This is a genomic window from Halomicrococcus pelagicus, assembly GCF_051917725.1.
Lineage (GTDB): Archaea > Halobacteriota > Halobacteria > Halobacteriales > Haladaptataceae > Halomicrococcus.
The window spans coordinates 1-221,515 of sequence record NZ_JBQBLX010000001.1; the positions used below are offsets into that span (position 1 = coordinate 1).

At 63.8% G+C, this 221,515-nt stretch carries 232 protein-coding genes, 6 tRNA genes and 2 pseudogenes (1 of these 240 cut by a window edge); 122 read left to right on the forward strand and 118 right to left on the reverse strand.

All coding sequences use genetic code 11. The annotated features are described in order from the left end of the window. Both ACTF4R_RS00005 and ACTF4R_RS00010 read left to right on the forward strand, forming a co-directional pair. Positions 1–81: pseudogene (locus ACTF4R_RS00005) on the forward strand (phosphate ABC transporter ATP-binding protein); the annotation flags it as partial. Positions 82–83: 2 nt separating this feature from the next. Then, positions 84–1,106 carry an AbrB/MazE/SpoVT family DNA-binding domain-containing protein gene (locus ACTF4R_RS00010; RefSeq protein WP_440005243.1) on the forward strand — a complete coding sequence of 341 codons (1,023 nt, stop codon included), beginning with the start codon at positions 84–86 and terminating at the stop codon, positions 1,104–1,106. Positions 1,107–1,156: 50 nt separating this feature from the next. Here ACTF4R_RS00010 and sod read toward each other — a convergent pair whose 3' ends face one another. The 7 genes from sod to ACTF4R_RS00045 form a co-directional block, all read right to left on the reverse strand. Next, a complete protein-coding gene (sod, locus tag ACTF4R_RS00015) occupies positions 1,157–1,768 on the reverse strand; it encodes a superoxide dismutase (protein WP_440005245.1) in 612 nt (203 codons plus the stop codon). A gap of 109 nt (positions 1,769–1,877) precedes the next feature. Next, the gene (locus ACTF4R_RS00020) at positions 1,878–2,483 is read right to left on the reverse strand and encodes a superoxide dismutase (RefSeq protein WP_440005247.1); all 606 of its coding nucleotides are present in this window, start codon (positions 2,481–2,483) and stop codon (positions 1,878–1,880) included. Between the two features lie 148 nt (positions 2,484–2,631). Further along, on the reverse strand, positions 2,632–4,050 hold the full coding sequence (locus ACTF4R_RS00025; RefSeq protein ID WP_440005249.1) for a cryptochrome/photolyase family protein: 1,419 nt from the start codon (positions 4,048–4,050) through the stop codon (positions 2,632–2,634). 105 nt (positions 4,051–4,155) lie between these two features. Next, a complete protein-coding gene (locus ACTF4R_RS00030; protein ID WP_440005251.1) occupies positions 4,156–4,494 on the reverse strand; it encodes a DUF7344 domain-containing protein in 339 nt (112 codons plus the stop codon). A gap of 297 nt (positions 4,495–4,791) precedes the next feature. After that, positions 4,792–5,667, reverse strand: a complete 876-nt coding sequence (locus ACTF4R_RS00035; protein ID WP_440006647.1) for a class 1 fructose-bisphosphatase — start codon at positions 5,665–5,667, stop codon at positions 4,792–4,794. Next, the gene (locus ACTF4R_RS00040) at positions 5,667–6,458 is read right to left on the reverse strand and encodes a class I fructose-bisphosphate aldolase (protein WP_440005253.1); all 792 of its coding nucleotides are present in this window, start codon (positions 6,456–6,458) and stop codon (positions 5,667–5,669) included. The genes ACTF4R_RS00035 and ACTF4R_RS00040 overlap by 1 nt, the downstream gene beginning before the upstream one ends. A 119-nt stretch (positions 6,459–6,577) precedes the next feature. Next, a complete protein-coding gene (locus tag ACTF4R_RS00045; protein ID WP_440005255.1) occupies positions 6,578–7,279 on the reverse strand; it encodes a DUF7409 domain-containing protein in 702 nt (233 codons plus the stop codon). A 218-nt stretch (positions 7,280–7,497) separates the two neighbouring features. Here ACTF4R_RS00045 and ACTF4R_RS00050 point away from each other — a divergent pair, with 218 nt between their 5' ends. Next, entirely contained in the window at positions 7,498–8,358 is an 861-nt protein-coding gene (locus ACTF4R_RS00050) for a 3-hydroxyacyl-CoA dehydrogenase family protein (protein ID WP_440005257.1), read from the forward strand. A gap of 13 nt (positions 8,359–8,371) precedes the next feature. On the opposite strand, the gene arcS is transcribed toward ACTF4R_RS00050, so the two are convergent. Together arcS and ACTF4R_RS00060 are read right to left on the reverse strand one after the other, a co-directional pair. Then, positions 8,372–10,174, reverse strand: a complete 1,803-nt coding sequence (gene arcS, locus ACTF4R_RS00055) for an archaeosine synthase subunit alpha (protein WP_440005259.1) — start codon at positions 10,172–10,174, stop codon at positions 8,372–8,374. Between the two features lie 54 nt (positions 10,175–10,228). Then, the gene (locus ACTF4R_RS00060; protein WP_433623349.1) at positions 10,229–10,720 is read right to left on the reverse strand and encodes a metal-dependent hydrolase; all 492 of its coding nucleotides are present in this window, start codon (positions 10,718–10,720) and stop codon (positions 10,229–10,231) included. A 100-nt stretch (positions 10,721–10,820) separates the two neighbouring features. Between ACTF4R_RS00060 and ACTF4R_RS00065 the strand changes: the two genes are divergently transcribed. After that, a complete protein-coding gene (locus tag ACTF4R_RS00065; protein ID WP_440005261.1) occupies positions 10,821–11,528 on the forward strand; it encodes an SDR family NAD(P)-dependent oxidoreductase in 708 nt (235 codons plus the stop codon). A gap of 6 nt (positions 11,529–11,534) precedes the next feature. Here the strand turns inward: ACTF4R_RS00065 and ACTF4R_RS00070 are convergent, their stop codons facing one another. The 4 genes from ACTF4R_RS00070 to ACTF4R_RS00085 all read right to left on the reverse strand — a co-directional run bounded on the left by ACTF4R_RS00070 (position 11,535) and on the right by ACTF4R_RS00085 (position 15,021). Then, a complete protein-coding gene (locus ACTF4R_RS00070; protein WP_433623353.1) occupies positions 11,535–11,933 on the reverse strand; it encodes a PPOX class F420-dependent oxidoreductase in 399 nt (132 codons plus the stop codon). Positions 11,934–12,077: 144 nt separating this feature from the next. After that, a complete protein-coding gene (locus tag ACTF4R_RS00075) occupies positions 12,078–13,280 on the reverse strand; it encodes a carboxylate--amine ligase (RefSeq protein WP_440005263.1) in 1,203 nt (400 codons plus the stop codon). A gap of 250 nt (positions 13,281–13,530) precedes the next feature. Continuing rightward, positions 13,531–14,022, reverse strand: coding sequence for a cupin domain-containing protein (locus tag ACTF4R_RS00080; protein ID WP_440005264.1), 492 nt, complete (start codon positions 14,020–14,022; stop codon positions 13,531–13,533). Between the two features lie 84 nt (positions 14,023–14,106). Beyond that, entirely contained in the window at positions 14,107–15,021 is a 915-nt protein-coding gene (locus ACTF4R_RS00085) for a dihydrodipicolinate synthase family protein (RefSeq protein WP_440005265.1), read from the reverse strand. A 98-nt stretch (positions 15,022–15,119) separates the two neighbouring features. Here ACTF4R_RS00085 and ACTF4R_RS00090 point away from each other — a divergent pair, with 98 nt between their 5' ends. Beyond that, on the forward strand, positions 15,120–15,392 hold the full coding sequence (locus ACTF4R_RS00090; RefSeq protein ID WP_440005267.1) for a ubiquitin family protein: 273 nt from the start codon (positions 15,120–15,122) through the stop codon (positions 15,390–15,392). A gap of 183 nt (positions 15,393–15,575) precedes the next feature. On the opposite strand, the gene ACTF4R_RS00095 is transcribed toward ACTF4R_RS00090, so the two are convergent. The 4 genes from ACTF4R_RS00095 to ACTF4R_RS00110 form a co-directional block, all read right to left on the reverse strand. Further along, positions 15,576–15,719: a TRASH domain-containing protein gene (locus ACTF4R_RS00095; RefSeq protein ID WP_113275244.1), complete on the reverse strand. Its 144-nt coding sequence runs from the start codon at positions 15,717–15,719 to the stop codon at positions 15,576–15,578. Between the two features lie 104 nt (positions 15,720–15,823). Then, positions 15,824–16,411 (reverse strand): GNAT family N-acetyltransferase, encoded by a 588-nt coding sequence (locus ACTF4R_RS00100; RefSeq protein ID WP_440005269.1) that lies wholly within the window; start codon positions 16,409–16,411, stop codon positions 15,824–15,826. A gap of 87 nt (positions 16,412–16,498) precedes the next feature. Further along, positions 16,499–16,957 (reverse strand): MGMT family protein, encoded by a 459-nt coding sequence (locus ACTF4R_RS00105; protein ID WP_440005270.1) that lies wholly within the window; start codon positions 16,955–16,957, stop codon positions 16,499–16,501. Positions 16,958–17,075: 118 nt separating this feature from the next. Further along, entirely contained in the window at positions 17,076–17,855 is a 780-nt protein-coding gene (locus ACTF4R_RS00110; RefSeq protein WP_440005271.1) for an enoyl-CoA hydratase/isomerase family protein, read from the reverse strand. Between the two features lie 152 nt (positions 17,856–18,007). On the opposite strand from ACTF4R_RS00110, the gene ACTF4R_RS00115 reads away from it, so the two are divergent. The 4 genes from ACTF4R_RS00115 to ACTF4R_RS00130 all read left to right on the forward strand — a co-directional run bounded on the left by ACTF4R_RS00115 (position 18,008) and on the right by ACTF4R_RS00130 (position 21,267). After that, complete coding sequence (locus ACTF4R_RS00115; protein WP_440005272.1) at positions 18,008–19,381, forward strand: NAD(P)/FAD-dependent oxidoreductase; 1,374 nt, start codon at positions 18,008–18,010, stop codon at positions 19,379–19,381. A 64-nt stretch (positions 19,382–19,445) separates the two neighbouring features. Then, positions 19,446–19,979 (forward strand): DUF5815 family protein, encoded by a 534-nt coding sequence (locus ACTF4R_RS00120; protein WP_440005274.1) that lies wholly within the window; start codon positions 19,446–19,448, stop codon positions 19,977–19,979. Positions 19,980–20,082: 103 nt separating this feature from the next. Further along, a complete protein-coding gene (locus ACTF4R_RS00125; protein WP_433623376.1) occupies positions 20,083–20,310 on the forward strand; it encodes a hypothetical protein in 228 nt (75 codons plus the stop codon). A 69-nt stretch (positions 20,311–20,379) separates the two neighbouring features. Next, the gene (locus ACTF4R_RS00130; protein WP_440005275.1) at positions 20,380–21,267 is read left to right on the forward strand and encodes a Vms1/Ankzf1 family peptidyl-tRNA hydrolase; all 888 of its coding nucleotides are present in this window, start codon (positions 20,380–20,382) and stop codon (positions 21,265–21,267) included. A gap of 76 nt (positions 21,268–21,343) precedes the next feature. Here the strand turns inward: ACTF4R_RS00130 and ACTF4R_RS00135 are convergent, their stop codons facing one another. Further along, positions 21,344–22,225, reverse strand: coding sequence for a homoserine kinase (locus ACTF4R_RS00135; protein ID WP_440005277.1), 882 nt, complete (start codon positions 22,223–22,225; stop codon positions 21,344–21,346). Positions 22,226–22,283: 58 nt separating this feature from the next. Next, complete coding sequence (gene mptA, locus ACTF4R_RS00140) at positions 22,284–23,222, reverse strand: GTP cyclohydrolase MptA (protein WP_440005279.1); 939 nt, start codon at positions 23,220–23,222, stop codon at positions 22,284–22,286. A 131-nt stretch (positions 23,223–23,353) separates the two neighbouring features. On the opposite strand from mptA, the gene gatB reads away from it, so the two are divergent. Then, the gene (gene gatB / locus ACTF4R_RS00145) at positions 23,354–24,841 is read left to right on the forward strand and encodes an Asp-tRNA(Asn)/Glu-tRNA(Gln) amidotransferase subunit GatB (protein WP_433623384.1); all 1,488 of its coding nucleotides are present in this window, start codon (positions 23,354–23,356) and stop codon (positions 24,839–24,841) included. Positions 24,842–25,025: 184 nt separating this feature from the next. Continuing rightward, on the forward strand, positions 25,026–26,807 hold the full coding sequence (locus tag ACTF4R_RS00150; RefSeq protein WP_440005281.1) for a radical SAM protein: 1,782 nt from the start codon (positions 25,026–25,028) through the stop codon (positions 26,805–26,807). Positions 26,808–26,952: 145 nt separating this feature from the next. Here ACTF4R_RS00150 and ACTF4R_RS00155 read toward each other — a convergent pair whose 3' ends face one another. Further along, positions 26,953–27,363, reverse strand: a complete 411-nt coding sequence (locus ACTF4R_RS00155; protein ID WP_440005283.1) for a TRAM domain-containing protein — start codon at positions 27,361–27,363, stop codon at positions 26,953–26,955. A gap of 123 nt (positions 27,364–27,486) precedes the next feature. Next, the gene (locus tag ACTF4R_RS00160; protein WP_440005285.1) at positions 27,487–28,641 is read right to left on the reverse strand and encodes an acyl-CoA dehydrogenase family protein; all 1,155 of its coding nucleotides are present in this window, start codon (positions 28,639–28,641) and stop codon (positions 27,487–27,489) included. A 115-nt stretch (positions 28,642–28,756) separates the two neighbouring features. Between ACTF4R_RS00160 and ACTF4R_RS00165 the strand changes: the two genes are divergently transcribed. From ACTF4R_RS00165 to ACTF4R_RS00180, 4 genes are all read left to right on the forward strand, one after another. After that, entirely contained in the window at positions 28,757–30,724 is a 1,968-nt protein-coding gene (locus ACTF4R_RS00165) for a 3-hydroxyacyl-CoA dehydrogenase/enoyl-CoA hydratase family protein (protein WP_440005287.1), read from the forward strand. Positions 30,725–30,967: 243 nt separating this feature from the next. Continuing rightward, positions 30,968–31,042: transfer RNA gene (locus tag ACTF4R_RS00170), tRNA-Glu, on the forward strand. A gap of 163 nt (positions 31,043–31,205) precedes the next feature. Continuing rightward, the gene (locus ACTF4R_RS00175) at positions 31,206–32,315 is read left to right on the forward strand and encodes a tyrosine-type recombinase/integrase (protein WP_440005289.1); all 1,110 of its coding nucleotides are present in this window, start codon (positions 31,206–31,208) and stop codon (positions 32,313–32,315) included. A 69-nt stretch (positions 32,316–32,384) separates the two neighbouring features. Then, positions 32,385–33,530 carry a hypothetical protein gene (locus tag ACTF4R_RS00180; protein ID WP_440005291.1) on the forward strand — a complete coding sequence of 382 codons (1,146 nt, stop codon included), beginning with the start codon at positions 32,385–32,387 and terminating at the stop codon, positions 33,528–33,530. A gap of 188 nt (positions 33,531–33,718) precedes the next feature. Here ACTF4R_RS00180 and ACTF4R_RS00185 read toward each other — a convergent pair whose 3' ends face one another. Genes ACTF4R_RS00185 through ACTF4R_RS00205 form a run of 5 tightly spaced genes read right to left on the reverse strand, consistent with a single transcriptional unit; the run spans position 33,719 to position 37,709 of the window. Beyond that, a complete protein-coding gene (locus tag ACTF4R_RS00185; protein ID WP_440005292.1) occupies positions 33,719–35,185 on the reverse strand; it encodes a right-handed parallel beta-helix repeat-containing protein in 1,467 nt (488 codons plus the stop codon). A gap of 2 nt (positions 35,186–35,187) precedes the next feature. Next, positions 35,188–35,631: a hypothetical protein gene (locus tag ACTF4R_RS00190; protein WP_440005294.1), complete on the reverse strand. Its 444-nt coding sequence runs from the start codon at positions 35,629–35,631 to the stop codon at positions 35,188–35,190. Between the two features lie 48 nt (positions 35,632–35,679). After that, the gene (locus tag ACTF4R_RS00195) at positions 35,680–36,033 is read right to left on the reverse strand and encodes a hypothetical protein (protein WP_440005296.1); all 354 of its coding nucleotides are present in this window, start codon (positions 36,031–36,033) and stop codon (positions 35,680–35,682) included. 15 nt (positions 36,034–36,048) lie between these two features. Continuing rightward, positions 36,049–36,843: a hypothetical protein gene (locus tag ACTF4R_RS00200; protein ID WP_440005298.1), complete on the reverse strand. Its 795-nt coding sequence runs from the start codon at positions 36,841–36,843 to the stop codon at positions 36,049–36,051. An 8-nt stretch (positions 36,844–36,851) separates the two neighbouring features. Next, complete coding sequence (locus tag ACTF4R_RS00205; RefSeq protein WP_440005300.1) at positions 36,852–37,709, reverse strand: hypothetical protein; 858 nt, start codon at positions 37,707–37,709, stop codon at positions 36,852–36,854. A 702-nt stretch (positions 37,710–38,411) separates the two neighbouring features. On the opposite strand from ACTF4R_RS00205, the gene ACTF4R_RS00210 reads away from it, so the two are divergent. Next, positions 38,412–39,020, forward strand: coding sequence for a hypothetical protein (locus ACTF4R_RS00210; protein WP_440005302.1), 609 nt, complete (start codon positions 38,412–38,414; stop codon positions 39,018–39,020). A gap of 315 nt (positions 39,021–39,335) precedes the next feature. On the opposite strand, the gene ACTF4R_RS00215 is transcribed toward ACTF4R_RS00210, so the two are convergent. The 7 genes from ACTF4R_RS00215 to ACTF4R_RS00245 all read right to left on the reverse strand — a co-directional run bounded on the left by ACTF4R_RS00215 (position 39,336) and on the right by ACTF4R_RS00245 (position 45,476). After that, the gene (locus ACTF4R_RS00215; protein WP_440005303.1) at positions 39,336–39,626 is read right to left on the reverse strand and encodes a hypothetical protein; all 291 of its coding nucleotides are present in this window, start codon (positions 39,624–39,626) and stop codon (positions 39,336–39,338) included. Between the two features lie 2 nt (positions 39,627–39,628). Further along, a complete protein-coding gene (locus ACTF4R_RS00220) occupies positions 39,629–39,910 on the reverse strand; it encodes an ArsR family transcriptional regulator (RefSeq protein ID WP_440005305.1) in 282 nt (93 codons plus the stop codon). Between the two features lie 690 nt (positions 39,911–40,600). Continuing rightward, positions 40,601–42,829 (reverse strand): hypothetical protein, encoded by a 2,229-nt coding sequence (locus ACTF4R_RS00225; RefSeq protein ID WP_440005306.1) that lies wholly within the window; start codon positions 42,827–42,829, stop codon positions 40,601–40,603. Between the two features lie 11 nt (positions 42,830–42,840). Further along, the gene (locus tag ACTF4R_RS00230) at positions 42,841–43,299 is read right to left on the reverse strand and encodes a hypothetical protein (RefSeq protein ID WP_440005307.1); all 459 of its coding nucleotides are present in this window, start codon (positions 43,297–43,299) and stop codon (positions 42,841–42,843) included. A 279-nt stretch (positions 43,300–43,578) separates the two neighbouring features. Continuing rightward, the gene (locus ACTF4R_RS00235) at positions 43,579–43,839 is read right to left on the reverse strand and encodes a hypothetical protein (RefSeq protein ID WP_440005308.1); all 261 of its coding nucleotides are present in this window, start codon (positions 43,837–43,839) and stop codon (positions 43,579–43,581) included. Between the two features lie 518 nt (positions 43,840–44,357). Then, positions 44,358–44,633 (reverse strand): hypothetical protein, encoded by a 276-nt coding sequence (locus tag ACTF4R_RS00240; protein WP_440005310.1) that lies wholly within the window; start codon positions 44,631–44,633, stop codon positions 44,358–44,360. A 225-nt stretch (positions 44,634–44,858) separates the two neighbouring features. After that, positions 44,859–45,476, reverse strand: a complete 618-nt coding sequence (locus ACTF4R_RS00245; protein ID WP_440005312.1) for a hypothetical protein — start codon at positions 45,474–45,476, stop codon at positions 44,859–44,861. A 190-nt stretch (positions 45,477–45,666) separates the two neighbouring features. Between ACTF4R_RS00245 and ACTF4R_RS00250 the strand changes: the two genes are divergently transcribed. The 5 genes from ACTF4R_RS00250 (at position 45,667) to ACTF4R_RS00270 (ending at position 50,979) form a co-directional block, all read left to right on the forward strand. Next, a tRNA-Glu gene (locus tag ACTF4R_RS00250) sits at positions 45,667–45,741 on the forward strand. Between the two features lie 207 nt (positions 45,742–45,948). Continuing rightward, entirely contained in the window at positions 45,949–46,350 is a 402-nt protein-coding gene (locus ACTF4R_RS00255) for a carboxymuconolactone decarboxylase family protein (protein WP_440005314.1), read from the forward strand. Between the two features lie 203 nt (positions 46,351–46,553). Then, positions 46,554–47,144, forward strand: a complete 591-nt coding sequence (locus tag ACTF4R_RS00260; RefSeq protein WP_440005315.1) for a mechanosensitive ion channel family protein — start codon at positions 46,554–46,556, stop codon at positions 47,142–47,144. A 151-nt stretch (positions 47,145–47,295) separates the two neighbouring features. Next, entirely contained in the window at positions 47,296–49,518 is a 2,223-nt protein-coding gene (locus tag ACTF4R_RS00265) for an HsdM family class I SAM-dependent methyltransferase (RefSeq protein ID WP_440005317.1), read from the forward strand. A 267-nt stretch (positions 49,519–49,785) separates the two neighbouring features. Beyond that, the gene (locus tag ACTF4R_RS00270) at positions 49,786–50,979 is read left to right on the forward strand and encodes a DUF7504 family protein (protein ID WP_440005319.1); all 1,194 of its coding nucleotides are present in this window, start codon (positions 49,786–49,788) and stop codon (positions 50,977–50,979) included. Here ACTF4R_RS00270 and ACTF4R_RS00275 read toward each other — a convergent pair. The 6 genes from ACTF4R_RS00275 to ACTF4R_RS00300 all read right to left on the reverse strand — a co-directional run bounded on the left by ACTF4R_RS00275 (position 50,971) and on the right by ACTF4R_RS00300 (position 60,492). Beyond that, positions 50,971–52,950 carry a SpoVR family protein gene (locus ACTF4R_RS00275; protein WP_440005321.1) on the reverse strand — a complete coding sequence of 660 codons (1,980 nt, stop codon included), beginning with the start codon at positions 52,948–52,950 and terminating at the stop codon, positions 50,971–50,973. The two genes, ACTF4R_RS00270 and ACTF4R_RS00275, sit on opposite strands and share 9 nt — an antisense overlap. Next, the gene (locus ACTF4R_RS00280) at positions 52,947–54,257 is read right to left on the reverse strand and encodes a YeaH/YhbH family protein (RefSeq protein ID WP_440005322.1); all 1,311 of its coding nucleotides are present in this window, start codon (positions 54,255–54,257) and stop codon (positions 52,947–52,949) included. The genes ACTF4R_RS00275 and ACTF4R_RS00280 overlap by 4 nt, the downstream gene beginning before the upstream one ends. Then, positions 54,248–56,536, reverse strand: coding sequence for a PrkA family serine protein kinase (locus tag ACTF4R_RS00285; RefSeq protein WP_440005324.1), 2,289 nt, complete (start codon positions 56,534–56,536; stop codon positions 54,248–54,250). The genes ACTF4R_RS00280 and ACTF4R_RS00285 overlap by 10 nt, the downstream gene beginning before the upstream one ends. Positions 56,537–56,539: 3 nt before the next feature. Continuing rightward, positions 56,540–58,612 (reverse strand): PrkA family serine protein kinase, encoded by a 2,073-nt coding sequence (locus ACTF4R_RS00290; protein ID WP_433623408.1) that lies wholly within the window; start codon positions 58,610–58,612, stop codon positions 56,540–56,542. Positions 58,613–59,298: 686 nt separating this feature from the next. Next, a complete protein-coding gene (locus ACTF4R_RS00295) occupies positions 59,299–59,592 on the reverse strand; it encodes a hypothetical protein (protein ID WP_440005326.1) in 294 nt (97 codons plus the stop codon). Between the two features lie 573 nt (positions 59,593–60,165). After that, positions 60,166–60,492, reverse strand: coding sequence for a hypothetical protein (locus tag ACTF4R_RS00300; RefSeq protein WP_440005328.1), 327 nt, complete (start codon positions 60,490–60,492; stop codon positions 60,166–60,168). 155 nt (positions 60,493–60,647) lie between these two features. Between ACTF4R_RS00300 and ACTF4R_RS00305 the strand changes: the two genes are divergently transcribed. Beyond that, positions 60,648–60,806, forward strand: coding sequence for a hypothetical protein (locus ACTF4R_RS00305; protein ID WP_440005330.1), 159 nt, complete (start codon positions 60,648–60,650; stop codon positions 60,804–60,806). A gap of 132 nt (positions 60,807–60,938) precedes the next feature. Here ACTF4R_RS00305 and ACTF4R_RS00310 read toward each other — a convergent pair. The 3 genes from ACTF4R_RS00310 to ACTF4R_RS00320 all read right to left on the reverse strand — a co-directional run bounded on the left by ACTF4R_RS00310 (position 60,939) and on the right by ACTF4R_RS00320 (position 62,703). Continuing rightward, a tRNA-Thr gene (locus ACTF4R_RS00310) sits at positions 60,939–61,012 on the reverse strand. A gap of 17 nt (positions 61,013–61,029) precedes the next feature. Next, complete coding sequence (locus tag ACTF4R_RS00315) at positions 61,030–61,503, reverse strand: GNAT family N-acetyltransferase (protein ID WP_440005332.1); 474 nt, start codon at positions 61,501–61,503, stop codon at positions 61,030–61,032. Continuing rightward, positions 61,504–62,703, reverse strand: coding sequence for a phosphoglycerate kinase (locus ACTF4R_RS00320; RefSeq protein WP_440005334.1), 1,200 nt, complete (start codon positions 62,701–62,703; stop codon positions 61,504–61,506). A 209-nt stretch (positions 62,704–62,912) separates the two neighbouring features. On the opposite strand from ACTF4R_RS00320, the gene ACTF4R_RS00325 reads away from it, so the two are divergent. Genes ACTF4R_RS00325 through ACTF4R_RS00340 form a run of 4 tightly spaced genes read left to right on the forward strand, consistent with a single transcriptional unit; the run spans position 62,913 to position 66,896 of the window. Further along, on the forward strand, positions 62,913–64,025 hold the full coding sequence (locus tag ACTF4R_RS00325) for a branched-chain amino acid ABC transporter permease (protein WP_440005336.1): 1,113 nt from the start codon (positions 62,913–62,915) through the stop codon (positions 64,023–64,025). Next, entirely contained in the window at positions 64,022–65,350 is a 1,329-nt protein-coding gene (locus ACTF4R_RS00330) for a branched-chain amino acid ABC transporter permease (protein WP_440005337.1), read from the forward strand. Before ACTF4R_RS00325 ends, ACTF4R_RS00330 begins: the two co-directional genes overlap by 4 nt. After that, positions 65,347–66,195, forward strand: a complete 849-nt coding sequence (locus tag ACTF4R_RS00335) for an ABC transporter ATP-binding protein (RefSeq protein WP_440005339.1) — start codon at positions 65,347–65,349, stop codon at positions 66,193–66,195. The genes ACTF4R_RS00330 and ACTF4R_RS00335 overlap by 4 nt, the downstream gene beginning before the upstream one ends. Next, positions 66,192–66,896, forward strand: a complete 705-nt coding sequence (locus ACTF4R_RS00340) for an ABC transporter ATP-binding protein (RefSeq protein ID WP_440005341.1) — start codon at positions 66,192–66,194, stop codon at positions 66,894–66,896. The genes ACTF4R_RS00335 and ACTF4R_RS00340 overlap by 4 nt, the downstream gene beginning before the upstream one ends. Before the next feature lie 26 nt (positions 66,897–66,922). Here ACTF4R_RS00340 and ACTF4R_RS00345 read toward each other — a convergent pair whose 3' ends face one another. Continuing rightward, positions 66,923–67,441, reverse strand: coding sequence for a metal-dependent hydrolase (locus ACTF4R_RS00345; protein WP_440005343.1), 519 nt, complete (start codon positions 67,439–67,441; stop codon positions 66,923–66,925). 350 nt (positions 67,442–67,791) lie between these two features. On the opposite strand from ACTF4R_RS00345, the gene ACTF4R_RS00350 reads away from it, so the two are divergent. Then, positions 67,792–68,646 (forward strand): NosD domain-containing protein, encoded by an 855-nt coding sequence (locus ACTF4R_RS00350; RefSeq protein WP_440005345.1) that lies wholly within the window; start codon positions 67,792–67,794, stop codon positions 68,644–68,646. Here the strand turns inward: ACTF4R_RS00350 and ACTF4R_RS00355 are convergent. From ACTF4R_RS00355 to ACTF4R_RS00365, 3 genes are all read right to left on the reverse strand, one after another. Further along, entirely contained in the window at positions 68,617–69,897 is a 1,281-nt protein-coding gene (locus ACTF4R_RS00355) for an ABC transporter substrate-binding protein (protein ID WP_440005347.1), read from the reverse strand. The two genes, ACTF4R_RS00350 and ACTF4R_RS00355, sit on opposite strands and share 30 nt — an antisense overlap. Before the next feature lie 326 nt (positions 69,898–70,223). Further along, positions 70,224–70,799, reverse strand: a complete 576-nt coding sequence (locus ACTF4R_RS00360) for a CBS domain-containing protein (RefSeq protein ID WP_440005349.1) — start codon at positions 70,797–70,799, stop codon at positions 70,224–70,226. 71 nt (positions 70,800–70,870) lie between these two features. Further along, entirely contained in the window at positions 70,871–71,641 is a 771-nt protein-coding gene (locus tag ACTF4R_RS00365) for a GTP cyclohydrolase III (protein ID WP_440005351.1), read from the reverse strand. 111 nt (positions 71,642–71,752) lie between these two features. On the opposite strand from ACTF4R_RS00365, the gene udk reads away from it, so the two are divergent. Further along, complete coding sequence (gene udk, locus ACTF4R_RS00370) at positions 71,753–72,478, forward strand: uridine kinase (protein ID WP_440005353.1); 726 nt, start codon at positions 71,753–71,755, stop codon at positions 72,476–72,478. A gap of 16 nt (positions 72,479–72,494) precedes the next feature. Here udk and ACTF4R_RS00375 read toward each other — a convergent pair whose 3' ends face one another. Next, entirely contained in the window at positions 72,495–72,815 is a 321-nt protein-coding gene (locus ACTF4R_RS00375) for a DUF5785 family protein (RefSeq protein ID WP_440005354.1), read from the reverse strand. 158 nt (positions 72,816–72,973) lie between these two features. Here ACTF4R_RS00375 and aroC point away from each other — a divergent pair, with 158 nt between their 5' ends. Next, positions 72,974–74,146: a chorismate synthase gene (gene aroC, locus ACTF4R_RS00380; RefSeq protein ID WP_440005355.1), complete on the forward strand. Its 1,173-nt coding sequence runs from the start codon at positions 72,974–72,976 to the stop codon at positions 74,144–74,146. A gap of 88 nt (positions 74,147–74,234) precedes the next feature. Next, positions 74,235–76,265, forward strand: a complete 2,031-nt coding sequence (locus ACTF4R_RS00385) for a hypothetical protein (protein WP_440005357.1) — start codon at positions 74,235–74,237, stop codon at positions 76,263–76,265. Here ACTF4R_RS00385 and ACTF4R_RS00390 read toward each other — a convergent pair whose 3' ends face one another. Further along, the gene (locus tag ACTF4R_RS00390; RefSeq protein ID WP_433623443.1) at positions 76,266–76,403 is read right to left on the reverse strand and encodes a DUF7503 family protein; all 138 of its coding nucleotides are present in this window, start codon (positions 76,401–76,403) and stop codon (positions 76,266–76,268) included. Positions 76,404–76,666: 263 nt separating this feature from the next. Between ACTF4R_RS00390 and ACTF4R_RS00395 the strand changes: the two genes are divergently transcribed. From ACTF4R_RS00395 to ACTF4R_RS00405, 3 genes are all read left to right on the forward strand, one after another. Beyond that, positions 76,667–76,987 carry a HalOD1 output domain-containing protein gene (locus tag ACTF4R_RS00395; RefSeq protein WP_440005359.1) on the forward strand — a complete coding sequence of 107 codons (321 nt, stop codon included), beginning with the start codon at positions 76,667–76,669 and terminating at the stop codon, positions 76,985–76,987. Positions 76,988–77,097: 110 nt separating this feature from the next. Beyond that, entirely contained in the window at positions 77,098–78,021 is a 924-nt protein-coding gene (locus tag ACTF4R_RS00400) for a DUF7504 family protein (protein WP_440005360.1), read from the forward strand. A 54-nt stretch (positions 78,022–78,075) separates the two neighbouring features. Further along, a complete protein-coding gene (locus ACTF4R_RS00405; RefSeq protein WP_440005362.1) occupies positions 78,076–78,708 on the forward strand; it encodes a uracil-DNA glycosylase in 633 nt (210 codons plus the stop codon). A gap of 7 nt (positions 78,709–78,715) precedes the next feature. On the opposite strand, the gene ACTF4R_RS00410 is transcribed toward ACTF4R_RS00405, so the two are convergent. Further along, positions 78,716–78,916: a hypothetical protein gene (locus ACTF4R_RS00410; RefSeq protein WP_440005364.1), complete on the reverse strand. Its 201-nt coding sequence runs from the start codon at positions 78,914–78,916 to the stop codon at positions 78,716–78,718. A 69-nt stretch (positions 78,917–78,985) separates the two neighbouring features. Here ACTF4R_RS00410 and ACTF4R_RS00415 point away from each other — a divergent pair, with 69 nt between their 5' ends. After that, a complete protein-coding gene (locus ACTF4R_RS00415; protein ID WP_440005366.1) occupies positions 78,986–79,738 on the forward strand; it encodes a TIGR04282 family arsenosugar biosynthesis glycosyltransferase in 753 nt (250 codons plus the stop codon). Here the strand turns inward: ACTF4R_RS00415 and arcD are convergent, their stop codons facing one another. Next, positions 79,739–81,184 (reverse strand): arginine/ornithine antiporter ArcD, encoded by a 1,446-nt coding sequence (arcD, locus tag ACTF4R_RS00420; RefSeq protein WP_440005367.1) that lies wholly within the window; start codon positions 81,182–81,184, stop codon positions 79,739–79,741. It abuts the gene before it with no gap. Positions 81,185–81,743: 559 nt separating this feature from the next. Here arcD and ACTF4R_RS00425 point away from each other — a divergent pair. After that, positions 81,744–81,826: transfer RNA gene (locus ACTF4R_RS00425), tRNA-Ser, on the forward strand. Between the two features lie 135 nt (positions 81,827–81,961). Here ACTF4R_RS00425 and ACTF4R_RS00430 read toward each other — a convergent pair. Then, positions 81,962–82,930 (reverse strand): malectin domain-containing carbohydrate-binding protein, encoded by a 969-nt coding sequence (locus ACTF4R_RS00430; RefSeq protein WP_440005369.1) that lies wholly within the window; start codon positions 82,928–82,930, stop codon positions 81,962–81,964. A gap of 196 nt (positions 82,931–83,126) precedes the next feature. On the opposite strand from ACTF4R_RS00430, the gene ACTF4R_RS00435 reads away from it, so the two are divergent. Then, positions 83,127–83,309 (forward strand): DUF1918 domain-containing protein, encoded by a 183-nt coding sequence (locus ACTF4R_RS00435; protein WP_113275289.1) that lies wholly within the window; start codon positions 83,127–83,129, stop codon positions 83,307–83,309. Between the two features lie 31 nt (positions 83,310–83,340). Further along, positions 83,341–83,763, forward strand: a complete 423-nt coding sequence (locus tag ACTF4R_RS00440; protein ID WP_433623460.1) for an RNA-binding protein — start codon at positions 83,341–83,343, stop codon at positions 83,761–83,763. Positions 83,764–84,195: 432 nt separating this feature from the next. Here ACTF4R_RS00440 and ACTF4R_RS00445 read toward each other — a convergent pair whose 3' ends face one another. Next, positions 84,196–85,155: an FKBP-type peptidyl-prolyl cis-trans isomerase gene (locus ACTF4R_RS00445; protein ID WP_440005371.1), complete on the reverse strand. Its 960-nt coding sequence runs from the start codon at positions 85,153–85,155 to the stop codon at positions 84,196–84,198. 148 nt (positions 85,156–85,303) lie between these two features. Between ACTF4R_RS00445 and ACTF4R_RS00450 the strand changes: the two genes are divergently transcribed. The 3 genes from ACTF4R_RS00450 (at position 85,304) to moaC (ending at position 88,096) form a co-directional block, all read left to right on the forward strand. Further along, positions 85,304–86,059, forward strand: coding sequence for a helix-turn-helix transcriptional regulator (locus tag ACTF4R_RS00450; protein WP_440005373.1), 756 nt, complete (start codon positions 85,304–85,306; stop codon positions 86,057–86,059). A 107-nt stretch (positions 86,060–86,166) separates the two neighbouring features. Continuing rightward, positions 86,167–87,591 carry an NAD(P)H-hydrate dehydratase gene (locus ACTF4R_RS00455; protein WP_440005375.1) on the forward strand — a complete coding sequence of 475 codons (1,425 nt, stop codon included), beginning with the start codon at positions 86,167–86,169 and terminating at the stop codon, positions 87,589–87,591. After that, positions 87,584–88,096 (forward strand): cyclic pyranopterin monophosphate synthase MoaC, encoded by a 513-nt coding sequence (gene moaC / locus ACTF4R_RS00460; RefSeq protein ID WP_440005377.1) that lies wholly within the window; start codon positions 87,584–87,586, stop codon positions 88,094–88,096. The genes ACTF4R_RS00455 and moaC overlap by 8 nt, the downstream gene beginning before the upstream one ends. Here moaC and ACTF4R_RS00465 read toward each other — a convergent pair. Further along, positions 88,093–89,796 (reverse strand): DUF7289 family protein, encoded by a 1,704-nt coding sequence (locus tag ACTF4R_RS00465; protein WP_440005379.1) that lies wholly within the window; start codon positions 89,794–89,796, stop codon positions 88,093–88,095. The genes moaC and ACTF4R_RS00465 overlap by 4 nt on opposite strands. A gap of 106 nt (positions 89,797–89,902) precedes the next feature. Continuing rightward, complete coding sequence (locus ACTF4R_RS00470; protein WP_440005381.1) at positions 89,903–90,289, reverse strand: winged helix-turn-helix transcriptional regulator; 387 nt, start codon at positions 90,287–90,289, stop codon at positions 89,903–89,905. Positions 90,290–90,485: 196 nt separating this feature from the next. Here ACTF4R_RS00470 and ACTF4R_RS00475 point away from each other — a divergent pair, with 196 nt between their 5' ends. Then, positions 90,486–90,677 carry a DUF7331 family protein gene (locus ACTF4R_RS00475; RefSeq protein WP_440005383.1) on the forward strand — a complete coding sequence of 64 codons (192 nt, stop codon included), beginning with the start codon at positions 90,486–90,488 and terminating at the stop codon, positions 90,675–90,677. 108 nt (positions 90,678–90,785) lie between these two features. On the opposite strand, the gene ACTF4R_RS00480 is transcribed toward ACTF4R_RS00475, so the two are convergent. The 5 genes and pseudogenes from ACTF4R_RS00480 to ACTF4R_RS00500 all read right to left on the reverse strand — a co-directional run. After that, a complete protein-coding gene (locus ACTF4R_RS00480) occupies positions 90,786–92,036 on the reverse strand; it encodes an RNA-guided endonuclease InsQ/TnpB family protein (RefSeq protein WP_440005385.1) in 1,251 nt (416 codons plus the stop codon). 708 nt (positions 92,037–92,744) lie between these two features. Continuing rightward, positions 92,745–93,125: a cupin domain-containing protein gene (locus ACTF4R_RS00485; protein ID WP_440005387.1), complete on the reverse strand. Its 381-nt coding sequence runs from the start codon at positions 93,123–93,125 to the stop codon at positions 92,745–92,747. 2 nt (positions 93,126–93,127) lie between these two features. Continuing rightward, the gene (locus tag ACTF4R_RS00490) at positions 93,128–93,946 is read right to left on the reverse strand and encodes an alpha/beta fold hydrolase (protein ID WP_440005389.1); all 819 of its coding nucleotides are present in this window, start codon (positions 93,944–93,946) and stop codon (positions 93,128–93,130) included. 240 nt (positions 93,947–94,186) lie between these two features. Further along, positions 94,187–95,482: a GTPase HflX gene (gene hflX / locus ACTF4R_RS00495; RefSeq protein ID WP_440005391.1), complete on the reverse strand. Its 1,296-nt coding sequence runs from the start codon at positions 95,480–95,482 to the stop codon at positions 94,187–94,189. Next, a pseudogene (locus tag ACTF4R_RS00500) lies at positions 95,479–95,835 on the reverse strand (DUF2209 family protein); the annotation flags it as partial. The pseudogene ACTF4R_RS00500 and the gene hflX, both read right to left, overlap by 4 nt. 186 nt (positions 95,836–96,021) lie before the next feature. Here ACTF4R_RS00500 and ACTF4R_RS00505 point away from each other — a divergent pair. The 7 genes from ACTF4R_RS00505 to ACTF4R_RS00535 all read left to right on the forward strand — a co-directional run bounded on the left by ACTF4R_RS00505 (position 96,022) and on the right by ACTF4R_RS00535 (position 102,032). Continuing rightward, positions 96,022–96,189 carry a homing endonuclease associated repeat-containing protein gene (locus ACTF4R_RS00505; RefSeq protein ID WP_440005394.1) on the forward strand — a complete coding sequence of 56 codons (168 nt, stop codon included), beginning with the start codon at positions 96,022–96,024 and terminating at the stop codon, positions 96,187–96,189. Between the two features lie 231 nt (positions 96,190–96,420). Then, the gene (locus ACTF4R_RS00510) at positions 96,421–97,008 is read left to right on the forward strand and encodes an archaellin/type IV pilin N-terminal domain-containing protein (protein ID WP_440006649.1); all 588 of its coding nucleotides are present in this window, start codon (positions 96,421–96,423) and stop codon (positions 97,006–97,008) included. A 7-nt stretch (positions 97,009–97,015) separates the two neighbouring features. Next, complete coding sequence (locus ACTF4R_RS00515; RefSeq protein ID WP_440005396.1) at positions 97,016–97,651, forward strand: archaellin/type IV pilin N-terminal domain-containing protein; 636 nt, start codon at positions 97,016–97,018, stop codon at positions 97,649–97,651. A 316-nt stretch (positions 97,652–97,967) separates the two neighbouring features. Then, positions 97,968–99,164 (forward strand): phage NrS-1 polymerase family protein, encoded by a 1,197-nt coding sequence (locus ACTF4R_RS00520; RefSeq protein WP_440006651.1) that lies wholly within the window; start codon positions 97,968–97,970, stop codon positions 99,162–99,164. A gap of 150 nt (positions 99,165–99,314) precedes the next feature. Beyond that, positions 99,315–100,742 (forward strand): carotenoid oxygenase family protein, encoded by a 1,428-nt coding sequence (locus tag ACTF4R_RS00525; protein ID WP_440005398.1) that lies wholly within the window; start codon positions 99,315–99,317, stop codon positions 100,740–100,742. 143 nt (positions 100,743–100,885) lie between these two features. Then, complete coding sequence (locus ACTF4R_RS00530) at positions 100,886–101,527, forward strand: helix-turn-helix domain-containing protein (RefSeq protein WP_440005400.1); 642 nt, start codon at positions 100,886–100,888, stop codon at positions 101,525–101,527. A 145-nt stretch (positions 101,528–101,672) separates the two neighbouring features. Next, a complete protein-coding gene (locus ACTF4R_RS00535) occupies positions 101,673–102,032 on the forward strand; it encodes a group I truncated hemoglobin (RefSeq protein WP_440005401.1) in 360 nt (119 codons plus the stop codon). An 833-nt stretch (positions 102,033–102,865) separates the two neighbouring features. On the opposite strand, the gene ACTF4R_RS00540 is transcribed toward ACTF4R_RS00535, so the two are convergent. Together ACTF4R_RS00540 and ACTF4R_RS00545 are read right to left on the reverse strand one after the other, a co-directional pair. Then, positions 102,866–106,504, reverse strand: a complete 3,639-nt coding sequence (locus tag ACTF4R_RS00540) for a type IV secretory system conjugative DNA transfer family protein (RefSeq protein ID WP_440005403.1) — start codon at positions 106,502–106,504, stop codon at positions 102,866–102,868. A 148-nt stretch (positions 106,505–106,652) separates the two neighbouring features. After that, complete coding sequence (locus ACTF4R_RS00545; RefSeq protein ID WP_440005405.1) at positions 106,653–106,931, reverse strand: hypothetical protein; 279 nt, start codon at positions 106,929–106,931, stop codon at positions 106,653–106,655. A gap of 490 nt (positions 106,932–107,421) precedes the next feature. Here ACTF4R_RS00545 and ACTF4R_RS00550 point away from each other — a divergent pair, with 490 nt between their 5' ends. Further along, on the forward strand, positions 107,422–108,405 hold the full coding sequence (locus ACTF4R_RS00550) for a DNA-binding protein (RefSeq protein ID WP_440005407.1): 984 nt from the start codon (positions 107,422–107,424) through the stop codon (positions 108,403–108,405). 151 nt (positions 108,406–108,556) lie between these two features. On the opposite strand, the gene ACTF4R_RS00555 is transcribed toward ACTF4R_RS00550, so the two are convergent. Beyond that, positions 108,557–109,150 (reverse strand): HdeD family acid-resistance protein, encoded by a 594-nt coding sequence (locus ACTF4R_RS00555; RefSeq protein WP_440005409.1) that lies wholly within the window; start codon positions 109,148–109,150, stop codon positions 108,557–108,559. A 338-nt stretch (positions 109,151–109,488) separates the two neighbouring features. Between ACTF4R_RS00555 and ACTF4R_RS00560 the strand changes: the two genes are divergently transcribed. The 12 genes from ACTF4R_RS00560 to ACTF4R_RS00615 all read left to right on the forward strand — a co-directional run bounded on the left by ACTF4R_RS00560 (position 109,489) and on the right by ACTF4R_RS00615 (position 123,192). Beyond that, a complete protein-coding gene (locus tag ACTF4R_RS00560; RefSeq protein WP_440005410.1) occupies positions 109,489–110,427 on the forward strand; it encodes a transcription initiation factor IIB in 939 nt (312 codons plus the stop codon). 157 nt (positions 110,428–110,584) lie between these two features. Beyond that, on the forward strand, positions 110,585–111,013 hold the full coding sequence (locus ACTF4R_RS00565) for an SWIM zinc finger family protein (protein WP_440005411.1): 429 nt from the start codon (positions 110,585–110,587) through the stop codon (positions 111,011–111,013). Positions 111,014–111,161: 148 nt separating this feature from the next. Next, positions 111,162–112,040, forward strand: a complete 879-nt coding sequence (locus ACTF4R_RS00570) for a DUF955 domain-containing protein (RefSeq protein WP_440005412.1) — start codon at positions 111,162–111,164, stop codon at positions 112,038–112,040. 499 nt (positions 112,041–112,539) lie between these two features. Beyond that, positions 112,540–112,968 (forward strand): hypothetical protein, encoded by a 429-nt coding sequence (locus ACTF4R_RS00575; RefSeq protein WP_440005414.1) that lies wholly within the window; start codon positions 112,540–112,542, stop codon positions 112,966–112,968. Between the two features lie 21 nt (positions 112,969–112,989). Next, a complete protein-coding gene (locus ACTF4R_RS00580) occupies positions 112,990–114,780 on the forward strand; it encodes a TrbL/VirB6 family protein (RefSeq protein WP_440005415.1) in 1,791 nt (596 codons plus the stop codon). Between the two features lie 143 nt (positions 114,781–114,923). Then, on the forward strand, positions 114,924–115,976 hold the full coding sequence (locus tag ACTF4R_RS00585) for a hypothetical protein (RefSeq protein WP_440005416.1): 1,053 nt from the start codon (positions 114,924–114,926) through the stop codon (positions 115,974–115,976). Beyond that, complete coding sequence (locus ACTF4R_RS00590; RefSeq protein WP_440005418.1) at positions 115,973–117,097, forward strand: TraC-like domain-containing protein; 1,125 nt, start codon at positions 115,973–115,975, stop codon at positions 117,095–117,097. Before ACTF4R_RS00585 ends, ACTF4R_RS00590 begins: the two co-directional genes overlap by 4 nt. 167 nt (positions 117,098–117,264) lie before the next feature. Beyond that, positions 117,265–119,022 carry a VirB4 family type IV secretion system protein gene (locus ACTF4R_RS00595; RefSeq protein ID WP_440005420.1) on the forward strand — a complete coding sequence of 586 codons (1,758 nt, stop codon included), beginning with the start codon at positions 117,265–117,267 and terminating at the stop codon, positions 119,020–119,022. 271 nt (positions 119,023–119,293) lie between these two features. Beyond that, a complete protein-coding gene (locus ACTF4R_RS00600) occupies positions 119,294–120,439 on the forward strand; it encodes a glycosyltransferase (protein WP_440005422.1) in 1,146 nt (381 codons plus the stop codon). 46 nt (positions 120,440–120,485) lie between these two features. Next, positions 120,486–121,526 carry a glycosyltransferase family 4 protein gene (locus ACTF4R_RS00605; protein ID WP_440005424.1) on the forward strand — a complete coding sequence of 347 codons (1,041 nt, stop codon included), beginning with the start codon at positions 120,486–120,488 and terminating at the stop codon, positions 121,524–121,526. 57 nt (positions 121,527–121,583) lie between these two features. Beyond that, positions 121,584–122,171 carry a glycosyltransferase family 2 protein gene (locus ACTF4R_RS00610; protein WP_440005425.1) on the forward strand — a complete coding sequence of 196 codons (588 nt, stop codon included), beginning with the start codon at positions 121,584–121,586 and terminating at the stop codon, positions 122,169–122,171. 7 nt (positions 122,172–122,178) lie between these two features. Then, on the forward strand, positions 122,179–123,192 hold the full coding sequence (locus tag ACTF4R_RS00615; protein ID WP_440005427.1) for a glycosyltransferase family 4 protein: 1,014 nt from the start codon (positions 122,179–122,181) through the stop codon (positions 123,190–123,192). Positions 123,193–123,314: 122 nt separating this feature from the next. On the opposite strand, the gene ACTF4R_RS00620 is transcribed toward ACTF4R_RS00615, so the two are convergent. From ACTF4R_RS00620 to ACTF4R_RS00630, 3 genes are all read right to left on the reverse strand, one after another. After that, positions 123,315–124,250, reverse strand: coding sequence for a sulfatase-like hydrolase/transferase (locus ACTF4R_RS00620; protein ID WP_440005429.1), 936 nt, complete (start codon positions 124,248–124,250; stop codon positions 123,315–123,317). A gap of 41 nt (positions 124,251–124,291) precedes the next feature. Next, positions 124,292–124,867 carry a class I SAM-dependent methyltransferase gene (locus tag ACTF4R_RS00625; RefSeq protein WP_440005430.1) on the reverse strand — a complete coding sequence of 192 codons (576 nt, stop codon included), beginning with the start codon at positions 124,865–124,867 and terminating at the stop codon, positions 124,292–124,294. Between the two features lie 112 nt (positions 124,868–124,979). Then, a complete protein-coding gene (locus ACTF4R_RS00630; protein ID WP_440005432.1) occupies positions 124,980–126,308 on the reverse strand; it encodes a sulfatase-like hydrolase/transferase in 1,329 nt (442 codons plus the stop codon). Positions 126,309–126,577: 269 nt separating this feature from the next. On the opposite strand from ACTF4R_RS00630, the gene ACTF4R_RS00635 reads away from it, so the two are divergent. The 6 genes from ACTF4R_RS00635 to ACTF4R_RS00660 all read left to right on the forward strand — a co-directional run bounded on the left by ACTF4R_RS00635 (position 126,578) and on the right by ACTF4R_RS00660 (position 135,376). Next, the gene (locus ACTF4R_RS00635; protein ID WP_440005434.1) at positions 126,578–127,525 is read left to right on the forward strand and encodes a glycosyltransferase family 4 protein; all 948 of its coding nucleotides are present in this window, start codon (positions 126,578–126,580) and stop codon (positions 127,523–127,525) included. Between the two features lie 85 nt (positions 127,526–127,610). After that, positions 127,611–128,519, forward strand: coding sequence for an alkaline phosphatase family protein (locus ACTF4R_RS00640; RefSeq protein ID WP_440005436.1), 909 nt, complete (start codon positions 127,611–127,613; stop codon positions 128,517–128,519). Positions 128,520–128,747: 228 nt separating this feature from the next. Further along, positions 128,748–129,668, forward strand: coding sequence for an alkaline phosphatase family protein (locus ACTF4R_RS00645; RefSeq protein WP_440005438.1), 921 nt, complete (start codon positions 128,748–128,750; stop codon positions 129,666–129,668). A gap of 67 nt (positions 129,669–129,735) precedes the next feature. Continuing rightward, a complete protein-coding gene (locus ACTF4R_RS00650) occupies positions 129,736–131,172 on the forward strand; it encodes a lipopolysaccharide biosynthesis protein (protein WP_440005440.1) in 1,437 nt (478 codons plus the stop codon). Between the two features lie 121 nt (positions 131,173–131,293). Next, positions 131,294–134,341: an oligosaccharyl transferase, archaeosortase A system-associated gene (locus ACTF4R_RS00655; protein ID WP_440005441.1), complete on the forward strand. Its 3,048-nt coding sequence runs from the start codon at positions 131,294–131,296 to the stop codon at positions 134,339–134,341. A 183-nt stretch (positions 134,342–134,524) separates the two neighbouring features. Further along, positions 134,525–135,376, forward strand: a complete 852-nt coding sequence (locus ACTF4R_RS00660; RefSeq protein WP_440005443.1) for an eIF2B alpha/beta/delta subunit family protein — start codon at positions 134,525–134,527, stop codon at positions 135,374–135,376. A 211-nt stretch (positions 135,377–135,587) separates the two neighbouring features. Here the strand turns inward: ACTF4R_RS00660 and ACTF4R_RS00665 are convergent, their stop codons facing one another. Together ACTF4R_RS00665 and ACTF4R_RS00670 are read right to left on the reverse strand one after the other, a co-directional pair. Continuing rightward, positions 135,588–136,688: a Gfo/Idh/MocA family protein gene (locus ACTF4R_RS00665; RefSeq protein WP_440005444.1), complete on the reverse strand. Its 1,101-nt coding sequence runs from the start codon at positions 136,686–136,688 to the stop codon at positions 135,588–135,590. A 173-nt stretch (positions 136,689–136,861) separates the two neighbouring features. Next, positions 136,862–137,347, reverse strand: coding sequence for a GNAT family N-acetyltransferase (locus ACTF4R_RS00670; RefSeq protein WP_440005445.1), 486 nt, complete (start codon positions 137,345–137,347; stop codon positions 136,862–136,864). Positions 137,348–137,555: 208 nt separating this feature from the next. Between ACTF4R_RS00670 and panB the strand changes: the two genes are divergently transcribed. Further along, the gene (gene panB / locus ACTF4R_RS00675; protein ID WP_440005447.1) at positions 137,556–138,365 is read left to right on the forward strand and encodes a 3-methyl-2-oxobutanoate hydroxymethyltransferase; all 810 of its coding nucleotides are present in this window, start codon (positions 137,556–137,558) and stop codon (positions 138,363–138,365) included. 39 nt (positions 138,366–138,404) lie between these two features. Here the strand turns inward: panB and ACTF4R_RS00680 are convergent, their stop codons facing one another. Next, positions 138,405–139,232, reverse strand: coding sequence for an alpha/beta fold hydrolase (locus tag ACTF4R_RS00680; protein ID WP_440005449.1), 828 nt, complete (start codon positions 139,230–139,232; stop codon positions 138,405–138,407). Positions 139,233–139,383: 151 nt separating this feature from the next. Between ACTF4R_RS00680 and ACTF4R_RS00685 the strand changes: the two genes are divergently transcribed. Both ACTF4R_RS00685 and ACTF4R_RS00690 read left to right on the forward strand, forming a co-directional pair. Then, a complete protein-coding gene (locus ACTF4R_RS00685; protein ID WP_440005450.1) occupies positions 139,384–139,623 on the forward strand; it encodes a DUF7127 family protein in 240 nt (79 codons plus the stop codon). Beyond that, positions 139,620–141,881, forward strand: coding sequence for a CDC48 family AAA ATPase (locus tag ACTF4R_RS00690; RefSeq protein WP_440005452.1), 2,262 nt, complete (start codon positions 139,620–139,622; stop codon positions 141,879–141,881). Before ACTF4R_RS00685 ends, ACTF4R_RS00690 begins: the two co-directional genes overlap by 4 nt. Before the next feature lie 145 nt (positions 141,882–142,026). Here the strand turns inward: ACTF4R_RS00690 and ACTF4R_RS00695 are convergent, their stop codons facing one another. Further along, complete coding sequence (locus ACTF4R_RS00695) at positions 142,027–142,437, reverse strand: archease (protein ID WP_440005454.1); 411 nt, start codon at positions 142,435–142,437, stop codon at positions 142,027–142,029. Positions 142,438–142,554: 117 nt separating this feature from the next. Between ACTF4R_RS00695 and ACTF4R_RS00700 the strand changes: the two genes are divergently transcribed. After that, positions 142,555–142,791 carry a DUF5822 domain-containing protein gene (locus tag ACTF4R_RS00700; RefSeq protein ID WP_440005456.1) on the forward strand — a complete coding sequence of 79 codons (237 nt, stop codon included), beginning with the start codon at positions 142,555–142,557 and terminating at the stop codon, positions 142,789–142,791. 219 nt (positions 142,792–143,010) lie between these two features. Continuing rightward, positions 143,011–143,289 carry an amphi-Trp domain-containing protein gene (locus tag ACTF4R_RS00705; RefSeq protein ID WP_440005458.1) on the forward strand — a complete coding sequence of 93 codons (279 nt, stop codon included), beginning with the start codon at positions 143,011–143,013 and terminating at the stop codon, positions 143,287–143,289. A gap of 209 nt (positions 143,290–143,498) precedes the next feature. On the opposite strand, the gene ACTF4R_RS00710 is transcribed toward ACTF4R_RS00705, so the two are convergent. Next, positions 143,499–144,017 (reverse strand): HAD family hydrolase, encoded by a 519-nt coding sequence (locus ACTF4R_RS00710; protein ID WP_440005460.1) that lies wholly within the window; start codon positions 144,015–144,017, stop codon positions 143,499–143,501. A 103-nt stretch (positions 144,018–144,120) separates the two neighbouring features. Further along, the gene (locus ACTF4R_RS00715) at positions 144,121–144,525 is read right to left on the reverse strand and encodes a DUF7522 family protein (RefSeq protein ID WP_440005462.1); all 405 of its coding nucleotides are present in this window, start codon (positions 144,523–144,525) and stop codon (positions 144,121–144,123) included. 104 nt (positions 144,526–144,629) lie between these two features. On the opposite strand from ACTF4R_RS00715, the gene ACTF4R_RS00720 reads away from it, so the two are divergent. The 4 genes from ACTF4R_RS00720 to ACTF4R_RS00735 all read left to right on the forward strand — a co-directional run bounded on the left by ACTF4R_RS00720 (position 144,630) and on the right by ACTF4R_RS00735 (position 147,694). Beyond that, positions 144,630–145,562, forward strand: coding sequence for a metal-dependent hydrolase (locus ACTF4R_RS00720; protein WP_440005464.1), 933 nt, complete (start codon positions 144,630–144,632; stop codon positions 145,560–145,562). Between the two features lie 83 nt (positions 145,563–145,645). Continuing rightward, entirely contained in the window at positions 145,646–146,251 is a 606-nt protein-coding gene (locus ACTF4R_RS00725; RefSeq protein WP_440005466.1) for a hypothetical protein, read from the forward strand. Then, positions 146,248–146,895, forward strand: a complete 648-nt coding sequence (locus tag ACTF4R_RS00730; protein ID WP_440005467.1) for a DUF2238 domain-containing protein — start codon at positions 146,248–146,250, stop codon at positions 146,893–146,895. Before ACTF4R_RS00725 ends, ACTF4R_RS00730 begins: the two co-directional genes overlap by 4 nt. Before the next feature lie 181 nt (positions 146,896–147,076). Beyond that, positions 147,077–147,694: a GNAT family N-acetyltransferase gene (locus ACTF4R_RS00735; RefSeq protein ID WP_440005468.1), complete on the forward strand. Its 618-nt coding sequence runs from the start codon at positions 147,077–147,079 to the stop codon at positions 147,692–147,694. On the opposite strand, the gene ACTF4R_RS00740 is transcribed toward ACTF4R_RS00735, so the two are convergent. Next, positions 147,691–147,936, reverse strand: a complete 246-nt coding sequence (locus ACTF4R_RS00740) for a HalOD1 output domain-containing protein (RefSeq protein WP_440005470.1) — start codon at positions 147,934–147,936, stop codon at positions 147,691–147,693. The genes ACTF4R_RS00735 and ACTF4R_RS00740 overlap by 4 nt on opposite strands. A gap of 70 nt (positions 147,937–148,006) precedes the next feature. Beyond that, the gene (locus tag ACTF4R_RS00745; RefSeq protein WP_440005472.1) at positions 148,007–148,711 is read right to left on the reverse strand and encodes a bacterio-opsin activator domain-containing protein; all 705 of its coding nucleotides are present in this window, start codon (positions 148,709–148,711) and stop codon (positions 148,007–148,009) included. Positions 148,712–148,997: 286 nt separating this feature from the next. Here ACTF4R_RS00745 and ACTF4R_RS00750 point away from each other — a divergent pair, with 286 nt between their 5' ends. Then, positions 148,998–149,228 carry a DUF7385 family protein gene (locus ACTF4R_RS00750; protein ID WP_440005474.1) on the forward strand — a complete coding sequence of 77 codons (231 nt, stop codon included), beginning with the start codon at positions 148,998–149,000 and terminating at the stop codon, positions 149,226–149,228. Positions 149,229–149,303: 75 nt separating this feature from the next. Here the strand turns inward: ACTF4R_RS00750 and ACTF4R_RS00755 are convergent, their stop codons facing one another. The 3 genes from ACTF4R_RS00755 to ACTF4R_RS00765 all read right to left on the reverse strand — a co-directional run bounded on the left by ACTF4R_RS00755 (position 149,304) and on the right by ACTF4R_RS00765 (position 151,277). Continuing rightward, a complete protein-coding gene (locus ACTF4R_RS00755) occupies positions 149,304–149,819 on the reverse strand; it encodes a helix-turn-helix domain-containing protein (protein WP_440005476.1) in 516 nt (171 codons plus the stop codon). Positions 149,820–149,927: 108 nt separating this feature from the next. Then, a complete protein-coding gene (locus tag ACTF4R_RS00760) occupies positions 149,928–150,905 on the reverse strand; it encodes an mRNA cleavage and polyadenylation specificity factor-like protein (protein ID WP_440005478.1) in 978 nt (325 codons plus the stop codon). 90 nt (positions 150,906–150,995) lie between these two features. After that, on the reverse strand, positions 150,996–151,277 hold the full coding sequence (locus ACTF4R_RS00765) for a GYD domain-containing protein (protein ID WP_440005480.1): 282 nt from the start codon (positions 151,275–151,277) through the stop codon (positions 150,996–150,998). Between the two features lie 176 nt (positions 151,278–151,453). On the opposite strand from ACTF4R_RS00765, the gene ACTF4R_RS00770 reads away from it, so the two are divergent. Together ACTF4R_RS00770 and ACTF4R_RS00775 are read left to right on the forward strand one after the other, a co-directional pair. Continuing rightward, positions 151,454–152,188 carry a 5-formyltetrahydrofolate cyclo-ligase gene (locus tag ACTF4R_RS00770; protein WP_440005482.1) on the forward strand — a complete coding sequence of 245 codons (735 nt, stop codon included), beginning with the start codon at positions 151,454–151,456 and terminating at the stop codon, positions 152,186–152,188. A gap of 113 nt (positions 152,189–152,301) precedes the next feature. Beyond that, the gene (locus tag ACTF4R_RS00775) at positions 152,302–153,333 is read left to right on the forward strand and encodes a right-handed parallel beta-helix repeat-containing protein (RefSeq protein ID WP_440005484.1); all 1,032 of its coding nucleotides are present in this window, start codon (positions 152,302–152,304) and stop codon (positions 153,331–153,333) included. A gap of 10 nt (positions 153,334–153,343) precedes the next feature. Here the strand turns inward: ACTF4R_RS00775 and ACTF4R_RS00780 are convergent, their stop codons facing one another. Next, entirely contained in the window at positions 153,344–154,348 is a 1,005-nt protein-coding gene (locus ACTF4R_RS00780; RefSeq protein WP_440005486.1) for an AI-2E family transporter, read from the reverse strand. Positions 154,349–154,696: 348 nt separating this feature from the next. Between ACTF4R_RS00780 and ACTF4R_RS00785 the strand changes: the two genes are divergently transcribed. The 3 genes from ACTF4R_RS00785 to ACTF4R_RS00795 all read left to right on the forward strand — a co-directional run bounded on the left by ACTF4R_RS00785 (position 154,697) and on the right by ACTF4R_RS00795 (position 156,927). Further along, positions 154,697–155,656, forward strand: a complete 960-nt coding sequence (locus ACTF4R_RS00785; protein ID WP_440005488.1) for a hypothetical protein — start codon at positions 154,697–154,699, stop codon at positions 155,654–155,656. 126 nt (positions 155,657–155,782) lie between these two features. Continuing rightward, on the forward strand, positions 155,783–155,953 hold the full coding sequence (locus ACTF4R_RS00790; protein WP_440005489.1) for a DUF7987 family protein: 171 nt from the start codon (positions 155,783–155,785) through the stop codon (positions 155,951–155,953). Between the two features lie 212 nt (positions 155,954–156,165). Continuing rightward, a complete protein-coding gene (locus ACTF4R_RS00795) occupies positions 156,166–156,927 on the forward strand; it encodes a prolipoprotein diacylglyceryl transferase (protein ID WP_440005490.1) in 762 nt (253 codons plus the stop codon). A 128-nt stretch (positions 156,928–157,055) separates the two neighbouring features. Here ACTF4R_RS00795 and ACTF4R_RS00800 read toward each other — a convergent pair whose 3' ends face one another. Together ACTF4R_RS00800 and ACTF4R_RS00805 are read right to left on the reverse strand one after the other, a co-directional pair. Further along, positions 157,056–157,853 (reverse strand): alpha/beta fold hydrolase, encoded by a 798-nt coding sequence (locus tag ACTF4R_RS00800; RefSeq protein WP_440006653.1) that lies wholly within the window; start codon positions 157,851–157,853, stop codon positions 157,056–157,058. Between the two features lie 214 nt (positions 157,854–158,067). After that, a tRNA-Gly gene (locus ACTF4R_RS00805) sits at positions 158,068–158,138 on the reverse strand. 210 nt (positions 158,139–158,348) lie between these two features. Here ACTF4R_RS00805 and ACTF4R_RS00810 point away from each other — a divergent pair. From ACTF4R_RS00810 to secY, 25 genes are read left to right on the forward strand one after another with little or no spacing between them, the layout of a single operon-like run. Further along, complete coding sequence (locus ACTF4R_RS00810; RefSeq protein ID WP_440005491.1) at positions 158,349–159,194, forward strand: putative RNA uridine N3 methyltransferase; 846 nt, start codon at positions 158,349–158,351, stop codon at positions 159,192–159,194. Between the two features lie 4 nt (positions 159,195–159,198). Continuing rightward, positions 159,199–160,215 carry a 50S ribosomal protein L3 gene (locus ACTF4R_RS00815; protein ID WP_433623593.1) on the forward strand — a complete coding sequence of 339 codons (1,017 nt, stop codon included), beginning with the start codon at positions 159,199–159,201 and terminating at the stop codon, positions 160,213–160,215. Positions 160,216–160,218: 3 nt separating this feature from the next. Next, a complete protein-coding gene (gene rpl4p / locus ACTF4R_RS00820; protein ID WP_440005493.1) occupies positions 160,219–160,971 on the forward strand; it encodes a 50S ribosomal protein L4 in 753 nt (250 codons plus the stop codon). Next, complete coding sequence (locus tag ACTF4R_RS00825) at positions 160,968–161,222, forward strand: 50S ribosomal protein L23 (protein ID WP_113275362.1); 255 nt, start codon at positions 160,968–160,970, stop codon at positions 161,220–161,222. Before rpl4p ends, ACTF4R_RS00825 begins: the two co-directional genes overlap by 4 nt. Positions 161,223–161,225: 3 nt before the next feature. Further along, positions 161,226–161,945, forward strand: coding sequence for a 50S ribosomal protein L2 (locus ACTF4R_RS00830; RefSeq protein ID WP_433623596.1), 720 nt, complete (start codon positions 161,226–161,228; stop codon positions 161,943–161,945). Then, positions 161,945–162,370, forward strand: a complete 426-nt coding sequence (locus tag ACTF4R_RS00835) for a 30S ribosomal protein S19 (protein WP_113275364.1) — start codon at positions 161,945–161,947, stop codon at positions 162,368–162,370. Before ACTF4R_RS00830 ends, ACTF4R_RS00835 begins: the two co-directional genes overlap by 1 nt. A gap of 3 nt (positions 162,371–162,373) precedes the next feature. Then, positions 162,374–162,835, forward strand: a complete 462-nt coding sequence (locus ACTF4R_RS00840) for a 50S ribosomal protein L22 (protein ID WP_440005494.1) — start codon at positions 162,374–162,376, stop codon at positions 162,833–162,835. Next, on the forward strand, positions 162,835–163,764 hold the full coding sequence (locus ACTF4R_RS00845) for a 30S ribosomal protein S3 (RefSeq protein ID WP_440005496.1): 930 nt from the start codon (positions 162,835–162,837) through the stop codon (positions 163,762–163,764). Before ACTF4R_RS00840 ends, ACTF4R_RS00845 begins: the two co-directional genes overlap by 1 nt. After that, positions 163,764–163,973: a 50S ribosomal protein L29 gene (rpmC, locus tag ACTF4R_RS00850; RefSeq protein ID WP_113275367.1), complete on the forward strand. Its 210-nt coding sequence runs from the start codon at positions 163,764–163,766 to the stop codon at positions 163,971–163,973. Before ACTF4R_RS00845 ends, rpmC begins: the two co-directional genes overlap by 1 nt. Then, on the forward strand, positions 163,973–164,356 hold the full coding sequence (locus ACTF4R_RS00855; protein WP_433623601.1) for a ribonuclease P protein component 1: 384 nt from the start codon (positions 163,973–163,975) through the stop codon (positions 164,354–164,356). The genes rpmC and ACTF4R_RS00855 overlap by 1 nt, the downstream gene beginning before the upstream one ends. Further along, a complete protein-coding gene (locus tag ACTF4R_RS00860; protein ID WP_113275369.1) occupies positions 164,347–164,694 on the forward strand; it encodes a 30S ribosomal protein S17 in 348 nt (115 codons plus the stop codon). Before ACTF4R_RS00855 ends, ACTF4R_RS00860 begins: the two co-directional genes overlap by 10 nt. Then, positions 164,694–165,092: a 50S ribosomal protein L14 gene (locus ACTF4R_RS00865; protein ID WP_440005499.1), complete on the forward strand. Its 399-nt coding sequence runs from the start codon at positions 164,694–164,696 to the stop codon at positions 165,090–165,092. The genes ACTF4R_RS00860 and ACTF4R_RS00865 overlap by 1 nt, the downstream gene beginning before the upstream one ends. After that, a complete protein-coding gene (rplX, locus tag ACTF4R_RS00870) occupies positions 165,089–165,445 on the forward strand; it encodes a 50S ribosomal protein L24 (RefSeq protein ID WP_440005501.1) in 357 nt (118 codons plus the stop codon). The genes ACTF4R_RS00865 and rplX overlap by 4 nt, the downstream gene beginning before the upstream one ends. Continuing rightward, entirely contained in the window at positions 165,442–166,164 is a 723-nt protein-coding gene (locus ACTF4R_RS00875) for a 30S ribosomal protein S4e (protein ID WP_440005503.1), read from the forward strand. The genes rplX and ACTF4R_RS00875 overlap by 4 nt, the downstream gene beginning before the upstream one ends. Continuing rightward, the gene (locus ACTF4R_RS00880; protein ID WP_440005505.1) at positions 166,161–166,685 is read left to right on the forward strand and encodes a 50S ribosomal protein L5; all 525 of its coding nucleotides are present in this window, start codon (positions 166,161–166,163) and stop codon (positions 166,683–166,685) included. Before ACTF4R_RS00875 ends, ACTF4R_RS00880 begins: the two co-directional genes overlap by 4 nt. Then, the gene (locus ACTF4R_RS00885; RefSeq protein ID WP_113275374.1) at positions 166,682–166,864 is read left to right on the forward strand and encodes a 30S ribosomal protein S14; all 183 of its coding nucleotides are present in this window, start codon (positions 166,682–166,684) and stop codon (positions 166,862–166,864) included. The genes ACTF4R_RS00880 and ACTF4R_RS00885 overlap by 4 nt, the downstream gene beginning before the upstream one ends. 2 nt (positions 166,865–166,866) lie before the next feature. Next, positions 166,867–167,259, forward strand: a complete 393-nt coding sequence (locus tag ACTF4R_RS00890; RefSeq protein WP_113275375.1) for a 30S ribosomal protein S8 — start codon at positions 166,867–166,869, stop codon at positions 167,257–167,259. 4 nt (positions 167,260–167,263) lie between these two features. Then, positions 167,264–167,800: a 50S ribosomal protein L6 gene (locus ACTF4R_RS00895; RefSeq protein WP_440005508.1), complete on the forward strand. Its 537-nt coding sequence runs from the start codon at positions 167,264–167,266 to the stop codon at positions 167,798–167,800. Between the two features lie 3 nt (positions 167,801–167,803). After that, positions 167,804–168,508, forward strand: coding sequence for a 50S ribosomal protein L32e (locus ACTF4R_RS00900; protein ID WP_440005509.1), 705 nt, complete (start codon positions 167,804–167,806; stop codon positions 168,506–168,508). Further along, positions 168,505–168,945 carry a 50S ribosomal protein L19e gene (locus tag ACTF4R_RS00905; RefSeq protein WP_440005511.1) on the forward strand — a complete coding sequence of 147 codons (441 nt, stop codon included), beginning with the start codon at positions 168,505–168,507 and terminating at the stop codon, positions 168,943–168,945. Before ACTF4R_RS00900 ends, ACTF4R_RS00905 begins: the two co-directional genes overlap by 4 nt. A 2-nt stretch (positions 168,946–168,947) precedes the next feature. After that, positions 168,948–169,502, forward strand: coding sequence for a 50S ribosomal protein L18 (locus ACTF4R_RS00910; protein ID WP_440005513.1), 555 nt, complete (start codon positions 168,948–168,950; stop codon positions 169,500–169,502). Position 169,503: 1 nt separating this feature from the next. After that, on the forward strand, positions 169,504–170,148 hold the full coding sequence (locus ACTF4R_RS00915; protein ID WP_433623620.1) for a 30S ribosomal protein S5: 645 nt from the start codon (positions 169,504–169,506) through the stop codon (positions 170,146–170,148). Then, positions 170,148–170,612, forward strand: a complete 465-nt coding sequence (rpmD, locus tag ACTF4R_RS00920) for a 50S ribosomal protein L30 (RefSeq protein WP_440005515.1) — start codon at positions 170,148–170,150, stop codon at positions 170,610–170,612. Before ACTF4R_RS00915 ends, rpmD begins: the two co-directional genes overlap by 1 nt. Before the next feature lie 2 nt (positions 170,613–170,614). Beyond that, positions 170,615–171,121, forward strand: coding sequence for an uL15m family ribosomal protein (locus ACTF4R_RS00925; protein ID WP_440005516.1), 507 nt, complete (start codon positions 170,615–170,617; stop codon positions 171,119–171,121). Between the two features lie 3 nt (positions 171,122–171,124). Beyond that, positions 171,125–172,591: a preprotein translocase subunit SecY gene (secY, locus tag ACTF4R_RS00930; protein WP_440005518.1), complete on the forward strand. Its 1,467-nt coding sequence runs from the start codon at positions 171,125–171,127 to the stop codon at positions 172,589–172,591. 174 nt (positions 172,592–172,765) lie between these two features. On the opposite strand, the gene ACTF4R_RS00935 is transcribed toward secY, so the two are convergent. After that, entirely contained in the window at positions 172,766–174,478 is a 1,713-nt protein-coding gene (locus ACTF4R_RS00935) for an outer membrane protein assembly factor BamB family protein (RefSeq protein WP_440005519.1), read from the reverse strand. A 648-nt stretch (positions 174,479–175,126) separates the two neighbouring features. On the opposite strand from ACTF4R_RS00935, the gene ACTF4R_RS00940 reads away from it, so the two are divergent. Next, entirely contained in the window at positions 175,127–175,336 is a 210-nt protein-coding gene (locus ACTF4R_RS00940; protein WP_113275385.1) for a dodecin, read from the forward strand. A gap of 3 nt (positions 175,337–175,339) precedes the next feature. Here the strand turns inward: ACTF4R_RS00940 and ACTF4R_RS00945 are convergent, their stop codons facing one another. The 3 genes from ACTF4R_RS00945 to ACTF4R_RS00955 form a co-directional block, all read right to left on the reverse strand. After that, complete coding sequence (locus ACTF4R_RS00945; RefSeq protein ID WP_433623632.1) at positions 175,340–175,708, reverse strand: HesB/IscA family protein; 369 nt, start codon at positions 175,706–175,708, stop codon at positions 175,340–175,342. A 72-nt stretch (positions 175,709–175,780) separates the two neighbouring features. Beyond that, positions 175,781–177,052 (reverse strand): histidinol dehydrogenase, encoded by a 1,272-nt coding sequence (gene hisD, locus ACTF4R_RS00950; RefSeq protein ID WP_440005521.1) that lies wholly within the window; start codon positions 177,050–177,052, stop codon positions 175,781–175,783. Between the two features lie 48 nt (positions 177,053–177,100). Then, entirely contained in the window at positions 177,101–178,519 is a 1,419-nt protein-coding gene (locus ACTF4R_RS00955) for a glycosyltransferase family 2 protein (protein ID WP_440005523.1), read from the reverse strand. A gap of 151 nt (positions 178,520–178,670) precedes the next feature. On the opposite strand from ACTF4R_RS00955, the gene ACTF4R_RS00960 reads away from it, so the two are divergent. Beyond that, entirely contained in the window at positions 178,671–179,519 is an 849-nt protein-coding gene (locus ACTF4R_RS00960; RefSeq protein ID WP_440005525.1) for a CPBP family intramembrane glutamic endopeptidase, read from the forward strand. Between the two features lie 81 nt (positions 179,520–179,600). On the opposite strand, the gene ACTF4R_RS00965 is transcribed toward ACTF4R_RS00960, so the two are convergent. Then, a complete protein-coding gene (locus ACTF4R_RS00965) occupies positions 179,601–180,506 on the reverse strand; it encodes an alpha/beta fold hydrolase (protein WP_440005527.1) in 906 nt (301 codons plus the stop codon). Positions 180,507–180,590: 84 nt separating this feature from the next. Between ACTF4R_RS00965 and ACTF4R_RS00970 the strand changes: the two genes are divergently transcribed. Continuing rightward, positions 180,591–181,256, forward strand: a complete 666-nt coding sequence (locus ACTF4R_RS00970; RefSeq protein ID WP_440005529.1) for a helix-turn-helix domain-containing protein — start codon at positions 180,591–180,593, stop codon at positions 181,254–181,256. A gap of 10 nt (positions 181,257–181,266) precedes the next feature. On the opposite strand, the gene ACTF4R_RS00975 is transcribed toward ACTF4R_RS00970, so the two are convergent. Then, entirely contained in the window at positions 181,267–182,172 is a 906-nt protein-coding gene (locus ACTF4R_RS00975; protein ID WP_440005530.1) for a bile acid:sodium symporter family protein, read from the reverse strand. 14 nt (positions 182,173–182,186) lie between these two features. Between ACTF4R_RS00975 and ACTF4R_RS00980 the strand changes: the two genes are divergently transcribed. Both ACTF4R_RS00980 and ACTF4R_RS00985 read left to right on the forward strand, forming a co-directional pair. Next, positions 182,187–182,390, forward strand: coding sequence for a hypothetical protein (locus ACTF4R_RS00980; RefSeq protein WP_440005532.1), 204 nt, complete (start codon positions 182,187–182,189; stop codon positions 182,388–182,390). 80 nt (positions 182,391–182,470) lie between these two features. Next, on the forward strand, positions 182,471–182,635 hold the full coding sequence (locus tag ACTF4R_RS00985) for a DUF7331 family protein (RefSeq protein WP_440005534.1): 165 nt from the start codon (positions 182,471–182,473) through the stop codon (positions 182,633–182,635). A gap of 123 nt (positions 182,636–182,758) precedes the next feature. Here the strand turns inward: ACTF4R_RS00985 and ACTF4R_RS00990 are convergent, their stop codons facing one another. Further along, positions 182,759–184,000 (reverse strand): NADH dehydrogenase subunit, encoded by a 1,242-nt coding sequence (locus tag ACTF4R_RS00990; RefSeq protein WP_440005535.1) that lies wholly within the window; start codon positions 183,998–184,000, stop codon positions 182,759–182,761. Positions 184,001–184,258: 258 nt separating this feature from the next. Here ACTF4R_RS00990 and ACTF4R_RS00995 point away from each other — a divergent pair, with 258 nt between their 5' ends. Continuing rightward, entirely contained in the window at positions 184,259–185,158 is a 900-nt protein-coding gene (locus ACTF4R_RS00995; protein ID WP_440005537.1) for an acyl-CoA thioester hydrolase/BAAT C-terminal domain-containing protein, read from the forward strand. Positions 185,159–185,302: 144 nt separating this feature from the next. On the opposite strand, the gene ACTF4R_RS01000 is transcribed toward ACTF4R_RS00995, so the two are convergent. The 5 genes from ACTF4R_RS01000 to ACTF4R_RS01020 all read right to left on the reverse strand — a co-directional run bounded on the left by ACTF4R_RS01000 (position 185,303) and on the right by ACTF4R_RS01020 (position 190,704). After that, positions 185,303–185,752 carry a GNAT family N-acetyltransferase gene (locus ACTF4R_RS01000; RefSeq protein WP_440005539.1) on the reverse strand — a complete coding sequence of 150 codons (450 nt, stop codon included), beginning with the start codon at positions 185,750–185,752 and terminating at the stop codon, positions 185,303–185,305. Positions 185,753–186,166: 414 nt separating this feature from the next. Next, complete coding sequence (locus ACTF4R_RS01005; RefSeq protein ID WP_440005541.1) at positions 186,167–187,267, reverse strand: glycosyltransferase family protein; 1,101 nt, start codon at positions 187,265–187,267, stop codon at positions 186,167–186,169. A 103-nt stretch (positions 187,268–187,370) separates the two neighbouring features. Then, positions 187,371–188,549 (reverse strand): MFS transporter, encoded by a 1,179-nt coding sequence (locus ACTF4R_RS01010; RefSeq protein WP_440006655.1) that lies wholly within the window; start codon positions 188,547–188,549, stop codon positions 187,371–187,373. Positions 188,550–188,697: 148 nt separating this feature from the next. Beyond that, complete coding sequence (locus ACTF4R_RS01015; RefSeq protein WP_440005543.1) at positions 188,698–189,525, reverse strand: GNAT family N-acetyltransferase; 828 nt, start codon at positions 189,523–189,525, stop codon at positions 188,698–188,700. A 222-nt stretch (positions 189,526–189,747) separates the two neighbouring features. Continuing rightward, positions 189,748–190,704 (reverse strand): NADPH:quinone reductase, encoded by a 957-nt coding sequence (locus ACTF4R_RS01020; RefSeq protein ID WP_440005545.1) that lies wholly within the window; start codon positions 190,702–190,704, stop codon positions 189,748–189,750. A gap of 53 nt (positions 190,705–190,757) precedes the next feature. Here ACTF4R_RS01020 and ACTF4R_RS01025 point away from each other — a divergent pair, with 53 nt between their 5' ends. Both ACTF4R_RS01025 and ACTF4R_RS01030 read left to right on the forward strand, forming a co-directional pair. Next, complete coding sequence (locus tag ACTF4R_RS01025) at positions 190,758–191,420, forward strand: glycerophosphodiester phosphodiesterase (RefSeq protein WP_440005547.1); 663 nt, start codon at positions 190,758–190,760, stop codon at positions 191,418–191,420. 84 nt (positions 191,421–191,504) lie between these two features. Then, positions 191,505–192,647 carry an acyl-CoA dehydrogenase family protein gene (locus tag ACTF4R_RS01030; RefSeq protein ID WP_440005549.1) on the forward strand — a complete coding sequence of 381 codons (1,143 nt, stop codon included), beginning with the start codon at positions 191,505–191,507 and terminating at the stop codon, positions 192,645–192,647. A gap of 5 nt (positions 192,648–192,652) precedes the next feature. Here ACTF4R_RS01030 and ACTF4R_RS01035 read toward each other — a convergent pair whose 3' ends face one another. From ACTF4R_RS01035 to ACTF4R_RS01120, 18 genes are all read right to left on the reverse strand, one after another. Beyond that, positions 192,653–193,186 (reverse strand): cob(I)yrinic acid a,c-diamide adenosyltransferase, encoded by a 534-nt coding sequence (locus tag ACTF4R_RS01035; RefSeq protein ID WP_440005551.1) that lies wholly within the window; start codon positions 193,184–193,186, stop codon positions 192,653–192,655. Beyond that, positions 193,183–193,422 (reverse strand): glutaredoxin family protein, encoded by a 240-nt coding sequence (locus ACTF4R_RS01040; RefSeq protein WP_113275406.1) that lies wholly within the window; start codon positions 193,420–193,422, stop codon positions 193,183–193,185. The genes ACTF4R_RS01035 and ACTF4R_RS01040 overlap by 4 nt, the downstream gene beginning before the upstream one ends. 61 nt (positions 193,423–193,483) lie before the next feature. Continuing rightward, complete coding sequence (locus ACTF4R_RS01045; RefSeq protein WP_440005554.1) at positions 193,484–194,386, reverse strand: CheF family chemotaxis protein; 903 nt, start codon at positions 194,384–194,386, stop codon at positions 193,484–193,486. Positions 194,387–194,408: 22 nt separating this feature from the next. Next, positions 194,409–196,139 (reverse strand): archaellar assembly protein FlaJ, encoded by a 1,731-nt coding sequence (flaJ, locus tag ACTF4R_RS01050; protein ID WP_440005555.1) that lies wholly within the window; start codon positions 196,137–196,139, stop codon positions 194,409–194,411. 1 nt (position 196,140) lies between these two features. Continuing rightward, positions 196,141–197,961, reverse strand: a complete 1,821-nt coding sequence (locus tag ACTF4R_RS01055; RefSeq protein WP_440005557.1) for a type II/IV secretion system ATPase subunit — start codon at positions 197,959–197,961, stop codon at positions 196,141–196,143. Positions 197,962–197,966: 5 nt separating this feature from the next. Then, positions 197,967–198,740, reverse strand: coding sequence for an archaellum protein ArlH (gene arlH / locus ACTF4R_RS01060; protein WP_440005559.1), 774 nt, complete (start codon positions 198,738–198,740; stop codon positions 197,967–197,969). Next, positions 198,737–199,189: an archaellum stator protein ArlG gene (arlG, locus tag ACTF4R_RS01065; RefSeq protein ID WP_440005561.1), complete on the reverse strand. Its 453-nt coding sequence runs from the start codon at positions 199,187–199,189 to the stop codon at positions 198,737–198,739. The genes arlH and arlG overlap by 4 nt, the downstream gene beginning before the upstream one ends. After that, positions 199,190–199,651 carry an archaellum stator protein ArlF gene (arlF, locus tag ACTF4R_RS01070; RefSeq protein ID WP_113275411.1) on the reverse strand — a complete coding sequence of 154 codons (462 nt, stop codon included), beginning with the start codon at positions 199,649–199,651 and terminating at the stop codon, positions 199,190–199,192. Beyond that, positions 199,635–200,999 (reverse strand): FlaD/FlaE family flagellar protein, encoded by a 1,365-nt coding sequence (locus ACTF4R_RS01075; RefSeq protein WP_440005563.1) that lies wholly within the window; start codon positions 200,997–200,999, stop codon positions 199,635–199,637. The genes arlF and ACTF4R_RS01075 overlap by 17 nt, the downstream gene beginning before the upstream one ends. Positions 201,000–201,153: 154 nt before the next feature. Further along, a complete protein-coding gene (locus ACTF4R_RS01080) occupies positions 201,154–201,945 on the reverse strand; it encodes a CheR family methyltransferase (protein ID WP_440005565.1) in 792 nt (263 codons plus the stop codon). Continuing rightward, entirely contained in the window at positions 201,942–202,445 is a 504-nt protein-coding gene (locus tag ACTF4R_RS01085; protein ID WP_440005567.1) for a chemotaxis protein CheD, read from the reverse strand. Before ACTF4R_RS01085 ends, ACTF4R_RS01080 begins: the two co-directional genes overlap by 4 nt. Then, positions 202,442–203,707, reverse strand: a complete 1,266-nt coding sequence (locus ACTF4R_RS01090) for a chemotaxis protein CheC (protein ID WP_440005569.1) — start codon at positions 203,705–203,707, stop codon at positions 202,442–202,444. Before ACTF4R_RS01090 ends, ACTF4R_RS01085 begins: the two co-directional genes overlap by 4 nt. A gap of 1 nt (position 203,708) precedes the next feature. Beyond that, positions 203,709–204,305 (reverse strand): chemotaxis protein CheC, encoded by a 597-nt coding sequence (locus ACTF4R_RS01095; protein WP_440005571.1) that lies wholly within the window; start codon positions 204,303–204,305, stop codon positions 203,709–203,711. Next, positions 204,305–206,401, reverse strand: a complete 2,097-nt coding sequence (cheA, locus tag ACTF4R_RS01100; protein WP_440005573.1) for a chemotaxis protein CheA — start codon at positions 206,399–206,401, stop codon at positions 204,305–204,307. The genes ACTF4R_RS01095 and cheA overlap by 1 nt, the downstream gene beginning before the upstream one ends. 6 nt (positions 206,402–206,407) lie before the next feature. After that, positions 206,408–207,451 (reverse strand): protein-glutamate methylesterase/protein-glutamine glutaminase, encoded by a 1,044-nt coding sequence (locus ACTF4R_RS01105; RefSeq protein WP_440005575.1) that lies wholly within the window; start codon positions 207,449–207,451, stop codon positions 206,408–206,410. After that, positions 207,448–207,810 carry a chemotaxis protein CheY gene (cheY, locus tag ACTF4R_RS01110; protein ID WP_440005577.1) on the reverse strand — a complete coding sequence of 121 codons (363 nt, stop codon included), beginning with the start codon at positions 207,808–207,810 and terminating at the stop codon, positions 207,448–207,450. The genes ACTF4R_RS01105 and cheY overlap by 4 nt, the downstream gene beginning before the upstream one ends. A 92-nt stretch (positions 207,811–207,902) precedes the next feature. Beyond that, the gene (locus ACTF4R_RS01115; protein ID WP_440005579.1) at positions 207,903–208,391 is read right to left on the reverse strand and encodes a chemotaxis protein CheW; all 489 of its coding nucleotides are present in this window, start codon (positions 208,389–208,391) and stop codon (positions 207,903–207,905) included. 183 nt (positions 208,392–208,574) lie between these two features. Further along, a complete protein-coding gene (locus ACTF4R_RS01120; RefSeq protein WP_440005581.1) occupies positions 208,575–209,255 on the reverse strand; it encodes a DUF7500 family protein in 681 nt (226 codons plus the stop codon). A gap of 111 nt (positions 209,256–209,366) precedes the next feature. Between ACTF4R_RS01120 and ACTF4R_RS01125 the strand changes: the two genes are divergently transcribed. The 3 genes from ACTF4R_RS01125 to ACTF4R_RS01135 all read left to right on the forward strand — a co-directional run bounded on the left by ACTF4R_RS01125 (position 209,367) and on the right by ACTF4R_RS01135 (position 210,517). Continuing rightward, positions 209,367–209,642 carry a TrmB family transcriptional regulator gene (locus tag ACTF4R_RS01125; protein WP_433623680.1) on the forward strand — a complete coding sequence of 92 codons (276 nt, stop codon included), beginning with the start codon at positions 209,367–209,369 and terminating at the stop codon, positions 209,640–209,642. Positions 209,643–209,998: 356 nt separating this feature from the next. Beyond that, positions 209,999–210,193, forward strand: a complete 195-nt coding sequence (locus ACTF4R_RS01130; RefSeq protein WP_433623682.1) for a hypothetical protein — start codon at positions 209,999–210,001, stop codon at positions 210,191–210,193. 27 nt (positions 210,194–210,220) lie between these two features. Further along, positions 210,221–210,517 carry a hypothetical protein gene (locus tag ACTF4R_RS01135; protein ID WP_440005583.1) on the forward strand — a complete coding sequence of 99 codons (297 nt, stop codon included), beginning with the start codon at positions 210,221–210,223 and terminating at the stop codon, positions 210,515–210,517. Here the strand turns inward: ACTF4R_RS01135 and ACTF4R_RS01140 are convergent. Then, on the reverse strand, positions 210,514–210,864 hold the full coding sequence (locus ACTF4R_RS01140) for a YbjQ family protein (protein ID WP_440005585.1): 351 nt from the start codon (positions 210,862–210,864) through the stop codon (positions 210,514–210,516). The two genes, ACTF4R_RS01135 and ACTF4R_RS01140, sit on opposite strands and share 4 nt — an antisense overlap. 72 nt (positions 210,865–210,936) lie before the next feature. Next, positions 210,937–211,164 (reverse strand): hypothetical protein, encoded by a 228-nt coding sequence (locus ACTF4R_RS01145; protein WP_440005587.1) that lies wholly within the window; start codon positions 211,162–211,164, stop codon positions 210,937–210,939. Positions 211,165–212,008: 844 nt separating this feature from the next. Between ACTF4R_RS01145 and ACTF4R_RS01150 the strand changes: the two genes are divergently transcribed. Both ACTF4R_RS01150 and ACTF4R_RS01155 read left to right on the forward strand, forming a co-directional pair. Next, positions 212,009–213,022 (forward strand): tyrosine-type recombinase/integrase, encoded by a 1,014-nt coding sequence (locus ACTF4R_RS01150; RefSeq protein ID WP_440005588.1) that lies wholly within the window; start codon positions 212,009–212,011, stop codon positions 213,020–213,022. Positions 213,023–213,200: 178 nt separating this feature from the next. Then, entirely contained in the window at positions 213,201–213,464 is a 264-nt protein-coding gene (locus ACTF4R_RS01155; protein WP_440005589.1) for a hypothetical protein, read from the forward strand. A gap of 515 nt (positions 213,465–213,979) precedes the next feature. On the opposite strand, the gene ACTF4R_RS01160 is transcribed toward ACTF4R_RS01155, so the two are convergent. The 4 genes from ACTF4R_RS01160 to ACTF4R_RS01175 all read right to left on the reverse strand — a co-directional run bounded on the left by ACTF4R_RS01160 (position 213,980) and on the right by ACTF4R_RS01175 (position 216,419). Continuing rightward, a complete protein-coding gene (locus ACTF4R_RS01160) occupies positions 213,980–214,909 on the reverse strand; it encodes a hypothetical protein (protein WP_440005591.1) in 930 nt (309 codons plus the stop codon). Positions 214,910–215,203: 294 nt separating this feature from the next. Further along, the gene (locus ACTF4R_RS01165) at positions 215,204–215,830 is read right to left on the reverse strand and encodes a hypothetical protein (protein ID WP_440005593.1); all 627 of its coding nucleotides are present in this window, start codon (positions 215,828–215,830) and stop codon (positions 215,204–215,206) included. Then, a complete protein-coding gene (locus tag ACTF4R_RS01170; RefSeq protein ID WP_440005595.1) occupies positions 215,831–216,001 on the reverse strand; it encodes a hypothetical protein in 171 nt (56 codons plus the stop codon). It lies immediately after the preceding gene. Between the two features lie 343 nt (positions 216,002–216,344). Beyond that, a tRNA-Val gene (locus ACTF4R_RS01175) sits at positions 216,345–216,419 on the reverse strand. Positions 216,420–216,513: 94 nt separating this feature from the next. Here ACTF4R_RS01175 and ACTF4R_RS01180 point away from each other — a divergent pair. Beyond that, entirely contained in the window at positions 216,514–217,830 is a 1,317-nt protein-coding gene (locus tag ACTF4R_RS01180; protein WP_440005596.1) for a hypothetical protein, read from the forward strand. Here ACTF4R_RS01180 and ACTF4R_RS01185 read toward each other — a convergent pair. Beyond that, positions 217,827–218,069 carry a DUF7553 family protein gene (locus tag ACTF4R_RS01185; protein WP_440005598.1) on the reverse strand — a complete coding sequence of 81 codons (243 nt, stop codon included), beginning with the start codon at positions 218,067–218,069 and terminating at the stop codon, positions 217,827–217,829. The genes ACTF4R_RS01180 and ACTF4R_RS01185 overlap by 4 nt on opposite strands. A 116-nt stretch (positions 218,070–218,185) precedes the next feature. Between ACTF4R_RS01185 and ACTF4R_RS01190 the strand changes: the two genes are divergently transcribed. Next, positions 218,186–218,992, forward strand: coding sequence for a M14 family metallopeptidase (locus ACTF4R_RS01190; protein WP_440005600.1), 807 nt, complete (start codon positions 218,186–218,188; stop codon positions 218,990–218,992). Positions 218,993–219,008: 16 nt separating this feature from the next. On the opposite strand, the gene ACTF4R_RS01195 is transcribed toward ACTF4R_RS01190, so the two are convergent. Both ACTF4R_RS01195 and ACTF4R_RS01200 read right to left on the reverse strand, forming a co-directional pair. Continuing rightward, positions 219,009–221,237 (reverse strand): transglutaminase TgpA family protein, encoded by a 2,229-nt coding sequence (locus tag ACTF4R_RS01195; RefSeq protein ID WP_440005602.1) that lies wholly within the window; start codon positions 221,235–221,237, stop codon positions 219,009–219,011. Continuing rightward, positions 221,234–221,515, reverse strand: partial view of a DUF58 domain-containing protein gene (locus tag ACTF4R_RS01200; protein WP_440005604.1) — the final stretch only. Its footprint extends 858 nt past the window's final position; the window shows 282 of its 1,140 coding nt (coding positions 859–1,140); the start codon falls outside the window, past its right edge; it ends in the stop codon at positions 221,234–221,236. Before ACTF4R_RS01200 ends, ACTF4R_RS01195 begins: the two co-directional genes overlap by 4 nt.

The following is a 221,515-nucleotide window of genomic DNA, read 5'->3' on the forward strand; positions in this document are numbered from 1 at the left end:
GAGTACGGCGACACCGACGACATCTTCGAGAACCCCAACAGCCAGCGCGTCGAGGACTACATCACCGGCAAGTTCGGATGAGCATGGACCGCACTCTGGAGACGCGGAAGGTCCAGTTCACGGGCAACTCGACGTACACGATATCGCTGCCGAAGGAGTGGGCCGACCACCACGGCGTCGAAGCGGGGATGCAACTCCCGCTGTACCCGTCCGACAACGGAGAGCTGGTCATCGGAGCCGACCGGGCCGGCGACGACGAGCGACCCGAGGTCGACGTCACCGGGATGTCAGCGGCGGACGTCCGGCAGACGGTCGAGGCGCTGTACGCCGCCGGCAACGAGCAGTTCGCGCTCGGGAGCGACGACGGCATCGAGCGGGAGCATCGTCGCGTCGCCGAGACGGTGGCCGCCGACCGCACCGGACTCCAGCTCCAGCGAGAGACGGAGGCGGAGCTCCTGTTCGGAACCATCCTCGACACGGAGTCGGTGTCCATCGAACGAACGGTGTTGCAGTTGCAGTACACTACCCTGTCGATGCACCGGAACGCCGTCCGGGCGCTGCTCGACGGTAACGTCACCGTCGCCGGGAGCGCTGCCGGTCGCTGGGACGACGTCGTGCGGCGACTCGACGTCGCCAGCAGCTGCTTCCATCGGTCGCTCACGGACGTCGAATCGCTCGACAGCCTGGGCTACTCGCGGCCGGCGATGTTCGACCGGTACGCCGTGTCACGGCATCTCGCGTCCGTCGCCGAACAGGCCAAACGCACGGCCGAGGCGGTGAACGAACAGGGCCGGGTCGAACGCACGCCGTGGGCGGCGGAACTCGACGGTCACGCCGAGCAGTCGCGGGACTACGTCGACCGGGCCGTCGACGCGGCCCTGACGGCCGACCACCCGCCACACGAGCTAGTGCAGTCCAGTCGCTCGCTCGCGGAGGACGTCTCCGACCTTCGACGACGGGCGTACCGCGAGGACGACGTGACGTACGCGTGGGCGACGGCGATGGACGGCGTCGAACGCACGGCGACCACCGCCGCCGCGGTCGCAGAGCAGGCAGTACAGGCGGCGCTCCGCGACGACGTCGACGAGTCGGTCGCGCTCGAGTGACGGACCGTCGGCTATCGGGTCGACGGGCGAAAAAAATCGGCGGATTATCCCTACTCGTGGTTCGAACGGACGGTGTCGTACTGGTCGGCGACCTCGTCCCAGTCGACGACCTCGAAGAAGTTACTGATGAAGTCGCCGCGGTCCGGACCGTAGTCGTAGTAGTAGGAGTGCTCCCAGACGTCCAGCGCGAGGATGGGGTGAGAGCCCCAGAGAGCGCCCTGGTCGTGCTTGTCGACGACGAGGTTCCGCAGCTGCTTGGCGACCGGGTCGTAGACCAGCAGCGCCCAGCCCGACGCGTTCTTCGCGGCGGCCTCGAACTCGCCCTTCCAGCCCTCGTAGGAGCCGAAGTCCTCCTCGATGCGGTCGGCGAGCTCGCCGTCCGGCTCTCCACCGCCGTTCGGGGACATGTTGTCCCAGAACAGCGTGTGGAGGTAGTGGCCACAGCCGTTGTGCGTGACGTTGCGGATGGCCGACCCCGAGGAACCGAACTCCCCGTTCTCGCGGTTCTCGGCGAGCGTCTCTTCGGCGTCGTTGAGACCGTTCACGTAGCCCTGATGGTGGGTGTCGTGGTGCCACGTGAGCACCTGCTCACTGATGTGCGGCTCCAGCGCGTCGTAGTCGTAGGGAAGCGGCGGCAGTTCGGCGTTCGATTTTTCTGGCATAGTGTAGCCTCCACGTTTTACATCACCCTTCTAGCTGTTAAACCTTGAGAAGTTGTATGATAACACGTCTCGGAACTACAAAAATAGTTTTCAGTAATCCCGCTGACGATTACGCCATGCTGCTCGCTTCGTCGTAGCGCTCGGCCACGTCGTCCCAGTCGACCACGTTCCAGAAGTTGTCGACGTACTCGCCGCGGTTGTTCTCGTACTGGAGGTAGTAGGCGTGCTCCCACACGTCGAGCACGAGCAGCGGCGTCGTCCCCTGCGGAGTCTGGTTCTGGTGGTTCTCCGCCATGCTGACGATGGGTTCGTCGGACACGTGGTCGTACAGCAACAGCCCCCATCCGGACCCTTCGACGCCTTTCGCCGCCGCCGAGAAGTGGCTCTTGAACGCGTCGACGCCGCCGAAGTGGTCGTCCAGGGCGTCCGCGAGTTCGCCGCCCGGTTCGCCGCCGCCGTCCGGCGACATGTTCTCCCAGAAGACGGAGTGGTTGACGTGCCCCGAGAGGTTGAACGCGAGGTTGCGCTCGACGCCTTTCACGTCCCCCCACTCGTCGTTCTGGCGCATCTCCGAGAGCGTCTCCAGCGCCGCGTTCGCACCGTCGACGTACCCCTGGTGATGTTTGTCGTGGTGCAGTTCCATGATGCGCGCGTCGATGTTCGGTTCCAGCGCGTCGTAGTCGTACGGTAGTTCCGGTAGCTCGTAAGTTGCCATGTGAACCCCCGTCTGTGGGTCAACGGTGGTGGTGTTAAGCGTTTAGGCGAGGTCGTCCGCGATGGACGCCGTTCCGCCGTCTCACCGTCCGTTCGGGCCGAATTCGGTGTCGTCGGTCGGCACTCGCTCGTGCGGCCTCGACTCTCGGCTACCCGTCACCGCGCGCGGCCTCGAACGTCGCGATGGCGCGCTCGCGGCGCTCGGCGTGGTCGACGACGGGCGCGGGGTAGTCGGGCGCGACGTTCGCGCGCTCCTCGTCTGAAAGCGCCGGCCACTCGTGGATGGCGTCGGTCGGCGCGTCCCGGAGTTCGGGGACGTACTCCCGGACGTACTCGCCGTCGGGGTCGTACCTCGCGCACTGGGTCGCGGGGTTGAAGATGCGAAAGTACGGCTGGGCGTCGGTGCCCGTCGAGGAAGCCCACTGCCAACCGCCGACGTCGTTCGCGGTGTCGTGGTCCACCAGCTTCCGGCGGTACCAGTCGTACCCCTCGCGCCAGTCTATCAGCAGGTCCTTCGTGAGGAACGCGGCGGCCACCATCCGGACGCGGTTGTGGACCCACCCCTCGGCGCGCAACTGGCGCATCCCGGCGTCGACGAGGGGGTAGCCGGTCTCGCCGTCCTTCCACGCCCGAAGCGCCTCCGGGTCGTCGCGCCACCGGATCTCGTTCGCGTACTCGCGGTAGTTCTCGGTGACCACGTCGGGACGCGCGTCGAGGACGTGCGCGTAGAACTCCCGCCAGGCGAGCTGTCGCCGGAACGCCTCGACCGACTCCCGCGCCTCCCCGTCTCTCGCGGCGGCCGTCGCATCGGCGGTGGCCTCCCAGACCGTCCGGACGCCGACGGTCCCGAACTTCATGTGCGGCGAGAGGTGCGAGGTCGACGCCCGGGCGGGGTAGTCGCGTTCGTCCGCGTAGCGGTAGATGGCGTCCTCGCAGAAGTCGTCGAGCAGGTCCCGTGCGACGTCGGTTCCCGCGGACGGCACGTCGGCTTCCGGGTCGTCGAACCCGAGGTCGGCGAGCGACGGCAGCGGTCCGGCAGTATCGAAGTCCTCGCCGAGGGCGTCGTGCGGGTCGACCACGTCCTCGCGACCGGGGGCGGCGACGGGGGTCGCCTTCTCCCGGTCCCGCCACTTCTTCCAGAAGTACGAGTAGACGGAGTAGTGGCTCCCCTCGTTCGTCGTGATGGTTCCCGGTTCGTGGAGGACGGCGTCGTGGAACCGCTCGCGGGCGACGCCGGCGTCGGCGAGCGCCGCCGCGACCGCGCGGTCGCGTTCGGTCGCCAGCCCGGAGTAGTCGCGGTTCCAGGTGACCGCGTCGGCGTCGCAGGCCGCGGCGAGGTCGGGAAGGGCGTCGCTCGGGTCGCCGCGGACGAGGAGCAGGTCGCCGCCGCGCTCGCGGTACTGCGCCCGCAACGCGTCGAGCGCGTCGAGCATGAACGACACCCGGGGTGGCGCGCCGTGGTCGAGTATCGCGCGGTCGAAGACGAAAACGGGGAGTACGCGGTCGTCGGCCGCCAGCGCCAGGTTGTCGGTCACGCGAAGGTCGCGGCGATGCCAGTGGAGTCGCACGTCGGTGCTTCGACCGCTATCGTTCTTAAACTACGGCCGGGGCTCGTCGGTCGGGGCGGGGACGTATCGGGACGGGGACGGACGACCGGAACGGCGAAAACGGGATTACTGGTCCGGCAGTTCCATCGCGGCGACGTGTTCGGCGTACTCTTCGAGAACCGGTTGACCGTAGTATCGGACCGACTCGCTCCGGGCGTCGTAGTCGATGACGTTCGCGTCCGCCAGCCGCGGCAGATGCGTGTGGTGAAGCGACGCCTCGACGCGCCTGCGGAAGTCGTCCGGAACGTCGGCCACCGCCGTGTCCGTCTCCCAGGCGGCGACCTGCTCCGAGAGGTCGTCGAGCGTCGCCACGCCGTCCGGAACCTCCGAGAGGTAGTGGATGGCGTACCGCCGCCGCTCGACCGAGAGGAGGTCGAAGATGTCGTCGAACGAGGGCCTGCTCACGCCGGGCTCCGCACGGAGTACGTGCGGTGGATGTGCCGGCTGTCGTTTCCCCGAGTCGTCCCGATATGGTGACTCATTACTCATGATGCCTGCGCGCACTCTCAGTTGACGACCGACACTAAAGAATGGTGAATCTAGATGCCTAGAAAGATGCCAGCGACGACGAACGAGAGGCGCTAACGCGGGCGAACGTTCGGTCGTGGCGACAGGAATCGACGGGTCGTCGAAGCGGCGGTGCCGACGGTGCCGGCACGCGGTCGAAGTCAGGTACCGTCGCGAAAAATCGAAGCGGAGGCGTCAGCGAAGCGTCGCTTCCAGGCGGTCGATGAGCGCCTCGTTGCCGAGGTGGACCGGCACGCGCTGGTGGAGGTCCGTCGGTTCGACGTCGAGGAGCGACCGTTCGCCGTCGGAGGACCGACCGCCGGCGCTCTCGACGACGTACGCCATCGGGTTCGCCTCGAACTGGAGGCGGAGTTTCCCCTCGGGGCGGGACGCCAGACCGGGATAGGCGAACACGCCGCCGTACGTCATCACCTGGTTCACGTCGCCGATCATCGCTCCGCCGTACCGGAGCTTCAGTTCGTCCTCTATCTCGCGGGCGTACTCGGTGAACGCGTCGGTCCAGTTCGACACGCGCCCGCCGAAGCCGTAGACGACGGGGTCGTCCGGGAGCGCGAGGTCCTCCTCGACCGCGCGACGGTCGCCCGGCCCGCGCCGCTCCGAGGCGCTCCCGGTCTCGCCGCTCTCCACGACGTACTCCGTCACCTCGCCGTCGCGGGCGACCATCATCGTCGTGAGGGGGCCGTAGAGGACGTAGCCCGCCGCGACGAGGCCCCGGCCCGACGCGGGCAGGGACGCGTCGTAGACGCCGACGATGGTCCCCATCGAGTTGTTCGACTCGACGTTCGAGGAGCCGTCGAGGGGGTCGATGGCGACCGACAGCCCCGTCCCGCAGTCGACGACCGACTCGCGCTCCTCGCTGGCGAACTCGCCGACGCCCTCGATGGCGGTGAGTCGCTCTTCGAGGAGGTCGTCGGCCCACACGTCCGCCGCGAGCTGGGTCTCGCCGCTGGGGTTCTCCTCGTCGGCCTTCCGGCGGCGCCCCGCCAGCCCGCCCCGGATCTCCGGCGCGGCGGCCGCGACCGCCTCGAATATCTCGTCGACTGCGTCCATCATTCGAGGGCTTCGTCGGTCGTCGCGCCCTCGAAGATGACCTGCTCGAGCGCGTCGAGGATGCGCTCGGGGTCGTCGCGCTGCCAGACGTTGCGTCCGACCGCGAGTCCGGAGCCGCCGGCGTTCATCACGGCCTCGACGCTGGAGAGGAAGTCGTAGTCGCTGACCTTCGACCCGCCGCTCATGACGACCTTCGTGTCGGCGGCGGACTTGACCGCCCACTCCATCTCCTCGGGACTACCCGGGTACTTCACCTTCGCGATGTCCGCACCGAGTTCGTGGGCGATGCGGGTGCCGTAGGCGATGACGCTCTCTTTCGTGTCGTTCTTCAGCCCCTGACCGCGCGGGTACGACCACATGACGACCGGCAGGTCGTACTCGCGGTGGGCGCGCTCCTGGACGTCCCGGAACTCCTCGTACATCTCCGGCTCCCGGTTCGAACCGGAGTAGACGGTGTAGCCGACGGCGTCCGCGCCGAGTTCCGCGGCGTAGTCCACCGTCCAGTTCTGCGGCGAGTACGGCTCGCCCATCCAGAGGTTGCTCGTGCCGTTCAGCTTGGCGAGCAGGGAGACGTCGTCGTCGTAGGAGGGGAAGTACGTCTCCGCGACGCCCTTCTGGACGGCCAGCGACGTGACCGCGTCGTGGGTGGCGATGTCGAAGACCGTCTCCGGGTCGAGCGTGTCGGGGACGGAACTGAAGTCGGCCGACGGTCCGTGCTCCAGTCCGTGGTCCATAGCGAGGATAAGTGACTTGCCGTCGCGCGTTACTGGCGAGTCAGTCAGCGGTATCATCGTCGGAAACTGCGGCGACGAAATATATGAATGTGGTGGTCCGCCGGAGACCGAGACCACCGCTACGCGGAGTCTCGGAACCTCTACTGGCGGATATCAGAACTACGAAAGTAGTAAACTCACAGCAGCTCCCGGGCGGCGTCGCGCCACGCCGTCACGGCCTCGCGGTCGAGGCCGAGCGAGTCGGCGACCCGTTCCGGGTTCGCAGTCGCCAGACTCCTGACCGACGTGATGCCGGCCTCGGCGAGTTCCGCTGCCTCGGCGTCCCCGACGCCGGACACGTCGGTCACGGGGTCGGGTTTGCTCCGCTCGCGCCACGCCGCCTCGGCCTGCTCGGCGTCCCCGCTGCCGTCCGTCGTCGCGGTGCCGGCGTCCCCCCGCTCGGCCGAACCGGCCGACGCGACCCAGGCGCGCTCGTCGTCCTCGTCGTCGGTCGTCGTGACGTCTGCGTCCTCCCAGTCGCCCGAACTGGCCGCGACCCAGGCGCGCTCGCCGTCCCGGAGCCCTCGAACCTGGTCGGAGCGGTGTTCGAGGTCGTCGCCGCTGCTCTCGAACGACCACGACAGCGAGTGCTCGCGGCGGAGGCGCGCGGCGACTCCGGGGTTGACGCCCGCCTCGGTCAGCATCTCGTAGGACACGTCGCGGGCCGGAATCGCCGCCGCGTCGAACGGCGCGTCCGCCAGCGTCGAGGCCGTCGCCGGACCGACGAACTTCACGTCGGTCGGGTCGGTCACGGTCGCTTCGCTCTCGGCCGCCTCGTCGGACCCGTCGCTATCCCCCGCGGCGTCGTCGGTCTCCCCGTTCGTGTCGTTTTCCGTCACGGCCGTCCCAACTCGTTTCCGAGTCACACTATCGGTTCTTGAATGTTTCGACGGGTCGGTAGGTCGGACGGATTCGGCGACCGGAGCGCCGGAGACGACCGTCCGGGGCCTCCCGGCAGCGTCCGAGCCGGCGACGTGACTCGGGGACGACACTCGTCCGGCACCGTCCGCTGAAACGTTCCGCTATGCTTACAACCGTGCCGGAAGCAGTCCCGCCCATGCGCGACCTCGAAACCATCGACACCATCGGCGTGGTCGGAGCGGGCACCATGGGCAGCGGCATCGCACAGGTGGCCGCGACGAGCGGCTACGACGTCGTCATGCGCGACGTGAAAGAGGAGTTCGTCGAGAACGGCTTCGACGCCATCGAGTCGAGCCTCGACCGGTTCGTCTCCAGGGAGAAGATGGACCGGTCGACGGCGGACGCGGTGACCGAGCGCATCGCGGGCACCACCGAACTCGACGACCTCGCGGACTGCGACTTCGTCGTCGAGGCCGCCGTCGAGGACATGGACGTCAAGCAGGACGTCTTCGCGGACCTCGACGCGGTCGTCGACGACGACGTGGCGCTGGCGACCAACACCAGCACGCTCTCCATCACGACCATCGCCAGCGCGACCGACCGCGAGGAGGAGGTCGTCGGCCTGCACTTCATGAACCCCGTCCCTGTGATGAAAGGCGTCGAGGTCGTCGTCGGCGAGAAGACCGACCGCGCCGTCGTCGACTTCGCCCACGAGTTCGCCGAGGAACTGGGCAAGGAGACCTGGGAGTCGGACGACAAACCCGGCTTCGTCACGAACCGCATCCTGATGCCGTGGATAAACGAGGGCATCCGGGCCTACGACGAGGGTGTCGCCGACAAGGAGGACATCGACACGGGCATGAAACTCGGCACGAACGTCCCGATGGGACCGCTCGAACTCGCCGACCACATCGGCCTGGACATCTGTCTCGACGCCAGCCAGACGCTCCACGAGGAGCTGGGCGACCGGTACAAGCCCGCCTACCTCCTCAAGCGCAAGGTCGACGCGGGCGACCTCGGGAAGAAGACCGGCGAAGGGTTCTACGAGTACGACTGACGGCGGTTCGGCGCTACTTCTCCTCGACGTGCCGGACGCTGACGGCGATGCCGCGCGTGCTCTCGCTCATCTCCGGTCCGGTCATCGACGCACGGCCGACGGCGAACGCCTTCGGTCCCTCGACGACGACCTCGTCGCCGACCCGGACGTCCTCGTCGGCGTCGACGACGCCCGGCGCGAGCACGCTGCCGTGCGGGGCGAAGGCGTCTATCTCGACGCGCTTCGTGGGGGCGTCGCTGTCCACCCAGCGGCGCGCGCCCGCGAGCGTCAGCGAGAGGACGCCGTACTGGGGCACCATCGCGGCGAGTTGCTCGCCGTCGTCGTCGTGAACCCGGAGTTTCGGGTAGCGACTCTGCATGGTGATGGACTCGAACAGGTCGTCGCCGGCGCGTTCGCCGAACTGGTAGTCGGCGATGGCGCGGACGGTGTTGTGCTGGCGCTCGCGCTTGCCGTACTTCAGTTCGTCCGACAGCGCCGACGAGAGGTTGGCCAGCGACTCCGTCGTGGTCGGGTGGTCCTCGACGGTGTACTCGAAGTCGAGGTCGAGCGCGGCCTCCACGCGCTCGCAGACGTCGCGGTACCCCTCGTCGGGGACGTGCGCGATGACCCGCGGGTAGTCGTTGCGTTCGAGGTAGCGCCGGAGCACCCTCGCGACGAACTCCTTCTCCTCGGCGCTCCACCGCCCCGTCACGGCCGAGTCGTAGTGCTGGGCGGGGTAGGTGAGTTCGAGTTCCTGCGGGACGACGCCGATGGGACTGGTCATCGACACCTTGTGCCCCCGGAACTGGATGGCGTCGTGGTACTGGCCGTGGCTCTGGGACTCGCTGTACGGCTTCTTCGCGGAGCACGGCACCAGCACGAGGGGGTTCGAGAACCGGTTGCGATACCGGGAGGTCACGCGGTCCGCGAACCGCTGTATCTCGACGCGACGGAGGCTGTCCTCGGTCGTCGCGGCGAGTTCGGCGTCGCGCACGACCGGCGTGCGCTGCTCGACGTACGTCCACTGCTGGTCGAACTCGCGGAACGCCGCCGTGAGCCACTGGTCGTGGCGGGCCTGTCCTTCGACGTAGTCCCGGAGTCGTCCCGCCCGGACGCGTTCGCGGACGACCGCCAGCTCCGCCCGGAGCGCGTTCACGTTGTGCTCGACGCAGTCCTCGCGGTCGAACTCCGAGACGGACTGCCGGCACGCAGGACACGCGCACGGAAGCTCGTCGAGGCTATCGAGGTAGTGGCGACCCTCGGTGGTGAGATAGATTCCCTGGGTGCCGGCGACGACCGCGCGGTCGGCGTCGACGAGGTCGACCCCGGCGTAGACCAGCGTGGCGACGTTCCGCGGCGTGGCGACCCCCGGCAGGAGCAGCGCGCTGTCGGCCGGAATCGCCGACCGCGTCTCGACGACGGCGTCCCGGAAGCCCGCGCCGTGCCCGACGAACTCCTGCGCGCCCGAGAGGACGTAGCCGTCCGCACCGTAGTCGTCGGCCGTCTCGGGCGCGACGACGACCGCGTTCGGGTAGTCGACCTCGGGGTAGTCGACCGCGAACGACTCCATCACCTCGTCGGCGGTCCCGCCGGGGAACGCGCGGTGCGGGAGGACGGTCAGCTTCGACTCGTCGCCCTCGGGAACGTCGCGCTCGGCGGGCCAGAGGCTGCCGGCGTCCGCCAGCACGGCCGTCTCGCGGCGTCCGCCGCTCGCCCCGTCGGCGGAGCGGCGGTCCGCTCGCTCCACGAGGGACGGCGTCGTCAGCGACTCCGCGAGGCGGAGTTCCCCGATGCGGGCCGCTCCGTCCCGCTCGTGGACCTCGAAGTACTCGGTCATGACTCCCGTTCGGGGGGCGAGCGCCAACTATCTTGCGAGACGCGGCCGCCGCGGTCACGCCGTCGTGCGCCCGAGCACCCACGCGACGACCGCCAGCGTCACGCCGACGGCGAACAGGAGGTAGTTCGTCGCCCGGTCGTTCGCCAGGACGAGGTCGAAGGTGAACCGCCGGTCGGAGAACGGCCAGAACGGTCGCACGCCCATCGGGTTGATCACGTCCGCGACGAGGTGGGCGACGACCGCCAGCACGCCGACGGCGAAGCCCAGTCCCGCCAGCCGAAGGACGGCGACCGGTCCGGCCTCGAACCCGAACGGGACCGCCGCTGCCGCGGCGAGCACGCCGACCGCGAGCGCGAAGACGAGCGAGTGCGTCGGCCCGCGGTGCTGCAGTCGGTCGGTCTTGCCGTCGAGGTCCGGAAGGTTCGTCAGCGCGAGCGTGACGAGACCCCCGGCGAGCGCGAGGGTCGACTGGCCGGCAGCGACGAGCGCGTAGCCCAGCGGCGCGTACAGCGCCAGCGCCACGCCGTAATGGCCCGGCCGGTGCATGCCCGGTGATTACGTTCCAGGGGGAAAACTGTCGTGGTCGATTTCGCCCCCGAAAGAATCGGACAGAAACCGGTTTCAGCCTGCCGGTCCTGTCTCGTCCATGGACGGACGAACTGCAGTCGTGACCGGTGGCACCCGGGGCATCGGCGAGGCAGTCGCGGCGGCGTTCGCGGACGAGGGCTCTCGCGTGGTCGTCTGCGGGCGTCACGGCGACAGCGTCGAGGAGACCGTCGCGACCATCGAGGACGCCGGCGGCGACGCGCGCGGCCTCCGGGCCGACGTGCGCGACGAGTTCGACCTGGAGCGCCTGATGGAGACGGCGGCGCGGTTCGGCGGCGACGGCATCGACGCGGTCGTCGCGTGCGCCGGCGTCTATCACGGCACGCCCGGCGAGACGCCGCTCGCCGAGGAGTCCTACTCGGCGTTCGACGACACGATGCGGACGAACGCCCGCGGCGCGTACGCGACCGTCCGCGAGGCGCTTCCGCACGTGAACGACGGTGCGCGCGTGCTCGTGCCGACGGGCGCCATCGGTCACGAGTCACGGCCCGGCTACGGTTCCTACGCCGTCTCGAAAGCCGCCGCAGAGGCGCTGGTCCGCGGGTTCGCGGCAGAAGTCGACGCGACCGTCGCCGGGGTGGACCCGGGCGTCGTCGCGACCGAGATGATGGGCGAGAAGGGCGAGCGCGGGCGGAGCCCCGAGGACGTCGCCGGACTCTTCCGCTGGGCGGCGACCGAGGCTCCCGCCGAGGAGGTCGACGGCGCGGTCGTCGGCCTGAAGGAGTGGCGACAGGCGACGGGGACCTGACGGCCCCTACTCGCTGGTCGTGACCTCGTCGGGGCGGATGCGGAGCAGGAGTCTGGGGCCGGACTCCTCGCCGAGCCGTGGATACTCCTCGACGTCCATGTACCGGCGGGCGAGTCGGTTGACGTGCTCGACCGCGCCGTCCTCGGTCGCCGTGACGACCTCCCCCCGCACCGCGAGAAACCGGTTCGGGTCGTCGGGGTCGACGAGCGAGAGGGCGACGCGGCGGTCCTGGCGGACGTTCCGCTCCTTTCGCGTCCCGCGAACGGTGTTGACCAGCAGGTGGTCGTCGTCCCGGTCGACCCAGACGGGGACGACGTGGGGCGCGCCGTCGGGCAGGACGGTCGCGAAGTGCGCCAGCGTCTCCCGCTCGAACAGGTCGTCGTACCGGTCCGGAATCGTCGTCATGTTCGGGTTTCGTTGGTGACGGTACGGTCGTCCATAAGCCTGGTTGCGGTGTCCCTTCCCCTCGGTGGCGTCGACCCCGGCCCCGCGCTCGGGCTTCTCGACCGCTCGCTGCTCGGTGGGCGGCCCGAAAAGCGTACGACGCCGTCAACCGAGTCGCCTGTCGACCACCTGCGCGAATCCGCGGCGGGCCTGACGAAGGATGGGGCCCGGGTCGTCGAGATGGAGGTAGTCGAAGTCGGGCCGTTCGTAGCACGACCGTAGAATCTCTCGGGCCGTCCCCGACAGCGACGGTCCGTCGACGAGAGAAGAGCTCTCGCGGACGATGCTCACCAGGTGTTCGAGTTCGCCGGTCAGATAGTGGGTGCCGGCCCCGACCTCGTACCCGGGGTCGACCAGTTCGGGGCGACCGGTCGCCTGCAGCCAGTACCAGAGCGGGAACGCCGCCCCCGCACGCGTCGCACACGCGAGTGACTGCCACATACGGGGGTTGAGTTCGATCGGTTTGAACTCGCCGGTGGCGGCGTCCTCGACGTACTCGATGCAGGCGAGTCCGTGCCAGTCGAGGCCGTCGAGCAGGGAGCGAGCCACCGATTCGAGTTCCGGGATGTCGACCGTTTCGCGATAGACGCCGCCGCCGCCGGTGTACGAATCGCCCCGTAGCTGTCGGTGCTGGAACGTCGCCAGCGGTTCGCCGTGGTCGTACAGCGCTCCGAACACGTACTCGTCCGTCCCGTCGACGTACTCCTGGACGATGGGCGTGTGGCTCATCTTCTCCCGGATAGCCGCGGCGTCGGGCGACTCGTTCGCCGGCACGTGTTTCACCAGTTTCGCGATGCTCGACTCACCCGGGTCGAACGAGTCGACGTACTCCCCGACGAGCAGGTTGTACCGGGACTTGACGATTCGGTCGGACTCCCAGTCGTCGGCCTCGTCGAGCAGCTCCGTCCGCGGTGCCGGGACGCCGGCGTCGTCCGCGGCGTCCATCAGCCGCTTCCTGTCGTGGGCGCGTTTCAGCGTCTCGAGCCGTGGAACGGCGAGGTCGACGTACCGGTCGAACTCGTCGTAGTACTTCGAGAGGAGGTAGGGACCCTGGGGTCGGTGCGGAACGATGGTCCGCACGTCTGGGCGGGCGGCGAGTCCCAGCAGCGCGTCCTTGTACGCGCGGAGGTCGCGGGCGGGCGGAATCGTGACCACCTCGTCGCAGTACCGCGACGCGGTGACCGGGAGGGTTTCGTCCGCGACAGCGACGATGACGTGCACGTCCGCCTGCGCGAGCGACCGGACCGACGCGTACCCGTGCGGGTACCGCGACGCCGGAATCACGACCGCGTCTCGGTCGTCAGCCATCTCAGTTCTCGCTCCGTCGTTCGTTCGCCGGGGACGCCAGCACGGGCGTCCCCCGTCCGTCGTGAGTGCGCATCTGTCCACGGTTCGGGTACGGCGTTCCTGGAGGATCGTTCGCCATCTCCGTAGTTACGTACACGTTCCCACTTTTATTTGTACGGGTGGCGCTGAGAATTCGGCGCCCCGGTCGGCGTTCGAGCAGGCCGACCTGGTTGCGACCGACCCGCTCCACCGCGATAGGTGTTCGGTCGGGCTACTCGGTGCTCTCCTCCCCCGACCAGTAGTCCACGTCGTCCTCGCGTCGATAGTACGCGTGGTGCGTTCGCGTCTCGCGTCCGCCCGGTGGCGACCCGGCGAACACGCCGACCTTCTCCGAGTCGGGGTAGACGAGCACGTCCGGGTCGTTCATCGTCGAGAGCATCAGGTACGTGAGCGGTTCGTCGGAGTCGTTGACGACCCGATGTGCGCCGGACTCGTCGGCGGGGAGAGCGACGTAGTCACCCTCGGCGAGCGGGGTCGTCTCGCCGTCGAGTCGCAGCGCGCCCGTACCGGCGAGGACGAACAGCGCCTCCTCGTTCCCCGTGTGGTAGTGGTACGGCCACGACCGTCGGCCCGGCGGGAGTTCGTACAGGCTACACCCCAGGTCGTCGCCGCCGGCGGCCTGGCTCAGCTGTTTCCGCCTGAAACGCGTCTCTCCCCGTTCGAGCGTCGTCCACTCGACGTCGTCTGCGTTGACTTTCGCCATAGCGACCGGCACGCCCGCGGTCCGTAAAGTGCTAGGGACCTGCGGAGTACCGACGCGGAGGCCGGGCGGGGTGTCGGACGCGGGTCAGAGCAGGTCGAGCGAGCGGAGGTCGGATTCGAGGGCGGCGCGGTCGCTGTCGTCCATCTTCCGCAGCGGGCTCCGGAGCGGACCGGGGTCGAAGCCCGTCTCGCGGACGTCGAGCACCGTCTTGACGCCCGCCATGTACGGCCCGGTCTTGAGCGCGTCCCGGACGTCGTAGACCCGGCTCTGGAGGTCGCGGGCGCGCTCCTCGTCCCCGTCGTCGTAGGCCGAGTAGAGGTCGACGACGAGTTCGGGGAAGGCGTTGGCGACGGCGCTGACCATCCCCGAGCAGCCGACCTCCAGCCCGGGGAACAGCAGCGAGTCGGACCCGGCGAGGAACGTGAGGTCGGGGTGGGCGTCGATGGCCTGGCCGAGCCACGGCACGTCCTTGCTCGAGTCCTTGAGGCCGGCGATGTTCGGAATCTCGGCGATGTCGGCGAGCGCGGACAGCGACAGCGCGTTGCCGGTCTTGCTCGGGATGTGGTAGACGTAGACGGGCAGGTCGACGGCCTCGCAGACGCGCCGGTAGTGCTCCACGGCGGCGTGGTCGTCGAGGGGGTAGTAGTACGGCGTCACGACGACGAGGCCGTCCGCGCCGACCGACTCGGCGTATTCGGCGTGCTGGACTGTCTCGTGCGTGCTCGGCGCGCCGACGCCCGCGATGACCGGCACGTCGTCGACGGCGTCGACGACCGTCTCGACGACGCGGTCGCGCTCCTCGTGGGTGAGCAACGGGAACTCGCCGTTGGTTCCGAGGGGGAAGACGCCGTGCGCGCCGCCGTCGACGACGAACTCCGCGTGTGCGGCCGTCGCCTCGTAGTCGACCGATTCGTCTTCGTCGAACGCCGTGACGGTCGGCGGGACTACGCCGTGCAGGTCGAGGGGGTCAGCGGACCCCGGACTGGGTGCGTTCGTCATGTCGGGAGCGTCACCGCCCGCACCCATAAGCCGTTTCGTTCGACAGTACTTTTTCGAGTGTGAGTAAACTTTTTTAGCTGGCGCTCGTATGGTGGAGTATGAACGTCAGAGTCGAACTCACCGGTAGCCTGGTCGCGCGCACCGGTACCCGAGACGCTCGCGTCGCCGTCCCCGAGTCGGCCACCGTCGCCGACGTCATCGACGAGCTCGGCGAGAAGTGCGGCCCGCAGGCCACCGCGGGCATCGTCGACACGCTCGGCATCCGACCGGACACCCGCATCGTCCGCGAGTCCCGCGACGCGAGCGAACCGGTCTCCGTGAACAGCCCCGTCGAGCCGGGCGACACGGTCCGCGTCCAGCCGACGGCCTGAGACGCCGACGCTCGCGGTCGCAGCGCTAGTCGAGCAGTTCCGCGTCGATACGACTACGGCGCGCGTTCTCTGGCTTTGTTTCGCGCGGCGTGCTTCTCGACTGCACGCCGTGAGAAAAGGCGGTACAGACCGTCTACGCTGCTACGCTCTTCGTCCGACCGACGCTCCGGCGCGGGGCGGTCGTCAGTCGTACTTTCCGGGCGTTTCCTCGAACTCGTCGCGGTGTTCGGCCGAGCAGAACCGGCGCTGGCGACCCAGGTGAACGGTGACAAACTCCTCGTCGCGGTTCTCGTACAGGTCCATGCCGCAGACTGGGCACTGTTCCATGGTGGGAGCAAGGACGCGAAGCGACAAGTTCGCTGTGGCTGTGACGGCAGGCCCGGGACGGTCCCGACCGCGTCGTCGTGCGGAGTCCGGTCGTACTCGCGCGGTTATCCGCCCGTGTCGTACTTGTAGGTCGCTTCGTCGGGGTCGATGCCGAAGTCCTCGGGGGACTCCTCGACCTCCTCCTCGCCCTCGTCCTTCGGTTCGGCGTGCTTGAACCGCTCGCGGAGGCGGTCGGGCATCTCGAACGCGTCGACGTCGAGCACCACCGGCACGGCGTCGGGTTCCACGCCGTCGCGCTTCGATTCGAGGCGGTCCTGGAGCTTCGGGGGCAGGGCGTTCTCGTCGATGCGCTCGAAGCCGAACTGCGTGAGATATCCCGGTTCACCGACGAGCGCGTACACCTCCTCGAACCCCTGGTCCCCCGCCTGGTCGACGAGACGCTCGATGACGTGCGCGCCGACGCCCTGCTCGCGCCAGGCGTGGAGGACGCCGATGCTGGTGAGTTCGCAGATCTCCGGTGCGTCCTCGGGCTTGTGGATGCGGATGCGGCCGAACCCGGCCTTCTCGTTGCTCTTCTCGTCGATGGCGATGACGTAATCCCGGGAGCGGAAGGCGGTTTCGTCCAGCCCCATCGCCTCGATGTGATCGAGTAACCAGACCTCCTCCCTGTTTTTGGCGTCCCGGACGTACATGTCAGGAGGTTCGCCGCGGGGAGATAAAAAGGTGTGGCGGAATCGACGGACGCTACGTCGCTTCCCTGGGACGGCCCGACGCCGGAACTACAGCCCTTCGAGCGACCGCAACTTCTGCTCGACGTCCGGCGGAGCGGCGCTCGGCCCGTCCCGGACGCGGTGGTCCGGCACCAAAAGCGGCGCGGGGTTCGAGTCCAGCGCGCTCCGGACCATGTTCTGGTCGTCCTCGTCGGTGTGGTCGACCCCTGCGGTCATCCGGGCGAGCGTCTCCACGTTGATCTGGTCCCCGTACGGTATCTCGCGCACTCGTTCGAGCACGCTCCGCTGGTCGGTCGGCAGCGTGAGCGCGACCTGCACGTCCGAGAAGTCGTCTTCGACGCCCTCGAGGTACGCGAAGACGCGGTCGAGCAGTTCGTGGTCGCCCTGAGCCTCCTCGTCCGGGTCGTGGGGGAACGACACGCTGAGAACCCGGCCGCTGGCGATTCCGAGCTGGACGTGTCGTTCGAGATACGTCGACTCGCGCGCGTAGATTCCGGCGTCGTCCATGCACGAACCGACGGCCCTCGCCGACTTCAAGATTCCCGTCCGGCGTCTCCGGTCCGGCCGGGACGGCGCTCGCCGAACTGCGGCCAGCCGCCGACGCGGGGAGGCTGGCGTCCGCCGGCTAGCGGCCCTCGAACGCGGGGTCGTCGCCGCCGAAGAACGCCGCCAGTCCGCGCTCGTAGTCGGCCGACCGCGTCGCCCACGTGATAGCGTCGACCTCGGCCGCCATCTGGGTCGACAGCCCGCGACCCGCGCTCTCGGTCAGCAGGCGCTTGGTCGCGCCGTACGCGCGGGTCGGCCCGTCGGCGAGGTCGGCGGCGAGTTCCGCGACGCGCTCGTCGAGCGCCGCCGTCGCCTCGGTCGCCAGCCCCATCTCCACCGCCGCGTCGGCGTCGATGGGTTCGTCGAGCAGCGCTATCTCCTTCGCGCGCCGCAGTCCGACCAGGCGCGGGAGGAAGAACGTCGACCCGCCGTCGCCGGTCAGGCCGACGCGGGGGTAGGCGAACTCGAAGCGAGCGTCGTCGGCGACGACGACCAGGTCGCCCGACAGCGCCAGTCCGAACCCGCCGCCGGCGGCGACGCCGTTCACGCCCGTCACGACCGGCTTGCGCGCGTTGACGAGGTTCTCGATGGCGCGGTGGAGGCTCGATGCGATCTTCCGCAGCGTGCGGGCGTCGCTCGCCGCGCCGTCGAGCACGGAGAGGTCCGCGCCGGTGTTGAACACGTCGCCGGAGCCGGTGAGGACGACGCAGCGCGCGTCCCCGTCGACGACGTTCGCCGTCGCGGTCCGGAGTTCGCTCGCCATCGCGCGGTCCATCGCGTTGTTCGTCGCCGGGCGGTCCATGACGATACGGGCGACGCCCTCGGTTCGTTCGACGCTGAGGTGTTCGTACTCGGCCACGTCCGGAGTTGGGACGGCCGCGTGAAAATCGTACCGCGATTCGCCCGGGCGGCCTCCCGTCCGGTCCGGCGGATTCGCACGCGGCCGCCGCAGACATCGTCCCGGACCTGAAGGTCAAGAATTTAGTACCCCATGTCGAGTAGCGTAGTGGTATGGAGCGTTTCGACGTAGCTATCGTCGGCGGGGGTCCAGCCGGCATGGCGGCGGCCGAGCAGGCCGCCCAGCGCGGGGCGGAGACGGTCGTCCTGGAGAAAGGAGTACCGCGAGCCGACCGGGACGTGCTCGGTCCGGATTCGACCGACGCCGCCGGGATGCTCGACTACTGGGTCGACCTCATGGACGAGGACTACCGCGACATCCCTGACGACGTGATTCTGCAGGAACTCGACCGCGTGGACTTCTACGGGCCGAACGAGGCCTGCGTACTGGAGAGCACGGGCATCGAATCGTCGTACCCCGAGTTCGGGTTCACCTTCCACCGCGCGCGGATGGACGACTGGTTCCGGGAGCGCGCCGAGGCCGCCGGGGCCAGCTACCGCGTCGGCGTCGGTGTGAAGCGGGTCGACACCGACCTGGACGCCGCGCCCCGTCACACCCTTCGCCTCGCGGACGGCGAGGACGTGGCGGCCGAGTACCTCGTGCTCGCCGACGGTCCGCAGCGACAGGTGACCCTGAACGCGCTCGACCAGTTCATGCCCGAGGGACGCTCGGTGAGCGAGCACCTCTCGCCGCCGAGGGCGAACCACATCGCCTACCAGGAGTACCGGGAGTTCCCCGAGGAGGCGTTCGAACCCTCCGCGCTCAAGTTCTGGTGGGGCGTCATGCCGGGCGAGACGGCGTACCCCTGGGTCTTCCCGAACGACGGCACCGTCGCGCGCGTCGGCCTGACGATGCCCATCGGACTGGACCTCGCCGAAGTGGAGAACCGCGAGGACTACGCCCTGCTCCGCCCCGACGACGAGCGCGTCCCGCGCGGCGGCGAGTACGTCCGCCGACTGCTCGACCGCCTGTACGGCGACGAGTACGACGTCGAGAGCGACTTCCCGCTCGTCGAAGACCGCGGCAAGTCGGGCGGCACGGAGACGTACCCCATCTCGTCGACGCGCCCGATCGAGTCGCCGACGCGAGCCGGCGTCGCCGTCGCCGGCGGGGCGATGGGAACCACGAGCGCGTTCCACGAGGGCGGCTACCACCTCGCCGTCCGGACCGGCAAACTCGCCGGCGAACTCGCCGCCACCGACTCGCTCGGGGAGTACAACGACCGGTGGAAGCAGGCCATCGGCGAGGAGCTCCTGCGCAACGTCTCCTTCGCGGACATCGTCGCCGACTACGGCCCCGCGGACTGGGACCGCACGTTCTCGATGGTCGACGACCTGCTCGACGACGACCGGGAGAGCGGCATGTTCAAGAAGAAGTTCTCCTCCGGCGTCCGCGGGGCGAAGCTCGTCGGAAAGTACAAGAAGACGAAGTACGGCTACCGCGACGGCAAGTACGTCCAGTTGACGGAGTCCGAGTACTCGGTCTGAGTCCGAGCACTCGGTCGTCGCGCGTTCCGCGGCGTTTAAACGCGCGAAACACGAAGCGGACGGCATGGCAGAACCGCGCGTACCGGGCGGTCGCGGGGCGGAACTCGACCTCCCCTGCGGCGAGTCGGTACACGTCCACGACCTCGACATGGGAATGCGGGAGTACGACTGCGCCTGCGGCGACTCCCACGCGGTCGTCACGGACGTCCACCCGCCGTCCAGGTTCGTCCCGGAGTTCCTCGTCTCCGTGCTCCGGGAGACGGTCGACACGGCCGACGACATGGGGGAGTTCGGGACGACGCACGTCATGGGTATCGTACTGGAGGAGTTCCCGGAGCAGGTCGTCAGCGAGAACGTCGAGGACGACCAGGACGTCGGTTACGCGCTGGTCTGGATGACCGACTTCGACTCGCGCCGCCTCCACGAGATCGTCGTGGAACTGCTCGTCGAACTGATGGAACACGCCGTCAGCCACGCCGAGAACTCCGACGCGATGACGGAGTTCGAGGAGGACATGCTGGACTTCGACGTCGAGGCGTTCGTCGAGCAGTACCGTCGCGAGCGCGATTTCACCGGCCCGAACGACACCGCCCGCTGAGAGGTCGCCATCTCGAACGGTCGCGTCCGCGTCCGGACGCCCGCGCGAGCGTCTGACGCCCGTCTGACTGAACGTTAAGTCCGCATCTTTCGTAACGACAAATATGTCTGCTCGCGGAAGAGAGTTCGAGCGCATTCGGGAGGTCGTCTCGGAAGCGAGTGCCGACGAGCCGCTCACCGCACGCGAGATACTGACGCTCCTGGACGAACGCGACGAGGAGTTCGAGAGCGCTCACGAGATCGCGACCGTGCTGGGTCGGCGGGCCCGGCACGGCGACGTCACCGTCATCCGCTCGTCGCCCTACCGCTACGACATCCGTGAGAGAGCGTAGCGAACGGCGACGCCCGGTCCGGTTTTCGACCCCGAACCTACAAGGTCCGCGGGAACACCCACCTATCCGATGCTAGACGAGTTGCTCGGGCGCGCCGAACTGAAGGAGAAGATAGCGGACCTGGAAGAGGACAAACGCCACCTGGAACGACGACTGGAGGCCGAAGGGGAACGCCGCGCCGAGGCCGCGACCGCGCGGCAGGAGGCGGAGGAGGAAGTCAACCGCCTCGAAGACCGCGTCGCCGAACTGGAGGACCGCGTCGAGCGCCTCCAGGACGACGAGTCGGACCTCGACTACCGGGGCGTCGAGACGCTCCGAGACGACCGACTCGCGGCCGTGCTCGACCGGCTCGCGTCGGTCGACGCGGGGCCGGAAGGCGCGCTGACGGCGATGGTCGACGACGACCCGTCCGACGACGTGCGGGAGGCGTTCGGCGACCACGCCGCGCTCGTCGCACGGGCGACGCCCTGCCTCGCGGCGACGGACGACGCCGGCCTCGTCAGCGCCGCGCTCGTCCCGCCGGACCCGCCCGAACCCTTCGTCGCGTGGGGCGAGGGATTCGACGTCGAGCGCCGCTGGTTCCAGCCGACGGGGGAGTTCGCGCTGGCGCTCGTCCGCTCGGACCTGTTCGCGCTCGGCGAGTACGACGGGCGCGAACGCACCGCCTTCTCGGGATTCGAGAGCGACGTGAAAGGCGACCACTCGAAGGGCGGCTTCTCGCAGGGACGATTCGAGCGCCGCCGGGACGCCCAGATAGACGAGCACGTCGAGAAGTGCCGGGAGGCCATCGAAGCGCGGGACGCCGACCGCCTCTACGTCGTCGGCCAGCGCACCCTGCTCTCGGAGTTCCGCGAGGAAGCGACCCGGACGAGACCGGTGGACGCGACCGGCGACCCCCGCGCCGCGCTCGACGACGCGTTCCACGAGTTCTGGACGACGCGGCTCTACCGGATATAGCTCCCTCGACCAGTCCGTTGGAGAACGTGCACGTGGCGCGTCGCCGTCCGTTCGTCGGGCGACTCGACTGCCCCCGTCAGCGATTCGCTACCGTCGCTCCGCGTCCCATTTCGGTCTGGTAGGCGCGAGCGTCGACGCCGGCGTCCGCGAACGCTTCGAGCATCGCACCCGCGACGGCGGTGCGGTCGTCTTCTCGACAGACCGCCAGAATGCTTGGCCCGGCTCCGCTGATGGCGACGCCGGTCGCGCCGGCCGTCAACCCGGCGTCCCGGACCTCGCCGAACCCGTCGACGAGCGACGTACGTGAGGCGGTGACCGCGCCGTCGCGGAGTCCCCGACCGACGAGTTCGGGGTCGTCGCGGAACATCCCCGCGGTGAGCGTCGCGGCGTCGCCGACCGTGCGGACGTGGTCGTCTCGCGACACGGACTCGGGAACGACCTGCCGTGCGTCGCGGGTCGAGACGACGGTTTCGGGCAGACACGCCACCAGGGAGATAGTGGCGTCGACCTGCGTTATCTCGTCGTCGACGACCGCGGTGAATCCGCCGAGGATGGCCGGCGCGACGTTGTCGGCGTGGGCCTCGCCCGAGACGGCTGCCTCGCCCTCCGCCGCGATGCGGACGAGTTCGCGCTTCGTCAGCCCGCGGTCGTAACACTCGTTCAGCGCGACGGCCGCGCCCGCCGCGCTCGCGGCCGACGACCCCAGTCCGGACGACGGACGCACGCCCTTGTCGATGCTGATGTGGGCCGGAGCGTCGAGTTCCCTGGCGACGACGCCGGCCGTGTTCTCCGCCGGGTCCTCGGGCACGTACTGGCTGCCCGCTCCCTTCACTTCTATCGTCGTCTCTTCGGCGCGCTCGACGCGCACCACGTCTGCGGGCCGCCCGAGCGCCAGTCCGAACACGTCGAAGCCGCTTCCGAGATTGGCGCTAGTCGCGGGAGCCCGTACGGTGACCATGGAGTACGTATCGAAAGGACGCCCAAAAACCTTCGGCTCGCCTGCCGCGCTACGGGGCTTACGCCTCCGTGTCGGTAGCGACCTCTTCGCGTAGCGTTCCCACCTCGGCGACGCGCTCGGCGTGGGCGTTGTGCTGGTGGATGGACTCGTCGTTGCTCTGTTTCATCGTCACGACCGCGTCGTCGGCCAGGTCCGGGAAGTGCTCGACGACGCCGTGGGCCATGTCGCGCACGCAGTCCTCGACGAACTTCGCGTTCGCGTGTGCCTCGTAGGTCATGTGGTCTTCGTCCGGGCGCTTGGCGAGGTTGTAGATGCGGGCGCTCATCGAGTCCCGGGCCACTTCGACGAGTTCGTGCATGTCGACCTCCGGCGCGCCGGCGCTCTCGACGGTGAGGGTGGCGTGGCCGCGCTGGGCGTGGCCTGCTTGCGGAACCGCCTGGAGGAACTCCCGCACTTCCGTCTCGCCGACGCCGAGCTCCTGGAGCTTCTCGCGGGCGCGGCCCTCCATCATCCCCTGGGAACAGGGACAGACCGTCATGCCGGTGACGCGTGCGCCGATTTCCTCGGTCGTCTGCTCGTCCGTCGCGGTCGCGCTTGCGATGATGTCGACCGTCGCCTGCGTCGGACGTTCGCTCTCGGGCGTCTCGTCGCGGACCATGAACTCCGCCTCCATGCTGACCTCCGCCTTCGTCGTGTACTCGTGTTTGGCCAGCAGGCGTTCGGCGGCGTCACCGCAGACGTCCTCGACGCGGAACGTCGGTTCGCTCACGGCGTCTTCGAGCACCTCGTCGACGACCTCCATGTTGCGGCTCATGTCCGCGCCCTTCCGCCAGCTCGGCAGGTCGACGAGCACGTCGAACTCCGCCATCAGCACGTAGGGTCGCTTGTCGGGCCGGGCGACTTCGACCAGTTTCTCGACGCCCGTAACGCCGACGCGGTTCAGCCCCACCGTCACGTCCGGTTCGGTCGCCTGTACGTCGGGCAACTGCTCTTTCATTGCCGAACCCTTGTCACAGACGGGCTTAGAGGCTTCCGGTTCCGGCAGCGACGCGACCCGGCGATACAAACGTCGAGTCCGAGCACGGCGTCCCGTAGCCTTTTAAGGAGTGGCGGCCCGAAGCGTGAACAATGACTGCACAGGCTGTCCAGCAGGACGAGCTCGTGGCCGTCATCGGCCTCGAGGTCCACGTCCAGTTGGAGACGGACACGAAGATCTTCTGTGGCTGTTCGACGGAGCAGGACGACGCCGAGCCGAACACCTACACCTGCCCCGTCTGTCTCGGCCTGCCCGGGGCGCTCCCCGTGCTCAACGAGGCAGCCGTCGAGTCCGCCGTCAAGGTCGGCAAGGCCATCGACGCCGACATCCCCGAAGAGACGCGCTTCCACCGGAAGAACTACTTCTATCCCGACCTGCCGAAGGGCTTCCAGATCACCCAGTACGACGCCCCCGTCTGCCAGGACGGTGAACTGGAGATAGAGGTCGGCGGCGAACGTCGCACCGTCGGCATCCAGCGCGCTCACCTCGAAGAGGACCCCGGCAGCCTCCAGCACCAGGGCGGCAACATCGACACCGCCGACTACACGCTGGTCGACTACAACCGCGCCGGCGTCCCGCTGATGGAGATCGTCACCGACCCCGACTTCCGGAGCGCCGAAGAGGTCCGGGCGTTCCTCGCCAAACTCGAAGAGGTGCTGGAGTACCTCGGCGTGTTCGACAGCGCCCGGGACGGGAGCCTCCGCGTGGACGCGAACCTGAGCATCGTCTCCGGGGAGGAGGTAGACGACGTAAGCGGCATCGACGAGGCGACGCTGGAGTCGGCCAACCGCACCGAAGTGAAGAACATCTCCAGTCACAAGGGTGCGGAGAAGGCGCTGGCGTACGAGGAGACGCGCCAGAAGAACGCCATCCAGCGCGGTCGTGAGGTCGAACAGGAGACGCGCCACTGGGACGAGACGCGGGGAATCACCGTCTCGATGCGGAGCAAGGAAGCGGAGAAAGACTACCGTTACTTCCGGGAGGCCGACCTCCCGCCGCTGCAGGTCTCCGACTGGAAGGAGAAACTCTCGATTCCGGAACTGCCGGACGACCGTCGCGAGCGCTTCCGGGCGGAGTACGGTCTCAGCGAGGAGGCCGCGAGCAAGCTCACCTCGACGAAGCAGGTCGCGGACTTCTACGAGGACGTCGCCGAGACGTTCGACCCGGACCTCGCCGCGACGTGGGTCGCGGACAACCTGCTCGGCGAACTCAACTACCGCGACATGGCTATCACGGACGTCGAGGAACGCCTCGACGAGTTCACGCGTCTCGTCGAACTGGTCGCCGAGGACGAGATCACCACGAAGAACGCAGAGGAGGTCGTCCTCAGGGAGATGCTGGACGAGGGTGACGACCCCGAGGCGATCATCGAGCGCGAGGGGCTGGGCAAAGCGGATTCCGGCGAGGTCGAAGTGGCCGTCGAGGACGCTATCGACGAGAACCCCGACGCGGTCGAGGACTACCACGCGGGCGAGGGCGGTGCGCTGAACTTCCTCGTCGGGCAGGTCATGCAGAAGACCGGCGGGAGCGCGGACCCAGGTGCGGTGAACGAGCTACTGCGCGAGCGACTCGAGGAGTAGGGCGAACAGGCGGCGTCGGACTCGATTCGCGAGGGGCGTGCCGCGCTCCGGCCGAGACCCCGTCGCGGCGGTCGGTCAGGTCACGCCGGTGATGGCCCCGCCTTCCGATTTAAGGGTTCGCGTCGTCCCGAAGGCTGGCCTCGGGGTAGTCATCGTTTTACACGTCGAGACGCAACGGACTGGTATGATTGACCCCGGGGACCTCGACGTGACGCTGGTGGACGGCTACGTCGACGAACCCGCTCACTTCGGCGTGCCGCCGTACATCTCGACGTATCCGCGGTACACCGCGGGCGGACTCGTCGACGCGGGGGTGCCGGCGGAGCAGGTGACCTACCACACCATCGACGAACTGCGCGACGACCGGTCGAAGTGGCGCGACGTGGCCGACGCCGACCTCTTCGTCTACATCGGCGGGATGACCGTCCCGGGCAAGTACGTGGGCGGGACGCCGGCGGAACCGGACGAGGTGAAGGAGATGGCCTGGACCGCTGAGGGGACGAGCCTCATGGGCGGTCCGGTGAAGTTCGGCGTCGGCGACGAGAACGCCGGCGGGACCGAGACCGAGCGCGACGACCTCGACTTCGACTTCGTGGCGAAAGGCGACGTGGAGGCGGCGGCACACGACCTCGTCGCCAGCGGCCTGGAGGGCTTCGGGAACCGCATGCGCGACAACGAGGAGATAGACCGCTGGGCCGCGAAGGGAGCGTTCGTCGTCGAACAGCACCCGAACCATCCCGAGTATCTCATCTGCGAGATGGAGACCTCGCGGGGCTGTCCGTACCGCTGTTCGTTCTGCACGGAACCGCTGTACGGCAACCCCTCCTTCCGCCGGCCCGACTCGGTCGTCGCGGAGGTCGAGAGCCTCTACGACCGCGGCGCGCGCCACTTCCGTCTCGGTCGACAGGCGGACATCCTCGCGTACGGCGGCGACGGCGAGAAGCCGAACCCGGACGCGCTACGCGACCTCTACGGCGGTATCCGGGAGGTCGCCCCCGACCTCGAGACGCTGCATCTCGACAACATGAACCCCATCACGGTCGTCGAGTGGCCGGACCTCGCCCGGGAGGGTATCCGGGTCATCGCCGAACACAACACGCCCGGCGACACCGCCGCCTTCGGCCTGGAGTCGGCCGACCCCCTCGTCCAGGAGGAGAACAACCTCAACGTCACGGCAGAGGAGTGCTTCCGGGCGGTGAAGATAGTCAACGAGGAAGCGGGCTGGCGGCCCGGAGAGGACCCCGATGCCCACCGCGCCTCGATTGCGAGCGGGGAAGCCGCGAACGACGTCCCCACCCCCGGTCCGGACGCCGCGAACCGACTGCCGAAACTCCTGCCGGGTATCAACCTGCTGCACGGATTGAAGGGCGAGCGCGAGGAGACGTTCGAACACAACAAGCAGTTCCTCGACCGGGTCTACGACGCCGGTCTGACGTTGCGCCGGGTGAACATCCGGCAGGTGATGGCGTTCGACGGGACGGAGATGAGCGACGTGGGCGCGGACATCGCCAGGGACCACAAGAAGCTGTTCAAGCAGTACAAGCAGGAGGTCCGCGAGGAGATCGACAATCCGATGCTCCAGCGGGTCGCCCCGGCGGGGACAGTGCTTCCGGACGTCCACCTCGAGTACCACCAGGACGGCCGGACGTTCGGTCGCCAGCTCGGTACCTATCCGCTGCTCGTCGGTATCCCCGGCGAGCGCGAACTCGGACGGACCGTGGACGTGGCGGTCGTCGACCACGGGTATCGCTCCGTCACTGGCGTTCCCTACCCGCTCGACGTGAACAGCGCGTCGATGGACGAACTCACCGCCATCCCGGGGCTGGGACGCCAGCGCGCCGGGAACATCCTCGTCGACCGGCCGTACGAGTCCCCGGAGGAACTCGCCGACGTGGTGGACGTGGACCTCTCGAAGTTCGCTCGCGCGGACGCGAGTCCGAGCAAGGAACGGAGCGGAGCGAAGTGAACGCGTCCGCCCGCGGAACTCGGGAGTGCAGATGTTTCGAAGGCAGTTGCCTCGGCGTGCGAGGCGCGGAGCGCTCGACGAAAGGGGTGGTAGAACCGCGAGCGTCGTAGACGCGAGGACGCTCGACGAAGTAAAAGGGTCGTCTCTAGAACTCTTCTTCGATGATCTCGCCCACCGCGAAGTTGGACTTGACTTCCGTGATCTCGACTTTCACGCGCTCCCCGATTTCGGCACCGGGAACGATGATGACGTAGCCGCGTTCGACGCGCGCGATGCCGTCTCCCTGTTTGCCGATGTCCTCTATCTCGACGTACCGGACCTCGCCGGACTCGACCGGCGGCTGCGGTTCCGAGGAGACGGACTCGTCGCTGGCGCTGTTCTCGGTGTCGGTAGACTCGGTCTCCGTCTCGCGGGAGATGAGTGCGACCCGGTAGGTCTCGCCCGGTTCTACAGACCCTGTATCGATCTCTCGGCGCGGCACCGAGACGACGTACTCGTCGCCTTTGGTAGTAACGTCAGCACTGAACAGACACAGGAGTTTATCAGAGATTTCCAATGGTCGTAGACCTCCAGTCGAAACCAAGTAGTCAACCATTAAAGAAGTATCGACGCTCGCCGTCCCGAACTCCCGCGAACGGGAGTCGACCGATGGAACCGGCTCGGAAGCCGTAACGCCCCGTCAGAAGCCCTTGCCGAGCAGTTCGCGGGCGATGATGTTCTTCTGAATCTCCGTGGTCCCCTCGTATATCTGGGTGATCTTGGCGTCCCGGTAGAACCGCTCGACGTCGAAGTCGTTGACGTACCCCGAGCCACCGTGAATCTGGACCGCCTCGTCGGCGACTTCGACGGCGATGCGGGAGGCGTACTCCTTGGCCATCGAGGCGAGCTGCGTGAGGTCGCCGTCCTCGTTCTCGACGCTCCAGGCGGACTTGTACGTCAGGTTGCGCGCGGCCTCCGTCTGCGTGTGCATCTCAGCGAGCTTGTGCTGGATGGCCTGGAACTCGCTGATGGACTTGCCGAACTGCTCACGCTGCTGGGCGTAGTCGAGCGCGCGTTCGCAGGCTCCCTTGGCGATGCCGACGCCCTGGGCCGCGACGGAGGTTCGCGTCTCGTCGAAAAACTGCATGAGCTGGAGAAAGCCCATCCCGCGCGTTCCGATGAGGTTCTCCTCGGGGACGCGCACGTCGTCGAAGATGAGTTCCGCCGTGTCGCTGGCGCGGATGCCGAGCTTGCCCGTTATCTTGTCGGCCTCGAAGCCGTCGCGGTCTGACTCGACGATGATCTGGGAGAACCCGGAGTAGCGGTCCTCGGCCTCGGGTTCGGTCTGGCACATGACGACGAAGTAGTCGCCGACGGACCCGTTCGTGATCCACATCTTGTTGCCGTTGATGACCCACTCGTCGCCGTCTTTCTCGGCGGACGTCGAGACCGAGGAGACGTCCGACCCCGTGTCGGGTTCGCTGATGGCGGTGCCCATGATGGCCTCGCCCTCCGCGATGGGGGTGAGGTACTCCTCTTTCTGTGTTTCCGTCCCGAACTCGATGATTGCGTCCGCGCCGAAGGCGGTGCTCGTGATGCAGAGTCCGATGCCGGGGTCGACCGCGAACAGCTCCTCGGTGATGATCGCGGTTTCGAGCGGCGAGTAGCCGGCGCCGCCGTACTCGACGGGGATGTTCGCTCCGGTGAGTCCCATCTTCGCCGCCTCGTCGATTATCTCCCAGGGGTACTTCTCCTCTTGGTCGTACTCCTTCGCGATGGGTTCTACCTCGTTCTCCGCGAAGCGCCGCACCTCGTCGCGGATGGCCTGTTGTTCCTCTGTCAGTCCGAAGTCCATGTCACGACGTTACGGGGCCACAGATAAATCGTTTTGTAACCGTGGATAAACTCACCGAGAGTTTGTCGTTGGCGATAAAGAAACGTTGAAACGCCCCCATGTTGAGCATTCGCGCATGGAGCTAGACGATATCAACACCATAACGGTTCTCGGTGCAGGGAACATGGGCCACGGCATCGCCGAAGTCGCGGCGCTGGCCGGCTACGACGTCAACCTGCGGGACGTCAAGGAGGAGTTCGTCGAGAACGGCTACGACCAGATCGAGTGGAGTCTGGGTAAACTCGCGGAGAGAGACCAGATCAGCGAGTCGGAGGCCGACGCCGCGCTCGACCGGGTCACGCCGCTGGTCGACCTCGAAGAGGCGGTCGCGGACGCGGACTTCGTCGTCGAGGCGGTGCCGGAGAAGATGGACATCAAGAAGGAGGTGTACGACGAACTGGAGGAGTACGCCCCCGACCGGACCGTCTTCGCCACGAACACGTCCAGCCTCTCGATCACCGAACTGTCGGAGGTCACCGAGCGTCCCGAGCAGTTCTGCGGGATGCACTTCTTCAACCCGCCGGTCCGGATGCAGCTCGTCGAGGTCATCACCGGCGCGCACACCGACGAGGAGACGCTCGACCTCACCGAGCAACTCGCCGAGGACATGGGCAAGACGCCCGTCCGTGTTCGCAAGGACAGCCCCGGATTCATCGTCAACCGAGTGCTCGTCCCCCTGATGAACGAGGCGGCGTGGATGGTCGAGTCCGGCGATGCCACGGTCGCCGAGGTCGACAGCGCTACGAAGTTCGACATGGGCCTGCCGATGGGGAGCTTCGAACTCGCGGACCAGGTCGGCATCGACGTGGGCTATCACGTCCTCGAGTACATGAACGACGTGCTCGGTGACGCCTACGAGCCCTGCCCCCTGCTGGCAGAGAAAGTCGAAGCGGGAGACCTCGGCAAGAAAACCGGCGAAGGATTTTACGACTACGAGGACGGCGGCGCCGACGTCCCGACGGACGCCGGTAGCGAAGACATCGTCCTCCGCCTGCAGGCCATGATGGCCAACGAGGTCGCGAAGCTCGTCGGCGGCGACGTCGCGCCCGCCGACGAGGTGGACGAGGCCGTGATGCTCGGCGCCGGCTTCCCGGAGGGACCGGCCAAGATGGCCGACAACGCAGGACTGGCGACCTTGCTGGAGACGCTCGAAGAACTGTCCGAGGAGACCGGCGCGGACCGCTACGTGCCCGCCGACTATCTCCGCGAGCGCGCCGAGGCGGGCGGTTTCTACGACGACGAGAGCGACGACGGCCGGACCGAGTACGAGACCATCCGCGTCGAGCGCGACGGCGACGTCGCGAACGTCGTCCTCGACCGACCGCACCGCATGAACACCGTCAGCGAGCAGTTGCTCGACGAACTCGGCGACGCCGTCGACGACCTCGGCGCGGACGACGACGTGCGCGCCCTGCTTCTCACGGGCGAAGGTGGGAAGGCCTTCTCCGCGGGCGCGGACGTCCAGAGCATGGCGGCGGGCGGCGGCGACCCGCTCTCCGCCGTCGAACTCTCGCGGAAGGGCCAGGAGACGTTCGGCAAGCTGGAGACGTGTCCGATGCCGGTCGTCGCGGCCATCGACGGCTACTGTCTCGGCGGCGGCATGGAGATGGCGACCTGCGCCGACCTCCGTATCGCCACCGAGCGCTCGGAACTGGGACAGCCCGAACACGACCTCGGCCTGCTCCCCGGATGGGGCGGCACCCAGCGCCTCCAGCACATCGTCGGCGAGGGTCGCGCGAAGGAGATAATCTTCACCGCCGACCGCTTCGACCCCGAGACGATGGAAGACTACGGCTTCCTCAACGAGGTCGTCGCGAACGACGAGTTCGAGGACCGCGCGTGGGAACTCGCCCGCGACCTCGCCGCCGGTCCGCCCATCGCCCAGAAGTACACCAAGCGCGCGATGCTGAAGGGCTGGGAGGACACCGACGCCGGCCTCGAAATCGAGTCCCAGGCGTTCGGTCACCTCATGAGCACCGACGACCTGATGGAGGGCGTCACGGCGTTCATGGGCGACGGTGAGCCGGACTTCCAGGGCAAGTAAGCGAAGCGAACGCCGCCGGACGTCCGGCGAACGTCGTCAGAGAACGCTCTGACGGAAGCGAACCGGACTTCCAGGGCAAGTGAGGACCGCGCCGCGGCCGTGACTCGGCTCGCTGTCGCGGACTCGAAGGGAAATGCTCGCTCGAAACGCCTCTCGCGTGGGAACCGTTGACGGCCGATTCGGGCGCTGTCGGGCGAAGACGGAAGGTTTAAACTAATCTGGGCGGAATCAGGAGATGCGTTGGCTCCGTTGGTGTAGTCCGGCCAATCATTTCGGCCTTTCGAGCCGATGACCTGGGTTCAAATCCCAGACGGAGCATCCAAACTCCACGCCTTCTTGCGGTTATCTGGCCGTGCCAGGAAGAAATACGAGCAATGCTCACGGCCAATACGGTAAATCGGAAGACACACCCCGACGCTGTACTGCGATTCCATAGGTGTAATGCCAATTACAGTAATCGCCAGACAACGGAGGGACAAGGATGAAAACCGTCGAAGGCATCCCTCTCGTTCCAAGCCCGAGTCGAGAACTGCTGAACGAGCGGCAGTTACTCGATTACGAGACCCATCGAGAGGAGATCTTGCAATGGCTGCTCGCATTCGGAAAGCATCCCGACCGAGCAGAAGGATACAGTTCGAGCACAATCGAGAACGACGCCTATCGTCTCGACAAGTTCTATCGCTGGGTCTGGCAGCATCACGAGGACAGCTACACGACCACGATAACGACCGAACACGCAGACGAGTACCTCAAACAGTTGGCCTACGACGATACGAGTAACAACCACAAGTCCAACTGCCTGAAAGCGCTCAAACGGCTCTTCAAATGGAAACGACACGAGCGAGGCGGAGAGGACTGGGAGCCGGACTTCACGTTCAACACGGGAAACAGTGCGAACAAACCCCGGGATTACCTCACGAAACACGAGCGCTCCCGCATCAGGGAGGCTGCTCTGGAGTATGGCTCGATTCCAGCGTATAACGATCTCTCGCCTGAGGAACGAGACAAGTGGAAGGCCTACCTCGCGCAGCGCTTTGACAAGCCAAAGTCCGAGGTGAAGCCAGACGACTGGAAGCGAGCAAACGGCTGGAAAGTCCCGTCCATCGTGTGGGTGTCCCTTGATGCTGGTCTCCGTCCTGTCGAGGTCGAACGAGCAGTCACCTCTTGGGTGGACATCGAGAATCAAGTCCTTCGTATCCCGAAGGAACAGTCTTCGAAAAATCGAGAGAACTGGATAGTCGGACTACAGGAGAAGACAGCGACGATGCTCGACCGATGGCTGACTGAGCGCGAGCAGTATCCCAAGTACACCCACACGGACAAACTCTGGTTGACTCGCCAGGGGAATCCCTATCAGTCCCAGTCGCTCCGATACATCCTCAAGCGGCTCTGTGAGATAGCCGAGATACCTGTTGAGAACAGACAGATGAGCTGGTATGCTATCAGGCACTCGGTCGGGACGTACATGACGCGAGAGGAAGATCTCGCCGCTGCTCAGGCTCAGCTTCGTCATCAGTCTGAGCAGACGACGATGAAATACGACCGGACACCTGTCGAAGACAGAATGGACGCGCTATATAGAATGGGATAACCTAATGGAATAACTCGTCTCCTCAATCATTACATTCTTATTGTATGTTTTCTACCTTCCAATAACTAAATGCCAAGTCCAAAGAACGAAGATGAAGGCCTTGATGATGAACTGTATGAAATAGAAAACCTATCTCTCCCTGTTCTCAGAAGCAGATTAGGCCGGCTTTCATTTGAGGAATTAGCGGAACAATGGGAGAACGCACCTCCTGAAACTCGCCGAAGAATGTCGCATGCACTTGATAATGAAATTGTAGAAAATCTGCGAACAAGCAATCAGAATTATAAGATATATGGCAAGCTAAAGAAAAGCTCTAAAGACGATGCTGAAAATCCCGAGGATGAGCAGAGAATTCCAAAGAAAGACTACCTGGACTATCAACTTAGTCGAATCCATCGGGAAAAGATAGAGGATGAACTTGACCAAATCCGCTTAAGCATCCAACAGTACTTTGAATCCTCTCAAGAACGTTCACAAAAACGGAGGCAAGAGAACGTTTATGTTCTAGTTGCACTTGGTATTATCAGTGGTTTTCTCACTTATTATCCTAAATTCAATATTGGCTCATCTCCCTTTGGCCTGGTAGCTACTGGAAGCGCTATTGCCTCTGCATTCTTCCTATTTATTAAGCTGAATACAGTTGGGAACAGTCCGCGAGAAGGCAGACTTGATAAGATCGCAGATGTGGCGTTCCGAGTTGCTGCCTCCGGAATATTTGTCATCGGCGTAGGAGCGATTTTGGTGACTACGTTTAGTGAGCAGATATCACAGATACCTACGGTGGCAGCTCAAATTCTTACGTTAATACTTACAGTACTCATGACTGCCTTCTCGTGGTATAACAAGATGAAGCAAATTTCTGATACTCCAGTCACGTTCAATGCTGTTCAAGATGCTATGTTCTCACTTGCTTCTAACGATGAAGAAGGAGACACACAAAGCCTTGAAGATTTAATCCAGATGATAGAGGAATATAAAAAGCATGCTAGCACTGAGGAAAGTCTTGTAAAGCTGAAACAGAGAGCAGAACAGATTGAAGGATTTAGTAATTCACAGATGAAAGAGATAACAGAGACTCTTGATGACTTAATTGAGGAGAAGTCTAAGGAAACGAAGACTGAGGAGGAACTTCGTGAAATGAGAATGGCAGAGCTCGATGAAGAACGAGAGTCGTATCGTGAAAGAGTCCAAGAGTTGATGGAGAAGTCAGATTAGTAGTCTAGAAGTTTTAAGGAATTGCTGATAGAGTTCCGGAAGAGGCGTGTTTCATCGCCGTTATCACCATACCTCGTGGTATTAGAATATATCACTAGAAATCTGCCCGATAGACTGGCGTTTCACGGCCCGAGGATGCCGTTTTCGACGGCTTCAACCGCCGTTATGGGTGTTTTCGTGTGTGGGCGTCATGATTGCTCCAATTCTGTTTTCCATCTGATGCCGACGTTGTCAGTCCCTGAGGCTGGAGCATTGCTGAATTTGATTTCAAGCGCTTCGTAGTTCCCATCATTGTCGTCGTCAACAGGATAGATCTCGATAGGAGAGGCATCTACAGCGTCACTTGAGACGGGGGTGGCTTCAGCGTGTATCCGACTTCGAGAGCTCGGGCTCTGTGCAAGACCATGACTTGAGACGACGAAAGTAGTCGAAGCTCCGTCGCCACTGAAAGTAGACGCATCCGTATTCTTGGTGAGCCAACCGAGGTTATCACGCTCAGTCGTACTAATGCCTGAGAGGTCCAGTGCTCGCGTCTTATTCCCCTTGAGGTCGTTGCCAAGTATCAAGTTGTTATCTGACGTCCCGTACTCGATGATACCGTAGGTCTGGGTCTTGCTCCCTGTCGAATGAGTGTCTGTAGACTGCACTCCTGCGATAATGACCTGCTCTGAATCGTGTATACCGTAGCCTCCATAGCTCCCTTGGTCATCGAAGTCATTGTTGATGGCCCTACCTCCTATTATCCGAATTTCCTGCGAAGAGTCGATAAGGTACCCGTGTTCCACCATTCCCGACACCTTGCACTCTTCAAAGCTTATGTCGGCTGCGTTGCTCACGTTGACTGTCCTGCTGTGAACGTCTAATCCCTCGAAATTACAGCCGACGAACCGCTTGTGCTCTGTTCTGAAGGTATTGCCATCATCACCTATGAACAGCGGATAGTTCGCGTGGTCAACGAGATCGACGTTATGGAAGCGCATCACTCCGGCCTTGGTATTGAACAGACTGAGCCCAGTATCCCCACACAACGAAATCACCGAGTTCTTAACGATAATCTCGTTTCCGGAGCCAGTGATGTCTACCCCGTTGTTGTTCATATCGACTATCCGCAGGTTGTCCATCGTGAGCTTGAAGATATTATCCGCATTGACGAAGATGCCAGTATAGCCCTGATTCATCCTGATATCTTCGAGTTGGACCATGTTAGCCGACTGCCCGACGTAGATATGGTTCCCAGACTGGCTATCTGCATCACCGAAGAAAATGAGATTCTTGATGAGGACATCGTCAACTCCTGCAGAGACGACAAGACCATTCGTGCCAGCGTCTGGTTGGAGTTCAGCTCCTTGTTCTCCAACTACCCCCGTTTTCGAGTGGTCGATTTTAATCTCAGAGCTGACTTGGTACTTTCCAGAGCGGATATAGACGGTGCCGGGCCTATCACCAAGCAAATCCAGCACAGTTTGCAGAACTTCTGAGAAGCTCCCTACGAACTCCTCCAGCTGCGTTTCCGCATTAAGAGCTCTAACACTCCCCTCTCGCTCATAAATGATATACCGAGCAGGCAATTGGAACGCCTCGACCGAGATCTCCGTAGTATCAGCCAGGAACTGGTTGCCTTCCACCAACTTCTGTTCCTCAGGAGATTCAGCCATAGCTACTCACCTCCCTGTAAGAACTGCCCGGTCATATTGACCGAGACGAGCAGGATGCGATAGACTTCACTGTCTTCTCCACTCGTATTCTCTATCTCGACCTCCCAGTTTGGGGGAATCGCAGGGTCACGGAACGAGCGCTGCTGAGTATTCGTGACTTCCGAATAGAACATGCGCTGGGTAAACGATGCAGCGTCCGTCTTGAGCCGCTGAGTGAGCGTGTATTCAGCTGGAGGCTCGTCTACTTGTCCACCGTCGATGAACGTGAGGACGTGCGTAGCTCGGCGTGAGTCGACGCTGAACTTGACTGACTCTCCATCGTTCAGTTGGACCTCCTCGCCTGTAATATCGAGCAGCCCTGGTGGTATGTCGTGTGTGGAGATGCCAAAGCGCTCGAATCTATCCAATATGTCGGGACCGATGTATGGGGATACGTTCTGATTCATGGTACTAAACGGACTTCGTCAGCAGAACGGTGAGATTGTAAGACCGTACTATCCAGTTCGCTCGTCGACTCGAACGTTCACAGCGTAGTTCGTGCTTGATGAGCCAGCGTTAGAGATCTTGATGGCGTACTCCTTGGTCGCGCCAGCTTCGTGGACTGGCTCCTCGAAGGAACCTTCGTCAACATCACTGCCGACGAAAGATGCGACAGTCTGAGCATTACTGCCATCGTGGTCTCGAACTTCGACAGTGAACGTGTTCGACTCTCCTGCCGTAATTCGGAGGCGACCGAGCTGGGCTTGCTTGTCTGATTCGACTATAACGAGGTCGCCTGCCGACGGAGCGGTCTGATTGGTGCTTCTGTACTTCTTCTCGTACTGGGATTCGCGTTCCTTCTGAGTCATTTGATGGGTGTCTATTCAGTTAGTCAGCGACCGAGTCTGCGGTCCACTGAGCTGTCTCACTGCCCCTGCCTCCTCCCATGCATCGGGGAGATTGATGACGACGCTATCAGTGACCGGCCCATAGCCGACGGTCTTCACAGTACTGTCCTCAAGAGCAGTCTTCTCGATGAGTTTGTCCTGCCGCGTTTTGTCGGTCACTGGGGCAGTCCGATACGTCCGTCCGAGCACGTTCAGTGTCGGATCTACACTCCGCTGAGTGGATTCATTGTAGAAGCCGAACTCCACAGGACTGTAGTCGCCTCCACTGAACGCCACGGTTTCAAGAGCGCTCGAAGGGCTATCGTAGTCCAGTTCTTTGCCCGGATAGTATCCGTATTCGTCTCCGTTCTTAGCATCAGCTTCGTTCGTCCACGTCCATCCGGGCAGGGTTTCAGTACTGACTTTCGGATACACACGAACGTCGTCTTCTAAGACGCTGAACGAGAAATGAGTCAATAGCCACGGGTTCTCGTTCGTCCCGATGCTGGCAAGATCTCGTCCGTTCGCATTGTGAAGTCGACTATAATCAAGGCCACTCTGAGGCCCTATTGGTCCTTGTTCGTTACCCTTGCTGTCGTAGAGGTCGAGCGGCTTGTAGCGAACGTCTTCCCATGCCTGTACTTCGAAGAAGACAACATCGAACTCCATCAACCGCTGAGTACTCTTGTTCAGCTTGACGTTCTCGATATTCCGGGGGAAGGTCAGTGCCAGATGGCTCCCTTCATCAAGGAGTTCAGCCTGAATAGACTGATTGCTCTGTATCTCTTTCATTGATTATCTCAGAACGAGCTTTCGAGCGTGCCGTGTCTGATAGCGTTGTCGTAGTTGACGATGTTCACGCCGAGCAGCGGCCACTCGATAGCGTTGGTACTCGTAGCGATGCCGGACACCTTCACATCAGCACCGTCCTCAATCCAGTAGACGTTCGACGTCTCGACGTGATGCTGGGAGCCACTACCGAGCTGCTTCCCGACGATCTCGGGCATCCGTCCTCCGACCCCGTCGTTCTGACCGATACTGACAGACTGGAGAACTTCGGGATTCTTCGTCGTCTCAACACCGAACAGGACCATCGACTGCTCGTCAGAAGGAACGGAGTACGTTGAGTTGCTCGCCGCCGAGCCGAATCCAGGGGCGAGGTCGAACTCCCCGGTATTGCTCGGAGTGAACTCGTAATCCGAAGGACTTCCACCGAACGACTGGGGCAGAATCGGCTCGATTACGAAGTCAGACGACGTGTTCGCGTCAGCGTGAGACTGGATGTTCCCGCCACCGTCACGCTTCTCTTTGACGAGCTGGAGAACAGCAGCGTAGACGATGGGCTGTGCCTGTGTGAACTGGTCATAGACAAAGGGACCAAGTTCAGCGCTGACACGAGTGGCCATCTGGTTATACATCTGGTCAAGGAGAGCTCGCTCGTTTAGCTCGCCACTGAGGATTTTGAACGAGTTGTTCTCAGTGGCATCAGCCAGCTTCTGCCGCTTGGTGCTCCCCATTTGGGGACTTAGCGACTGAATATCGTCTTCAGAGACTCTGATTCTCGACTTTTTCGTATAGGGGTCTTCGAGGAACTGGAGACCATTTCCTGCTTCTATGTCTTGTCTACTTTCTCTTGGCATACCAAATGCCTCATTCATCTATATGTTCCCCTACATTAATAAATCAGGCATTCGTACAGTCTATTGGGTTTTAGTCCTATGGGTTTGAAGAAATTCGAGCAAAAAGAAGACACTGCTGAACCGAACCACAAGCGGCCATACATTCACGAGTCAGTCCATACACGAGTCCAAGAGTACGCAACCCGCCACAATCTCTCAGTGAAAGAAGCCTACCGAGATCTCGTCTTCAAGCTTATAGACGAGAACGGACACCCCCATCACAGAACGAAGAACCTCTTCATCGGTGAAAGACAATGACGAGCGAGACCTCAAAGTCTCCGAGCGAACAAATTATGGACAATATCGACTTCCGAGTGCGGTCTCTCCAGGCAATGCTGACTAACGGAGCGATGACCGAGCACGGTATGCTCCCTCTCGAACGTCGCTCCTTGCTCATCCGACGCCGAAGGCAGGTTCTCCTTGAAGGGATTGAAACAGCTCGTCCGGCAGACGAGATTGACTCCGAGGAAAACAGTGATACGGAAGCATACGATGCTCAAAGCAGTCACTCAACTGCGCCATCAATGAGCTCGGCTGGGACCGAACGCCGACAGAACGAGCAGGGTTTCTGAGAGCCTTGTTGAGGTTCTTATACGCTGCTGGGGCATAACCGCTAAGAGCGGGGCGCACTCTTGGTTGCTTTTCAAGAAGTTTTAATGCTGTTAGTGACATATTCTGGATATGAACTCCTCTCTTATAGAGGCGACACTTGAGCGGTTATCACGAGTATTCCATCAAGAGGCAGATCTCCAGCAGGCTCTTGCTTGGAACCTTCATCAGCACTTTCCATCGCTTACGATTCGCGCTGAGTATCCTGTACAGGGCATCACGACCGACCTTTGGCTAATAGATGACGACGAGAGAATGGCTATTGAGCTAAAATATCCTAAGAAAAGCTTCAAAGCGCAGGCAGAAGACGAGAGCTACGAATTTGGGAATGACCCGACGGACGTAGCCTGTTATGGCTACTTAGCTGATATCGAACGACTTGAGACGCTCATCGCAGAAGGCTCGTGTGAACAAGGTGCTGCCGTAATAGTCACGAATGATGCACTCCTCTGGGAGAACCAGCCGAATGGAGCCAACTATGATGAGTTCAAGCTATACGATGGCCGCACCGTTAGTGGAAGACATTCATGGGCTGAGGATGCAAGTATTTCCGGGAGTCGAAGTCAGCCCATCGATTTAGCCAGTGAGTACACGCTTGATTGGCAGGACTACTCCTACAGCTATCCCAGCGAAGCAAGTGGAGATACATCCTTCAAATACTGTATCTCCGAAATCAGCTAAAGAGTCTGTTAGTAGCAGGGACTGACGTTGTTGAGTGGAAGAGTGAACAAGGACAAATCTCAGGATATTCGACGGCTGCCACACACGACGACTCCAACAAGCCTGAGAGTTCTCCAAGGCTCGTCGAGCCGCCAATCAATTCCGAACACTGGTCAATTTCAGATGCATTCTATGGCCATTTTCTCAGCACACGAGCAACGCAAACGCCAGAATACCCCCGGTTTTCGCAGTCTGTACTGTATATAGTACGGACTGAATACGGAGACGTCGGATTTGGACACGCGACCGTGTGGGTGTCGTCGTCGGATTTGGGTCCTATTTCGATTCTGGTCCGGAGTAATACGGGTTCCTAAAGTATGGAGTTGCAGCGCTCCTGCCTGACCAGCGCTCGGTCTCGTCCATCTGTCGAAGGACGTGCGTAGCCGCTCTCTTCTGGACTGTCTCGTCGTCAGCTATCTTCTTGCTATTGACCCAGAGTACTGCAGAATTATCTCGGAGCCAGTCTCTGACGATCTCTTTCGCATCGTCAAATTCCTCACTCCCCGTGTTCTCCGAAGGGCCCTTGTTTGGCTCGGGAGGCGGAGTTCTGAAGTCCTCAAGCGCCATCGTTACACGTACTCCATTAGCTGTTCGCCGCGCTCGGTTATCCGATACATCTTGTAGTTGTGCTTCTCTGGAGTAGCACAGACGACGGCATCCAGCTCTTCCAATTCCTTCAGGTTGATAGAGGCCCACTTCCTCGAGATCTCGTACTCGTCAGCGAGCTCGCCAGCCATCTTCGGCTTATCCTGGAGTGACTGCATGATCTGTAGACGTCGCTCGCTCGCCTTGATCTTCGACACAGCGCTCCAGTCGACTTCGGCTTTGTCCTCGGATTTCGTGGGGGACATACATGCAGCTACCATATCAAGAACCATTAAGATTCGTAGGTAGCCAAGCCTAGAAAAAGCGATACGGATATTGAGACGGCCAATACGGGTGTTATCGAGCAGCATTTTGAGCGGGGGAGAGTAGTGGTTGTATCAGCGTGAAATCCGGTCTCACAGGGGTAGGAATATGAGTGCTCTTGTGGGGCCTTATTGGCCGAGTGAGGAGGTCGAGGTGGGGATACCCCCGTCCCCCAGCCAACAGCTGATGAAGCAAAATGAGGAAGCAATGTAGCCTCCATAATCGGTGAAATGCATCTTACATCGTGCGTTAGTTCAATAGGTGCCACCCAATAGGGATGAACCGTTTATCAACCAACTGCCTTCTAGATGTATGAACCCTAGAAGGAAAGTAACGACCCTCCGGGGAACCCACACTCTTTTTTCAGTTTCATTGAAAGTCACATGAATCAAAACCTCTACCGCCCGATAAGGCGATTCTAGAGCTGCTGCCAATCTATAATTCGAGGCTCCTTAGGAATTTCCTATAACGGATGTCGAATTATAGATTCTCAGCAATCGAAATCGGCCTTATTGGACAGTTCATACTGAATTACTCAGCGCAATATAGACCAAAAAGAGATAGGGAACCACAGCAATCTAGTTTATCTTGACACCCACACACGACCAACTACCAGCAGGGTAATCTAACAGCTACTCGGGCAGGTCTGATGACGCCTCCTCAAGTAGCGAGAGCGCGGTGTAAGCTACTTTCAAATCAGTCTCGTAGACGATCTCTTTGATTTCTTCAGCAGCGGACGCGCACATGTTGTCACGTGTGGTAGCAGGCAACTCGCTGTCTGGCACATTGTTCTTCCTAATTCCGGCGTTGCTGAATATCTCAAGAGCGTTGCTGAAAGCCTCCGAGGGGAAGTCCCACGCGGCAGCCCGCCCGTCAGTTGGGCATTGCCCTTTCTTGATGAAGTCGGAGACTGGTTCTTCGGTAAGGATTCTCGTAATCCAACTATCTGATACGGTGTTGTCGTATCTGCTTTCGTACTTTGCTTTCACCTCACACGTTCTGAGAGGACCTTCGTTCTTCACGATTTCTCTGACCCGTCGTTTCTTTTTGCTGCTATCAGAGTGCGGTTCAACCTGAGTCTCTATAGGAAGCCAGTCAGGCTGAACGTCAGTTACGAGGAATACGTCAGCGCCTGTTTCGTCAAGGCGATTAACGCGCCAGATAGCCTGCTCTATCGCATCTTCACTGAACGTGCGCTGAAGGTGGTCGATTTGCTCTGCGTTAGTACCGTCGTAGTTGACCGAATAGGTTAGGTTCGAACCCGTATTTTCCGAGTTCGTCGTCACTACTTCAACGCCATCTATAGGCTCATCGGTCTCTTCGCGGATACTTTCAGTATCGAGGTCGATACCGAACCACTCTGCTTTCTTCTCTATCGGAGTATCACCGGGATGCCTAGCTCCGACAAGAATCATCGTGTCGTAGCCGCTCATAGTGTTCATGCCGCGCTCGTGTCTTCCGAACCATCTGTCTACTTCAATCTCAGTATTGTTTTTCACCTTCAGAGTCGAGAAGACAAGCGGGTCGTCGTCATAGGCGATGTCCGTCGCCTTTCGAGCGGCTTCAACTCCTCTCTTCATAGACGTAGGCATCATGTCGTCTTCTAAGATACCCGAGGCGTAGTAGCCATGCCCGTCGCCAGCGACCTTGTAGGCTCGACCGCCGTTCTGCTCCCACAGTATCTCTCGCTCTTCGTCGTTCGTCAGTTCGAATACATCCATCTTACTGTAGCAAAACTTCTGCCACATATGCTTCGAGGCCGTCGCGTCGAGCCCGATAGCGCTGTTGGCTACTTTGAACGATGGAGTTGTCAGAGTTTTCGCTGTCGAACCGTTGAGCTTTACTTCAGCATCTTCCTTTTGATGAACTATAGTTTGGCCAACTTCGTCACCCCAGACTTTTGCTTTCAGTAGTCTGGGTGCGCTGGCGTGGACGACTTCTTCATCTCTTGCAGACATCGCCCGGCAGTAATCGAGCCAATCGTTGCCTCCGCCCTTCTCTGTCCTCTCGCAGTATCTGTCAACTGCACTTAGGAGGTCGTCGATGAGCGATGCTAGCTCTGGTCCCTCTTTAGCGGCTTCGTCGTAGCTTACGATGTGACCGTATTTCTCGAAGCGTTCGAGAGCTTCAGAGAACATGTCGTTGCCATCGTCTATCTTCTTGAGGAACCTAAGTAGGGTGTTGACTGTGTCCTGAATTCTCTCAACGTCGTCGATGAACACGTCGGAGTCGAACTCGTCAATAGCTACGTTCCGCTCCTCTAGCAGCTTGTCGTTGAGGAGCATCTTGTGAGTCGTAACTATCATGTCGTAGGCGTCGTAGTCAGCGTCGAACTGCTTACTGTACTCACACTTCCCGTCACGGCAGCATGGGAGTACTTGAACGTCGTCGTCCCTACTCTGCTCTTCAGTCCACTTGTGTAGTAGACTAGGTGTCAGACCACACGAATACGACATGCGCGCAATTCTGTCTGACCAGTCTTCCTCTTCGCTGTCTTCATCGTAATGCCCGAGATACGTCGGACACTTCTTATCTGCACTTTTGATGGTGTGGACTTCAAGCCCTTTCTTCTCTGCCTTTTCGACCTTCTCATCTATGAGGTCGTAGTTCGACAGAGCAAGGACGACTGTAGTGTCGTGGTCCTGAGCATAGCTCATCAGGGAGTGAGTCTTCCCCGTACCGGGGGCAGAGCGGATGACTCTGTACTCGCCGTTTTCGAAGCATTGTTCGACTGCTTCTTCTGTCCGAGTCCAAGCGTGTTCGCGGTTAGTCTTGAAGAGGTTCCTGCGCTCTATGGGATACTCTTGTCTAAGTGTCCTGGCAGGGCTCGTAACCCCTCCGTCATCTAAGTGGCTGGACATCGGGCGCACACCTACTCAGGCCCTAGCTCTCTTTCGAATTCGATGCCGAGATCACGATGGATTCCTCTAAGGAAGAACTCCTCGACACCGTATTCAAGAAAACACTCAATGATAGGGTCAACCTTATTACATGAGTGGTAATTGCACCCACCCTTCATGAAGGATTCAGCGTCTATCACGATGGAGCTGCCGTCTTCATCTAAATAGTCCTGGGTTTCGAACGCGAATCCCAGTCTTTGTGCTTCATCCCAGATTTCGTCGGGGATTTGGGATCTGTAGTCACTAGGAATCAGAACGTAAGCGTGGGTGTAGCTCGTATAGGTATCTATGTCATCTTCAGCTATTTCTGTCTCATCTGTTTCCCTATCGACCTGGCCAAAATCTAATCTACGACTTTTCTTACTGTCATCGGGGCCAACAGAGATGGAGAGCTTGAGGTTAACTGAGACAACGTCTTCTTCAGAGTTCATCGTCCTACCTCCTTCTTACCGACTCGTGGACTCCTCTCCTCTAAGTAACGACTCCCCAATAGTTCGACTTCCCGAAGATAGTCGAGCTCGCCCTCCTTAGAGGGGAATAAGATTGTTCTGAAGACTCTCTGCACTACCTGGATAACTTTTATGTCGGTTTGGGTCGTATTATTCATTGCTCAGGGAACTCGATTTTATACTTCGATGAACTGGGCCTTTTGGCAAGGGGAGTTGGGGTGCTGGTGACACCCTGGTTCCGTACTTTTTGAATCACGCTGTTCAGTCCTCGTCAGTACTGTTAAGCTCAATCTCATCCTTGTACTGCAGTCTTAGGAGCGCCATTCCATCTACGAGATCTCCGTCGCCTATTTTTCTCACCCGTCGAGCCAGCTTCCGGAGAAGCGGGCCTTTCCCGACACCGTACTCCTCAGCCTCTTGCACTAACTGCTGATGTTCTGTCGGTTCGAGCAGTACTCCAACGGTCTCCGTCTTTCGTTGCTGATTATCTTTCGAATCTTCTTCCATTTCGTTTAACACCATTGCATCGTATTGTTCCCCGTTAATCATTGTAAAGGTTTCCTCTAAGTTATCACTATGTTATCTACGAGGCTCTCACAGCTTTCTTAGGGTTTGCTTTCTCTTCTGGTACTTGTAGTCGCTCAGTAGCCGGGGAGCGTCTTCCCGGCCATCTACCAATAGTCACTTCTACACCATAAATTTACTGCCAACTAGCGGTCTAGGAAAGCTAGAGAAGATAGCAGAGTTCTTCTCCTAGCGTCTAGAGTGTCTATCGGACCTCCCATGATACTGCTAGAGCCGTACTAGCTTGCTGTAGATATGAGACGTAAACCAACGCCAAAAATTCGTTCAATATTTCGATGAATTAGGGAGATGTATTGATTCACAAACGCTGTAACGACAGTTTTCGATTTAGATCTTCTCACACACTGTCCCCCAATAACGTCTTTTTTCGAGTATCGATTCCTCACCATGCGACCGCTACCATCGACGTGGCGAAAACACACCCGCATGCAATACTCCGGTTCTTTCGGACTGTGTTAGTCAAATTTGCTCCCAAAGTACCATAACAGGGTCATTATTGCTAAGCCAGCTATGGCAAGCTTGGCGAAGTCCTCGGGTGTGGTGATGAAGATCTCTAATAGTCCAATAGCTATCTCTCGGGGGTCACTGAGGTTATTCAGTACTACAAGCACTCCCTCGACGTAGTCCAATGGCTGAAACAGCCCTTTGGCGAACAGATATGCTGTCATCACGCCCCAGACGCTGGTCAGCATCCCAAGGAAGTATTTGATTGCTCCTATCTCGTATCCCATGCGAGCAATTACTATCTACAGAAATATAAATGAAATACTACCAGAGCGAAAGTGTCGCGTGGCCGTGTCGAGCATTGGCGTGTGGCAGCAATAAAGAATTAGGAATAAAAAATGCCGAAATTTTTGTTTGAGAAAAAGTGGAGAACGGACTGGTTTTCGACAGTCGCATTACACATTTAATGCGAAATAGCCTCTTGCTCCACTTCTGAAAAACTTCGTAACTGCTCAGTTTTTACGCTGTGCAAGCTTTCTGCTCCGAGATCGGTTAAGGCACTTTGCCCCTATGTATAGGGCAGTAAGTAGCATTATCCCCGTCGTCCAACCTGGCAGGAACTTAGCCGCTATATTTACACGCAAGAGTTCAGGCCTTGAGAGGAACTGTACGGTCAACACCTGCACGAGAAAACCGCCTCCCAGTAATGCCATACCGACGTTGTTCGAAGCCATCTCTTGGGCCTCTAACTTTCTGAGAGCTGCTTTGTCTTCCCCATCGACGATAGAGGCGATTACGTAGCGACCCTTGAGCGAGGGGAAAATAAAGCAAATTCCTGCTAAGATATTTAAGAAGAGTCCGTACACTTGCGAGTGAAGATATACCATATAGTCAATTGCGAAGAGCAGAAGCACAAGAACGGCTGTACCGTAAACCAATGGGGCTGCTAAATCGTGATACTCTTCTGCCAGTGAGCGAGCCGACTTCTCAACAGAGGCTGGATTAGTTTCGTATTCGTCTTTCCACTTCGGGGCATCCAGCTCAGGAATGATGACTTCCTTAATGAGACTGATGCGTCCCTCTCTGGACCTAATTTGGAAGTCTAATTCTCGGTCATTTTGGGTAGCCATTCATACTCACCACTCATCACATACAAATCAAATACTCCCTGATAAATATTTGATTTAGAGGCTTTTGAGTCCGAGTAGGATGATTTGGCTAAGGGCCAATACAGCGGGCTTTATAAGCAATCAGTCCGATTTCCTTCGTGGGACGGTCAGAAAACCGCTTAGAATCGGTATAGAGCTTGGGTATGCGTTGGCTCCGTTGGTGTAGTCCGGCCAATCATTTCGGCCTTTCGAGCCGATGACCTGGGTTCAAATCCCAGACGGAGCACTCCTCTGCCGCCTTCTCGTGACTTTCCCCGTAGCTGGAACGGGTTCCCCGAGAACGGTGGTAATACTATACCCCGTGATATCAGACCTCATTCGCGAATTTTCATTACTCGGGGGTCGTATCTCCGGACGGATTTCCAGCGCCACAGCGATAGCGACAGGAACGGTGGTTGGCGCAGTTGCGAAATCCAACGGGGGGGAAACAGTTATGGTATCGACCGAAACACGGAACGAGGCGGAGGAGTATCTCGGGCAGGTTCCGAGCTGGATAGAGAACCTCGCCGAACCGGCCGGCGACCACAGCTGGAAGCTGATGCGAGACCTGGAGCTCGAGGAGACCGACCTGTCCGCACGGGAGAAGGCGCTCGTCGGGGTCGGCGTCGCGGCGGCCATCAAGTGCCCGTACTGCGTCTACTTCCACAAAGAAGACGCGCGGATGGAGGACGTGACTGAGGACGAACTCGCGGAGGCCGTCAACCTGGCCAGCGCGACCCAGTACTTCTCGACCATCCTCCACGGGACGGAGGTCGACGTGGACGAGTTCGTCGACGAGACGAACGAGATCGTCGAACACGTCAAAGAACAGCGGGCGGCGGCGGGCGCCGACTGACTCGACGGCTCGCCGTCTACTTATTCGCGGTTCGGACCGTCGTCCTCGGAGCGGCGACCGGTCGTGCCGTCGGGCCGGCGACCGCGAACGTCGAACGCGTCGACGTGTCGCGAGTTCGGTCGCGCCTCGACGCCGGCGACCGTACCCCGAACGGGGCGGACGAGCCGGAACTTTATTTCTCGCTCGCACGGGTGGGTTCCCGCATGGCAGAGACACTGGGCGCAATCGTCGAGACGTCGCTCCGCGAACTCCAGTCGGGGCTCGTCGACGCCCTTCCGAGGCTGGTGACGGCGATGCTCTTCGTGACGGTGGCGTACTTCGGCATCAAGGTCGCGCTCTCGGTCGTCAGGTCCGCGCTGGCAGGTATCTACTCCGACCAGGACCTCGTCGTGGGGCTGTTCACCACCATCGTGGGCGTCTTCCTCTGGTTCGGAGCGGCGCTCACCCTGCTGAAGATTCTCGGCATGGGCGAGATAGCGGCGAGCCTCGGGACCGCCACGGGCTTTCTCGCGCTCGGCGTCAGCTACGCACTCTCGAACATGATCGCCGACACGGTCGCGGGCGTCTACCTCCTCCGGGACCCCGATTTCAACGTCGGTGACACGGTGACCGCGGGCGGCGTCACTGGGACGGTCCGTAGCATCGAGCTCCGGAAGACCCGTCTCGAAGTCGACGGCGACGTGGTCGTCCTCGGGAACGGCGAAGTCGAGGGCAGGTGGACGCGGATGACGACGCGGCCGGAGACGACCCGCGGCGACCCCGAGCGCCCCGACGACGTCACGCCGTCGGAGTGACGACCGCCTGCCGTCGGTCGCGGCGCACGCTCGACCCGACGGCCCGCCGACCCCCGGTCGCCCGCGTCCTACTCGGGCGGAAGGGCGGCGGCACGGTCGCCCCCAAACGGTTACGGGCTCGCCGTCGAACGGCACGGGAGGAACTCCGACCATGGACGAGAGCGGAGAGTCCGTCGTCGAACGCACCCGGACGGCGTACGAATGCGTCGCGTCGTCGCTGCGGACGGACCTCGGGGCCGAGCGGGCGAACCGGGTGGCGCGCCTGCTGGTCGTGGAGGCGCTGACCGCCGCGGTCCTCGGCGAGCGGGACCCGGACCTCGCAGCCGCGCTCGACGAACCGGGGCCGTCCGGCGAGAGGACGGCGGACGTGTCGTCGGCGCTCGACGCCGTGGAACCGGACCTGTGCGGATTCGTACGCGAGATTCGGAGCGACGGCATTGGGGCCGACGCGACCGCGCCGGGTGCCGACCGGCGCGACCGCGACGCGCTGAGCCGCGTCTACGAAGCGCTCGCTCCGGCCGAACGACGCCGCGAACGGGGGGAGTTCCACACACCGTCGGCCGTCTGCGACCTCGTCACGCGACTGACCGTCACCGACGCGGACGACGTCGTCCTCGACCCGGCGACCGGTAGCGGACGGTTCCTGGCGAGCGCGCACCGGCGACTCCGCGCGCTGGGGGCGGACGACGGACGACTGCTCGACCGCCTGTTCGGCGTCGAGGTACGCGCCGCTCCCGCTCGCCTCGCCGAGACGGCGCTGGCGCTCCGGGCTGGCGACGTGGTGGACGACGGGCCTACCGGTGCGGCTTCCGACGACGCGAACGTCCGGGTCGCGGACTTCTTCGCGGTCGACCCCGGCGACCTCCGGAGCGACACAGCTGGGTTCGACGCCGTCGTGGGAAACCCGCCCTACGTCCGCCAGGAGGCAATCGAGGGGCGGGCGAGGGTCCGCCGGCATCTCGCCCGCCTCGATGCGACCGACCTCTCGGGGCGCTCGGACCTGTCGGTCTACTTTCTCACCCACGCGACGGAGTTTCTCGCCGACGGCGGTCGACTCGGCTTCGTGGTGAGCGACCGGTGGCTCGACACCCGCTACGGCGAGGACGTCCAGCGGTTCGTCCGCGACCGGTATCGCGTCGAGGCGGTCGTCACCTTCGACCGGCAGGCGTTCGACGACTCGCTGGCGGGGGTGACGATGCTGGTGCTCGAACGCGAGCGCGACGACCGCCGTCGGGCCGAGAACGTGGCGACGTTCCTCCGGCTCCGCGGCGACCGTCCCGTCGAGGCCGTCGCGGCGCTCGTCGAGCAGTCCCGCGACCCCGACGAACTCGTCGTCACGGACGACTACCGGTTGCTCGCGCGCCGGCAGGCCGACCTGGCGAACGAACGCGCGTGGCGGCTCTCGTTCGCCGCACCGCCGGCGTACTTCGACTACCGGAGCGCCGCCGACGTGGTCGGGCTGGACGACGTCGCGGACGTCTCCCGCGGCGTCACCAGCGGTGCCAACGAGTTCTTCTACGCCAGGACGGAGGCGTTCGAACGGCGCGGCGTCGCGGAGTACGCCGCACCGCTGCTGCGGGCGTCGGGGCAGGTCGACCGAATCCGGTTCGACGACGCCGCGGCGGCGGAGTGGCGGGTGCTGGACGTTCACGACCTCGTCGCGACCGCACCGTCGGCGACGACCGGCGACTCGGCCCGTCCCGGCGAGACGAGCGACGGGTCGAACGGGACGCGCGTCGAGCGGTGGCTTCGGCGCGAGGGCCACGACGCCCTCGCCGACTACGTCGCCTGGGGGCGAGAGCAGGGGTTCCACGACCGGCGGAGTTTCGACGGCGACGACGTCTGGTTCGACCTCGGCGAGACGTCCCCGGCACCGCTGTTGCACACCCGGTTCACGTGGCGGACGCATCGCACCGTCTGGAACGAGGCGGACGCCGTCGCGGACCAGCAGTTCTACGAGATACGTCCGGACGAGGACGTCGACCCGCTCGTGCTCTGTGGCCTGCTCAACGCGCGGGTCACCGCGCTCGCCTGCGAACTCCTCGGGCGACGCGCGGGCGGCGACGGGATGACACGGCTCCAGCAGACCGTGTACGAGACCGAGCGCGTTCCGATTCCCGACCCGCGGACGTTCGACGCCAGAGAACGGACCGCCGTCCGCGAACGCGTCCTCTCGCTGATGGACGCCGAGGCGGACGCCGACGCCGACCGGGCGACGGCGCTGGACCGCCTCGACGAGGCCGTCCTGTCGACGGTCTGTATGACGGGGCGAGCCGACGACGTCGAGCGAGCGCTGTCACGGCTGGTCGAGGAGCGCCGACGTGGGGCCGCCAGAGCGTCCGCCGTCATGGTCGACCACGACCGGCCCCCGTAGCCCGCCCGGTCGAAAGGGACCGCTCCGGGTCGGTCGGCTCCCTCGACCACGACGGAGATGCGGCCACGGCCGCATCGCCGACCGGTGGAACGACCGACCGAAGAACGACGGCGATATGCGGCCGCCGAGCGACGCTGCCGGCGGACGGCGGTACGACGCGTGGCGCTGTCCGTACATTTATTAGTTGTGGCCCCCTCAGTTTTGCCGAGTACCACGGAGCGCCCGAGCCGACACCCCCGACACTGATTTCGACGGCACGGAATACACATGAACGAAGGGCCTCGACAGACGACCGCTTTGCTCTCCACTCCAGCCGTCGGGGCGGACGACGACGCGGAGTGCGTGGAACGGTTCGCCAGGAACGGTGTCGACGACGAGTACGTCCTGCTGGTGACGTACGACCGCTCACCGGAGCAGTTGCTGGCGGCGTGGCACGCGCGAGTCGACGTCGACCCGGCGGAACTCGGTATCGTCTCGGTCCGCGACGCCGACGACGAATCGGGTGCTATCGACGGAACGAGCGTCGTCTCGCTGACCCGTCCCGTGAGCCTCGGCCGACTCCAGACCGCCATCCACCTCTTCGTCGACGGCTGGGACGACGCCCCGACGGTCGTCTGCTTCGACTCGATAACGGCCGTGCTCGACCACGCCGGTCGGGTGGCCACCTTCCGGTTCCTTCGCTCCCTCCTCGTCCGGTTGACCGAGGCTACCGTCGACTCGCACTTCCACCTCGACCCGGTCGCCCACGACGAGCGGACGGTCGCCACGCTTCGACCGCTGTTCGACGTGGTGGTCGGCGACCTCCCGGCGCCGTACGCGGACGACCTCTCGCCGGACGTGCTCGCGGCGATTCTGGAGTCGCGCCGCCGCTGGCTGGCGATTCGGTATCTCGCCGAGGTGGACGACTCGGCGACGGTCGCCGACCTGGCCGCGCGAGTGGCGGTCTGGGAGTCGCCGAGCGGCGACCCGAGCGCCGACGTTCGCGAGCGCGTTCGCATCACGCTGCACCACCTCCACCTCCCGGAACTGGCCGAGACCGACGTGCTCTCGGTCGACGGCGACGTCGTGACCGCGACGGTCGACGGCGACGCGCTCGAGCAGTACGTTACCCTCGGCGACGCCGGGGGGAGCGACGACGACGACGAGCGGTCGCCGCCCGACACCAGGGAGGTCGTCGGCCCCAGACTGACGGGGACCGACGAGACATCCGGAGAGGAGGTGTACTGGACCGTCTACGGTACGGACCGCGACTCCATCGTCGTGTCGCTCGCCCGCGCGCTCGCGGCCGTCGAGGACTGTGCGCCGACCGATCTCCGGCCGCTGCAGGAGGTCGTCGACGTCGGGGCACTCCAGCGACTCGCACGGCGAGAAGGGATGAGCGTCCACGCGACGTTCCAGTACGGCCCGTACAACGTGGTCGTGGACGCCGGAGAAATCAAGGTGTTCGAGCGGTCACGCTAACCACTCGTCGGGCTTGGTGTCGTAGTCCACTTCCGTCGCCGCGATGTCCTCGACCTCGCCCCACGGCAGGTCGCTGATTTCGAACTCCTCGCCGTCGTAGCGGATGAGTTTGCCCTGCTCTTCGGGTTCCGGTTCGCGGTCGCGTCGCCGCGCTATCTCGGCGTCGCGCTCGTCGACCTCCTTCACGATGGTCTTGAGGTTGACGGGCCGCCCCCAGAGGTCGTAGATGCGTTCGAGCGTGCGCTGGGCCTGGTCGATGTCGAGCATGACCCCGTTGTAGTGGTGGCCCAGCAGGAGTTCGTTGCGGTTCCGGTAGTTGCCGTCGTACACCGCGACGGTCGGCTTGCCGAAGTTGGTGAACTGCAGCATCAACTTCTTCTTGACGTCCTCGTACTCCGTGCTCGCCACCCGGTAGTCGCCGGTCGTCTGGCTGAACTCGTAGGTGAAGTAGTCGTTGTCGACGACGAACTCCTTCGTGAGGAAGCCGTCGAGGAACGTCACGTCGTTGTGGCTGGCCCGCACTTCGTACATCTGGTCCCAGCCGGCGGTGTACTCCACGTCCGCGATGGCCTCCTCGACGTCGTCGTACCGCGCGTCGTCCACCAGGTAGCGCGCGTAGTGCTCCAGGTCCTCCTGGTTCACCGACTCCAGGAAGCCACGGTTCTGTAGCTTGCACAGCGAGAAGTGTCGCTCTGCCAGTCCCTCGTAGGTCAGCACCTTCCAGGGGTGCTCGCGGACGTCTATCTCGCCCGCCATCGCCCGGTCTATGGCCTCGCGGTCGACCTTCTCGTCGGGGAGGTCGGCCACCCCGCCGAGGTCGTCCGGGTCGATGCCGTCGAGCGCGGGGTCGGGCTCCAGGAGCTCCATCACGCGGTCGAAATCGACGACGTCGTGGAAGTTGCGCCACGTGATACCCTCGACGCGGAGGAGTTTCCGCGCCACCTCGCGACGGTTCTCGGTGTTCTCGATGTACTCCCAGAGCTGCTTGCCCAGTTTGTAGGGGTTCAGCCCCGGCGAGCCGAGCACTCGAGCCTGGTGGTCGGCGTACTCGAGGAACTCGTCGGTGCCCGCGAACGCCTCCTCTCCCATCATCATCGACTCCCAGTAGGCGGCCCAGCCCTCGTTCATCACCTTCGTCGACTTCTGGGCGGCGAAGTAGTACGACTCCGCCCGCAGCATCTCCAGGACCTCCCGCTGCCACGACTCCATCTCGACGGCCCGCTCCTCCTCGGGGTCGAACGCCTTGCCGTGGTCGCGCAGGAACGCGAGCAGGTCCTTCTCGGGTTCGTCGAGTTCGCCGGCGCGTCGCTCCTCCTGTTCTTCCACCCACTCGTCGTCGAACACCTCATTGCGGACCTCCTCGCTCACGTCCATCTCCGCCAGCTTCTGGGCCAGTTCGTCGGTCTCGCGCTCCTCGTCGTCGCCGACGTCCTGGCGCTTGAACGCTACGTGCTGGTCGATGTTGTCCTGCAGGCAGAGCACGCTGTCGATCCACTTCTCGACCTCCTCGCGGTCGATCTCGGGGTCGCTCATTATCTCCCCGATGCGGTCGGCGTGACGCTCCAGCAGCGCGGCCGCGTCGAGTTCCTCCGCGAACATCCCGTACCAGCGGTTGTTGGCGAAGAAGTCCGAGTGGGCCTCGACGTGCGTGATGACCGCCTTCTGGTCGGCGAGGCTGTTGGACTCCTGGAGGAAGGCGTGGGCCGGGTCGTCGTTGATGACGATCTCGAACGCCTTCCCGCCCCCGTACTGGCCCTGCTTCTGCTGGCGGTCGTACTTCATCCCCCACCGCCAGTGCGGGTACCGCTCCTGGAACCCGTCGTAGGCGATGAGTTCGTTCATCTCGTCGTAGTCGATGATCCAGTACTTCACCGGGTAGGGGTCGAGACCGAGCTTCTTCGCCAGCTTGCGCGCCTCGACGACCGGCTCCCGTACCAGTTCGGCTTCGCCGAGTTTCGTCCGTTCGTTCATGATTCCTCCGTGCTGAGTATCTCGTAGATGGCGTCGGTCACGTCCTCCGGTCCGTTGACGTAGCCCACGGCCACGTTGTCGGCGTCGCCGAAGTACTCCTCGACCTCCTCGGCGTGGGTCGCGTTGATGGCCCTGCCGTCCGGCTGGGTCTCGACGTACGCGTGGAGGTTCGCCGGAACCTCCTCCATCAGCGGGATGACGTTCTCCTCCGTGTCGTTGCGGCTGTTCTCGCTGTCGCCCGCCGCGAACACGTACCGGTTCCACTCGCTCCAGGGGTACTCCGCGTCGAGAATCTGGCTGGCGAGTTCGTACGCCGACGATATCTTCGTCCCGCCGCCCGACCGGATGCCGAAGAAGTCGTTGCGCTCGACCCGCCACGCCTCCGCGTCGTGGGCGATGTAGACGAACTCGGCGTTGTCGTACTTCCCCGTCAGGTACCAGTCGAGCGGCGTGAACGTCCGCTCGACGAGTTCGCGCTTCTTCTCGCGCATCGACCCGGAGACGTCGCGGATGTTGACGACGACGACGTTCTTCTCGCGCTCCTCGACGATCTCCGGGTAGCGGTAGCGCTCGTCCTCGCGCCGGAACGGGACGTGTTTGATGCCCTCCTGCTGTATCATCTGGGCGGTCGAGGTCGGCTCGACCGACTCTTCCATCTCCTCGATGGAGGGCCACTTCGTCTTCTCCTCGTCGTCGAGGTCGGCGTACGCCTCCTCGACCCAGTGTTTCGAGACGGTGAGGTTCTTCTCGCGCGCCCACTCGAACACCTTCTGCGGGCCCATCCCGTCGACCTTCATCGCCTCGCGGATGTAGTCGGGGTCGAAGTCCATCGCGAGCTTTCGCTTCAGCCCCTCCTTGAACATCCGCTCGAAGTCGAGCGTGCTGTCGGGCCCGGTCTTGGTCACGTCCGTGAAGTCGCCCTCGACCTCCTCGATGACCTCCTTGCCCTTCGGTTCGAGGTCGAGGCCGAGTTCGTCGTCCAGTTCCTCGGCGAACTCCTCGGGGTCCATCTCGTAGTAGCCGTGTTCGCCGCCCTCGTCGCCGGGGTCGCCGTCCTCGTCGCCGTCGTCGCCCGGTTGCGGCTGGGGCTCGCCGACCGGGTCGCCGACGTCGGGGTCGCCCTGACCGATGCCGCCCTGGTCGCGCTGGTCGTACTCGAACTCCGGCAGGTCGACGATCTTGATCGGGACGTGAATCTCGTCCGGGAGGCTCCGTCCGAGGTCACCGTACTGGATGAAATCGGAGAGGTCCTCGCGGCGCTGTTCGCCGACTTCGCGATACCGTTCGAGGTCGTCTCTCAGTCCCATTTGTAGCTCACCTGGTTCATGACGTGTTGGCTGGTCAGTTCCGCCGACGCCGCCGAGTAGCCGAACATCTCCTGCAAGTTCCGAACGGTCCTCTCCTTCACTTCCGCCGTCTCCGTGTTGCTCGGCGGGTTCTCCCACTGGTCCGGCTCGAAGTCCTCGTACACCCGACGCACGTCGCTCCAGTCGTTGTTCGCCAGCACCGTCTTGATGACCGGAACCTCCTTCAGGTCGATGTCGCTGATTTCGAAGTCGTCGGTGCGGTTCTCCCAGGCGTGGCGGTTCAGCGCGGTGATGACCTTGCTGCGCCGGAACTCCGCCACCGCGGGACCCGGCTGGTAGTCGTTCTCGTAGGCGTCCTCGCCGAACCGTCCGAGGTGCTCGGTCTCGAACACCTTCATCTTCAGGGCGTCCGGACCGACGCGCTCCCCGCGGTCGTTCTCGACCGTCTCGTCCGTGGCCCACGCGTAGACGTGCTCGATGTACTCCGCGACCGTCTCCTCGTCGACCTGCCGGTCGCGCATGATGGCGTCCAGCACGTCGGTCTCCTGCTGCTGGAACACGTGGTTTTTCACCGTCACGAGCCGGTTCTCGTACTCGTTTCGCTCGGCCGTCGAGAACACGGGGGCGTCGGCGACGCCCTCCGCCATCGCGTTGAGCACGTCGCGGGGCATGATGACGTTCTCCACGTCGTACTCGGGGTGGTGGCGGTCCTGCGCCTCGTTCAGCAGGTCGGCGATGATGTCCCTGGTGTAGGTGACCGGAATGCCCTGCTTGCCGTCGGCGGCGTCGTCGTCGAACTCGAAGTCGTCCTTGTCGACGTGCTCGTCGCCGTCGGTGAGATAGCCCCTGTCGAACAGCAGCGCCTTGTCGACGAGGTCCCGGCCCGAGGGGAGGTCGCCGTCGTCCAGCCGAGAGACGACACTGTAGAGCGCCGCCGCCTCGACGGCGTGGGGTGCGACCTCGCGGGCGCGGACGACGTCGTCGCTGTCGCGCACCTGCACCGTCACCGGCTCCTGGAAGCGCGCCTCTATCTCGTCGTAGCTGTCGGCCTGCCAGACCTCGGTCTCGTTCGTCAGTTCGCGCCGGATGAGTTCGGCCTCCAGGCTGAGGTTCGTGAGGTACTTGAACTCGCGGCGGTCGAGCCGGCGCTTCAGCGCCCGGAGCGGGTCCTGTCCGCCCGCGTCGGCGTGCTGGTTCAGTTGCGCCTCCAGGTCGGGGTTCGAGATGATGACGAGCTGGGTGTCGATGTCCATCTGGATGCCCTTGTCCAGCTTCACCGACTTCTCGTCGGGGACGTTCAGCAGCTTCTGCAGCAGGTCGGCGTGCTGGGCCGCGTCCTCGACGATGGTCAGCAGTCCGTTGCCCTGCGAGATCACGCCGTCGTAGCTGAACGCCTGCGGGTTCTTCCGGCCCCGCGAGTCCAGTTCCTGGAGCATCCCCTGCATCCACGACCCGACCAGTCGCTGCTTCGGCCGGCCGCTGTCTTCGGAGTGGAGGACGCCGATGCCGTCGCCCACGTCCACGACGTAGTTCTTCACGCGGAGGTGGTTCGGGTCGATGATGGCAGAGAACAGTTCCTCCTCGCCGTTGCGGCGGTACTGCTCTTCGAGGTAGTCGTAGGCCTCGCGGCTGAAGGGGTCGAGTTTCCCGTCGACTCTGACGTCGACGTGGTCGTCGACGCGCTCGTTGAGCTTAGCGAGTAGCTGCTCGCGCACCTCCGGCGGGAAGACGAGCAGGGGGTGGGCCTGCACGGGACTCGCGTGCCAGTTGTCCTCGTTGGCGGCCGACGAGTCGTTGCCGTACGTGAGTCCCGCCGTCTCCGTCGCGGTGGCGACGTTCCACTCGACGGTGTAGCGTCGGCCCGCGTCGGTCTTCGAGAACTCCCGGAGGCCGTTGACGAGACAGCGCTTCAGTTCGGACTTGCCGGTCGCGGTCGGTCCGGCGAACCAGATTATCTTCTCCTCCTTGCCGCGCTGGGCGGCGATCGAGCGGAGGTCGTCGACGAAGGCGTTCAGCACCTCGGTGTTGCCGAGGATGGCGTGCTCGCCGTCGTTGTGGGGGTCGTCGAAGAAGCGGTAGCGCTGCTTCTCCTCGCCCTCCTCGACGACGGTCCGGGTGCCCATCGACTCGATGGCCAGCAGAAGGTACTTGCTGGCCTGAGCGGCGATGGCGGGGTTCTCGAACGCGGCGTCGACGTACTCCGCGAGGCTCATCGGCTCCTCGTAGGTCTCGCGGAGTTGGCGGTCGGCGTCGTCGATGAAGTCGGTGCCGTCGGGCACTGCTCACTCCTCCATCTCCGCGCGGGCGACCTCTGCGCCGGCGAACTCCAGCACCTCCTTCGCACCGTCGCGTGAGTATCCCTGCTCTATCAGCGCGTCTATCCAGGCGTTCTGCTCGTCGTCGTCCATCTCGTTGGCCGACACCAGCGCGGAGAAGTTGATGTTGTGCTTCTTGTCCTCCCAGAGCTTGCGTTCGAGGGCGCGGCGCAGGCGGTCGTTGTCCTGCGGGTCGAACGGCGAGCCCTCGCGGGCGCGACGGGACACCCAGTTCGAGACCTCCTGGCGAAAGTCGTCCTTGCGGTCGCGGGGGATGTCGAGTTTCTCCTCGACCGAGCGCAGGAAGCTCTCGTCGGGCTCTTGCTCGCGACCGGTCAGTTCGTCCTCGACCGTGGCGTTGTCGATGTACGCCATCACGTGGTCCATGTACTTCTCGCCCTGGCGCTGTATCTCCTCGATGTCGTAGGCCAGCGCGTGACGCACGTCCTCGATGGCGCGCTCGCGGTACTCGTCGCGAACCTTCTCGAGGTAGCGGTAGTACGTCTGGAAGTTCTCCTCGGGGATGGAGCCGTGGTTCTCCAGGTTCTCCTCGAAGTGGTTGAACACCGACAGCGGCGAGAGGAACCCGCGACTGCGGTGCGTGGAGTTCATGATGGCCTCCGCTATCTCGTCGCCGACGAACCGGGCGGAGACGCCCTCCATCCCCTCGCCGATGTCGGCCTTCTCCTCGGCCTCCTCGCGGAGCTTCTTCACGTCGACGTCCTCCGTGTCCTCTATCTCGCCGTTGTACGCCTTGGCTTTCTGCATCAGGTCGACCGTCTCTGTGTCGGGCTCCTCGACGCGGGTGAGGACGCCGAACAGGCCCGCCATCTCGAGCGTGTGGGGTTCGATGTGCACGTCCGGAACGTCGGCGTTCCGGAGCATCTTCCGGTAGATGTCGGCCTCCTCCTCGTACTCCAGCACGTACGGGAAGTCGATGCGTTTGGTGCGGTCGTTGAACGCCTCCATCTTCTCGTCGCCCTTCTTGTCCCGGTACTCGGGCATGTTCGTCCGGCCGACGATGACCTGGTCGATGTCGATACGGGGGTTGCTCTTGGGCTTGATCGTCTGCTCCTGCGTGGCGTGCAGGAAGTCGTACAGGAACTCCCGCTGGAGCTTCAGCAGCTCCTCGCCGGAGAAGATACCTCGGTTGGCGTTGCAGAACGCACCGGAGTAGTCGAACGCCCGGGGGTCGGACTCGCCGTAGATGGCGATCTTGCTGTAGTTGACGTCGCCCGTGAGTTCGGTTTCGTCCTGGTTCTTCTTGTCCTTCGGCTCGAACGTCTCGACGGACTGGCGCTTGTTCTCGTCGGCGACGAGCCGGGTTATCTCGACGTGGTTCTCGAGCACCTGCTGGATGTCGTCGTCGTAGTGCGCCAGCAGCTTGTCCATGTAGAACTCGCTGGCGGGGTCGAGGGCCTGCTCGTTCTGGATGGTGTAGGGCGCGTCGAGGCGCTCGTTGATGTCCTCGAGGACGCGCTGGCGCTGGTCGTACGGCAGGAGGACGAGTGGGTCCTGGTTCATCGGTGACCGGACCTCGTCGTCGGCGGGGTCCTGGTCGTCGATGACGTCGCAGAGGTTCGTCCACCGGAAGGTGTACATCCGCCCGTCTTCGCGGAGCGTGTAATCCTCGAAGTACTCCCGGACCTGGCGGTCGAAGTCGGACTTGCCGGAGCCGACCGGCCCGAGAAGCAGTTTGATACGCTTCTCGGGGCCGAGGCCCCGCGCACCGCTTTTGACCTTGTTCACGAACTCGTGGATGGCGCGGTGGATTTCACGTCCGTAGAACGTGTTCTCACCGTCGTGTAGCGGGTCCTCCGACGCGAGTCGGTACTCGACGACGCCGGAGTCCTCGTCGTACTCCGTGCCGTAGTAGTCGAACATGTCGGCCACCCGCTGGTGGGCGTTCCGGGCTATCTTCGGGTCGTCGTACACCTCCTCGAGATACCAGTCGAACGACTTGGTTTCGCGGAGGTCTTCGGGCATCGATTCCTGGTAGCGCTGACTGATGTCTTCCAGCGTTTCCATGTCACCTTTCATTGTATCACGCATTGATTGGGGCTGCACGAGATAAGATCGAGACGACTGGACGGCGCGTTGCCGACGCGAAGTATGTAGATGGCGTACTCCCACAAAGATATGACGGTCGGAACGGGGGGTCGACTCTGCGAGAGGGCTCGGACAGGGGTATGCAAAGCACACCCGGACTGACTGCGAGTGTAACCTGTCATGTCGTGCCGTCCCCACGCACGCCACCACTCTGGCCAGCGTACGTCGCCGGGGGGTCGAGTGCTGGAACGTGGTTCGCGACCGTGTGGGGGTTTGCCACCCGATACTATTTAATGCATGGTCTGTAGGGATATATAACTGTTGCCTGTATACTCGTACTATTCCAGATAAATTAAAAATCTACAACGTATGAAAACGCTCCCAGGCGGGGTTTTCTACCCCTCGACGGAGGAGGTTCCAAAACCGGAAAAGAAGGGGTATATATAAGGTCACCTGGAGTGAGCCAGGCTTCTCGTCGGAAACGTCGTTCGAGACCTCGACCATCGCCGCGTACCGCTCGCCCGTTCCTCCCCGCTACCTGACGGGAACGTTCGGGCGGCCGTCGAACGAACCACCAAAAGAACGCTTCTCCCGGGTGACCGGGCCGGTCGCGTCCCGAACGGCCGCGGTCGTTCCATCCCCTGCCCAGTGTCCGACGCGCTGGTGCGCCTGCGGACTCAGGCTTCCCGGCCCGCTCCGTCGTCGCTCGGCTCGTCGGCGGCCGACCCGGGCGCTTCCTCGTCTTCCCCCAGGACGGTAATCTCGACCATGAGGTCGGGATGGTCCTCGTCGGCGTAGCGGAACGTCCAGGCCTGGTCGAACTGGATTCCCCGCTTCCACGCCTTCAGGAGGAGGTCCCCGAGCACGTCCCGGAAGTCCCTGACGACGGCGTCTCCGGGGGACTTCGTCGGCGTCGGCGGTTCCATGACCTCTTCCGTTCCGCGCTTCTCGAGGTGCGTTATTTCCACCATCAGGTCCTGACGCCCCTCCTCCGAGTAGCGGAACGTCCAGGCCCGGTCGAAACGGCGGTCGTTTTTGTACGCAGTACTCAACACCATTTTTAGTGTGTTCCTGAACTCCTCCGGCGCTGCCATCCACTGAGGAACACTCTGGGCCCGGCTCATAGGAAAATGTCCAAGTGCGGCGCGAGCATAAACCCGGGGGATACTCCCGCCGCCGGCAAACCAGAACAACGGTCTGCAACTCCCAGAACGGAGTTAGCTCCCCATTAATCACCTCAGCGAAGCGGTACTGTCCGTTTCTATAGGCACTCGCTCGACACGAACGGACTGCTGCGTCCGAGTCGCGGTTCCGGGTGAGAAACCGTTCGACCGCACCGCCTCACTGCAGGCGTTTCCGAACCCCGACGCCCTCCAGTTCGGGCGGTTCAGGCTGTCAAGTCCAGGGATTTCGCTGTCGGCATCCGGAACCACGGTCTCCGGTCGCGGGCAGAGCGAGGAGGGACGGTGGACTGTCTGACGAGACGCACGTCGACTTGGCGACCGTTTCGGCTCGTACGGTGACGGAATGCGGGACGACGATCTTCAGCCTCGCGATTTCGCGGCTAAAAACCGGCCGACCAGCGTATCGAGGGAGGCCTCGGTAGCGTCAGTTGCCGTCCGGTACGTCGCCTGGAAGTCGATGGCCGCCGCTCTGTCCGTGCGCTTCCACGCCGTTTCGCCGGTATCGGTGTCCTCTCTACCGACTTCGTCACCGTACCGTTCGAGAGTTCCTTCGACGGAGAGGTACCGGTCGTCCCCACGAAGGCTCAGGCGTTCGCTGGTATCGACCCCATCGTCACGTGACCGGCGAAGGTTTCTCGGGACTCGTTCGACGTGCGACTGCAGGAGGAGGAGGCCCTCGGTCCGCACGGTGACGAGACGGTCGGTTACGTCGCGCTCGAACAGGTAATCGGACGGCTCGACGGGAAACCGTTCGAGGTACAGCGGCCCGGACAGGGGGTTACGGACGAGTGGACTCCCATCACCTTCCAGCAGCAGTACGAATCCCCCGGTTCGTTGTGGACATGCAAACGTTCCGCGGCATCGACCCGGCAAATCTCCGCTACCGGAATCTCTCCGGAACCGGCGTCGAACTCGAGGTCGACGAAGAACGGAGCGCAGACGACGAAACGGCCCACGTGCCCGAAGATATCGGATACGCGGTCTTCGAGAGCTCCGCGTGAGAACGAACCCGCCCGGGCGGTAGAACGTCGCCGTCCAGCATCGCGACCTTCGAGAGGAACCGTTCTTTCCCGTCCGGGTAAGGACCGGTTTCGGTCAGGAGCGAAGACTACCGGTCACGACCGCCGGACGCAAGCCAAGGGTGGGATTTGAACCCACGAATTCTCGATTACAAATCGAGTGCTTGAACCGCCCAAGCTCCCTTGGCGCACGCCTCACTTGCGGTTACTCCTTTGAGTGGTTATCGTTTTCGACCGATTTTTCCATCTCGACGCGATGCGGTTCGTAGCCCGCGCGCCGGTAGAACCGCCAGGCGGCGTCGTTGTCGGCGAGGACGTCCAGGGCGACGACGTCGGCACCGAGGTCGCCCAGCCGCTCCTCGGCGGCGGCCAGCAGCGCGGAGCCGACGCCCTCGTCGCGGCGCTCGGGAGCGACGTACACGTTCTGGACGACGCCCCGGGTGCAGTCCTGGGCGTAGGACCCCGTCTCGACGCCGACAGTCACGAACCCGACGACGTCGTCGTCGCGTGCGACCAGGAGGGTGTCTTCGCTGGCGTGGCGGGCGATGGTCTCTCGGACCGGTACGCGGTTCGCTTCCGCGCGGAGGTGGCTACCGTACGAGCGCTGGTCGCGGGCCAGGTCGACCCAGAGGTCCGTGACCCGGTCGACGTCGTCGGTCGTCGCCACCTCGACTCTCATCTACTCCTCCAGGGCCTCGACGGCCGGAAGCGGCTCGCCGGTGAGCATCCGCAGGGCTGCGCCGCCGCCGGTGCTGACGTGGTCGAAGCCGTCCAGGCCGAACCGTCTGAGGGCCGCGGCGGTGTCGCCGCCGCCGACGATGCTGTAGGCGGACTCGGCCGCGGCCGCGTACAGCTCTCGGGTGCCGTGAGAGAACGTCTCCTCCTCGAAGACGCCGGCGGGACCGTTGAGCACCACCGTCTCCGCGTCGGCGAGCAGCGACGAGTAGGCGTCGACGGTCGCGGTGCCGACGTCCATCGCTGCCTCGCCGTCGCCCGGCGGGAACGCCTCGCGAGCCACCTCGTGGCGGTCGCCGTCGCGCTCGACTGCGACGTCTTTCGGGAGCCGAATCCGGTCGCCGTACTCTTCGAGCAGGTCGGCGGCGTCGTCGATGTAGTCCCAGTAGCCCTGGTCGTGGATGAAGTCGGCCGTGGCGTCGCCCACGTCCGCGCCGTCGGCGAACAGGAAGACGTTGCCCACCACGCCCGCCGTGAGGACGTGGTCGGCGAGGTCTCGCTCGAGGACGTTCCGCGCGACGCCGATGGAGTCGGAGACCTTGGCACCCCCGAGGACGTACGCCCGCGGACGGGCGGTCGTCTCGATGCCGCCGAGGACGTCGAGTTCGCGCTCCATGACTCGACCGGCGTACCCTGGCAGGCGGGTCGGGAACCCGACGAGCGAGGGCTGAGAGCGGTGGGCGGCCGCGAAGGCGTCGTTGACGTAGGCGTCGAGTGCGGGAGCGAGGCGGTCGACGAGGTGGGTTTCGGCGGCCTTCTCGGGCGGGAACTCCATGTACTCCTCGCTGTAGAAGCGGGTGTTCTCCAGCACGACGGCTTCGCCGCCGTCGAGGTCGCGGACGACGTCGCGGGCGTCCTCGGAGAAGGTGGCGTCACAGTAGGAGACGGGGGCGGAGAGCAGTTCGTCGAGGCGGTCGGCGTGGGGGCGAAGGCCGGCGAACTCGTCGCCGCCGGGGCGTCCCTGGTGGGCGAGGACGGCCACCGCTCCGCCCCGCTCCAGCAGTTCGGAGAGAGTGTCGACGTGCGCCCGTAGGCGCGCGTCGTCGGCGAGGTCCCCCGAGTCAGTCAACGGACTGTTGATGTCGATTCGCACGCCGAGCGTGGTCCCTTGGACGGCGAGGTCGTCCAGGGTCTCGATGGACATACGGGGGATTCCACCGGCCCGCGGCATATGTGTGTCGGTGATGTATTGTGAAAAATAACGCGGAACCGAGTCAACGTCTTAGACGCCGTTCGCTGGCCGGAACTGTCACGACGCTGTTTAGTTATGCTCTCGTTACGAAACCCCACGGTACGGCACGGTGAGAAAGGTTTAGTAGCGTGACGGGCACCGTATCGTGTTGGGGGTTATCAATGAGCGTAACAGATACGTACTCCCGGGGGCGGAGCCTCGTCGGTGAGCGCCCACTCGCCGTACTGGTCGGGGCGTTCGCCGTTCTCCTGCTCCTGGACTTCGCAAACCGCTTGCTGTTCGGTGGCCTGCTCCTGTCCGACGTCGGTTCGCTGGTCTGGAACGGCCTCATGCGCGGACTGATAATCGGACTCGCCGGCATCGGGCTCTCGATGACGTACAGCATCCTGAACTTCGCGAACTTCTCGCACGGCGACTACATCACCAGCGGGGCGTTCTCGGGCTGGGCGATAACCTATCTCGTCGCCGGATTCGGCGAGGCGCCGTGGCCCAGCCTCCTCCTCGTCGGGGCGGGCGGGTCCGTCTACGCGAGCGCGCTCGGCATCACCGCGGCGACGACGCCGCTCGCCGTCCTCGCGGGACTCGTCGTCGCCGGGCTGGGGACCATCGTCCTGGCGCTGGCCATCGACCGCGTCGTCTACCGGCCGATGCGGGACGCGGGCGGCATCTCCCTGCTCATCACCAGCGTCGGCGTCGCGTTCGTACTCCGGTATCTCATCGTGTTCGTCTTCTCGACGGCGAATCGCGGGACGACGGCGTCGCTGTCGATTCAGGAGTGGTCGGTCCCCTTCTTCGACGGCACCGTCGGCGTCAGCGCCCACGACCTGACGCTGCTCGTGGCTACCGTGACGCTGATGTTCGCCATCCACCTGCTGCTGCAGCGAACGAAACTCGGGAAGGCCATGCGTGCGATGGCCGACAACGAGGACCTCGCCCGCATCACTGGCATCCCGACCGAGCGCGTAATCCGCTGGACCTGGATCATCGGCGGCGGGCTGACCGGCGTCGCGGGCTACCTGATGGTGCTGTGGACCGGCACCATCGACTTCCAGTTCGGCTGGCTCCTCCTCCTGCCCATCTTCGCGGCGGTCATCCTCGGCGGCATCGGCTCCATCTACGGCGCGATTCTCGGCGGCATCGTCATCGGTCTTACCTGGAACCTCGCCATCATCTGGATTCCCGGCGAGTTCGGTCGGGCCGCCGCGTTCGGGATGATGATACTCATCCTGCTGTTCAAGCCGCAGGGACTGTTCGCCGGGAGGACGACGGCATGAGCGTCCGAGACATCTTCGACGCCGACGTCAACGACGCGGTGCTCATCGTCGGCGCGCTCGTCGGCGTCTACGCCGTCTACCTGCTGGCGGGGACGGCGCTGGGCTACTCGCTGCGCGGCCAGGTGAACTCCATCGCCCGGCTGACCTTCCTCATCGGCGTCTACGGCATGCTCGCGCTCGCGCTGAACCTCCACTGGGGGTACACGGGGCTTTTCAACATCGGCATCGCGGGCTTCATGGCTGTGGGACTCTACACGATGGCGATGGTGTCGAAGCCGCCGGCTAGTGCGACGGCGGGAGCCGCCACCGTCTCCGGACTCGGCCTCCCGCTCTGGGTGGGCGTCCTCGCCGGGATGACCGCAGCGGCGCTGCTGGGACTGCTCGTCGCACTGCCAGCACTGCGCCTGCGTGCCGACTACCTCGCCATCGTCACCATCGCCGCCTCCGAAATCGTCCGGTTCATCTTCCTGTCGAGCAAGTTCCAGACGTTCACGCTGTTGGGCCAGGAACTCGGGACCGGCGGTGGCCGGGGTCTCCTCCTGAACTACACGGACCCGATGACGCCCATCTTCGAGAGCGCGCCCTACGAAGCGGTCGTGTCGACGTTAAATCCCCTTCTCGGCGGGTCGATCCGACCGGTCGTCAACTCGCTCTCCTACGCCATCGTCCTGATCGGGTTCGTCGTCGCCTTCTACTGGCTGCTGAAGCGGACCGGCGAATCGCCGTTCGGCCGGGTCCTGAAGGCCATCCGCGAGGACGAGGAGGTCGCCAACGCCCTCGGCAAGAACACCGACCGCTTCAAGATCAAGTCGTTCATGCTCGGCTGCGCGCTGATGGGTCTGGGCGGTATCCTCTGGCAGCTTCGCCAGGGCGCGATAACGCCCACGTCGTTCCGGCCCCAGGTGACCTTCTTCATCTGGCTGGCGCTCATCGTCGGCGGCGCGGGGTCGAACACCGGGAGCGTCCTCGGTGCTATCGTCTTCTCGGCGTTTCTCCTTCAGGGGCCGCTGTACCTGAAGAACATCGTCCGGGGAGTGTACGGCGTCACCGGCGCGCCCAACACGTTCGCCGGCGCAGTCGGTCCGCTGGTCGACGGCAACGTCGAACCGTTCCTCGCCTACCTCATCGGCAACATCAACGCCCTGCAACTCGTCTTCATGGGCGCGGTGCTCGTCTGGCTGATGCAACACCGGCCCCAGGGGATGCTCGGCCACCGCAAGGAGGAGGCGGCGACCATCCCGCTCACCCGGCCGCGTCGCGAGGAGCCGACGCTCGTCCCGACGGCCGACGGGGCCGGCGGCGAACGTGGAGGTGACGGCGAATGACCGCGGGCGAAGCCACCCGAACCGACTCCGAGACCGGCGCACTCGAGGTATCGACCGACGCGACCGACCTCGCCGACAGGCCCCTGCGCGTCGAGAACCTCAGGAAGTCGTTCGGCGGTATCACCGCCGTCGACGGTGCGACGTTCGACGTCGAGCAGGGGTCGATGACCGGTCTCATCGGCCCGAACGGCGCGGGCAAGTCGACGACGTTCAACCTCATCACGGGCGTGTACCCGGCGGACGCCGGGTCGGTGTACTTCGACGACGAGGACATCACCGGACTGGAACCCCACCAGATAGCCGACCGGGGGCTCGTTCGGACGTTCCAGATCGCCCGCGAACTCTCCGAGATGACCGTCCTCGAGAACATGATGCTCGCGCCCAAGGGCCAGATCGGCGAGCGGCTCTGGCGGTCGGTGACGCCCGGCCTCCGCGGCGACGTGCGCGAGCAGGAGACGGCGATGCTCGACCGCGCCTGGGAGATGCTCGAGTTCTTCGAGATAGACCACCTCGCGACGGAGTACGCGGGCAACCTCTCGGGCGGCCAGCGCAAACTGCTGGAGATGGCGCGAGCGCTGATGACGGACCCGAAGATGGTGTTGCTGGACGAACCGCTGGCGGGCGTCAACCCGTCGCTAGAGAAGAAACTTCTCAAGCACATCCACGAACTCCGCGAGCGCGGGTTCACCTTCCTGCTCGTCGAACACGACATGGACGTCATCATGAACAACTGCGAGCGCGTCATCGTGATGCACCAGGGAACGGTGCTCGCGGACGGCACACCTTCGGAGATAAAGTCGAACGAGCGCGTCATCGACGCCTACCTCGGCGGGGAGATACGATGACGCTGCTCGAAATAGAGAGCCTCGACGCCGGCTACGGCGACCTCCAGGTACTCGAGGACGTGGACATGTCGGTCGAGGACGGCGAGTACGTCACCATCGTTGGACCGAACGGCGCCGGCAAGTCCACCGTGATGAAGTCCATCTTCGGGTTGACGAACTACATGGGCGGCGTCGTCGCCTACCGCGGCGAGGAGATACAGGACTCCACTCCCGAGCAGGTCATCCACCGCGGTCTCGGCTACGTCCCGCAGAGCGACAACGTCTTCCCGACGTTGACGGTCCAGGAGAACCTGGAGATGGGCGCGTACATCCTCGACGAGGTTCCCGAGGACGCCCTCGCGGACGTGTTCGAGCGATTCCCCATCCTCAGGGAGCGCCGCGACCAGCGCGCCGGCACGATGTCCGGCGGGCAACAGCAGATGCTCGCCATGGGGCGGGCGCTCATGCTCGACCCCGACCTGCTGTTGCTCGACGAGCCGAGCGCCGGCCTCGCGCCCGACCTCGTCGTCGAGACCTTCGACAAGGTCGACGAGATAAACGACGGCGGCACCGCCATCCTCATGGTCGAACAGAACGCGAAGGAAGCGCTGGCACGCTGCGACCGCGGGTACGTCCTCGTGCAGGGCCAGAACCGCTTCGAGGACACCGGCGACACGTTGCTCGGCGACGACGAAGTCCGCCAGGAGTTCCTCGGCGGCTGACGGGCTCGAACGCGTCGGAATCGAGCTTACCGGCGTGCCCACCAGAAGCCCAGAGTGAGCGCGAGGCCGGTGAGGAAGAACCCCCAGTTCCAGAACGGCGAGTTGTACCAGATGAGGTCTATCGTTATCACCTTGCTCTGGGCCAGCGGCCAGAACGGCTCGATGGGTGAGGCGATGTCGGGCGCGGACAGCATGTCGGCGAACAGGTGGCTCAGTCCCCCGACCCACAGGGCGCCGATGGCGTAGCCGTACTCGTTGCCTATCTCGTCCTGGGGAACGTATCTCCCCTCGAGTTTCGGTACGACCCACTTGCCGACCGCCGCGCCGACCACGACGCTCGCGAGCGTCACGAACAGTATCGTGTGGGTGACTCCGTGGTGGTGGACCGTCGGGAACGCCTTCTCCAGCCAGAGGTCGACGTCCGGTAACAGACCGAACGGCAGTCCGATGGCGACGAATCCGAGCGCCGCTCGTCGCTCGTACACGAACCACCCGACCGTCAGCCAGATGAGCGCCATTCCGAGATGGCCAATGATGTCGACCACGGACGACGTTACGAAACGAGGCGGAATGTATCTGATGGTGGTTTCAGCGCCGGTTTCGGTGGGCTGAACGTCGACCGCCCTCCTCGGCGAACGAATCCGTCGGCGCTCTCTTGCGACGCGAGCATTCAAACCGGAAGGCGAGACCACCTCCGGACGTGACCTGACAGACCGCCGCGACGGGGTCCCGGCCGAAGCGTGGCACGCCCCGCGTGCATCCCTCACGTGCCGCCTGTTCGCTTTTCACCCGACGAACGCTGGCTACCGCCTTGCCCGTGTTCCGCCGACCGAGCGCGGACAGCGAGGCGTCTCCGGCGGTAACCGATAAGCGTCGCACGCCCGTGACGGGGGTCATGGACGTCTCCCGCCTCGCTCCGTTCGCGTTGCTCTGCGCCGTCGTCGTGGGCGGCGCGTTCGCCACACCGTCGGACGTGACGGACGCCCCGACGTCGTTCGAACGCTCGCCGACGGTCGTCGACGACTGCACGACCATCACCGAGTCCGGTCGGTACGTCCTCGGAACGGACGTCGAGAACCGGACCGCGGACGTATGCATCCGAATCGCGGCGAGCGACGTGACGCTCGAGGGCCGAGGGAACGTCGTCTCCGGCGGCCAGTTCCGCGAGAACACGACGGGGGTGCTGGTGGTCGACGCGGCGAACGTGACCGTCCGGAACCTCACGGCCGTCCGCTGGACGTTCGGCGTCCGCTTCGAGCGAGCGGCGCGCGCCAGCGTCGCCGAGGTGGCGACGTGGCGGACCGGCAACGGCGTCACGCTGCGCTCGTCGCCGGCCGCGACGGTCACCGGCGTACGAACGGAGAACGGCTTCTCTGGAGTCGTGCTCGTCGACGCAGACGGGACCGTCGTCCGCGACAGCACGGCGTCGGCTCACAGCGAAGAGGGCGTCCTCGTCGCGGAGTCGCGAGCCGTGACCCTGCGGAACTGCACGGTGACCGACAGCGCGGTCGGGGTCGCGCTCGCCGGAACGTCGGCGAGCAGCCTCCGTGACAGCACTCTCCGGGAGAACCGGGTGGGCGTCCTGCTGGTCGACGCCCGGGGCAACGACCTCCGGAACCTCGAACTGTTGAACGACGCGAACCTCCGACTGGTGAACGCGAGTCGAAATCGGCTCCCGGCGAACGAGACGGAAGCCGGACGTTGGCGAACGTCGAGCCGTTCAGCCGCCCAGCGCCTGCTGGATGACTGAGGAGTACGACGACTCGCCGATGTTGAACGCGACCTGGTTGATGACCTGGCCGTCGTGGTCCTGCCGGAACGATTCGGCGAACTGGTTCGATAGCTGCTGGCCGTAGTCGTTGTTGACGAACAGCGTCGACGCCGAGGACGCGCCGATGCGCTCGGCGGCGACCTGCGCCATCACGGGACCCTGGAGGAGGTCGCTCGGAGCCGTCCGGAAGACGAAGTCGTTGTCCTGAAGCCGCGAGACCGTGATGGCGGTGCTCGACGGCGAACAGCCGACGACGTTGTTCGGGATGTATACTTCGGTCGAGACGGGGATGTTGTTGCCCGAGGAGGCCGGCCCGGATATGGCCGGGAAACCGGCGTTGACCAGCGCGTTCGCCCCGCTGAGAGCAGGCTGTCGGGCCGTCTGGGTGTCCTCGACCTGGGTCTGGACCTGGAGGTCGATGTCGGCGTCGTTCACCTGCTGAATCGGAATGCGCGAGGCCTGTATCATCGGCGTCCCGACGGAGCCGAGGTCGCCCGTCTCCGGCAGCAGGATGCCGACCCTGATCGTCCGCCCCATGCCACCAGGGGCGTTGTCGGCGGCGGGACCGCCGGCGTCGCTCTCGAACCGGCGGGTGTTGACGACCTCGATACCATCGTCGGTCTGCGGCGCGAACCGCCAGACGTTGTAGGAGGCCGAGGCCGGGTCGCCGTTCTCGTCGAAGTTCGTCACGCTCGATGCGCCCTGGTAGTTCACGTCTTCGCCGTTCGCTGCGGCCCTGACGGCGTCGACGAAGTTCTCGGGGCCGAAGTCCTGGCCCGGCGGGTTCGCGACCCGACGCATCTGTTGTCGGATGGCCGACCCGTCGTTCTCGCCCGCCGCTGCGTTCGCCAGGATGAGGATGGCGACGGAGTCGTACGACTGGGAGGTGAACACGCCCGGTTCGCTGTCGTACGCGTCGCGATACAACTGCTGGAACGCCTGTCGGTTCGGTCCCGCGGGCGCGGGTGCGGTGCCGGTGACGTTGTTCATCGGATTGCCGACCTGGTTCGGCAGTGTGGAGTCCTGCAGTCCGTCCGGGACGAGTACGTCGAGGTCACCTCGCCCCATCCCGTAGAGGTCCCGGAACAGTTGGATTCCGCTCTGGGGGTATCCGATGACGACGAGCATGTCGGGTCCGCCGTCCTGCTGCTGTAGGTTCCCCATCAATCCCACGGTCGTCGCAGCTCCCACTCCCCGGAGGTAGTCGCGTCGGTCGATTTTTGGACTCATGTCCGGAGAGAAATGTCGACACAGCGGGCAAAAAGTCTATTTTAAAGTATCATTATAGATTAGGGTCGATTCATCGCCGACCCCCGAATAAGACAGGTGTCGGCGCTTCTGGTGGTGACGGGACAGAGCCTCCGGTCGCGTCGAAATCGTGGCGACGAGCGGTCGGCCGACGACGAAAGGGGAGGGACGACGAGTGGGTCGTCGTTTCCGTTCGAAGTGTAGGTACGCTGGCCAATGGCGGACGACCTCGCATCGCTGGCGTCTCGGGAACGCCAGTCGACGAGGAAGGATGCGCTGGCGGTCGAGCGGGAAGCCGTCTGCCGGCGTCAGAAGTCTCTGCAGTCGCTACAGACGAGCTGTCCGTTCACGTTCGTCAGGGCGTGGGTCAGTGACCCGCACACCTCACAGATGCTCTGGTTGGCGTACTCCGTGTCGCCGCCGTCCGTGTTCGCGGGCCGTTCGACGGGCGTCGCCCCGGCGGTCTCGGTCGGCTCGTGGCCCTGGTGCGAGTTGATGCTCGACGGTGACGTCGACGCCGAGATGACGTCCCGTTCGGTGAGCACGCCCACGAGTTCCTCGTCTTCGGTGACGACGATGCGGCGAATCTCCTGGTGGGTCATCGTCCCCGCGGCGTCGGCGAGACTCCGGTCCGCGCCGGTCGTCACGACCGGACTGGTCATCACCTCCGACACCGTCGTGGAGGCCGGGTCGCGTTCCTCGGCCACGAGGTCCATCACGTCCGATTCGGTCATGATTCCCACCGGTTCGCTCCCCCGGAGGACGACGACGCTACCGACCCCTTCCGACTGCATGAGCTGTACCGCCCCCAGAACGGTGTCTGACTCGCTGACACCGACGTACTCCCTGGTCATCACGTCCCGTACTGTGACTTCGCCTTCCATGTGGCAACGTTTGGCACAACTGGCCTAAAAGCTATCCCCGGCAACTTTATCGTCGCGTCGGTCGAACAGTTCTAGTTCGTCGGCTCCGCGAACTCGACGCGACTACCGACCGCCCGGCACGTTTCGAGGGCGTGCTTGGCGGCCATCCCGGCGTCCTGTGCGACGGCACCGCTTCCGACGCCGACCTTGAGTTCGACCTCGGCGGTCTCTTCGACGTGCTCGATGGCGTCCTCGTAGTCGGCCTCGTCCATCTCCGGACAGACCGCGATGACGTTGTCGCCGCCGACGAAGAAGGTGAGGGCGTCGTACTCGGTGCGCATGTACTCCATCAGAGCGGCGTACCCCTTCTCGATGTGGATGAACGAGTCGAAGGCGTTGACCTCGTCGGTGTAGTTACCCGTCATGTCGTTGACGTCGAAGTGGGCGATCTGGACGTCGTCGCCGGTCCGGAACTGTTCGTCGATAGCTCGACCCCGCAGAATCTCTCTCCGGGACTTGTCCTGGGCGCTGCCGGCGTCCTGGAGCAGTTCGGTGGCGTCTTCGAGCGCCACGATGGGACTGGTTCCGGTGGCGACGCTCAGACTGACCGTCACCGGGAACCGGTTCGCGACGGACTCCTGAACCAGCGCGTGGTCGTCGATGGTGAGTCCGTTCGTCACTGCGACCATGTTGTCGAACCGCGTGAAGAAGACGTATCCCTCGCGATTGCCGATCAACTGCGAGAGGTCGGCGTAGAGTCGCGACTGTAACGTTTGAAGGTCGACTTCCCGCCGTGGCTCGGGTGTCACCGTCCACGGCCCGTAGTTGTCGATCTGAATCAGCGTAATCTGGGCGTTCGTCACGCTCGCGTCTTCTCCCTGCTCCCTTATAATTCGTCCTAATCGCGGTACGCGTCACGGAACTGGGGGAAGATTCCGGGAGATTGAAGCGCCTCGGGTCCAAGCGACCGCCAGATGACTATCCCCTCGTTCGTCGTCGGCATCGCCGGCGGAACCGGTGCCGGCAAGACGACGGTCGCCCGCGAGATAACGGAAGCGGTCGAGGACGCGGTCACCCGCATCCCGATGGACAACTACTACCAGGACCTCTCGCACCTCGACGTCGCCGAGCGCGAGGACGTCAACTACGACCACCCGTCGGCGTTCGAGTGGGAGCTGCTGGGGGACCACCTCGACGCCCTGCTGTCCGGCCAGACCATCGAGATGCCCCAGTACGACTTCTCGGTCCACAACCGCAAGGAGGAGACGCTGACGGTCGAGCCGACCGACGTGGTCGTCCTGGAGGGTATCTTCGCGCTCTACGACTCGGACGTCAACGAGATGCTCGACCTGCAGGTGTACGTCGAGACGGACGCCGACGTGCGCATCCTCCGGCGCATCGAGCGCGACGTGGTCGACCGTGGCCGCGACCTCGAGGGCGTCATCGAGCAGTACCTCTCGACGGTGAAGCCGATGCACGAGCAGTTCGTCGAACCGACGAAGAAACACGCCGACATCATCATCCCCGAGGGCGCGAACAGCGTCGCGGTGAACCTGCTGGAGGAGAAGGTGATGGCCGAGACGTACTCGGGATGGGGCGTCAGCGAGGAGGACCTGCAACTGCCCGGCGACGAGGAGGAAGTCCCGCCGGCGGCGACGCCCGGACCGGACGGTGAGCGCTGGGAACGCGAAAACGAGTGAGCCGCCTTTCGGTAGCTCAGACGTGGCTGTTTTCGGAGACTTCGCCTTTCGGATGGTAGTCCCAGAACCCGCCCCGTCGCATCGCCTCGCCGACGCTCTGGTGGAAGTCGACGATGTCGTCGAACTCCGCCTGGTCGATGTGGTCGAAGATGTCGTCGACGCTGACGACCTTCCGGTAGTTGATGCGCACCGGTTCGTCGGCGTGCGCCTCGACGAACTCGTCGCGCGAGAGCGGGAAGTCCTCCTCCTCATCGAGTTTCTTCGCCAGGATGGCGAGACCGTACTTGCGGCCACCCTCGCTGCCCTCCTCGCCGTCGGGGTCGTGCGGCCAGTCCATGTCCCGAGATGGGTCCGGGGGCACGAAAAGGATTACTGTCTCCGGTTCCGACGACCGCTCGGACGCCGTCCGGTGCGCTTCCGGGGTTCGGCTCTCTCGACCGGGGAGCATTGCGCCTTGTGCAAAGGCTAAATGGGCGGCACCCTCACCGTCTACTCATGAACGGGAACAGCTTCGGACGGCTCTTCCAGGTAACGACGTTCGGAGAGAGCCACGGCGACGCGATGGGGGTCACCGTCTCCGGGTGTCCGGCCGGCCTCGAACTCGCGGAGGAGGACGTACAGCGCGACCTGGACCGGCGCAAGCCCGGCCAGTCGATGATAACGACGAGCCGCGGCGAACCGGACGAGGTGTCGATAAAGTCCGGCGTCCAGGACGGTTACACCACGGGGACGCCGATCGGGATGGTCATCCAGAACAAGGACGCTCGCTCGGAGAAGTACGAGCCGTTCGTCACCGCGCCCCGGCCCTCGCACGGCGACTTCACCTACTCGGCGAAGTTCGGCACGCGCAACTGGGGCGGCGGCGGGCGCTCGTCGGCCCGGGAGACCGTCAACTGGGTGGCCGCGGGCGCGATAGCGAAGAAGATTCTCGAACGCGAGGGCGTCGAACTCAAGGCTCACGTCAACCAGATCGGCGACATCGAGGCCCCCGACGTCTCCTTCGAACAGATCAAAGAGCACAGCGAGGAGAACGAGGTGCGATGTGCCCACCCCGAGACGGCCGAGACGATGCGCGAGCGCATCGACGAGTACCAGGAAGCGGGCGACTCCATCGGCGGGTCGATCTACTTCGAGGCGCGCGGCGTCCCGCGAGGCCTCGGCGCGCCGCGGTTCGACTCCGTGTCGGCCCGACTCGGTCAGGCGATGATGAGCGTCCCCGCCAGCACCGCGTTCGAGTTCGGTCTGGGCCGCGAGGCCCGGGAGTGGACCGGGTCGGACCGCAACGACGAGTGGGAGTTCGAGGGTGATGCGGGGAGCGACCCGCAGGAGCGCGGCGACCCCGTGCCGGTCGAGAACGACCACGGCGGCATACAGGGCGGTATCACGACGGGCGAACCCATCTACGGCGAGGTGACCCTGCACGCGCCCACCTCCATCCCGAAGGAGCAGACGACGGTCGACTGGGAGACGGGCGAGAAGAAGGAGGTGCAGGTCATCGGACGTCACGACCCGGTGCTGCCGCCGCGCGGCGTCCCAGTCGTGGAGGCGATGCTCTCGTTGACGCTCGTGGACTTCCTGTTGCTCTCCGGTCGGGTCAACCCCGACCGAGTCGACGACCGCCCCGGCGAGTACGACACCGACTACCACCCGAGCAGCCCGGAGGAGTGACCGCTCGCCGGCGAACCGCGGCGCTTTCCAGCTCACTAACCTTTTTCATCTTTCACTGTCAGTGAACTAATACGGGAAGGAGTCACTCGTGCTCTCGTTCGAACCGCTCGACACCGGTCTGGAGGTCGTCGACGCCGTCGAGGGACGGCGGTACGTCCTCGACTCCTCCGAACCGCTCTCGCCCGAACCCGCCGACCCGGACCGGTTTCGCTTTCCGGTCGACAGCGCCGTCGAGGTCGAGACGTCCGAGCTCCGCCTCGTCGAGCCCGTTGAGGGGTTCGTCCGCGAAGCGGCGGGCGACCCCGTCCTCCAGGTGTCGCCCGGGACGCGTACCGACCTGCCGTCGGCCACCTACAGCGTCGAGTTGAACGCGCCGGTGAAGCTCTACCTCCGGGTCGACGGCCCACTCACCGTCGACGCGACCGCCGACCTGATGACCTTCCGGTTCGACCCGCCGGTGCTGGTCGGCGCGCGCTCGTACCACCACCATCCCGCGGCGACGGTGACGACGACCGACGACCCCCGGGACGTGTTCGCGGCGGTGTCGACGCTCTCGTCGGCGCTGAAGACGACGAGTCCCGAGCGGTCGTACCCTACGCTCCGCGGTCACCCGCCGCTCGTCGAACGCGGCGACGAACTCCGGATTCCGGACGAACTCACCGCGCCGGAGACGGGCGTCCGCATCGAACTCCCGCCGACGCTCCGGGCGGCCGCGGTCGCAGCGCCGCTGTCGTACTATCTCGGGGCCGAACTGGTACCCGGGGACGACCCCCGACTCGTCGTCGACGGCGACGCCCACTCGCTGGCCGGTCCGCCCGGGTTCGAACGCAACGTCGAGCGCACGCTGAAGCGAGCGTTCCTCCTCGACTGTCTCGTCCGGACCGAGGGGTACTACCAGGTCGACCTGTACGAGCGCGAGCAGGTCGCTTCGGACGTTGATCTCGACTTCGCGTCGCTCTACGACGCGTCGCTGGCCGAGCGACTCGACGCGACGCTCGCCGTGCCGTTCGAGACGCTCGCCCCGCACGTCCCGCGGTGGCCGCTCGTCGCCCACGTCGACCCGACACCCGAGGCGGTCGCCGTGCTCCCGTTCGTCGCGTACGACCTCGGCGTGGTCCGGACGGAGGACGCGCGTCGGGCGTCGCCGGACGAGGTGCAGTCGTCGGTGCTCGACGCCTACCTCGGGCAGCGGCGCGGGGGAGCGGGCGACGAGTCCGAGGACGACCCGCCGTTCGTCGCGCTCGGCGACGCCGACGCCGTCGAACAGGTGTGGTTCGGCGACGGCGTTCCGCTCGACGCGACGAAGGGTATTCCGGCCGCGTTCCACAACGACCTCCGCCGCGACGTCGACCCGGCCAGCATCGACATCACCGTCGTCTGCAACGAGTACGAGATGGCGCCCGAGCAGGCCGTCGCCGAGACGGTGTACGGCTCCCGCGAGCAGTTACCGTTCGACGTGACGCTTCGCCGGGACTGTTCGACGGACGAACTCCGGGCGATTCTCGCGTCGTCGGTGGACCTCCTCCACTACGTCGGTCACGTCGACGACGACGGCTTCCGGTGTCGCGACGGCACGCTCGACGCGGGGACGCTCGATTCGACCGGCGTCCACGCGTTCCTGCTGAACGCCTGCCGGTCGTACGAACAGGGGGTCGCGCTGGTGGAGGCGGGTGCCGTCGGCGGCGTCGTCACGTTCAGCGACGTGGTCGACAGCGGCGCGGTCCGCGTCGGCAGGACGCTCGCGCGCCTGCTGAACCTCGGATTCCCGCTCCGGTCCGCGCTGCAACTCGCGGCCGGCGAGAGCATCGTCGGCGGACACTACCTCGTCGTCGGCGACGGGAGCGTCGACGTCGTCCAGGTCGAAGACGGCATTCCGACGCTCTGTGACGTCGAGACGGCGGGGTCGGAGTACGACGTGACGCCGGTGACCTACCCGTCGCGCGAGGCGGCGGTCGGGACCATGGCGTACCCCCTGGTCGGATCGAACGAGCAGCACTTCCTCGCTCCGGGCGAACTGGCGACCTTCCGGCTGTCGGAGCCGGAGCTACGGGAGTATCTCTCGACACACGGCTCGCCGGTGCGAAAAGACGGTGAACTGGTGTGGGACGACCCGCCGTGACTACGGCCCGTAGACCGCGAGCGTTCCGACGCCCGCGGAGACGCTCCCCACGTGCGCGAGCAGCAGTAGCATCGTGGACAGGACGCCGATGATGCGGGGGTTCGTCGCCAGGTTTCTCGGAAGGCTCTCGTCGGTCATGGTGTCGGGCCGACGAGAGCCAGTCACTTGGACATTCACCGCCTAACTCGAATCAACTCCGACCTAGACGAACGAAGGAAGCGCTTTCTCGGCGACGAACGACCGACGCCGGCGTCAATCGGTGATTTCACCGACGGTAGGCGAGGACTTCGCTGCAAGGACCGCGTGTTCCGAGCGTGCAACGTTGGCCCGACCGTCTATTTTCCCGAACCAGGCATAAATTTATTACGATAGAGAGTCACATAGTAACATGTCATCCGGCAATGAACGGAGTGGATAGGGGATACAGCGACGGTGGTGGAACGCCGACGCGGCTCTCCGGCGAGAGTCCGGCGTATCACGTCTACCACGACGACTCGCGTTCGATCTCCGAAACCGTCATCGACGCCGTCGCAGCCATCCAGAACCTCGACCCGACCGAGGCTCGAATCCCGCTGGACGAGGTCGTGGACCCGGACGCACTCGACGCCATCTTCGCGGACTCGTTCGACGGTCAGACGCGAGACGGCGGCCGCGTGGTGTTCAGCGTCGCCGGTCTCGACGTGTTCGTCCACGCGAACCGTCACATCTTCATCCGCGAATAGCGCCGAGTCGCTGCTATCGAAATTTCGAGATTAGATTTATAACACATCGTCTTCGATTAATTACGTGAGGGAGTGTCTAACGTGATGTTCGAGGTGTTCGAACGAACGCCATGAAGGTGGAAACGACGCCTACCGAAACCGGTGGCGTCCTCGTCGCCGCATCCGCGACCGGCGAAGACGTACGGGCAAACTATCTCGACCTGCTGGCCGACCGGGAGCCGGCGGTACGGAACCTGCTGGCGATCACCTACGCCGCAACGGCGGAGGAGTTCCTCGCCCGCTGGCACGACAGCGTCGGCGACCGGCCCGCGAACGTCGGCGTGGTCGACGTCGGGGAGACGATGCGCTCGACCGCGGCCAGCACGGTCGGTGGCGACCCCGACCGGAACGTCGTCCGGTCCATCGAGCGGCCGCGCGACTTCGACGCGACGACGGCCGCCGTCGAGGCGTACCTCGACCGCTTCCCGCCGGAGGGGACGGTGCTGGTCTGTGACTCGCTGACGGACCTGCTCGACCGCGTCGGCTTGTCCGCGGCGATATCGTTCGTCGACGACCTGGTGACGAGCCTGGCGGCCGCGAACGCCGTCGGCTACTTCGTCGTCGACCCGGACGCGCACGACGACGGGACGCTCGCCGCGCTCGACGCGCTGTTCGACGCCGGAGTGGGCCGGACGGACGACGTGACGGGGTGGACGACGCGGTCGTCCGACCGGGACTCGGTGTCGATCGACGTCGTCTTCGACGTGCTGTCGGTCGAGCGGCGGCGACACGCGCTCCGTCACCTGTTCGAGACGGCGGACCCGGACGAGGCGGTCGACGTGTCGGACCTGGCGCGAGCGGTCGCGCGCCGGACGACCGGCGCGTCGAAGCCGACTCGAAACGAGCAGCGACGCGAGGAAGTGTCGCTGTACCAGTTCCACCTGCCGAAACTGGCCAGCGCGGGGTTTCTCGACCACGACGCGGACGCCGGACGGGTCACGCTCCGCGACCGAGCGCAGACGGTGCGCCCGTTCCTCGCGCTGGTCGACGAGTAGTCTCTCGCGCCGGACGACGGGGACGTTTTATCCCTCCCGCCGCTACCGGGGGTCATGGACGCAGACCAGCAGACCCGGGAGAACCCGTTCGGGATGGACGAGGACTGCCGGAACTGCCCCGAACTCTGTGCGACCCGAGAGCGGGTCGTTCACGGCTACGGCGACGTGGGAGCGGACTTCCTCTTCGTCGGCGAGATGCCGGGCGAGGGAGCCGACCGGACGGGCGTCCCGTTCACGGGCGACGCGGTGGGCGAGCGATTCCAGGACGTGCTCGGCCACCTCGGGCTGAACAACTCGCTGCCGGACAGCGACGAACCGGAACTGGACAACGCCTTCGTCACCTACCTGACGCGCTGCCGGGACCCCGGGCGTCCGCCGACGGACGAGGAGGTCGACACCTGCGAACCCTACCTGAACGCCGAGATACGGATGATAAACCCGGAGATAATCGTCCCCGTCGGCCAGCGCGCGCTCGCGGAACTGGCGCGGGAGTACACGACGACGGACGCCGGGGAGTTCGACGTGGTCGAGGACCACGCGACGACGATACGCGGACGGGGGTTCGAACTCGTCCCGATGGTTCACCCCGCGAACCTGGCCGACGAGCAGGCGGAGGCGTTCGTCCGGCACTTCCTCGACCTGATGGACCGCGACTACCGCCAGACGAAGGGTCGGCGGAGTCGGTAGCCGCCACTTACCAGTAGGGGTTCGCGCCCGTGCGCCGCGAGCGGAGGCCGACGGCGGCCGCGCCGGCGACGACGACGGCGACCAGCGCGGCCGTCGCGAGCGTGGCGGTCTCGGCGAGCACGGCCAGCAGGAGCACGACGAGCGCACCGCCGGCGAGCCCCGCGAGCAGGGCGACGCCGAGCAGTCCCAGGGGTTTCGTCCAGTGCATAGTCGGTCGAAAGACTGCGGCTGGCATAAAATGGCGGCTTTCAAGGCCGCCGCGGACGGAGCCTGAGACATGACCGTCATCGCCGTACTGGCCGACCCGCCCCGAGAAGGACTCGTGCTCCCGGACCTGCCGGAGACGTCGCCGCTCTCGACCGCCGAGGCCACGGAACTCTACGTTGCGATGCTGAAAGATACGTTCGTCGCCGCGGCCAACAGCGGCGGCGAGTTGCTCGTCAACTACCGAGCGAACGACGACCTGCCGGACGAGTTCGCGGGGGAAGAGAGCGCGGAGGCCCGACTGCGGGCCCTGGCACGCGAGGCGCTGGACGACCTGGACGACGCCCGCTTCGAACCGCAGGTCGGGTCGTCGTTCGACGCTCGCGCCGGCAACACCGCGACGCACCTGCTCGAAGAGGAGGACGCGCAGTCGGTCGCGGTCGTGGACGGGACCGCGCCCATGCTGACCCGGAAGGAGATAGACAGCGCCGCGATGAAGCTCCGCCGGAGCGAGGTCGTCCTCGGGCCGGCGGGCGACGGTCGGGCGTACTTCCTCGGGCTGACGGACACCATCGACTTCGAAGGTGCGTACGCCACGCCCGCGCTGGAGACGCTGGCGCACCGCGCGACCGACGCCGGCCACGCCGTCGACTTCCTGCCCCGGATGACGGCGGTCGAGACGGGCGCGGACCTGCGGTCGCTCCTCCCGGTCCTGAACGCCCGGGTCGCCGCCGACCGCATCGTCCCGGTGAACACGACGACGTACCTGAACGACCTCGACCTGCGCGTCGAGGAGCGGGACGGCGGCCCCGCGCTGGTCCGGTAGTCAGTCGGCCGTCGGCGCCGACTGGCCGGCCGGCGACTCGACGTCGAGTTGCCATCCCGTCGCCGCGATGAACATGAGCACGAGCGGCGAGAGGAAGCCGAAGAAGTAGAACGGGAAGTACTCGAGAGTGGGGACGTTGAGCGCGCTCGCCATGTAGATGCCGCCGGCGTGCCACGGGATGAGCGCGCCGGTCGGCGTGCCGGCGGATTCGATCGCCCGGGAGAGGTCGCGGCTCTGCAGGCCGTGTTCTTCGTAGAGGTTCCGGAGCGTCATGCCGGGGAGGACGATGCTCATGTACTGCTGGGCGGTCAGGGCGTTCACGGCGATCGCCGAGACGCCGGTGCCGGCGACGAGGAGGCCTGCGCTCCTGAAGCCGCGCGCGAGGTGGTGGGCGAGCGCGGCGAGCACGCCGATTCGCTCCAGCAGGCCGCCGAGCGCGAGCGCCGCGACGACGACCGTTATCGTCCAGGCCGACCCGGTCAGTCCGTCGGTCGCCAGTAGCCCGTCGACGAGTTTCGACCCCGTCTCGGGTGCCGTGCCGTTCATGAATATTTCCCACGCGACGGTGAACGACGCGCCCTGGACGAGGGCGGTGGTGCCGACGGCGGCGAACACGCCCGCCGCGAGCGCGGGGAGGGCGGGGTAGCCGGCGATGGCGAGGCCGAAGGTCACCACGAGCGGAACGAAGACGACGAGCGAGAGGCTGTACGTGCCGGTCAGCGCGGTCTGTAGCTCGGCTATCTGGCCGGTCGGAATCGTCCCGGCGGCACGTAGACCGAGCAGGATGTAGCCCGCGACCGCGATGCCGAACGCCAGTGCCGTCCCGAGGCGCATCGCGCGGATGTGGTCGTAGAGGTCGGTGTTGGTCACCGCGGCGGCGAGGTTGGTCGTGTCGGAGAACGGCGACTGCTTGTCGCCGGCGTACGCGCCGGAGAGAATCGCACCGGCCGCCATCGGTTCGGGAATTCCCAGCCCCGCGCCGATGCCGACGAAGGCGACGCCGAGGGTCCCGACGGTGGTCCACGACGAGCCGATGGCGAACGCGACGGCCGCCGAGAGCACGGCGGTCACCGGCAGGAACACCGTCGGCGACAGCAGTTCGAGTCCGTAGTACATCAGCCCCGGGATGGTGCCGGCGCTGACCCACGTCGCGATGAGCGCGTAGATGGTGAAGAGGATGAGCAGCGCCTGCAGCCCCATCATCAGGCCGTTGGCGATTCCGTCGTACAGGTCGTCCCACGAGAGCCCGACGACGTAGTAGCCGACGAGCCCCGTGAACGCGACGCTCCAGAACAGCGGAACGTGCGGCGGAAGCTTCAGCCACGCCGAGCCGACGCCGAGGAAGACGACGGTGGCCAGGACGGGCAACAGCGCCACGCTCACCGAGAGCTGGCGCTCCGCCGGTAGCTCCGCGTACGACTGCGGGTCGAAGTCGAACGAAGGCATCGTGAGCGTCGAAATGCCCTGCATGAATTAAAGACTTCTGAATCATGCTTTGTGGTAATCTCTACCGCTATCTCTGACGGAAGCGAGCCGGTTCCTCGATACCGACAGTTCTTAGCTCGATATAGGCGCTACGCCCCCGTCCTCAGCGAGCGCCGCCCGAAGGGAAGGCGCGAGCAGAGAGGAGACAGCGCCGTCATCATCTGTCCCTACACCGATACCATTATGACGCGAACGCCCGTCAGTGAAAGCAAGATGGGCGTTCCGTGCCACCGCTCCCGACTCGCTTACCGTCCCAGATGGGACGACTCGCTCCGTGCGGGAGTAGGCCAACAGGCCGACATTCAAACGCGACACAAAGCGTGTGTCGGCCCGTGGAACTCGCCCGTCGAGCCACTAGGAGTGGGACACTCCGAAGCACCGCCTGTGGAGACTGCGCTCCCTGTGCCGCCTCTCGCGGTGACAAAGCGCGTCGCCGAAGCAGGAAGCCCCACCCGCAGCGAGGCCGTCAGGCCGAGCAGGGTGAGGTAGTTCACAAACACCGGACGCTACCCGTAGGCGAGGTGGGATGGCAGAGCGGCCTATTGCGCCTGCCTTGAAAGCAGGTGGCGTCAAGCCTCATGGGTTCAAATCCCATTCCCACCGCATTCTGCAGCGAGATTTCCGACCACGGCAGACGCGTCTTCGAGGAAGCGTCGCTTCGGGGCGTGGTTTCTTCGAGGAGGCGCGGTTTCGGGCCGTGCGTGCCAGAAACGAGGCCCGGCGGTTCGGGTCGGGAGGTCAGTCCAGGCGCGGAGCGACCGTCGACACTGGCTCGGCCGCCGGAAGCGCCGACCGCGAGTCGACTCCGTCGTCCCCGCTCCGTTCCCGGTCGCCGGCGTTGTTGCCCGCGTCCCCGACGCGGACTATCTCGATGCCGGAGATCATCGGGTCCTCCTGCTCGTGGAGGAAGGTGACGAACAGGGCTCCGTCCGTGACCGTGGTCGGGAACCGCTTCACCGTCCCCCGGTCGTGGCCGAGTTGCTCGTACATGTTGTAGTTGTTGAGCCGGACCTCCCCCTCGACGGCGATGTCGAACGTCCGCGGGCCGACCTTCTCGTTCGCGTTCCAGCCGTCCCCGTCGATGTACGTCTCGGCGAGATACACCCGGACGACGTACTTCCCGTCGGGCACCGGGAACTGGTACTGCATCTCCTGGTCGTCGTTCGGCGACGAAGTGTCCGCGTCCCAGCGCCGGGTCTTGAACACCTTGCGCGGCGTCCCGTCCGGCACCGCGGAGGTCACCGATATCTGGTCGTTAGTCCGGTTCGTGTGGCTCACGCTCTGGCGCGCGTTGCCGTACTCGGAGGGATTGTTCTCCGTGTCGGGCAGCCAGTCGGGGCCCTGCATGCGAATCCTCGGCCCGCCGACGTTGACCCGGTAGAGCACGTTCTGCTGGGAGCGCGCAGTCGTGGTCGTCGCGGTGGTGCTGGTAGTCCGCGTCGTCTCCGTCGACCCCTGGGTCGTGGTCGTCGACTGGGTCGTCTCGGTCGGCTCCGTCGTCGCCGCGGTGGTCTGTGTCACCGACTGGGTGGAAGTGGTCGCGGCTCCGGTCGTTCCCGGCCCGTTGCCGTTCCCGCCCGTCGACGGCTGGGGGATTCCGGTCGGCAACCCCGCGATGACCACCATCCCACCGAGGAAGAACACTATCCCACCGCCGATCAGCACCTTCTGGATGAAGCTACTGGACGAACCCGCCACGTCTCTCACGACCCCCGCCTCTCTGTCGCCATGCACTTCTGTTCGCGACCCCCTGGAGTTAGTTATACACCGTTTAAACCGACGAACGACGGACATTTCGGAACGGGGAGGAGTTCCTCTCGTCCGCGCCGATGGTGCGGTGTGGGTCCGCGACCGGGAGCTGGGAATCGGACGCTTTTTAGGCGGGGACGGGTTACCTCGACGCATGAGCTTCGACGAAGACGACCGCGTTATCCTGCACGACGACCACAGCGAGTACGACGGTCAGGAAGGGACCGTCACGCAGGTGATGGAAACGATGTTCGGCGACGCCACGTACACCGTCAGCTTCGAGGACGGCCAGGAGACGGGTATTCCCGAGGATTCCCTCGAGCAAGTCGAGGAGTAAGGGCTTTTTCTCTCTGGCGGATATCGTAACTATGGCCAGCGTTCCGTTTCACTACGTCGACCTGCGAGCGTTCTGCTACGCGACCGAGGACGAGAAGCGCGTGGAGGACGCCCTCCGGACCTACCTCCCCGAGGACTTCGAGATAGAGCGTACAGAGAGCGAGGGTCACCACGGCGACCGCATCCTCGTCCTCTCCGCGCGCGTCGAGAACGCGGACGAGATGCGCCACGTGCTCGACAAACTCGGCGAACTCCCCGACCTGGACGAGGTTCGCGAGCAGCTCGACGAGCGCGTCGACGAGAACTGCTCGTTTTTCGTCTCCCTGGACAAGCAGGACGCCTACCGCGGAACGGTGTCTCTCGGCGAGGGAATCACGCTCCGGGGGAAGGTGGAGGCCTACCCCGCGAAGAAGGAGAAGGCGGTCGAGAACGCTCGCGAGGCCCTGGCGCAGTAACACCGGCCTAACTTCGGATTCTACTCGTCCGCCTCTTTGGACAGAAAGTTTATCACCTTTCCTGCTGTCCTGGCAGACGTTACCACGCATCGCGTGGTGTGGCATCATGAACGAATGTCCCTACTGCAATTCTGACTTGCGTCGTCAAGGCAACCGCCAGACGAAGCGAAACGGTGACCCACTCGGGAACAAGAGCACTGGCACGGAACTCGTCTCCTGTCCGGACTGTGGCGGCGTAATCGACGGCTTCACCGCGCACTGACGAGCTCGTTACCGGATCCGGTACCGACGTTCGCCTCTCTTCTTTCGCTGCAACATCGGTCAACGTGACGTTTCTCGCGAGCGCCGTCGCTGGCGAGCGTCGCGTCGACCGCACGAAAAGCGGCGTTCGTCACGCTGTCCGGAACGTCGCCCCGGGAGAGGGGGTCGGGCTTACTCCTCGGCGTCTTCGCCTTCCGCCTCGAGTTCCTCGACGAGTTCCTCCTCGTCGACGTCGGCCTCTTCGAGGGCCTCCTCGATGTCGGCCTCGCCACCGCCGCCCATCATGCCGCCCATGCCGCCCATCATACCGCCCATGCCGCCGCTGCCGTCGATGGTCTCCTGGATGATGACGCGGTCCAGGTCGAGGCGGTCCATCAGGTCCTGGGCGATCTGTTGCTTCTGGAACATCCACTGCTGGTTCATCGCCAGCTGGGGCGTCGACTCGATGTAGAGGGTCTCCTTCTCGACCGTCTCGGTTTCGGTCTCGTCCTCTTCGCCCTCGACGTCGACCTCCTCTTCCTCCTCCTCGGTCTCGATCCACATGTCGAGGTCGGCGTCGATGTACATCCCGAGCAGGCCCTTCGCCTGTTCGGTGCGGTCCTCGACCTCGTCGACGACCTCGTACTCGTACTCGATGTCCTCGCCCGCGAGCGGGTGGTTGAAGTCGACGCGGGCGCGCCCGCCGATGATGGTCTCGACGTACCCCTGCTGGTTGTCGACCTGGACGTTCGCACCGGGGTAACGGTCGTCCTCGGGAATCTTGTCCGCGCTCACGGTGCGGACCTCCTCGTTGTCGTACTCGCCGAACGCTTCCTCGGCCTCGACGACGACCGTCCCCTCCGCGCCGGGGTCGCTGCCGTAGATGTCCTCCTCGACGCTCTCGAAGATGTGGCCCGCGCCCAGCACGATGACGCGCGGCTCGAAGTCGCGCTCCTGATCGTCGACGCCCTCCTCCTCGGCCACCTCGGCGTCGGTCGTGTCGACGAGGTCGCCGCTCTCGACGGTGCGTGCGGTGTAGGCCAGTTCGACGAAGTCGCCCTCCTGGAACCCGTCCTCGGGCTGTTCGTCCGTCTGTTCTTCCGCCGTCTCGGCCTCTTCTTCGGCTACTTCGGCCTCTGGTTCTTCGCTCATACACGCAACGACACTCGTTCGGCCCTTAAGAATCACGTTTCGCCCCTGCCAGAAGTTCCGGCGCTCTCCGGGCCGTAGCGCCCGCAGCGACCGACGACCCTGCTGCATTCAGGGAAGTTTACGTGGATGGCCGCGGCAGTACGGGACGATGGAGGCCGCACGGTTCCTCGCCGGGTCGCCGGACCGGTATCGCCTGCTCGCGCACCTCCGCGAGCGGCCGGGGTCGCCCCGCGACGTGGCCGACGCGCTCGACGCGTCGCGCCGGAGCGTCCAGCGCAACCTCGCGGAACTCGTCGACCGGGGCTGGGCGGAGAAGCGCGACGGCGACTACCGGCTGACGACCAGCGGCGCGCTCGTCGCCCGGGCCCACGCCGACTACCTCGACGCGCTGTCGGCCGTCGAGGCCGCCGCGCCCGTCCTGGAACGGCTACCGGTCGAGCGCGCGCCGGACCCGACGTGGCTCGCCGACGCCGACGTCGTCGCCGCCGACGCGGAGCGCCCGCAAGCGCCCGTCAGTCACTACGTCCGGCGACTGCGCGAGCGCGAGACGACCCGGATCCGGATGCTCGCGCCGGTCCTCAGCCGCATCTTCCACGAGGCTCACGCCGAACTCGTCCTCTCCGGCGTCGACACCGAGGTCGTCCTGCCGGCCGACGGCGTCGAGACGGCGCGCTCGATGAATCCGCTGGAGTTCGAGGTGGTCGTGCGCGCGATCGACCTCTACCGCCACGACGGCCCGGTCGAACTCGGACTGACGCTGGGCGACGACTGGGTGCTGGCGGGCGCGTACGACGACGACGGCCAACTGCGCGCGGTCGCGGAGAGCGACGACCCGCGCTTCGTGGAGTGGGCCGAGGACGCGTACGAGGAGTACCGCTCGCGCGCCGAGCGCGTTCGCTCCTGACGGGGCCGACCGCGGCAGTCGGCGTTCGCGTCGACGGAGAACCGACGCGCCGACCCCGGAACGCGCGCGCCGCAACTTTAACCGCCGGTCCACTCCAATCCCCGACCATGATATCCAGCGACCGGATGGCCGCGGTCGACGAGAACGCCGCGGCGCTCGGGGTTCCGCGCAAACAGCTGATGGAGTCCAGCGGCAACGCCATCGCGCGCGAGGTGCGCGAGGTGGCCGACCCCGGCGCGCGCGTCGTCGTCGTCGCCGGGCGGGGCAACAACGGCGGGGACGCCTTCGTCGCCGCGCGCTTCCTCGACGAGTACGACGTGTCGGTCCACCTGCTCGGGCGCGCCGACGCCATCGGCACCGACATCGCGCGCGAGAACTGGGAGGCGCTCCGGCGTGCCGAGATCGACGCCGAAGAGATACCGGACTCCCGCGCGCTCGACCTGCCGGACTGCGACGTGGCCGTCGACGCGATGCTCGGCACGGGCGTGACGGGCGCGCTCCGCGAACCCGCGGCGACCGCGGCCAAGCAACTGAACGCCGCGAGCGCGACGGTCGTCGCGGTGGACGTGCCCTCCGGCGTGGACGCCGACACGGGTCGGACGGAGGGGCCGGCGGTCGACGCCGACCGCGTCGTGACGTTCCACGACGAGAAACCCGGTCTCGGCGACCTCGACGCCGACGTGACGGTCGCGGACATCGGCATCCCCGCGGCCGCGGAGCGGTTCGTCGGCCCCGGCGACCTGCGAGGGGTCCGGGACGACGTCGGCGGGCGCGTGTTCGTCATCGGCGGCGGGCCGTACACGGGCGCGCCGGCGCTCGCCGCGCAGTCATCGCTGCGGGCCGGCGCGGACCTCACCTTCGTCGCCGCGCCGGACGAGATCGCTGGCGAGATACAGGGCTACGCCGAGGACCTCATCGTCCAGCAGTATGAGGGCGACCGGCTCACGCCCGACCAGGTGGACGGCCTCGTCGACACCGCGGAGAGCTACGACGACACGGTGGTACTCGGGCCGGGCCTCGGCAGCGCCGACGAGACGCTCGCCGCGACCCGGCAGTTCCTCGAATCGTTCGACGAACGCGCGGTCGTCGACGCCGACGCGCTCGAAGTCGTGCCGGACGTGGAGACCGACGCCTCGCTGGTCTGCACGCCGAACCGGAAGGAGCTCACGAAACTCGGCGGGCCGGAGGCCGACGACCTGCGCGAGGTGACGGACGATATCGAGTCGCTGGCCGCCGACCTCGGCCACGTCGTGCTGGCGAAGGGCGTGGTCGACGTGGTCTCGGACGGCGAACGGACGCGGCTCGTCCGCACGGGCAACCCGGGGATGGCGGTCGGCGGCACCGGGGACGTGCTGGCCGGCATCGTCGCGGGCCTGTTCGGGACCGCTGACGCCTTCGAGGCCGCCTGCGCCGGGTCGTACGTCAACGGGCGCGCCGGCGACCTGCTGTACGACGACCGCCGCGAGGGGCTGCTCGCGTCCGACCTGCTCGACCGCATTCCCGAGGCCATTTGGGGTGACGACGATGTCTGAGGACGGGTCGACCGGTGGCGACGACCGGGCGGACGGGGAGTTGACTCACACCGACGAGTCGGGCGAGGTGCAGATGGTCGACGTTGGCGACAAACCCGACACGGCCCGCCGGGCGGTCGCCGCGGGCGAGATACGTCTCCGGTCGACGACCGTCGACGCTATCCGGTCGAACGACGTGAAGAAGGGAGACGTGCTCGCGACGGCGCGCGTCGGTGCGGTGCAGGCCGTCAAACACACCTGGGAGACGATACCGATGTGTCACCAGATACCCATCACGAACGTCGAGACCGACTTCGACGTGCGCGACGATCGCGTCGTCCTCGAAGTCGCCGTCGAGACGACCGGGAAGACCGGGTGCGAGATGGAGGCGCTCGAGGGGGTGACCACCGGGCTGAACGTCGTCTGGGACATGGTGAAAGCCGCCGAGAAGGACGACGACGGCCAGTATCCCGACACTGCGATTCGGAACGTCCGCGTCGTCGAGAAGGACAAGCGGCCGCGCTAGGCCGACGTGACGTTCACGCGGTGGACCGAGACGTGCATGTACGTCACCCGGGGCGTCGTCGTGTAGCTGGCCGGAAGCGGATGGGTCGAGACCAGCGCCTGGTCGTAGTGGACGGTGCCCCCCGACTTGAGGGTGGTTCGGCCGCCGACGAGCGCGCCGTAGACGTCCGCGTGGGAGGTCACCGACACCGTGCCGTGCTGGCTCGCCGAGTCGGGCGCGTAGAGGACGCCGGTGAACTCGGTGTCCTCGCCAGAGAACGTCGCGTCCGTTCCGGGCTGGCCGTAGAGTCGGAACGCCCGCGAGCGGTCGTCCGGCACCGAGACGGTCCCGCCGCTGGTCACGGAGAGGGACGACCCCGTCGTGTAGACGTTCGCCGTCCCGTTCGCCGGGTCCTGGACGACGACTTCTCCGCCGGAGAGCGACACGTCACCGTCGACGGCGAGGTCGACGTTCCCGTCCGAGAGGTTCAAAACGAGCGTCTCGTCGGAGTCAACGTCGAGGTCTTCGAGGTAGTAGTCACCGCTGGTGAGATTCCACGTCTGATTCGTCGAGTCGAGTCGGTTGCCGTCGATAGCCGCCGTCTCGTTGTTGTCGTTGTCCGAGGAGAGCGACGAGACTTCGCGGTCGATCATCGTCCCGACCGGGTCGATCTTGGCGACGCTGCCGTTGTTCGCTATCCAGCCGCCGACGGTCGAATGCTTTTTCAGCGACTTCGTTCCGCCGTACGAGAGGTTTCCAGTGATTACCTCGTTGTTCTTCATCTTCACCACGCCGCCGCCAGTGACCAGGTCGCCCTGAATTTCGGCCCCGCCCGAGAGGGAGACGCTACCGACTGTTCGGACGGTCCCGTTCGTTCCGTTGGTCACGCTGTACGGTCCCTTCGAGGAGTTGTAGCTGTCCGTGAACGACGAACCGCCCGCCCCCTCGATGAGAAGTTCCTGCGGCGACGTCGAGGCGAGCCCCTGCTCTATCTTCGGCGCCTTCGTCGGCGTGACCAGCGTGAGCGTCACCGTCCCGGCGTCGTGGTCGTACTCCACGTCACCGCCCGTTCGCTGCTCGAAGAACTGCCCCCACGCCCGGTAGTAGTCGCTCGCGACGGTGACATTCACCGTGGCGTCCGACAGGGGGTTTCGCTTCGAGGCGTTCGCCACGGGGTACTTCGGCTCCGCCGTGCCGTTCTTGGTGAGTTCGAGGTGGCCGCCGTCGAGTCGACCCTCACCGCCGACGACGACGAGCGGGAGGGTGAGCGTCGTGTCGCGGTAGTGGACCTCCGGTGGGGAAACCATCGTCGCGCCGCCGTCGGTTCGCCGCCAGACACCGCCGCCCTGGTAGGCGATGGTCGTGTCGCCGTTCTCGTAGACGACCGCGCCGAGCGTCTGGTTCATGACGACTGCGTCGCTCCCGTTGGTCCGGTTGATGTGGACCCGCATCCAGCCGCCGTCCGTCCGCCGGACCGTCTCTTCGTCGCCGTCGACGCTGAGCGTGGCGTGCTGGGCGTTCGCGCTCCCGATTCCGACGCGGCTGGCTTTCGAGTCGAGTTGTGCCATCGCCTGGGCCGCGCCGTCGAGGTCGGTGGCGCGCTTGGAGTCGTCCAGCGAGGACGACCCGAACGCGACGATGAGCCCCGTCCCGACTATCGTCAGCCCCAGCAGCAGGACGACCCCCAGCGTCTCCGACTGGGCGCGCGACGAACCGGTCATGCTCGCCTCGTTGCTCGGCACCACTGATAAATGTACGCACTTATACGTTAGAAAAAGCACACTCGGTCGCCCTGTCGGCTTGCCGTTCTCTCGGCCGGCCGCCGAGTTACGCGATGGCGGAGTCGCGGTCCTCGGCGGGTTCGAGGTACTCGTTACCCCAGTCGCGCATGGCGAAGATGACGGGGCGGAGCGACTCTCCCGTCTCGGTCAGCGAGTACTCGACCCGGACCGGTTTCTCGCTGACTATCTCTCGGTCGACCAGCCGTTTTTCTTCGAGGTCGTCGAGGCTGTCCGAGAGCACCTTGCTCGATATTCCGTCGACCTCCTCTTTCAACGCGTTGAATCCGAGCGGGCCGTTCTTCAACAGGCGGTGGACGATGACCGGGTGCCATTTCTTGCCGACCAGTCGCGCCGTCGCAGTTATCGGACACCACTCCTCGCCGGCACACCAGAGTTCCAGTCGGTTCGGCTGCTCGCTCGATTGCTCGCTCATGCCCGACGGTACACCGCCGAGTGACATAAAGTCACCTTCCGACATCCCGTTACGAATCGTAACTCCAGGAAGGGGTGGCACTTCGGGCCGAGCCGACCCCCGGGACCGACCTGTACTGTTCGTTGGTAACGCTTATCAGTGCTCGGCCGCTAGCCGGTGTTGTAGCGTAATTCGGTAACCGACCGAAACCATCCACATGACCTCCAGCGAACACGAATCGGACGACACTGCAGAAGAAACCCGTGACGACAGCCAGTGGACCCGCGACACCGACGAGCGATACGTCGAACTTCGGGTCCGGGACGGCGACGTGCTGATCTACGACCGCCGGAACAACTGCGCCTGGCTCAGTTCGGACGGAGCCGTGTCGCTCTCGGCAATCGCCTGACGGGAAATTGGGGACGAGAGGCTCTGTTGAAACCCTCAACAACTGGTGACATCCTCCTCGCCGTAAACGGCGAGGCTTCCCGTACCGCACGTTGGGATATTTGCCGGTCTACGACACCACCTGTTCTCTCGTCGTGAACGTCCCGCTCTCGCGGTCGAACAGGTATGTCGATGGCTGTGCCACGCAGCCGTTACTCCTATCCTCACCATGAGGACTCGGAGTTATCTTCTGGCGCATATTCTCCGCCCCATTACAATCCGCGTTGGCTACCATTTCACACGACGAACAGACGTACAACCCACGTTCGACACGGTTCGCCTTCGTGCCATCACCACACCGTGAACACGTTTTCGAGGTGTCCCACTCGTTCTCCTTCAGCACCTCAACACCACGAATATCGCCCTTGTAGTCGAGGTACTGGTAGATGCGGTCGAACGCCCACGAGTGCAACTTCTTGTTCCCAGTCTTCCCCCAGTCCGACTCGCGCACGTCTTCAGGCCAACTTACTGCGAGTGTACCGACACCGCGTTCGACACACTCCGTGATGATGGTATCTGTAAGCGTGTGGTAGAAGTGTGTCTCGCGGTCTGCGAGTTTCCGACGTGCCCACATCGACTTCTCCGAGGGGCCGTTCTCACCCTCGGTGTCGTACTCTGCTCGGGTGAAGTAGTGCTTGTCTTCTTTGAGCGAGTTGCCGGGGTAGAGAACGTATTCGTCAGGGAATGCGACCGTGGCGATGTTTGTGATGCCGAGGTCGATTCCAGCAACCCTGTCGCCTGCGGAGTCGTTGGTTTCGAGTTCGACTTTGCAGACGAAGTGCAGTTCCCACTCATCGCCGTTCCAGACCGCCCGAACGTTCTGCACCTTGTTGACTTCTGAGAGGTCAACGTCGGGGCGGGTCTGGTACTCGCAGAGCAGGAAGTCTGAACGGTGGTCTTTCAGGTTCTTCCCCTTCGAGAGTCGGACGCGGTTGTTCTCTGGGTCGTGTTTGAAGCCGTCTGCTTTGAACGTGACCGTACTCTTGGGCCGGGTGTCGCCGTGTTTGCGGTAGCCGGGCGGATTCGCCTCATCAAACTTATGTCGCAGGTCGAACCATGACTGGAAAGCGTCAGAAAGTTCTTCGATGACTTTCTGACTGGATTGTGCGTTCAAATCTTTCCAGCATGACTGGTTCTTCATGTACGCTTTGAGCGTTCCTTCGTCTGGAATTTCTCCTGTTTCATCCCAGATGCGGTCGGCTGTCCAGCGTGCGACGTTCCAGATTTTCGAGGCGGAGTCTCCGAGCGAATCGAGGCCGTCGCAGACCTGCCGGTGGTTCTGGATGGAACCAACGTAGGTGCGAGTGACCTCAATCGCCATACATAGCCTATGTAGATAAACTTACTTAATGGTTCGGATTAGCGTTGAATATCCAGCCTGAGTGCCGTCGGTGGACTGTGAGGGGATTGTCGGATTCACTCCCGCCCTGAAGGGCGGGATTCTCTCCTCGCAAAAAGATAGACAACGTCCAGCGATTCGACAGCTCACGGTCTGTCCCGTCCGTTAATTTTGAGGACCGTGTTTATGAGCTGGCTCCGAAAGGCGTCGCTCAGAAGAACACGTTTGAGTCGAAGGTGGCGGCGTGGCTGACGGGACACCGTCCATCAGAAGACGCACTCGGAGAGCTGTCACAGCGACAATTTGAGAATCTCGTTGAGAACCATATTGACGATGAGGATGTCTCTCAGTACGTTATCAACACCAGAAACCAACTGGGGAGTCAACAGGCGTGAGCCACTACCTCACTTCCCTTCCCAGGCCACGCACCACGGAACCGTGGTGTTGACCTGCTCCCGTGTTCATCTGGAACATAGTCGCCGAGGTACAAAAATATTCTGCTCTTAGAGCGGCCATGCAAATGTCTTGAGGGTCGGAACAACCGTCCCCGTTGTGTCAATACCGATTTGATTCGCGTAGGTTGCCGTGCTGCATACGCGCCCTGTATTCAGCACGGGCGCGATGACCTCCCTAGCCACTGTCAGAAGTGCCATGCTGAAGACAGAGAATTAATGCAGCACGCGTTCTCGCCTATTCATCCTCGGACTGCGGACCGTTGACGGCAACCGCCGGCGGCCCGCTACCGACGAAACTAATCACGATTTCCCAATCCTCGTCCGTGGGATTCACCACTCGACGGATGGTTTGGGGCGGAACGTAGATGAAGTCGCCAGCATTGAGGTCTACTGACTTGTTTCCTCCTGGTCCGTATTCGAGCACCGCGTGTCCTCGGACAACATATCCGTAGACGTGCCGGTCCCCGTTGTGATGCCATCCCGTCGTAACCCCACCTGCGACCTGTGACTGGATAAGGAGGACATCCCCCGAATCGAACGCGACTTGTCGGGAAACATCGGATGATCCTCCCGATTTGTCCAATCCTGCCTGAGTGACGACGGTGAGTTCCTCCATGGTTAGTCCGCTTCGCGGATGAACGTGAGTACCTCGTCGATGAAGTGATGGGTTGCGGTGAGCATCGCAACGTGTCCGTGCCCCTCGAACGTGACGACCCGGCTGTTCGGGAGTGCCTCGTTGAGTGCCTCCGTGGCGGCGTGGTGGAATGGCGGGCTCTTGCTGCCTTCTAACAGCAACGTTGGCGTGGTCAAGCCTGCGAACCGAGCAGCCTCGAACTCGTAGTCGCTTATCCCACGAATCGCACGGGGAATTGTATATGCTCCCTCCACTCTACGCTGCCAGTTTGGCGCTTCACGAAGCGCGTCAATTTCATCCGGCGGGATGTCAGCGACCTCCCGCAGGAATAGAAGGAGGACTTGCTCGTGCTTTCCCTCGTCCAGCAGTGCCTCCATTTCAGCGACTTCCTTTTCAGTGTCGAGGTCGTGATCACCGACCTGAATTGGTGGTTCATACAGGATGAGCTTCCGGAGGTTGTCGGTTCGCAACGCTGCTTCCAACGCTATCAGCGCACCACTCGAATGTCCCAGCAAGACAGCTAGTTCGTCGATCGACTCGACGACCGCAGCGACGTCCTCGAACTCTCGTTTCAGTTCGTACTCGGCGGCGTCACCGCTGTTGCCGAGCCCACGCCCATCGATCGCGTAGACGGTACAGTGGTCCGTGAATGCGGGCCGTACCCCGCCTGCGTCCCACCGCGTGTGATCATTCGCGCCGCCCCCAGGGACGAGTACGAGTGGTGGCCCGCTGCCCGTCCGTTCGTATGCGATCGGTGTTCCATCTGCGGACGTGACTGTTTCCGTCGTGTGAGTTGATGTCATCGGTTCCTCCAACCATAGCGCCTAACTTGCCATGCCTCCCCCCGAAGCTGGCATTGGAGCATGCGCTGATGATACCATTCGCCTTGCACCCTGTTAATCATTGCCAAACCAAAAATAAGTTCGTACCCGATACGCGCCCTGTATTCAGCACGGCGGTAGAAACTTATCACCGAATGAGGGTTTCAACAAGGCCGGACGAGACGGATTCGGGCTCCGCCGTCGCCCGGGAACGGTCGTCGCTCACGGCGAGAGCGTCGTCGTCAGGTCGCTCGCTTTCGCCCGGGACTGCTCGACGACCGACGGCCGCGCCTCGAACTCGACGACGACCTCGTCGTTCGCGTACGTCACGTCCTCGACGCGCGCGTGGTCGTGTAGCCACGAGACGACGCTCATCGTGTCGTCGGTCATCGGCAGCACGAGGCGTTCGCGCTGCCAGTCGGGGAGTTCGATGTCGATGCGGCGCTTCAGTTCCTCGACGTTGGTCCCCTCCATGCCGCTGATGGCGACCGGACTGGGCGCGAGCGCCGACAGCGCCTCCCGTTTCTCCTGCAGTTCCTCGTCGCTCACCGCGTCGATCTTGTTCAGCACGGTGACGATGGGCGCTTCGTTGCGCTCGTACAGCGTGTCGTGGCAGGTGACGACCTTCTCGCGGATCTCCTCGATCGGCTCGCTCACGTCGACGACCAGCAGTACGAGGTCGGCGTAGTACACCGCGTCCAGCGTCGACTTGAACGACTCGACCAGCCAGTGGGGGAGGTCGCTGATGAATCCGACCGTGTCCGTGACGAGCACGTCCCGGCGGTCGATGGCCGCCCGTCGTGTCGTCGTACCGAGCGTCGTGAACAGGCGGTCTTCGGCCTCCGCCGTCGTCTCCAGGTCCGGATGCAACTCCTCGTTCTCGCCGATGTCCATGTCTTCGGCGAGTCGCTGGAGGAGCGTCGACTTCCCGGCGTTCGTGTAGCCGGCGAGCGCGACGAGGTCGAACCCGGACTCGCGGCGACGGTCGCGGCGGTCCGCTTCCTTGTCCGCGATGGAGTCGAGTTCGTTCTTGATGCGGCTTATCTGGTCTTTGATGTCCTGCTCGCGGCTCTCGTCGTACTCGCCCAGCCCCATGAACCCGGGCCGCTCGTCGCGCTTGGCGAGGCTGGTCTTCGCCTCGGCGCGCGGGAGTTCGTACCGCAGTTCCGCCAGTTCGACCTGCAACTGGGCCTTGCGCGTCTGTGCGCGCTGGCCGAATATCTCCAGGATGAGCCGGAACCGGTCGATGACCCTGGTACTCTCGGGCAGTTCCTTCCCGAGGTTGTACGTCTGGTACGGCCCGAGCTGGTTGTCGAAGATTACGACGCCGGCGCCCGTCTCCTCGACGGTCGCGACGAGTTCGGCGACCTTCCCTTCCCCGAACTGGTAGGCCGCGTCCTCCTCGCGCGACTGCGTCAACACCGCGGCGACGTCGTAGCCAGCGGCGCGAGTCAGGTCCTTCAGTTCCTCTACGTCGGCTGTGCCGGAGTCGACGCGCTTTGCGATTATCGCTTTCATAGGAGCAGTTTCCGGGCGGCGTACGCGGCGTGATGGGCTATCTGCACTGTCTCGCGTTCGGCTATACTTTCGATGTACTTGAACTCTCCTCCGAAGTAGTGGGCGACCGTCCACGGCGGCTCCTCGTAGAACTCCCCGTGCTCGGCCACGACCGGCCCTTCCGGCGGCTCCGGAAGGTCGTCGACGGCGTCGGCGACGAGTTCGGCCACGTTCTCCAGCGTCGGCCCGTTGCGTCTGGCCGCGAATCCCATGCCCAGAACGCTCCGGATGCGGGCCGTCCCGACGTCGGCGCGGACGGCCGCCGCCACCATGAGGTACTCGCCGTCCTCCTCGTGGCGGCCGCTGACGTCGACGCCGACAACGTCAGCCGTGCCGGCCCTTCACTCCGGTTGCTACCGCGTACCCGTTCCCGTCCACGTCCCAAGCTAAGCGGTCGTGGTTCTTGAATCTCCCGCCCCTTCCGGACGGAGTGACAGGTACGTGGAGGAGCGGGTCTAACACCGAATTGGACGTGGCGACGAGACCTTTCGGACGCTGAGTTGCTTGCAGAACCCGAGCGTGTCGCGGCTGAGCTGGAGACGACGCCAACCCAGCGCGAAATGCGAGAGCATGACGACTATGCGCCCAAAACGCACGCCAATCATTTTGGCTCGTGGAACGCTGCGATACGAGCCGTTGGACTTGAGCCAAATCAGGCAGGGCACTGATACAAACGATTGCTGTCTGATTTGTGGAATTAAACGACCGGCATAGTCGTCACTGAGTTGTGATGCCATTCAGAGGCTTAAGCATTGATATAATTATATGATTGGCTACACCGATTTGTTATAATCGGGTATCTCCCCTACATGCCGGTTTTCATCGGTGATAATAGACTGGTGGTTATATAGTATGGCAAGATACAGGTAATATCAGTGCCAGAACTGGCACGGGAAAAAATGAAGCTAATCGATAACATTGAGGAGAAACTCAACGACAGAGGTCAGGTCGGTATCGGGACGCTCATCGTGTTCATCGCGATGGTACTGGTCGCGGCGATTGCCGCGGGCGTGCTCATCAACACGGCAGGCTTCCTCCAGACCAAATCCGAACAGACCGGCGAAGAAAGCAGTGCACAGGTTTCGAACCGTGTGCAGGTCGTCTCCGGCTTCGGGAACGTCACTAACGAGAAAGTAGACTACATCAACCTCACGGTGATGCGTGGCTCCGGCTCTGACGACATCAACCTTTCCTCGGCTACTATTGAGTGGATTGGTCCGGAGAAAGCGACGACCCTGACCGAAAACGATACGGCCGATGCGGGGAACTTCAGCGTGTCCGCAATCAAGGACACGGACGGCTCTAATCCCGTTCTCAACGATCAGGACGACCGGTTCACCATCTCGATGAACGCCACCGCGATCAGTAGTCCGCTCGGCGAGGGTGAGAAGGTCGAACTGAAGCTCACCACGCAGTACGGTGCAGTGACGATCTACCGCGCGAACGTCCCGCAGTCGCTCTCCCAGGAGAGCGCCGTCACGGTGTGATAGTCCGATGAGAGAAAAACTCCAACAGCGACTCAACGACAGGGGTCAGGTCGGTATCGGGACGCTCATCGTGTTCATCGCGATGGTGCTGGTCGCGGCGATTGCCGCGGGCGTGCTCATCAACACGGCAGGCTTCCTCCAGACCAAATCCGAACAGACCGGCGAAGAATCTAGCGCGCAAGTCTCGAACCGCGTGCAGGTCGTCTCCGGCTTCGGTAGCGTCACCGACAGCGAGACGGTCGATTACATCAACCTCACGGTGATGCGTGGCTCCGGTTCCGACGACATCAACCTCTCGGCGGCCACCATCGAGTGGATCGGCCCCAACGAGGCCAAGACGCTTACCGCCGGCACGATGAACGAGACGGACGCGCAGAATCTGGACGGAGGCAGCACCTATCAGCCTGGAGAGGGTTCGGCGTTCAACGTCACCGACATCAAGGACACAGACGATTCCGTGCCCGTCCTCAATAATCAGGACGACCGGTTCACCGTCTCGATGAACGCCACCGCGATCGGCGGTCAGGCACTCGGCGAGGGACAGACGGTCGAACTGAAGCTCACCACGCAGTACGGTGCAGTGACCATCTACCGCGCGAACGTCCCCCAGTCGCTCTCCCAGGAGAGCGCCGTCACGGTCTAACTACTCTCGATTTTGCGCTTTTCTGCGTTCAGTAAATCAAACGACGCTGGCAGGAGGGTGGAGTCATAACGTTGTCTTGGAGCATATTCTCGATGTAGAGGACGTAGGTGAATCTACGACGAGGTCGGGACTACATAGAGAGGTATCCGAGTGACATCTTCCTCCCCTAGTACCCTCTTCCATTTTTTAATGATTGACTTTCAGTTCTCGAAATGATTCTGATTCAAATAATTCGTTTAACCGAAGATACGGTCAAGTAGTAGGCGTACCTCCACGGAAAGCAAGTCACGCTCGATATGGAGAGCGGAAAAAGTGTATGTCTCTTCCACTAGCAGCAGACGTTCCAGATCAATTGACCGACTACGACCAGTGGGTGTGCTGGCGTGAACAGGACCGCGATGGCAAACCGACGAAAGTGCCCGTGAATCCAGCGACGGGCCAGTACGCCTCGGCAACCGACCCTAAGACGTGGACGGGCTTCGACCACGCACGCCTACACGCCAGCGATGGTCACGCAGACGGCGTCGGCTTCGTGTTCACAGCAGACGACCCATTCGTCGGCGTCGACCTCGACGCAGCACGTGACCCGGACGCAGGCGAACCAACCGACTGGGCTACAACTATCATCGAAACGCTCGATTCGTACACTGAAATCAGCCCCTCCGGCACGGGCTATCACGTCCTCGTCGAAGGGACGCTCCCGCCCGGACGGAACCGCCGTGGCGACGTCGAGATATACGAAACGGCGCGGTTTTTCACCGTCACCGGTCGTCACGTCTCTCGAACGCCGGTGAGTATCCATGCTCGTTCCGAAGAACTCACGACGATCTACCGAGACCACGTCGCCGCCGATACTGACGACCAGAAGCGATCTAATACCGCGCCATCGACTGCCGACGAGCAACCTCGCTCGTCAACGCTCTCCGATGCCGACCTCATCGACCGAGCACGATCGGCGACGAACGGCGAGAAGTTCGACCGGCTCTGGCGTGGTGATATCACGGGCTACGACAGTCAATCGGAGGCAGATATGGCGCTGTGCTGTTTGCTGGCGTTTTGGACGGGCGGCGATACGGGACGGATGGATTCGCTCTTCCGGCAGTCCGACCTCATGCGAGAGAAGTGGGACGAGGTCCACTACGCTGACGGCTCGACCTACGGCGAGACGACCCTCCAGCGAGCGTCGAACGTCACGACCGACCACTTCACCCCCAGCAGCAAAGAGTCCACGCAGACGCAAACAGACGCCGATCAGCGCGCCACGCCTGCATCGATAACACCTGGTCCCACATCCACCACAGCAGATGAACGTGCTGACCGAGACCAGAAAGAGACGATTGCGCTTCTCGAGTCGCGACTCCAGGAACTCGAAGCAGAGAACGACCGACTCCGAGCGGAACGAGATGCTGAGCGAGCAAAGCGGACGGAACTCGAGGCAGATTCACCTACTGAAACCTCGACTGGAGGGTTCGTCCAGCAACTCAAACAGCGTCTTTTCGGACAGAATCGGTGAGTAGCAGACACATGGCGAGATAGAGTATTCCCACCTGCTACTTCTCACAATCATCCGGTAGCCGGGTCGGAGCGGACGAGATAGCGAACGATAACAGACAGAGGACAGAGCGGGCAGTGGTCGGAAAAGGATGCACGGCGATGGAACGGTATGGAGAACACGTGGCGACCCGGGTTTCGAACGCAACGTGAGGAGGTCCACGACGTCGCCCTCGACGTTGAAGGCAGGCTTCCGGAGTGGCTCGAGGGCGTGTTCGTCAGTAACGGCCCGGGACAGTTCGAGGTCGGGGAGACCTCGCTCCAACACTGGTTCGACGCGTTGGCGATGCTGCGCGGATTCCGGATCGAGGACGGGTCGGTGCGCTACACGAACCGTTTCGTCCGAAGCGACGACTTCCGCGTCGCACGCGAACAGGGTCGCGTCCGTCGCTCCCTGCCCGGCACCCCTGCCGACGGCTCGGCGTTCGAACGGCTCTATCGGGCACTGTCCGGCGCGTTCCAGGACAACCCCTCGATTGGCGTCGTCAGACTCGACGGAACGCTCTATGCCGTCACCGAGAGTCCGATAGGCTTCGAGATTGATCCGAAGACGTTGGAGACGACAGGGCGACGCGACCTCACGACGGAGTTGAACAGCGACATCACGCTCGGCCACACCCATGCCGAGGACGGCGTTCAGTGGGGACTGAGCGCCAGTTTCGGGAACGAGTGTACCTACACGCTCTTCCGTCGGGCAGGCGACTGCGATGCCACCCCGGTCAGTCGGCTCGTTTTCGACAACCACCCGCCGTACATCCACGCATTCGCGCTGACCGAACACTATGCTGTCGTCCCGGAAGCTCCGTTCGGCGTCGATTTCCGCCGCCTCCTGTTGGGGACGCCCCGTGGCACGACGTTCCTCGACGCTGTCGAACCCCGGAAGGCTCCGCCGCGGTTCCACGTCCTCGACCGCTCGACGGGCGAGCGCGTCGCCGCTGTCCGGACCGACCCGTTCTTCGTCTACCACTTCGCCAACGCCTACGAGGACGGTGACGCGGTCGTCGTCGACTGCGTGACGTATTCCGACTCGACGGCTATCACCGGGTTGACGCTGTCGAATCTCCGTCGAGACGACCCCGACCTCCCACGTGGAGACTTCGTCCGATTTCGACTCCCGTTGGACGGCGGCGACGCGGAGCGCAGGCGCCTTCTCCGTGGCCCCGTCGAGTTCCCGACGATTCACTACAGCCGGTACAACGGCCGCCGGTACCGCTATGCGTATCTGGCGGCAACCGACTACGGAGCCCTTCCGACGGCAATCGCGAAGGTCGACTTGGACGGGCCGACGACAATCAGGTGGTCTGAACCAGGTCTCCACCCTGGCGAACCGATTTTCGTCCCGGCCCCGTCACCGGAACCCGAAGACGACGGGGTGTTGCTGTCGATCGCGCTCGACGGACACGCCGACCGGTCCGTGTTGCTCTGTTTCGACGCCGAAACGGTGACCGAGTTGGCGCGCGCGCCGCTGCCACATCGTCTTCCCTATGGATTCCACGGGCAGTTCTACGGTGCCACCGATAGGGGGCGGTCGATGGCCTGACCGGATAGGAGTTCGCTACCGCGACGGTGTATGCTTCCACGGGTCGCTGGACAGCCATCGAAACAGCCGACGCGACCGTCATCCGTTCTCGTGGTTTGTCCTGGAACAGATTCGCTTATATCTCGGAACGGGATTCTCTAGGCATGGCCTCTGGAGTCCACGTGCAGCTAGAGACGAGCGACGTGGCCGACTGTCCCGTGTCTTCACTGAGCGAGACCTGTGCAATCGAGTCCGTGCAAGTCAGCCCGTGCCCTACATCGGAGACGTCGGGCGTTATCGGCGAAGTAACAGTCGATCACTCGGAGGATACAGAAACGAAACCACGATCCGTCGACAAAGTGTTCGATGACGGCTCGACGTCCGTGTATCGATACACCCAGAACAGTGCCTGTCCGTGTACACGTGTTCCGAGTCACGGCTGTCCCGTCCGCGATATCAAGGCAGACTCTGGACGGCTCGTTCTCTCTTTTATCGCGTCGGATCTCGAGACACTGCGGACGGTTATCTCCGATCTCCAGTCGTGCTGTGCCGACGTTACGGTTCGACGCCTCACTCGATCCGGCGGATCCGATGAGGAGCGCTCGCTGCTCGTCGTCGACCGGAGCGCGTTCACGGACCGCCAGTACGAGGTGCTCGAGACGGCACACGAGATGGGGTACTTCGACTCACCGAAGAACGCGAAATCCGAGGCGGTCGCCGATGAACTCGGTATCTCAGTCCCCACCTTCGTCGAGCATCTCTCGGTCGCACAGACGAAGCTATTGGATCAGATTCTATCGGGTTAAGTCGTCGGTGTGGGCTATCTTCGTCTCCTCCATCCAATCGCTCGTCAAGACGAGGATTGTTACCTCTCACCATGAGGCTTAAATAAGACCGAGTATCTTAGCGATAGACGGTATTCCGGTTCCGCGGCAACTGTGCAGAGACGCAATGCCACAGACGATTTACCAGGACATCGGCGGACGAGACGCGGTCGAAGCGGTCGTCACCGATTTCTACGACCAGGTCCTCGCAGACGACCAGCTAGTCCCCTACTTCGACGGAATGGACATGGACGAGCTACGCGCACATCAAGTCCAGTTCATCAGTGCAGTTGCCGGCGGTCCCGTCGACTACAGCGGCGACGACATGCGCGACGCGCACGCTCATCTCGACATCGACGAGGACGACTTCGACGCCGTCGGACGCTATCTCGAATCGGCGCTCCAGATGAACGGGGTCGACGAGAACAACGTCGAGGCGATTATGTCCGAGGTGCGCTCGTTCAAAGAGCCTATTCTCGACCGATAACCCCACGCGGCAGATTAATACAAGCGACCGCGGTCGGTACCTCGGATTTTCAACTGTTCCCTGCTTCTCATCCTTCACTCGTCGACGAGACTTCTCGTACTCTTTTTTGATAGATTCACACCGCCTTAGCGTATTCTGAAGGTCATCGTGAAATCCTTCTACCGGCTGTGCAGGGCGAGTGCCTCGGGGCTCAATCCCGAGGTACTTCACGCCACGAACCAGCCCAACCTTCGATGACTACAACTCCACATCTCATTCTCTGTAATAGGCGATACGGTATCAGCTCTCGCTACTGGCGGAGTCAAAATCGAAACCACGGGACGAGAACCGATTATGAGAATTCTCCGCCGCCGTCAAGCCGCCGAACCGGATTCATAATCGGCCTCAACGTCCGCAAGGAGACTGTGAAGCAATGGTGAAAGCGGAGCTAGGAACCGAACGCGAAGAGAGCGAAAACCGGCTGAAACCGCTCAAATCGCGGGCGAGACGCGGTCTAAGGATCTGTACGCTAGATAGTGTCACGTACACTGCCTAGAATAGACCGGGCCTCAATCTTCATAATCGGTTTCCGTCTGGCGATTACAGTACTCGAAGGCGCATCACTCTTGGCGTAAGCGCCAACAGCAAAACCACCAGACGCAACCGCCCTCGCTCATAGACGCTACTCGCGAATCCAATCAGCAATCTCGTTCTCTCCGCTCTCAGCACCTTACTCCGTTCTCAAACACACCACACAGTCTTTCTTGCGGGCGCGAACGCCGATTATGAACTATCATCGGACTTCGCTCAGCGCGGTAGAGGGCCGTACGACGGCCGAGTGGCCGTGACGACGATTAGGAATCCGACTCCGTCTCGAGGCGGTCGCGCAACCACTCAATCGGATACATCGCCGTCATCCCGGGCGTATCGAGACGGAACTGCTGTGGTGGCGTCGTCTTGCTGTAGGTCTTCTCGACGCGTGGCTCGCCCTCGGGCGGGTCGTTCAGCGCGGCGAGGACGTCATGGCCAGCCGACTGGGTCATCACCACCCAGAGCGCTTCCTCGACGTCGCAGTCGGCGATCTTGTCGAAGTCGTCGGGCACTGCTCTTCTGACGTCGTGATTGACGCGCTCGGCCTCCACCGCGACGACGATACTCCCGTCGTCATCGAGTCCCGCGATATCGAGACGGCGCTGCTCGTCGATATCGTAGTAGGGCACGACCTCACTCACGGCCGATTCGGGGTCGTCGACGTACGCGGTTTCGAGGTGCTGGCGGGCGACTTCGATCGCGAACACGTGCTGGCTGGACTCCTCCAGATCGCCCTGACCGTGGCCGTAGTCGACGCCCTGGCGATAGCTCTCCCCGATAACGCTCCGGCCATCGGGCGTCACCGTGTACAACCGATGTGGGTGATCGGTGTCGTGTCGCAGAAGGTCAGCGTCGATGAGGTCTTGGACGGCATCGCTGTCGATGCCGACGTACTCCTGTAGACGGAGCATCGAATCGTACAACAGGTCGTACTCCAGCGAGTCGTACCGTAACTGCTGGGCGTTGTACACCGCTTGCAGGAACATGAGCTGGTGATCCGACCACGCTGCGTCACTGCGCTCCTCGGGCGTGAGCTTGAGGTTCAAATCGCAGATAGGGATATCGTCGCGGTCCACGGCGTCGAGCGATGAACAGCACGCAATCGCGCGTTTCATCCCCTCGATGCTCGGGTCGTAGCGGTTGTCGCAACTCGTACAGCGGAGAGCGTTCAGACTCGCGTCGTACTCGATACAGGACGGCAATCGCTTCGTGTGCGGTAACGCAGTATCGACGCGGACCTGTGACTCGTCTGCGTTCGTGGGCTCCTCATCGTCTTCGCCGTCCTCCTCGACCGTCTCCGGCGTGCCAATCGTCAGGCCTGCGTTGCGCCGGGTGCGCTCGGATACTCGAAACATCGCCGACTGGAAGAGGACGGACTCGGTCTCCGAAAGCGGTTCATTACCTTCGGGGTCGCCTGGTGGTAGCGGTGCGGACCTGACGAGGAACGGCCGTGGTTCCGGGTCGTCGAACGCCGCAGGCAGTTTCACGAGCCACTGCCCGCGCTGAAGCGCCCGCAGGCGGTTGCCGACCGTCTGGGTGTCCATCGACGCGGTCGAGAGGCGCTCGGCGAGCGGGCGGTCGACAGCGACGTTGCCCGTGACGAACGTCGAGATGTTGTTCAGGACCTCGTCGTAGGCCCGTTTGTCGAGCCCTCGTAACTGGGCGGGGAACTGCATCGCCAGCGTCACCGCACAGTCGAAGCTCCGCGATTGGGCGAGCAAGTCGTTCAGGACGTCCGTGACGGCGAGGCTCGCAGCTTCCTCCAGATAGAGGTTGACGAGCGGCTGCTCGGCATCAGGCTCGCGGCGGGCGCGCCGTCGGAGTGCGGTCCAGAGATTCGAGAGGACGACGAGCGCGAGGACGCGCTGGGCTTCGGTGCGGAGGTCGCCCGTGTCGAAGATGATGACGACGTCCTCGCTGAGGTAGTCCGCGAGGTCGAACTCGGGGTCGCCCTCGTCGGGGACGTGGTCGAACATGCGGGCGAGGCGTTTGTCGACGGGAATCTTCTCCATGCGGTTGGCGACGCCCTGCATCAACTCGTCGAACGTCTGAGCGCGATTCGCGACGACGCCCCCGAGCATCCGTTCCAGGTCGGAATCCGAGACGGCGGGAGCGGACTGGCGTTCGTGCATACGGCGGGCCGCACCGTGGAGCGACCGATGTGAGAACGCATCACTGCCGTGAACCGGGTCGAACATGGCCTTCACCAGATACCGAATGATGTCGGGCGACCGCACGGCCTGCTGAAAGCGCTCGCGGCCCATGATCTGGGTGAGGATTTCGATGTAGTGGTCGACCCGGTCCTCGACGGCGGTCGTCCGCGTGACGCCCGCGGCGAGTTCGTCCTCGATATCGAAAAACGAGAACGCCGGGAGGACGCTCGCACAGTCGAAATAGAGGACGTCGTCGAGATGGCCGAACCGCGCGTAGTGAGCCCGCAGATAGTCCGTGGTCATGCCGTCGCCCTTCGGCTCGACGATGACGGTCGCGCCCTCGGTCGCCGCGTGGTTGTCGAGCAGGCCGTTGATCGCGAGCGTGGTCTTCCCGGAGCCGGTCTTGCCCAGTAGCACCGAGTGAAGCGGCTGGAACGCGGGCGGGAGCGAAATCGGCTTTGAATGAGGTGTGCCGTCCTGTGTGAGCGGATATCCCAGCAGGAAGCCATCACCATGGTAGGCGTCCAGTTGGTCGATGGGTGGCCGCGGGAGGGACGTGCGCTCGTCCGGCGTCGGCGCGAGCGCCCGTCTGCCCGCAGCCGTGAGCGCGCTTCCGTCGAGCAGGCAGAATCCTGGGGCTTCCGTGGCGTCGGCGACGATTGCTGGCGAGGACGTCTTCCCGGGGAGACGCGTCCGGATTCCCGTCGAGGGAGTGTGCATTTCGCGACTCCGAATCGATTCGAGGAGTTGCGCTGCCGGAGTCGGGGACTGCCAGCGCGATAGGTCCTCGTCCGTTGCGTGTGGCCGTTCGGGGTCAGCAGGATGCGTGGTGGCGTCGATGGTGTAGCAGGAGTGACCGAGCGGCGTCAGCGCCGACGCCACGTCTTCGACGGGCTGGGTGGCCGTCGTGGCGTCGTCGGCGACCGCAACGGCGCGAACGTTCACGTCGAAACTGTGGCGGGCGTCCTTCGCGTCGAGTTCCTCGATGCGGCGCGTGGTTTCGGGTGGTCGGTCCGTCTGCGTGGACTCGTCCTGGGAGTCGGGGGGAACGAGCAGTTCCGAGACTGCGCGGCCGACGAACGACTCCTCGCGGCCATTGGCGAGTTTGTGCTGGCGCAGGTCGGCCTCGACCGTCCAGTCGTCTTTCGGCCGGAGCAGTATCTGGAAGACGACCGTCGCATCGGTATCGGCGAGCGTTTCGACGACCGGGGCGAGCGGCGCGCGCGTCTCGCCACCGGTGGTGGTCGTGAAATCGCTGAACGGCGTGAGCTGGGTCTGCCAGTCCTTGTGGCGGTCACCGCGACCGTGGAATTCGACGCCTGCAACGAAGTGGTCAGTGTCGTTGCCAGGTTCGCTCTCGGAGGCAGGAGTCGAGTCGGACGAGATCTCGTGTGTGTCGAGACCGAGGATGTCGTCGAGAACGAGGTCGTAGTTGTCGACCTCGTAGCTGTCCGGAACGCAGTTCCTGAGAACGCCCTCGAGTGCCGATGGCTCAGCGTCGTCGCGGTGGAGCGTGACGAAGTAGTCCAGTGGTTCGTCCGGCGTAGCAACGAGGAGCCATTCAATCGTTCCAGAGTCGCCTCCTGACCCCGGTAGGAGTAGACGACGCGTCGTCGATCGCGTGTCGTCCGACGTGGCGAGCGTGTGAAGGCGCTGGAATTGAGTGACGGCCGCTTTCGGATTGATCGGGTCGGTCGTCGGGCGGATTCGCAGATACGGCGTTGGCTCTGGTCTATCAGGTGTCGGCATGTGAATCACTGACGTGGATAACTTGTGGTCAGATGGAATGCTGGCTTATAAATGCCTTTGTCAGGGTGAGAGAAGGTAGTTTCCGAGGCGGTGACTACAGGTCGTTATCGCTTCTCTACCTGAGGAGCCGTGAGTAAGTCAGTAGTCTCTACTCGTTTTGTAGCGCAGCTGCAATCGCTTCGAGTTCTGCCTTCCGAAAGGGCCGGTCAGCCTGCTCTGGGTCGTCGTCATTCAACTCCCCGATTTTCCAGAGGATACCAGCCCGCATCTGTGGCTTGGACGACAGATTGTTCGTGTCGATATCGTAGCCTACTGCAGTACAGATGGCAGCGAGGGCTTCTTTGGTGAACGCCGTCGATTCGACGCGTTCGTATCTTCCCACTGCCTCTCGAATCTCGTTTCGGAGCTCGTCAACTGTCTGTGCCATAGCAGTAGTGGCGATGGGATTTGCCGTGTAGATTCCGATTCCCTCACCAGTAGTATGGTCGACGGCGGCCCGCACCGCGCGCCGCGTGCCGCCTTCCGGTGAGCAAGCTCACTGGCGTCTCGTTCGCTCCGCTCACGAGACCTCTGCATCGCTCGCGACTGACCATTCCGGGCATGCGGCGAGCAGGCTCGCCGTTCCGGGCTAAAATGCATGTGCCCTCGCGCCAGCGGGTAACCGCAGGGGGTTGCGCTCCGGTCGGTGCTCACCCCCTACGCTTACTCCGCTGGCCGCTCGCTCCGGGCGGGTCAGCGCGCGGTGCTGGATATGTCTCCCCGTTCAGGCGCGCTCTCGCTCGCGCCCAGTAGGGCGCTCGCGAAGGCGCGAGCGAGAGCGCGCAGATGGGTCTGTCGGTTGTCGTCGTCGAGAAAGCCGCGATGTAGTAGCATCGCGGTGTCGGCGCGTGAGCGCCTTCAGGAGCCTTGGAACTCCAATGAGTACTAGATACCAGATCGGTAAAGAGTGTTCGGTCGACGAACCGGCAGACAACCAGGAAGACGAGCACGGCGTGGTCGACGGGGCGGAGCTGCGACCGACGGTCGAACTCGAACGGCAGGCGACGGTCGACTGCAATCACCCGGATGCGGTCGAGCGCGAGACGAGGGACGGGCAGTTCGACGGACAGACGTTGGCGAGCGAGGAGCGCATTCTGGCAGAGGAGGCAGAACTGGAGCGGTACGCCGAGCGAGCACGCGAGCGCGAAGCGTTGGGCGAGCGGCCGGAGATGGTTAACCGGAAGGCAGTCGAAGTGCAGGCACGGACAGCGAAGAAGGCGTTCGAAGCGCGGACGCGAGCGCGAGCGGTCGGGCGGACGATTCCACCAGCCGAGGACCCGCGCGAGCGGTTGTCGCAGTCGGAGGTGGCTGCAGTCAACCAGTGTGCGCAACGGTTGACAGAGATCGTGCAGAACGGGCCGAGTCGTGCGGCGTTCAGTCGACGGATCGCCGAGCGAGTGGAGCGCGGTGCGTCGGTGACGACGGCAGCTATCGGAGTGCGTGAAGACGTGGAGCGAGAGCCGGGCGTGATACAGGACGTCGCGTCGATCGAGCCGTGGCAGTACGAGGCGAGCGTCGAAGCCGAGGTCGCTACGCTATGGTCGCCGAAATCGAGTACTCAGCAGCAGGTCGGAATGCTGGACGATGGGACGGGAACGATAAAGTTCACCGTCTGGAAGAAGTCGCGTCAGGACGTCGTGCTGCGTGAAGGCGACCGCGTGTGGATACAGGCGGCGAAAGTGAACCGGTATCGTGGACGGGCGACGCTGGCGGCGGACAGTCGAACGAGCATCGTGGTCCTCGAACGCGGTGATGGCGATGCACCAGTGCATGGCGACTCCGAAGCGTCGTACGAGGGCGAGGTGTCGCAGAATCTGCCCCGATACGGACGGGCCGTGAGAGGGCGGCGAAGGACGACCTGACTGTCGGTCACACCGCTTCGAGACACATCCATTATAAAATATAGATTATCGGTGGATTGAATCGAGCATGTTGAATGGACGCCGCCGACAGCAAAACGACACTGGCGATCACGAGCCTCTGGGAGGTGCGACCGAACGGGTCTGGTTCCCGTTAGGCTTCCCGCCCTCGTTCGCCTGCTGGTGCCTCTTCCCTTGCCGCTCGCCGAGATTCCATCCCAAGTCCGATGAGGGAGAGTCCCGTGACGAGTACGTTCACACCGAACAGGACGCCCACTGCCCACACTGCAGTCGCAGGGAAGCCAATCCAGAGCATGCCGGCGAGGAGCAGCGAGATCGTTCCGCTTCCCAGCAGCCATATCCATCCTCTGTTGTCGCGCCCGGCAATCGCCCAGCCAATCTCGACGATTCCGTCGACGAAGAAGAAGGCGATTGCGAGAATCGTCAGCGTCGTCAGGCCGACCACTGGGTTCGCCATGAACGAAATGCCGGCAATCCCGTAGAGAATTCCAAGCAGCACCTGCCAAAGTGCCCCCCAGAAGCTTCCCGCCGAGAATGCGTGTCCAACATGAACGATCGCGCCGACGACCAGCAGTGCCCCGAGCAGCATCGATAACGACAATCCCGTAACGAAGGGGAAGAGTATCGCCAGAACGCCGAGGATTGAGATAATAACCCCGACGGCTATCCCACCACGCACCCGGTCGGATTCCATTCCGCCAGCTGGCATTGCTGCGATGTAGTTCATGATTTCCCATCCCGTATTTGACGAGGAAAGTAAAATAGCCGAGATATTGTTTATCGTTTTGAAATAAAGTAATTTATGTTTCTCTGTGGAAACGACTCCTTGACTCTATAAACGTCAATTGCCAGATGCCGTCGTCGCCTGTTGGACCCAAATCGAACTACTCGGACGGACGCAATGAGACATGCTCTATGCCCAACTCGCTGTAAATAGCGTCGGATGAGAAATTTGGGCGGACATTCGGCTTTAGCGCGAGAAGATAGCACTGTAGCTTGCCGCCCGTGTTTTTCGCGCCCCTATCGGGTGCGGGGCATCCGTGAGATGCCCGGCAGGACCACCCAATGTCCGTACTGCCAGTATACGAGCGAACCTTCGACGAAGACGACCGTGAACGAACGACCGACGACCAGTGCCCCGAATGCGCGGGTAGCCTCGTGACCGCGAACGACGAGACGTACTGTCGCGACTGTGGTCTCATCGCTACCGAGTACCGAATCGATACGGGACCGGAGTGGTCGCGTGACCAGCCGGAACGCAAACGCACGGGCGCACCACGAGCGCAGGGGATGCACGACTACGGCCTGGCGACCACGTTCGGCCACTGGACGGATGGCCGAGGTAACACCCTCTCGGCGAGCAAGCGACGTCGACTCGGTCGGTTGCGACGCCACCACAATCAGGCGCGCTGGGGGTCGAAAGCCAATCGGAATCTCGGCCACGCATTCGACGACATCAGACGACTCACGAGTGCGCTCGACCTTCCAGCGTCGGCGTGCGACCGCGCGTACGCCATCTGTCGCGCCGGCCAGAACGCCGACCTCTTCGTCGGACGATCTATCGAAGCGATAGCGAGCGCGAGCGTCCATGCCGCAACGCGCTGTCTCGGCCTTCCGTGGACGCTCGCCGACGTCGCCGACTACGCGCGCTGTGACCGCCAGACGATTCGAACTGCCTACAGAGCACTGAATCTCGAACTCGGACTTCGGACTCGGCCACTCCGACCGCGAGCGTTCGTCCCGCGTCTCGCATCGGCGCTCGAACTACCGGCCCGTATTCGCAAGCGAGCCTACGACCTCGCAGTACTCGCAGAAGACGCCGGCCTCGGCACCGGCTGTGATCCGGTCGGCGTCGCGGCTGCCTGTCTCTACGAGGCCGGACACGACAGGCACGTCGGTCTCACTCAGAAGAGAATCGCGAGCGTGGCGAACGTCACCGATGCCACTCTCCGGAGACGCTGGCACGCACTTCTCGAACTCGACACCCTCGACCGAGAGCGGTAAGCCGTCGGCAATACGTTTCGCGCCCGTCGAGTGAGAGCGCTACGCGGTAGGTTCGGTTCGAGTAGCGACGGCTGACGGGCGTCTCGTTCGATCGTTTTTGCTGCGCCCCTTCGGGGTGCGGGGCGCAGCACCTGCATCGGCGTCCCGCGGAGTCGCCATGTCGAACCCAGATAACCCCCTCTCGAAGCTAGAATTTACGAAACGAACGGCAAAGCGCGCACAGTACGAGGCATTCGAGTTCACCGTCCTCCCGGGCGGTGTTCGGGTGCGAAACACGAGTCACGCCAATCCGCGGAATCACGAGTACCACGTCACCGTCGAGGATGGCGTGCCGAGTGCGTGTGAGTGCCCGGCGGACGACCACTACGATGGTGCGTGCAAGCACCGCGTCGCAGTCGCCATCCGTGTTCCTGTGTTGCGGGCAGCCATCGACCAGCAGGTCGCCGCGGATGGCGGGACGCAGGAGGACGCTGACGAACGAGAAGAAGCGACCGAAGAGTCGTGTGACTGTTCCGAACTCGGTGGCTTCCCGTGCTGGGAGTGCGTTCGTACCGGTCGAAAAGACCTGCCGGACGACACTACTTGATCGGTACCCGCGTCCTCGGTATTTTTCGCGCGCCCTCGGGGGCGAGGCGCTCGGCGAAGAGCGCCCGAGTACTATGTCGAATTCGAACTAGCTTACAGCGCAGGACGAACCGGTCGCGTTCGACGACCGAGACGCCCGACCGGACGCGATGCACGAAACGGTCGAACAGTGGCTTGCCGACCTCCGGGACGCAACCGACGAGGTAGCAGCGAGCGAGCAGTTCCAGACGTGGCTCGATACCCAACGCCGCTTTCACGACTACTCGATGCGGAACACGCTCTTGATCCGTCTCCAGCAGCCCGACGCGACGAACGTTGCCGGCTACCGAACGTGGCAGACGGAGTTCGATAGACATGTTCGGGAGGGCGAGTCGGCGATCTGGATCTGGGCACCGATCGTCGCTCGCCAGTGTCCGAAGTGTGGCAACGCGCCGTCGTACCACGGCGAATCAGACTGCGAGTACGAGGCGTCCGCTCCCGAAACGTGGTCGAAGGGCGTCATCGGTTTCCGGCCGGTGGCTGTCTTCGATGTCTCACAGACCGAGGGTGAACCGCTTCCGGAACTGGAGACGGACGTGTACGGCGAGGCAGACGACCTCGTCCCTGCCGCTCTCGCCGCAGCCGGGCCGCTCGGTGTGTCCGCCGAACTCGTCGCGACCGAGGATTGGTCGTACGGAGACGCGAAGGGCGTCTGCAAGCACCGGAGCGGCGAGTCGCAGCCGCACGTTGCCGTGCGAGCGGACCTGGATAGTGCGACAGTCGCGCACGTTCTCGCTCACGAGTACGCTCACGCGAGACTCCACGTCGGTCGGGAAGCGGATGACGAACGCGCTGCTCGGGAGGTCGAAGCCGAGAGCGTCGCCTACATCGTCAGTCGTCATTTCGGGCTGGATGCGTCGAACGCGTCGTTCTATCTGGCAGCCTGGCAGAACGACGAGACCGACGAGTTACAGGACCGATTGGAGCGAATCAGAACGACGGCGATGACGATTATCGGTAAAATCGAAAGCAGCCTCGAACGGACGTGAAACCCGTCTTGTCGGAGAGAGGGCAGAACAGCAGGATCGAAGCGTGACGGACTACGTCCCCGCACGTCATTCGCTTTCCGTTCGTCAACAGCCCGGAATCGCGTTTCGAGGCACTTTACTTCCTTTTTCTATGTCGACGTCATAGGCCGTGAGGAGATCTAGGACACTCCCGATCATCTTAAACGGTGGATTCGGCTCCCGATGACGGTGATTTCGAGAGTCTCCTCTCGCTCCCGTCTCTTTCAGATGGACAGTACTGTTGCAGATGAAGATTTAATGGACCGTTGTATTTTACTTGCTAACAGACAAAAATGTGCTGCGGAAATCGTAAATATTCGTCAAATATATGCGTACATATCGGCCACCTTCATATAGATTTAAGATATTCAAAGGAAATTGCTTTTGCAAGCCCGTTGTGTGAACTCATACCACACTAGATTGGAAGAATCGCAGTGCACCCTGCGACTAGTGGGACTGACGACGGGCACGGAGACCACCGATGCAATCTACAATCCACCCCGAACGGTTCGCACACTATTTCCAACCAGCCGCCATCACGCGCTCGTTTCGACGGCCGACGTTCATCATCGGCCTCGCCGTCCTTCCAGCACTCGTGTCGACACCAGTCGCTGCCCAACAGCAAGTCGGATCCGGTATCTGTGGCACCCCACTTGCGGACACCGTCAACTACGCCGCCCCCTTGTTCATCGGCATCACCATGATCGCGTCGGCAATCCTCGCATACATCCTGCACAACGCCGCCGCATTCCCGAAGAAACCCCAGACCATCGAATCGGTCAAAGGCTGGCGGAATCGTGCCGCCTTCGCCACCGTCACGACGCCACTGTTCGCCGTCGTCATCGAGCAACTCATCGGCGCGACTGGCGTCGGCCTCGCTAGCTGTGTCGACATCGTCCCGTTCTTCTAAAGTGAAGCAATGGGACTCCGAGTGTCAGTCGTCATCGCCGTCGTGTGCGTAATCGCTGGAGTGACGCTTCCCGTCGACGCCCAATCCCCACCGACGACACCACCGAATACGACGACGGCAACACCTCCATCTGGAAACGAGACGACTCCCCCGTCGATTTACGAAACCAGTAACGGAACGACGAACGCGAGCAAAAACGCGACCGGTGCGCCGGCATTCGAGGGAGCGTGCCGTGGACTCGGAACTGTCAGCGGCCACATGTGTAACGGCGTCCTTGGCGCTCTCAAAGGGCTTGCCCGTGGATTCCTCGACTTCGCACGTGGCGTCGCCGAGTGGGCCGTCGAATTCCTCGTGAGCCGGCCGGTCCCCCTGCGCAACGGGACGCCCGAGTTCGTCGACCGACCGACGAACGCGCCGATGGACACTGTCTACGACTGGTGGCGGACTCGCGGACTGCCCGCTGGCCTACTCATCTGGGCGTTCTCGATGATACTACTCCGTGCGAACGCCCTCATGCCCACCGGAGCCATCTCCAATCAGCAGGCGAAAACCCTCGAAGCGAAGGGATGGTTCATGCTGTTCGTCATCCTGGGGTCGTGGATCTGGGCGTCGTTCGTCCTGCATCTGGCGTCCGCACTGACGGTCACGTTCGCTCCCTCCGGCAATCAAATCGTCGCGAGCTTCGAGACACTCACCGATAGTGTCCTTGCAGGCGGACTCGGCGCGCTCCTGCTCTGGTTGTCCTCGGGCATACTCTTCCTGTTCGTCGCCCTCGTGTTCGGCCTGTCGTGGCTCGCCGTCTACGTGCTCGTGCCTGCACTGCCCGTCTTCCTCGCGCTGTCCCTGCCAGCGTTCTGGCTCTTTCGTCCGCTCGCTAGCGTCGGAGATCGCTTGCGTGGCCTGTTCATCCCGTGTGCATTCGTGCCGTTTCCGGCAGCGGTCATCCTCGGCGTCGGCTATCCAGTCGTGAACGCCGTTCACGGGTCGCTTGACCAGGGCCTTTCGAACGCCGCCGGTGTCGACGCGTTCGCGTACATCATCCTCGTCCTCGTTATGTGGTTCTGCGCGGCCGTTTCACCACTCTTCCTGTTCGTCGGCAGTCGCAGGATGCGACCGTTCGCCACCCTCGCCGCAGGCGCAATCGGGGCCGCGTCCGGGATGGCTGTGGCGAACACCTCGTCCAGCCTTCGCCAGCGCGTCCGGTCTCGATTCCCTACTGGTGAGTCGGCGACGGCCTCCTCGATTCCGGCAAATGCAGGCGCAGACACGCGCGTCGATCCTGTCGACGGGTCGCCGTTCTCACGGACGAACCCTGGCGGATTCGGCGGCGCTCTCGACGGCGAGACGATTGCCGGAGAACTCGAAGGGTCGACACAACGACCGACTGTCGACCAACCTGCGCTCGCTGCAGAATCGACGTCTACTGGCGAGGCTACGAGTGGAGCAACACAGTCAGGAAACGAGACGACTGATTCGTACGCCGATAGCGTTCCTGATGGCGTCACGTACAGGCATGCTGAACACCGGTCAGAACTTTCCAAGGACCAGTACGACGCTGGCTACTTCGATAGTCAGGGTAAATTCCACTCGGCGAGCGAAGGTCCATCGAACACAGGTTGGTTGTTGGATGAAGGAGCATTACAGCGTATATCTGAGAACAATTCAGACAAAAATGTCTTCTTATATGATGAAGAGAGTTCAACAGCATTCGATGTCGGCCAAATCGCGACTGATGGAGTGTATCGAACTTCTCGCTACAACAGAGAACATCAGGATAGCATTAGCGCCGTTGAACAGACTCGTAAATCATGACAAGAAAAATTCGGCGGTCTACCTCTTCCTTTAGCGAATCAGACCCTCAGAAGGATCTTATTGAAAAAGTAGCTGAGCGGGATAATTATAACTGCCAAATATGTGGTGAGGTGGTTTTCCCTCGCGGGAAAATCGGCCACACGATGTACTCAGTTGGGTCCGGAGAAACAGAAGACGTGAGCAATCATGTCACTGTCTGCTGGGACTGCATGGAATGGGGCGACGAAAAGAGGGTTGCTAGGCAGGTCCAAACAGCAGGACGACTGAAGAACGCCGATCCGTCTTTGACTCCTCTCTATGGGAAGGCAGTGATTCGAGAGCTCACCGAACGAGTTCGTCTCTTCGTCTACACGGGTCGTCTGCTCTTCGTGCGTCGAGTCTTCATCGGAGTTGTAAGCATCATCGTTCTCTTCTGGAGTAGCGTCGGACTCATCGTGTTCGTAGGGACGCTGTTTCTAAATCCCGATGTCGGCTTCCAGTGGGCGGCCTCCGTAGTGACGTTCGCTTGGAGAAACATTCTCACCACGGGCGTGACGCCGTGGGCTACGGGCGGCCTCCTCGGAGTGGCCTACGCATACCACGTCACCGAGCGCGAGCGGGCGTACGAACGACAGGTGCAGCGCGATCGCCGGCGTCGGGGAGAGTCACCGCTTAGCTATGCCCGTCCACGCTGGCAGTTCGTCGTCGTCTTCGCCGTGATTGGCGTTCTCGGAGCCACTGATTGGCTGCTGATTCGAGCGGACGTGTTCACACGTGGTTCTCTCATTGGTGCACTCGTCCTCTGGACGATAGGTGCAACTGGCGTTGCGTACTACCTCCGTGCCGCACTCCACGAAGACCGCGACGTCTCCGGAATGGCGGTCACGCCGACACCCTGGGTAGTCATCAGTCGAGGAGCGCTCGCACTCGGCCTCGTTGGAGGTGTGGCAACGACCGTCGGGTACGATTCTCTCGCTCCCAATGCTATAACGATACTCGCTATTTGTCTCGCGCCGCTCACCGGAGGACTGTATGTCATGCATCGAACCGTCAGGCGGCGTACCGGCTGGCGACTCCAGCCGAGAGCAGTCGTCCACTTCCTCCGGACGCAACTTCGCCGTCGCATCCTGAGTAGGGTCTCGACCCGTCGCCACTCGGACGAGACAGAATCTGACGCGACCGACCGTGAAACATCAGACCGTGACCAGCAACCATGACAAAGATAGACCCCAGACGTCGAATCCTCAACGAGTTCGGAGCCGATGACGAGATCGTCGGTGTCGACACCGACTACAGCATTCCGGACCTGAAACTGTTCCTGCCAGCACTCTTGATTGCATCCCTCAGTGTCCTCACTGGAAACTCGCTGGGAGGGCTGCTCGCCGTCACCGGTGGCATCATTGTCGGCCTCGGCGTCCTCGTCGCGACCGCTATCGTCGTGTTCATCGCGCCCTCGCATCTGACACCGCAAGCGTGGGTCGGCCAGATTATCGCGTTCAAGCGCCAGCCGTCGATACGAACGCTCCTCGATGGGGCGTCCGACCAGCGGACCGAGACGCTCACACGCGTCGGCCGGTTTCTGCCGGAGGCGGACGCACTCAAGCGCGTCGACGGGACGCTCGTCGCGGGTGTCGAGGTCAGTCCCGCAAACATGGCGCTCGCAACCGAGATCGAGTGGGATAGTGCAGCCGACGCACTCGGTAACGCACTGAACGCGCTGGAGTTCCCCTTCCAGCTCCGCTCGACTGCACGGCGCGTCGATGCCGACCGCCTCGTCGCCGGATACGACCAGCGTCGCGACGACCCGGACGTCACGGCGAATCCCGTCCTTGCCAATCTGGTCGACGCCTATCGCCGACGACTCCCACAGGAGTTCCAGGCTCGTGGAACGAGCGTCCGCGAGTATCAGATTCTCGTCCCGGTACACGTCTACGACGTTCAGATCGCCGAACGCGGCGCGCTTGCCAACCTCCGTGACGTACCGTACATCGGTGGTCTCCTCGGATTCATCGGCGCAGAGAGCACGCAACTCTCGCCGGAGGAGATCGAGCGAGCCCAGCGTAGTCTGCTCGACGACCGTCTCGCCACCGTTCAGGATGCTATCCGCGGAATCGACACCTGTACCGCCGAACGCGTGTCCGCGGAGACGCTCGCAACGTGGATCGAGGAATCGTGGACTGGAAGCCGAACCGAGTACGAGACGGAGCAGTCACGGCTCCGGACGACACCGGTCGTCCTCGCCGATGCAGAGACGACACCACCCGATGTGGACACGCTACAGAACGACGCAGACGACGGCCACCACGACCCAGTGAGCCATTCCCTCGATCATCGCTAATCATGTCACTCATCGACCGACTCGTCCAGACTATCACCAGTGTTGATGCCGACCAGTCAGACCGCCTCGACGATGCCGGACGGCACGCGCGACTCGTGGCACCGTCGAGTACGCAACTCGAATCAGACGCGACTCGAACTGGCGAACGATGGGCACGAACGCTGTTCGTGGTCGACTGGCCGACGAATGCCGACCCCGGCCTACTGGAAACGATTACGACCCATCCGAGCGCGGACGTCGACCTCACGATACACGCTCACCCTCGACCCACCGAACGGGGTATCACGGAGTTCGAGGACGCGATCCGTGACCTCGAATCGGTTCGTCTCGGCAAGCAGAAGAACGGCGACCCCTCGATCAGCACGACTGACCGTCGAATCCGCGAGCACGAAGCCGTACTCGCCCAGCTCACGGACGGCGCGCAATCCATCTTCGAGGTGGCGGCATACGTTACGGTCCGTGGCGATACCGAGCGCACCGTCGAGCGGACGTGTCAGCATCTCCAGACGGAACTGGCGAAACGCCAGCTCACGGTGAAGCCAGTCGACTATATCCAGATCGAGGGTCTCGTCGCCAACAGTCCGATTGCTGACGACGCAGTCAGTGGCACGCTCGGAGCGGCTCGAACGCCGATGTTAAGCGGCGCACTCGGCGCATCATTTCCATTCTCGGCTACCACCGTCATCGAGACGACCGGCGTATTGTACGGCTTCCACGCAACGACCGACGCACCAGTCGTCGTCGATCGCTGGCAGCGGCCGAACGGCTACAACGTGCTCGCAGCGGCGAAAATCGGCTCCGGGAAATCCGTCACGGCGAAACTGCTCAGTCTCCGTGAGATTGCGAACGACTCCGAGACGATTCTCATGCTCCTCGATCCACTGGAGGGATTTCACGACCTTGCTACTGCCCTCGATGCAGACCGCATCGTCGTCGGTGGAACGCGACAGCTGAATCCGCTCGAGATACAGCCGACCCCGCCCCACGTATTGGAGGCGACCAGTGACCTCGACCCCTACGGCCAGCGATTCTCCAGCGTCATGGGCTTTTTCGAGACGTACTTCGCTCACGTCGATACAGCCGGCGAAGGTCTCGACACGAACGCGCGTGCCGTCCTCGGGCGGGGCGTCCGGGATGCGTACCGGCGTCAGGGCATTACACGCGACCCTGCAACCCATGCGAATGACAGTCCGACGGTTCAGGACGTGTTCGTCATTCTCGGCGAGATGGCTGACGATGCGAGTGCCTTCTTCGACGAGGAGGGCGATGCGACCGCACCGACGACCGTCGAACTCGTGAAGTGGGAAGACCGAGCAGCCGAGCTCCGTATCGGTATGCGGCCGCTCGTCGGGGATGGCGAGTACGCGAATCTTGGCGGGAAGTCGGATATCGACTTGCGGGACGAGAAAGTGACCTATCTCGACCTCCAGCAGGGTGAGGCCGACCGGGAGATCGCGTTGATGATGCAGCTCCTGTTCGATGCCGTCTACGAACGCGCGAAACAGACGGACAAGCGTATGATACTGGCAATCGACGAAGCCCATTACCTGCTTCAAAACGAGGGCTCACTCGACTGGTTGGAGCGTGCATACCGCCATTCTCGCCATCACGACCTCAGCATCCACTTGATCACACAGGAGTTATCGGATTTCTTCGTTCACGAAAAAGCCGAGGTGCTGGCGAAGGAGTCCTCGATAAAGGTTCTCCAGCGACTACCAGGATTGACCGAAACGAACCGGAAGCGACTCGGGTTGAACGAGCGGGAAGCTCGTTTCCTCAGGCAGGCGAAACCTGGAACCCGTGAACGCGGTTACAGTCATGCACTCGTCTGTATCGAGGATAAAGGACGGTTTCCAGTAAAAGTGACCGGGCTGCCCGAGGAGTTAGCGCTGGTCGATTCTGATTCGGAAGGAGATCATCCGTGAAGGACGTCGTCATTGGACTCTCGGGTTAGTTGCTCTTCTCGATATACGTGAAATCGTTGTCTGCGCTCACTACTTCTGGCTTTAGAGTCACTTGAAGGTTGACCCCCAAGCACGAGACCTCAACCACCTTACCGATTGACGGTGGCTAAATGTGGCCGCGTCCGTCCTACTACTCCCGCATAACTCCAGTAAATCGCTCAGCGACTCTTGCCTGACCAGTGATGGCCACCTAATCCGTAGACCTTTAAAACCAACCGACCAACGCCCGAACATGAACCGACTCGCGAAGGCCGCCGCGGTCGTCGTCGCAGTGGCGGCGCTCCCCTACCTCGCCTTCCTCGCGCTGTACGGCCTGCTCCGTCCCGAGGGCTCGCCGGCTCACAAGGACGAGACGGCGGAGCCTACCGTGAGCATCGTCCTACCGACGTTCAACGAGGCTGGTATCGTCGAGAAGAAACTCGACGACCTCCTCGCGCTCGACTACCCGATGGGGAAGGTCGAACTCGTCGTCGTCGACTCCAGTGACGACGAGACGCCCGACCTGATCAGAGAGTACTTCGCCGACCGCGAGCATCCCGACCTGAACCTCATCCGCGAAGAGGAGCGCCGCGGCCTCGCCCCTGCGCTCAACGACGCCTACGCCGCGGCGGACAACGAGATGGTCGTCAAGACCGACTGCGACTCGCTCGTGGCCGAGGACGCTTTGCGGGTCGCGGCGGCGAACCTCGCTGACCCCGACGTGGCGGCCGTGACCGGGACGAACGCGGAGGTGCTCGGCGGCAGCGAAGTAGAAACGGGCTACCGCGGCGTCCAGGGCCACGTCCAGACGCTGGAGTCCCATCTTGACTCGACGCTCATCTTCCACGGTCCCTTCTCGGCGTTCGAGAACGACGCCATCGTCCCCGTCGACCCGAACTCGCTTGCGGACGACACCGAACTTGCGCTTCGCATCCGTCGGAACGGCAGTCGGGTCGTCTTCGACCCGGAGATTCGGTACAGCGAGGCGTCCCACTCGGACTTCCGGAAGCGGCGGTTGCAGAAGGACCGGCGCGGGATGGGGTTGATTCGACTGCTATTGCAGCACCGGGATATGCTCGGGCGGTACGGGAACTACGGCCGGCTGGTGTTGCCGTTCAACTGGTGGTTCATGGTGGTGTCGCCGTGGCTGCTGGCGCTGGCTGTGGGGCTGGCGACCGGGGCTGCGGTGGTCGCGGCGGGGCCGTTGGGGCTGGCTGTTCCTGCTGGGTTGGGGGCGTTCGTCTGGTTGGGCGGTCGGGATCGGTTGGGTCCGTTGCAGGCGGTGTATTCCGTGTTCGACGCGCAGGTGTCCTTGTTGCGGGCGAGCGTGGCGTTGTTGCGCGGTGAGGGCGACGGGACGTGGGAAGTGGATCAGGAGTTGCGGGAGGCGTTCGAGTGAACGAAGCGGAGACGAACTTAACAATGATTTCGATTACAGTGGTCGAATGAAAATCGTTCAGATTGCCCCTCGATATCCACCCCAAACTGGGGGCGTCGAAACGCACGTCAGTGAGATTAGCGAAAGGCTTGTTGAGCGTAGACACGACGTGGCGGTTCTCACTGCCGATGCGGGCGACGATGTCCCACGATGGGAGAAACGGAACGGCGTCGTTGTCCGTCGTCACCGAGCACTCGCCCCAGGCGGTGCGTTCCACGTCGCACCGGGGATAGCTTGGTCGGTTCGTCGGATGGACGCTGACGTCGTTCATGCACATAACTATCACTCATTGCCGATGCTGTTTGCGGCTCTCGGAACTTCGTCGCCTCTTGTCGTCACGCCTCACTATCACGGCGGAAGTGCAAACGACCTCCGTGACCACCTGCTCAGTCTGTATCGACCCTTCGGAGGATTCGCTCTTCATCGAGCAAAACGGTTAGTCGCCGTCAGCGATTGGGAGAGGAACAAGCTCAAGGAGGAGTTCGGCAGAGACGCTGTGGTAATTCCAAATGGCATCGACATTGGACAGTTCGAGTCAGCCGAGCCAGAGAAACGCGATCGTCCTTATCTGCTTTGTGTCGGACGATTGGAGGAATACAAGGGCGTGCAACACGTTATTCGCGCCCTTCCGAGGCTTCCAGAGTACGATCTACTAATCGCCGGAAGTGGACCCTACCGGTCGACCCTCGAACAAATCGCACAACGCGAAGGTGTGACGGATCGAGTGCAGTTTCTCGGATACGTATCTGATAATCGCCTACCGCAGTTGTACGCTGGAGCTACGGTGTATCTCTCGTTGTCCGAGTTTGAGGCATACGGTCTGACCGTCGCAGAGGCACTGGCTACGAGGACGCCGTGCGTCGTGAGGGCTGTGGGTGCGCTTGTAGACTGGGTCGGAAATACAGGCGTCGTTGGTATTGACACTCCAAGACCTGAGGCAGTGAGTCAGGCAGTCAAAGATGCACGCGAACACGAACCGACGAATGATTCGGTGTTCGATTGGGACACGGTCGTCGAACGACTAGAAAAGATTTATCAGACGACGTGAAACGGAAACACAACGTCCATACTATATCGTAGTAGAGTCAGGGCGAGTACAAAAATCATGACACCAAACACCGCAGTCGTAATTCCCTCGATAAAAGACGAGATACGGACACTCGAAAGCATCCCCGAAGATGTCCCCGTTACTGTCGAAAAGACGGGAACACTCAATGAAGCACGGAACCATGGTGTGCGAGAGACGGACGCGGACGTCATCGTCATCATGGACGACGATATCGCGTTCTCGGAGGAGCTGTTTTACTCCCTCATCGATCGAGTTGATCAGGATACGCTCCTCGGCGTCAAGGACTGGGAGTTCGGTCTCGTCGCCGGGAGGGTGATGGTGTTCCATCGGAAACTTTGGGAGGACGTCGGTGGCTTCGACGAGCAATTGCGCAGCCACAACGGTGATACCGACTTCTCGATCAAAGCTCACAGGGCAGGTTACGACGTTTTGACAGTGCCCAGAAGCCTGTTCGACCATGAAGAGCACGAACGTTCGATTACCACCTGGGACAGGGTCTGGCGACTCGGATACCTGTGTACGAAGCATCCTCGTTACGTGCCACTGTTGTTGAGCAACACCGTTGCCTACAACATTCGGTTGGCGACGGGAATCAAACCAGATAGAATTCATCCACACAAATAATTGAGTTATGGTAGGGGAATTTATTTCGGGAATTGAGGACTTCGGCAACGGGAGTATACAACACGTCGCAAACAAACTCTATGACGCCGCAGAAATCAGGACCTACAAGGTTACAAATTCATCTCTCCCTCTGCTCTCGGGGACAGACCGACTCTATCGGAAAGTTCCCAAATTGATGAACAAGATAGACAAGAAGAACTCTGCAATTATCTTAGCTCGGCATACTCAGCTTGCTGGTATAGAACCGCGAAACTATGAGGCAGCGATTTTTCCTTTAGTTCACGACCTTGATGAATACCTATCAGATGATGGGAACTGGCTGAGAAAAAAGGCGTTGAACCATGCTCTCAGCAATTTACGGGAAGTTGACCGCATATTAGCAACTTCGGATACAACAAAACAAAGCATTATACGGAATATTGACATTGATCCAGATCAAATTGAGGTTCTGACTCAAGGTGTTGATCCACACCGGATTTATCCTGATTCTACCCCGTTTGAGGGCATCTCTATTCCAGACCGATACATTTTGTACGTTGGGGCACTTATAGAAAGAAAACGCCCAGGTTTCCTTCTTTCAGTCCTTGAGGAGCTAGAACCTGATATCGAGTTTGTTATTTGCGGAAATCAATATAATTCGAATTCATTCAAAAAATTATTACGGGATGCCGAGAGGCGAGGTTTAAAGGACAGAATACATACATTAGGTTATGTTTCACAACCGAACCTTCGGCGTCTGTATACAAACGCCGAAGTTTACTTCCATGCTGCCGAAAGCGAAGGGTATGGACGAACCCCGGTCGAAGCTGCTGCCTGTAGTACGCCTGTCGTCCTCTACAAGTCAATCCCGTCAGCAAAAGATTTGGGAGACGTTAGCCGAACCTTTGATGAGTTCGACCCTGCGGAAGTCGCCTCGAAGATCGAAGTTGTCGCGGGAGAAGAGGTTCAATACACTCCTCGAACGTGGGACGAGGTCGCAACTGAACTTAAGGAAATCATTGAACCAACCATTGACAAATAACAAGCTATATCGAATCTATAACGGGATCTAAATGAACCAACAGCTTGGTTCCCTTTCTTAGAATTTAAACTATACAGATACCTTAATAACGGAGGGAAAGTAGGATGTTTAAAGTGAATCTCTCAGAGATATCCGAGGGATTCTAGTCTTTCGGAGACCTCTGATTCTGTCCCTGTTGATAGTTCCTCTTTTGTCTTTGGTTCGTGTCCAGCCGTGTTCCTTGCTGTCACAGTACAAAAAGGAACCTTACGAAGAAGCGGATGCGGGACTTTAATTGGATGGTCATAGAGGAACTGTTCACCGAGAAGATTCCCGTGATCGGAAGAGAGCACGACAGTTTCCGCGTTGATGTTCTTGAGTAGTCGCTCAACGTCGTCAAGCACATAACGGAGGTTCTCAATGTACGCTTGGTTGACCTCTGCTCTAGTGAGGTCACCACGTCGAAGTTGGTCCCAGATACTTTTGTCTCGGTTGTTTTCATCACTGAATTCGAACTCAAGCCCCGAATCTAGATCTGGACGTTTAACAAATGGACGATGAGGTTGCATGTAATGAACAATCATGCGCTCGGGCTCATGGCTGCGGTAGAAATCTATTGCTCTTTCGGTTAGTACATGAGGCATTATCGTCCCCTGTTCGTCATCCCATGCGTATCGCCACACTTCATCTAAGACAAGAAAGTCATCGTCCGAGAAATATTCCCGTGAAAACGGGTTACCGGTCACGTAGATAGTTTCTGACATTTCCTCGGAGTAAGTAGGTCCGAAATTCTTCTCCATCCACTCTTCTGAAGCACTTGCCAACGAATAGAAGGGACGATTTTCAGTCAGGAATTCATATTCGGAGATTACAGCATTCATCTGGTCGTATCTACACGCATCAAGGATAACGAGAACGTCCCAGTCTTCGTCATATATTGGTTGTCCATACTGATATTGGTGATTGATGTATCTCCATGCGCCAAGATACAGTTCGTAGAGCGAGGCGCGTATTGCATATTGGTGGTTATGGTTTTGAAACCGCTGCCACGTTTCGGTGAACCAATCAAGGAACGTCATCGATACTTTGGATTATTACATGGGGTGTATCAATCATTGCACTATCGCTTCGTGGCATCGAAAATCACTTTGCCTGTCACGAATGGGATTTTGATTAGTTCGTGCACCAACTCCGAATTGGTCATGCGCACGTTGAAACGAAGTGACGATCGAACGAAGAGTGGAAACTCTAATTCCGCATAAGAGGTTACATCCCAGTCCAAATTTGGCCAGTATTCCTCCAAGTCGCCGGTGAAATATCGATCGATTCCAGCAGTCGTGCCGCCAGTACCATAATGAGTTAGATCGGTTGCCGCAGCGTACGTCCCCGAATACGGTAGTTCGATATGGATGGTTCCTCCCGAAACGAGGACACGGTCTACCTCCTGAAACACATGTCCAACCCGATTTGGTGGGACGTGCTCGACCACATGGTAGGCAAGAATCTCACTGACGCTTTCGTTTTCGATTGGCCAAACGTCCTCACCGATGTCGACCCCAGGATAGTCAATATGATCAAGATCAGATCGAATGTCCAACGTGGAATCCGATCTAGGATGTGGATGCTGCCCTGCACCAATCTCAAGAACACCTACATCTTGGTTATCCGTGTCAGTACTCTCCTCTTTACCGTCCATGGTTATCTATCTTAATTCGCATACCGTATTTCATGTAGCTTTCGTCTCCGTTGCCTCGACTATTATACAATCTCCACTTATATATTCCATCAATTTGAAGAGAATCTTAGTTTCACGCGTATCCCATGTCACGGAGTTGTTGGAGAGTTTGCTCGTCAATTTCGTCGGGTGAGCTTTGTACATCTCTTTCAGCAAGGTTATCAACGAGACGATCAAGTTGTTCTTGAAGTTCGTCATCGCTACCATCGGGTTCGTGAGATACCCATCCATCAGATGATTCATACCCTAGACTGGATGGGGGGGCGACGATTCCTTGGAACTGTTCGTCGTATCGTCCAACTGGAATACTGAGCTGAGTGAGCTTCTCTATTCTGTTTTTTGGAAGTCCGTGTCCTTCGAGAAGATATTTTTTCGAATCGTGTTCCCCCAGAAGATATTTGCCACGGGATTGACCTGAGAGATTCGTTAGTTCCAGAATTGTTTGGTGGATATCTAGCAAATTGACCAGTCCATCACGACGTTCTGTTTTGCCTGACCCATCGGAAATTACTAGAGGAACGTGGGTTAGTTCTGGGTAGAGACCGTACTCATGGCCCCAGAGATCGTGTTCACCCAGTAGTTCGCCGTGATCCCCAATCGTTATCACATAATCCATCTCTTCTATTAATGTACTGAATATATCCTTATAAATTTTAGAAAGATAGGATACAGCATCCTTGTACACCTGACGAATTTCATCTACATCTGCCGGCTTATTGTAGGTGTGTTGTAACCCGAGTTCATTTGGTGGAGTAAAACTATTGTTTGTCTGAAAGTCGTTCGGAATTTCATCGTACGGCGCATGTGCTTCCATAAGATTCACGAAAACGAACTCGTCCCGTCCAAACGAACGACTATCAAGCCAGCGTAAGGCTTGTCTTCCACCACTGTCCTTGGGTTTCATCCATCCTTCTCCTCTCATTTTCAACAGAAACCCCTGCTTCAGGGATGGAAGTGTATCGTACTCACTAGCGAAACAGCCATAGAGCGCTTTAAAATACCGAATTGGGCTTGAATTTTGATGTTTTGACAGAAAAGAATCCCAATCGAAGGTATCTTCCAGAAGAGTTTGTACGCGTGCATTACCATAGAATTCTTGAAAGCCACGATCGAAATCGAATGAAGGAGAGAGATACGGATTCGCGGTATATGCCCTAGTCATGTACCCCTCGTCGGTTAATCGCTCCGCGAGTACATCTGTTTCAATATCTAGAATTTGGTTTTTTGCGTGTACACCATGTTCACTTGGGTATAAGCCCGTAAAGAGGGAAGCATGAACTGGAACAGTCCAGTGACTCGGTGACCAAGCATTCTCGAAGCGAACTCCAGGTAACCAATCAAAGTGCCGCTCAAAAAAGTCATTACGAAGAGTGTCAAGAACAACGAGGGCGATACGCGTCATATTCAGTTGAATGTACTCTAGTCGAGTTAAAACTCTTGTTCTGTAAATGTCCACTGCTATCCCATTCCAGTTAGTTCAAGAAGCAACGGTAATCATACGGTGGCCATAGCCGAATACAATCAAAGATAAACAGTTCTAATCAGTAGCTTTCTAATGAACAGCATATGCGCATTATGTTATATGGAACGTACAATCAGCAGGACACTGGCCCTTCCCGGGTCACGGAAGGCCTTGCAGGTTCGTTATCGAGATTAGGACATGAGGTAATCATGCTTGTCCACGGCGACCGAACAACTCCCCCAGACGATTCAATTGAGCTTTGTCACCTAGGTGAAACGCCGGCATCAATCGGTGAGTTCCTCTCTTTGTACCGTACCATCCATAGCCGAACAAACGAACTTGAATACGACATCTTCCATCCGCTAGAGGAGTATCCCTGGCCGACGAAAATCCGGACCGTCCAGTGGACGATGGACAGTTGGGAACGATGGAAGCTGTGCCCCAGCGACTTCCAAGGATACACGTTCATGGGCGGTGAAGCACTCATCAACGCTGCTGGGGCAGTCGGTGGTTACTTCACTGACGACGTGATCGCCTCGAGCCCAGAGACGAGTCAGCAGATGGAAAAATATTGGCTTCAATCTCCGACGGACGTGATACCTCTTGGTATCGAGGAGTCAGAACTCGAGCCGCCGGAGCGTGTTGATGACACGGTTCGTGTCCTCCTTCCAGGACGGATTACACCAAAAAAGGGACAGAAACGTGTTCTCGACCGTCTCTCACAAAATGCCGGATATTCCGTCGATATCGTTGGCGGCGTAAGTGATGAACAGTACTACGAAACGCTCTCGGAGTGGCACGAACACCATCACGGATTCGTCTCCAGAGAGCGCCTGAACGAGTTTTATCGAGAGTCAGATATCGTTCTCGTTCCATCGTACCATGAGAATTTCTCTATGGTCGCGCTTGAAGCGATAGCCAAGGGTTGCGTAGTCATCATCACACAGGTATGCGGGTTCGCGAAACTCGATGTCGCGACACCGGAAAACGGAATTTATGTCGTTTCCGGTGGTCAAGAGATGGCAGACAGAGTGGAGATACTCGCAAAAAGTTCTGATATCTTTGACCGCCAGGTTGCCGCGTTCGAACTCGCACAGCAGTTAACGTGGGAAAGGATTGCAAGCCAGTACGAAGAGAGCTATCAGAAAATAGCTTAAATAAGATATTAATCATTATAGACTGAAACGGATGAAACATAATTCGTAAGGGGTGAGGATTCAGTAATAGGAACAACGAACGAAAATGACACTCATCATCCTTGCCCTTGACGCGCTTGACGCCGGTCTCGTTGACCATTTCGATCTGGATGAGCTTTGTCTCGAAACCCATGGTTCGATGGAAACGTTCTCTCACATGCGACGCGTTCCATACACCCCGGAAGTGTGGACCACGGTTGCGACCGGACGCCACCCAACCGAACATGGAATCACTGACGAGGGACTGAGTCAGTGGAGTAATCCGCTCGTCGAATTCGCATCGCGGTTTACGGGGACGCTTCCGCTCTCGACGCGTATCCGACTCGGCGAGATAGCGACCGAACTTACCGGTGCGGAGTACGTCGTCGGTAACACTGATCAAGAGACTCTCTTCGATCAACCCGGTCACGTCGTCCACAACTGGCCAGGCGTCGCGAACGGTAGTGAACTCGCCACGGTCTGGAAGCTCATGGACTCACACGGTCGGCAGTCTATCGCCGAGTTCGAGCGAGAACTGTTCGGGATTGGGGCACAACAGTTCGCCTGGGCCGAGGAGATGCTCCGCCATGGCCCCGAGCTCGCGGGCGTTCACATCCATACACTTGATGTCTGTGGACATGCTTATCATGCGGACGAAAACCAGTTGCGGTCAGCATACGAGTGGGCAGCTAACTGGGTCGAACGAATTCGAACGTCGATGGACGACGACGATGACCTTGTAATCTTGAGCGACCACGGCATGGTCGTCTCGTTCTACAGTGATGAAGACGATCGCGGCGAAAAACCGGGCGGGCACTCGTGGCGAGCGTACGCCGCAGCCACCCTTGATGAGATTCCGACTAGCGTCTTCGAAGTTCGGGAGTGGATTGAAGCTAATGTCGGGACGTATGACGACGACTCTGCACAGGTGGAACTGCCCGAGGAGCGACTTCGGGAATTAGGATACATTGAATGAGACTATGTCGACGATCGAAGCATCGTATTGGTGTAAAAATCAATGTGCTCTCTCGTCTGGGCTTCGTTGTCTATCAGTCCCAGTCTTAGCTACGAGAAAAATCAACCGAAAAGGAAATAGAGACTTAGAGACAAATCTCATCCAACTACCTATGAACTGCCTAGAAATTCCGTTGGTATATGGAGAGGATTTAGCATGTCCATAGTCGATTGGTTCAATCGAAGCCGGATGCAACTCTCCAAGTACGGTGTCAGAAGAGGATTACAAGCCGCTGCACACTCTTTCTGGATGGGGTTTGCTGCTCGTGCTGCGCCACCGTACTCTGAATCGGACCCGACCTATATCTACGACCGCGATTGGGACGGGATGATCGTCTTAGACGCTTGCCGTGTCGATGCACTCACAGCAGTTTCATCGGAATACGACTTCCTCCCGGCCGAAATCCCGTCTGCCTACTCAGCCGGGTCAATGTCGGACGAGTGGCTCTCCAAGAATTTTACCCAGAAGTACGTTGACGCTATACAAAACACGGCATGCATTACGGCAAACCCCTATGCTGGCAAGTTTTCTCACGGAAATTACGAGGTGACGGCGGACGATTTCGACACTTTTGCCCATCTAGTTGACCAATATTTCGACGAGGATAGAGGTGTTACTCCTCCCCGACCGCTTACTGATACGGCGGTTTCGCTCCTACGAGATCGTACTCCGGATCGCTTTCTCGTCCACTATATGCAACCACACCTTCCGTACCGTGACCTTCAAATCGAGTCCGACGAGGACGACTCGTTCAGAGAATCAGCGTGGGATAAGATAATTAGTGGAGAACTTTCTAGCGACACAGCGTGGGAATATTATCTCGATACCCTTCGATGGGTGTTAGACGATGTAAAAATTCTCTTGAGTAACGTTGACGCTGACGAGGTTATTCTTACTGCTGATCATGGAGAGTGTTACGGAGAGTGGGGTGTATACGGCCACAGTCCAAACAGCAGAATACCAGTACTACGAGAAGTTCCCTGGGTGTCACTTTCCGCAACAGACGAAGAGACTCACAAACCGAAAAAGGTCGCTGATACCGTCCGAGACGACGAAGTTGGGGAAGAATCCGTCGATCAAACGTTACGGGCACTCGGCTACAAAAGTTGATTAATCTCCTCACTTAAGGATAATATGGAATCAACAACATCATTCCGTAGTTCACTCATTTCTAACTATGTCTAACCCAGGTAACACCAAACTTGGATTAGAGGCTCTCAAGGGGTTTCCTGGAAAGGTACTCCAAGCGATTCTGGGATTTGCAGGAACGATTATTTTCGCACGAATCCTCGGACCAACGTCGTTCGGTGGGTTCTATTTTCTCCTCTCACTCGTTTTCATTGTCGACCGTCCAATTCGAGGATTCGGAGCTGCAATCCGAAAGCGATGGTCGGAAGTCAATGCACAGAAAGCTGAAATCGCCGGAGCCATTCTAATAATCAACACAGTATATTTCGTAATTGTCGGATTATTCTCCGTTCTCTTCGCCAAGAAGCTCCGAGAAATGACAAACATTCCGGAGGCTTCACTCGTCTTCATGGCTCTCTTAGTCGCTATAGGGTTTTTCTTCCCGGCTCAGAAGATGCTTCTCGGACAAGGTGGCGTGGCAGCGTCAACGTGGACTGATACGATTCGTTCCCTCCTCACTTTCCCCTTTCAGATTGCCCTAGTCTTGGGCGGTATGGGAGCGGCAGGAATGGGATACGGCCTCGCTGGAGCAACCCTTACTACCATTCCAGTTACGCTCTATGTCCTGCAGCCACCTCTTGGACGACCAACTTGGAGTACATTTTATTCTCTCTGGGATTTCGCGAAATACAGTATTCCAGCCTCGTTTGTCGGAAAGACCTACGAACGTCTCGATGTTCTACTTCTGGGGACCTTCATCGGGACTGGCGTCGTCGGACAATACGAGGTAGCATTCAAACTTACCGTGCCTGCGATGTTTCTCTCTGATGTCGTGCTTTCCGGACTGCTACCGAAAGTTTCCCATCGAATCTCGAGTGGTAAGGACGTGACCGACGACCTCAATAATGCACTCGGCTATATAAGCATCATTTCGATTCCGATTTTTTTCGGAGCACTCGCATTTCCAGAGACCCTCGTCTTAACGGCGTATGGTGAGAAATACCAAGAAGCAGGATTATTCTTAATCGGTCTCGCGCTCTATCGGGTCCTCTCGTCACAAAAAGGTGTGTACGTTCAGACCCTCAGTGGACTCGATCGTCCGGATATAAATCTCGTAATTGGAGCTACGACTCTCGTCGTCAACATTGTTCTCGGTGTCGCGCTCATCGAAGTAATCGGAGGAATCGGTGTTGTCATTGCAACCGTCATCGCCGAAGGTTTCTACCTGGTGGTGACTGTCGTGATTGTAAGAAGATTCCTTCAGGAAATCAATCCAATCCAGCGACCGTTGCTAATCCAAGTGTTCGCGGGAGTAATCATGTACCTGGCTATTGATTCGTTGGTAAATGTAATATCAGTCCAATCTTGGATGCAAGTCGGAATCATTGTTGCGATTGGAGCAGGAATCTACGGATCTATTCTCGTCGCATCACGGCCCCATCGTGAGGTCGCGTGGAATATCCTCCGTGATGCTGGGATCCATTAATCGCCGCCGGAAGCTCGTATTCGCCTCTAGACCATATACGCAAGAGAGCTTCCACCTTCGTCGTCTCCTCACATATACTGCTATCATAAAGCTTATCCCCGCCTTGCGGGACTTTCCTCCAATGAGTCAGGGTACAGAGCGAGTCGAGGACTCCTCCAACCTCACCGATTCAGTCCTCGACTACGCAGAGAAATGGTATCACGTTCCCGTGCTCACGGTCCTTCTGGGGTTCATGCTGTGGGTGCGGGCGCAGTCGTACGAGAACTTCACGAGAGGCGGAGAGGTGTTCTTCTCCGGCAACGACGCGTACTACCACCTCCGGCAGGTGCAGTACACAGTGAACAACTGGCCGCAGACGATGCCGTTCGACCCGTGGACGAACTTCCCCTATGGGACGAGCGTGGGCCAGTTCGGCACGCTCTACGACCAGCTCGTCGCCACCGCGGCGCTAATCGTCGGCCTCGGCAGTCCAACCGACCAGACGGTCGCGATGACGCTTTTGTTCGCGCCCGCCGTGTTCGGCGCGCTGGTACTGATTCCGACGTACCTCATCGGCAAGCGCCTCGGCGGTCGCCTCGGCGGTCTGTTCGGCGCGCTCATATTAGCACTGCTCCCGGGCGTGTTCCTCCGACGCGGCCTCGTCGGCTTCGCGGACCACAACGTCGTCGAGCCGTTCTTCCAGGCGTTCGCCGTGCTGGCGATGATGGTCGCCGTCTCCGTCGCCGAGCGCGAACGCCCCGTCTACGAACTGGTCGAGGACCGCGACGTCGCGGCCCTGCGCGAACCGGTCGGCTTCGCGGCGCTGGCCGGCGTCGCCACCGCCCTCTACCTGTGGACGTGGCCGCCCGGCATCCTGCTGATCGGTATCTTCGGCGTCTTCTTCACGCTCAAGCTCTCGGCGGACTACGTCCGGGGCGTCAGCCCGGACCACCTCGCGTTCGTCGCGACGACGAGCATGGGCGTGACGGGCCTTCTACTCCTCGTCCCGCTCGGCACGCTCTCCTTTAGCGCCACGAAGTTCTCGCTGCTCCAGCCCCTGCTCCCGTTCACCATCGCGGTCGGCGCGGCGTTCATGGCGTGGCTGGCCCGAGAGTGGGACGCCCGGAACCTCTCGCCGTCGCTCTACCCAGCCGCCATCTTCGGACTGCTGGTGGTCGGGACGCTGCTTGTCTACCTGCTCTTCCCGAACCTGTTCAACATGATACGGAGCAACCTCGTCCGGTTCATCGGCTTCGGTGCGGGCGCGGCCCAGCGCACCATCGGCGAGGCGAAACCGTTCCTCCAGCAGGGGCAGTCGCTCGCGTCCGTGGTCATCCCCGAGTACGGGCTGATGTTCTTCACGGCCATCGTCGGCGCGCTGGTGATGGTCTGGCGGTCGTTCGCCGCCGACGAGCACGAGGCGGAGAAGCTGCTCGTGCTCGTGTGGGCCGCGTTCATCACGGCGGCCGCGTTCACGCAGGTGCGGTTCAACTACTACCTCGCGGTGCCGGTCGCCGTGCTGAACGCCTACCTGTTCGGGTGGGTGCTCGGCGTCGTCGGCTTCTCCGGCACGACGACCGAGGCGATCCGCGACGTGGAGGCCTACCAGATCATCGCCGTGTTCTTCGTCGTCCTGCTCGTCGTTCCAGGGCTCGTCATGCCGGTCACGGTCGGCAACAGCCAGACCTACACCGCGAACCAGATGGGCAAGAGCGCCAGTCCCAGCGCGGCCGTCCAGTGGGACGGCACGCTGGAGTGGATGCAGGGCAACACGCCCCAGGAAGGCCAGTACGGTGGCGCGAACGGGAGCATGGACTACTACGGCACCTACAAAGAGGGCGACGGCGACTTCGATTACCCGAAGGGTGCCTACGGCGTCATGTCCTGGTGGGACTACGGTCACTGGATCACGGTCGAGGGCGAGCGCATCCCGAACGCCAACCCGTTCCAGGAGAACGCAGAGACCGCCGCGAACTACCTCCTCGCGACGAACGAGTCGCAGGCGAACGACGTCCTCCAGCGGCTGGGGAGCGACGGCGAGCAGACCCGGTACGTGATGGTCGACTGGAAGATGGTGAACACGAAGGGGCGGTCGGGCAACGTGAAGTTCTTCGCCCCGACCGTCTTCAACGACAACGCCTCCCAGGGACAGTTCGTCGACTACGTCATCCAGGGCCAGGGGCAGTACACCGTCCTCCACAAGCAGGACTACTACGAGTCGATGATGGTCCGGCTGTACAAGTTCCACGGTAGCGCGGTCGAGCCGGAGCCGCTCGTCGTCGACTACGAACTCCAGCAGGCGAACGGCCGGACGTACAAGATCGCGCCGGAGAACGAGTCGCTCGTCAAGCGGTTCGACACGATGCAGCAGGCCCGCCAGTACGTCCAGGAGGACGGGTCGGCCAGGCTCGGTGGCGTCGGCGCGTACCCGAACGAGCGGGTGCCCGCGCTCGAACACTACCGCGTCGTGAAGGTGAGCGACACGTCCTCGACGCGGTCCCCGACGCACCTCCGCACGCTCCAGCAGCAACTCGGTATGCTGCCCGACCGCGAGGCACAGCAGGGGTTCTTCAAGACGTCGCCGACGTGGGTGAAGGCGTTCGAGCGCGTCCCCGGTGCCGAAGTCCAGGGGACGGCTCCGGCCAACACCACCGTCACCGCGTCGGTGCAGGTGCAGACCGACCGCGGGACGTTCACCTACCGCCAGCAGGCCAAGACCGGTCAGGACGGGCAGTTCACGATGACGCTGCCGTACTCGACGACCGGCTACCAGCAGTGGGGTACCGAGAAGGGGTACACGAACGTCAGCGCCCGCGCCGTCGGCCCCTACGAGTTCTCGACGCCCCAGAAGCAGGGCGAGGACGGCTTCACGTTCCAGAACGCCACCGCCCACGTCTCGGAGGGCCAGGTGCTCGGGGAGAACGACACCGCGGTGACGGTGTCGGTCGACAACCAGCAGACGATCCCGGTCGAGGGCGCGAACAACTCGACGGCGAACGGGACGACCGGTCCCGCGAACGGCACCAGCGGTGACGACGGCGCCACGAACGGCACCGCGAACGAGTCCGGTGACGGGTCGAACGAGACGACCACGGGCGACCGCGATAGCTCGCAGGGCGCAAACACCGCGACGCGGGCCGGCCTCGTCGGTGCGTTCGCCGCCGCGCTGCTCGTCGCGCGACGGGACTGAACGCTTCGCTTTCCCATTCTTTCCGCTCCGTCCTCTCCGCCGTTCCGTCGTTACTGCTCTACTGCACGTCGAGCAGCGGACCCCCGGTTCCACGCAGGTCTCGTGGTCGACCGCCTGCACTGGGGGTCGGTCGGCCGGGGAGAACCCAGAAAAGCCATGTGGCCCGGCAGATACGTGTAGGGCATGATAGACGAGGCCGTCGAGGAGATCAAGGAGATGCAGACGCACAGCTCCTCGACCGTCGCGGTCAAGGCCGCCCGCGCGCTGTCGGACCTCCTGGAACGCGATTTCGAGACGGTCGAGGAGTACGTGCGCGCCCTGGAGCGCAACAGTAACGTCCTCCGGCAGGCGAACCCATCGCACGCGTCGCTGGTGACGACCCAGCGCGCCATCGTCAGCATGGTCGAGGAGGCGGACCTCGACACCGTCGACGCGGCGAAAGAGCGCACGGAGGCCGCCATCGACGAGGTGGTCGAGGGCGTCGTGACCGCCAAGCAGCGCGCCGCCGACAACGCCGCGCCGCTGTTCGAGGACGGGACGACCTTCATGACCCACGACTACTCCTCGACGGTGCTGGAGGCGATCGAGAACGCCGTCGGCGAGGGGTGCTATCTCGAAGCCTACGTCCTCGAGGCGCGACCGCGCTACCTCGGACGCAAGACCGCCCGCGTGCTCGGCGAGATGGACTACGTCGACACCCACCTCATCGTCGACAGCGCGGCCGGCCACTTCCTGGACGAGTGCGACCGCGTGTTCACCGGCATGGACTGCATCGTCGACGAGACGCTGTACAACCGCGTCGGCACGTTCCCCCTGGTCGCCACGGCCAACGAGGTCGGCGTCCCCGTCACCACCATCGGGTCCAGCGCGAAGATCGTCGGCGAGGGGTTCCGCTTCGAGAACGACTTCCGCTCCGCCAGCGAGGTCATCCGCGAACCTGCGGAGGGCTTCTCCGTCGAGAACCCGGCCTACGACGCCACGCCCACCCGACTGCTCGATTCGGTCGTGACCGACGAGGGAACCTGGGAGTACTGACCGACTCGAACGCCGCGAGCACCCGTTCGGCGTCGACGACGGCGGCGAACTCGCCGACCCATTCTCCCTCTCCGACGCCGAATCCCAAGCGTGGCGACCCTACCTCACGTCGACCCATTCGCGCTCTCCAACGCCGAACAGGGAACGCGGCGAATCTACGCCACGTCGACCCATTCGCCCTCTCCGAAGCCGAATCGGGAGCGTAGCGACCCTACGCCACGTCGACCCATTCGGCTTCGGCGTCGCTCCGCTGTATCGCGTCCAGCACGCGCTGGACCGCCGCGCCGTCCTCGAAGTTGGGGTGGTACTCCTCGCCGGACTCGACCGCCGAGAGGAACTCGTAGTCCTCGTGGACGAACGTGTGCTCCCAGCCGAGGACGTGGCCGGGCGGCCACCAGTGGTCGACGTAGGGGTCGTCGGCGTCGGTCACGAGAATGGTTTCGTACCCTCGGCTGTCCTCGCGCAGGACCTCGAGTTCGTTCATGCGTTCGAGCGAGAACTTCAGGCTCCCCTTCGAGCCGTGGACCTCGACGGTGTGGTCGTTCTTGTGACCCGTCGCGAAGCGGGAGGCCTCGAAGGTCGCCATCGCGCCGTCCTCCAGTTCCGCCTGCGCGGAGTAGGCGTCGTCGACGGTGACGGGTCGCGTCTCGTCCTCTCCCTCGACGGGGCGCTCGTCGACGAACGTCTCGCAGTGGCCGGAGACGCGCTCGACGTCCCCGACGAGGAAGCGCGCGAGGTCGATGGTGTGCGCGCCGAGGTCGCCGAGCGCGCCGCTGCCCGCCATCTCCTCGGAGTTGCGCCACGACCACGGCGCGTCCGGGTCGGCGAGCCAGTCCTGGAGGTAGCGCCCGCGGAAGTGGCGAATCTCGCCCAGCTCGCCGTCGTCGATGAGGTTCTTCGCGTACCGGAGCGCCGGGACGTACCGGTAGTTGAACGCCGTGGCAGTGGGGACGCCGGCGTCCGCGGCGGCGTCGGCCATCCGCTCCGCGCTCGCCAGGTCGTTCGACAGCGGCTTCTCGCTCAGTACGGGGACGCCGCGTTCCAGCGCCGCGATGGAGGGTTCGGCGTGGACGTGGTTCGGTCCGAGGTTGTAGAAGACGTCCACGTCGTCGATGGCCGACTCCCAGTCGGTGCTCGTGGTCTCGAAGCCCAGGCGGTCGGCCGCGTCCGCGAGTGCCTCCTCGTCGCGGCCGACGAGGACGTGGCGCTCCACGTCCGGCGCGTCGGGGAAGAACATCGGGAGCCGCGCCATCGCGTTCGCGTGTGCTTTGCCCATGAACCGGTAGCCGAGAACGCCGACTCGTAGCGTCATGTTCTCCCCTTGCTCGGGCAGGGCTTAGTGTTTTGAGGCTGCGGCAGGTCGTCGCAGTATCCGAAGAACGTCCGTCGGCCGCGAGTTCCGCGTCGACCGCGAGTCCAGCGCGTTCGCCAGGCCGGGCGTCGGCCGAGGGTCCAGCGTCGTTCGCGAATCCAGCGTCGTTCGGCTCACCCGCGCATGAAGTCCGAGAGGCGCTTGGCGAGCCCTTCGTCCTCGCCGAGACGGAGGTAGTAGGCGTCGCCGCCGTCCTCGTAGTAGTTGCCGATGCGACGCTCGACGCCGAAGCCGAGGTGCCGGTAGAACTGCAGGGCGTTCTCGTTGCTCGCGCGGGCGTGGCAGGTCACCGAGGAGTGGTTGTCGGCGACCCGGGCGACGAGACGCTCGCCGAACCCTTCGCCGCGGAACTCCTGGTCGACCGCCAGAAAGAGGATGTAGCCGTCGCGGCGGGCAGCGGCGAACCCGATGAGCCGGTCCTGGTCGCCCTCGGCCACGTAGAGATAGACCGTCGAACGGCGGTACGCATCGGTGAAGAACCCGCGGCGCTGCTTGAGCACACCGTCGCGCGCGCGGATGCGCTCTTTGAGCCGCCAGGCCTCCTCGACGTAGCGGTTATCGCCGGGGCCGACGACCCGCATGTCGACGTTTACGCTCACTGGGAGTGAGTAGCAGACTGGTCAATATAATTCCACCGGCACGCGGTCACAACGGTCGGAGACTCCTCGATGGCTCGCCGGTCGAGCATGGTCGAACTCTCGTCGCCGTCGTGGCGGAACGAACCGTTCACCACGGGGACGGACGCGAGGTCGACTCCGAACTTCCGCGACCGGGGCGATTAAGCCATCGGAACGACGACATTCCAGTATGCCAACGGTACGGGACGTTCGGGAGATGGCAGGCGAGGAGACGATAACGATGCTGACCGCCTACGACGCGCCGACGGCGGAGATCGTCGACGAGGCAGGTGTCGACGTGATCCTCGTCGGTGACAGCGTGGGGAACACCGCGCTGGGCTACGATTCGACGTTGCCGGTCACCGTCGACGAGATTGCGAGCCACACCGGTGCGGTCGTCCGCGGCACCGAAGACGCCCTGGTCGTCGCCGACCTCCCGTTCCTCAGTTTCGGGTACGACGAGACGGCGGCGGTCGAGAACGCGGGCCGGATGCTGAAGGAGGAGGGAGCGAGCGCGGTGAAGATAGAGAGCGGCGAACACACCGTCGAACTGACGGAGACGCTGACCCGGGTCGGCATCCCGGTGATGGCGCACCTCGGACTGACGCCCCAGCACGTCAACCGCGAGGGGTACGCACGCCAGGGGACGACCGAGGAGTCAGCCGAGGAGATGCTCGATCTCGCTCGCGCCCACGAGGACGCCGGCGCGTTCGCGCTCGTGCTCGAACACGTCCCCGCGAACCTCGCGGGAACGATAACGGAGGAGCTGACCATTCCGACCATCGGCATCGGTGCCGGCCCGGAGACGGACGGCCAGGTACTGGTGATAGACGACGCCGTCGGGTTGGGCGACTGGTCGCCGTCGTTCTCGAAGCAGTTCGGCGACGTGCGGGGCGAGATGGAGCGAGCGGTGTCGCGGTTCCGGGACGCCGTCGAGTCCGGCGAGTTCCCGGCCGACGAACACAGTCACGTCGAAGAGACCGTCGACGACGTGTACTGACCACCCGGTGGAAACGCTGGCGCACCCGGCGCGGCGTCGTCACCGCACGTCGTCGAGGAAGTCGACCAGGGTCTCGTTGAACGCCTCGGGGCGTTCGAGCATCGCGAGGTGGGCGGCGTCCTCGATCTCGGCGTAGCGGCCGTTCTGAACGTTCTCGGCGAGGTACTCGTGGTACTGCGGGGGCGTCAGCTTGTCGTGTTCGCCGACGACGGCCAGCGTCGGGGCGGCGATGTCGTCGAGTTTGTCGCGAACGTCGAACGTGTGGCAGGAACGGAAGTCACGCCGGGTGACCCGCTGGCCGACCTCGCGCATGCCCTCCTTCGAGAGGTCGACGTAGCGGTCGTCGGGGTCGTGGAACAGGCGATTCTCGCCGTGCAGGAACTCGATGACGCGGTCGAAATCGCCGACGGCACCGCTGTCGAGGTCGTCCTCGTCGACGTTCGTGCTCCCTCCGTCGAGCCAGACGAGCAGGTCGTCGAGCACGGCGAGTTTCGCGCCGGTGCCCGCGAGCACGAGCGCGTCCGGGTCGAACGACCGTTCCAGCACGAGATGCATCGCCACCGCGCCGCCCAGCGAGTTACCGACGAGCGTCGTGGCGTCCGTTTCGCGGGCGACCGCGAGCACGTCGTCGGCGTAGGCCGACAGCGCCCCCCATCCGGGGTCGGCGCCCGGCACGTCGTCGGAGTCGCCGTGGCCGCTCAGGTCGACGGCGACGACGGGAACCGTCGAGGCGAGTCGTCCCAACTGTGCCTTCCAGACCTCGTGACTGCCGCCGCTGCCGTGGACGAACAGGACGGGGTCGCCGGTTGCTCCCCTGTCCGAACGCTGGTAGGCCGTCGTCCGTCCATGATGAGTTACCGTCGCCATACGTCGGCTTCGCGGGCCGACGACATAAGGCTCCGGGAGGGGTCGTCTGTGAACTGCATTTCGACCCGTAATCGGGAAATCGCAGTACTTGATGGCCTTCTTTAGAGAAAGGTTTAAATACTAGAATGCCTAACGAAAGGTTAGGAAACAGATGTCGCTCGAACGAATATCACAGCGTGAGGAGAGTATCGCCCGCCGCTACGACTACGACGACGAGCAGGTCATCGTCGCCGACTTCGGCACGGCGGAGGTGTCTGTCGACGTGCTCGACGACGTCGCCATCGTCGTCGTCGAGGGCGAGGAGAACTACCAGACGGAGCTGGAACTGCCAGAGGGCGAGGCGCAAGCGTTTATCAACAATGGCGTCCTCACTATCGAGGTGGGACGATGAAACTTACTGTCAAGCCACTCAAGCAGAAGGACGCGGGCCGTGGACTCGCCGCCGTCGACCGACGCTCCATGGAGGAACTGGGCGTCGAGAACGGTGACTACATAGTCATCGAGGGGCGCGGACAGGGACGTGCCGTGGCCCGAGTCTGGCCCGGCTATCCCGAGGACGAGGGCCGCGGTATCGTCCGCATCGACGGGAAGCTCCGTCAGGAGGCCGGCGTCGGCATCGACGACAAGGTCTCCATCGAGAAGGCCGACGTGAAACCGGCCAACCGCGTCACCATCGCGCTCCCGCAGAACCTCCAGATTCGCGGGAACATCGCGCCGCACATCCGCGACAAGCTGAGTGGCCAGGCCATCACGCAGGGCCAGGCCATCCCGTTCGGCTTCGGCCTGATGGGGATGGGGTCGGGGCAGTCCATCCCGCTGAAGGTCGCCAGCACGGACCCCGACGGGACGGTCGTCGTCACCGACTCGACGGACATCCAGATCAGCGAGCGCCCCGCAGAGGAGATCGCCGCGGGCGCGGCCGGCGGCGACGGTTCACGCCCCGACGTTGCCTACGAGGACATCGGTGGCCTCGAAAGCGAACTGGAGCAGGTCCGGGAGATGATCGAACTGCCGATGCGTCACCCCGAGCTGTTCCAGCGCCTCGGCATCGAGCCACCGAAGGGCGTCCTCCTGCACGGGCCGCCCGGCACCGGGAAGACCCTGATGGCGAAGGCGGTCGCCAACGAGATCGACGCGCACTTCCAGACCATCTCCGGCCCCGAGATCATGTCGAAGTACTACGGGGAGAGCGAGGAGAAACTGCGCGAGGTGTTCGAGGACGCCGAGCAGAACGCTCCGGCCATCATCTTCATCGACGAACTCGACTCCATCGCACCCCAGCGCGAGGAGGCCGGCGGTGACGTCGAGCGCCGCGTCGTCGCCCAGCTCCTCAGCCTGATGGACGGCCTCGAAGAGCGCGGCGAGGTGACGGTCATCGCGGCGACGAACCGCGTCGACGCCGTCGACCCTGCGCTGCGCCGTCCCGGTCGGTTCGACCGCGAGATAGAGATCGGCGTCCCCGACCGCGAGGGTCGTCTGGAAATCCTGCAGGTCCACACCCGCGGGATGCCGATGTCCGACAGCATCGACCTCGAGGAGTACGCCGACAACACCCACGGGTTCGTCGGTGCCGACCTCGAGTCGCTGGCCAAGGAGTCGGCGATGAACGCACTCCGGCGCATCCGCCCCGAAATCGACCTCGAATCCGAGGAGATTCCGGCGGACGTGCTCGACTCCCTGCAGGTCACCGAGAGGGACTTCAAGGAGGCGCTGAAGGGCATCGAACCCTCCGCGCTCCGCGAGGTGTTCGTCGAGGTCCCCGACGTCACCTGGAACGACGTCGGCGGACTCGAGGACACCAAAGAGCGACTCCGCGAGACCATCCAGTGGCCGCTCGACTACCCCGAGGTGTTCGAGGAACTCGACATGGAGGCCGCCAAGGGCGTCCTGATGTACGGCCCGCCCGGCACCGGGAAGACCCTGATGGCGAAGGCCGTCGCCAACGAGAGCGACAGCAACTTCATCTCGATCAAGGGCCCCGAACTCCTCTCGAAGTGGGTCGGCGAGTCCGAGAAAGGGGTCCGCGAAGTGTTCAGCAAGGCCCGCGAGAACGCCCCCACCGTGGTGTTCTTCGACGAGATCGACTCCATCGCCACCGAACGCGGGAGCGGCCAGGGCGGCGGCTCGCAGGTCGGCGAACGCGTCGTCTCCCAGTTGCTGACCGAACTCGACGGACTCGAAGAGCTCGAGGACGTCGTCGTCATCGCCACCTCGAACCGGCCGGACCTCATCGACTCCGCGCTGCTGCGCCCGGGTCGCCTGGACCGTCACGTCCACGTCCCCGTGCCCGACGAGACGGCGCGCCGCGCCATCTTCGAGGTCCACACCCGCGACAAGCCGCTCGCCGACGACGTCGACCTCGACAGCCTCGCCAGCGACACGGAAGGCTACGTCGGCGCCGACATCGAGGCGGTCTGCCGCGAGGCAGCGATGGCTGCCAGCCGGGAGTTCGTCAACAGCGTCTCCCCCGAGGAGATCGGCGAGAGCGTCGGTAACGTCCGCATCAAGGCCGAGCACTTCGAACAGGCGCTCGACGAGGTGACCCCGAGCGTCACCGACGAGACCCGCGAGCGCTACGAGCAGATCGAAGAGCAGTTCGACACCGCCGACCCCGACGAGCAGCGCGCGACCGGCGGCGCGTTCCAGTAGGAACCGCCGTCGCTGCGGTCGCCACGACAGTTGGTTTCGTTCGCCTTTTTTCGCGTCCTCCGCTCCTTTCGCTTCGTCGCGAGACCCCGCTCAGTCACCGGTTCCTCGTCCCCGGTCGCCGCCGTCGCGGTGGGACCCCGCCGGGTCAGACGTCGAAGACGACGTACGCCCGCCACCCGTCCGGGGTCTCCTCGACGGCCATCTCGGAGTAGGTGACGGCTTTCACGTCGCGGGCCCCCAGTCCGGTCAGCGGGACGCCGCGCGCGCTACCGTCGAGGGTCCACTCGCCGTCCTCCTCGGCGACCGTCGCCTCGTTGTCCACGGGGAGGACGCCGCGGACGTCGCGCTGGTAGATGAGTTCGTCGAGATAGTCGAACAGCAGCGCCTCCAGTCCCTCGGCACGCACCGTCACGTCGAATCGCTCGCCCTCGTCGGGGACCCGGTCGCACATCGCGGCCGCCAGCCCGTCCGCGACGGCAGCGAAGACGGCGTCGCGGCTCTCGGCGGTCGCTTCGACCGCCACGTCGGCCGTGTGATCGCGCAGCGCGTAGCTCATCGCTCGGTGGTCGCCGCGGAGCGTCTTCAGTGTTGTCGGTCCGGGCGAGGAGCCGGTACCGGGGCGACCCGGACCGACCTGGCAACGCTTAAGCGCCCCCGGAACCGGGTTCGAACTGTGCCCGAACCCGTCGAGACTCACGACCCGGAGGGCGTCGACTTCGGGTGGGTGATGCAGACGACCTTCGTCCTCTCCATCGTCGTCGGCGCGCCCGTCGTCGCGCTCGTCGCGCTCGCGTCAGGCGTCACCCTGCCGACCTGGGGCGCTCGCGCGGAGTTCGCCGTCCGGGTCGGAGCGGTCGTCTGGCTGGTCACCGCGCTGGCCGTCTACGGCTACGCGCGCCGCCAGCAGTAGGCGTGACGTCCACCTGCTCCCGAACGGTTGCCCTGAATCGCGCCTGGGAGCGATGTGGACGAAAAAGCTGGTTGTAGGTCCGCGACCGCTCCCGTCCCACCCCTGGGTTCGAGGCGGGACGGGACGCGAACGCGGTGTGGTATCTTGGAGGGGAATCGACGACCGCTCTATGAGAGATAACCCATCAGCTTATGAGTAGAGTTACCGTTCCCCATTCGTATGGGGGAACTCGAAACTGAAGAGCAAAAGTCACGGGCGGAGATCGCCACGTACCTTCGAGACTTGGCTGATCAACTCGACAGCGGGGACGACGTGTCGCTCGACCTCGGCGGAAAGCAAGTGATGCTGAACCCAGTTGACCCGGTCACGTTCAAACTGGAGGGCGAGTCCGACTGGGCTGAAGGCGACACGGAAGCGAAACAAAGCATCGAGTTCGAGTTAGTCTGGTGGCGTGACGCCCAAACAGCAGAAGAAGGGACGTTAGACGTCCAGGAGTAGCCGAGATTCGCTCTCGGTTCGTGAGTGTCACGCTGTCGTCTCGATAGCACAGCGATGTAGTCGGACCGCCTCGGGGTCGAGCGCCGGGGTACTCGACCTGCTGCCGGGCTTCACGTACCGCAGGGTTAGGACGTTTGCCGGCCTACGATACGACCTGTTCTAAGCATCGTCGGTGGTGAGAGATTCCACCCCTTCAGGGGTAGTGGCGGTCAGACCCACTCGAACGCGACGCCGGCGCGCTCGGCGGTGAGTTCGTCCCGGCGCGAGTCGCCGACGAAGACGGCGTCGCCGTCGACTCCGAGTGCGTCGAGTGTCGCCAACAGCGGTTCGGGGTCGGGTTTGCGCGTCGCCACCGAATCGCGGCCGACCACCGCGTCCACCGACGACGCGAGGTCGTGCGTTTCGAGGCCGACCCGGCAGGCCGACTCGCAGTTCAGCGAGCAGACGCCGACGGGGACCGTCAGGTCGAGCAGTTCGTCGGCGCGTCGAAGCCGGGTCGAGTTCCGCGCGCCGTCGCACTCGTGGTCGCCGATGACCGCCTCCACCTCCGGGCGAAGGCCGGCCTCGTCGGCGAGGTCCAGCATCGACCAGAGGTCGGCGTCGCTCGCGTCCACGCCGCCCTCTCCGAGAACGGCCGCGACTTCCTCGGCGACCGCGTCCCAGTCGACGACCAGGTCCACGAGCGTCCCGTCGAGGTCGTACACCACGGCCGAAACGTCGTCTCGCATCACGGCGGTCGATTGGCGCGCGCTGCGCAAAGGAACTTCGGTCCGAGGCCGGCCGGGTACGGAATGCGAGGGACGGTCCCCCGCCCTTCGGTGCGGGAGGACGTTACGCGACGGCGTCCTCGACTGCCGTCACGAACGCGGTCACGTCGGCGGCGGGGTCGACGGTGAAGAAGAGGCCCTCCTGGCCGACCAGCAGGCGGACGAGCACGACGGCGTCCATGTAGGTGACGAACGCACGCACCTCGCCGGCGGCGCGGAACACGTCCTCGAAGAGGTCCTTCTCCATGAAGTCGACGTGGACGTACGACAACACCTCCTCGAAGTGGTCCAGCATATCCCGCTGCCCGTCGTACAGCGACAGGGTCTGCTCGGCGGCGTAGAGCGTGTTGAAATCCTCGGCGTCGTACTCCACGCAGAGATAGACCGAGTCCCCCGCCTGCTCGCGAGCGGCGGCGAGCGCGGCGTCGGCGTCGAACGTGACAACCGACGAGGGGTCGGATATCGTCATCGTATCTGGGCTTCTTCTCCGAAAGCATAAAACTACTGGGGTGAATCCGATTCCAATCGTCGAGGAGAGAGGCTTAAGACGCCGTAGTGCGAACCAACGGTATCATGATGGTCGGCCACGCCCTCCTGGCATTCACCATCGCCGCGCTCGCCGCGAACCGTCGCTGGTCCGGCCAGCGCGCGCTGGCGTTCGGCGTCGTCGCGGGAGCGTTCGCCGTCGTCCCCGACGTCGACATGGCCTACGCGCTGGTCGGGCTGGCGCAGGCCGGTCTCGGCGGCGTCTGGACGATGACAGCCGCGTTCTGGGGGAGTTCCCACCTCGTCCACCGCGTGGTCACCCACTCGCTCGTCGTCGGGTCGGTCGCCGCCGTCGCGTTCGCGTGGTCGACCTGCGACCGACCCCGGAAGGCGGGGAGCGCCGCCGCGCTGGCCGCGCTGGTCGCCGTCGCGTTCGTCGAGAGCGGCCTGATCGGCGCGAGCGTCATGCTGGTGTTCGCCGTCGCGGGCGTCGGCGTCGCGACTGTCGCGGCCCGGCGCACCGATCTCGGTCCGCGAGCGCTGTTCGTCGCCGCGGCGTTCGGCCTGCTCTCGCACCCGTTCGGCGACGTGTTCACCGGTTCCCCGCCGCAGTTCCTCTATCCGTTCGACGGCGCCGTTCTCGCGGGACGGGTTCACCTGTTCGCGGACCCGACGCTGAACCTCGTGGCCGTCTTCGGCCTCGAACTGGCGACGGGGTGGCTCGCGGCGGTGACGTTCCTGCATCTGCGGGACGAGCGCCTGCGCGAACACGTGCACCCGCGGGCCGCGCTGGGAGCCGGATACGCCATCGCCGCGCTGTTGCTCCCCGCGCCCACCATGGCGGTGTCGTACCACTTCGTGTTCTCCATCCTCGCGATGGGGTTCGTCGGCGTCGCTCCGCGGCTGCATCCCCGGTCCCGGTTCCGCCCGTCGAGGGACCCCCGCGTCTGGCTCTCGACCGGACTGGCGGCCGTGACGGTGGCGACGCTCGCGTACACCGGGGCCTTCCTGCTCGCGTAATCGTCGGGCCTGTGGTTCGCGCGACCGTCAAGCGTTCTATCCGTTGCGTAGGTTTTTGTACGGTCGACCACCTACGAAAGAGTATGGCAAGACGCACCGACCGGCTCGGGGGAGTCCTCGAAGACGAGCGGGTCAACGCCGGCCTGGCGTGGCTGCTCGTGGGATTCCTGCTCGTCGTTGTCGTCGAGAACTTGCTGGACGGCGACGTACTCTGGGCGGGGTTCGCGGCCTTCGTCGCCGTGCTGACGGTGGTGCCGGCGGCGGCGTACCGTGACGGCGACGTGATGTTACCCTGGGAGGTGCTCGTGCTCGCTGCGCTGCCGATTCTCGCGAAGTCGCTCGCGACCTGGGTGTACGGCCTCCGGGTGACGACCTACCTGTCGGTCGCTGCACTGGCGCTCATCGTCGCCGTCGAACTGCACACGTTCACGACGGTGCGGATGACCCACTGGTTCGCCATCCTCTTCGTCGTCGTCGCCACGACCGCGACGGCCGGCATCTGGGCGGTCGTCCAGTGGCTCTCCGACGGGTTCCTCGGCACGACGTTCATCCGCAGCGAGTACCTGTTGATGTGGGACTTCGTCTACGCGACGCTGGCCGGCGTGGTCGCCGGAGTCGTCTTCGAACTGTACTTCCGGCGCGTCGCGCCGGTCGAGGCCCGGCTACCGGAGGGAAGACACGAGCTATGAGGGTTCGCGACCACCTCCGCGTCTCCGAGCGCCGCCAGCGCCAGGTCACCCGCGCCATGGAACTGAGTCTCGTCGGTATCCTCTTCGTCGGCCTCGACCGTGGCAACCTCGGTATCGCCATCAACGCCGGTCTCGCTTTCCTCATCACGTTCGTCCCCGCCATCCTCGAACGCGACTACGACATCCCGATGGACGCCGGGCTGACGCTGTGGATTACGGTGGCCGTCTTCCTCCACGCGCTCGGCACGCTCGGCCCCTACCAGAACGTCTGGTGGTACGACCACCTCACCCACGCGCTGTCGGCGTCGCTGATCGCCGCCGCGGGGTACGCGACCGTGCGCGCCATCGACGAACACTACTCCGGCGTCGTCCTCCCGCCGCGGTTCGTCTTCGTCTTCATCCTCCTGTTCGTCGTCGCGTTCGGCGTCATCTGGGAGGTCATCGAGTTCGCCATCGGTGGCATGGCGAGCGTGTTCGGCGGGAAGGCGGTGCTCACCCAGTACGGCCTGGAGGACACGATGAAGGACCTCCTGTTCAACACGGCCGGTGCGATTGTCACCGCTCTCTGGGGCACGGCGCACCTCAACGGCGTCGTCGGCGCGCTGACCGACCGTCTCGACGCGTCCGGTCGCTCCGCGGACTGACGCCCGCACCGGCCGTCTCGCCGGCCGAGAGGGGCAGGTGCGGACGAACGACGAGCGCTCTCGCTCTCCGAACCGCGCTCGTGGACACGGGACGCGCCGGAGCAGTCGCACCGACGGTTCGAGGGGATGCCGCCCGGAAACTGTCAGAAGACTTTTGCTCGCAGCCGCGGTGGTCGATGCCATGTTCCCCGAGCGCATCGAGACCGACCGGCTCGTCCTGGAGGCGCTTTCCCGCGAGAACGTGGACCTCTTCGAGTTCTACGGTCTCTGCTCCGTCGACGCGCCGCACATCGACGAGGTGACCGAACACCTCTCGTGGGACCCCCACCGGACGCCGAACGAGACGAGGGAGTTCGTCGACGCGATGGAGGAAAACCGTGCGAAGGGAGCGGGCGCTGAGTACGTCGTTCGCCCGGCGGCGGGCGAGGACGGTGCCGGCGAGATAGCGGGTGCGACGGGGCTGAACGTCGACTGGGACCGCCGGACGGCAACGCTCGGGATGTGGCTCCGCAAGCGGTTCTGGGGCCGGGGCTACTCCGGCGAACGCGCCGCCGCACTGTTCGAGGTCGCCTTCGAGCGCCTCGACCTGGAGGTCGTCGCGGTCGAGCATCTCGACGGCAACGAGCAGTCGAAACGCGCCATCGAGAAGTACGTCGAGCGATTCGGTGGTCAGTACGACGGTCGGTTGCGAAACTGGCAACCGGACGGCGACGAGGTCCGGGATTCGCATCGCTACACGGTCAGGCGAGAACAGTGGAAGCAGAACCGCGACGAGACGAAAATCGCATCGTTCGATTAGTCCACGGTCACCGTGCCGTCGCCGTCAACGACTATCTGCCGTCCGGCGAACCGAAACGCTATACGGAGGTCGTCACCGCTGCGTCGGACCAGCGCGTTGAGCGCGTCGGGTTCGACGCTGTCGTACAGCGGCGGCAGTTCGTTCACCGAGACGTCGTTGCGCTCGGCGACGGTCTGGACGACTGTATGACTGACCGGCTCATCTCGGCAAGTTCGCCCGTTCGAGCGAGTCTTCATTAGCATCGTGTCTTCTATCTTCCTCTCGGGGCCGGACGCCCCTGACCCCGTCGCCTATCAGGAAAGGTCCGCCCCCTCACTGGGCGGTCGCTCGGCTATCCGCGTCGAACATCGTCGTGAGTAGCTTCTCCACCCCGGTCCAGAGGTGCTGGCTGAACGTCGGTTGCGAGACGTCGAGTACGTCGGCGCACTCGGCGGCGGTGCTCTCTCGCGGCCACGAGAAGTAGCCGAACTGTAACGCCGTCGTGACCGCCTGCCGCTGTCTCTCCGTCAACTCCGCCTCGAGACGGACGGAACGTTCGCTCTCGGCGACCGCCGGCAGGCCGTCGGCGAACGTGTGCTTGGCGACGAGGTGGGAGTCGGGGTGACGGTCCGTGAACGTCTCGACGACGTTACGCACGTCGCCGTACGGCGGTACGTCGGCCACAATGGTAGCGACGCCGTCGACGGCTTCGGCTCGCTTTATGACGGCGACGGTGTCCGCCAGCGTCGCGGCGACGCAGCGACCCGTGACGACTGCCGCCAGGAGGTGCTCGTCGTCGCTCTGCTCCACCACCCGCGCTCCTCTCACCGACGCGTACTCGTCCGCGACGTGGAGGAGTCGCTCGCGCGACGCCCCCCGGACGCGGAAGAACTCGAGGCGGTTCCCGTCCGTTCGCTGTATCGTCTCCCGCCCGATGATACGACAGTCCGCTCGCTCCGACGCCGCGACGAAGAAACACCCCTCGTCCTCCACCGAGAACTCGAGCTCGACCGTCGTGCCGTCCTGTTGCTCGGTCATCGTACGTGGAAGGGACCGGTGACGGATAGGCGTTGTTTGGTGGCCGTCAGCACGGTACTGACGCGAAATTCGGCCGTAACGGCGTCCGGCGCGGCGTCCGCGTCGGCGGTCGCGGTCGACGTCCGACCACTGTCAGAAGACTTTTGTTTTCGGCGAGGATGGTCGCGGTCATGTGCCCGGAGCGGGCCGAGACCCAGCGTCCCGTCATCGAACCGTCCCGTCGTGGGACCGGCGGCGGCGGACCGCGTCGCGACGCGGACGCCAGAGAGCAGCGGGAGCGCGAGCGATGACGGCCCTCGACGTTCACGAGGTTCGCCACCGGCTGAAGCTGAAGAAGGACGCCGGCCACACGAAACTGTTCGAGAACCGCGACGGCGTTGCCTGCCCGGCCTGCGGCGAACCGTTCGCCGACCTGCTCGCGACCGACCGCCGCGAGTACAGCCTCGACCCGCCGGGGTCCGCGCGTCTCTGCGTCGTCCGCGAGGACGACCGCCTGCTCCTGCTCACCCATCGATAGCCGCCCGTTCGCCGGTCGCTCGTCGCGCGCTCGACGTCGACCGCGACGTCCGCCCGTCGTCGCTCGCCGTCGCCGCTACGCCGACTCCGAGAGGGTCACGTCGAGGCGGTCTTCGAGCGCCTCGACCAGCGACCCGCCGACGCCGGCGCGGTTCGCGCGGTTCTGTTCGACGGCGAGCAGTTTCTTCTCGGGAACGTCGAGTTCGTCCGCGAGTTCCTCGCGCTGGAGGCCGGCCTCCTGGCGCGCCTCGACCACCCGGTCGCCGTAGTCGGAGACGAGATACGGCAGCGGGTCGTCGTCGTAGTTCGTTCCCTCTTTCTCCCAGTGGCTGGAATCGCCCTTCCGGGCGTCGTCCATCTTCGCCGTGTTCCGGGCGGCGCGGCGCGTCCGGTCCTGCTCGCCGCGACTACCGTCGTCGCGCTTCTTCTCGGTGCGAGCGGCGTCGTTGTGCGACGACGCACAGCTCGAACAGACCGATAGCTGTGCGCCGGCGACGTTGGCCTCGGTCAGCGAGTCCGAGGACTGCCCGCAGAGTTCGCAGGCACCCCCGCTATCGCCGCCGGACGAATTCCCTGTCGAGTATTTGGCCATACGCGTGTTACGTAGGGGCTCCATTTCAATATCGCGCTTGCGGTTCGGAGGACGACGCCGGCGGTCGCACGGGCGGCCGACGGTTCCCTCGAGGTCGGCCCGCGCCGGTCACGAGAACTCGGAGAGCGCGGTCTGGTCGCGCAACAGCGGACGGGCCTCGTACCCCCGCTTCTGGAGCGCGGCCGCGAACGACTCGTCGAACCCGTGGTGGGTGTAGACGGTCTCGGGGTCGACCGCTTCGACGACCGCGAGCAGTTCGTCGAAGTCGCAGTGGTCCGAGAGGGGGAAGGTGCGGTCGTACCCGCCGCGGTAGCGGAACGACTCGTCGACGGCCCAGCCGGAGAAGCCGACCTTCAGGCCGCCGACGCGCTCGACCAGGTCGTCGACCCAGTCGCTGCGAGCCTGGTTCGACGGGAGGAAGACTATCTCGTCGCCGGCGAGGTCGCTCGCGTCGAACGGGTCGGCGTCGAAGGTGACGCCGGTCGCCGCTTCGATGGCGTCGTCGACCTCCCGGATGGCGTCGCTGGCGACGAGCGGGCGGTTCGTCGCCTGCCGGGCGAGTTTCTGGAGCTTCTGCGCCCGGCCGAGCGAGTAACCGAACAGGAAGAGCGGTTCGTCGTGGTCGGACAGCCAGTCGCGTATCTCGCCTTCGAGCGCGGACTGCTCCGGGAAGCGGTACGCCGGGTCGCCGTAGGTGGTCTCCATCACGAGCACGTCGGCGGGGACCGGGTCGAATCCCGAGAGGTAGAGGCGGTCGCGCGTCGAGAAGTCGCCCGTGTATAGGACGCTGCGGTCGCTGGTTTCGTCAGCCACCAGCGCGGCGCGCGACCCGACGACGTGACCCGCGGGGAGCAACTCGATTCCCGGCACCGAGTCCGTGAACGCGAACCGCGCGCCGGTCCGGGCTTCCACGAGCGCGGCGGTCGTCGCCGAACAGCAGACGGTCGGCGGAGTCCGTCGGAACGTGTGGTCGGCGTGGGCGTGGCTCACCACGTTGACGTCGCCGACCGCGCTCCGGGCGTCCGCGACGACGGTGCCGAGCGACCCACCGGCCTCGACGTGGATGCCGTCCTTCCGTCGAATCACGGTCGACGTTGGGGCGGACGGAACGTGAGGGTTGCGCCGACCGCGCCGCCCCGTCCCGGAGTGGGGACCCGGGACGCCGTCGGTGTGGGGCTACTCGTCGACGAGCGACGCGAAATCCTCGACGGGGATTATCTCCATCGTCTGCATGTCCAGCCCCTGGTTCTCTATCGCCATCGCCGCCTTGAACGCCTCGTCTCGACCGGGGGCGTCCATGATGACCAGGAAGTCGTACTCGCCCAGGATGGCGTAGCTCTGTTCCAGGTCGGTGTCGTACTCCTCCAGTTCGGTGCGGAGGTCCCCCCAGATGGACGCTAACTTCTGGACGTTCTGGACTGTTCCCCGGACTTTGACGAGCGAAACGTATTTCGACACGGTTGACGTGGAGACGACGCTGGACGCGAAAACCGTTTTGCACGACGCGATTACCTGTCTTCGGTCGACCACCCTCTCACTCGAACCGAAGTGCGAGCCGCGCCGTCTCTCGACTGCGGACGGAGTCGGACGACGCGACCCCGCGATTTTTCCGCGTCGTCTCCGACCCGCTACGTATGGACAAACAGGACCTCCGCGAGCGAACCTGGGACGCCCTCGACGCCGCCGGCGAGGCGCGATTTCCCTTCCCGCCGCACGGTCGAATCCCGAACTTCGCCGGGGCTGACGACGCCGCGGACCGCCTCGCGTCCCTGCCGGAGTGGGACGACGCGGACGTGCTGAAAGCCAACCCGGACGCGCCGCAACTGCCCGTCCGGCGGCGCGCGCTCCGCGAGGGGAAGGTCGTCTACATGGCCCAGCCGCGACTGCGCGACGAGCGCCCGTTCATGAAACTCGACCCGGCCGCGATACGGGACGCGGCGGCCGACCGCGACGCGGAGCCGTCGGCGGCGCTCGACGACGCGGCGACCGTGTCGAAGATGGACCGGTACGCCGACCCGGTCGGCCCGGACGAACTGCCGCACGTCGACCTCGTCGTCTCGGGCAGCGTCGCGGTCACCGAGACCGGGGCGCGCGTCGGCAAGGGCGAGGGATACAGCGACCTCGAGTACGCGGTCCTCCGGGAACTCGGCGCGGTCGACGACGAGACGACGGTGGCGACGACGGTCCACGAACTCCAGGTGACAGACGACGCCTCCCCGGACGCCCACGACGTGCCGATGGACCTCGTCGTGACGCCGGAGCGCGTCGTCCGCACCGACACCGCCTTCGAGCGACCGGACGGGGTCGACTGGACGGCGCTGTCCGACGAGCGAATCGACGAGATTCCCGTCCTCGACCGACTGCGGTAGTAATCCCGACAACCGCCGCGACCACCGCGGACGCGTCAGGCGAGTGCCGAGAAACGCGCGTTACTCCGGAATAGACGGCGAATAACGAACTGCGTCCCCGCCGTGGGACCGCTATGCGAGGCACTCCGTTCGCGGCGACCACCCTCGTCTCGCTCGTCGTCCTCGCCGCCCTGGCACCGGGCGCGGCGGGCGGTCAGGACGGCGGGACCACGCGCATCGACTCCTGCACCACCATCGACGAACCGGGACGCTACCGACTCGCGAGCGACGTGCGCAACGCCAGCGTCGACACCTGCATCCGCGTCGGTGCCAGCGACGTGGTCCTCGACGGGGCGGGGCACGCGGTCGACGGCGTCGGGGCGTTCGGCTCCGCCGGCGTGCTCGTCACCGCGCGGGCGAACGTCACGGTCCGGAACGTGACCGCGACCGACTGGGACGACGGCGTGCGGTTCACCGGTATCCGCGACGCGACGGTCCGGAACACGACGACGGCGCGCAACCGCGTCGGACTCTCGCTCGTGTCGCTGCGCAACGGCACGGCCGTCGACAACGTCGCGCGGTCGAACGCGGTGGCGGGCGTCTTCCTCGTCGGCGCGAGTTCGAACAACGTCCTGCGGAACACGACCGCGGTCGGGAACGCGCTGGTCGGCGTCCAGCTCGTCGAGGCCAGCGACAACCGGCTCGTCGGAACGGTCGCCCGGGGCAACGAGTTCGGCGTCGCGCTGTTCGGCGCGTCCGGCAACGCGATTCGGGAGAGCGTCGCCACCGAGAACCGCATCGCGGGCGTCTGGCTCTCGGGCGCGAGCGACAACCGCGTCCACGGGAATCGCGTCTCGAACCGCTTCTACGGCGTCTACCTCGCGGACGACGCCGACAACAACTCGGTCGCGGACAACGTCGCGGTCGGGAACCCCGTCGGCGTCCGTCTGCGGTCGAGCGACGGCAACGAGGTCCTCCGAAACCGAATCGAGAACAGCAGCGACACGGGCATCCTGCTCATCTCCAGCGACGACAACCGCGTCGCCGGGAACCGCGGCTCGGACAACCGCCGCGACGTCGTCGTCTCGCCGTCCTCCTCGGGGAACGTCGTCGAGAACAACTCCCTGGGACAGCGCGACGCCGGCGAACGCACCGCGCGGGCGTAACGATACCCCGTCAGGCGTACTCGCGGGCGAACACGTCCAGGACGGCCTGGAGGATGCCCAGCACGATGGGGCCGAAGAAGAGGCCCATGAACCCGAGCGCGTAGACCCCGCCGAAGATGCCGATGACGAGGATGGCGGGGTTCAGCCGCGCCTCGTGGGCGCTTATCATCGGGCGAAGGTAGTTGTCCGAGAGACTGACGACCGCCGTCCCGTAGACGAACAGGAACGCGGCGGCGACTGGTCGACCGACGACGAACAGGTAGACGGCTGCCGGGAACCAGACCACCGAGGCGCCGATGAGCGGGAGCAGCGAGAGCAACGTCGTCACGACCGTCAGGAAGACGACGCTGGGGACGCCCGCGATGGCCAACCCGATGCCAGTGAGGACGCCCTGGACGAGCGCGACGAGCACGTTGCCGACTAGAACCGCCCACATCACGCGGTCCATCCCTTCGAACAGTTCGTCCTGCACGTCGTCGGGCAGCGGCGCGACGTCCCGGACCCAGGCGAGGAACGCGTCGCCGTCCCGGAGGAGGTAGTAGAGGACGAACGCGAGGATGGTCAGGCCGATGAAGGCGGTCGAGACGCCGCCGAACACGTCCAGCGCACGCCCGAACAGGGCGGAGCCGTCGCCGGCGGACCGCCGGAGGAACGCCCGTAGATCGATGGCTTCGAGGTCGACCACGACGCCCGCGTACCGCTCGACGAACGCCTCGACCTCGGCGACCGCGAGTTCGCCGCTCCGAATCGCCGACACCAGTTCGAACGCCTGGTCGGCGGCGACCGCGAGCACGAGTCCGACGGGAACGACCACGACCAGCGTCGTCGCGACCATCAACGACAGCGCCGACACCTGCTCGCCCACTCGCGACGCGAGCCGTCTGTGAACGGGCCAGAGGACGTACGTCAGCAGGACGGCAGCGAGGACGTACTGGAGGAACGGGCGGACGAGCAGGTAGGCCAGGAGTCCGAACACCGCTGCTAGCACCAGCAGGAACGCCCTGTCGCGCTTCATGGCGGGCCGACGGTCCGGACCCGTATAAAACGGACCAACGCTCGAGAGGGAGACTCACGGTGGCGAGAGCGAGCGAGTGTGCGTTCGACGTCGCCCCGCCCCGCGGTCGCGGTGAACGGTCGGGGAAACGAGCGGTAAGCGGAGTCTACCGGCCCCGGTCGGTAATCAGGCTCCCCCTAACTTCTCGGGAGCAGCCGTCAGGCGGCGAATAACAAACTTCCACCCCGAGTTTGCTACTCTTGCATGTCGCGAGAAAACAACGTCGAAGATAGTAACGTTAATCGGAGAGACTACCTCAAAGGACTGGCCGTCGCGGGCGTCGGAGTCGGCGGTTTTTCGGCGGCTTCCTTGGGGACGCAGGCGCAGCAGGAAGAAGTCACGGCCGAGTTCTGCGGTGAGGCCCAGGGCGGTGCCCAGGAACAGCAATGCATCGACTGTCTCCCCTGTGACGATCCGGAGGTGCTTGCGACGCCGACCGGGCTCTCGGGGTTCTGTTACACGCCGGATACGGTTCCGGAAGGCTCCACCCACGTCACGCTCAAGGCAGCCCAGGGATGTTACGTGGCGAGCGTAGGCGCGTCGACCGAGACGTTCTGCCTCCCCGACGAGAATCCGACGGACGACTCGAACCTGTACGGCGAGATCAGCAACGCGACGTTCTACCGGTGCCCGCCGAACGGCGAGAAACCGGCGGTCGACGAGGTGAAAGTCACCTGCAAGCGCGTCGAAATCTACACCTCGAACATTCCGGAGGGAGAGACGGTGACGGTGACGGTCTCGTTCGAGAACGGGGACGACCTGACGGTCGAGGCGACCGTCGACGAGAACGGCGTCGCACGAGTCGACCTACCTGGCGACCGGAACCCGACGCACGTCACCGTCACGTATCAAGGCGAGACGCTGTTCGACGAGGACGTGATGGCCGAAGACGCGCCGTGCAAGAAGCCGGAGTGTCCCCCGGGTCTCGACGTCAAGTACGAGTTCAAAGACTGCGAGTGGGTGCCGAAGTGCGGCGACGCAGACGGAATCCAGGTCGACGGCGACCGACACGAGGCGACCATCTGCGCCGCGTTCCCGTTCGAAGTCGAGTACGCGACCCGGAAGAAGGGCCACGGCAAGCACGACGGGAAGCACCACGACGGCAAGAAGTGCGGCTGCAAGGGCAAGTGCGAGGTCCAGGAGCCGGTCTCGGCCGAGTACGACGAGGAGTCCGGGAAGTACTGCGTCACGATTCCGACCGGCGACGGGAAGTCGTGCAAGAAGAAGAAGCTCTGCTGGTTCCGCGTGTACTGCCCGGATAGCTGCTGAACCGCCGTAGAACCGTCACCGTTCTTCCGAGCGTAGCCGACGGGTGTCGTCGTCGCGGGCGCGACTCCTCGACGCGTCGACGAAGAACGCGAGAGGGTTTTTGACGGTCGAACACCTGCCGTCCGTATGGTATCTACCGAGACGAAGACCAGGGCTGCCTTCCTCGCCCTCGGCGTTCTCTGCTGGTACGGGACGACGCTCGTCACCGAAAACACCGTGGTCCAGTTCGCGGTGCTCATCGGCGTCGGGGTGGTCGCTCCGACTATCGTCGCCGAGACGAGGCTCCGAGACGGGTGACGCTCCGGTTCGCTTCGTCCTGTCCTTCGCCTGTCGTCACCCACATCCGGAGCGGTCGTGTCCGTTTCCGCCTCCGCTGCGAACCGGCCACCGGTCCCGACCCCGACGACGACCGACGCGGCGAGGGGAAACCCCCGCCGTCCGCCTGATTGTGACCAATCGCCCCCAACGTTTTTCCACGATTCGGCTGTACTAACCACGTAGGTGGAACCATGAGTGGAATTCTATCAGACGAAGGGGGAGAATCGAAGACGGAGTCGGCCGTCGACGCTGTGCCGGAGTCGGTCCTACGGACGCTCAAAGTAGCGATGGAGGAGAGCGAGTCGGGAGAGACGCGGAACGGCAAAATCGTCCGCACGTTCCTGCTCGTCGATGTCGGCGAGGCGGTTCGATATCTCCGCGGAAGGAACGGAAAGACGTCCGAAGTCGCGGAGAAGACGGTCGAGAAGGCCATCGACGCGGGGTCGGACGAGACGACCACGAGCACCTCGCCAGCCCAGGAGAGCCAGGGACGGGGCATGCTCTCGAGGCTGCTCCTCGTCGGTGCCGTCGTCGGCCTCGGCTACCTGCTGAAGTCGCGGTCGGGGCCGGTCGACGAGGCCGTCAGCAAGACGACCGAGCAGCTACACTCCGTCGCCGACAAGACCGCCGTGCGCTCAGGCGAGGTCGCCCAGCGGACGGAGGCCGTCGTCGGGCAAGCCGCCGAGGGGATTCAGGAGACGGGCGAGATGGCCGCCGACCAGGTCGAGACGGGGACCGAAGAGGCCGCAGACCGGGTCCGAGAGAGCGGCGAGACGGCCGCCGACCAGGTCCAGGAAGGCGGCCAGAAGGCCGCCGACCAGGTCCAGGAAGGCGGCCAGAAGGCCGCCGACCAGATAGACGAAGCCGCCGAGACGGCGGAGGAAACCCAGGAGCAGCAGGGAGACGAGGGCGAAGAGGCGTCGAGCGAAGACGACCAGAGCGACGAGGAGTGACGGCCGCTTTCCGTCGTCGACCGGCACGCGACCACTTTTGCGCCCATCGTCGACGACGTTCTCGACGGCCGTCCGCCCGCAGTACCGTGCCGGGGAGAACCGGACGGTCACGTCGGTTTCCGCACCGATTACACCGATGCGACGAAATCGCTGAGGACCTGATTGAACCGCTCGGGTTCCTCGACGGTGAGACAGTGACCGCTGTTCTCGAAGCGTTCGAAGCTGGCGTCGGGGACGAGGTCCGCAGTATACTCGACGGCCGCGACGCTGCGCCACTTCTCGTCCGTGCCGGCGCAGACCAGCGTCGGAACGTCGATCTCGGGGAGGACGTTGCGGTAGTCGCGCGTCAGTTCGAGGAGCATCGCGCCCTGGATCGGTGGCGGGGTCCGAGACCCTTCGTCGAACATCATGGTTCGCAGCTGCCGGGAGGGCGGCGCTTTGAGTAACTGTTCTATGTTTCGTTCGAGACGGTCGAGCGGTTCAGTCTGAATACCGACGAGGGCCTCCGTGAGATCGTCGACCGTGTAGCTCCCGTGGTCGTAGCCCTCTCGTTGCAGCGGTGACGGCTCCATATCGACGTCGACCAGTGCACTGATTCGATCCGTGCCGAACTGGTCGACGTACTCCCACGACACGATCGCCCCCATCGACCAGCCGACGAGAACGACGTCATCCAGCTCCAGTTGGTCGAAAACGGCCTGCACGTCTCGGGCGTGCTGTGGCAGGGTATGGCCCACTTCCGTCTTTTCCGACCGGCCGTGGCCTCTGAAATCGACCGCGATCGTCCGGTGTTCGTTCGACAGTCCGGTTACCTGTGGTTCGAAGTACCGAAGACCTGCCCACGCCCCGTGGAGAAAGACGATCGGGCGACCCTCGCCGTGGTCCTCGTAATAGAGGTCTGCCCCGTTGCACTGCACGACCGGCATAACGGTACACGTACGTCGTGCGCCACGATAGTCCTGCGGGGCGACCCATCCGCTGACTCCATCCTCGACATCCACCACGGCTGGCGATGACGGCGACGAGGTCATCGTCGAGTCGATCGACGAGGTCGGCGGTCACGTCTGTCTGCAGATCGTCGAGACCTGGAGACGGTTCGAAGAACGGAGACTCCGTTAGGAACGTTGTGAATTGGAGAAGTGCGCTGGCTGGGATTTGAACCCAGGTTGTGACCATGGCAAGGTCACGTGATACCACTACACTACCAGCGCCCTGCTGCACTCTCACGTTTTACCGACTGAAGTATAAGGCTTCCGGATGCAGCCGACTCCGTCTGTAAGTATCTCTCACGATTCCCCTAAGTTCGGACGGTTTCGGCCGTGTGAATACGTCACGCCCTCGAATCTGAAGCGGTGCCCTTTTAACCTTCAACCAGATACAATTCGTCACAGTCTAGTGGCGAGGCGTCGAAGCGTCACGGCATGACCGTCAGCGTACTCGTGCCGTCGTCCCTCGTCCGGGAAGCCGAAGACAAGCGCGAGGCAACTCGCAAGCTCGGTTACGTCGCCCGCGCGGCGACGGTGTTCCGGACGGACAACCTGTTCGTCTTCCCCGACCGGGAAGGCGAACGCAGGTGGGGCGGCGGGTTCGTCGAAACCGTACTGACGTACGCCGCAACGCCGCCCTATCTCCGAAAGGAGGTATTCGGCAAGCGGGACGAACTGGAGTACGCGGGCGTCCTGCCGCCGCTCCGCGCCACGGCACTGACCGGCTCCGAATCCGAGGGTTCGGGGTCGTTAAGACAGGGAATCGTGACCGAGGTCGGACCTGAAGGGCGCGTTCGGGTCAATTGCGGACTGCAACACCCGATCTCACTCGTCGCTCCGTCAGAAATGACGGTCGACGAGGGGGAGCGCGTTACCGTCAGGATCTCTTCGAGAAGTCCGGTCCGTGCGAAGCTGGTCGACGAGCCCCTCCCGGGGTTCGCAGTGAAGCGCATGGACCTCACGGCAGCGCTCGACCGCGACGATGCAGGCGTGACGGTCGCCACCTCGCGACACGGCGAAGAACTCACCGTGTCGCGGCTGGCCGACCACGTCGTGCGCACCGAACGGGACGGGATGACTGTCGCGTTCGGGTCGCCCGGACGAGGGCTACCGGACATCCTCGGGGTAGACGCCGAGCGTCTCCCCGACGCGGTCGAATCCGGCGCACCCAGCCGGTTCGACCTCTGGCTGAACGCGGTTCCGAATCAGGGTAGCGAGGTCGTTCGAACGGAAGAAGCGATGTTCGCCGTCCTCGGCTGCCTGACCCTCAAACACGAGTGATACGATGCCAGAAACAAGCAGACCACGCAAAGGTTCGCTGGGCTACGGCCCCCGCAAGCGCGCGACCAGTGAGGTGCCGCGCTTCAACTCGTGGCCCGACAGCGACGGTCAGCCGTCGCTCCAGGGCTTCGCGGGCTACAAGGCCGGGATGACCCACGTGGTGATGGTCAACGACGAATCCGATTCCCCGCGAGAGGGGATGGAGGAGACCGTTCCCGTCACCATCGTCGAGACGCCCCCGATGCGGGCCGTCGCCCTGCGAGCCTACGAAGACACGCCGTACGGGCAGAAGCCGCTGACGGAAGTGTGGGGCGACGAGTTCCACGGGGAACTCGACCGCACGCTCGACGTGCCGGAGAACCACGACGCCGACGCGGCGGAGTCGGAACTCCGTGACGCGCTCGAAGCGGGCGACGTGACGGACCTCCGGGTCATCACCCACACCGTACCCAGCGACGTACAGAGCATTCCGAAGAAACAACCGGACGTCATGGAGACGCGCGTCGGCGGTGGCTCCCTGCAGGAGCGCGCCGACTTCGCGCTCGACCTGCTCGCCGACGGCGGGGAACACGCGATGAACGACGTGTTCCGCGCGGGCGAGTACACGGACGTAAGTGGCGTCACGAAAGGCAAAGGGACGCAGGGCCCCGTCAAGCGATGGGGCGTCCAGAAGCGGAAAGGCAAGCACGCCCGCCAGGGCTGGCGACGCCGCATCGGTAACCTCGGCCCGTGGAACCCGAGCCGCGTTCGCTCGACGGTTCCCCAGCAGGGCCAGACCGGTTACCACCAGCGCACCGAACTGAACAAGCGCCTCATCGACGTCGGCGACGGCGACGGCGTCAACGTCGACGGCGGGTTCGTCAACTACGGCGAGGTCGACGGACCGTACGCGCTGGTGAAGGGTTCCGTTCCCGGACCGGAGAAGCGCCTGGTGCGTTTCCGCCCTGCCATCCGACCGACCGACCAGCCGCGCCTCGACCCCGAGGTGCGCTACGTAAGCACGGAGTCCAACCAGGGATAACCCATGCAGGCAACAATCCGAGACCTCGACGGCGAGGACGCGGGTACGCTCGACCTGCCGGACACGTTCGACAACGTCGTCCGGTCGGACCTCATCAAGCGTGCCGTCCTCGCCGCGCAGGCCAACCGAAAGCAGGACTACGGTGCCGACGACTACGCGGGGATGCGCACGTCCGCCGAGTCGCCCGGCAGCGGTCGCGGCATGGCTCACGTGCCCCGGACGAACGGCCAGGGTGCGCGGGTCCCCCAGACCGTCGGGGGTCGCAAGGCCCATCCGCCGAAAGAGGAGAAGGACCGCACGCTCGACATCAACACGAAGGAGCGCAAGCAGGCCGTCCGCAGCGCCATCGCGGCGACGGCGGACGCCGACGTGGTCGCAGATCGCGGCCACCGCTTCGACGAGGACCTCGACCTCCCGCTCGTCGTGAGCGACGAGTTCGAGGACCTCGTGAAGACGAAGGAGGTCGTCTCCTTCCTCGAAGCGACCGGCCTCCACGACGACGTCGAGCGTGCCGAAGAGAACAAGTCCGTCCGGGCCGGTCGCGGGACGACCCGTGGCCGCAAGTACAAGACGCCGAAGTCGATCCTGTTCGTGACGAGCAGCGACGCCGGTCCGTCGAAGGCCGCACGCAACCTCGCGGGCGCCGACGTGGCGACCGCGGCGGAGGTCAACGCCGAAGACCTCGCGCCCGGTACCCACCCCGGACGGCTCACCGTCTGGACCGAGAGCGCCATCGAGGAGGTGGCCGAGCGATGAGCTCCGTCATCGAGTTCCCCTGGGTTACGGAGAAGGCGATGAACCAGATGGACTTCGAGAACAAGCTCCAGTTCATCGTCGATCTCGACGCGCACAAGCCCGACATCCGCGAGGAGATCGAGCAGCAGTACGACGTGACCGTCGAGAGCATCAACACCCAGGTCACGATGAACGGTCGGAAGAAGGCCACCGTGGCACTGTCCGACGACGACGACGCCCAGGAAGTGGCGTCTCGAATCGGGGTGTTCTGACACATGGGACGACGAATTCAAGGACAGCGACGTGGTCGCGGCGGACCGACGTTCCGCGCCCCGTCGCACCGATACAAGGCTGAACTGGGACACAAGACGACCGAAGACGACGACATCGTCTCGGGCACCGTCGTGGACATCGAACACGACCCCGCGCGAAGCGCGCCCGTCGCCGCCATCGAGTTCGAGGACGGCGACCAGCGCCTCGTGCTCGCGCCCGAGGGCGTCGGCGTCGGCGAGGAGATTCAGGTCGGCGTCTCCGCCGAGATCAAGCCGGGTAATACGCTCCCGCTCGCCGAGATTCCGGAAGGAGTCCCGGTGTGCAACGTCGAGCGCCAGCCCGGCGACGGCGGGAAGTTCGCGCGCGCCTCCGGCGTGAGCGCGGACCTCATCACGCACGACCGAGATGCGGCCGTCGTCGAGCTTCCGAGCGGCGAGGTCAAGCGACTCTCGCCCGACTGTCGCGCCACCATCGGCGTCGTCGCCGGTGGCGGCCGGACGGAGAAGCCGATGGTCAAGGCCGGCAACAAGTACCACAAGATGAAAGCGCGCGGCACCAAGTGGCCGAACGTTCGCGGCGTGGCGATGAACGCCGTCGACCACCCGTTCGGTGGCGGTGGCCGCCAGCACCCCGGTCGACCGAAGAGCGTCTCGCGGAACGCACCGCCGGGACGCAAGGTCGGGGACATCTCGTCCCGGCGCACGGGACGGGGAGGTAACTGATGAGCGAGAGTGACTACCGAACCGGCCGTGAAGGTGAGTTCACCTTCCGCGGTCACGACCTCGACGAGCTGCAGGACATGAGTCTGGAGGAAGTCGCGGAACTGCTACCCGCTCGCCAGCGGCGAACCATCGAACGCGGGTTGACCGTCGAGCAGGAGAAGCTGCTCGAGAAGGCCCAGAAGAAGACCGACGAGGAGTCGGCAAACGACCCGATCCGAACGCATCTGCGCGACATGCCGGTGCTGCCGGAGTTCGTCGGCAAGACGTTCGCCGTCTACACCGGCCAGAGCTTCGAGCGCGTCAAGGTCGAGCCCGAGATGCTGGGCCACTACCTCGGCGAGTTCCAGCTGACCCGCACGTCCGTCGAGCACGGACAGGCGGGCATCGGCGCGACCCGCTCCTCGAAGTTCGTGCCACTCAAGTAAATCATGGGAATCAGCTACAGCGTCGAGGCCGACCCGGACACCACCGCCAAGGGGATGCTCCGGGAGCGGCACATGAGCCACAAGCACAGCAAGGCGATCGCCCGGGAGATCAAAGGGATGACCGCGGAGGACGCGAAGGCGTACCTCCACGACGTCGTCGACGAGAAGCAGTCGGTCCCGTTCAAACAGCACAACAGCGGCGTCGGTCACCGTAGCGACATCGACGGCTGGGACGCCGGTCGCTACCCCGAGAAGGCCAGCGAGGCGTTCCTCGACCTGCTGGAGAACGTCACGAACAACGCCGACGAGCAGGGCTTCGACGGCGACGCGATGGAGATCATGCACGTCGCCGCCCACAAGGTCGGCGAGGTGGAGGGACGCAAGCCTCGCGCGATGGGCCGGGCGACCGCCTGGAACACGCCCGAGGTCGACGTCGAACTGATCCTCGAGGAGGACGAAGAATAATGGCAGACGAACACCAGTTCATCGAAGACGGCCTGCAGCGGTCCCAGATAGACGAGTTCTTCGCGGACGAACTCGGCCGCGCGGGCTACGGAGGAATGGAAGTCGCCAAGACCCCGATGGGTACCCAGATCGTCCTCAAGGCCGAGAAGCCCGGGATGGTCATCGGCAAGGGCGGCAAGAACATCCGGAAGATCACCACCCAGCTGGAGGAGAAGTTCAACCTCGACGACCCCCAGATAGACGTCCAGGAGGTCGACGAGCCGGACCTGAACGCCCGCATCGTCGCGGACCGGCTGGCCAACGCGCTCGAACGCGGCTGGTACTTCCGGAAGGCGGGCCACACCACCATCGACCGCATCATGGACGCCGGCGCCCTCGGGGCGGAGATCGTCCTCTCGGGCAAGGTCACCGGTGCGCGCTCGCGCGTGGAGAAGTTCAACCGCGGCTACATCAAGCACAACGGCGAGCCCGCCCAGACCATCGTCGACCACGGACAGGGCGTCGCGGTGATGAAGCTCGGCACCATCGGCGTGGACGTGAAGATCATCCCGCCGGGAGCCGACCTGCCCGACGACTTCCACATCGAGGAGGGCGCGGACCCCGAGGAAGTCGTTCCGGAGGCAGTCGAGGCCAACGAGGCCGCCGAACTCATCGAGGAACCCAGTGACGAAGAGCTCGAGGAGCTCCGGGCCGAGGAGGCCGAGGAGCCGCCCGAGCCGGGTGAAGAGGAGATCGACGAGGAGACGATAGAGGAGGTCATCGAGGAAGAGACCGAGACCGAGAGCGAGAGCGAACCCGAGACGGAGGCGTCCGGCGAGGACGAGTCCGTCGAGGAGGAGCTCGACGAGCTCGAGGAGGACGTCGAGGCCGAAGCGGAAGAGCTGATGGAAGAGATGGAAGACGACTCCGACGAGGAGGGTGACCAGTAATGGCCATCGTTCACGTCGAGGAACTGCGGGACATGACGCCCGCGGAACGAGAGTCCGAACTCGAAGAGCTCGAGACCGAACTGCTCAACGCGAAGGCCGTGAAGGCCGCCGGGGGCGCGCCCGAGAACCCCGGCCGCATCAAGGAACTCCGCCGGACGATCGCTCGGATCAAGACGGTCCAGCGAGAGGAAGGCGACCTGGAGGAATAATGGCACTGACACCCGAGACGCTACCGAAACACGAACTCGTCGGCCTGCACGTGCGGGTCGTCTCCGCGACGAACCCCGACCTCGTCGGTATCGAGGGCCGGGTCGTCGACGAGACGATGCGGACGCTGAGCGTCGAGTCCGCGTCTCGGGTGCGCCAGGTGCAAAAGCGCGGGACGAAGTTCGAGTTCCGACTCACAGATGAAGCCGCCGACTCCGAAAGGACGTCGGGGACTGTGCCAGAACTTCAGTCGGAAACTGCCGGAGTCCGCTCCGGTCAGTCTGGCTGTTGCGAGGGCACAGCCTACGTTACGGTGGATGGAGCTATCTTGCTCTCACGACCCGAGCTACGCACCGAATCAGGAGGTATATCGAAATGGCGTTAGGACTGAACGTACCAGAACCGGAGGAAACCTGCTCCGACGAGAACTGTCCGTTCCACGGAACGCTGTCCGTGCGCGGCCAGACTCTCGAAGGAGCGGTGGCCTCCACCGACATGGACAAGACCGTCGTCGTCGAGCGAGAGTACGACGTTACCGTGCCCAAATACGACCGGCAGATGAAACGCCGGTCCCGTATCCCGGCCCACGCGCCGGAGTGCATGGAGCTCTCGGAAGGCGACACGGTTCGTATCGCAGAGACACGACCGCTCTCGAAGACGAAGTCGCACGTGGTCGTCGAGACCGTCGAGACCCACCGTGACCTCGCCGGAGGTGACGACTGATGGAAGCGCTGAAAGCGGACGTGACCCAGGGCCTCGAGAAGGGCTCGCTGATCACCTGTGCCGACAACACCGGCGCACGTCAGCTGAAGGTCATCAGCGTCTCGAACTACCACAGCACGAAGAACCGCCACCCGAAGGCGGGCATCGGTGACAAGGTGACGGTGTCGGTCACCAAGGGGACGCCCGAGATGCGTCGCCAGGTGCTCGAAGCCGTCATCGTCCGCCAGCGCAAGCCCATCCGTCGTCCCGACGGCCGCCGCGTGAAGTTCGAAGACAACGCGGCCGTCATCATCGACGACGTCGAGGAGCCGCGCGGGACCGAGATCAAGGGTCCCATCGCGCGGGAAGTCGCCGAGCGGTTCGGAAGTATCGCGAGCACCGCTACGATGATAGTATGACTCGACAACCACGCAAACAGCGAAAACAGACCGAACGCGCCTCGCTGCACGAGCGACACGATCAGGTCAAGGCGACGCTGTCCGACGACCTCCGCGAGGAGTTCGGACGGCGTAGCGTCCGCGTCAACGCGGGCGACACGGTCGAGGTCATGCGCGGCGACTTCGCCGGCGAGGAAGGCGAAGTGCTCGAAGTGGACCTGAAGAACGCCGTCGTCCACGTCGAGGACGTCACGCTGGAGAAGTCGGACGGCGAGGAAGTGCCGCGCTCGCTCGACGCGAGCAACCTTCGCGTGACCGACCTCGACCTCGAAGACGACCGCCGCGAGACGCGACTGCAAGGTGATGACGAATGACGAAACACCAGAAACGACTCTCCGTTCCGAAGTCCTGGCCGGTCGAGCGCAAGACCGAGACCTTCACCGTGAAGGCCGGCGCTGGCCCGCACGGTCAGGCAGGCGTCCCGCTGGTCGTCCTCCTGCGGGACGTGCTCGGTTACGTCGACTCCAAGAAGGAAGCGCGCTACGCCATCGAACGGGGTAGCGTCCTCGTCAACGGCGACTCGCCCAGCGACGAACAGCGCCCCATCGGGATGTTCGACATCCTGTCGTTCCCGGAGCGCGACGAGTACTACCGCGTCTTCCCCGACGAGGGCGGTCGGCTCGCGCTGACGGCCATCGACGAGGACGCGGCCGGGAGCAAGCTGGCGAAGATAGAGGACAAGACGCAGGTCGCTGGCGAGCGCACGCAGCTCAACTTCCACGACGGGGGCAACCTCCTCGTGGACGACGCCAGCGAGTACGACGCGAAAGACTCCGTCGTCGTCAGCAACGACGACAACGAGATCGTCGCTCACTTCCCCTACGAGGAAGGCTGTCTCGTCACGGCCGTCCGCGGTACGCACGCGGGCGACGTCGGCGAGGTGACCGACATCGAGGTGACGCCCGGAAGCGGTTCGAACGGCGTCATCGTCGAAGGCGAGGACGGTACCTTCGAGACGGTCGAGGAGTACGTCGTCGTCATCGACGAGAACTTCACCGGCGACGACGAGGCGTCGGGAGGTGACGCCGAATGAGCGAAGCAGAGACCGAGTTCGACGACATGCGCGAACCGCGCGTCGAGAAGGTCGTCGTCCACATGGGCGTCGGCGAAGGTGGTCGTGAACTCGCGGACGCCGAGGACATCCTCGAAGACGTCACGGGCCAGCAGAGCGTTCGGACGCTGGCGAACTCGACGATGCCGGACTTCGGCATCCGACAGGGCGACCCCATCGGGGCGAAGGTGACGCTCCGCGGCGAGGACGCCATCGAGTTCATCGAGACGGCGCTGTCGCTGACCGACGTCTCCCGGTCGCAGTTCGACGACAACGGGAACTTCAGCTTCGGTGTCGAGGAGCACACCGAGTTCCCGAGCCAGGAGTACGACCCGAGCATCGGAATCTACGGGCTCGACGTGACCGTCAACCTCGTCCGGCCGGGTTACCGCGTCGCCAAGCGCGACAAGGCGACCCGCCAGATTCCATCGAACCACCGCCTGACCGTCGAGGACGCGGTCGCGTTCCTCGAGGGCAACTTCGACGTGGAGGTCAACGAATGAGCGAGAGTGAACACGACGGAGACGTGACCGGCGAGCACGCCGAGAAGCGGACCGGCCAACTCGAGGCCTGCCAGCGCTGCGGGCGCAAACAGGGCCTGGTCGGCAAGTACGACATCTACCTGTGCCGGCAGTGCTTCCGGGAGATAGCCCGCGACATGGGCTTCAAGAAGTATCGATAACTATGGCAGGAAACGATCCGCTGGCCAACGCACTCTCCGGCGTGGACAACGCCGAGGGCGTCGGCCACCTAACTCACACCGTACAGCCCGCCTCGAACGAGATCGGCAACGTACTCGAGGTCTTCTACGACCACGGGTACATCGACGGCTTCGAGTTCGTCGACGACGGCAAAGCCGGTCAGTTCGAGGTCGAACTGAAAGGCGCTATAAACGAGTGTGGCGCGGTCAAGCCCCGCTACTCGGCGGGCGCAGACGAGTTCGAGAAGTGGGAGAAGCGATTCCTCCCCGCCCAGGACTACGGGACGCTCGTCGTCACGACCAGCCACGGTATCATGAGCCACTACGAGGCCCGCGACGAGGGCATCGGTGGCCAGGTCATCGCGTACGTCTACTAGAACAATGCCACGAACCGAAATCGAGATTCCGGACGAGGTGACCGCCGAGATAGACCACCTCGATCTCACCGTCGAGGGGCCCGAGGGCAACGTCACGCGACGCCTCTGGTACCCGGACGTCGAGGTCGAGGTCGAAGACGGTCACGTGGTCGTCCAGAGCGACGAGACCGACGCCAAGACGATGGCGACGCTCGGCACGTTCGAGAGCCACGTACGAAACATGTTCCACGGCGTGACCGACGAGTGGGAGTACAAGATGGAAGTCTTCTACTCTCACTTCCCGATGCAGGTGCGATCGGAGGGCGACGAGGTCGTCATCGAGAACTTCCTCGGCGAGAAAGCGCCCCGGCGAGCGGCGATTCACGGGGACACCACCGTCGAGGTGGACGACGAGGAAGTGTACCTGCGCGGCCCCGACATCGAGGACGTGGGCCAGACCGCCGCGGACATCGAACAACTCACTCGCGTTCCCGGCAAGGACACGCGAGTGTTCCAGGACGGCGTCTACATCACAGAGAAGCCGTCGACGGGAGGTGCCTGATAGATGGCAGACGACGAACCTGAACAGATCGAAGACATCAGCGGTGTCGGCGAGAGCAAGGCCGAAGCGCTCGACGAGGCCGGCTACGAGTCCGTCGAGGACGTCAAGGCCGCCAGCCAGGACGACCTGTCCGAAGTGGAGGGCATCGGCAACGCGCTCGCGGCCCGCATCAAGGCTGACGTCGGCGGCCTCGAGGTCGAAGAGGAGACGGAAGCCGAGATAGAAGAGGAGGAAGCGCCCGACGAGGAAACCGAAGAGGACGTCGAGACGGAACTGCAGCCCCGCGGGCTCGTGGAGAAGACGCCGGACCTCAGCGAGAACGAGGAGCGTCTCCTCACGCAGCGCAAGCGCGAGGGCAAACCGCAGTTCAACCGACAGGACTACCACAAGAAAAAGCGGACGCCGAAGTCCTGGCGACGCCCGCGCGGCAAGCTCTCGAAGCAGCGCCGCGGCGTGAAGGGCAAGGGCGACAAGGTCGACCCCGGTTTCCGCACGCCCGAGGCCGTTCGGGGCAAGCATCCGAGCGGCTTCGACGAGGTGCGGGTCCACAACGTCGACGACCTCGACGGCGTGGACGGCGACGCGGAAGCGGTCCGCATCGCCTCGAAGGTCGGCGCTCGCAAGCGCGAGCGCATCGAGGAAGTCGCCGAGGACGAAGGTATCCGCGTGCTGAACCCGACCTACGTCGAAGTGGAGGTCGAAGAATGACTGACCTGAGTGCACAGAAGCGACTGGCTTCGGACGTGCTCGACGTCGGCGAGAACCGCGTCTGGTTCGACCCGGAGGCTCAGGGTGAAATCGTGGACGCGATCACCCGCGAGGACATCCGGGAACTCGTCGACGACGGGTCCATCAAGGCGAAAGAGGCGAAGAGCAACTCCCGCGGTCGCGCCCGCGAACGTAGCGAGAAGCGGGCCTACGGCCACCGCACCGGTCCCGGTTCCCGGAAGGGGAAGTCGGGCGGTCGCCGGAACGAGAAAGAACAGTGGGAGAACCAAATCCGAGCGCAGCGTAGCAAGCTTCGCGAACTCCGCGCCCAGGGCGAGATCACCAACTCGCAGTACCGGGACCTCTACGACAAGTCGAAAGGCGGGGAGTTCCGTAGCGTTCGCTACCTGCTGAACTACATCGAGAACAACTACTAACAATGGCGACAGGACCACGATACAAGGTGCCGATGCGGCGCCGCCGTGAGGTCCGGACGGACTACCACCAGAGGTTGCGCCTGCTGAAATCGGGCAAGCCCCGGCTGGTCGCTCGCAAGAGCAACCGGCACGTCAGGGCGCAGCTGATCACTCTGGGCCCCGACGGCGACGACACGGTCGCGAGCGCATTCTCCGGCGACCTGGCCGAGTACGGCTGGGAGGCCCCGACGGGCAATCTCCCGAGCGCGTACCTCACCGGGTACCTGCTGGGCAAGCGTGCGCTCGACGACGGTTTCGAGGAGGCCGTGCTCGACATCGGCCTCAACACGGCGACGCCCGGCAACAAGGCGTTCGCAGTACAGGAAGGTGCAATCGACGCTGGCCTCGACATCCCGCACAACGAGAGCGTGATGGCGGACTGGTCGCGCAACCGCGGCGAGCACATCGCCGAGTTCGCAGAACAGCGCGACGAGCCGCTGTACAGCGGGGATTTCGACGCCACCGAACTACCCGAGCACTTCGACGAAGTGCTCGCGAACCTCCAGGAGGACGAATAATATGAGCCAACACAACGGCTGGGAACCCCAGACCCGGCTCGGCCGCAAGGTCGCCGAGGGCGAGATCGACACGATGGAGGCGGCGCTGAACTCCGGGCTCCCGCTGAAGGAGTCGGAGCTGGTCGACCAGCTCCTCCCCGGACTCGAAGACGAAGTGCTGGACATCAACATGGTCCAGCGCATGACCGACTCCGGTCGACGCGTGAAGTTCCGCTGCGTCGTCGCCATCGGCAACCGCGACGGGTACGTCGGCTACGCCGAGGGCCGCGACGACCAGGTCGGGGGTGCCATCCAGAAGGCCATCGACATCGCGAAGCTGAACATCATCGACGTCCCCCGCGGCGCGGGCTCGTGGGAGGACCGTAGCGACCGACCGCACTCGCTGACCCACCGCACGGAGGGGAAGGCGGGCAGCGTCACGGTCGAACTCATCCCGGCTCCCGCCGGACTGGGTCTCGCGGCGACCGACACGGTCCGCAAGATTCTGGAACTGGCGGGCGTCGAGAACGCCTGGACGAAGAGCCACGGCAACACCCGGACGACGCTGAACCTCGCGAAGGCGACGTACAACGCCCTCGAGAACGCCTCGCAGGCTCGGGGGCCGCGACGGACCCGACCCGACGAACCCGAGGAGGTGGCCGACTGATGCAAGCGGTCGTCCAGATCCGCGGCGAGGTCGACATGAACGGCAGCATCCAGGACACCCTGGAGATGCTGAACATCCACCGGGTGAACCACTGCGCGCTGGTGCCCGAGACCGACGCCTACCGCGGGATGATAACGAAGGTCAACGACTACGTCGCCTACGGCGAACCGGACCAGGAGGTCCTGGAGACGGTGCTCTCGACGCGCGCCGAACCGCTCGAGGGAAGCGACGACGTCGACGACGAGTGGGTCGCGGACAACACCGACTACGACGACGTCGCCGGTCTCGCGTCGGCGCTGCTCGACGAGGAGACGACGCTCGAAGAGGCGGGCCTGACGCCGGTGCTGCGGCTCCATCCGCCGCGCGGCGGCCACGACGGCCTCAAGCACCCCACCAAGGAGGGCGGCGAACTCGGAAAACATACAACCGAGGAAATCAACGCGCTCCTGAAGGCGATGAGATAACAATGACAGACAAGAAACGACGACAGCGTGGCTCGCGCACGCACGGCGGTGGCAGTCACAAGAACCGCCGCGGTGCCGGCCACCGTGGCGGCCGCGGTAACGCGGGCCGCTCCAAACACGAGTTCCACAATCACGGACCGCTCGGCAAGCACGGCTTCAAGCGCCCCGAGGACGTCCAGGAAGAGGTCAAGACGATCTCGGTGCAGAAGTTAGACGAGGACGCCGCGCTGTTCGCGGCGGAGGGCGACGCCGAGGAGACCGACTTCGGCTACCGCCTCGACGCGCGCGACGTCGTCGAGGACGGCTGGGAAGCCGATGTCGTCAAGGTCCTCGGTAACGGTCGCGTCCGCAACGAACTGGAAGTGACCGCCGACGCGTTCTCCGCGAGCGCGGTCGAGCTCATCGAGGAGGAGGGCGGCGACGCCGTCCTCAGCGACCGGGCCGAGGAAGCTGAAGCCGAAGCCGAAGGCGAAGACGAGCCGGAAGAGACGGCAGAGTCAGAGGAGTAACACATGGGATGGAAGGAGGCCGCTGAACCGGTCCTGACTCGGATGCCCTCCGTCCGTCGGCCAGAGGGGCACGTCCCCTTCAAGCGCAAGCTGACGTGGACGGGCGGCGTCCTGTTGTTGTACTTCTTCCTGACGAACGTCACCCTGTACGGCGCGAACCAGACGACCGACATCTACGGTCAGTTCCGGTCGCTGCTGGCGGGTGGTCAGGGGTCGGTGCTGCACCTCGGTATCGGACCTATCGTCACGGCGAGCATCGTCCTGCAGTTGCTCGGCGGTGCTGACCTGCTAGGGCTGGACACCGACGACCCTCGCGATCAGGTGCTGTACCAGGGCCTCCAGAAATTGCTGGTCGTCGTGATGATCTTCCTGACCGGACTGCCGATGGTGTTCGCGGGCGGGTTCTTCCCGACCGACCCACAGCTAGCCGGTAGCTTCCCCGGCGGGTCGTTCGGCGTCAAGTGGCTCATCTTCGCCCAGATATTCGTCGGGGCCATCCTCGTCCTATTCATGGACGAGATAATCAGCAAGTGGGGCGTCGGTAGCGGCATCGGGCTGTTCATCGTCGCCGGCGTGAGCCAGAAGCTCATCGCGGGTCTGTTCGCGTGGCAGGGGCTTCCGAACACCAACCCCGGCCTCGTGCCGCGGTGGATCGCTCTCATCACCGGAAGCGCCGAGAACGTCCCGTCGCTGCTGACCGGCCAGGGCATCCAGTACCTGCTGCTGGGCGGCGGTCAACTGCTCGCGCTGGTCACGACGGTGCTCATCTTCGCTATCGTCGTGTACGCCGAGAGCGTCCGGGTCGAGATTCCGCTCAGCCACGCGCGGGTGAAAGGCGCTCGTGGTCGCTTCCCCGTGAAGCTCATCTACGCGAGCGTCCTGCCGATGATCCTCGTTCGTGCGCTCCAGGCGAACATCCAGTTCCTCGGGCGCATCCTCAGCAGTCAGCTCGGCGACCTGCCGGCGTGGCTCGGCCAGTACAGCAACGGACAGCCCATCGGCGGGCTGTTCTACTACCTCGCACCCATCCGCGGCCGCGAGCAGTGGATGTGGTGGACCGGCTCGGTCGCCCAGGAGCCGTGGCAGGTACTCCTGCGCATCGCCATCGACCTCGGGTTCATGGTCATCGGCGGCGCTATCTTCGCCATCTTCTGGGTCGAGACGACGGACATGGGGCCGGAAGCGACGGCGAAACAGATCCAGAACTCCGGGATGCAGATTCCCGGATTCCGCCAGAACACGGGCGTCATCGAGAAGGTGATGGAGCGGTACATCCCGCAAGTCACCGTGCTCGGCGGTGCGCTCGTCGGACTGCTGGCCGTGCTGGCGAACATGCTCGGCACCATCGGCGGCGTCTCCGGGACCGGACTGCTGCTGACGGTCTCCATCACGTACAAGCTGTACGAGGAGATCGCCGAAGAGCAGCTGATGGAGATGCATCCGATGATGCGCGAGATGTTCGGCGGATAGCGGCATTCCTCGCGGAAACCCCTTTTATTCCGATGCTCGATGCGCCGAGCGTCGGCTCCGTTCGACCGTAAGCCACACCGCCTCCGCGTCAATTACACTCTCGACGTCGACCGGCGAAGACAGCGAATCTGCCACCATCGCTGGACGCTCGAACCGATTTCACCGGCGAGTCGATCAGTCGTCCGACTTCAGCGGTGAAGAATTGGTGAGGTAGGCGCCCGCGCTCAGACCGAGCCCGCCGACGAACGCAAGTGGCGATTGCCAGCCGTACTCTCGGATAGATTGGACTGAGCTGTCTGACGTGCTCGCTGCGGATGCTGCGTTCGCAACCCGTGTCTCCCTCGAAGTCAGCGATTCGACGTCGTTAGCGGAGGCGGAAGTCGATCGCGGAGCACCGGATGTGATTGTAGTACTTTGGTTGGTGGTGCTCATCGGATCGTTCTTCACCGTCCTAGCTCCTTCGTCAGGGACCGATTCACCGCACTCGGTAGCTTCGAACTTCGATAGGTACGCACCGCCCATAAGCTCATCAACGAGCAGGAAGAGACTATCGTTGACGACACTAGGGGGCGAGAGTATCCGGCCCGGGTTGGTGATGCCGGACACCCAGCGTTTCGTACCCGTCTCGGCGTCCAGCGCATACGTGGCGTCGGTTTTCTTGTATCTCCCAGCGAAGTACACCGTCTCGTCGGTAACGGTCGGTGCTGCCTCGGCCTGGATGGGAGTTTCGAACCGCCAGAGTTCCTCTCCGGAGGAGCGGTCGAACGCGTACAACGTGCTGTGAGAGTCGAAAGGGTCGTCTTCACTCATAGCGGGTCCGGAGAAGTAGCTCTCTCCGTAGGAACGGGTGAGGACGTACACCCGAGATTCGTCGACGGCGGGAGTGCTAATGTAAGGGTTCCTGCTGACGGTGATCGTTCTGCCCTCTACGTTGGTGTACTCCGTTGTTTGCGCCGTCCCGCGCGTCGGTGCGGGCGAACGCCACTCGACGCTCCCATCGGTTCCGGAGAGCGCGTAGACCGTTAAAGATGGATCCTCGACGGACGTTCGACTCGTCACGTAGAGCCTATCAACCGTTGCAGCGGTACCGACTATCTGATTGGTGACCTCTGCTTGCCATCGTTTCTCTCCCGTTGCAGTATCGCGAGCGGCGATGGATCCCGTCTCGGAGGCTCGGTCCCAGTAACGGAAGTACACAGTGTTCCCAGCGACGCCCAACAACTCTCCCGGTTCGTCCACCTCCCAAGTCGTCTCGCCTGTAGCCGTATCGAGAGCGCCGCGTTCGAAATACACCCGTCCCTCGGTCGCCTCGACCGTGCTTGTGGAGAGGTCTGACCGGAGCCATCGAGTTTCGCCCGACGTCGCATCCAAGGCGTAGATGCCAGCGAGTCCCTCTTCTCGGTCCGGTTGCTCTGTCCCTCCACACCCGAAGTAGAGGGTACCGTCGTGTACCGAAGGTTCGGTGTTTGGAGCGCCCAGTGGAACGGTCTTCCCTGATTCAGCCTTCACTTGGTCCCGTCTCCACAGACGTCCTCCGCTTTCCGTGTCGTATGCGATCATCGCTCCTAAATGCAATCCTATCGACCTTATGGCGCCAAAATAAGCGACTCCATCTGCGATGACGGGGCTTTCAGAAGCGAGGTCTCCAGCGAGGTAGCTGGCGGGATCCTGCGTCCATCGTTTCTCCAGATAGGGTCCCGCGGGCCCCGCTGCCTTTGTCGCTCGCGTCCTCCCGGCGGTTCCCTGCGGTGCTGGCCATGCGTCCTCCGGTGTGAACGTATCGTCCGACTCGCGCGAAGCGGCGCTTCCACCGCCGCTACTTAGCAGCACACCGCCGGTTGCTGCGCCGGTCGCCTGAAGAAAGCGTCGTCGAGTGAGTAGTTCCATACCCTCCTTATTGTAAGCTCGAATGATAGCATTTATGTACGAAATTAAATTAAAATACGGAATGTATTGTGGATATTGTAGAGGAGACTAACGCAGCGCGGTTCCACTTCCATCGGCGATCGGTGAACGCCAACCGACGACGAGCGAGTTCCTCCTGTAGACCAGATGGGGTACTGACGGCGCGATGTTCCCACTGGTCGATACAAATTCACCGTCAGACGATCTAACTACCTGTTGGTCCGAACGTCCCTCCGTATCGAGGACGAAGAGTCGCAGTCCGTGCTCCACAAAGGATTTACCGTCGTACGCGAATCGCCGGAATGTTATGGCATACGTTAGACGAACCGCCACCCGTCTCGTTTGTAGTATCGCCCTCCTGCTCGGCCTGGCGTGCCTGTTCGGCGGGGACCCCGAGAGCACGTACTGACGCCGCGACCGCCGGCGTCGGTCTCGTCGACGACGCCGGGAACGGAGTGTTCGAGACGGTGCCGGTGATGCCGACGAACCGCGTCGCCGTCTTCGTTGGGAAGACGGCCGCCGAATGCGATTGAATAATCGCTCAGTCCGGATATTCCATTCAGTCCTGACGAACCGAACTACCGAACGGCCGATGTCGATTTCAGGCGGGAGGGAGAATCAGCGTACGTCATGGTGTTCAAGAAGATAACACTCATCGGAACCAGCGACGAAAGCTTCGACGCGGCGACCGACGACGCTATCGACCGCGCCGACCAGACGCTCGACAACGTCAAATGGATCGAGGTGAAGGAACTGGGCGTCGAACTCGCCAGAGCCGCGGACCGCGAGTACCAGGCGGAGGTCGAGGTGGCGTTCGAACTCGAAGACCACTCCGAGTAACCCTCAGGTCCGGAAGCTCTCGCCACAACCGCACTCCGAGACGACGTTCGGATTGTCGACGTGGAATCCGGCACCCTGTAGCCCCGTCTCGTAGTCGACGACGCTGCCCTCGATGTAGTTCATGCTCGCGGGGTCGACGAACACGCGCAAGCCGTGGTGTTCGTAGATGGTGTCGTCGTCCTCCGGTTCCCCGTCGAAACGCATCCCGTACGAGAGCCCCGCACACCCGCCCTGCTGGACGAACAGCCGGAGACCCGCCACGTCGGAGTCCATGTCCTCGCCGTCCAGCAGCGTGAGCGCTTGCTCGGCGGCGTCCTCCGTCACCTCAATCTGGGGGGTCGGCTCCCCATCGGGCGCGGTGTCAGTACTCATACTCACACCTTTTCGGAGCAGGATGTTAACGCTGTCGCCGCCTCGTCGGTGACGGTCGTCGACCGATCGCCGTCACTCCTCGAACCGCTTGCGAACGCTCTCGGCGTGGGCTTCCAGCCCCTCGGCTTCCGCCAGCGTCTCGATGGTGTCCCTGAGGTCCCCGAGCGCCGCCTCGTCCATGCGCTGGACGGTCGTCGAGCGCAGGAAGGTGTCGACGGAGAGCCCGCCCGTAATCTTCGCCAGTCCGTTCGTCGGGAGGACGTGGTTCGTCCCGGAGGCGTAGTCGCCCGCCGCGACCGGAGTGTACGGTCCGAGGAACGCGCTACCGGCGCTGTCGATGCGCGAGAGGATCGCCTCGTCGTCGTCGGCCTGGATGGAGAGGTGCTCGGCGGCGTACTCCTCGGCGAACAGGATGGCCTCGCTCGTCGAGCGCGCGTGGAACACGCCGCTTGCGTCGTTGTCGAGCGCCGCCCGGATGACGTCCTCGCGCTCGCGCTCGCCCGCCTGGCGGTTTATCTCGGCGGCGACCGCCTCGGCGAGGTCGGCGTCGTCGGTCACCGCGACGACGGCGGCGTTCGGGTCGTGTTCGGCCTGCGCGACCACGTCGCTCGCGACGAAGGCGGGGTCGGCCGTCCCGTCCGCGACGACCAGCAGTTCGCTCGGCCCCGCCAGGAAGTCGATGGCGACGTCGCCCTGCACCTCGGCCTTCGCCGCCGTCACCCAGCGGTTGCCCGGGCCGACGACCTTCTGCACGCGGTCGACGCTCTCGGTGCCGTAGGCGAGCGCGGCGACGGCCTGCGCGCCGCCGACGCGGTAGACCGCGTCCGCGCCCGCGGCGTGGATGGCGGCGAGCGTGATGGGATTCTGCTCCTCGGCGGGCGGGGTCGTCACCGCCACCTGCTCGACGCCGGCGACCTTCGCCGGGACGACGCCCATCAGGGCGCTGGAGGGGTAGGCGGCCGCGCCGCCGGGGACGTAGACCCCCACGCGCTCCAGGGGGCGGAACCGCCGGCCGAGTTCCCGGCCGTCGAAGTCCTCGCGCCAGTCCGCCGGAAGCTGTGCCTCGTGGAACGTTCGGACGTTGTCGGCCGCCGTCTCGATGGCCTCGCGCACGTCGTCGTCGACGGCCTCGTACGCGCGCTCGGCCTCGTCCGTGATGTCGAGGTTGCCCACCTCGACCTCGTCGAACTCGCGGGAGAACTCCCGAACGGCCACGTCGCCCTCCGTCCGCACCCGGTCGACGATGTCGCGCACGTCGTCCCGAATCGCCTCGATGCCGGCGTCGCGGTCGAACAGCGCCGACCGGTCGCCGGGACCGAGGTCCGCAATCTCCTGGACGTTCATACCCCGGCTTCGCGTGCCGGGCGAAAAACGGTTTCCTTCCGCGGGGACTCACTCCTCGCGCCGTCCCCCGTCGGACCGGCCACCCGCGGCGCTCCCCGGTCTGTCGGAGGGGACGTACACCGTCGGCCGCCGGAGGACGAACTCGTCGAGGAACGCCGTCACGACCGCGCCCGCCTCGACGGCGAAGTAGAGGGGGAGCGTGACGACCGCCGCGTACTCCCGGAGCGAGTGCGGGCGGCCGTCGAGACGGTCCCGCAGGAGGACGAGCGGAGGCGACGCGAGCGCGACGACGCCCGCGAGCGCCACCAGCGCCTGTTCGCCCGGGATGAAGGTGGCCGCGCCGCCGTCGGCGTGGCCGAGCGCGACGGCCGGCAGCGCGAGGACCAGGAGCGGGAGCGCGAGCAGCGACCCGAACGTCAGCGCGGCGTCGACGCGGGCGACGCGAGAGAGGTTCGGGTTCCGCGGGAGCGTGCCGACGTACCGCCGCGCGACCTGCATCCCGCCGCGCGCCCAGCGCTTGCGACGACTCCACCACGACGCCAGCGATTCGGGGTTGGTCTCCGCGGAGACGATGCCGGGGTCGACGCGGACCCCCCGTCCGCCGGCGTGGATGCGCGACGCGAACTCCACGTCCTCCAGGAGGACGCTCTCGTCGAACGGTCCGAGTGTCTCGAACGCCGTCCGGCGGAAGACGGCCAGTCCGCCGGTGAACAGCGTGAACCCGGACGCCACCTCGCGGGCGACGAACTCGCCGCGCTCGGCGAAGTGGCGCTCGACCGTCGCGTGGAGCGCGACGAGCGACCCGTCGGCGTTCGTCCCCCAGCACCGGCCCTTCACGCACCAGGCGTCGTCGTCCGCCCGGAACCACCCGACGGCCCGCCGGAGCGCGTCCGGTTCGGGACGCTGGCCCGCGTCCACGAAGGCGACGACGTCGCCCGTGGCGCGCTCCAGCCCGAAGTTCGCCATGGCGGCCTTCCCGCCGGGTTCGGCGTCGCGCCGGCACACCCGGAACCGCGGGTCGCCCGCCGTCGCCGCCTCGGCGACGCGTGCGGTGCCGTCCGTCGACGCCGCCTCGTAGCAGAGCAGGACCTCCAGCCGGTCGTCTGGATAGTCGAGTCGGCGACACGCCTCGACGGTCGCCGGTAGCGTGTCGGCCTCGTCGTACGCCGCGACGACGACGCTGACCGTCGGCAGGTCGGCGTCCCGGGGGTCGGCGGCTGTCGCACTCGGCAGGCTGGCGTCGCCCGGACCGAGGGCGGCCAGCGGACGGAACGCGAGCGCCGTCCCGAGGGCGGCCCGACTCGCCAGTCCTGCGAAGACGAGAACGACGAGCGTACCCAGCACCCGCCCGTACGCGGGAACGAGGACGACCGGCGTCGCGACGACGGCCGCGATCGCTCCCGAACTCGCCGCGTACGTCGCCGTCCGTCGCAACGCCGACTCAGTTTCCGATGACCGAACGTCCACCGGTCACTGTACCGTCCGTGGACTGAAACCGCTTGAGGCTGTTCCCGGCCCCGCACGTCGCGACCACCCACTCCCCGTCTCCCCCACCTCCTCGCCCCTCGACGATATGTTAAATACTTTCAACTGATACTTCGAACGCATAACCGATTCGATGACCGGAAAGCGTGGACCCACTCGTTCGACGGTACTGCCCCTCGCAGCGTTCCTCCTGATAGCGTTCGGGTTCACGTGGAGTTACAACGCCCTCTACGAGTTGCTCCTCGACGCCCGACTGTCGGGAACGACGCCGGGTCGAATCGTACCGTACTTCGGCGCGTGGGGACCGCTGATCGCGGTGGCCGTCGTCCTCCGGACGAGCTCCGTCTCCGTCGCCGACTGGTTCGACCGCCAGATACGGTTCCGTAATCCGCCGGAGTCGTACGTGCTGGCGCTGGTGCTTCCGAACGCCGTCCAGGCGGTCACGACGCTCGTCTACCTGTGGGCGGGGGTCCCCGTCGAGTTCTCCTTCCCGCTGGTGAACTTCGTCCTCGTGTTCGTCTTCACCCTCCTCCTGTTGGGTGCGCTGGAGGAGTTCGGCTGGCGCGGGGTCCTCCAGCCGTACTTACAGGAGCGGTGGGGTGCCCTTCCCGCGGCGCTCGCCGTCGGCGTCCTGTGGGGAACCTGGCACCTTCCACCGCTCCTCGCGGGGGACCTCGGGGGCATGGACCCGACCCTCTTTCTGGTCCACCTGCTACCGATGTCGGTCGTCATGGCGTGGCTGTACAACAGTTCGAGCGGTGTCGTGCCGGTGATGGTGTTCCACGCCGCACACAACGCCCCCGGCCGGTTCTCGACGCCGACCGGCACCGTGCCACCGGGCGTGTCCGAGGTGACGTATCCGGCCTACACCGTCGCCTGGATACTCGTCGGCGTCGCGTTCGTCGCCTACTACGGCCCGTCCCTCGCTGCCACGTCGGACGGCGGCGAGGACCCCGCCCCGGGACCGTTCCGCGCCGACTGAGAACCCCCCGTCGCCGCCCGTCTCTACGTTCCGTGGAAAGCGACCCTCTCGTCGGTCGAGACGACAACCGGACGACGGCGACTACTCGGCTGTCGACGCCTGCCGTTCGAGCACTCGCGTCCCGCTTTGGAGAAGCGAGTGCAAGTGGTCCGCTTCGTCGAACGTGGTTAGCCGTGCGTTCGGCAGTCGTTCGGCCATTCGCCGGGCGTCCTCCACCGGGACGTTCGCATCCCGTCCGCCGTGCCACAGGCGCACTCGTCGGTCGACCTCCGTTACCGGAAAATCCCACTCCCGGGCGAGCAGGCGGCTCTCGGTTACGAACCCCCGTCTGCTGCGTGCGAGCGCCTCGACGAAATCGCGTTTGACGAGTTCGGCGACGTCCTCGGACAGTTCGGCCTGGCCGTCCGACGTGGTGTACTGCGAGACGACGAAGGAGGGAGACGCTCGTTCGGCGAACCACCGCTGAGCTCTCAGTCCACCCCGCAGGAGGAGCGGTGCCGTCCCCGCCAGCGCTTCGAGGAGACGAAGCGCCGTCGGCCTGGTGGACCTGAGCGACGGCGGAGTCGCCCCCGCGACGACGTCGACTTCCCGAACGAGGTCTCCGTGGGTCGCAGCGAGTGCGAGCGCGTGCGGGCCGCCGCCGGAGAATCCGACGACGCCGGCGCGCGAGACCCCGGCGTCGTCCAGTACGGCGGCGACGAACTCGCCGGTGTCGGCGAGCGTCCGCGTCGGCCACGGCGACGAGCGGCCGTATCCCGGTCGGTCGAGCGCGAGCAGACGAACGCCGCTCCGGCGTGCGTCTTCGTCGAACAGCCCTCCGAGCAGACGCGACCCCGGCGTCCCGTGGAGGAAAACGAGCGGCGTGCCGTCGGACGCGCCGTACTCGGCGTAGGAAACGCTACGGCCGCCGTCCGTGGAAACGACCGCCACGTTTTCCCCGTCCAGCTCCGACCCGGTTCGCGCTCGCTCTGCACGTACGTCTTCCATCGGTGGTTGCTTCCGCACCCAGCGTGGAGGGCGTGGTGCCGGACTGATGCGGTGTTTTATGTCTCTACGTGTTCCAGCTCCGATATGAAACGGATTCGGTTCGGGGTCACCTATCCAACGGAGCTAGCGCATCCGATTCATCGTCGACTCGCGCGGGAGGACGCGGTCTCGCGCATGGAACTGTTGATGTGGGGGCCGACGGCCGACGTCACGACGCTCTCGTGGTACGATGCGGACCGGGAGACCGTCGCGGAGTTGCTCACCGCCGTCGAAACGGTCTCGACGAGTCACCTCGTCGAGGGCGACGACGGGACGTACGCGTTCGTCTCACAGAGGGAGTACGAGTTCGAAGACGACGTGCTCGAACTCGTCTCCCGCGCGAGGGTGGTCTTCCTGCCGCCGGTGACCTTCTTCGAGGACGGCGACGCGACGTTCGAGGCCGTCGGTGAGCCCTCGTCTTTGAGCGAGTTCCACGCCCGATTGAGCGAGTTGCTCGACGCTCGTATCGAACGCGTCCGCGATTTCCGGAGCGGGTCGTCGCCGTCGGACCTCACGGGCAGACAGCGGGAGGCACTGGAGGCCGCGATGGCCGTCGGATACTACGAGATCCCGCGAACGGGAACCGTCGAAGACGTCGCGAAGGAACTCGGGTGCGCTCCGAGCACCGCCGGCGAACTGTTGCGGAAGGCGGAGTCCGCCGTCGTCGCCGACTACACGTCCCGGAACGCGGTCGTTGCGAACTCGCGGTAGAACCGTCCGGTCAGTCCCCGTCGTCCGCGAACCACTTCGCGAGGCCGGCGCTGGTGGCCATCTCGACGACGCCGAAGGCGACGGCGGGGAGCGACGCGACGGTCGGGAGCCCGGCCGCGATGACGAGGGCGGCCGCGACGGCGAAATCGCGCATGCCGACCGTGAGAACCGACGCGACGCGCGCCGGGCGGGCAGCCCGCCGCCCGACCAGGAAGCCGACGCCGTACCCGAGACCGTTGAGGACGACGGCGCCGACGCCGACGCTGGCCAGCAGGGACGCGTTCGAGCGAACGACTGCCGCGTTGGCGGCCGTAACGCCGCCGATGATGAGTATCACCATCACCGCCGACACCGACGGATAGTAGGCGTCGTACCGGGCGACGCGCTCGGGTTGCCAGGCGCGTACGCCGACCGCGACCAGCATGGGTGCGACGACGGCCACCACCAGCTGCTCGACGATCGGAGCCGTCGGAACGTCGACGCCGCCGACGAGGACCGCCACGACGGCCGGTATGAAGCCGACGCTCCCGACGCCGACGACGACGAGCGCGGTCGTCGAGAGTGCGGTATCGCCGTCGGCGAGTTCGGTCATCACCGGCGTCACGAGTTCCGGGGTGACCGCTCCCAGGACGACGAACCCCACGGTCAGTTCCGGCGACAGGCCGAGTCCGCGGGCGATTCCGAACGCCAGGAACGGCATGGTCACGTGTCCGGCGAGCACCGCCCCGAGCGCTCGGGCGTCGACCTGACGGAACCGTTCGACCGACAGCGTCAGCGAGATGCTACCGATCATCACCGCGAGGACGAGCGTCGACGCTCGCGTCACCACCGCCAGCCGGGGGACCGCGATACCGAGTCCGACCGAGAGCAGAATCCACAGGAGGAGGTACTCTTCGATGAGGTCCGTCAGGGCCATTCCGGGTGTCTCGTGTGAAGTCGTCGAAGCCATCGTATCACGTCGTCGATTCCGAACCGGGGCGAACTATCGGTGCCGTCATCGACCGCCGGCCGCTGACGGGGACGGCACGCAATCAGTTCGTCGCCGGTCGGCTCTTTCGCGTCTCGCCGGAACCGACGGGGACGATGGACTGGGTCACAGGACCGGAACGCGGCGTCCACGAGAATCGTATCTAGCCACAGGCCTTTTGGCTCGCTCCTCCATCGTAACAGGTGACGCTGAAACGACGGTGTCGATTTCGTCCCAGCAAGTATCCATGTATACGGAATCCCGTGAAGAGATAGCCGAGCCGAGGGAACCGGAGGTACCGAACCTGGACGATTTCGCCGGCTACGAGGACGGAGAGAGCTACGTCGTCTGCGACAAAACGAACGCGAAGGCGTGGGTTCGTTCGGACGTCACGGAGACGCCCTCCCGCTGACCGATTCGGCATCCCGACCCGTCATCGTTGGGGGCCGTGGTCCATACGGACCGGCAGTCCTGCCCGTAGAGCCGCGGGTGGCGGCAGCGTCGGAGGTCCGGACGCGGAACTGCGGGAATCGATTCACCGGCAGTCCTCGCAGACGTACTCCGTTCTCGCGCCGAGGTGCTCCGGGTCCGGACGAGCGACGTACTCGCCGCACTCCCTGCACCACGTCCAGTAGACCATCCGTTCGTGTTCCGCCACGTACGCGGACGAACTCTCGTCTCTCGCGTCACGGCGAATCTCGACGTGTGCGTCCGTCACTGCCGTCACTGTGCCGTCGATGGACGCGTGCTGGGTGTTGCTGATGGCGTCCTTCCCCGGGACGGCGATCATCTCGCCTTCGGTAACCTCGGCTCCCTCTCCGACTATCGGACGGCTCTCGACGACCACGTCGCCGAAGTCGGGGTTGGTGATGAGCGGAATGCGGACGACGTCGGGCTCGATTCTGGTCGGTTCGGTCTCGTGGTCGCCCGACCAGTCGTACGCGTTGAGGACGTTGACTCGCCCGTCGCCGAGCGTGTTCTCGGCGACCACCTCGTCGTCGAGCACGAGCACGCAGTTCGTCCGCTTTTTCACGCCGAACTCGGCGGGCGACCCGTCGACCTCGAAGCACCAGCCCGGACCGCCGTCCGCGAGCGTTTCGTCGTCCAGTTCCGCGGACGACCTGCCGGCGGCCTCGAGAAGCGTCGCGGCCGGCGTTCCCACCGGCACGTCGAGGAACCGATGGCGGGGGACGTTCCCGTCGACGTGAACCAACTTCCGCGTCACGGGGTCGCCCTCGTCCAGCGCGCGGAACACGTTGTGCATCGTCTCGGTGTTCTGGACGATCCACCCGTGGTCCATCGGCAACTCGTCCTGCAGGACGACGTCGGCGACCAGCCTGAGGAGCACGTTCTCCATCCCGTACTCGTACCTGTCTTCGGTGTAGGCGAACACCACGCCCGACTCGTCGTCGGGGTCGAGCGGGAGCTGTTCCGGCGCGTACACCGTGCCGTCCACGACGTCTTCCAGTTCCCTCGTCCATCGCTCCCGGTCGGTCTCTTTCGCGCAGACGACGACCAGTTCGAGCGCCTGCTCGAGGAGCGCGTCGAAGAACGACGCGAAGTCCCCGGCGCGGGACCGACCGAGCCACTTGTCGACGTAGTAGTTCGGCTCGCTCTCCTGATGGTTCACCAGGAGAAACGAAACGTCGTCGAGGTGTTCCCACTTCGCGTGCGTCGGAAATCCTGCCCCGCCAGCCCCCGAAATCCCGGCGTTACGGAGCGTCGTGGCGATCTCCGGCACCTCCGCCCGTCCGAACTGCTGGAGGTTTACGCTCATTGTCCCGTTCTGAACGTCTCTCCAGCAGTACCATAACATTTTTGATAACCGTAACGATATTGAGAAGATTGTTAGACAATGTCAACCAATAGGGCGGGACGACGGCGATATCTCGGAGGCGACGTCCAGTGACGGTCTCGACCCGGCGTCGTGGCGTGGACAGATCGTCGGTGTCCAGTCATCCGGGGCCCGAGACGTCGGCCGGGAACACCAGACAGATATCCGATAGTTAATTGCCCGTCCCTTCGAAGCGACGGCATGGACGGGAGATTCGTCTCCGGGACGACGATTCGAACGGAAGCGGTGAGCGGTCGGCTCTATCCGGGCCTCGGGGACGGCCCCCACCCGGGCGTGCTCGTTCTCCACGGGGGCGGTGGCGCGCGCGGATACGAACAGACGTACGCCGCGATGCTCGCCGAGCACGGCTACACGGTGCTGTGCGTCGAGTACTTCGGCACGTCCGGCGTTCGGGACAGACTGCTGGAAGTTCCGCTGGAAGAGTTCGGACGCGCCGCCGACTGGCTCCTCCGACGCCCCGAAGTCGCCGGCGAGCAAGTCGGCGTCGTCGGATTTTCCAGGGGCGGTGAGGCGTCGCTACTGGTCGGTTCGCAGTTCGACGCGGTCGGCGTCGTCGTCGCGTACGTTCCGAGTTGCTACGTCTGGCCTGCCCCGTCCTGGATGGACGGTGTCGGCGAAGGCCAGCCGACGTGGACGCTCGCGGGAGAACCGCTCCCGCATCTCCCTGTCGACGAGTACGTCCACGAGGACGACGATATCGGCGACCCGCTGGAAACCGAGGAACCGAACGCCTCGACGCTGGCTCTGGAGCGTTCGACGACCGAGGAGAAAGAACGGGCCGCGATTCCCGTCGAAGATATCGAAGGGCCGGTGTTGCTCGTCTCCGGAGGAAAGGACACCGTGTGGCCGTCGGCGGAGCTGGCGGACCGCGCTACCGACCGCCTCGACGACCACGACCACCCCTGGCGGTTCGAGCATCTTTCCTTTCCCGACGCCGGTCACGCGATTCGAGTCCCCTACCGATTCGAGAGCGACGCTGCCCCGGAGGAGACCCACAAGTTCGGTGGAACGCACGAGGCGAACGGGCGCGCCGCTGCTCGCGCCTGGCGCGCAGCGCTCGAGTATCTCGAGCGAGTGTAGCGGTACTCCTCGCACCGCGACGCCCCTCACCGGCGTCGTGCCGGAACGGGTTCCGGCGGAGACGCCGCGAGCGGACGAGCCGAGGCGGTACCGGGGCGTCGACGCTGCTCTCGGCGCTCGAAGGAGCCGTCTCGGGACGTCGGTCTACGATCGCAGGTTGCGGACGAACCCGGTCTTCTCCTCCCGGTCGAACCCGCAGCTCTCGTAGAACTCGTGCTTCCACTCCTTCTCGGACCCGGTCAGCAACATGATCTTGTAGCAGTCCCGACTCTCGGCTATCTCGGTCGCCTTCTCCAGACAGAGCGTTCCGAACCCGTTCCCCCTGTACTCTTCGTGCGTTACGACGTTCTCGATCACCCCGAACGGTCTCGCGTTCCTGGTCAGGTTCCTGGTGATCGACAGTACGCACGAAGAGACGAGTCGGCCGTCGTGTTCGACCACGACGATCTCGAGCGACTCGTCGTGTAGCATGTCGCGCCAGTGTTCGTACAGTTCCTCGTCGCGCCGGAGTTCGGGGTCGTCCGGATTGAGCATCCGGTACAGCGTCAACAGCTCGTCCAACTCGTCCTCCCGAATCAGTCTGTCCGTCGCCATGGTGTCTTTTGATTAGTAGCGACTCTGCCCGCTACTAAGCGGTTCGGTACCCTCCTCGTGCTGGTCGATTTGCGTTCGCGGGACTCGTCAGTACGCGTTCTGATAGCGCCGAAATGTACGCCCGGAACACTAACTTCCAGCCTCATCCCGAGGCGGCGTGCCGCGTCGGCTGGCAAACCCTCGTGCCGGGCGGGTTGCATAGCGCAACCGGAGCGGGTCGCGGACGACGCCGCGACCGACCGCGTTCGATGTCGCGCACCCGGGTTCTCCGCGCTGTCATCGCGCCCGAACTGGGCGTGCTCGGGCGGGGACTTGAGGTGCGCACTCCTAAATTGGGACTCGACCAGTTAAGACCTTCCGGGCTGTCGACGCGCCCCGGGACCGGCGAGAATCGGTCGGCCGGCGCGACCGTCGTCAGTCCGAGGGGCGCTGGGGGACCCGCGGTCGCGTGGCGTCGAGGACCGCGCCGGGGGTCAGCCCGACGTCCGACCAGGCCGGGAGGACGCCGGCGTCGTCCGGCGGGGCGACGGCGTCCGCGTAGGTGGCGACCTGCTCGCGCTCCGCCGCGGGGTCGTACGTCAGGCCGTTGTGGGCGGCGTCGGCGGCGTACTGCCGGACGAACCGGTCCGCCGTCTCGCGGTAGCGCCGGGCGAGCGAGGGGTAGTCCGGGTCGACGCTCTCGGTCTCACAGACCCGGAACAGCGCGTCCGCGACGCCCTCGCTCATCGCCGAGAGACCGTCCGGGCCGGCGACGCCCCGGTGGTCGTGCTCGTAGCGGCCCAGGTCGACCTGCGCGGTGCCGGCGAACCCGGCGTGGGCGAACGCGTCGCCGAGCGTCCCGACCTCCAGGCCCCACTCGCGCTCGACCCGGAGCGAGCGCGCGAGGTCGGCGGTCAGGCCGAACTCGCCCGCCAGCGCGTACCGGAACGCGGCGAGATACTCGAGGACGGCGGCGTCGTGGCGCTCGGCGAGGGCGGCGACGAGCGGTTCGTAGAAGAGCCGGAACAGCCGTCCGTAGAGCCGGTCGTCCTCGACGCGTGCGTAGTAGCCCTTCGTGAACGAGAACTCGCCGGTGAGGGGGGCGAGCAACCGCGGCACCCACGACGCGTCGTAGGTCTTCGCGTCGGCGTCGTGGACGACGACGTAGTCGGCACGCTCGGCGGCGACGCCCAGCGCCAGCCAGACGTCCCGTCCCTTGCCCGTCGCGCCGTCGAGGCCGTGGCGGGCGAGCAGGTCCCCCGTCCGCGGACCGTTGCACCACAGCAGTTCGAGCGGGAGGTCGAACGACGCTAGCCACTCCCGGAACGCCGCGACGCGTTCCGAGGGCGCGCGGAGCGGCACGACGACTGCGCCGGGACCGACCGCTTCCAGTTCCGCGAGGACGCGCTCGGCCGCCCGAGTTCCGCACTCGCGGTCGGTCATCGGCACGACGACGGCAGCGTCCCCGGTCGGCGCGTCGGGCACGTCGCCGGTCAGGTCGTGGAGCGTCGTGACCCGCTCCTGGACGTACTCCATCGAGAGGGGGTTGGGTCAGGGTTGTCAAAAAGGGAATGGAATCGGCACCGCGTGGGTCGTTTCTCGGACCGACCCCGGTGCTCGCAGGGGCCGACCGGGGCGGTCAACTCGTCGCCGCCTCCGTCGGCAGTCGGTCGGTCGCGTGCAGTGCCAGGAGGACGCAGAGGATGGCGACGAGGCCGACGGCGAACGACCGGAAGACGAACTCGAACGCGAAACCGGCGCTCGTCAGCGTGCCGACGACGGAGCTCCCGGTGGCCTGGACGACCATCATCGTCCCGCTGTAGATGGCGTAGGCGCTGGCGCGGTTCTCGTCGGGGAGCGAGTCGAGCAGGTACGTGTCCAGCGCGGGGAAGAGGCTGTGGATGACGTAGCCGAGCACGACCGACACGACGACGACGCCGACCAGTCCGCCGACGGCGGTGAGCGCGAGCAGGCAGGCGACGAAGCCCCCGAGAATCGACAGCATCAGCGGAACGTAGGGCAGGCGGTCGGCGAGCCGCCCCGTGAACCAGAACGCGGGGACGCCAGCCGCGAAGAGGACGGTGAGCATCGTCCGCGCGGTGGCCGGCGCGATGCCCTTCGTCTGGAGGTAGGTCGGGTAGAAGTTGAAGAGACCGTTCCAGACGAACCCCGTCGCGCCGATGATGGCGACGCCGCTGGCGATGATGGGCCACTGGCGGCGCAGGGCGGCGAGCAGCGCGCGGTCGGCCGACCCGGCGTCCGGGAGGTCGGTGCGACGCGCGACGACGAAGAGGACGGCCGTGGCGACGGCGGCCGCGACGCCGATGCTGGCGAGCACGAGCCGCCAGCCCGTGACGTCGGTTCCGACGAGTTCCAGACCGGCGGTGCCGACCCTGGCGAGCACCCAGCTGACGAACAGCGGGGCGGCGACGGCCGCGAGCTGGCTCGCCGTGCCGTGGATGCCGATGGCGCGGCCGACCGCCTCGGGGTAGAGTTCGCTCACCAGCGGGTTCGCGGCGATGAAGTACGCGCCGCTGGCCAGTCCCATCAGGAACGCACCGGCGCCGAGCACCGCGATGGAGTTCGAGAACGCGGTGAAGCCCGCGCTGGCGGTGAGGACGACGCCAGTCGCGAGGACGACGTGGTGGCGGGGAATCCGCGTCAGCAGGTAGCCGGTCGGGATGCGCGGAAGCGCGCTCCCCAGCCACGCCAGCGTTGCGATGAGTCCGACGGTCGCGTCGCCGACGCTGAACGCCGCTTTCAGCGGTTCGAGGAGCGGCGCGAACACCACCCGCGCGAAGTTGACGAGGAAGACCATCGAACTCAGCGAGACGAACAGGCGACGACGTGACACGAGAATGGATTTCGTGGCGGTCGATTCAAAGGTTCCGGAACGGACCGTCGTGTCGGAGATTGCCAACCGAGAACGGTTCGAAGGGACCGCCGGGCGCGACTGTGTCGGCGTCTCAGGGCTCCCGCGCCATCATCACCTCGTCGACGAATTCTTCGCCGACGAGATAGTGGTCTTCGCGGACCGCCTCGGTCTCCCAGCCGTGGTCCTGGAGCAGGTCGATGGCCGTCTCGTTGGTCGCCGGCACGCTCTGGTACACCTTGCGGTAGTTCGCCTCGTCGGCCCAGTCGATGGCGCGCTCCAGCAGGCGGCTGCCGATGCCGTGCTCGCGGTACCGCTCGCGCACGCCGACCGTGAGTTCGCCGGTGTGCCGGAGCTTGTCGAGTTCCGGCGCGTCGACGTGGACCCAGCCGGCGATTTCGCCCTCGCCGTCGGACCACTCGTCGCCGCCGTCCTCGTCGGACGCCACCTCGCCGACGAAGAACATCCGCGACTTGCGGTCGTTGTGCCGGAGGAGCGCGCCCTGCTCGTCGATTTCGGCCGCGACGCGTTCGCCGGCAATCGACGTGCCCTCCTCCGCCACCTCGCGGATGGCCGCCGCGATGCCCCGGCGGTCGGACTCCCGGGCCGGCCGGATGCGGTACGTGAGGTCGCCTTCCGTGTACTCCTCGGTCCCCTCGTCGAAGGCGAGGTGGAGCGTGCCGTCGCGCTCGACGAGGTGGCCGGCCTCGACCATCGCGTCGACGTGGTCGTGGAACTCCTCCGGGGGGAGCCGAACGCGCGGCTCGGTCGTCCCCGAGCGCGCCGGCTTGGACCCGGCCGGCGCCGGCACCCGGATTTCGTCGCGAACGTCGTCGACAGTCGTCGTCCCGCTCCGCTCGACGTGACGGTAGATGCGTCGCTGCACGTCGTCGTCGAACTCGATGTCGCCTGGGGCTCCCATAGCGAGGGGTCCAACGTCGACCGAGTTATCTCTTTTCGCTCCGTCCGTCGGTGACGTTTCGAGGACCGGTCCGGGCTCGTCCCGTCGAGGTCGGACCGGACCGTCTCGGACGGTCTCCGTCGGTGACGACGACGGTCGCCGCCACCTCTCCGGGTGACCGTCCCGGCGACGGCGGTCACCGTCAGTCCGCGAGTCTGCCTCGGCGGCGCCGACGCGGCCCGGTCAGGGTTCGACGACGAGCTTCCCGCAGAAACTCTCCTCGAGCACCGCCCGGTGGGCCTCGTCGACCGCGTCCAGCGCGTACGAGTCGGCTATCTCCGGCGCTATCGCGCCGTCGGCGACGAGGCGCGCGAGGCGTTCCAGCACCGCGGCCACGTCCGGGGTGTTGAACATGCTCATCAGCGTCAGGGTGAGTTCCTTCGAGCGCGCGGCCGGAACGTCCTCGAACCCCGCCGCAGCATCCTGGTTGCCGATTCCGACGACGCGACCGCCCTGGGCGGCCACGTCCGCGTCGAACTGGAGGTAGTCGTCCAGTCGGTGGTCGAGGACGACGTCGGGCGCGCCGGCGTCCCGGACCGCGTCGGCGAGGTCGTCCCTGGCGTAGTCGAGGACGTCGTCGGCCCCGAGCGCGTCGATGCGGTCGTGGTACGTCTCGCGGGCGGTGGTCGTGACCCGCGCCCCGACCGCCGCGCCGAGTTGCACCGCGACGTGGCCGACGCCGCCGCTGCCGCCGTGGACGAGGCAGCGCTCTCCGGGTTCGAGGTCGGCGTGGTCGACGAGCGCGCGCCACGCAGTCACGCCGACCAGCGCGACCGCCGCCCCCTCGTCGAAACCGACGCCGTTCGGTAGTCGGGCGACGCGGTCGGTCGGCGCGGCGACGTACTCCGCGCAGGTCCCGGGTCGGTCGTTGCCGAGCGCCGTGCCGAACACGCGGTCGCCGGGGGCGAACTCCTCGACCTCGTCCCCGACCGCCGCGACCTCGCCGGCGAAGTCGGAGCCCGGAATCCAGGGCAGATCGCCCGGCGGGTACGACCCCTCGCGGAAGTAGGTGTCGACCGGGTTGACCGCCGCGGCGCGCACCGCGACGAGGAGTTCGTCGTCGGCCGGAGTCGGCCGGTCGACGTCCTCGACCGTCAGTACGTCGGGACCGCCGTGTTCGTGGTAACGAACGGCTCGCATACCGGAGGCCACGGAGGCCCAGGGGATAAGTTCGCCGGGAGCGCAGACGACGTATGAGCGACGTGACGCTCATCGCCCACCGCGGCTTCGCCGGCGAGCACCCCGAGAACACCGTGCGAGCGGTCCGGGCGGCGAGCGAGGTCGCGGACCAGGTCGAGATAGACGTGCGCCGCTGCGGGTCGGGGGAACTCGTCGTCTTCCACGACGAACGGCTCTCCCGGCTGACCGACGCCACCGGCCTCGTCGAGGAGACCCCGTGGTCGGAGATTCGAGAACTCACCGTGCTCGACTCCGGAGAGCCGATTCCGGACCTCGATACCGTCCTCGACGCGGTTCCGGCGGCGGTCGACGTCAACGTCGAACTGAAACGAACCGGGATGGCCGACGGCGTGCTGGCCGCCGCCGCGGACGCCGAAAACGACTGCCTCTTCTCGTCGTTCGACCGGCGCGCGCTCCGCGAGATTCGCGAACGCGACGCCGACGCGACGCTGGCGTTCATCAGCGACCGCGGGCCGAACTGCGTCGCCGCCGCCGTCGACCTCGACTGCGCGTTCGTCCACCCCGAGCAGGGGCTCTGCGACGAGGCGTTCGTCACCCGGGCCCACGAGGCCGGCCTCGGCGTGAACGCGTGGACGGTGACGACGCGCGAGGAGGCGGACGCGCTCCGACGGGCGGGCGTCGACGGCGTCATCACCGACGGGGCCGACGTGCTGTGACGGCGGGGAGGGGTCGCCGCCGGTTCGTGCCCTCGCGCCGCGGGGTTCGCTGTCTTTAAGCCGTCGGTCGCGCAAAATTTGCACATGGATTTCAACCTTCCCGACGAGCACAGGATGGTCCGGGACACCGTCCGGGAGTTCTGCGAGGAGGAGATCGAACCCATCGCCCAGGAGATAGAGGACGAACACCGCTACCCCGAGGAGGTGTTCGACCAGCTCGCCGACCTCGACATGATGGGCGTCCCCGTCAGCGAGGAGTACGGCGGTCTCGGCGGCGACCAGCTGATGTACGCCCTCGTCACCGAGGAACTCGGCCGCGTCTCCGGCTCGGTCGGCCTCTCCTACGCCGCGCACGTCTCGCTGGCCAGCAAGCCCATCGAGCTGTTCGGCACGGACGAGCAGAAAGAGCGCTGGCTCCGCCCGCTCGCGGAGGGCGAGTACGTCGGTTCGTGGGCGCTCACCGAACCGGAGTCCGGCTCCGACGCCAGCGACATGGACACGATGGCGGAGAAAGACGGCGACGAGTACGTCCTCAACGGCACGAAGCAGTTCATCACGAACGCGAACGTGGCGGGTAGCGTGCTCGTCAAGGCGGTCACCGACCCCGGCGCGGGCTACGACGGCATCTCCACCTTCATCGTCGACCCCGAGGAGGACGACGGCTTCGAGGTGACGACGGTGTGGGACAAGATGGGCCTGAACGCCTCCCCGACCTGCGAGATAAAGCTCTCGGACGTCCGGCTCCCCGAGGACCGCCTGCTCGGCGAGGAGGGCGACGGCTGGGAGCAGACGAAGAAGACCCTCGACGGCGGTCGCATCTCCATCGCCGCGCTGTCGACCGGCATCGCCCAGGGCGCGTTCGAGGCCGCGAAGGAGTACAGCACCGAGCGCGAGCAGTTCGGCCAGCCCATCTCGAAGTTCGACGCCATCCGGAACAAGATAGTCGACATGGACCGGAAGATCGAGCGCTCGCGACTGCTCACGCACAAGGCCGCGACGAAGTACGACGCGGGCGAGTCGGTCACCCACGAGAGCGCGATGGCGAAACTCGACGCCAGCGAGTCCGCCAGGAAGGTCTCCGAGGAGGCCGTCCAGGTGCTCGGCGGCTACGGCTACACCGAGGACTTCTCGCCCCAGCGGTTCCTCCGCGACGCGAAGCTGATGGAGATCGGCGAAGGGACGAGCGAGATTCAGCACCTCGTCATCGGTCGCGAACTCGGACTGTAGTCGGTTCAGTACGTCGGCGACTCCTCGTGCTCGCCGTCGCGCTCGTTGACGACGCGGGCGAGGACGAACAGCGCGTCCGAGAGGCGGTTGAGATAGGTCACGGCGACGTCGTTCACGTCCTCCTCGGCCGCGAGCGCCACCGCGCGGCGCTCGGCGCGTCGGCAGACGGTGCGGGCGTGGTGGAGGTTCGCCCCCGACTCGCCGCCGCCGGGGAGGATGAACGACTCCAGCGGGTCGAGTTCGTCGTCGTAGCCGTCCATCCACTCCTCGAGGAGTTCGACGTGCTCCTCGCCCACTTCGGGGTCGCCGTCGTCCGGGTCGGGGTTGGCGAAGTCCGCCTGGACGACGTGGAGGTGGTTCTGGACCTCGCGGAGCTTCTCGTCGACGTCGTCGTGACCCGTCGGTCGCGTCCGGCCGACCAGGGCGTTCACCTCGTCGACCGTCCCGTAGGCCTCGATGCGCGGACTGGCCTTCGAGACGCGGGACATGTCCCGCAGGTCGGTCTGGCCCTCGTCGCCGCGACCGGTGTAAATCTTCATGCGAGCGTCCGCTCCACGTACTCGACTATCTTCTCGCTCTCGGCCATCGTGACGCCGCGCTCGTCGTCGACGAGCACGGGGACGCCGCGCTGACCGCTGACGCGCTTTACCTCGTCTCGCTTCGAGTGCAGCGCTTCCACCCACTCCGTCTCGTACTCGACGCCGGCGTCGTCGAGCGCGTCGTGGACCGTCTCGCAGTACGGGCAACCGTCGAGCGCATACAGCCGTATCGCCATGTTCGTAGCCAGGAACGGCTCGGTAAAGTAACTGGTCCCCTCGAACGGCGACCCCCGTCAGTCAGGTGTTCACCTTCTCGATGCGGTCGCTGACGAGCATCTTCCCCGCTGGCGACAGCGACAGTCGCTCGCCGTCGTCGTCGACCAGGTCCTTCTCCTCCAGGTCCGAGAGCAACATCGCGGCGCTCCCGGCGTCGATGCCGAGGGCACCGGCGAGGTTGCCGCTGCTAGCCCCCGAGTAGATGGCGACGAGCGCCTCCATCTCCCGTTCGGAGGTGTCGACGCGTTCGGCCTCCTTGGCGACCTCCGAGTACTCCAGCCGGAAGTAGCGTCCGAGCAGGTTGAGCTTGTGCTTCGAGGCGACCGCGAACTCCGAGGTGACCGTCTGTCCCTCCGACGCGTGGCGGATGGCGACGACAGTGCGCTCGTCGCCGCCGACCTCGCGCCGCTGCTTCTGGAAGTACGTGACCGCCGAGAGCTCCACCTCGAACGGCTCCGACACGCCGCAGAACTCCACCCGACCGGGCTGGATTCGTATCTTGCCCGCCTCGAACTCGCCGTCGGTGACCCGACCGCCGACGCGCGCCGGATGTTTCACCCGGACGGGCGTCCCGCTCAGCATCGCCTTGAACAGCAGCGTCTTGAACTGCCCCACCTCCTCGGTACCCGCCTCGATGACGGCGGTGTGGCGTCCGTGGTCACGCTCGTACGCGACCGTCAGCGTGTCGTTGAAGAACGATTCGAGTTCGTCGGGAACGTGTCCGACGGACACGTCGAAGACGGCAGCGAGCGGTATCGTCGTCTTCGACCCGCCGGTGGCCAGCACGAGGCGCTTCTGACTGAGGACGATACGCCCCCGGACGGGTTCGGGGTCCTCGGCGGTGTCGAGGCTGAAGCGTGCGACGAAGTCGGCGATGACTGTTTCGGACATGGTTTTCGCGTGCCAGCGCGTCTCTTCTTGCATTTCACTCCGTCTATATAAATATTCAGACGTTAAGGAACGCCCCGACGACGTTGCGGGTCACCCACGCGATGATGGCGCTGACCCACGTCAACAGGACGAAATGCAGGTAGGCGTTGACCTTGTGGCCGCCGTCGACGATGCGAATCATCAGCGACGACAGCACGCCGTTGATGAGCACGATGAGGACCAGCAGGTACTCGATCATGATGTTGTCGTACACCTCGGTGTGGATGATGGTCCCGAAGTCGAACTGCGACGTGTTCAGCCCGATGGACATCCCCGCCAGGATGTCGACGATTTCGAGACCGATGAAGAACGCGAACGTCGAGGCGGCCGTGATACCGTAGAGGACGCCGATGAGCGTCACCGTCGACTGGTCGCGCTGCTCGCGCAACTGCATGACCTCGTTCATGTTCCCGCTGATGAGTTCGCCGAGGCGCTTCGGTTCGCCGCCCATCTGGCGACCCAGGAGGTACATCTCGCTGAACTTCTGGATGAGATACGACCGCGTGTCCGCCGAGAAGTGACGCCAGGCCATCTCCGGTTCTATCCGCATGTTCAGTCGCTTGTAGAGGTCGTTGACGTTGTCGGTCAGCGCCCCGAAGTCCTTGTTTCGCAGGCTCTCGAGCACCTTCGAGGTCGTAGACTGCTTCGCGCTCTCGGTCGCGCCGAGCGCCCGGATGAAGTTGGTGAACTCGTCGTCGCGGCCCTTGACCTTCTCTTCCTCGCGCCGGACGATCAGGCCGGGGATGAGCAGCGGCGTCGTCGGGAACGCCGCGTACACCGGCAGCGGGATGGCGTCGGGGGCGATGGATGTCCGGCCGAGCAGGACGTAGAGGCTCGCGCCGATGGCGGCGACGGTGAGCAGGATGCCGCCGATGACGCTGGCCCGTATCTTGCGCTCGGCGACCGTCCGCCCGCGCTTCTCCGGGTGGTACCACACCGGGTCGTACGGCGCGGTCGTGTGAATCATGAAGAGGAACCCGACCTGGACGAACGCGAACATGACCACGACTGCCCCGACCGTCATCGTCGGGTTCGTCCCGGTGAGGATGGGGAGTACGGTGGCGAACACGAGCGCGAACGTCACCGAGAGAATCATCGACAGGTAGAGGTCCTTCATCACTTCGAGGTTCCGCAACGCTCCCTCGTAGATGGTGACGTAGTGCTGGATGACGGCGTCCTGCTCCGCCAGCAGGAACTCCTGTATCTCCTGGCCGGCGTTGATGGTGTACGCCAGCCTGTCCAGGAAGTCCGAGAGCGCCTTGCTCGGCACCGACTTCGCGCGGAGACGGCAGGCGTCGTCCAGACTCTGGTTCCACGTGTCGACGAGTTCGACGAGCCGACGCATCTCGCGGGCGAGTTCCTCGTACTCGTCCTCCTCGGCGAGGATGCGGAACACCTCGACGCGGTCGATGTTCGCCGTCGAGAGGATGGTCATGTGCGTGATGAAGAGGTGGAGACGGTCCTCTATCTGCTTGCGGCGGCGGTCGCGCCGAATCTTCGGATAGACGAGGGCGGACACCACGCCGAGGACGCCCAGCAGCGGGACGGGCAACGCGACGAGGAAGGGGAGGTCGACGACGAAGACGACGACGAACGAGAGGACGGCGAAGACCACGGCGGGAACGACGACGACCCCGAGATACCGGTACATCGGTATCTCCATCTCGTCGTACGCTTCCAGCGTCGAGGAGACGACGCTGGAGAAGAGCTGTTTGGCGTCACGTTGTTGTGGCTCTGCTTCTGCCATGCTATATCGACCGGTGCATGTCGAAGGGAAGCCCCTCGACGCCGTCACGCTGGAACGCCTCGATGGTCTCGTTGACCTCGTGGTACCCGAGGACGTTCTCCTCTATCATCCGTTCCATTATCTCCGCGCGGAAGTCCAGTTCGTCGTAGATGTCGCGCGTGTTCTCGTACCCCAGCAGCGTCGCTATCTGCTCTTCGAGGACGTAGGAGTTGTTCATCCCCTGGAAGACGATCTCGTCGTCGACGGGGTCCCAGTAGAACGCCTGCCGGGTGACGACCCCGCCCATGTCCTTCGAGTACCCCTCTATCTCCTGGACGCTGGTCACCCGGCGCAACACGTCGTCGCCCTGCTTGACCCGGTTCTGGAACAGCGCCACGTCGGCGTTGTCCATGAACGTCTCGGGCACGTTGATGGGGTCGCCCGTGAACCGCTGGATCATCGAGACGATGTCGCTGGCGTGGAAGGTCAACATCACGGGGTGGCCGGTCTGGGCGGCCTGGAACGCCATGCGGCCCTCCTCGCCACGCACCTCACCGACGACGATGTAGTCGGGGCGCGACCGCAGCGCCGCCGCGACGAGGTCGAACATGTCCACGTCGGAACTGCCCTCGCCCTGGCCCTCGCGGGTGAGCAGTTGCTGCCACGTGTCGTGGGGCGGGAGCACCTCGGCGGTGTCCTCGGCGGTGTATATCTTGCTGTCCCGGGGGATGAACGACATGATGCAGTTCAGCGTCGTCGTCTTCCCGGACGCCGTCTCGCCGACGACGAACACCGTCTGTTCGTTCTCCAGGCAGAGCCAGAGGTACGCCGCCAGCTTCGGCGACAGCGTCCCCCACTTCGTAATCTGGGCGACCGACAGCGGCGTCCCCTCGCCCTGACGGATGGTGAGGCTCGGTCCCTTCAGGCTCACGTCGTCGCTGTAGATGATGTTGATACGCGACCCGTCCGGCAGCGTCGAGTCCACGATGGGGTCCGAGTCGGAGACGGGGTCGCCGATGCGTTCGCCCATGTTGCGAAGCCAGTTGTCGAACTGCTCGGCGTTGCCGAAGTCGACCGTCGTGGCCAGCATCCCGTACGTGCCGTGGTCGACGTACGTCTCGTGGGGGCCGATGACGTGGATGTCCTCGTTCGCCGAGTCGCGCATGATGGGTTCCAGCGGCCCGAACCCGACGATGTCGCGGTTCAGCCGGTAGCGGATGTTCTCGTAGGTCTGCTCGCTCACCTCGTACTGACCGACGCTGGAGAGCGTCTTCAGTTCCTCGACCACGTCGTTCGTCCGGAGGCTTCGCACGCCGGCCTTCACGTCCTCGTACCCGATGGAACCGATGCGGCGGGCGAGGTCCTGCGGGGAGAGGCCCTGGACGCGCTCGCGGAAGTTCTTCGGCGAGAAGCGGTTGATTCGGTCGACGAGTCCGCCGCGTCCGTCGCCGTTCTCGACGCGAACCGTGTCCTGGAGCAGTTCCTCGATGCGGTCGTCGTACTCCGACTCGTCCTGGGGGGCCGGCTTGTTGACGCTCTTCTCCAGAATCTGGCCGCGGACCTGCCAGAACAGCTCCTGTTCGGTGTCAGAGAGTTCGGGCTCGACGGCGTAGTACTTGGTGTCCTGGCCGACGTCGCCGTAGACGTGACAGTAGATGGGACCGCCGGCGGGGTAGATGACGTTCGGCTTGTCGGCCTCCCACTCGCTGCTCGGTTCCTCGACGAGGCGCGGGAACTCACCCGTGAACTGCTTGAACCGCTTCAGGTAGTCGCGGAGATGCGGACGACGCATCGCCACCTCCCGAAGGTCGTCCTCTATCTGGGTGGTCCCGTGCTCGGTCATGCTGCCTACGCCACGCTACGACTCTCGATGACGATGCCGGCGTCCGCGCGCACGGAGTAACCGATGGTGTCCCCGACCTGCTCGCCCATGCCGGCGAACCGCTTGACGGAGATGTTGCGGCGGACGTCGTTACCGACCTCGACCATCTGGAGTTCCATGAACACGTCGGCGATGGCGCGGAACGGACCGATGGCCTCCTCGTCGACCGTCGAGGGGTCGACGGTGAGGACGACGACCTTCCCCTGCGAGACGAGGTCGCGGAAGAACGAGATGATCTCCAGGGCGGCCTGGCGCTCCTCGTTCTGCCGGACCAGCGCCTCGAACGTCGGGTCGTTGCGGAGGATGGCGTCGAACGTGTCGATGACGACGACGTCCGCCTCCCACATCGCGTCGGCGTTCATCAGGCGGTTCAACAGCTCCTTGCGCTGACTGCCGTCGTCCTCGTCGTCGGGCGCTCCCGGCGCGCTGAGCTTGTGTCCGGTATCCACGTCGGCGTGGAGGAAGAGCAGTCGTTCGTCCAGCAGATGCTCCTCGACGTTGTACGACAGCGAGTGCATCTGGTCGATGAACCCGCGAACCGTCAGCTCCGTCGAGAGCAGGGTCACGCTGTGGTCGGTCTCGCAGAGACCGTAACTGAAGCGCTGGCTCATCGCGCTCTTGCCGGCCCCGTAGTCCCCCTCGACGAGGACGATGGACCCCCGGGGGATGCCGCCCCCGAGTTCGTTGTTCAGGCGGTCGTGGTCCTCCAGACCGAGCGAGTACAGATTGTTCGAGCTCATGTTCTGAATCTGAACACCTCCTCGTCGCCGCCGACGATGAGCTTCACGCGATGGTCTCCGGCCGACAGCTCGCCGCCATCGATGCTAACTCTGGCGACATTTCCTTCCGTCCAGGCGCTTCCGTCTACGACTTCCACGGAAACGTTCTTCTGATACTTCCCGTCTAGCAGTACTTCAATCTGACCCTTGGATGCATCTAAATCACCCGACCCCGTGTTCTTGACGAGCACCGTGACGTTCTCGTTACCGCTCGCGTTGTAGACGGCCCCGCTTCCGGAATCGCTGATTATCTCGACGTCCGAGCGCACGTCCTTGCTCACGTCGATGCTCCTGTCGCCGAGCGCGCCCGAGAGGCGCTGGATACCGGTCGTGAACGTGCCGGCGACGCTCGCGGCGATGAGGAGACTGGCGATGAACAGGATGAGGTGGGACGTGGAGACGCTCGCCACTCAGACCACCTCCGTGTCCGCCACGCCGGGGCCCGTGACGACCTTCACCTGCCACGAAACGGACGAGACGTCGTCCACGTTCCAGGGGTCGGACGAGACGTCGACCTCGACGCGGAGGGTCTCGCCGGGGAGCCACAGCGACGTCTCGCCGTCACCCTCGACGGTGCGGTTGACGACGTCCTCGCTGGTCACGTAGCTTCCGTTGACGAGCAGGTCGGTGTCGTTTACGTTCAGGGCGGTCGAGCCGGTGTTGTTCACGGTGACGTTGAGGTAGTCGCCGCCGTCGTCGACGTCCGTGACGTTCACTGCCGTGTTGCGCTGGGTGAGCGCCCGGTCGGTTTCTGCGTTCCGGGCGTCCGTGACGCGCTCGAAGCCGTTGTAGGTCGCGGTGTAGAGGACCCCGAAGCTGACGAACATCGCGATGAACAGGATCGCCGTGGCACCGCTAACGCTGAAGCCCATGGCCCTCTCCCCGAATCTGCGCGCAGTGGTCGACGACCTTCTGCTCTATCGCGTCGCCGGTGAGCTGGCTCATGAACGTCAGGCTCTGGATGTGGTCGTCCACGCCGAGCGTCGCGGGGCTTCCGGCCTCCTCGTCGACGTCCGTCACGTCGGCGATGCCGTCGACGAAGGTGAGCAGGTCGTCCGCGACCGACTCCCCTATCCAGTCGATGTCCTCGTAGTAGGAGATGGTGTGGACGGCCTCCTCGGCGCCGAACTCCTCGACGAGGAACTCCAGCCACTCCATCACGACGAGGTCGACGAGATAACCGGAGGGGAGCCGTTCGAGGTAGGGTTTGTTCGTCCCCTGGCGCATCCGCATCGTCGTCTCCGCCGCCCGCGTCTCGCCGGTCTGTTCGGGACCCTCGAACTCGAACTCTCCGTCGTCCTCGGGGGCCGTCTCGGCCGGAGCGTCGGTGCTCGCTGGCTCGGGCTCCGGGGTCGGCTCCGGTTCGGGCTCCGGGGCCGGTTCGGGTTCGGCGGCCGCCTCCGGGCCACCGTCGTCTCCCTCCGCCCAGTCGGCCTCCCCGGACTCGTACTCCTCTTTGAGTTCCTGGAACGTCGACCCGCCCGCCTGGGCCGTTTCGTCGTCGCCGTCGTCCGTGTCCTCGAAGTCCATGTCGTCCTCCGCTTCGAAATCGTCCATCGCGTCCGCCTCCTCGATGTCGTCGAAGTCGTCGTCGAAGAAGCTCTCCGCTTCCGCGTCCGCGACGTCCTCGTCGAGGTCCTCCTCGGACTGTTCGTCTTCCTCGTCGTCGAAGAGGCCGAAGTCGCCCCCGCCACCCGCCGCGCCGCCGTCGAACGCGTCGCCGCCCATGCCGCCGTTCGGCACGTCGTCGACGAACGGGTTGACGCCCCGGGTCACCATCTCGTAGATCTCCAGTAGCTTGCGGACGTTCTCCTCGACGTCGTCGACCTTCTCGCTGATCTGTTCGTTCTCGCTGCGGACCGTGCTCATCGACGACGAGATGTCGCCGACTTCGTTTTCGAGTTCCTCGACGCGGTTCTCTAGCTCCTGGGTCGCCGCGGCACCACCGCCGCCCATGTCGCCGAACCCGCCGTCGTCCCCTCCCCAGTCGTCCATCCCGTCGTCCATTCCGTCGTCGGCCACGTCGCCGAACCCGCCGTCCATGTCGCCGCCGGCGTCGTCGCCGAACAGGTCGTCGCCACCGCCCGCGTCGACCGACCCTGAGTCGCCGTCCGACTCCTCCTCCTCTTCCATGAAGTCCATGATTCCCATCGCGCCCATCGCCGTCGCGCTGGACGCGAGAACCGGGACGATAGTAGGGTCGAGATTTATAAGTTTCATTACCGACAACAGCGAACTTTCACTACATTAATCTTCTGTATGAGTTATCACAGATGATACTATCCGGCGGTGGTCGCCGGAGACGATGGTCGAAGATACGCCGCCTACGGCGTCTAAGGGGGCCGCTTCTGGTCCTGGACGCCGCTCCGGAGTACTAGTCCAGTTTCCTATATATCCGGAGTCGTTTGTCCACCGGTTCGTAGTCCGATTTCAGCTCCTCCGGCAGCGTCTCGGTCTTGCCGATGACGAGGTACCCGCCGACTCGCAGCGATCGGGTGATAGTTCGGAGCATCGGAAGCTTGTGCTCGGCGTTGATGTAGATGAAGAGGTTGCGACAGGCGACGAGGTCGACGTCGGCTTTCGGCTCGTCGTTTATCAGGTCGTGGCGTTCGAACCGGACGAGTTCCTGGACGCGGTCGGCGACCGCGAATCGGTCGTCGTCGCGGTCGACGAATCGACCGTACCGCGTCAGCGGCGAGAGTTGCTCCGCGATGTCGGTCGTTCGCGTCGTACGGTAGACGCCGCGTCGCGCCGCCTCGAGTATCTCGCCGTCGATGTCGGTGGCGACCACCTCGACGTCCGCCGGGTCGAGGCCTTCGTCGAGCGCGAGCATCGCCAGGGAGTAAGGCTCGCGACCGTCCGAACAGGCGGCGCTCCACAGTTTCACCGACCCGTCCTCCGCCAGCGCGTTCAGGACGCCGCGGAGCTCCGCCCACACGTCCGGATTCCGGAAGAAGCTGGTGACGTTCACCGACAGGGCGTCGAGCAGTCGCTCGCGCTCGTCCTCGTCGTTCCGGAGCAGGTCGAGGTACGTCTCGTGTTCCTGGACGTCGGTGCGACGCATCCGCGAGGAGACGCGCCGGTCGAGATACGAGGCGTCGTAGTGGCTCGTCGAGAACCCCAGTTCCGATTCGACGTACGCGAGCACGTCCTCGAACGCGCTCACAGCCGGCTCACCCCCTCGTGAGCGCTCCGGACGACCAGCGTCCCGGTGTCGACGTGGAGTTCCAGCGACCGACCGTGGCTGCCGCCCGTGTCAGCGCCGACGACGGGCACGTCGCGGTCGGAGAGCGCCTCGCGGGCCGCGGCGACGTTCCTGGTTCCGATCTCCCGGCCCACGCCCGACAGGTCGAGCATGTTGCTCCCGCCCGCTATCTTCGCCACGACGGCGTCGGCGTCCGTCCCGGCCTCGCGCAGTTCGGACAGCATCGCACCGACGACGGAGTCGACGAACTTCGCCCCGTCGTCGGGGTCGTCGGGCGCTTCCGGGAGCATCGCGTGTGCCAGACCGCCCGTGGACGACCCGGTGTCGACGAGCGCGATTCCGAGACACGACCCCAGCCCGGTCGTCGTCAGTCGGGTGGCGGTGTCGGTGACGACGTAGTCCGCGACGCCGACCCTGACGGGGGCGTCCCGTTCGTGCGAGTCGCTCCGGTACACCTTCATAGCTCTCCCGCGTTCGTCCACCGTTCCGCCGTCGCGTCGCCGTCCAGCGCGTCGAACGCCTCCCGGAGTTCCATGGCGTCGGGCAGCGCGTAGAGGCTACAGTCGAACGCGCGGTCGTCCGCCCGGATGGTCGCGTCCGAGACGAACGTGAACTGCTGGCGCTGGGAGAGGCTGGCCGCGACGGGGTCGACGATGGCACCGCCGAGGTCGTGGACGAACTGGGGCGGCGATATCTCGATGGCAGTCCCGAGTGCGTTCGCCCAGCCGTCGACGAAACTGCTCGCCATCACGTTGCCCACCTCGCGGATGGCGCTGCGGTCCAGTTCGGTGAACGTCGCGCTCTCGCTCGTCGGGTCGTGGCCGTCACCGACCAGCGCGGTCGCCACGTCCCGGGCGGAGGCCTCGTCGAACAGCACCATCACGTAGCCGCTCGGCGGACCGTCGAGTTCGAAGACGACGCCGACGAACGTCCCGTCCCGGAGGTCGCCGGGTAGCTCCTCGAGGGGGACGAAGCTCAGCGTCGTCACGTCCACGGTCGTCTCGATGCCCGTCATCTCCGTGAGGTTGCTCGCGACGCTGGTCGCGCCCCGACGCACCATCTCGCCGAAGACGGCGAGTTTCTCCACGGAGACCGTCGTCTCGTCCCCGTCGACAGAGTCGCCGCCGGTCGCGAGTTCGACCGTCCCGCCAGCGGCCGAGTCGACCTGTTCCGTCGCTCCGGGGCGCACGCGGTCGAACGCCTCTCCGAGCGACGCCCGCTCGGGGAACAGGTGGATGGCGAACGTCAGGTCGGCCTCGATGGTCTCGACTCGACTGGCGAACGCGAGCGCGTGGTCCTCGTCCTCCCCCTGGAGCACCGCGGCTCGTTCGCCCTCGACGTACTCTGGAGGCGAGATGTCGATGACGGTGTCGAGATAGTCCGCCCAGCCGTCGATGAACCCGCCCGCCATCACGTTGCCCACTTCGCGGATGGCGCTCTCGTCGACGCCGTCCGCGTCGGGTACGAGCACGTCCGCCAGCCGACCGGCGCTCTCGGGCGTGAACGAGAATATCGTTCGCCCCCGGAGGCCGCCGTCGAGGTCGACGCCGACGCCGACCCGGCGGTCCACGCCGCCGATTCCCGCCGCCGTGGAGACGTTCGTCTTCGTCACGTCGACGAACGTCTCGACCCCCGCCAGCCCGGAGAGATGCCGGGCCGCCCGCTCGGCCCCCTCGTGGGCCATGCGGTTGAACTGTCGCAACGTGGCCATGTCGACCCGCATGTCAGACCTCTATCTGGCGCATCAGCGCGACGAGTTCCTCCAGTTCGGGGAACGAGTACACCTTCACCTCGACGTTCGAGTCCGGGACGCGCACCCGCGAGTCGAACACCATCGCCACGTCGTCGTCCCGGTGGCCGACCAGCGAGTCGACCATCTTGCTCCCCGGTCCGTAGGTGAACTTCGGCGTCGAGAAGTCGATGGTCGTCTCCAGGACGTTCGCCCAGCCGTCGATGAAGCCGCTGGTCATGATGTTGCCAATCTCCTGGACGGCGCTTTTCTCCATGTCCGAGAAGCCGCTCTCGGAGCGTTCGCCCATCCCACCCATCATGCCGTGAGCGAGCTGTTTCGCGCTGCCGGCGGAGAACAGAAAGAGGATGTAGCCGTACGGGCGTTCGACCAGTTCGATGTGGATGCCGACCTGCTTCTCGTGGCCGACGTGTGTGCGGATGTCGGCGATGTCGAGGAAGTTTATCTTCGTTATCTCCATCTCCGTCTCCATCCCCGTCATCTGGTTCAGGTGGTTCGCCACCGTGCTCGCACCCTGCTTTGCCATCCTGTTGAACAGACTCAGCTTCCGTATGTCGATCTCCATCGTCATTATAGACTCTCCACGTCGAGTATCGTGACCACGTCGCCCTCCCCGAGCACCGCCGCACCCGAGAGACCGGGAATCCCGGAGAGGATGCCCTCGAACGGTTTGACGACGACCTCCTCCTGGCGGCTCACGGCGTCGCAGTGAATCGCGACCTGGCGCTCGGACTCCTTGACCCGCACCAGCATGCCGTCGCCGTTCTTCGTCTCTCCGGGCACGTTCAGCGCCTCGCCCAGTCGGATGAGGGGGTAGACGGTGTCGTCGTGCGTGACGACCTCCTCGCCTTCGACGCGCTGTACCTCGCCCATCCGCCGTATCTCGTCGACGTTCTTGATGGGGATGCCGTACTCCTCCTCGCCCGACTCGACGAACAGCACCTTCACGATGGCGACGGTGACGGGCAGCGAGAGGCTGACCGTCGTCCCCTCGTCTATCTCGCTGGTGACGCTGATGTCGCCGTCGAGACGCGTGATGGTGTTCTTGACGACGTCCATGCCGACCCCGCGACCGCTCACGTCGGTCACCTCGTCGTTCGTCGAGAATCCGGCGTGGAAGACGAGTTCGTACGCCTCCTCGTCCGTGAGCGCGTCGGCCTCCTCGCGGGTCATGATACCCTTGGCGACCGCCTTCGTCCGGAGGGCGTCGGCGTCGATGCCGCCACCGTCGTCCTCGACCGTGATGGTCACGCGGTCGCGCGACCGCGACCCCTTCAGCCGAATCGTCCCCTCGCGGGGCTTCCCCTTCGCCTCGCGCTCCGCCGGCGGTTCGATGCCGTGGTCGACGGCGTTGCGCAGGAGATGCATCAGCGGATCGCCGATCTCGTTGAGGATGGTGCGGTCGAGTTCGATGTCCTCGCCCTCCATCTCGAAGTCGATGTCTTTCTCCTGGTCGCGCGCGAGGTCGCGCACCAGCCGCGGGAACTTGCTGACGACCTTCTTCAGCGGCACCAGCCGCATGTCCATGACGGTGTCCTGGAGACTCGACGTTATCTTGTCGAGTTCGTCCAGGTTGTCGGCGGCACCGTCGAGTTCGGCCTGTTCGACCGACCGCCGGAGCTTTATCCGGCTCGTGACCAGTTGCTCGACCAGCCCGTGCAGGTCGTCCAGCTGGTCGACGTCCACCCGAACCGACTGTATCTCGTCCACCTCGGGCGTCGTCTCGGTCTCGTCGGCGTCAGCGTCCGCGCCGTCGATGCCCCCGGCGTCGTCCACGCCGTCGGCGTCCGCCGGTTCGACGTCGCCGTCGGCGGAACCAGCAGCAGTCGAACCGTCGACTCCGTCGGGCGTGGCGGCCGCAGCAGCGTCGTCGGGCGTGGCTGGGGAGTCGTCGGCGCCGTCCGCCGCATCGGGGGCGTCTCCGGCGACCCGGTCGGTAACGTCGGTGACCGTCGCGGACGCGACTTTCCCGACGCCTTCCAGCAGTTCGTCGACGGCGTCCGCGGTCCCGGCGGTGACGAACAGGTCGAAGCCGTCGTCGTACTCGCCCTCGTTGATGGCCTCGACGGGTGGTACCGCACCGACCAGGTCGAGTTCGTCCGTCACCTCGCCGAGGACGAACATCGCGTCGACGCCTTTCATCTCCGAGTCGCCCACGTCGACGTGAGCGTGGAACACGTCGCCGACGCCGGTCAGGTCCGCCGGGTCGTCGAGCGCGGCCAGCGCCGCCGCCGTCCGGTCGTCACTCCCGGCCTCCTCTTTGTCGTCGTCGGCGTCGTTGGCCGACTCGCCGGCCGCGTCGAGCGCGGCGCGAATCTCGTCGATGGTCGCGCCCGGGTCGGTTCGCTCCTCGCCGTGTTCCTCTATCTCGGCGAGGAGCGACTCGATACGGTCGACGCCAGCGAACACGAGGTCCATCCGCTCCGGCGTCACCGCGAGCCGGCCCTCCCGCATCTCGTCGAGGAGGTCCTCGATGGCGTGGGCCAGGTCGCTCGCGTCCTGGAACCCCATCGCCGCGAAGTTCCCCTTCAGCGTGTGGGCGGTGCGGAAGATGGAGTCCATCGCCTCCTCGTCGTCCGGGTCGTCCTCGAGCGCGAGCAACGAGTTGTTCAGTTCCGTGATGTTCTCCTCGCTCTCGCGGATGAAATCTTGTATGTAGTCGTCCATTGGACATCACGTCGGTTCTCGAACCGTCGAAAGTATTCCGCGCGGCACCTGTCCGGCGGGTAACACGTCGTCGACGCACCCGGTCTCGATGGCGCGAGCGGGGATGCCGAACACCGAGGAGGTCTCCTCGTCCTGCGCCAGGGTCGCTCCGCCGGCGGCCTTGATGGCCTCGATGCCCGCCGCACCGTCGGTTCCCATACCGGTGAGGACGACGCCGGTCAGCGCGTCGGAGACGGTTTCGGCCGCCGTCTCCATCGTCACGTCGATGGCGGGGCGGACGCCGTGGCGCTCCGGTCCCTGGTCGAGTTTCACCCGGAGCCGGCCGTCGGAGTAGTTCGACACCACCATGTGGTAGTCCCCCTTCGCGACGAGTGCCTCCCCGCCGCCGATGCGGTCGCCGTCCTCCGCCTCGCGAACGTCGTAGTCGCTGCGACCGTCGAGCCGTTTGGCGAATCGGCTCGTGAAGCTGTCCGGCATGTGCTGAACTACCAGCACCCGGAGGTCCGCCGCCAGGGGGAGCCCCGAGAGGACGTTCTCGACGACGCTCGGACCGCCCGTCGACGCTCCGACGACGACGGTACCGTTCTCGGCGAACGCCGTCTCGTCCGCGACGTCGGGCGACTGCGGTTCGGGCGAGGACTCGCCGACCGTCGAGAGGTCCGCTCGTTCGACCGACTCCACCTTCCGGACCAGGTCGTCCTTGATGGCGGAGATGCCGGTCGAAACCTCGCCGCCGGGTTTGGCGAGCACGTCGACCGCCCCCTTGTCGAGCGCCTCGAACGTCGCCTCCGCCCCGTTCTCGGTGTGCGCGGACAGCATCAGGATGGGCGTCGGCGTCGTCGCCATGATCTCCTCGACCGCCTCGATACCGTTCATGTTCGGCATCTCGACGTCCATCGTGACCACGTCCGGGTCGCACTCGGCCACGGCCGACACCGCCTCCCGTCCGTCGGTCGCCTCGCCGACGACCTCGATACCCCCGGACTCGAGGATGTCGGTGATGACGGTCCGCATGAAATGCGAGTCGTCGACGACGACTGCTCGCGTCATGCTGAGACGACGTCGTCGATGGCTTCCATCACGCTGGGTTTCTGGAACGGTTTCGTGATGTAACCGTCAGCGCCGGCCTTCACCGCCTTCTTCATCTTCTCCTCCTGTCCGATGCTGGTACACATGATGACGTGCGAACCCGCGTCGAACTCCTTGATCTCCGCCGTCGCCTCGATGCCGTCGCGGATGGGCATCACGATGTCCATCATCACGAGGTCGGGGTTCGATTCCTTGTATATCTCGACGGCCTCGACGCCGTTCTCGGCCTCGCCGACGATGTCGAACTTCTCTTCGAGAATCTCCCGCAGTAGATTCCGCATAAATTCCGAGTCGTCGACAATTAGCACGTCATTCGCCATTCACTTTTCACCAGCGAGTGCTTTGAAAGGGTGTTAAATAAATGCTACCCTCGAATTATCACGCCTGATGACTCGACCGAAGAGTGAGACGTTCAGTTCAGGCTGTCTATCATCCGGTCGACGTCGATCCAGACGACCAGGTCGAGACCGTCGCCGTTCGGTTTCCGAATGATGCCCCGGGCCACCTTCTCGCGGATGCCCCGCGTGTCGAGGTTCTCCAGGTCGTCGCCGTCGTCGACCTGGCCGGGCGCGTACGACACCACGTCGAGCACCTCGTCGACGCGGATGCCGATTCGCTGTTTGTCGTCCGGCCGGTCGAGCACGAGCACGCTGTCGCCGCTGTCGTCCACCGAGACGCTCAGGAACTCCTTGGGGTCGATGATGGCAGTCGTCTCGCCGCGCAAGTCCATCACGCCCTCGATGGAGTCCGGCGTGCGCGGGATGCGAGTCACCTTCTTCACTTCGACGATGCTGTCGACCTGGTCGATGTCGATGGCACAGACGTCCTCGCCCAACCTGAACTCCACGACCTGCGCCTCCGCATCGGCCCCTCCTTCGGACGGCGACTGCTGTACACTCATGGTCAGTCGTCGTACCAATCGAACTCCTGAACGTAAAACCCACGCCCGCCTATCAGTTCGGATAATCCGACCGGAAACGTCGTTCGGAGGAGTATCGACGCGTTCGCACCGGGGCGGCGACACGACCCTCGCAGGCGCTCGCCACGTCCCGAGGGACGCGGTCGACCGAAGCCGAAACGTCGCCTATCGGTTACGTCGCCTGGAGGCCCTCTCGGGCGGGAAGACGATGCCGTTGGCGTCGCCGAGCGCGTCGAACAGGTCGGCGATGCTGTCGTCGGGCGAGAGGTCGTGGGCGTCGAGGACGCCGCGCAGGCAGTTCGGCGAGTAGCGGACCCGGAGGTTCGACTCCATCAGGAGGATGCCGAGCACGTCCTCGACGGGCGTGTTGCGGTCGACCTGCTGGGCGTACCACATCAGCAGGCCGTCGAAGACGGTGCCGACGTCGTCGGAGAACATCTGCTGGTGGCTGACGCGGTCCTCTGCCTTCGCAGCGATGTGGAAGCCGTACCGCGACCCCACGCTCGAGAGGTCGTCCTCGAGCCAGTCGCGCACGTCGCTGGCGTCGATGTTCCGGTCGTCGGTAGCCGAGGGCTGGCCGGTGGTCCCGTCGGCTGTCGGTCCGCCGTCCGCGTTCGGCGACGACTCCGTGGTCGAATCGGTATCTGGCTCCGTCCGTCCGCCGCTGTCGCCCGGTAGTTCGGCCACGTTGTCGGGTACCGACGGCTCGTCGCCGGCACCGATGACGTACCGGTCGTCGTCGAGGGAGACGACGCTCTCGCTCGCCTCGATGTCGAGTTCGTCGGGCGAGAGCACCTTCCCCGCGTCGGCGTCTCCCGTTTCGGAGTCGTCCCGCGCCGGAGGCATATCTCAACGATACGACCGGAAACGACATAAAATCTCGGGGAGGATACGTTGGGTTTCGACGATTGTCGTAGCAAGGGTTTATTATCGTCGAACAGTGTCCTTCGGGTACCGATGAACGCACGCCACGCCGACGCTCGTCCGGCCGAATCTCCACGGACGGAGTCCAGTTCCAACGAATCAGCCCGCCTCGAAGGGATGCCCGACGACATCGGCTCGCCGCGCGCGAAACTGGTGTACCTCTATCTCGCCACGACGCGCGGGGCGACCGTCGACGAACTCCAGTCGGGTCTCGACCTGCCGAAGATAACGCTGTTCACGATCGTTCGCACGCTCCGCGAGCGCGAACTCGTCGAGAAGAACGGTTCCACGTTCTCTATCACCGGATAGTTCTCCTGCGGGAACGCCGCCACTCGGACCTCAATCGTCCTCGCACTCGCCGTCTGGAGGGCAGAGCTGGTCCGGTGTTCTATCGTATCGCGGCGTCGTCACGAAGTTCTCGATGCGCTCGCGCTCCTCGTCCGAGAGCCAACCACCCATAGCAATCTGGTGCCAGTCCGGAGCGAAAAACCCAGCGGCCACCTGTCAACTGCTCGGAGCACTGCACCGCATCGTCGGCGTCGCTCGCCGACGGTCGACGGCCACTCCGCATCGGTTGTGAACGCGTACCAACGGCGCGCTTCCCGGCACTTTCACTTTCACTCCGCCCGGCTCACCTATAACTGGACACCAGACAACTACCGGACATGAACGCCAGAACGATGGTCACCGAGTCCGGTGAGCGTTCGTCGAACGAAACGGGACTGACCACCGAACAGAAGGTGGCGGACGTCTCGGAGATGGCGGCCAGCGAGGTCGCGGCGTACCTCCGGTCGTCCGACCGCGGCGAGGTGTACTTCGAGCGGAAGGGCGGCCGGACCTTCGTCGTCGCCGAAGAGTAGTTCCGGGTGGGGTCCGAACGACCACTCGTGACGACGTACGTCTCCCGCCCCGTGCGGGCGCTCCGCGACCGCCCCACGTCCGGCGAGTCCGCGACGCTCGTCCTCCGCCTCGGCGACGCCGACCCCGACGCGGTCGGGGACGTGGTCGAGGAACGCGGCGGCGAGGTCGACGCGGAACTCGCGTTCGACGCGCTCCGGGTCGTCGTGCCGGAGGAGGCGGTGGCCGACGTCTGCGAACTGGACGGCCTCGACGCCGTCGAGACCGACGCCACCCTCGACGCCGGCGACGCCGGCGAGGACGTGGAGCCGCCCGAGGAGCGCTAGTCCAGCCTCACCGCGGTACCGACGACCTTGACGTTCATCATGCCGCCCTGGCCTCCGAGCGCCTCGTCCGCCACGTCGATGGCGACGACGGCGTCCGCGCCGAGTTCCGTCGCCTCCTCCAGCAGTTCGTCCAGCGCGGTCTGCTGACTGTCCGCCAGCGTCTTCTCCCACGAACCGGACCGTCCGCCGACGATGTCCCGCAGGCCGCCCGCGATGTCCTTGCCGATGTTGCGGCCCGGCGTCACGTCCGCGACGACGATGCCGAGGTGTTCGGCGACCTCCCGTCCCGGAACCGCGTGGCTGGTCGTGAGCAGTACGTCCTCGTCAGAGTAGCTGAACGTTGCCATGCCTCCCCGTTCTCGTACCGGGGTTATAACTGTCAGCATTGGAACCAGAGGCAGGCGTACCAGTGGCGAGCGCTACCCCGTCAGTTCGGCGAGCGAGAGCAGGACGCTGGGCGCGACCAACAGGACCAATCCGGCCACGACGAGGACGGCGGGCACGACCAGCAGTCCCGCGTCGGTGAACAGCCACAGGCCCAGACCCGCCGCCACGATGAGCAGGCCCACGAGTCGCAGTAACCACACGAACGCGCCTTCTAGCTCCGAGTCCGCGACGACCTCTACAGCTTCGAGCGCTTCGTCCATGGCCGGGCGAAAATAGACTCTCTTCCGACTTATGATTGGTGACTGTCAGATTGCGGCCGTCGGGGCGGATTCAAACCTCGGTCACAGTCACTTTTCTTGAGCATGTACTTTACAATTTGCGCAGTATACCATGATAAGTGGTCATGACCGCACTTAGGACATTCTAGGCCTGGATGCTCGTCTGCATGTATCGGGAAGTGATAGTCACACTTGAGACAGTCATTACCAGTATGGTTGCTCCTAAATCTCTCTTCAACTTCGTCCCGATGATGCTGTGAAAGGTGTTCCTTCGCTTGTTCTTTGACGTGGTCCTTCGGGCCTTCAAAGACTGTATCGTCGAAGTCGCACTCGTATCGATACATCACGTCGAGTATTCGGAACTATGATTGATTAAGTTTGATATTATATCTTATATTTGTGCGCCGTGCAACTATCCGATTCGTCGCAAGACTACTAACTCTCGTACAGAAGCCGATGCCAATAGCCGAGGTATTATCCACCCTCCTCCGTCCGTTGTCAGCGGTATCTCGTGGTCTGTCAGGCTGTGTGCGAATGCGGTGGGCTGGCGTAGTTATTTACTGCTGGCAATCGTGTCCTTCTAGCGAACCACCGGACGCCGTAGAGTACTGTCCGTTGACCGGATGAATTGAGGCAGTCGGACGGCGACTGAACTGATAAAGTCCTGCCGCTGTCCTGTAGTTTGGTGCTGTGTAGAAAGCGGATGGGTCGGGGCGGATTCGAACCGCCTTTCCAACCGCCCACGGAGCAGTAAACAGCAGTAAAGGGCAATAACAGCCGGGACATGTCTATCTCGATCACGCCCTTGCGGTCATGACTAATGCCCATGACCCGAAGCATGAAACCCAGTCGAGCGGTGGACCGGTATTTAAAAGAACGCAAGCCCGAAGTTTCGAACTCTACCTACCAGAATCATAAATACGCCCTCAAGCAGTTCCTTGAGTGGTGTGAGTCAGAAGATGTTGATGACATCAGTGTCCTCGACAACTTCCATATTCACGACTTCAAAATATACCGTCGTGAAGAGTGCGGTATCAATGAAGTGACCTTGTACAACAACCTTTGCACTCTACGTGTGTTTATTCGTTGGATGGAGTCCATGGGGGTGGTTGATGGCGATATTGCTGAGAATATGATTCTACCCAACCCCGATGATGATGCTCGTAGTGAGAAAATCGACGCCGATCGTGCGAACACGATTTTGGACTACTTAGATAAGTTCGAGTATGCTACGATGAGACATGCTTTGTTCGCACTCTTGTGGGACACTGGATTTCGTCTTGGGACAGCTCAAGCCATTGACGTCGGTGACTACGACTCTTCTACGCAGACTGTTGCGGTTCGCCACCGCCCAGAGAAGGGCACCCCTTTGAAGAATAAGAAGAACGCTGAACGTAAAATCACACTTCACCCATGGGTGTGTGACGTGCTAGATGACTATCTACAGATGCACCGCCATGACGTTGAAGACGACTTTGGACGTCAACCCTTCTTTACTACGAAGTATGGCCGTCCCGCTAAGACGACTCTAAGAAAGAACGTGAAGTGGCTCACACGGCCTTGTCATTATACGGATGGTTGCCCTCACAGTCGTGAAAGAAACGACTGTGAAGCAGCACAACACTGGGAGAAGACGGCTCAGTGTCCATCAGTCGTAAGCCCTCACTCTATCAGACGGAGTGCTATCACTCACTGGTTAAACGAGGCTCAAAACAAAGAGCATCTATCTCAACGCATGGATGTTAGTACAAAGACGATGGACAAGCACTACGATGCAAGAACAGAAGAAGAAAAGCGACAACGTCGACAAGAGTCATTTGGAATAGACATACGGAAGTAAGATAGTCGGCACGATATTCGTTATCTCTTTTCGGATGGTGGATTCTGACTTCATTTCACTAATATAGTTGCTCAAGTTTGAATCCAACTCCTTATGATATTATTCTAGAACTAAACAACATAGAAATCAAGAATAGTGTTACCAAACTCTTATTACATAATTGTCGCACTTCGTAGGTATGGGATTAGCCGACAAAATGGCAATGAGGTTCCTAGCGGAGATCGTCGCAATTGGGGCCTTTGCTGGAGCTATTATCGTAATGGTTTCAAATATCGTTATTTCATTACTCGTTTCGGTAATTGCAAATATTATCATTGTATTTTTACTATTCGAAAAGACGGAGAAACTAGTGGAAAAGAAACTTCAACACCGTAATCAAACCTCAAATAAGCAAAATGAAGAGGTTTGGGACCAGCTTGAGCGAACACTGGGAGGAGAATAGGAGCAAACTATCAACTAGGTGTTGTTGAATGAGGTCCGTTCCCCTACTAACGCCCATACTAAAATAATGACATAATAGTCAACTCTGTTATGGGCGTGGAGGAGGGCGGTAAGCGGTCGAGGGCTTGCCACAAGGGCTAGCGCCCTCGACTATCTTCTCGGAGAGAAGTGTAGAAATTCAATTGTTTAGTGGACGGGGGTGATGTGTACGTCCTTCTCTCACGACCAAGGCTGTGAATGGTCGTTAATGCATGGACGTCTTTCACCCCCGTGGAAGAAGGATGTACAATTAATTCTCTACTCCGACACGGCGGAAGCCGTTAACACTGAACGAGTAGCGCAGTGGGTTGTGGGTGGAGTCGCGCAGCAGCGGAACCCCACAACCCCGAGCAACACAGTTCATCTATCTCCTTCTTCTCACTGGCATCATTAGCCAGTGAACGTCACGGAGGTGTACTGTGCTCACAACCTTTCTTACTAATGTTTACTCACTACCCCCTTATTTAAAGAATATGCCTATTGCTCGAAGTGAGAGTGTTGTTCCTTCAACGCCTTTTTAATAGACTGAAAGTCGCTATCATTGATTTTCGCCCCTTCACTGTACTGGAGATCATTGAGATGCTCAATCATATCCCAAAGGCGATCAACATTATCTTGCTGTATCTCCCTAGCCTCTTCCAGCGAATAGCCGTTATCCAGTCGAGGACGGTATTTCGAAATGAGAAGGGAACACAATCCTAGCGTTATCTGCTCAAAGCTGTATGAACGCAGTGAGCCCTCGTTTAGCTTAGTTCTGCTGAGCAGAACAACCACCTCTCTAGCTTGTTCGGAAGAGAGGATGCTATCTGCAATGGAATAGGAGAGAACAAGACGTCCATTCTTTTCAATACGGTCTCTCATTCTATCCCTATCTGACTCGGCTAATTCACACATCGTAGAAGCGTAAGGATAGTTGGAGAAATGCTCCATGTGAAGAGCTTGCAATCGCTCAAAGAGATTCGTATCTATCGCATCGTCATCGGGGTCATCTTTCTTGAACGACGTCCGAGGCTCATAGGAGTGCGAACTTCTCTCATGTTCTTTTTTTCCTCCCCCAATATCGATATCCTCGAGGTTAGACCAACCTTTTACGGGATACTGAGATGCAGTCTGATCACGATTATCATCCCCTCCATGTCTAGAACCCGTTCCGATACCAGCAGAGAGAGAATTAGATCTTTGATCACCCTCTTCTTGTTCTAATTGTTCTTCGTCACGCTGCAGCTTGATATCTCTATCAATCGCAAAGGGGTTACAGTCCGAACACGAACATCCTCGTTCGTACGCTCGTTCCCAATTAACTGGACGAGACGGGTATGGGTGTTCTTTCCTACAGTTTTCCTCAATCGACGGAGATGGAAGCTCAAATCCATCTTCTGCATTCAGTGTGGTACTTTTAATTCCCATACCACAATGGCAGAAGTGAGCTACATATTACGCTTGCTCTCGCACGTGCGGGCTATTTCGCAGATTCTCTAATAGGAAAGTTCACGCCCGTGCGCGCATACCACGGCAGTACTACTAGATAACACCAGTTTCGGGCGAGCAAGTCACCCTATCCACCAATGTGAAAGTGAACAAAGTACTGTGAGAAATAGATCGTGTGTGTTGCGGCTCGAATGTCCTCCCCCAATGGAATACTAAGAACCTTCTTGATGGCTAATTTTGACGGGGGGTTTACATAAAATCCATCTCTTGCTACTAATCGTGTTGAACAGTATAGTATCCTTCATAAATATGAGCAAAGCTGATAAGGAGCATCCCAAAGTAACCAAAATCAAGAAGCAACATAAATACTCCTAACGATAATTGGAAGAAAGGGCTCGTAGAAGAGATCGTGCTCAATGAGATCTCATATATTAGCTCTCGATAAGCTATTCCAATAGTGAAAAATGCGAATCCCACAAGATAATTTAGAAAACTACTGATATGGTCTTCATTCCACTTTTCTAATATGATGGGTGTGGGGACGGAAAAGTCATTGGCGTCCCTAATGAATCTCACTTCTCCTTCATTTATACCCTCAATTATCTTAGGTACAAAGAAGGAGAATATTAGTAAAAGAGCTACTAGGGGAGTAAGAGCGTTTAGAACGAAGATTTCCGCAATATTCCCAATATCTGTTACTCCACTCATTGTACTTATAAGAATATAAAAAGCTCCCAAACCGAAACCGCTCACAGAGAGGAAAAACATTCCTACATAGTACAGTCGGTTGAAGAGCCCTCTCCAACTGGAGGAGGTTAATTGTCTCAAAGATTTCTTTAGCTTATCTTTCTGTAAAAAAGCGTCAAAGAGGTCATCAAGTAGAACTTTCTCTCTCGACATCTATTCGAACAATCCTACTATACCAACAATAATCGATATAACGAAAGCAATCATGACCAGCTTGGGAAGCAAATTGATAAGCCACGATGGATCACTACCATTTACAGCAAGGAGAATGACTGCGCCTACTAACGCAGTTACAAAAGCGGTGAACAATTCATCAATTCCCATATGAGTACCGAGAGTCATCAATTTATATAAAGCATTTGGAACATTGGGGTCGATTTCTACTTTGACTAGTTTTGGTAGAGACAATAGATGCAACTTGTTTGTCGTTCTCACATAGATTGCCAGTAAACCCTTCGTTTGCTAATGCCCGTTTGAGAGGCCCACGCCCATGGTATTGACAAAAACTTTTTCTAGTAACACATCCTCCTTGAACACGAACCGCAAGACGTGATTGAGGTTTGGACACGAACGACCGGTGTCCTACTGAAATGCCCATGGGCCAGCGGGATAACCTTTATACAAAGGTCTACGCCGTTGGGTCCTTAGAAAACTGACGTGAAGCGAGTGGGTCGGGGCGGATTCGAACCGCCGACCTGCTCCGTGTGAAGGAGCTGTCATAACCGGACTAGACTACCGACCCGGGCGTGTCAGGCTACCCCCTAGCCGGACTTAAGGCTTGCTTTCGAAAACCGCCAGCCACCACGCCCAAGCCGGCCGGGTCCGTCCCCCCGAGCGTGACCGAACCGACCGTGGTGAACGTCGCGGAACAGGCTCCCGCCGTCGCGGACGGCGAACGCCCGCTGGACGAGTTCCTCCTCGCCAACGCGAGCGCGCGGACGAAGTTCGTCCTCCCCGAGGGACGCTACCACCTCGACGGTCGCGTCGACCTGAACGACGTCGAGTCCGTCGCGGTCGTGGGCGACCCCCACGCCACGCTGGTCGTCACGGACCCCGACCAGCAGTACGGCCTCGACCTCGGCGGCGGGTGGGGCGCGACGCCCGAGGAGTCCGCCGACCGCGTCCACGTCCGGAACCTCACCTTCGATCTGACGGCGGACGGCGTGGGCGCGCAGGCCGTCTCGGCACGCGCCGCCCGCGACCTCCGCATCGAGGACGTGACCGTGCGCGGCGAGTGCGCGTCGGCGGGCAAGAAGGCCCTCGGCGCTATCTACGCCGCGGTCACGCACCCCGACGGCGAGGGCGTCGTGAACGTGTCCCTGCCCGACGGCTGTGCGTTCCGGCCGGACGCCCATCCCGACGAGTCGCCGGTCGAGTCCCAGACGAGCCACCCGATCGGCATCAGCGTCACGGACGACCACCGCGGCCGCCTCGTCTTCCGCGACTGCCACGTCGAGGGCTGGGTGAACAACGGCGGCTACCTCGCGGGCGGCGAGGGACCGTGCGTCGTCGAGGGCGGCCGCTGGAAGAACAACGGCAACGCCGACCTCAGGCTGGGCGACGGCGACGTCGCCCGCGATGTCTCGGTGGTCCACGACGACGCCAGCGAGGCGGGGTACACCGGCTGTGGCCTCTGGCTCCAGGAGGGGGACGTCCGCGTCGAGGGCGGCGAACTCCGACTGCCGGACTGCGACAACGACGGCCTGCGCGTCTCCTGTGCGGAGGCCCGGGTAGAGGGTCTCGACATCGACTGCGACTCCTCCGCGCGAGTCCTCAAGATAAACGACGGGGACGGGGCCGTCCTGCTCGAAGACGTCCACCTCGGCGACCGCGGTGACGGTTCCAAACACGCCTACGCCGGCGAGGTGTGGCGCTCGTCGACCGTCGTCCGGGACTGCCGACTGGCGTTCCACTCGGAGAGCCGTAACGGTCTGAACCTGCTCGCGGACGGCATCCTGCTCGACGGCGTCACCGCGACCCACGACGGCGGCGACGGCGACGGCGGAACCACGCTCCTCGTCAAGAGCGACGTCGAGATTCGGAACTCGACGCTGCGCGGCCGCGTCGACGTGGACCGCAAGCGCGGCGGGGCACTACGGCTCCAGGACGTCGACCTGAAAAACTGCGAGTGCGTCGGGTTCGATCCCGTCTAGCTCTCGATGCGCTCGCGAGCGTCGCGGACCGCGCCTTTCGCGCGTCGCTGGGCCTTCTGCTCGACCTCACGGACGTTCTCTTTGACTCGCTCGCTCCGGCTCGGTTCCGGTTCGACGTCCCGACCGGTCCACGCCTGCACTCGTCGCTCGACGGGCGTCAGTTCCTCGCGGAGTCCAGCGCCGAGATGCGTCCCGGCGCGTCGCATGTAGTACCAGGCGTCTTCGAAGTGTTTGTTCATTCTTTTCCCTCCATTGTGTTCTAACGTCGAGGACAAATATATTCGTTGCGCCGACGGCGTGACCGCCAGCCCGGAGTGTAAAGCGCTTTGAGGCTCCGTTCCTTGCCATTGGACAAATGCGCGTCGAGCAGCTCGGTGACGGTCAGCCGGAGGTTGCGGTCGTCGCGGGCATTCACGGCGACGAGCCGTGCGGCCCGCGTGCGGTCGAACGTCTCCTCGAAGAGGACCCCGACGTCGAACGCCCGGTGAAACTGGTCGTCGCCAACGAACGGGCGCTGGAGCGCGGCGTCCGCTACGTCAACGAGGACCTGAACAGGGCGTTCCCCGGCGACCCTCACGGGGAGAACTACGAGCAGCGCATCGCCCACGACCTGTTCGCGGAGTTGCGCGACTGCACGACGCTCTCGTTGCACTCCACGCAGTCGTACGCCGAACCGTTCGCGCTCGTCGACAGGGTGGACGCCGTCGCGCGCTCCATCTGCCCCTACCTGCCGATTACCGAGGTCGTCGAGACGGGCGAGTTCGCGACCGGTCGGCTCATCGCCCAGCCACACACCATCGAGGTCGAGTGCGGACTGCAGGGCACGGACGCGGCGGCCGAGAACGCCTACCACCTCGTCCGCGGGTTCCTCGCGGCGACCGGCGTCCGCTCGACGGACGAGGGCGACGACCCCATCGACGCCGGGGCGCGCGGCGAGGTCGAGGTGTATCGGCTCCGGAGGCCGGTGCCGAAGAACGGTGCGTCGAAGTACGAGGTCCTCGTCGAGAACTTCGAGGACGTGGTCGCCGGCGAACCGTTCGCCGTCGCTGACGACGAGCAACTCATGGCCGAGGAGCCGTTCGTCCCCATCCTCATGTCGGCCTACGGATACGAGGACGTGTTCGGGTACACCGGCGAACGCGTCGGCACGCTCGGGGACTGACTCCCGGCGAGCGGCCCTAGCTCGTCCGCGACCGGCCCCGGACGAGGTCGTTCACCAGCGACACCGCCTCGTCGGCCTGTTCGCGGCTCACCTCGCCGGCGTAGCGCGCCCGCTCGTACAGCGTCCCGACGCGGTGGGCGCGGTCGTCGACGCCGACGTGCGAGAGCGCTTCGAGGTACTCCCGGGGCGTCTCGCCCGGTCGCCGGGCGCGGTGCTGGCCGGCCAGGTAGCGTTCCAGTCGTTCGAACGCCCGTTCGACGTCCGCCTCGGGGTCCTTGCGCGGTTGCCAGCGCATCCACGCGGCGCGGTAGGCGCGCTCGAACGTTCCGGTTCGCCGCGCCGCGACGAGCAAGCCGAACAGCGCCAGTCCGCCGTAGAGCAACTGCTCCGTCGACGGGGGCGATACCGGAATTCCGCCGCCCTCGTCGGACGTCGTCGTGACGCTCGTCGCCGTCGTGGTGTTCGTCGTCCCGGGGTCGACGACGTCGTTCGGCTGGTTCGGGTCTACCCTCGGGTCACCGACGCTGCCGCTCGTGGTGCTGTTCTCGCCCGGCGTCGGCGTGGTCGACGAAGACGGCGTGGTGCTCGTCGGCTCCGGCGTCCAGGTTCCGTTCTCGCTACCGGAGGTGTCGACGCCGCTCACGTCGTCTTCGCGCGCGGTCTCGATTCGCTGTTGCTCGGCGTCGACGCGGGGCTCGCCGGGCGTCGGGTCGAAGCGCACCCAGCCGACGTCCGGGAAGTACACCTCGACCCACGCGTGCGAGTCGACGCCCCGGACGACCCACTCGTCCTCGCTGACCCGCTGACCGGAGGTGTAGCCGGTGACGAACCGGGCCGGGATGCCCTGCGAGCGGAGCATGACGACCATCGAGGTGGCGTAGTAGACGCAGTAGCCCTTCTCCATCTCGAAGACGAAGTCGTCGGCGACGCTCCCGGACGGCTTGTCGACCTCCAGCGAGTACTCCTTGTTGCGTTCGAGCCACTGCTCGACGGCGACAGCCTTGTCGTACGGGTTCTCCGCCTCGCTTGTGACGGCGGCCGCCTTCCGCTTCACCCGGTCGGACGTGCTGGCTGGCAACTGGGTGTACCGCGATTCCAGGCCGTCGGGGTAGTTCGTGTCCGCGTCGCGGAGCTTCCGGGGGGTCGTCGCCGGCACGCGGCTGACGACGCTGTACGACTCGTTTTTCCCCAGCGAGCGCTGGGGGACGAGGCCGCCGGTGCTGCTGAGAGCGACGTTGCCCTTATCGTCGCCGACGACGCGCACCGGCTTCCAGGCGGCGGGCATCGCCTTCATCGCGTCCCGCCGTACGGTTATCGTCTGGCGAATCCGGTAGTCCTCGCCGGGCGGTGACGACCGCGGCCGGTAGTCGCGGTTCCCTCCCGTCCTGACCCAGTCGCTGCCGGTGTACCGGTCGTACGCGCCGACGCGCCAGTAGCTGGAGCGGTCCGCGTTCACGACGAACTGCACCTTCGGCGAGAGGTCGATGCTTCCCTGGACGGCGACTCGGCGGTCGTTGCTGACGAGTCCGCCGGTGGCGGTGCCGCCCGACCCACCGCTGGGGAGGATGGGACTGGCCCGGCCGCCGGGGACGAGGCTCACCGTCGTCGACAGCAGAATCATCAGCACCATCGCGACTGCGAGCACGTCGAGCTGGGCGACCGTGCCGCCGTAGCGCGCCATCGTCCCGAACGCGACGACGCCGAGCGCGCCGAGCACGCCCACCAGCGTGGCGAACGAGCCGACGTCGCCCGTGAGCACGAAGAACCCGAGCGCGAGACCGCCGGTCGCCGCAGCGAGCCCGTACTGCCGCCGGAAGACCAGGTACCACGGCACGAACACCGTCGCGGGCGCGACGCCGAGCGCCCACGTCCCGACGCCGCGCATCTGGAGCACCGAGAGTCCCGTCAGGAGCGCGACGTTGTCGGCGACGATGCGCCCGACCCGTGAGAACGCGAGGTACGCGCCCGGGACCGTGGTGTAGTAGCCGAACAGGCCGGCGACGAGGAGGCCGCCGCCGACCACGAACGCCGTCCACGCGGGGAGCTTCCGCGCCAGCACCGCGCCGGCGACGAGCGCGCCGGCGACGAGCAGCGCGAGGTCGCTCTTGCCCCCGACGACGTTCGTGACCCGGTAGAGCACGCTCAGGTACGACCAGATGAGGACGGCCGTCGCCGCGACCGCCAGCCAGTGGAACGGAACGGACGTCTCGCCCACGTCGAGGTGACCGTCGGTCGCCGTGCTCATCTGAGTCCACCTCCGTCGTTCCGTTCTTCGTCGGGACGCGGATCTCGCTCGCTCCGGCCCGCGTTCCCGCCGTCCGGAGCGGTGGGGTGGGTCCCCCGGTCGGTCTGCGGTCCCGGCTCGCCGACCCGGCGGACGGTCCGTCGCGACTCCGCCTCGTCGGGCGACGCTCCGCCCGCGGCGAACTCCTCGAACGTCGTCACGCGGTCGCCGACTCGAATCTCGACGGTGGAGCCGTCGGCGAGGCCCCGGACGACGACGTCCGCCCGGTCGCGCGCCTC

Coding starts and splice junctions, on each gene's coding strand:
- ACTF4R_RS00245 (WP_440005312.1), bottom strand. CDS start 45,476: ATGGCTACCCAAAATGACCGAGAATTAGACTTCCAAATTAGGTCCAGA.
- ACTF4R_RS00185 (WP_440005292.1), bottom strand. CDS start 35,185: ATGGCTGAATCTCCTGAGGAACAGAAGTTGGTGGAAGGCAACCAGTTC.
- ACTF4R_RS00655 (WP_440005441.1), top strand. CDS start 131,294: ATGAGTCAGGGTACAGAGCGAGTCGAGGACTCCTCCAACCTCACCGAT.
- ACTF4R_RS00535 (WP_440005401.1), top strand. CDS start 101,673: ATGCCACAGACGATTTACCAGGACATCGGCGGACGAGACGCGGTCGAA.
- ACTF4R_RS00220 (WP_440005305.1), bottom strand. CDS start 39,910: ATGTCCCCCACGAAATCCGAGGACAAAGCCGAAGTCGACTGGAGCGCT.
- cheA (WP_440005573.1), bottom strand. CDS start 206,401: ATGGACGACTACATACAAGATTTCATCCGCGAGAGCGAGGAGAACATC.
- ACTF4R_RS00965 (WP_440005527.1), bottom strand. CDS start 180,506: ATGGAAGACGTACGTGCAGAGCGAGCGCGAACCGGGTCGGAGCTGGAC.
- ACTF4R_RS01095 (WP_440005571.1), bottom strand. CDS start 204,305: ATGACGATGGAGATCGACATACGGAAGCTGAGTCTGTTCAACAGGATG.
- ACTF4R_RS00210 (WP_440005302.1), top strand. CDS start 38,412: ATGAACTCCTCTCTTATAGAGGCGACACTTGAGCGGTTATCACGAGTA.
- ACTF4R_RS00840 (WP_440005494.1), top strand. CDS start 162,374: ATGGGAATCAGCTACAGCGTCGAGGCCGACCCGGACACCACCGCCAAG.
- ACTF4R_RS00305 (WP_440005330.1), top strand. CDS start 60,648: ATGCAAACGTTCCGCGGCATCGACCCGGCAAATCTCCGCTACCGGAAT.
- ACTF4R_RS00625 (WP_440005430.1), bottom strand. CDS start 124,867: ATGGACGGTAAAGAGGAGAGTACTGACACGGATAACCAAGATGTAGGT.
- ACTF4R_RS00825 (WP_113275362.1), top strand. CDS start 160,968: ATGAGCTCCGTCATCGAGTTCCCCTGGGTTACGGAGAAGGCGATGAAC.
- ACTF4R_RS00915 (WP_433623620.1), top strand. CDS start 169,504: ATGAGCCAACACAACGGCTGGGAACCCCAGACCCGGCTCGGCCGCAAG.
- ACTF4R_RS00520 (WP_440006651.1), top strand. CDS start 97,968: ATGTCTCTTCCACTAGCAGCAGACGTTCCAGATCAATTGACCGACTAC.
- ACTF4R_RS01115 (WP_440005579.1), bottom strand. CDS start 208,391: ATGAGTGTACAGCAGTCGCCGTCCGAAGGAGGGGCCGATGCGGAGGCG.
- ACTF4R_RS00705 (WP_440005458.1), top strand. CDS start 143,011: ATGGGGGAACTCGAAACTGAAGAGCAAAAGTCACGGGCGGAGATCGCC.
- ACTF4R_RS00835 (WP_113275364.1), top strand. CDS start 161,945: ATGAGCGAGAGTGACTACCGAACCGGCCGTGAAGGTGAGTTCACCTTC.
- ACTF4R_RS00465 (WP_440005379.1), bottom strand. CDS start 89,796: ATGACCGGTTCGTCGCGCGCCCAGTCGGAGACGCTGGGGGTCGTCCTG.
- ACTF4R_RS00410 (WP_440005364.1), bottom strand. CDS start 78,916: ATGCACTGGACGAAACCCCTGGGACTGCTCGGCGTCGCCCTGCTCGCG.
- arlH (WP_440005559.1), bottom strand. CDS start 198,740: ATGAGCTCGAACAATCTGTACTCGCTCGGTCTGGAGGACCACGACCGC.
- ACTF4R_RS01035 (WP_440005551.1), bottom strand. CDS start 193,186: ATGAAGATTTACACCGGTCGCGGCGACGAGGGCCAGACCGACCTGCGG.
- ACTF4R_RS00350 (WP_440005345.1), top strand. CDS start 67,792: ATGGACGTCTCCCGCCTCGCTCCGTTCGCGTTGCTCTGCGCCGTCGTC.
- ACTF4R_RS00270 (WP_440005319.1), top strand. CDS start 49,786: ATGAACGAAGGGCCTCGACAGACGACCGCTTTGCTCTCCACTCCAGCC.
- ACTF4R_RS01000 (WP_440005539.1), bottom strand. CDS start 185,752: ATGGCGACGGACAGACTGATTCGGGAGGACGAGTTGGACGAGCTGTTG.
- hflX (WP_440005391.1), bottom strand. CDS start 95,482: ATGAAAGCGATAATCGCAAAGCGCGTCGACTCCGGCACAGCCGACGTA.
- ACTF4R_RS01190 (WP_440005600.1), top strand. CDS start 218,186: ATGCGCGTCGAGCAGCTCGGTGACGGTCAGCCGGAGGTTGCGGTCGTC.
- ACTF4R_RS01185 (WP_440005598.1), bottom strand. CDS start 218,069: ATGAACAAACACTTCGAAGACGCCTGGTACTACATGCGACGCGCCGGG.
- ACTF4R_RS00455 (WP_440005375.1), top strand. CDS start 86,167: ATGATATCCAGCGACCGGATGGCCGCGGTCGACGAGAACGCCGCGGCG.
- ACTF4R_RS00195 (WP_440005296.1), bottom strand. CDS start 36,033: ATGACTCAGAAGGAACGCGAATCCCAGTACGAGAAGAAGTACAGAAGC.
- ACTF4R_RS00770 (WP_440005482.1), top strand. CDS start 151,454: ATGGACAAACAGGACCTCCGCGAGCGAACCTGGGACGCCCTCGACGCC.
- ACTF4R_RS00645 (WP_440005438.1), top strand. CDS start 128,748: ATGCAACTCTCCAAGTACGGTGTCAGAAGAGGATTACAAGCCGCTGCA.
- moaC (WP_440005377.1), top strand. CDS start 87,584: ATGTCTGAGGACGGGTCGACCGGTGGCGACGACCGGGCGGACGGGGAG.
- ACTF4R_RS00405 (WP_440005362.1), top strand. CDS start 78,076: ATGGACGCAGACCAGCAGACCCGGGAGAACCCGTTCGGGATGGACGAG.
- ACTF4R_RS00475 (WP_440005383.1), top strand. CDS start 90,486: ATGACCTCCAGCGAACACGAATCGGACGACACTGCAGAAGAAACCCGT.
- ACTF4R_RS00900 (WP_440005509.1), top strand. CDS start 167,804: ATGGCAGACGACGAACCTGAACAGATCGAAGACATCAGCGGTGTCGGC.
- ACTF4R_RS00945 (WP_433623632.1), bottom strand. CDS start 175,708: ATGAGTACTGACACCGCGCCCGATGGGGAGCCGACCCCCCAGATTGAG.
- ACTF4R_RS00340 (WP_440005341.1), top strand. CDS start 66,192: ATGACGCTGCTCGAAATAGAGAGCCTCGACGCCGGCTACGGCGACCTC.
- ACTF4R_RS01165 (WP_440005593.1), bottom strand. CDS start 215,830: ATGTCGAGAGAGAAAGTTCTACTTGATGACCTCTTTGACGCTTTTTTA.
- ACTF4R_RS00265 (WP_440005317.1), top strand. CDS start 47,296: ATGGACGAGAGCGGAGAGTCCGTCGTCGAACGCACCCGGACGGCGTAC.
- ACTF4R_RS00095 (WP_113275244.1), bottom strand. CDS start 15,719: ATGGAACAGTGCCCAGTCTGCGGCATGGACCTGTACGAGAACCGCGAC.
- ACTF4R_RS00865 (WP_440005499.1), top strand. CDS start 164,694: ATGGAAGCGCTGAAAGCGGACGTGACCCAGGGCCTCGAGAAGGGCTCG.
- ACTF4R_RS00235 (WP_440005308.1), bottom strand. CDS start 43,839: ATGGTGTTAAACGAAATGGAAGAAGATTCGAAAGATAATCAGCAACGA.
- ACTF4R_RS00905 (WP_440005511.1), top strand. CDS start 168,505: ATGACTGACCTGAGTGCACAGAAGCGACTGGCTTCGGACGTGCTCGAC.
- ACTF4R_RS00575 (WP_440005414.1), top strand. CDS start 112,540: ATGCAATCTACAATCCACCCCGAACGGTTCGCACACTATTTCCAACCA.
- ACTF4R_RS00165 (WP_440005287.1), top strand. CDS start 28,757: ATGGAGCTAGACGATATCAACACCATAACGGTTCTCGGTGCAGGGAAC.
- ACTF4R_RS00720 (WP_440005464.1), top strand. CDS start 144,630: ATGATGGTCGGCCACGCCCTCCTGGCATTCACCATCGCCGCGCTCGCC.
- ACTF4R_RS01020 (WP_440005545.1), bottom strand. CDS start 190,704: ATGCGAGCCGTTCGTTACCACGAACACGGCGGTCCCGACGTACTGACG.
- ACTF4R_RS00400 (WP_440005360.1), top strand. CDS start 77,098: ATGAAGGTGGAAACGACGCCTACCGAAACCGGTGGCGTCCTCGTCGCC.
- ACTF4R_RS01025 (WP_440005547.1), top strand. CDS start 190,758: ATGAGCGACGTGACGCTCATCGCCCACCGCGGCTTCGCCGGCGAGCAC.
- ACTF4R_RS00995 (WP_440005537.1), top strand. CDS start 184,259: ATGGACGGGAGATTCGTCTCCGGGACGACGATTCGAACGGAAGCGGTG.
- ACTF4R_RS00540 (WP_440005403.1), bottom strand. CDS start 106,504: ATGCCGACACCTGATAGACCAGAGCCAACGCCGTATCTGCGAATCCGC.
- ACTF4R_RS00665 (WP_440005444.1), bottom strand. CDS start 136,688: ATGACGCTACGAGTCGGCGTTCTCGGCTACCGGTTCATGGGCAAAGCA.
- ACTF4R_RS00035 (WP_440006647.1), bottom strand. CDS start 5,667: ATGGACGCAGTCGACGAGATATTCGAGGCGGTCGCGGCCGCCGCGCCG.
- ACTF4R_RS01055 (WP_440005557.1), bottom strand. CDS start 197,961: ATGACCGAGCACGGGACCACCCAGATAGAGGACGACCTTCGGGAGGTG.
- ACTF4R_RS01075 (WP_440005563.1), bottom strand. CDS start 200,999: ATGAAACTTATAAATCTCGACCCTACTATCGTCCCGGTTCTCGCGTCC.
- ACTF4R_RS00845 (WP_440005496.1), top strand. CDS start 162,835: ATGGCAGACGAACACCAGTTCATCGAAGACGGCCTGCAGCGGTCCCAG.
- ACTF4R_RS00830 (WP_433623596.1), top strand. CDS start 161,226: ATGGGACGACGAATTCAAGGACAGCGACGTGGTCGCGGCGGACCGACG.
- ACTF4R_RS00215 (WP_440005303.1), bottom strand. CDS start 39,626: ATGGCGCTTGAGGACTTCAGAACTCCGCCTCCCGAGCCAAACAAGGGC.
- ACTF4R_RS00230 (WP_440005307.1), bottom strand. CDS start 43,299: ATGAACTCTGAAGAAGACGTTGTCTCAGTTAACCTCAAGCTCTCCATC.
- arcD (WP_440005367.1), bottom strand. CDS start 81,184: ATGCCTTCGTTCGACTTCGACCCGCAGTCGTACGCGGAGCTACCGGCG.
- ACTF4R_RS00260 (WP_440005315.1), top strand. CDS start 46,554: ATGGCAGAGACACTGGGCGCAATCGTCGAGACGTCGCTCCGCGAACTC.
- ACTF4R_RS00695 (WP_440005454.1), bottom strand. CDS start 142,437: ATGAGCTACGCGCTGCGCGATCACACGGCCGACGTGGCGGTCGAAGCG.
- panB (WP_440005447.1), top strand. CDS start 137,556: ATGCCAACGGTACGGGACGTTCGGGAGATGGCAGGCGAGGAGACGATA.
- ACTF4R_RS00040 (WP_440005253.1), bottom strand. CDS start 6,458: ATGATACCGCTGACTGACTCGCCAGTAACGCGCGACGGCAAGTCACTT.
- ACTF4R_RS00740 (WP_440005470.1), bottom strand. CDS start 147,936: ATGCTAATGAAGACTCGCTCGAACGGGCGAACTTGCCGAGATGAGCCG.
- ACTF4R_RS01045 (WP_440005554.1), bottom strand. CDS start 194,386: ATGCAAGAAGAGACGCGCTGGCACGCGAAAACCATGTCCGAAACAGTC.
- ACTF4R_RS00745 (WP_440005472.1), bottom strand. CDS start 148,711: ATGACCGAGCAACAGGACGGCACGACGGTCGAGCTCGAGTTCTCGGTG.
- arlF (WP_113275411.1), bottom strand. CDS start 199,651: ATGGGCTTCAGCGTTAGCGGTGCCACGGCGATCCTGTTCATCGCGATG.
- ACTF4R_RS00990 (WP_440005535.1), bottom strand. CDS start 184,000: ATGAGCGTAAACCTCCAGCAGTTCGGACGGGCGGAGGTGCCGGAGATC.
- ACTF4R_RS01105 (WP_440005575.1), bottom strand. CDS start 207,451: ATGACGCGAGCAGTCGTCGTCGACGACTCGCATTTCATGCGGACCGTC.
- ACTF4R_RS00445 (WP_440005371.1), bottom strand. CDS start 85,155: ATGAGCGAAGAACCAGAGGCCGAAGTAGCCGAAGAAGAGGCCGAGACG.
- ACTF4R_RS00710 (WP_440005460.1), bottom strand. CDS start 144,017: ATGCGAGACGACGTTTCGGCCGTGGTGTACGACCTCGACGGGACGCTC.
- ACTF4R_RS01160 (WP_440005591.1), bottom strand. CDS start 214,909: ATGGGAATTAAAAGTACCACACTGAATGCAGAAGATGGATTTGAGCTT.
- ACTF4R_RS00860 (WP_113275369.1), top strand. CDS start 164,347: ATGGCGTTAGGACTGAACGTACCAGAACCGGAGGAAACCTGCTCCGAC.
- ACTF4R_RS00615 (WP_440005427.1), top strand. CDS start 122,179: ATGGTAGGGGAATTTATTTCGGGAATTGAGGACTTCGGCAACGGGAGT.
- ACTF4R_RS00530 (WP_440005400.1), top strand. CDS start 100,886: ATGGCCTCTGGAGTCCACGTGCAGCTAGAGACGAGCGACGTGGCCGAC.
- ACTF4R_RS00065 (WP_440005261.1), top strand. CDS start 10,821: ATGGACGGACGAACTGCAGTCGTGACCGGTGGCACCCGGGGCATCGGC.
- ACTF4R_RS00775 (WP_440005484.1), top strand. CDS start 152,302: ATGCGAGGCACTCCGTTCGCGGCGACCACCCTCGTCTCGCTCGTCGTC.
- ACTF4R_RS00890 (WP_113275375.1), top strand. CDS start 166,867: ATGGCAGGAAACGATCCGCTGGCCAACGCACTCTCCGGCGTGGACAAC.
- ACTF4R_RS00135 (WP_440005277.1), bottom strand. CDS start 22,225: ATGGTCACCGTACGGGCTCCCGCGACTAGCGCCAATCTCGGAAGCGGC.
- ACTF4R_RS00515 (WP_440005396.1), top strand. CDS start 97,016: ATGAGAGAAAAACTCCAACAGCGACTCAACGACAGGGGTCAGGTCGGT.
- ACTF4R_RS00485 (WP_440005387.1), bottom strand. CDS start 93,125: ATGGAGGAACTCACCGTCGTCACTCAGGCAGGATTGGACAAATCGGGA.
- ACTF4R_RS00490 (WP_440005389.1), bottom strand. CDS start 93,946: ATGACATCAACTCACACGACGGAAACAGTCACGTCCGCAGATGGAACA.
- ACTF4R_RS01005 (WP_440005541.1), bottom strand. CDS start 187,267: ATGGAGTACGTCCAGGAGCGGGTCACGACGCTCCACGACCTGACCGGC.
- ACTF4R_RS00750 (WP_440005474.1), top strand. CDS start 148,998: ATGACGGCCCTCGACGTTCACGAGGTTCGCCACCGGCTGAAGCTGAAG.
- ACTF4R_RS00200 (WP_440005298.1), bottom strand. CDS start 36,843: ATGAAAGAGATACAGAGCAATCAGTCTATTCAGGCTGAACTCCTTGAT.
- ACTF4R_RS00525 (WP_440005398.1), top strand. CDS start 99,315: ATGGAGAACACGTGGCGACCCGGGTTTCGAACGCAACGTGAGGAGGTC.
- ACTF4R_RS00125 (WP_433623376.1), top strand. CDS start 20,083: ATGTCTGCTCGCGGAAGAGAGTTCGAGCGCATTCGGGAGGTCGTCTCG.
- ACTF4R_RS00895 (WP_440005508.1), top strand. CDS start 167,264: ATGCCACGAACCGAAATCGAGATTCCGGACGAGGTGACCGCCGAGATA.
- ACTF4R_RS00160 (WP_440005285.1), bottom strand. CDS start 28,641: ATGGACTTCGGACTGACAGAGGAACAACAGGCCATCCGCGACGAGGTG.
- ACTF4R_RS01010 (WP_440006655.1), bottom strand. CDS start 188,549: ATGGTCTTCCTCGTCAACTTCGCGCGGGTGGTGTTCGCGCCGCTCCTC.
- ACTF4R_RS00735 (WP_440005468.1), top strand. CDS start 147,077: ATGTTCCCCGAGCGCATCGAGACCGACCGGCTCGTCCTGGAGGCGCTT.
- ACTF4R_RS00205 (WP_440005300.1), bottom strand. CDS start 37,709: ATGAATGAGGCATTTGGTATGCCAAGAGAAAGTAGACAAGACATAGAA.
- ACTF4R_RS00010 (WP_440005243.1), top strand. CDS start 84: ATGGACCGCACTCTGGAGACGCGGAAGGTCCAGTTCACGGGCAACTCG.
- ACTF4R_RS00565 (WP_440005411.1), top strand. CDS start 110,585: ATGTCGAACCCAGATAACCCCCTCTCGAAGCTAGAATTTACGAAACGA.
- ACTF4R_RS00730 (WP_440005467.1), top strand. CDS start 146,248: ATGAGGGTTCGCGACCACCTCCGCGTCTCCGAGCGCCGCCAGCGCCAG.
- aroC (WP_440005355.1), top strand. CDS start 72,974: ATGAACGGGAACAGCTTCGGACGGCTCTTCCAGGTAACGACGTTCGGA.
- rpl4p (WP_440005493.1), top strand. CDS start 160,219: ATGCAGGCAACAATCCGAGACCTCGACGGCGAGGACGCGGGTACGCTC.
- rpmD (WP_440005515.1), top strand. CDS start 170,148: ATGCAAGCGGTCGTCCAGATCCGCGGCGAGGTCGACATGAACGGCAGC.
- ACTF4R_RS00755 (WP_440005476.1), bottom strand. CDS start 149,819: ATGGCCAAATACTCGACAGGGAATTCGTCCGGCGGCGATAGCGGGGGT.
- ACTF4R_RS00725 (WP_440005466.1), top strand. CDS start 145,646: ATGGCAAGACGCACCGACCGGCTCGGGGGAGTCCTCGAAGACGAGCGG.
- ACTF4R_RS00925 (WP_440005516.1), top strand. CDS start 170,615: ATGACAGACAAGAAACGACGACAGCGTGGCTCGCGCACGCACGGCGGT.
- ACTF4R_RS00190 (WP_440005294.1), bottom strand. CDS start 35,631: ATGAATCAGAACGTATCCCCATACATCGGTCCCGACATATTGGATAGA.
- ACTF4R_RS00295 (WP_440005326.1), bottom strand. CDS start 59,592: ATGGTGGAAATAACGCACCTCGAGAAGCGCGGAACGGAAGAGGTCATG.
- ACTF4R_RS00810 (WP_440005491.1), top strand. CDS start 158,349: ATGACCGTCAGCGTACTCGTGCCGTCGTCCCTCGTCCGGGAAGCCGAA.
- ACTF4R_RS01125 (WP_433623680.1), top strand. CDS start 209,367: ATGAACGCACGCCACGCCGACGCTCGTCCGGCCGAATCTCCACGGACG.
- ACTF4R_RS00605 (WP_440005424.1), top strand. CDS start 120,486: ATGAAAATCGTTCAGATTGCCCCTCGATATCCACCCCAAACTGGGGGC.
- ACTF4R_RS00315 (WP_440005332.1), bottom strand. CDS start 61,503: ATGAGAGTCGAGGTGGCGACGACCGACGACGTCGACCGGGTCACGGAC.
- ACTF4R_RS00650 (WP_440005440.1), top strand. CDS start 129,736: ATGTCTAACCCAGGTAACACCAAACTTGGATTAGAGGCTCTCAAGGGG.
- ACTF4R_RS00355 (WP_440005347.1), bottom strand. CDS start 69,897: ATGAGTCCAAAAATCGACCGACGCGACTACCTCCGGGGAGTGGGAGCT.
- ACTF4R_RS01145 (WP_440005587.1), bottom strand. CDS start 211,164: ATGGACGAAGCGCTCGAAGCTGTAGAGGTCGTCGCGGACTCGGAGCTA.
- ACTF4R_RS00510 (WP_440006649.1), top strand. CDS start 96,421: ATGAAGCTAATCGATAACATTGAGGAGAAACTCAACGACAGAGGTCAG.
- flaJ (WP_440005555.1), bottom strand. CDS start 196,139: ATGGCAGAAGCAGAGCCACAACAACGTGACGCCAAACAGCTCTTCTCC.
- ACTF4R_RS00470 (WP_440005381.1), bottom strand. CDS start 90,289: ATGAGCGAGCAATCGAGCGAGCAGCCGAACCGACTGGAACTCTGGTGT.
- ACTF4R_RS00555 (WP_440005409.1), bottom strand. CDS start 109,150: ATGAACTACATCGCAGCAATGCCAGCTGGCGGAATGGAATCCGACCGG.
- ACTF4R_RS01120 (WP_440005581.1), bottom strand. CDS start 209,255: ATGCCTCCGGCGCGGGACGACTCCGAAACGGGAGACGCCGACGCGGGG.
- ACTF4R_RS00715 (WP_440005462.1), bottom strand. CDS start 144,525: ATGACGATATCCGACCCCTCGTCGGTTGTCACGTTCGACGCCGACGCC.
- ACTF4R_RS00335 (WP_440005339.1), top strand. CDS start 65,347: ATGACCGCGGGCGAAGCCACCCGAACCGACTCCGAGACCGGCGCACTC.
- ACTF4R_RS00050 (WP_440005257.1), top strand. CDS start 7,498: ATGCGCGACCTCGAAACCATCGACACCATCGGCGTGGTCGGAGCGGGC.
- ACTF4R_RS00330 (WP_440005337.1), top strand. CDS start 64,022: ATGAGCGTCCGAGACATCTTCGACGCCGACGTCAACGACGCGGTGCTC.
- ACTF4R_RS01140 (WP_440005585.1), bottom strand. CDS start 210,864: ATGGCAACGTTCAGCTACTCTGACGAGGACGTACTGCTCACGACCAGC.
- ACTF4R_RS00070 (WP_433623353.1), bottom strand. CDS start 11,933: ATGACGACGATTCCGGACCGGTACGACGACCTGTTCGAGCGGGAGACG.
- ACTF4R_RS00630 (WP_440005432.1), bottom strand. CDS start 126,308: ATGACGCGTATCGCCCTCGTTGTTCTTGACACTCTTCGTAATGACTTT.
- ACTF4R_RS00680 (WP_440005449.1), bottom strand. CDS start 139,232: ATGGCGACGGTAACTCATCATGGACGGACGACGGCCTACCAGCGTTCG.
- ACTF4R_RS00060 (WP_433623349.1), bottom strand. CDS start 10,720: ATGCACCGGCCGGGCCATTACGGCGTGGCGCTGGCGCTGTACGCGCCG.
- ACTF4R_RS01170 (WP_440005595.1), bottom strand. CDS start 216,001: ATGGGAATTGATGAATTGTTCACCGCTTTTGTAACTGCGTTAGTAGGC.
- ACTF4R_RS00685 (WP_440005450.1), top strand. CDS start 139,384: ATGTCGCTCGAACGAATATCACAGCGTGAGGAGAGTATCGCCCGCCGC.
- ACTF4R_RS00620 (WP_440005429.1), bottom strand. CDS start 124,250: ATGACGTTCCTTGATTGGTTCACCGAAACGTGGCAGCGGTTTCAAAAC.
- ACTF4R_RS00090 (WP_440005267.1), top strand. CDS start 15,120: ATGAACGTCAGAGTCGAACTCACCGGTAGCCTGGTCGCGCGCACCGGT.
- ACTF4R_RS00240 (WP_440005310.1), bottom strand. CDS start 44,633: ATGGGATACGAGATAGGAGCAATCAAATACTTCCTTGGGATGCTGACC.
- ACTF4R_RS00590 (WP_440005418.1), top strand. CDS start 115,973: ATGACAAAGATAGACCCCAGACGTCGAATCCTCAACGAGTTCGGAGCC.
- ACTF4R_RS00435 (WP_113275289.1), top strand. CDS start 83,127: ATGAGCTTCGACGAAGACGACCGCGTTATCCTGCACGACGACCACAGC.
- ACTF4R_RS00480 (WP_440005385.1), bottom strand. CDS start 92,036: ATGGCGATTGAGGTCACTCGCACCTACGTTGGTTCCATCCAGAACCAC.
- ACTF4R_RS00570 (WP_440005412.1), top strand. CDS start 111,162: ATGCACGAAACGGTCGAACAGTGGCTTGCCGACCTCCGGGACGCAACC.
- ACTF4R_RS00560 (WP_440005410.1), top strand. CDS start 109,489: ATGTCCGTACTGCCAGTATACGAGCGAACCTTCGACGAAGACGACCGT.
- ACTF4R_RS00255 (WP_440005314.1), top strand. CDS start 45,949: ATGGTATCGACCGAAACACGGAACGAGGCGGAGGAGTATCTCGGGCAG.
- ACTF4R_RS00375 (WP_440005354.1), bottom strand. CDS start 72,815: ATGGACTGGCCGCACGACCCCGACGGCGAGGAGGGCAGCGAGGGTGGC.
- ACTF4R_RS00115 (WP_440005272.1), top strand. CDS start 18,008: ATGGAGCGTTTCGACGTAGCTATCGTCGGCGGGGGTCCAGCCGGCATG.
- ACTF4R_RS00020 (WP_440005247.1), bottom strand. CDS start 2,483: ATGGCAACTTACGAGCTACCGGAACTACCGTACGACTACGACGCGCTG.
- ACTF4R_RS00440 (WP_433623460.1), top strand. CDS start 83,341: ATGGCCAGCGTTCCGTTTCACTACGTCGACCTGCGAGCGTTCTGCTAC.
- ACTF4R_RS01015 (WP_440005543.1), bottom strand. CDS start 189,525: ATGGGAGCCCCAGGCGACATCGAGTTCGACGACGACGTGCAGCGACGC.
- ACTF4R_RS00320 (WP_440005334.1), bottom strand. CDS start 62,703: ATGTCCATCGAGACCCTGGACGACCTCGCCGTCCAAGGGACCACGCTC.
- ACTF4R_RS00280 (WP_440005322.1), bottom strand. CDS start 54,257: ATGGGACTGAGAGACGACCTCGAACGGTATCGCGAAGTCGGCGAACAG.
- ACTF4R_RS00790 (WP_440005489.1), top strand. CDS start 155,783: ATGGTATCTACCGAGACGAAGACCAGGGCTGCCTTCCTCGCCCTCGGC.
- ACTF4R_RS00940 (WP_113275385.1), top strand. CDS start 175,127: ATGGTGTTCAAGAAGATAACACTCATCGGAACCAGCGACGAAAGCTTC.
- ACTF4R_RS00885 (WP_113275374.1), top strand. CDS start 166,682: ATGAGCGAGAGTGAACACGACGGAGACGTGACCGGCGAGCACGCCGAG.
- ACTF4R_RS00910 (WP_440005513.1), top strand. CDS start 168,948: ATGGCGACAGGACCACGATACAAGGTGCCGATGCGGCGCCGCCGTGAG.
- ACTF4R_RS00120 (WP_440005274.1), top strand. CDS start 19,446: ATGGCAGAACCGCGCGTACCGGGCGGTCGCGGGGCGGAACTCGACCTC.
- ACTF4R_RS00855 (WP_433623601.1), top strand. CDS start 163,973: ATGGCACTGACACCCGAGACGCTACCGAAACACGAACTCGTCGGCCTG.
- ACTF4R_RS00290 (WP_433623408.1), bottom strand. CDS start 58,612: ATGAAAGGTGACATGGAAACGCTGGAAGACATCAGTCAGCGCTACCAG.
- ACTF4R_RS00080 (WP_440005264.1), bottom strand. CDS start 14,022: ATGGCGAAAGTCAACGCAGACGACGTCGAGTGGACGACGCTCGAACGG.
- arcS (WP_440005259.1), bottom strand. CDS start 10,174: ATGACCGAGTACTTCGAGGTCCACGAGCGGGACGGAGCGGCCCGCATC.
- sod (WP_440005245.1), bottom strand. CDS start 1,768: ATGCCAGAAAAATCGAACGCCGAACTGCCGCCGCTTCCCTACGACTAC.
- ACTF4R_RS01040 (WP_113275406.1), bottom strand. CDS start 193,422: ATGGCGATACGGCTGTATGCGCTCGACGGTTGCCCGTACTGCGAGACG.
- ACTF4R_RS00795 (WP_440005490.1), top strand. CDS start 156,166: ATGAGTGGAATTCTATCAGACGAAGGGGGAGAATCGAAGACGGAGTCG.
- ACTF4R_RS00690 (WP_440005452.1), top strand. CDS start 139,620: ATGAAACTTACTGTCAAGCCACTCAAGCAGAAGGACGCGGGCCGTGGA.
- gatB (WP_433623384.1), top strand. CDS start 23,354: ATGACTGCACAGGCTGTCCAGCAGGACGAGCTCGTGGCCGTCATCGGC.
- ACTF4R_RS00780 (WP_440005486.1), bottom strand. CDS start 154,348: ATGAAGCGCGACAGGGCGTTCCTGCTGGTGCTAGCAGCGGTGTTCGGA.
- ACTF4R_RS00105 (WP_440005270.1), bottom strand. CDS start 16,957: ATGGACGACGCCGGAATCTACGCGCGCGAGTCGACGTATCTCGAACGA.
- ACTF4R_RS00975 (WP_440005530.1), bottom strand. CDS start 182,172: ATGGCCCTGACGGACCTCATCGAAGAGTACCTCCTCCTGTGGATTCTG.
- ACTF4R_RS00275 (WP_440005321.1), bottom strand. CDS start 52,950: ATGAACGAACGGACGAAACTCGGCGAAGCCGAACTGGTACGGGAGCCG.
- ACTF4R_RS00935 (WP_440005519.1), bottom strand. CDS start 174,478: ATGGAACTACTCACTCGACGACGCTTTCTTCAGGCGACCGGCGCAGCA.
- ACTF4R_RS00360 (WP_440005349.1), bottom strand. CDS start 70,799: ATGGAAGGCGAAGTCACAGTACGGGACGTGATGACCAGGGAGTACGTC.
- udk (WP_440005353.1), top strand. CDS start 71,753: ATGACTATCCCCTCGTTCGTCGTCGGCATCGCCGGCGGAACCGGTGCC.
- ACTF4R_RS00180 (WP_440005291.1), top strand. CDS start 32,385: ATGCCAAGTCCAAAGAACGAAGATGAAGGCCTTGATGATGAACTGTAT.
- ACTF4R_RS00875 (WP_440005503.1), top strand. CDS start 165,442: ATGACGAAACACCAGAAACGACTCTCCGTTCCGAAGTCCTGGCCGGTC.
- ACTF4R_RS01195 (WP_440005602.1), bottom strand. CDS start 221,237: ATGAGCACGGCGACCGACGGTCACCTCGACGTGGGCGAGACGTCCGTT.
- mptA (WP_440005279.1), bottom strand. CDS start 23,222: ATGAAAGAGCAGTTGCCCGACGTACAGGCGACCGAACCGGACGTGACG.
- ACTF4R_RS01030 (WP_440005549.1), top strand. CDS start 191,505: ATGGATTTCAACCTTCCCGACGAGCACAGGATGGTCCGGGACACCGTC.
- ACTF4R_RS00970 (WP_440005529.1), top strand. CDS start 180,591: ATGAAACGGATTCGGTTCGGGGTCACCTATCCAACGGAGCTAGCGCAT.
- ACTF4R_RS00600 (WP_440005422.1), top strand. CDS start 119,294: ATGAACCGACTCGCGAAGGCCGCCGCGGTCGTCGTCGCAGTGGCGGCG.
- hisD (WP_440005521.1), bottom strand. CDS start 177,052: ATGAACGTCCAGGAGATTGCGGACCTCGGTCCCGGCGACCGGTCGGCG.
- ACTF4R_RS00390 (WP_433623443.1), bottom strand. CDS start 76,403: ATGACCGACGAGAGCCTTCCGAGAAACCTGGCGACGAACCCCCGCATC.
- ACTF4R_RS00150 (WP_440005281.1), top strand. CDS start 25,026: ATGATTGACCCCGGGGACCTCGACGTGACGCTGGTGGACGGCTACGTC.
- ACTF4R_RS00880 (WP_440005505.1), top strand. CDS start 166,161: ATGAGCGAAGCAGAGACCGAGTTCGACGACATGCGCGAACCGCGCGTC.
- ACTF4R_RS00800 (WP_440006653.1), bottom strand. CDS start 157,853: ATGCCGGTCGTGCAGTGCAACGGGGCAGACCTCTATTACGAGGACCAC.
- ACTF4R_RS00075 (WP_440005263.1), bottom strand. CDS start 13,280: ATGGCTGACGACCGAGACGCGGTCGTGATTCCGGCGTCGCGGTACCCG.
- ACTF4R_RS00100 (WP_440005269.1), bottom strand. CDS start 16,411: ATGTACGTCCGGGACGCCAAAAACAGGGAGGAGGTCTGGTTACTCGAT.
- ACTF4R_RS00130 (WP_440005275.1), top strand. CDS start 20,380: ATGCTAGACGAGTTGCTCGGGCGCGCCGAACTGAAGGAGAAGATAGCG.
- ACTF4R_RS00415 (WP_440005366.1), top strand. CDS start 78,986: ATGACCGTCATCGCCGTACTGGCCGACCCGCCCCGAGAAGGACTCGTG.
- ACTF4R_RS00225 (WP_440005306.1), bottom strand. CDS start 42,829: ATGTCCAGCCACTTAGATGACGGAGGGGTTACGAGCCCTGCCAGGACA.
- ACTF4R_RS00545 (WP_440005405.1), bottom strand. CDS start 106,931: ATGGCACAGACAGTTGACGAGCTCCGAAACGAGATTCGAGAGGCAGTG.
- ACTF4R_RS00585 (WP_440005416.1), top strand. CDS start 114,924: ATGTACTCAGTTGGGTCCGGAGAAACAGAAGACGTGAGCAATCATGTC.
- ACTF4R_RS01130 (WP_433623682.1), top strand. CDS start 209,999: ATGAACGCCAGAACGATGGTCACCGAGTCCGGTGAGCGTTCGTCGAAC.
- ACTF4R_RS00635 (WP_440005434.1), top strand. CDS start 126,578: ATGCTTGTCCACGGCGACCGAACAACTCCCCCAGACGATTCAATTGAG.
- rplX (WP_440005501.1), top strand. CDS start 165,089: ATGACTCGACAACCACGCAAACAGCGAAAACAGACCGAACGCGCCTCG.
- ACTF4R_RS00985 (WP_440005534.1), top strand. CDS start 182,471: ATGTATACGGAATCCCGTGAAGAGATAGCCGAGCCGAGGGAACCGGAG.
- ACTF4R_RS01085 (WP_440005567.1), bottom strand. CDS start 202,445: ATGAAGGTGTACCGGAGCGACTCGCACGAACGGGACGCCCCCGTCAGG.
- ACTF4R_RS01150 (WP_440005588.1), top strand. CDS start 212,009: ATGACCCGAAGCATGAAACCCAGTCGAGCGGTGGACCGGTATTTAAAA.
- ACTF4R_RS00450 (WP_440005373.1), top strand. CDS start 85,304: ATGGAGGCCGCACGGTTCCTCGCCGGGTCGCCGGACCGGTATCGCCTG.
- rpmC (WP_113275367.1), top strand. CDS start 163,764: ATGGCCATCGTTCACGTCGAGGAACTGCGGGACATGACGCCCGCGGAA.
- ACTF4R_RS00640 (WP_440005436.1), top strand. CDS start 127,611: ATGACACTCATCATCCTTGCCCTTGACGCGCTTGACGCCGGTCTCGTT.
- ACTF4R_RS00660 (WP_440005443.1), top strand. CDS start 134,525: ATGATAGACGAGGCCGTCGAGGAGATCAAGGAGATGCAGACGCACAGC.
- cheY (WP_440005577.1), bottom strand. CDS start 207,810: ATGGCGAATGACGTGCTAATTGTCGACGACTCGGAATTTATGCGGAAT.
- ACTF4R_RS00960 (WP_440005525.1), top strand. CDS start 178,671: ATGACCGGAAAGCGTGGACCCACTCGTTCGACGGTACTGCCCCTCGCA.
- secY (WP_440005518.1), top strand. CDS start 171,125: ATGGGATGGAAGGAGGCCGCTGAACCGGTCCTGACTCGGATGCCCTCC.
- ACTF4R_RS00610 (WP_440005425.1), top strand. CDS start 121,584: ATGACACCAAACACCGCAGTCGTAATTCCCTCGATAAAAGACGAGATA.
- ACTF4R_RS00395 (WP_440005359.1), top strand. CDS start 76,667: ATGAACGGAGTGGATAGGGGATACAGCGACGGTGGTGGAACGCCGACG.
- ACTF4R_RS00325 (WP_440005336.1), top strand. CDS start 62,913: ATGAGCGTAACAGATACGTACTCCCGGGGGCGGAGCCTCGTCGGTGAG.
- ACTF4R_RS00550 (WP_440005407.1), top strand. CDS start 107,422: ATGAGTACTAGATACCAGATCGGTAAAGAGTGTTCGGTCGACGAACCG.
- ACTF4R_RS00815 (WP_433623593.1), top strand. CDS start 159,199: ATGCCAGAAACAAGCAGACCACGCAAAGGTTCGCTGGGCTACGGCCCC.
- ACTF4R_RS01090 (WP_440005569.1), bottom strand. CDS start 203,707: ATGCGGGTCGACATGGCCACGTTGCGACAGTTCAACCGCATGGCCCAC.
- ACTF4R_RS00175 (WP_440005289.1), top strand. CDS start 31,206: ATGAAAACCGTCGAAGGCATCCCTCTCGTTCCAAGCCCGAGTCGAGAA.
- ACTF4R_RS00085 (WP_440005265.1), bottom strand. CDS start 15,021: ATGACGAACGCACCCAGTCCGGGGTCCGCTGACCCCCTCGACCTGCAC.
- ACTF4R_RS01155 (WP_440005589.1), top strand. CDS start 213,201: ATGGGATTAGCCGACAAAATGGCAATGAGGTTCCTAGCGGAGATCGTC.